Annotated in this window: 221 protein-coding genes, 1 pseudogene and 2 riboswitches (1 of these 224 running past the window's edge); of the genes and pseudogenes, 84 read left to right on the forward strand and 138 right to left on the reverse strand. The window is 64.8% G+C overall.

What is annotated here, in order from left to right; genetic code table 11:
* The 4 genes in view from MTX35_RS08185 to mnhG are tightly spaced (at most 22 nt apart) and all read left to right on the forward strand, a layout consistent with a single transcriptional unit that may run on beyond the window.
* Nucleotides 1-630, forward strand: partial view of a Na+/H+ antiporter subunit D gene (locus MTX35_RS08185; RefSeq protein ID WP_149406570.1) — the 3' end only. The gene continues 1,014 nt to the left of window position 1, outside the view; 630 of the gene's 1,644 nt are visible here — the last part of the coding sequence; its start codon lies off the left edge, out of view; the stop codon is at nucleotides 628-630.
* Between the two features lie 2 nt (nucleotides 631-632).
* Complete coding sequence (locus tag MTX35_RS08190; protein WP_374230261.1) at nucleotides 633-1,274, forward strand: Na+/H+ antiporter subunit E; 642 nt, start codon at nucleotides 633-635, stop codon at nucleotides 1,272-1,274.
* Nucleotides 1,271-1,528: a monovalent cation/H+ antiporter complex subunit F gene (locus tag MTX35_RS08195; RefSeq protein WP_128646448.1), complete on the forward strand. Its 258-nt coding sequence runs from the start codon at nucleotides 1,271-1,273 to the stop codon at nucleotides 1,526-1,528. The genes MTX35_RS08190 and MTX35_RS08195 overlap by 4 nt, the downstream gene beginning before the upstream one ends.
* A 22-nt stretch (nucleotides 1,529-1,550) precedes the next feature.
* Entirely contained in the window at nucleotides 1,551-1,889 is a 339-nt protein-coding gene (mnhG, locus tag MTX35_RS08200) for a monovalent cation/H(+) antiporter subunit G (RefSeq protein ID WP_128646447.1), read from the forward strand.
* Nucleotides 1,890-1,905: 16 nt separating this feature from the next.
* On the opposite strand, the gene MTX35_RS08205 is transcribed toward mnhG, so the two are convergent.
* The 4 genes from MTX35_RS08205 to MTX35_RS08220 all read right to left on the reverse strand — a co-directional run bounded on the left by MTX35_RS08205 (nucleotide 1,906) and on the right by MTX35_RS08220 (nucleotide 4,792).
* Nucleotides 1,906-3,075 (reverse strand): glutamate--cysteine ligase, encoded by a 1,170-nt coding sequence (locus MTX35_RS08205; protein WP_128646446.1) that lies wholly within the window; start codon nucleotides 3,073-3,075, stop codon nucleotides 1,906-1,908.
* Nucleotides 3,038-3,748 carry a superoxide dismutase family protein gene (locus MTX35_RS08210; protein WP_243594500.1) on the reverse strand — a complete coding sequence of 237 codons (711 nt, stop codon included), beginning with the start codon at nucleotides 3,746-3,748 and terminating at the stop codon, nucleotides 3,038-3,040. The genes MTX35_RS08205 and MTX35_RS08210 overlap by 38 nt, the downstream gene beginning before the upstream one ends.
* A gap of 113 nt (nucleotides 3,749-3,861) precedes the next feature.
* Entirely contained in the window at nucleotides 3,862-4,395 is a 534-nt protein-coding gene (locus MTX35_RS08215) for a LytR C-terminal domain-containing protein (protein ID WP_243594501.1), read from the reverse strand.
* A gap of 58 nt (nucleotides 4,396-4,453) precedes the next feature.
* Nucleotides 4,454-4,792 (reverse strand): DUF3263 domain-containing protein, encoded by a 339-nt coding sequence (locus tag MTX35_RS08220; RefSeq protein WP_149406568.1) that lies wholly within the window; start codon nucleotides 4,790-4,792, stop codon nucleotides 4,454-4,456.
* 263 nt (nucleotides 4,793-5,055) lie between these two features.
* Between MTX35_RS08220 and MTX35_RS08225 the strand changes: the two genes are divergently transcribed.
* From MTX35_RS08225 to MTX35_RS08235, 3 genes are read left to right on the forward strand one after another with little or no spacing between them, the layout of a single operon-like run.
* On the forward strand, nucleotides 5,056-5,658 hold the full coding sequence (locus MTX35_RS08225) for a peptide deformylase (protein WP_243594502.1): 603 nt from the start codon (nucleotides 5,056-5,058) through the stop codon (nucleotides 5,656-5,658).
* A 23-nt stretch (nucleotides 5,659-5,681) separates the two neighbouring features.
* Nucleotides 5,682-6,626, forward strand: a complete 945-nt coding sequence (locus MTX35_RS08230; RefSeq protein WP_374230262.1) for a GNAT family N-acetyltransferase — start codon at nucleotides 5,682-5,684, stop codon at nucleotides 6,624-6,626.
* Nucleotides 6,627-6,637: 11 nt separating this feature from the next.
* A complete protein-coding gene (locus tag MTX35_RS08235; RefSeq protein WP_149406565.1) occupies nucleotides 6,638-7,438 on the forward strand; it encodes an exodeoxyribonuclease III in 801 nt (266 codons plus the stop codon).
* On the opposite strand, the gene MTX35_RS08240 is transcribed toward MTX35_RS08235, so the two are convergent.
* The 3 genes from MTX35_RS08240 to MTX35_RS08250 all read right to left on the reverse strand — a co-directional run bounded on the left by MTX35_RS08240 (nucleotide 7,408) and on the right by MTX35_RS08250 (nucleotide 8,917).
* Nucleotides 7,408-8,004: a hypothetical protein gene (locus MTX35_RS08240; RefSeq protein WP_243594504.1), complete on the reverse strand. Its 597-nt coding sequence runs from the start codon at nucleotides 8,002-8,004 to the stop codon at nucleotides 7,408-7,410. The genes MTX35_RS08235 and MTX35_RS08240 overlap by 31 nt on opposite strands.
* A gap of 86 nt (nucleotides 8,005-8,090) precedes the next feature.
* On the reverse strand, nucleotides 8,091-8,444 hold the full coding sequence (locus MTX35_RS08245) for a GNAT family N-acetyltransferase (protein ID WP_243594505.1): 354 nt from the start codon (nucleotides 8,442-8,444) through the stop codon (nucleotides 8,091-8,093).
* 146 nt (nucleotides 8,445-8,590) lie between these two features.
* Nucleotides 8,591-8,917 (reverse strand): GNAT family N-acetyltransferase, encoded by a 327-nt coding sequence (locus MTX35_RS08250; RefSeq protein ID WP_068048077.1) that lies wholly within the window; start codon nucleotides 8,915-8,917, stop codon nucleotides 8,591-8,593.
* Between the two features lie 291 nt (nucleotides 8,918-9,208).
* On the opposite strand from MTX35_RS08250, the gene thiD reads away from it, so the two are divergent.
* Nucleotides 9,209-10,063 carry a bifunctional hydroxymethylpyrimidine kinase/phosphomethylpyrimidine kinase gene (thiD, locus tag MTX35_RS08255; protein WP_243594506.1) on the forward strand — a complete coding sequence of 285 codons (855 nt, stop codon included), beginning with the start codon at nucleotides 9,209-9,211 and terminating at the stop codon, nucleotides 10,061-10,063.
* Here thiD and MTX35_RS08260 read toward each other — a convergent pair.
* From MTX35_RS08260 to thiO, 7 genes are all read right to left on the reverse strand, one after another.
* Nucleotides 10,025-10,846: an adenylate/guanylate cyclase domain-containing protein gene (locus tag MTX35_RS08260; RefSeq protein ID WP_243594507.1), complete on the reverse strand. Its 822-nt coding sequence runs from the start codon at nucleotides 10,844-10,846 to the stop codon at nucleotides 10,025-10,027. The genes thiD and MTX35_RS08260 overlap by 39 nt on opposite strands.
* A gap of 37 nt (nucleotides 10,847-10,883) precedes the next feature.
* Nucleotides 10,884-12,341 (reverse strand): M20/M25/M40 family metallo-hydrolase, encoded by a 1,458-nt coding sequence (locus tag MTX35_RS08265; RefSeq protein ID WP_243594508.1) that lies wholly within the window; start codon nucleotides 12,339-12,341, stop codon nucleotides 10,884-10,886.
* Nucleotides 12,342-12,373: 32 nt separating this feature from the next.
* On the reverse strand, nucleotides 12,374-13,144 hold the full coding sequence (locus tag MTX35_RS08270; RefSeq protein ID WP_243594509.1) for an ABC transporter permease: 771 nt from the start codon (nucleotides 13,142-13,144) through the stop codon (nucleotides 12,374-12,376).
* Nucleotides 13,144-14,106 (reverse strand): ABC transporter ATP-binding protein, encoded by a 963-nt coding sequence (locus MTX35_RS08275; RefSeq protein WP_243594510.1) that lies wholly within the window; start codon nucleotides 14,104-14,106, stop codon nucleotides 13,144-13,146. The genes MTX35_RS08270 and MTX35_RS08275 overlap by 1 nt, the downstream gene beginning before the upstream one ends.
* A 267-nt stretch (nucleotides 14,107-14,373) precedes the next feature.
* Nucleotides 14,374-15,126 (reverse strand): thiazole synthase, encoded by a 753-nt coding sequence (locus MTX35_RS08280; protein WP_243594511.1) that lies wholly within the window; start codon nucleotides 15,124-15,126, stop codon nucleotides 14,374-14,376.
* The gene (gene thiS / locus MTX35_RS08285; protein ID WP_037186702.1) at nucleotides 15,119-15,334 is read right to left on the reverse strand and encodes a sulfur carrier protein ThiS; all 216 of its coding nucleotides are present in this window, start codon (nucleotides 15,332-15,334) and stop codon (nucleotides 15,119-15,121) included. The genes MTX35_RS08280 and thiS overlap by 8 nt, the downstream gene beginning before the upstream one ends.
* Complete coding sequence (gene thiO / locus MTX35_RS08290; RefSeq protein ID WP_243594692.1) at nucleotides 15,331-16,383, reverse strand: glycine oxidase ThiO; 1,053 nt, start codon at nucleotides 16,381-16,383, stop codon at nucleotides 15,331-15,333. The genes thiS and thiO overlap by 4 nt, the downstream gene beginning before the upstream one ends.
* Nucleotides 16,382-16,495, reverse strand: a riboswitch (TPP riboswitch). Its footprint overlaps the gene before it by 2 nt.
* Nucleotides 16,496-16,541: 46 nt before the next feature.
* On the opposite strand from thiO, the gene thiE reads away from it, so the two are divergent.
* Nucleotides 16,542-17,234, forward strand: coding sequence for a thiamine phosphate synthase (gene thiE, locus MTX35_RS08295; RefSeq protein WP_243594512.1), 693 nt, complete (start codon nucleotides 16,542-16,544; stop codon nucleotides 17,232-17,234).
* On the opposite strand, the gene MTX35_RS08300 is transcribed toward thiE, so the two are convergent.
* Nucleotides 17,231-18,067, reverse strand: coding sequence for an NUDIX domain-containing protein (locus MTX35_RS08300; RefSeq protein WP_243594513.1), 837 nt, complete (start codon nucleotides 18,065-18,067; stop codon nucleotides 17,231-17,233). The two genes, thiE and MTX35_RS08300, sit on opposite strands and share 4 nt — an antisense overlap.
* A gap of 72 nt (nucleotides 18,068-18,139) precedes the next feature.
* Here MTX35_RS08300 and MTX35_RS08305 point away from each other — a divergent pair, with 72 nt between their 5' ends.
* Genes MTX35_RS08305 through MTX35_RS08315 form a run of 3 tightly spaced genes read left to right on the forward strand, consistent with a single transcriptional unit; the run spans nucleotide 18,140 to nucleotide 22,794 of the window.
* Complete coding sequence (locus tag MTX35_RS08305; protein WP_243594514.1) at nucleotides 18,140-19,444, forward strand: hypothetical protein; 1,305 nt, start codon at nucleotides 18,140-18,142, stop codon at nucleotides 19,442-19,444.
* Complete coding sequence (locus MTX35_RS08310; RefSeq protein ID WP_243594515.1) at nucleotides 19,441-20,412, forward strand: glutamate ABC transporter substrate-binding protein; 972 nt, start codon at nucleotides 19,441-19,443, stop codon at nucleotides 20,410-20,412. The genes MTX35_RS08305 and MTX35_RS08310 overlap by 4 nt, the downstream gene beginning before the upstream one ends.
* 9 nt (nucleotides 20,413-20,421) lie before the next feature.
* Nucleotides 20,422-22,794: a serine/threonine-protein kinase gene (locus MTX35_RS08315; protein ID WP_243594516.1), complete on the forward strand. Its 2,373-nt coding sequence runs from the start codon at nucleotides 20,422-20,424 to the stop codon at nucleotides 22,792-22,794.
* A 13-nt stretch (nucleotides 22,795-22,807) separates the two neighbouring features.
* Here the strand turns inward: MTX35_RS08315 and MTX35_RS08320 are convergent, their stop codons facing one another.
* Complete coding sequence (locus tag MTX35_RS08320; protein WP_243594517.1) at nucleotides 22,808-23,998, reverse strand: acetate kinase; 1,191 nt, start codon at nucleotides 23,996-23,998, stop codon at nucleotides 22,808-22,810.
* Entirely contained in the window at nucleotides 23,995-26,118 is a 2,124-nt protein-coding gene (gene pta, locus MTX35_RS08325; protein ID WP_243594518.1) for a phosphate acetyltransferase, read from the reverse strand. The genes MTX35_RS08320 and pta overlap by 4 nt, the downstream gene beginning before the upstream one ends.
* A 129-nt stretch (nucleotides 26,119-26,247) precedes the next feature.
* Between pta and MTX35_RS08330 the strand changes: the two genes are divergently transcribed.
* Entirely contained in the window at nucleotides 26,248-26,760 is a 513-nt protein-coding gene (locus MTX35_RS08330; protein WP_243594519.1) for a nitroreductase/quinone reductase family protein, read from the forward strand.
* Between the two features lie 12 nt (nucleotides 26,761-26,772).
* On the opposite strand, the gene fgd is transcribed toward MTX35_RS08330, so the two are convergent.
* From fgd to MTX35_RS08350, 4 genes are all read right to left on the reverse strand, one after another.
* Nucleotides 26,773-27,786, reverse strand: a complete 1,014-nt coding sequence (gene fgd / locus MTX35_RS08335) for a glucose-6-phosphate dehydrogenase (coenzyme-F420) (protein ID WP_032401751.1) — start codon at nucleotides 27,784-27,786, stop codon at nucleotides 26,773-26,775.
* Nucleotides 27,787-27,849: 63 nt separating this feature from the next.
* The gene (locus tag MTX35_RS08340; protein ID WP_243594520.1) at nucleotides 27,850-28,182 is read right to left on the reverse strand and encodes a DUF202 domain-containing protein; all 333 of its coding nucleotides are present in this window, start codon (nucleotides 28,180-28,182) and stop codon (nucleotides 27,850-27,852) included.
* Nucleotides 28,179-28,499, reverse strand: coding sequence for a hypothetical protein (locus tag MTX35_RS08345; protein WP_243594521.1), 321 nt, complete (start codon nucleotides 28,497-28,499; stop codon nucleotides 28,179-28,181). The genes MTX35_RS08340 and MTX35_RS08345 overlap by 4 nt, the downstream gene beginning before the upstream one ends.
* Before the next feature lie 69 nt (nucleotides 28,500-28,568).
* Nucleotides 28,569-29,261 carry a GNAT family N-acetyltransferase gene (locus tag MTX35_RS08350; protein WP_243594522.1) on the reverse strand — a complete coding sequence of 231 codons (693 nt, stop codon included), beginning with the start codon at nucleotides 29,259-29,261 and terminating at the stop codon, nucleotides 28,569-28,571.
* Between the two features lie 104 nt (nucleotides 29,262-29,365).
* Here MTX35_RS08350 and map point away from each other — a divergent pair, with 104 nt between their 5' ends.
* The gene (gene map / locus MTX35_RS08355) at nucleotides 29,366-30,136 is read left to right on the forward strand and encodes a type I methionyl aminopeptidase (RefSeq protein WP_243594523.1); all 771 of its coding nucleotides are present in this window, start codon (nucleotides 29,366-29,368) and stop codon (nucleotides 30,134-30,136) included.
* 140 nt (nucleotides 30,137-30,276) lie between these two features.
* Here map and MTX35_RS08360 read toward each other — a convergent pair whose 3' ends face one another.
* From MTX35_RS08360 to MTX35_RS08375, 4 genes are all read right to left on the reverse strand, one after another.
* The gene (locus tag MTX35_RS08360; RefSeq protein ID WP_243594524.1) at nucleotides 30,277-30,801 is read right to left on the reverse strand and encodes a permease; all 525 of its coding nucleotides are present in this window, start codon (nucleotides 30,799-30,801) and stop codon (nucleotides 30,277-30,279) included.
* 154 nt (nucleotides 30,802-30,955) lie between these two features.
* Nucleotides 30,956-31,378 (reverse strand): nuclear transport factor 2 family protein, encoded by a 423-nt coding sequence (locus tag MTX35_RS08365; RefSeq protein ID WP_243594525.1) that lies wholly within the window; start codon nucleotides 31,376-31,378, stop codon nucleotides 30,956-30,958.
* A gap of 69 nt (nucleotides 31,379-31,447) precedes the next feature.
* Nucleotides 31,448-32,389 (reverse strand): NADP-dependent oxidoreductase, encoded by a 942-nt coding sequence (locus MTX35_RS08370; protein ID WP_243594693.1) that lies wholly within the window; start codon nucleotides 32,387-32,389, stop codon nucleotides 31,448-31,450.
* 118 nt (nucleotides 32,390-32,507) lie between these two features.
* Nucleotides 32,508-33,062, reverse strand: a complete 555-nt coding sequence (locus MTX35_RS08375; RefSeq protein WP_243594526.1) for a hypothetical protein — start codon at nucleotides 33,060-33,062, stop codon at nucleotides 32,508-32,510.
* A 317-nt stretch (nucleotides 33,063-33,379) separates the two neighbouring features.
* On the opposite strand from MTX35_RS08375, the gene MTX35_RS08380 reads away from it, so the two are divergent.
* The 5 genes from MTX35_RS08380 (at nucleotide 33,380) to MTX35_RS08400 (ending at nucleotide 38,170) form a co-directional block, all read left to right on the forward strand.
* Nucleotides 33,380-35,362, forward strand: a complete 1,983-nt coding sequence (locus MTX35_RS08380) for an HNH endonuclease signature motif containing protein (RefSeq protein ID WP_243594527.1) — start codon at nucleotides 33,380-33,382, stop codon at nucleotides 35,360-35,362.
* A gap of 166 nt (nucleotides 35,363-35,528) precedes the next feature.
* A complete protein-coding gene (locus tag MTX35_RS08385) occupies nucleotides 35,529-35,705 on the forward strand; it encodes a hypothetical protein (RefSeq protein ID WP_243594528.1) in 177 nt (58 codons plus the stop codon).
* 288 nt (nucleotides 35,706-35,993) lie between these two features.
* On the forward strand, nucleotides 35,994-36,275 hold the full coding sequence (locus tag MTX35_RS08390; RefSeq protein ID WP_243594529.1) for a WhiB family transcriptional regulator: 282 nt from the start codon (nucleotides 35,994-35,996) through the stop codon (nucleotides 36,273-36,275).
* A gap of 63 nt (nucleotides 36,276-36,338) precedes the next feature.
* Nucleotides 36,339-37,097 carry an HAD-IIA family hydrolase gene (locus MTX35_RS08395; RefSeq protein ID WP_243594694.1) on the forward strand — a complete coding sequence of 253 codons (759 nt, stop codon included), beginning with the start codon at nucleotides 36,339-36,341 and terminating at the stop codon, nucleotides 37,095-37,097.
* Nucleotides 37,097-38,170 carry an isochorismate synthase MenF gene (locus tag MTX35_RS08400; RefSeq protein ID WP_243594530.1) on the forward strand — a complete coding sequence of 358 codons (1,074 nt, stop codon included), beginning with the start codon at nucleotides 37,097-37,099 and terminating at the stop codon, nucleotides 38,168-38,170. The genes MTX35_RS08395 and MTX35_RS08400 overlap by 1 nt, the downstream gene beginning before the upstream one ends.
* A 5-nt stretch (nucleotides 38,171-38,175) precedes the next feature.
* Here MTX35_RS08400 and MTX35_RS08405 read toward each other — a convergent pair whose 3' ends face one another.
* The 4 genes from MTX35_RS08405 to MTX35_RS08420 are packed head-to-tail and all read right to left on the reverse strand — an operon-like array spanning nucleotide 38,176 to nucleotide 41,310.
* Nucleotides 38,176-39,390 (reverse strand): O-succinylhomoserine sulfhydrylase, encoded by a 1,215-nt coding sequence (locus MTX35_RS08405; protein ID WP_243594695.1) that lies wholly within the window; start codon nucleotides 39,388-39,390, stop codon nucleotides 38,176-38,178.
* Between the two features lie 38 nt (nucleotides 39,391-39,428).
* Nucleotides 39,429-39,842, reverse strand: a complete 414-nt coding sequence (locus MTX35_RS08410) for a rhodanese-like domain-containing protein (protein WP_243594531.1) — start codon at nucleotides 39,840-39,842, stop codon at nucleotides 39,429-39,431.
* Between the two features lie 45 nt (nucleotides 39,843-39,887).
* Nucleotides 39,888-40,439: a hypothetical protein gene (locus tag MTX35_RS08415; RefSeq protein ID WP_243594532.1), complete on the reverse strand. Its 552-nt coding sequence runs from the start codon at nucleotides 40,437-40,439 to the stop codon at nucleotides 39,888-39,890.
* Nucleotides 40,440-40,449: 10 nt separating this feature from the next.
* Complete coding sequence (locus MTX35_RS08420) at nucleotides 40,450-41,310, reverse strand: TauD/TfdA family dioxygenase (RefSeq protein ID WP_243594533.1); 861 nt, start codon at nucleotides 41,308-41,310, stop codon at nucleotides 40,450-40,452.
* Nucleotides 41,311-41,604: 294 nt separating this feature from the next.
* Here MTX35_RS08420 and MTX35_RS08425 point away from each other — a divergent pair, with 294 nt between their 5' ends.
* Nucleotides 41,605-42,990, forward strand: a complete 1,386-nt coding sequence (locus MTX35_RS08425) for an FAD-dependent oxidoreductase (protein WP_243594534.1) — start codon at nucleotides 41,605-41,607, stop codon at nucleotides 42,988-42,990.
* 69 nt (nucleotides 42,991-43,059) lie between these two features.
* Here MTX35_RS08425 and MTX35_RS08430 read toward each other — a convergent pair whose 3' ends face one another.
* Nucleotides 43,060-43,929: an SMP-30/gluconolactonase/LRE family protein gene (locus MTX35_RS08430; RefSeq protein WP_243594535.1), complete on the reverse strand. Its 870-nt coding sequence runs from the start codon at nucleotides 43,927-43,929 to the stop codon at nucleotides 43,060-43,062.
* Nucleotides 43,930-43,996: 67 nt separating this feature from the next.
* Here MTX35_RS08430 and MTX35_RS08435 point away from each other — a divergent pair, with 67 nt between their 5' ends.
* Nucleotides 43,997-44,731, forward strand: a complete 735-nt coding sequence (locus MTX35_RS08435) for an amidohydrolase (RefSeq protein WP_243594536.1) — start codon at nucleotides 43,997-43,999, stop codon at nucleotides 44,729-44,731.
* On the opposite strand, the gene MTX35_RS08440 is transcribed toward MTX35_RS08435, so the two are convergent.
* Both MTX35_RS08440 and purT read right to left on the reverse strand, forming a co-directional pair.
* A complete protein-coding gene (locus tag MTX35_RS08440) occupies nucleotides 44,728-45,210 on the reverse strand; it encodes a DUF456 domain-containing protein (RefSeq protein WP_243594537.1) in 483 nt (160 codons plus the stop codon). The two genes, MTX35_RS08435 and MTX35_RS08440, sit on opposite strands and share 4 nt — an antisense overlap.
* A gap of 24 nt (nucleotides 45,211-45,234) precedes the next feature.
* Nucleotides 45,235-46,431: a formate-dependent phosphoribosylglycinamide formyltransferase gene (gene purT / locus MTX35_RS08445; protein WP_308198114.1), complete on the reverse strand. Its 1,197-nt coding sequence runs from the start codon at nucleotides 46,429-46,431 to the stop codon at nucleotides 45,235-45,237.
* A 95-nt stretch (nucleotides 46,432-46,526) separates the two neighbouring features.
* On the opposite strand from purT, the gene MTX35_RS08450 reads away from it, so the two are divergent.
* Nucleotides 46,527-47,603 (forward strand): CaiB/BaiF CoA-transferase family protein, encoded by a 1,077-nt coding sequence (locus MTX35_RS08450; protein WP_243594538.1) that lies wholly within the window; start codon nucleotides 46,527-46,529, stop codon nucleotides 47,601-47,603.
* A gap of 84 nt (nucleotides 47,604-47,687) precedes the next feature.
* On the opposite strand, the gene MTX35_RS08455 is transcribed toward MTX35_RS08450, so the two are convergent.
* Nucleotides 47,688-49,169, reverse strand: coding sequence for a PLP-dependent aminotransferase family protein (locus MTX35_RS08455; protein ID WP_243594539.1), 1,482 nt, complete (start codon nucleotides 49,167-49,169; stop codon nucleotides 47,688-47,690).
* Between the two features lie 76 nt (nucleotides 49,170-49,245).
* Between MTX35_RS08455 and MTX35_RS08460 the strand changes: the two genes are divergently transcribed.
* Entirely contained in the window at nucleotides 49,246-49,785 is a 540-nt protein-coding gene (locus MTX35_RS08460; protein ID WP_374230258.1) for a methylated-DNA--[protein]-cysteine S-methyltransferase, read from the forward strand.
* 68 nt (nucleotides 49,786-49,853) lie between these two features.
* Here MTX35_RS08460 and MTX35_RS08465 read toward each other — a convergent pair whose 3' ends face one another.
* The 8 genes from MTX35_RS08465 to MTX35_RS08500 all read right to left on the reverse strand — a co-directional run bounded on the left by MTX35_RS08465 (nucleotide 49,854) and on the right by MTX35_RS08500 (nucleotide 56,608).
* Nucleotides 49,854-50,294, reverse strand: a complete 441-nt coding sequence (locus tag MTX35_RS08465) for an LGFP repeat-containing protein (protein WP_243594540.1) — start codon at nucleotides 50,292-50,294, stop codon at nucleotides 49,854-49,856.
* A 90-nt stretch (nucleotides 50,295-50,384) separates the two neighbouring features.
* The gene (locus MTX35_RS08470) at nucleotides 50,385-52,007 is read right to left on the reverse strand and encodes a signal peptidase I (protein WP_243594541.1); all 1,623 of its coding nucleotides are present in this window, start codon (nucleotides 52,005-52,007) and stop codon (nucleotides 50,385-50,387) included.
* 3 nt (nucleotides 52,008-52,010) lie between these two features.
* On the reverse strand, nucleotides 52,011-52,622 hold the full coding sequence (locus tag MTX35_RS08475; protein WP_243594542.1) for a SipW-dependent-type signal peptide-containing protein: 612 nt from the start codon (nucleotides 52,620-52,622) through the stop codon (nucleotides 52,011-52,013).
* Entirely contained in the window at nucleotides 52,622-53,131 is a 510-nt protein-coding gene (locus MTX35_RS08480; RefSeq protein ID WP_243594543.1) for a hypothetical protein, read from the reverse strand. The genes MTX35_RS08475 and MTX35_RS08480 overlap by 1 nt, the downstream gene beginning before the upstream one ends.
* Entirely contained in the window at nucleotides 53,128-53,727 is a 600-nt protein-coding gene (locus MTX35_RS08485) for a signal peptidase I (RefSeq protein ID WP_243594544.1), read from the reverse strand. Before MTX35_RS08485 ends, MTX35_RS08480 begins: the two co-directional genes overlap by 4 nt.
* Nucleotides 53,724-54,278, reverse strand: coding sequence for a hypothetical protein (locus MTX35_RS08490; protein ID WP_243594545.1), 555 nt, complete (start codon nucleotides 54,276-54,278; stop codon nucleotides 53,724-53,726). Before MTX35_RS08490 ends, MTX35_RS08485 begins: the two co-directional genes overlap by 4 nt.
* A 12-nt stretch (nucleotides 54,279-54,290) precedes the next feature.
* Nucleotides 54,291-55,073, reverse strand: a complete 783-nt coding sequence (locus tag MTX35_RS08495; RefSeq protein WP_243594546.1) for an alternate-type signal peptide domain-containing protein — start codon at nucleotides 55,071-55,073, stop codon at nucleotides 54,291-54,293.
* A 245-nt stretch (nucleotides 55,074-55,318) separates the two neighbouring features.
* The gene (locus MTX35_RS08500; RefSeq protein ID WP_243594547.1) at nucleotides 55,319-56,608 is read right to left on the reverse strand and encodes an adenylosuccinate synthase; all 1,290 of its coding nucleotides are present in this window, start codon (nucleotides 56,606-56,608) and stop codon (nucleotides 55,319-55,321) included.
* A gap of 202 nt (nucleotides 56,609-56,810) precedes the next feature.
* Between MTX35_RS08500 and MTX35_RS08505 the strand changes: the two genes are divergently transcribed.
* The 3 genes from MTX35_RS08505 (at nucleotide 56,811) to MTX35_RS08515 (ending at nucleotide 58,841) form a co-directional block, all read left to right on the forward strand.
* A complete protein-coding gene (locus MTX35_RS08505) occupies nucleotides 56,811-57,476 on the forward strand; it encodes a hypothetical protein (RefSeq protein ID WP_243594548.1) in 666 nt (221 codons plus the stop codon).
* A complete protein-coding gene (locus MTX35_RS08510; RefSeq protein WP_243594549.1) occupies nucleotides 57,473-58,246 on the forward strand; it encodes a site-2 protease family protein in 774 nt (257 codons plus the stop codon). Before MTX35_RS08505 ends, MTX35_RS08510 begins: the two co-directional genes overlap by 4 nt.
* Before the next feature lie 127 nt (nucleotides 58,247-58,373).
* A complete protein-coding gene (locus MTX35_RS08515; RefSeq protein WP_243594550.1) occupies nucleotides 58,374-58,841 on the forward strand; it encodes a pyridoxamine 5'-phosphate oxidase family protein in 468 nt (155 codons plus the stop codon).
* Here the strand turns inward: MTX35_RS08515 and MTX35_RS08520 are convergent.
* The 3 genes from MTX35_RS08520 to MTX35_RS08530 all read right to left on the reverse strand — a co-directional run bounded on the left by MTX35_RS08520 (nucleotide 58,831) and on the right by MTX35_RS08530 (nucleotide 61,388).
* Nucleotides 58,831-59,760, reverse strand: coding sequence for a cation diffusion facilitator family transporter (locus tag MTX35_RS08520; protein ID WP_243594551.1), 930 nt, complete (start codon nucleotides 59,758-59,760; stop codon nucleotides 58,831-58,833). The two genes, MTX35_RS08515 and MTX35_RS08520, sit on opposite strands and share 11 nt — an antisense overlap.
* Nucleotides 59,761-59,839: 79 nt before the next feature.
* Nucleotides 59,840-60,907 carry an aromatic acid exporter family protein gene (locus MTX35_RS08525; protein ID WP_374230263.1) on the reverse strand — a complete coding sequence of 356 codons (1,068 nt, stop codon included), beginning with the start codon at nucleotides 60,905-60,907 and terminating at the stop codon, nucleotides 59,840-59,842.
* Nucleotides 60,908-60,971: 64 nt separating this feature from the next.
* Entirely contained in the window at nucleotides 60,972-61,388 is a 417-nt protein-coding gene (locus tag MTX35_RS08530) for a DUF3151 domain-containing protein (RefSeq protein WP_032397398.1), read from the reverse strand.
* Between the two features lie 149 nt (nucleotides 61,389-61,537).
* Between MTX35_RS08530 and MTX35_RS08535 the strand changes: the two genes are divergently transcribed.
* Nucleotides 61,538-62,350 carry a hypothetical protein gene (locus MTX35_RS08535; protein ID WP_243594552.1) on the forward strand — a complete coding sequence of 271 codons (813 nt, stop codon included), beginning with the start codon at nucleotides 61,538-61,540 and terminating at the stop codon, nucleotides 62,348-62,350.
* 64 nt (nucleotides 62,351-62,414) lie between these two features.
* Here the strand turns inward: MTX35_RS08535 and fbaA are convergent, their stop codons facing one another.
* The gene (gene fbaA / locus MTX35_RS08540) at nucleotides 62,415-63,455 is read right to left on the reverse strand and encodes a class II fructose-bisphosphate aldolase (RefSeq protein WP_243594553.1); all 1,041 of its coding nucleotides are present in this window, start codon (nucleotides 63,453-63,455) and stop codon (nucleotides 62,415-62,417) included.
* Nucleotides 63,456-63,731: 276 nt separating this feature from the next.
* Here fbaA and MTX35_RS08545 point away from each other — a divergent pair, with 276 nt between their 5' ends.
* Complete coding sequence (locus tag MTX35_RS08545) at nucleotides 63,732-64,436, forward strand: VTT domain-containing protein (protein ID WP_243594699.1); 705 nt, start codon at nucleotides 63,732-63,734, stop codon at nucleotides 64,434-64,436.
* A gap of 28 nt (nucleotides 64,437-64,464) precedes the next feature.
* The gene (locus tag MTX35_RS08550) at nucleotides 64,465-65,160 is read left to right on the forward strand and encodes a DedA family protein (protein WP_243594554.1); all 696 of its coding nucleotides are present in this window, start codon (nucleotides 64,465-64,467) and stop codon (nucleotides 65,158-65,160) included.
* A 22-nt stretch (nucleotides 65,161-65,182) separates the two neighbouring features.
* Here the strand turns inward: MTX35_RS08550 and MTX35_RS08555 are convergent, their stop codons facing one another.
* From MTX35_RS08555 to MTX35_RS08570, 4 genes are all read right to left on the reverse strand, one after another.
* Nucleotides 65,183-66,319, reverse strand: coding sequence for a glycoside hydrolase family 76 protein (locus MTX35_RS08555; protein ID WP_243594555.1), 1,137 nt, complete (start codon nucleotides 66,317-66,319; stop codon nucleotides 65,183-65,185).
* Nucleotides 66,320-66,381: 62 nt separating this feature from the next.
* Nucleotides 66,382-67,062 (reverse strand): TrmH family RNA methyltransferase, encoded by a 681-nt coding sequence (locus tag MTX35_RS08560; protein WP_243594556.1) that lies wholly within the window; start codon nucleotides 67,060-67,062, stop codon nucleotides 66,382-66,384.
* Nucleotides 67,059-67,670, reverse strand: a complete 612-nt coding sequence (locus MTX35_RS08565; protein WP_243594557.1) for a DUF6636 domain-containing protein — start codon at nucleotides 67,668-67,670, stop codon at nucleotides 67,059-67,061. Before MTX35_RS08565 ends, MTX35_RS08560 begins: the two co-directional genes overlap by 4 nt.
* 121 nt (nucleotides 67,671-67,791) lie before the next feature.
* Nucleotides 67,792-68,580, reverse strand: coding sequence for an SDR family oxidoreductase (locus MTX35_RS08570; RefSeq protein WP_243594558.1), 789 nt, complete (start codon nucleotides 68,578-68,580; stop codon nucleotides 67,792-67,794).
* A gap of 88 nt (nucleotides 68,581-68,668) precedes the next feature.
* Between MTX35_RS08570 and MTX35_RS08575 the strand changes: the two genes are divergently transcribed.
* Entirely contained in the window at nucleotides 68,669-69,121 is a 453-nt protein-coding gene (locus MTX35_RS08575; RefSeq protein ID WP_243594559.1) for a hypothetical protein, read from the forward strand.
* Here MTX35_RS08575 and MTX35_RS08580 read toward each other — a convergent pair.
* Nucleotides 69,092-69,712 carry a lysoplasmalogenase family protein gene (locus MTX35_RS08580; protein ID WP_243594560.1) on the reverse strand — a complete coding sequence of 207 codons (621 nt, stop codon included), beginning with the start codon at nucleotides 69,710-69,712 and terminating at the stop codon, nucleotides 69,092-69,094. The genes MTX35_RS08575 and MTX35_RS08580 overlap by 30 nt on opposite strands.
* Nucleotides 69,713-69,856: 144 nt before the next feature.
* Here MTX35_RS08580 and MTX35_RS08585 point away from each other — a divergent pair, with 144 nt between their 5' ends.
* The 7 genes from MTX35_RS08585 (at nucleotide 69,857) to MTX35_RS08615 (ending at nucleotide 77,369) form a co-directional block, all read left to right on the forward strand.
* Nucleotides 69,857-70,453 carry a hypothetical protein gene (locus MTX35_RS08585; protein WP_243594561.1) on the forward strand — a complete coding sequence of 199 codons (597 nt, stop codon included), beginning with the start codon at nucleotides 69,857-69,859 and terminating at the stop codon, nucleotides 70,451-70,453.
* A 73-nt stretch (nucleotides 70,454-70,526) separates the two neighbouring features.
* On the forward strand, nucleotides 70,527-70,988 hold the full coding sequence (locus MTX35_RS08590; protein WP_243594562.1) for a MarR family transcriptional regulator: 462 nt from the start codon (nucleotides 70,527-70,529) through the stop codon (nucleotides 70,986-70,988).
* Nucleotides 70,985-72,211 carry an MFS transporter gene (locus tag MTX35_RS08595; RefSeq protein ID WP_243594563.1) on the forward strand — a complete coding sequence of 409 codons (1,227 nt, stop codon included), beginning with the start codon at nucleotides 70,985-70,987 and terminating at the stop codon, nucleotides 72,209-72,211. Before MTX35_RS08590 ends, MTX35_RS08595 begins: the two co-directional genes overlap by 4 nt.
* 276 nt (nucleotides 72,212-72,487) lie before the next feature.
* Nucleotides 72,488-74,353: a hypothetical protein gene (locus MTX35_RS08600; RefSeq protein ID WP_243594564.1), complete on the forward strand. Its 1,866-nt coding sequence runs from the start codon at nucleotides 72,488-72,490 to the stop codon at nucleotides 74,351-74,353.
* 97 nt (nucleotides 74,354-74,450) lie between these two features.
* Nucleotides 74,451-74,948 (forward strand): class F sortase, encoded by a 498-nt coding sequence (locus MTX35_RS08605; RefSeq protein WP_243594565.1) that lies wholly within the window; start codon nucleotides 74,451-74,453, stop codon nucleotides 74,946-74,948.
* 57 nt (nucleotides 74,949-75,005) lie between these two features.
* Nucleotides 75,006-76,412 carry an FAD-dependent oxidoreductase gene (locus MTX35_RS08610; RefSeq protein ID WP_243594566.1) on the forward strand — a complete coding sequence of 469 codons (1,407 nt, stop codon included), beginning with the start codon at nucleotides 75,006-75,008 and terminating at the stop codon, nucleotides 76,410-76,412.
* Between the two features lie 72 nt (nucleotides 76,413-76,484).
* A complete protein-coding gene (locus MTX35_RS08615) occupies nucleotides 76,485-77,369 on the forward strand; it encodes an SMP-30/gluconolactonase/LRE family protein (RefSeq protein ID WP_243594567.1) in 885 nt (294 codons plus the stop codon).
* 55 nt (nucleotides 77,370-77,424) lie between these two features.
* On the opposite strand, the gene MTX35_RS08620 is transcribed toward MTX35_RS08615, so the two are convergent.
* The 3 genes from MTX35_RS08620 to MTX35_RS08630 are packed head-to-tail and all read right to left on the reverse strand — an operon-like array spanning nucleotide 77,425 to nucleotide 81,340.
* Complete coding sequence (locus MTX35_RS08620; protein WP_243594568.1) at nucleotides 77,425-78,888, reverse strand: aldehyde dehydrogenase; 1,464 nt, start codon at nucleotides 78,886-78,888, stop codon at nucleotides 77,425-77,427.
* A 14-nt stretch (nucleotides 78,889-78,902) separates the two neighbouring features.
* Entirely contained in the window at nucleotides 78,903-80,063 is a 1,161-nt protein-coding gene (locus MTX35_RS08625) for an NAD(P)/FAD-dependent oxidoreductase (protein ID WP_243594569.1), read from the reverse strand.
* Nucleotides 80,063-81,340: a cytochrome P450 gene (locus MTX35_RS08630; protein WP_243594570.1), complete on the reverse strand. Its 1,278-nt coding sequence runs from the start codon at nucleotides 81,338-81,340 to the stop codon at nucleotides 80,063-80,065. Before MTX35_RS08630 ends, MTX35_RS08625 begins: the two co-directional genes overlap by 1 nt.
* Nucleotides 81,341-81,513: 173 nt before the next feature.
* Here MTX35_RS08630 and MTX35_RS08635 point away from each other — a divergent pair, with 173 nt between their 5' ends.
* The gene (locus MTX35_RS08635; RefSeq protein ID WP_243594571.1) at nucleotides 81,514-81,705 is read left to right on the forward strand and encodes a ferredoxin; all 192 of its coding nucleotides are present in this window, start codon (nucleotides 81,514-81,516) and stop codon (nucleotides 81,703-81,705) included.
* A 69-nt stretch (nucleotides 81,706-81,774) separates the two neighbouring features.
* Here the strand turns inward: MTX35_RS08635 and MTX35_RS08640 are convergent, their stop codons facing one another.
* Nucleotides 81,775-82,512 carry a FadR/GntR family transcriptional regulator gene (locus MTX35_RS08640; protein WP_243594572.1) on the reverse strand — a complete coding sequence of 246 codons (738 nt, stop codon included), beginning with the start codon at nucleotides 82,510-82,512 and terminating at the stop codon, nucleotides 81,775-81,777.
* 165 nt (nucleotides 82,513-82,677) lie between these two features.
* Here MTX35_RS08640 and MTX35_RS08645 point away from each other — a divergent pair, with 165 nt between their 5' ends.
* A complete protein-coding gene (locus MTX35_RS08645) occupies nucleotides 82,678-83,442 on the forward strand; it encodes an enoyl-CoA hydratase/isomerase family protein (RefSeq protein ID WP_243594573.1) in 765 nt (254 codons plus the stop codon).
* A 1-nt stretch (nucleotide 83,443) separates the two neighbouring features.
* On the opposite strand, the gene MTX35_RS08650 is transcribed toward MTX35_RS08645, so the two are convergent.
* On the reverse strand, nucleotides 83,444-84,595 hold the full coding sequence (locus MTX35_RS08650) for an ABC transporter substrate-binding protein (protein WP_243594574.1): 1,152 nt from the start codon (nucleotides 84,593-84,595) through the stop codon (nucleotides 83,444-83,446).
* Nucleotides 84,596-84,703: 108 nt separating this feature from the next.
* On the opposite strand from MTX35_RS08650, the gene MTX35_RS08655 reads away from it, so the two are divergent.
* A complete protein-coding gene (locus tag MTX35_RS08655) occupies nucleotides 84,704-85,288 on the forward strand; it encodes a nuclear transport factor 2 family protein (protein ID WP_243594575.1) in 585 nt (194 codons plus the stop codon).
* Nucleotides 85,289-85,301: 13 nt separating this feature from the next.
* Here the strand turns inward: MTX35_RS08655 and MTX35_RS08660 are convergent, their stop codons facing one another.
* Entirely contained in the window at nucleotides 85,302-86,474 is a 1,173-nt protein-coding gene (locus MTX35_RS08660) for an MFS transporter (RefSeq protein WP_243594576.1), read from the reverse strand.
* Between the two features lie 80 nt (nucleotides 86,475-86,554).
* On the reverse strand, nucleotides 86,555-86,968 hold the full coding sequence (locus tag MTX35_RS08665; RefSeq protein ID WP_243594577.1) for a thioesterase family protein: 414 nt from the start codon (nucleotides 86,966-86,968) through the stop codon (nucleotides 86,555-86,557).
* A 150-nt stretch (nucleotides 86,969-87,118) separates the two neighbouring features.
* Here MTX35_RS08665 and MTX35_RS08670 point away from each other — a divergent pair, with 150 nt between their 5' ends.
* The 3 genes from MTX35_RS08670 (at nucleotide 87,119) to MTX35_RS08680 (ending at nucleotide 89,252) form a co-directional block, all read left to right on the forward strand.
* On the forward strand, nucleotides 87,119-88,240 hold the full coding sequence (locus tag MTX35_RS08670) for an NDMA-dependent alcohol dehydrogenase (protein ID WP_243594578.1): 1,122 nt from the start codon (nucleotides 87,119-87,121) through the stop codon (nucleotides 88,238-88,240).
* 9 nt (nucleotides 88,241-88,249) lie between these two features.
* Nucleotides 88,250-88,660, forward strand: a complete 411-nt coding sequence (locus tag MTX35_RS08675; protein WP_243594579.1) for a nuclear transport factor 2 family protein — start codon at nucleotides 88,250-88,252, stop codon at nucleotides 88,658-88,660.
* Between the two features lie 76 nt (nucleotides 88,661-88,736).
* Nucleotides 88,737-89,252 (forward strand): nuclear transport factor 2 family protein, encoded by a 516-nt coding sequence (locus MTX35_RS08680; RefSeq protein ID WP_243594580.1) that lies wholly within the window; start codon nucleotides 88,737-88,739, stop codon nucleotides 89,250-89,252.
* On the opposite strand, the gene MTX35_RS08685 is transcribed toward MTX35_RS08680, so the two are convergent.
* From MTX35_RS08685 to MTX35_RS08720, 8 genes are all read right to left on the reverse strand, one after another.
* Nucleotides 89,240-89,743, reverse strand: coding sequence for a pyridoxamine 5'-phosphate oxidase family protein (locus MTX35_RS08685; RefSeq protein WP_243594581.1), 504 nt, complete (start codon nucleotides 89,741-89,743; stop codon nucleotides 89,240-89,242). The genes MTX35_RS08680 and MTX35_RS08685 overlap by 13 nt on opposite strands.
* On the reverse strand, nucleotides 89,740-90,195 hold the full coding sequence (locus MTX35_RS08690; RefSeq protein WP_243594582.1) for a nuclear transport factor 2 family protein: 456 nt from the start codon (nucleotides 90,193-90,195) through the stop codon (nucleotides 89,740-89,742). Before MTX35_RS08690 ends, MTX35_RS08685 begins: the two co-directional genes overlap by 4 nt.
* 10 nt (nucleotides 90,196-90,205) lie before the next feature.
* Nucleotides 90,206-91,045, reverse strand: a complete 840-nt coding sequence (locus tag MTX35_RS08695; protein ID WP_243594583.1) for a mycofactocin-coupled SDR family oxidoreductase — start codon at nucleotides 91,043-91,045, stop codon at nucleotides 90,206-90,208.
* Nucleotides 91,046-91,047: 2 nt separating this feature from the next.
* Nucleotides 91,048-91,461, reverse strand: coding sequence for a MaoC family dehydratase (locus tag MTX35_RS08700; RefSeq protein WP_243594584.1), 414 nt, complete (start codon nucleotides 91,459-91,461; stop codon nucleotides 91,048-91,050).
* A complete protein-coding gene (locus tag MTX35_RS08705; RefSeq protein ID WP_243594585.1) occupies nucleotides 91,458-91,898 on the reverse strand; it encodes a hypothetical protein in 441 nt (146 codons plus the stop codon). Before MTX35_RS08705 ends, MTX35_RS08700 begins: the two co-directional genes overlap by 4 nt.
* Nucleotides 91,895-93,451 (reverse strand): class I adenylate-forming enzyme family protein, encoded by a 1,557-nt coding sequence (locus tag MTX35_RS08710; protein WP_243594586.1) that lies wholly within the window; start codon nucleotides 93,449-93,451, stop codon nucleotides 91,895-91,897. The genes MTX35_RS08705 and MTX35_RS08710 overlap by 4 nt, the downstream gene beginning before the upstream one ends.
* 33 nt (nucleotides 93,452-93,484) lie before the next feature.
* A complete protein-coding gene (locus MTX35_RS08715) occupies nucleotides 93,485-93,892 on the reverse strand; it encodes a nuclear transport factor 2 family protein (RefSeq protein ID WP_243594587.1) in 408 nt (135 codons plus the stop codon).
* Between the two features lie 168 nt (nucleotides 93,893-94,060).
* Nucleotides 94,061-95,212 carry an acyl-CoA dehydrogenase family protein gene (locus tag MTX35_RS08720; protein ID WP_243594588.1) on the reverse strand — a complete coding sequence of 384 codons (1,152 nt, stop codon included), beginning with the start codon at nucleotides 95,210-95,212 and terminating at the stop codon, nucleotides 94,061-94,063.
* A 74-nt stretch (nucleotides 95,213-95,286) separates the two neighbouring features.
* Here MTX35_RS08720 and MTX35_RS08725 point away from each other — a divergent pair, with 74 nt between their 5' ends.
* Nucleotides 95,287-96,051 carry an SDR family NAD(P)-dependent oxidoreductase gene (locus MTX35_RS08725; RefSeq protein ID WP_243594589.1) on the forward strand — a complete coding sequence of 255 codons (765 nt, stop codon included), beginning with the start codon at nucleotides 95,287-95,289 and terminating at the stop codon, nucleotides 96,049-96,051.
* Nucleotides 96,052-96,056: 5 nt separating this feature from the next.
* Here the strand turns inward: MTX35_RS08725 and MTX35_RS08730 are convergent, their stop codons facing one another.
* From MTX35_RS08730 to MTX35_RS08775, 10 genes are read right to left on the reverse strand one after another with little or no spacing between them, the layout of a single operon-like run.
* A complete protein-coding gene (locus MTX35_RS08730; RefSeq protein ID WP_243594590.1) occupies nucleotides 96,057-96,848 on the reverse strand; it encodes an SDR family NAD(P)-dependent oxidoreductase in 792 nt (263 codons plus the stop codon).
* A 6-nt stretch (nucleotides 96,849-96,854) separates the two neighbouring features.
* On the reverse strand, nucleotides 96,855-98,057 hold the full coding sequence (locus MTX35_RS08735; protein WP_243594591.1) for a CaiB/BaiF CoA-transferase family protein: 1,203 nt from the start codon (nucleotides 98,055-98,057) through the stop codon (nucleotides 96,855-96,857).
* The gene (locus tag MTX35_RS08740) at nucleotides 98,057-99,529 is read right to left on the reverse strand and encodes an aldehyde dehydrogenase family protein (protein ID WP_243594592.1); all 1,473 of its coding nucleotides are present in this window, start codon (nucleotides 99,527-99,529) and stop codon (nucleotides 98,057-98,059) included. The genes MTX35_RS08735 and MTX35_RS08740 overlap by 1 nt, the downstream gene beginning before the upstream one ends.
* A gap of 1 nt (nucleotide 99,530) precedes the next feature.
* A complete protein-coding gene (locus MTX35_RS08745) occupies nucleotides 99,531-100,004 on the reverse strand; it encodes a MaoC family dehydratase (RefSeq protein ID WP_008713162.1) in 474 nt (157 codons plus the stop codon).
* Entirely contained in the window at nucleotides 100,001-100,891 is an 891-nt protein-coding gene (locus tag MTX35_RS08750) for a CoA ester lyase (protein WP_243594700.1), read from the reverse strand. The genes MTX35_RS08745 and MTX35_RS08750 overlap by 4 nt, the downstream gene beginning before the upstream one ends.
* A gap of 12 nt (nucleotides 100,892-100,903) precedes the next feature.
* Nucleotides 100,904-102,070, reverse strand: coding sequence for an acyl-CoA dehydrogenase family protein (locus tag MTX35_RS08755; RefSeq protein ID WP_243594593.1), 1,167 nt, complete (start codon nucleotides 102,068-102,070; stop codon nucleotides 100,904-100,906).
* A 15-nt stretch (nucleotides 102,071-102,085) separates the two neighbouring features.
* The gene (locus MTX35_RS08760) at nucleotides 102,086-103,729 is read right to left on the reverse strand and encodes an AMP-binding protein (protein ID WP_243594594.1); all 1,644 of its coding nucleotides are present in this window, start codon (nucleotides 103,727-103,729) and stop codon (nucleotides 102,086-102,088) included.
* Nucleotides 103,726-104,751, reverse strand: a complete 1,026-nt coding sequence (locus MTX35_RS08765; RefSeq protein ID WP_243594595.1) for an LLM class flavin-dependent oxidoreductase — start codon at nucleotides 104,749-104,751, stop codon at nucleotides 103,726-103,728. Before MTX35_RS08765 ends, MTX35_RS08760 begins: the two co-directional genes overlap by 4 nt.
* A gap of 35 nt (nucleotides 104,752-104,786) precedes the next feature.
* On the reverse strand, nucleotides 104,787-105,557 hold the full coding sequence (locus tag MTX35_RS08770; protein WP_243594596.1) for an SDR family NAD(P)-dependent oxidoreductase: 771 nt from the start codon (nucleotides 105,555-105,557) through the stop codon (nucleotides 104,787-104,789).
* A 32-nt stretch (nucleotides 105,558-105,589) separates the two neighbouring features.
* The gene (locus MTX35_RS08775) at nucleotides 105,590-106,780 is read right to left on the reverse strand and encodes an acyl-CoA dehydrogenase family protein (RefSeq protein ID WP_243594597.1); all 1,191 of its coding nucleotides are present in this window, start codon (nucleotides 106,778-106,780) and stop codon (nucleotides 105,590-105,592) included.
* Nucleotides 106,781-106,901: 121 nt separating this feature from the next.
* On the opposite strand from MTX35_RS08775, the gene MTX35_RS08780 reads away from it, so the two are divergent.
* The 8 genes from MTX35_RS08780 (at nucleotide 106,902) to MTX35_RS08815 (ending at nucleotide 115,264) form a co-directional block, all read left to right on the forward strand.
* Nucleotides 106,902-108,068: a thiolase family protein gene (locus MTX35_RS08780; protein WP_243594598.1), complete on the forward strand. Its 1,167-nt coding sequence runs from the start codon at nucleotides 106,902-106,904 to the stop codon at nucleotides 108,066-108,068.
* Between the two features lie 12 nt (nucleotides 108,069-108,080).
* The gene (locus tag MTX35_RS08785) at nucleotides 108,081-108,845 is read left to right on the forward strand and encodes an SDR family NAD(P)-dependent oxidoreductase (RefSeq protein ID WP_243594599.1); all 765 of its coding nucleotides are present in this window, start codon (nucleotides 108,081-108,083) and stop codon (nucleotides 108,843-108,845) included.
* 26 nt (nucleotides 108,846-108,871) lie between these two features.
* On the forward strand, nucleotides 108,872-109,675 hold the full coding sequence (locus MTX35_RS08790) for a crotonase/enoyl-CoA hydratase family protein (RefSeq protein WP_243594600.1): 804 nt from the start codon (nucleotides 108,872-108,874) through the stop codon (nucleotides 109,673-109,675).
* A 1-nt stretch (nucleotide 109,676) separates the two neighbouring features.
* Nucleotides 109,677-110,414 carry an SDR family NAD(P)-dependent oxidoreductase gene (locus tag MTX35_RS08795; protein ID WP_243594601.1) on the forward strand — a complete coding sequence of 246 codons (738 nt, stop codon included), beginning with the start codon at nucleotides 109,677-109,679 and terminating at the stop codon, nucleotides 110,412-110,414.
* Nucleotides 110,415-110,504: 90 nt separating this feature from the next.
* Nucleotides 110,505-111,044, forward strand: a complete 540-nt coding sequence (locus tag MTX35_RS08800; RefSeq protein ID WP_243594602.1) for a TRAP transporter small permease — start codon at nucleotides 110,505-110,507, stop codon at nucleotides 111,042-111,044.
* Nucleotides 111,041-112,537: a TRAP transporter large permease gene (locus MTX35_RS08805; protein WP_243594603.1), complete on the forward strand. Its 1,497-nt coding sequence runs from the start codon at nucleotides 111,041-111,043 to the stop codon at nucleotides 112,535-112,537. Before MTX35_RS08800 ends, MTX35_RS08805 begins: the two co-directional genes overlap by 4 nt.
* 137 nt (nucleotides 112,538-112,674) lie before the next feature.
* Nucleotides 112,675-113,832 carry a TRAP transporter substrate-binding protein DctP gene (gene dctP, locus MTX35_RS08810; RefSeq protein WP_243594604.1) on the forward strand — a complete coding sequence of 386 codons (1,158 nt, stop codon included), beginning with the start codon at nucleotides 112,675-112,677 and terminating at the stop codon, nucleotides 113,830-113,832.
* A gap of 163 nt (nucleotides 113,833-113,995) precedes the next feature.
* Nucleotides 113,996-115,264: a cytochrome P450 gene (locus MTX35_RS08815; protein WP_243594605.1), complete on the forward strand. Its 1,269-nt coding sequence runs from the start codon at nucleotides 113,996-113,998 to the stop codon at nucleotides 115,262-115,264.
* A 24-nt stretch (nucleotides 115,265-115,288) separates the two neighbouring features.
* Here MTX35_RS08815 and MTX35_RS08820 read toward each other — a convergent pair whose 3' ends face one another.
* The 6 genes from MTX35_RS08820 to MTX35_RS08845 are packed head-to-tail and all read right to left on the reverse strand — an operon-like array spanning nucleotide 115,289 to nucleotide 120,662.
* Entirely contained in the window at nucleotides 115,289-116,119 is an 831-nt protein-coding gene (locus MTX35_RS08820) for a mycofactocin-coupled SDR family oxidoreductase (RefSeq protein WP_243594606.1), read from the reverse strand.
* Nucleotides 116,116-116,832, reverse strand: coding sequence for an ABC transporter ATP-binding protein (locus MTX35_RS08825; RefSeq protein WP_243594607.1), 717 nt, complete (start codon nucleotides 116,830-116,832; stop codon nucleotides 116,116-116,118). The genes MTX35_RS08820 and MTX35_RS08825 overlap by 4 nt, the downstream gene beginning before the upstream one ends.
* Entirely contained in the window at nucleotides 116,816-117,643 is an 828-nt protein-coding gene (locus tag MTX35_RS08830; RefSeq protein WP_243594608.1) for an ABC transporter ATP-binding protein, read from the reverse strand. The genes MTX35_RS08825 and MTX35_RS08830 overlap by 17 nt, the downstream gene beginning before the upstream one ends.
* Nucleotides 117,640-118,572, reverse strand: coding sequence for a branched-chain amino acid ABC transporter permease (locus MTX35_RS08835; protein ID WP_243594609.1), 933 nt, complete (start codon nucleotides 118,570-118,572; stop codon nucleotides 117,640-117,642). The genes MTX35_RS08830 and MTX35_RS08835 overlap by 4 nt, the downstream gene beginning before the upstream one ends.
* Entirely contained in the window at nucleotides 118,569-119,459 is an 891-nt protein-coding gene (locus tag MTX35_RS08840) for a branched-chain amino acid ABC transporter permease (RefSeq protein WP_243594610.1), read from the reverse strand. Before MTX35_RS08840 ends, MTX35_RS08835 begins: the two co-directional genes overlap by 4 nt.
* 39 nt (nucleotides 119,460-119,498) lie before the next feature.
* A complete protein-coding gene (locus MTX35_RS08845) occupies nucleotides 119,499-120,662 on the reverse strand; it encodes an ABC transporter substrate-binding protein (protein ID WP_243594611.1) in 1,164 nt (387 codons plus the stop codon).
* A 217-nt stretch (nucleotides 120,663-120,879) separates the two neighbouring features.
* Here MTX35_RS08845 and MTX35_RS08850 point away from each other — a divergent pair, with 217 nt between their 5' ends.
* The 3 genes from MTX35_RS08850 to MTX35_RS08860 are packed head-to-tail and all read left to right on the forward strand — an operon-like array spanning nucleotide 120,880 to nucleotide 123,726.
* Nucleotides 120,880-121,806 carry an alpha/beta hydrolase gene (locus MTX35_RS08850; RefSeq protein ID WP_243594612.1) on the forward strand — a complete coding sequence of 309 codons (927 nt, stop codon included), beginning with the start codon at nucleotides 120,880-120,882 and terminating at the stop codon, nucleotides 121,804-121,806.
* Nucleotides 121,807-121,816: 10 nt separating this feature from the next.
* Nucleotides 121,817-123,409 (forward strand): NAD(P)/FAD-dependent oxidoreductase, encoded by a 1,593-nt coding sequence (locus MTX35_RS08855; RefSeq protein ID WP_243594613.1) that lies wholly within the window; start codon nucleotides 121,817-121,819, stop codon nucleotides 123,407-123,409.
* 11 nt (nucleotides 123,410-123,420) lie between these two features.
* Nucleotides 123,421-123,726, forward strand: a complete 306-nt coding sequence (locus tag MTX35_RS08860) for an EthD family reductase (protein ID WP_243594614.1) — start codon at nucleotides 123,421-123,423, stop codon at nucleotides 123,724-123,726.
* 64 nt (nucleotides 123,727-123,790) lie between these two features.
* On the opposite strand, the gene pyrE is transcribed toward MTX35_RS08860, so the two are convergent.
* From pyrE to clpB, 5 genes are all read right to left on the reverse strand, one after another.
* Nucleotides 123,791-124,339, reverse strand: coding sequence for an orotate phosphoribosyltransferase (gene pyrE / locus MTX35_RS08865; RefSeq protein WP_243594615.1), 549 nt, complete (start codon nucleotides 124,337-124,339; stop codon nucleotides 123,791-123,793).
* A gap of 96 nt (nucleotides 124,340-124,435) precedes the next feature.
* Nucleotides 124,436-125,017: a LemA family protein gene (locus MTX35_RS08870; protein ID WP_243594616.1), complete on the reverse strand. Its 582-nt coding sequence runs from the start codon at nucleotides 125,015-125,017 to the stop codon at nucleotides 124,436-124,438.
* 57 nt (nucleotides 125,018-125,074) lie between these two features.
* A complete protein-coding gene (locus MTX35_RS08875; RefSeq protein ID WP_374230264.1) occupies nucleotides 125,075-126,091 on the reverse strand; it encodes a hypothetical protein in 1,017 nt (338 codons plus the stop codon).
* Between the two features lie 94 nt (nucleotides 126,092-126,185).
* The gene (locus MTX35_RS08880) at nucleotides 126,186-127,148 is read right to left on the reverse strand and encodes a DUF5666 domain-containing protein (protein ID WP_243594618.1); all 963 of its coding nucleotides are present in this window, start codon (nucleotides 127,146-127,148) and stop codon (nucleotides 126,186-126,188) included.
* A gap of 91 nt (nucleotides 127,149-127,239) precedes the next feature.
* A complete protein-coding gene (clpB, locus tag MTX35_RS08885; RefSeq protein WP_243594619.1) occupies nucleotides 127,240-129,786 on the reverse strand; it encodes an ATP-dependent chaperone ClpB in 2,547 nt (848 codons plus the stop codon).
* A gap of 174 nt (nucleotides 129,787-129,960) precedes the next feature.
* Here clpB and MTX35_RS08890 point away from each other — a divergent pair, with 174 nt between their 5' ends.
* Nucleotides 129,961-131,160: a globin domain-containing protein gene (locus MTX35_RS08890; protein ID WP_243594620.1), complete on the forward strand. Its 1,200-nt coding sequence runs from the start codon at nucleotides 129,961-129,963 to the stop codon at nucleotides 131,158-131,160.
* Between the two features lie 22 nt (nucleotides 131,161-131,182).
* Here MTX35_RS08890 and MTX35_RS08895 read toward each other — a convergent pair whose 3' ends face one another.
* Nucleotides 131,183-131,854 carry a hypothetical protein gene (locus MTX35_RS08895; RefSeq protein WP_243594621.1) on the reverse strand — a complete coding sequence of 224 codons (672 nt, stop codon included), beginning with the start codon at nucleotides 131,852-131,854 and terminating at the stop codon, nucleotides 131,183-131,185.
* Nucleotides 131,855-132,146: 292 nt separating this feature from the next.
* On the opposite strand from MTX35_RS08895, the gene MTX35_RS08900 reads away from it, so the two are divergent.
* Complete coding sequence (locus MTX35_RS08900) at nucleotides 132,147-132,566, forward strand: helix-turn-helix domain-containing protein (protein ID WP_243594622.1); 420 nt, start codon at nucleotides 132,147-132,149, stop codon at nucleotides 132,564-132,566.
* 80 nt (nucleotides 132,567-132,646) lie between these two features.
* On the opposite strand, the pseudogene MTX35_RS08905 reads toward MTX35_RS08900, so the two are convergent.
* A pseudogene (locus MTX35_RS08905) lies at nucleotides 132,647-132,913 on the reverse strand (DUF2277 domain-containing protein); the annotation flags it as partial.
* A gap of 22 nt (nucleotides 132,914-132,935) precedes the next feature.
* Entirely contained in the window at nucleotides 132,936-133,505 is a 570-nt protein-coding gene (locus MTX35_RS08910; protein WP_243594623.1) for a TetR/AcrR family transcriptional regulator, read from the reverse strand.
* Nucleotides 133,506-133,592: 87 nt separating this feature from the next.
* On the opposite strand from MTX35_RS08910, the gene MTX35_RS08915 reads away from it, so the two are divergent.
* The gene (locus MTX35_RS08915; RefSeq protein WP_243594624.1) at nucleotides 133,593-134,990 is read left to right on the forward strand and encodes a cytochrome P450; all 1,398 of its coding nucleotides are present in this window, start codon (nucleotides 133,593-133,595) and stop codon (nucleotides 134,988-134,990) included.
* On the opposite strand, the gene dinB is transcribed toward MTX35_RS08915, so the two are convergent.
* The gene (dinB, locus tag MTX35_RS08920) at nucleotides 134,991-136,211 is read right to left on the reverse strand and encodes a DNA polymerase IV (RefSeq protein ID WP_308198115.1); all 1,221 of its coding nucleotides are present in this window, start codon (nucleotides 136,209-136,211) and stop codon (nucleotides 134,991-134,993) included.
* A gap of 133 nt (nucleotides 136,212-136,344) precedes the next feature.
* Between dinB and MTX35_RS25985 the strand changes: the two genes are divergently transcribed.
* From MTX35_RS25985 to MTX35_RS08935, 3 genes are read left to right on the forward strand one after another with little or no spacing between them, the layout of a single operon-like run.
* Nucleotides 136,345-138,618: a bifunctional diguanylate cyclase/phosphodiesterase gene (locus MTX35_RS25985; RefSeq protein ID WP_243594625.1), complete on the forward strand. Its 2,274-nt coding sequence runs from the start codon at nucleotides 136,345-136,347 to the stop codon at nucleotides 138,616-138,618.
* 11 nt (nucleotides 138,619-138,629) lie between these two features.
* A complete protein-coding gene (gene bluB / locus MTX35_RS08930) occupies nucleotides 138,630-139,250 on the forward strand; it encodes a 5,6-dimethylbenzimidazole synthase (protein WP_243594702.1) in 621 nt (206 codons plus the stop codon).
* Between the two features lie 8 nt (nucleotides 139,251-139,258).
* Nucleotides 139,259-140,287 carry a hypothetical protein gene (locus MTX35_RS08935; RefSeq protein WP_243594626.1) on the forward strand — a complete coding sequence of 343 codons (1,029 nt, stop codon included), beginning with the start codon at nucleotides 139,259-139,261 and terminating at the stop codon, nucleotides 140,285-140,287.
* 3 nt (nucleotides 140,288-140,290) lie between these two features.
* On the opposite strand, the gene MTX35_RS08940 is transcribed toward MTX35_RS08935, so the two are convergent.
* The 5 genes from MTX35_RS08940 to MTX35_RS08960 form a co-directional block, all read right to left on the reverse strand.
* Nucleotides 140,291-140,803 (reverse strand): DUF427 domain-containing protein, encoded by a 513-nt coding sequence (locus tag MTX35_RS08940; protein ID WP_243594627.1) that lies wholly within the window; start codon nucleotides 140,801-140,803, stop codon nucleotides 140,291-140,293.
* Nucleotides 140,804-140,825: 22 nt separating this feature from the next.
* The gene (locus tag MTX35_RS08945; protein ID WP_243594628.1) at nucleotides 140,826-141,548 is read right to left on the reverse strand and encodes a DUF2637 domain-containing protein; all 723 of its coding nucleotides are present in this window, start codon (nucleotides 141,546-141,548) and stop codon (nucleotides 140,826-140,828) included.
* The gene (locus MTX35_RS08950) at nucleotides 141,545-141,691 is read right to left on the reverse strand and encodes a hypothetical protein (RefSeq protein ID WP_243594629.1); all 147 of its coding nucleotides are present in this window, start codon (nucleotides 141,689-141,691) and stop codon (nucleotides 141,545-141,547) included. The genes MTX35_RS08945 and MTX35_RS08950 overlap by 4 nt, the downstream gene beginning before the upstream one ends.
* A 171-nt stretch (nucleotides 141,692-141,862) precedes the next feature.
* Nucleotides 141,863-142,165: a WhiB family transcriptional regulator gene (locus MTX35_RS08955; RefSeq protein ID WP_243594630.1), complete on the reverse strand. Its 303-nt coding sequence runs from the start codon at nucleotides 142,163-142,165 to the stop codon at nucleotides 141,863-141,865.
* Between the two features lie 243 nt (nucleotides 142,166-142,408).
* Complete coding sequence (locus tag MTX35_RS08960; RefSeq protein WP_243594631.1) at nucleotides 142,409-142,969, reverse strand: gluconokinase; 561 nt, start codon at nucleotides 142,967-142,969, stop codon at nucleotides 142,409-142,411.
* A gap of 80 nt (nucleotides 142,970-143,049) precedes the next feature.
* Here MTX35_RS08960 and MTX35_RS08965 point away from each other — a divergent pair, with 80 nt between their 5' ends.
* Nucleotides 143,050-143,793: a FadR/GntR family transcriptional regulator gene (locus tag MTX35_RS08965; protein ID WP_243594632.1), complete on the forward strand. Its 744-nt coding sequence runs from the start codon at nucleotides 143,050-143,052 to the stop codon at nucleotides 143,791-143,793.
* A 59-nt stretch (nucleotides 143,794-143,852) separates the two neighbouring features.
* Nucleotides 143,853-146,405: a trehalose-phosphatase gene (otsB, locus tag MTX35_RS08970; protein WP_243594633.1), complete on the forward strand. Its 2,553-nt coding sequence runs from the start codon at nucleotides 143,853-143,855 to the stop codon at nucleotides 146,403-146,405.
* Nucleotides 146,406-146,606: 201 nt separating this feature from the next.
* Here otsB and MTX35_RS08975 read toward each other — a convergent pair whose 3' ends face one another.
* Nucleotides 146,607-147,713 carry a LacI family DNA-binding transcriptional regulator gene (locus MTX35_RS08975; protein ID WP_243594634.1) on the reverse strand — a complete coding sequence of 369 codons (1,107 nt, stop codon included), beginning with the start codon at nucleotides 147,711-147,713 and terminating at the stop codon, nucleotides 146,607-146,609.
* Nucleotides 147,714-147,855: 142 nt separating this feature from the next.
* Between MTX35_RS08975 and MTX35_RS08980 the strand changes: the two genes are divergently transcribed.
* Genes MTX35_RS08980 through MTX35_RS09005 form a run of 6 tightly spaced genes read left to right on the forward strand, consistent with a single transcriptional unit; the run spans nucleotide 147,856 to nucleotide 152,837 of the window.
* The gene (locus MTX35_RS08980) at nucleotides 147,856-148,875 is read left to right on the forward strand and encodes a metal ABC transporter solute-binding protein, Zn/Mn family (RefSeq protein ID WP_243594635.1); all 1,020 of its coding nucleotides are present in this window, start codon (nucleotides 147,856-147,858) and stop codon (nucleotides 148,873-148,875) included.
* A gap of 31 nt (nucleotides 148,876-148,906) precedes the next feature.
* Nucleotides 148,907-149,740, forward strand: a complete 834-nt coding sequence (locus MTX35_RS08985; RefSeq protein WP_243594636.1) for a metal ABC transporter ATP-binding protein — start codon at nucleotides 148,907-148,909, stop codon at nucleotides 149,738-149,740.
* Nucleotides 149,737-150,615, forward strand: coding sequence for a metal ABC transporter permease (locus MTX35_RS08990; protein WP_243594637.1), 879 nt, complete (start codon nucleotides 149,737-149,739; stop codon nucleotides 150,613-150,615). Before MTX35_RS08985 ends, MTX35_RS08990 begins: the two co-directional genes overlap by 4 nt.
* A gap of 10 nt (nucleotides 150,616-150,625) precedes the next feature.
* Nucleotides 150,626-151,384, forward strand: a complete 759-nt coding sequence (locus tag MTX35_RS08995; protein ID WP_243594638.1) for a LamB/YcsF family protein — start codon at nucleotides 150,626-150,628, stop codon at nucleotides 151,382-151,384.
* Entirely contained in the window at nucleotides 151,384-151,986 is a 603-nt protein-coding gene (gene pxpB, locus MTX35_RS09000; protein ID WP_243594639.1) for a 5-oxoprolinase subunit PxpB, read from the forward strand. The genes MTX35_RS08995 and pxpB overlap by 1 nt, the downstream gene beginning before the upstream one ends.
* The gene (locus MTX35_RS09005) at nucleotides 151,983-152,837 is read left to right on the forward strand and encodes a biotin-dependent carboxyltransferase family protein (protein WP_243594640.1); all 855 of its coding nucleotides are present in this window, start codon (nucleotides 151,983-151,985) and stop codon (nucleotides 152,835-152,837) included. Before pxpB ends, MTX35_RS09005 begins: the two co-directional genes overlap by 4 nt.
* Nucleotides 152,838-152,932: 95 nt before the next feature.
* Here MTX35_RS09005 and rlmB read toward each other — a convergent pair whose 3' ends face one another.
* Genes rlmB through MTX35_RS09030 form a run of 5 tightly spaced genes read right to left on the reverse strand, consistent with a single transcriptional unit; the run spans nucleotide 152,933 to nucleotide 156,985 of the window.
* A complete protein-coding gene (gene rlmB / locus MTX35_RS09010) occupies nucleotides 152,933-153,916 on the reverse strand; it encodes a 23S rRNA (guanosine(2251)-2'-O)-methyltransferase RlmB (RefSeq protein WP_243594641.1) in 984 nt (327 codons plus the stop codon).
* Nucleotides 153,916-155,331, reverse strand: a complete 1,416-nt coding sequence (gene cysS, locus MTX35_RS09015) for a cysteine--tRNA ligase (RefSeq protein WP_243594642.1) — start codon at nucleotides 155,329-155,331, stop codon at nucleotides 153,916-153,918. The genes rlmB and cysS overlap by 1 nt, the downstream gene beginning before the upstream one ends.
* Nucleotides 155,332-155,354: 23 nt before the next feature.
* Nucleotides 155,355-155,819, reverse strand: a complete 465-nt coding sequence (ispF, locus tag MTX35_RS09020) for a 2-C-methyl-D-erythritol 2,4-cyclodiphosphate synthase (protein ID WP_243594643.1) — start codon at nucleotides 155,817-155,819, stop codon at nucleotides 155,355-155,357.
* Between the two features lie 10 nt (nucleotides 155,820-155,829).
* Nucleotides 155,830-156,495, reverse strand: coding sequence for a 2-C-methyl-D-erythritol 4-phosphate cytidylyltransferase (gene ispD, locus MTX35_RS09025; protein ID WP_243594644.1), 666 nt, complete (start codon nucleotides 156,493-156,495; stop codon nucleotides 155,830-155,832).
* 1 nt (nucleotide 156,496) lies between these two features.
* On the reverse strand, nucleotides 156,497-156,985 hold the full coding sequence (locus tag MTX35_RS09030; RefSeq protein WP_027494344.1) for a CarD family transcriptional regulator: 489 nt from the start codon (nucleotides 156,983-156,985) through the stop codon (nucleotides 156,497-156,499).
* Nucleotides 156,986-157,273: 288 nt separating this feature from the next.
* On the opposite strand from MTX35_RS09030, the gene MTX35_RS09035 reads away from it, so the two are divergent.
* The 3 genes from MTX35_RS09035 (at nucleotide 157,274) to disA (ending at nucleotide 160,526) form a co-directional block, all read left to right on the forward strand.
* Complete coding sequence (locus tag MTX35_RS09035; RefSeq protein ID WP_243594645.1) at nucleotides 157,274-157,882, forward strand: hypothetical protein; 609 nt, start codon at nucleotides 157,274-157,276, stop codon at nucleotides 157,880-157,882.
* Between the two features lie 43 nt (nucleotides 157,883-157,925).
* Nucleotides 157,926-159,323, forward strand: coding sequence for a DNA repair protein RadA (gene radA / locus MTX35_RS09040; protein WP_243594646.1), 1,398 nt, complete (start codon nucleotides 157,926-157,928; stop codon nucleotides 159,321-159,323).
* Between the two features lie 117 nt (nucleotides 159,324-159,440).
* Complete coding sequence (gene disA, locus MTX35_RS09045; RefSeq protein ID WP_243594647.1) at nucleotides 159,441-160,526, forward strand: DNA integrity scanning diadenylate cyclase DisA; 1,086 nt, start codon at nucleotides 159,441-159,443, stop codon at nucleotides 160,524-160,526.
* Here the strand turns inward: disA and MTX35_RS09050 are convergent.
* The 3 genes from MTX35_RS09050 to MTX35_RS09060 all read right to left on the reverse strand — a co-directional run bounded on the left by MTX35_RS09050 (nucleotide 160,523) and on the right by MTX35_RS09060 (nucleotide 162,868).
* On the reverse strand, nucleotides 160,523-161,398 hold the full coding sequence (locus tag MTX35_RS09050; protein WP_243594648.1) for a hypothetical protein: 876 nt from the start codon (nucleotides 161,396-161,398) through the stop codon (nucleotides 160,523-160,525). The two genes, disA and MTX35_RS09050, sit on opposite strands and share 4 nt — an antisense overlap.
* A gap of 15 nt (nucleotides 161,399-161,413) precedes the next feature.
* The gene (locus MTX35_RS09055) at nucleotides 161,414-162,151 is read right to left on the reverse strand and encodes a hypothetical protein (RefSeq protein WP_243594649.1); all 738 of its coding nucleotides are present in this window, start codon (nucleotides 162,149-162,151) and stop codon (nucleotides 161,414-161,416) included.
* A gap of 90 nt (nucleotides 162,152-162,241) precedes the next feature.
* The gene (locus tag MTX35_RS09060) at nucleotides 162,242-162,868 is read right to left on the reverse strand and encodes a carbonic anhydrase (RefSeq protein WP_243594650.1); all 627 of its coding nucleotides are present in this window, start codon (nucleotides 162,866-162,868) and stop codon (nucleotides 162,242-162,244) included.
* A gap of 90 nt (nucleotides 162,869-162,958) precedes the next feature.
* Here MTX35_RS09060 and MTX35_RS09065 point away from each other — a divergent pair, with 90 nt between their 5' ends.
* Nucleotides 162,959-163,843: an A/G-specific adenine glycosylase gene (locus MTX35_RS09065; protein WP_243594651.1), complete on the forward strand. Its 885-nt coding sequence runs from the start codon at nucleotides 162,959-162,961 to the stop codon at nucleotides 163,841-163,843.
* On the opposite strand, the gene MTX35_RS09070 is transcribed toward MTX35_RS09065, so the two are convergent.
* Together MTX35_RS09070 and MTX35_RS09075 are read right to left on the reverse strand one after the other, a co-directional pair.
* A complete protein-coding gene (locus MTX35_RS09070; RefSeq protein WP_243594652.1) occupies nucleotides 163,840-164,649 on the reverse strand; it encodes an alpha/beta fold hydrolase in 810 nt (269 codons plus the stop codon). The two genes, MTX35_RS09065 and MTX35_RS09070, sit on opposite strands and share 4 nt — an antisense overlap.
* A gap of 4 nt (nucleotides 164,650-164,653) precedes the next feature.
* Nucleotides 164,654-165,391 (reverse strand): alpha/beta fold hydrolase, encoded by a 738-nt coding sequence (locus MTX35_RS09075; protein ID WP_243594703.1) that lies wholly within the window; start codon nucleotides 165,389-165,391, stop codon nucleotides 164,654-164,656.
* Nucleotides 165,392-165,427: 36 nt separating this feature from the next.
* Here MTX35_RS09075 and MTX35_RS09080 point away from each other — a divergent pair, with 36 nt between their 5' ends.
* The gene (locus MTX35_RS09080) at nucleotides 165,428-165,739 is read left to right on the forward strand and encodes an antibiotic biosynthesis monooxygenase (RefSeq protein WP_243594653.1); all 312 of its coding nucleotides are present in this window, start codon (nucleotides 165,428-165,430) and stop codon (nucleotides 165,737-165,739) included.
* 16 nt (nucleotides 165,740-165,755) lie between these two features.
* On the opposite strand, the gene MTX35_RS09085 is transcribed toward MTX35_RS09080, so the two are convergent.
* Complete coding sequence (locus MTX35_RS09085) at nucleotides 165,756-168,068, reverse strand: bifunctional diguanylate cyclase/phosphodiesterase (protein ID WP_243594654.1); 2,313 nt, start codon at nucleotides 168,066-168,068, stop codon at nucleotides 165,756-165,758.
* Nucleotides 168,069-168,248: 180 nt separating this feature from the next.
* Nucleotides 168,249-168,680 carry an OsmC family protein gene (locus tag MTX35_RS09090; protein ID WP_243594655.1) on the reverse strand — a complete coding sequence of 144 codons (432 nt, stop codon included), beginning with the start codon at nucleotides 168,678-168,680 and terminating at the stop codon, nucleotides 168,249-168,251.
* A gap of 111 nt (nucleotides 168,681-168,791) precedes the next feature.
* Between MTX35_RS09090 and MTX35_RS09095 the strand changes: the two genes are divergently transcribed.
* A complete protein-coding gene (locus MTX35_RS09095; RefSeq protein WP_243594656.1) occupies nucleotides 168,792-169,970 on the forward strand; it encodes a lipase family protein in 1,179 nt (392 codons plus the stop codon).
* Nucleotides 169,971-170,035: 65 nt separating this feature from the next.
* Nucleotides 170,036-171,361 (forward strand): serine hydrolase, encoded by a 1,326-nt coding sequence (locus tag MTX35_RS09100; protein WP_243594657.1) that lies wholly within the window; start codon nucleotides 170,036-170,038, stop codon nucleotides 171,359-171,361.
* Between the two features lie 187 nt (nucleotides 171,362-171,548).
* On the opposite strand, the gene MTX35_RS09105 is transcribed toward MTX35_RS09100, so the two are convergent.
* The 19 genes from MTX35_RS09105 to dacB all read right to left on the reverse strand — a co-directional run bounded on the left by MTX35_RS09105 (nucleotide 171,549) and on the right by dacB (nucleotide 192,031).
* On the reverse strand, nucleotides 171,549-174,089 hold the full coding sequence (locus MTX35_RS09105) for an ATP-dependent Clp protease ATP-binding subunit (protein WP_094640916.1): 2,541 nt from the start codon (nucleotides 174,087-174,089) through the stop codon (nucleotides 171,549-171,551).
* A 274-nt stretch (nucleotides 174,090-174,363) separates the two neighbouring features.
* The gene (lysS, locus tag MTX35_RS09110) at nucleotides 174,364-175,887 is read right to left on the reverse strand and encodes a lysine--tRNA ligase (protein WP_243594658.1); all 1,524 of its coding nucleotides are present in this window, start codon (nucleotides 175,885-175,887) and stop codon (nucleotides 174,364-174,366) included.
* A 36-nt stretch (nucleotides 175,888-175,923) separates the two neighbouring features.
* On the reverse strand, nucleotides 175,924-176,346 hold the full coding sequence (locus tag MTX35_RS09115; protein WP_243594659.1) for a rhodanese-like domain-containing protein: 423 nt from the start codon (nucleotides 176,344-176,346) through the stop codon (nucleotides 175,924-175,926).
* Nucleotides 176,343-176,912 (reverse strand): cysteine dioxygenase family protein, encoded by a 570-nt coding sequence (locus MTX35_RS09120; protein ID WP_243594660.1) that lies wholly within the window; start codon nucleotides 176,910-176,912, stop codon nucleotides 176,343-176,345. Before MTX35_RS09120 ends, MTX35_RS09115 begins: the two co-directional genes overlap by 4 nt.
* A gap of 137 nt (nucleotides 176,913-177,049) precedes the next feature.
* Complete coding sequence (locus tag MTX35_RS09125) at nucleotides 177,050-177,850, reverse strand: type III pantothenate kinase (RefSeq protein WP_243594661.1); 801 nt, start codon at nucleotides 177,848-177,850, stop codon at nucleotides 177,050-177,052.
* 4 nt (nucleotides 177,851-177,854) lie between these two features.
* Nucleotides 177,855-178,286, reverse strand: coding sequence for an aspartate 1-decarboxylase (gene panD, locus MTX35_RS09130; RefSeq protein ID WP_032380718.1), 432 nt, complete (start codon nucleotides 178,284-178,286; stop codon nucleotides 177,855-177,857).
* A 4-nt stretch (nucleotides 178,287-178,290) separates the two neighbouring features.
* Nucleotides 178,291-179,235: a pantoate--beta-alanine ligase gene (panC, locus tag MTX35_RS09135; RefSeq protein ID WP_243594662.1), complete on the reverse strand. Its 945-nt coding sequence runs from the start codon at nucleotides 179,233-179,235 to the stop codon at nucleotides 178,291-178,293.
* A complete protein-coding gene (locus tag MTX35_RS09140; RefSeq protein ID WP_243594663.1) occupies nucleotides 179,232-180,146 on the reverse strand; it encodes a Rossmann-like and DUF2520 domain-containing protein in 915 nt (304 codons plus the stop codon). Before MTX35_RS09140 ends, panC begins: the two co-directional genes overlap by 4 nt.
* 114 nt (nucleotides 180,147-180,260) lie before the next feature.
* Complete coding sequence (locus tag MTX35_RS09145) at nucleotides 180,261-181,640, reverse strand: DUF6779 domain-containing protein (RefSeq protein ID WP_243594664.1); 1,380 nt, start codon at nucleotides 181,638-181,640, stop codon at nucleotides 180,261-180,263.
* Nucleotides 181,641-181,730: 90 nt separating this feature from the next.
* A complete protein-coding gene (locus tag MTX35_RS09150) occupies nucleotides 181,731-182,204 on the reverse strand; it encodes a DUF3180 domain-containing protein (protein ID WP_374230259.1) in 474 nt (157 codons plus the stop codon).
* A complete protein-coding gene (gene folK / locus MTX35_RS09155) occupies nucleotides 182,198-182,740 on the reverse strand; it encodes a 2-amino-4-hydroxy-6-hydroxymethyldihydropteridine diphosphokinase (RefSeq protein ID WP_243594666.1) in 543 nt (180 codons plus the stop codon). Before folK ends, MTX35_RS09150 begins: the two co-directional genes overlap by 7 nt.
* Nucleotides 182,737-183,141 (reverse strand): dihydroneopterin aldolase, encoded by a 405-nt coding sequence (gene folB, locus MTX35_RS09160; RefSeq protein ID WP_243594667.1) that lies wholly within the window; start codon nucleotides 183,139-183,141, stop codon nucleotides 182,737-182,739. The genes folK and folB overlap by 4 nt, the downstream gene beginning before the upstream one ends.
* On the reverse strand, nucleotides 183,138-183,947 hold the full coding sequence (gene folP, locus MTX35_RS09165) for a dihydropteroate synthase (RefSeq protein ID WP_243594668.1): 810 nt from the start codon (nucleotides 183,945-183,947) through the stop codon (nucleotides 183,138-183,140). The genes folB and folP overlap by 4 nt, the downstream gene beginning before the upstream one ends.
* Before the next feature lie 58 nt (nucleotides 183,948-184,005).
* On the reverse strand, nucleotides 184,006-184,593 hold the full coding sequence (gene folE, locus MTX35_RS09170) for a GTP cyclohydrolase I FolE (RefSeq protein ID WP_243594704.1): 588 nt from the start codon (nucleotides 184,591-184,593) through the stop codon (nucleotides 184,006-184,008).
* A gap of 230 nt (nucleotides 184,594-184,823) precedes the next feature.
* The gene (gene ftsH, locus MTX35_RS09175) at nucleotides 184,824-187,691 is read right to left on the reverse strand and encodes an ATP-dependent zinc metalloprotease FtsH (RefSeq protein WP_243594669.1); all 2,868 of its coding nucleotides are present in this window, start codon (nucleotides 187,689-187,691) and stop codon (nucleotides 184,824-184,826) included.
* A gap of 299 nt (nucleotides 187,692-187,990) precedes the next feature.
* A complete protein-coding gene (gene hpt / locus MTX35_RS09180; protein WP_243594705.1) occupies nucleotides 187,991-188,542 on the reverse strand; it encodes a hypoxanthine phosphoribosyltransferase in 552 nt (183 codons plus the stop codon).
* 11 nt (nucleotides 188,543-188,553) lie between these two features.
* Entirely contained in the window at nucleotides 188,554-189,540 is a 987-nt protein-coding gene (tilS, locus tag MTX35_RS09185) for a tRNA lysidine(34) synthetase TilS (RefSeq protein ID WP_243594706.1), read from the reverse strand.
* Between the two features lie 8 nt (nucleotides 189,541-189,548).
* Nucleotides 189,549-190,637, reverse strand: coding sequence for a zinc-dependent metalloprotease (locus MTX35_RS09190; protein ID WP_243594670.1), 1,089 nt, complete (start codon nucleotides 190,635-190,637; stop codon nucleotides 189,549-189,551).
* Nucleotides 190,628-192,031, reverse strand: coding sequence for a D-alanyl-D-alanine carboxypeptidase/D-alanyl-D-alanine-endopeptidase (gene dacB / locus MTX35_RS09195; protein WP_243594671.1), 1,404 nt, complete (start codon nucleotides 192,029-192,031; stop codon nucleotides 190,628-190,630). The genes MTX35_RS09190 and dacB overlap by 10 nt, the downstream gene beginning before the upstream one ends.
* Nucleotides 192,032-192,173: 142 nt before the next feature.
* Here dacB and MTX35_RS09200 point away from each other — a divergent pair, with 142 nt between their 5' ends.
* Nucleotides 192,174-192,665 carry an inorganic diphosphatase gene (locus MTX35_RS09200; RefSeq protein WP_068053642.1) on the forward strand — a complete coding sequence of 164 codons (492 nt, stop codon included), beginning with the start codon at nucleotides 192,174-192,176 and terminating at the stop codon, nucleotides 192,663-192,665.
* Between the two features lie 63 nt (nucleotides 192,666-192,728).
* Nucleotides 192,729-193,178 (forward strand): PAS domain-containing protein, encoded by a 450-nt coding sequence (locus MTX35_RS09205; RefSeq protein WP_243594672.1) that lies wholly within the window; start codon nucleotides 192,729-192,731, stop codon nucleotides 193,176-193,178.
* A gap of 46 nt (nucleotides 193,179-193,224) precedes the next feature.
* Here the strand turns inward: MTX35_RS09205 and MTX35_RS09210 are convergent, their stop codons facing one another.
* From MTX35_RS09210 to MTX35_RS09220, 3 genes are all read right to left on the reverse strand, one after another.
* Nucleotides 193,225-194,301: a diguanylate cyclase gene (locus tag MTX35_RS09210; RefSeq protein ID WP_243594673.1), complete on the reverse strand. Its 1,077-nt coding sequence runs from the start codon at nucleotides 194,299-194,301 to the stop codon at nucleotides 193,225-193,227.
* 96 nt (nucleotides 194,302-194,397) lie between these two features.
* A complete protein-coding gene (locus MTX35_RS09215) occupies nucleotides 194,398-194,862 on the reverse strand; it encodes a MarR family transcriptional regulator (protein ID WP_243594674.1) in 465 nt (154 codons plus the stop codon).
* A 1-nt stretch (nucleotide 194,863) separates the two neighbouring features.
* Entirely contained in the window at nucleotides 194,864-195,691 is an 828-nt protein-coding gene (locus MTX35_RS09220; RefSeq protein ID WP_243594675.1) for a crotonase/enoyl-CoA hydratase family protein, read from the reverse strand.
* 119 nt (nucleotides 195,692-195,810) lie between these two features.
* Here MTX35_RS09220 and MTX35_RS09225 point away from each other — a divergent pair, with 119 nt between their 5' ends.
* Entirely contained in the window at nucleotides 195,811-196,308 is a 498-nt protein-coding gene (locus tag MTX35_RS09225) for a 2-oxo-4-hydroxy-4-carboxy-5-ureidoimidazoline decarboxylase (protein WP_243594676.1), read from the forward strand.
* A 21-nt stretch (nucleotides 196,309-196,329) separates the two neighbouring features.
* On the opposite strand, the gene MTX35_RS09230 is transcribed toward MTX35_RS09225, so the two are convergent.
* Complete coding sequence (locus MTX35_RS09230) at nucleotides 196,330-196,554, reverse strand: DUF6480 family protein (protein ID WP_243594677.1); 225 nt, start codon at nucleotides 196,552-196,554, stop codon at nucleotides 196,330-196,332.
* A gap of 28 nt (nucleotides 196,555-196,582) precedes the next feature.
* Nucleotides 196,583-197,227, reverse strand: a complete 645-nt coding sequence (locus MTX35_RS09235) for a TetR/AcrR family transcriptional regulator (RefSeq protein ID WP_243594678.1) — start codon at nucleotides 197,225-197,227, stop codon at nucleotides 196,583-196,585.
* Between the two features lie 52 nt (nucleotides 197,228-197,279).
* On the opposite strand from MTX35_RS09235, the gene MTX35_RS09240 reads away from it, so the two are divergent.
* Genes MTX35_RS09240 through MTX35_RS09250 form a run of 3 tightly spaced genes read left to right on the forward strand, consistent with a single transcriptional unit; the run spans nucleotide 197,280 to nucleotide 199,755 of the window.
* The gene (locus MTX35_RS09240; protein ID WP_243594679.1) at nucleotides 197,280-198,284 is read left to right on the forward strand and encodes a hypothetical protein; all 1,005 of its coding nucleotides are present in this window, start codon (nucleotides 197,280-197,282) and stop codon (nucleotides 198,282-198,284) included.
* Nucleotides 198,285-198,288: 4 nt separating this feature from the next.
* Nucleotides 198,289-199,254 (forward strand): allantoicase, encoded by a 966-nt coding sequence (alc, locus tag MTX35_RS09245; protein ID WP_243594680.1) that lies wholly within the window; start codon nucleotides 198,289-198,291, stop codon nucleotides 199,252-199,254.
* A gap of 27 nt (nucleotides 199,255-199,281) precedes the next feature.
* Nucleotides 199,282-199,755 carry a YbaK/EbsC family protein gene (locus tag MTX35_RS09250; protein WP_243594681.1) on the forward strand — a complete coding sequence of 158 codons (474 nt, stop codon included), beginning with the start codon at nucleotides 199,282-199,284 and terminating at the stop codon, nucleotides 199,753-199,755.
* A gap of 20 nt (nucleotides 199,756-199,775) precedes the next feature.
* On the opposite strand, the gene MTX35_RS09255 is transcribed toward MTX35_RS09250, so the two are convergent.
* Genes MTX35_RS09255 through MTX35_RS09260 form a run of 3 tightly spaced genes read right to left on the reverse strand, consistent with a single transcriptional unit; the run spans nucleotide 199,776 to nucleotide 201,763 of the window.
* Nucleotides 199,776-200,276 (reverse strand): hypothetical protein, encoded by a 501-nt coding sequence (locus MTX35_RS09255; RefSeq protein WP_243594682.1) that lies wholly within the window; start codon nucleotides 200,274-200,276, stop codon nucleotides 199,776-199,778.
* 17 nt (nucleotides 200,277-200,293) lie between these two features.
* Nucleotides 200,294-200,422 carry a hypothetical protein gene (locus tag MTX35_RS25690; protein ID WP_279395778.1) on the reverse strand — a complete coding sequence of 43 codons (129 nt, stop codon included), beginning with the start codon at nucleotides 200,420-200,422 and terminating at the stop codon, nucleotides 200,294-200,296.
* 9 nt (nucleotides 200,423-200,431) lie between these two features.
* Nucleotides 200,432-201,763, reverse strand: a complete 1,332-nt coding sequence (locus MTX35_RS09260) for an aminotransferase class V-fold PLP-dependent enzyme (protein ID WP_243594683.1) — start codon at nucleotides 201,761-201,763, stop codon at nucleotides 200,432-200,434.
* Between the two features lie 54 nt (nucleotides 201,764-201,817).
* A riboswitch (SAM riboswitch) is annotated at nucleotides 201,818-201,933 on the reverse strand.
* Between the two features lie 246 nt (nucleotides 201,934-202,179).
* On the opposite strand from MTX35_RS09260, the gene MTX35_RS09265 reads away from it, so the two are divergent.
* Both MTX35_RS09265 and MTX35_RS09270 read left to right on the forward strand, forming a co-directional pair.
* On the forward strand, nucleotides 202,180-206,073 hold the full coding sequence (locus MTX35_RS09265; protein ID WP_374230265.1) for a Pls/PosA family non-ribosomal peptide synthetase: 3,894 nt from the start codon (nucleotides 202,180-202,182) through the stop codon (nucleotides 206,071-206,073).
* Between the two features lie 6 nt (nucleotides 206,074-206,079).
* Complete coding sequence (locus tag MTX35_RS09270; protein WP_243594684.1) at nucleotides 206,080-207,417, forward strand: M1 family metallopeptidase; 1,338 nt, start codon at nucleotides 206,080-206,082, stop codon at nucleotides 207,415-207,417.
* 718 nt (nucleotides 207,418-208,135) lie between these two features.
* Here MTX35_RS09270 and MTX35_RS09275 read toward each other — a convergent pair.
* The 3 genes from MTX35_RS09275 to MTX35_RS09285 are packed head-to-tail and all read right to left on the reverse strand — an operon-like array spanning nucleotide 208,136 to nucleotide 210,696.
* Nucleotides 208,136-208,756, reverse strand: coding sequence for a hypothetical protein (locus MTX35_RS09275; RefSeq protein ID WP_243594685.1), 621 nt, complete (start codon nucleotides 208,754-208,756; stop codon nucleotides 208,136-208,138).
* 30 nt (nucleotides 208,757-208,786) lie between these two features.
* Nucleotides 208,787-210,043, reverse strand: coding sequence for an MFS transporter (locus tag MTX35_RS09280; protein ID WP_243594686.1), 1,257 nt, complete (start codon nucleotides 210,041-210,043; stop codon nucleotides 208,787-208,789).
* The gene (locus MTX35_RS09285; RefSeq protein ID WP_243594687.1) at nucleotides 210,040-210,696 is read right to left on the reverse strand and encodes a GntR family transcriptional regulator; all 657 of its coding nucleotides are present in this window, start codon (nucleotides 210,694-210,696) and stop codon (nucleotides 210,040-210,042) included. The genes MTX35_RS09280 and MTX35_RS09285 overlap by 4 nt, the downstream gene beginning before the upstream one ends.
* Nucleotides 210,697-210,933 lie beyond the last annotated feature (237 nt).

A 210,933-nucleotide genomic window follows, 5' to 3' on the forward strand; every position in this document is an offset into this window, starting at 1 on the left:
GCCCACCACATTCTGGTGCAGACGACACTGTTCCTCGTCGTCGGTCTCATCGAACGACAGGCCGGTTCGTCGTCGCTCCGGCGCCTCGGTGGGCTGGCCGCGGCCAGCCCGGTGCTGGCGATCGTGTTCCTGGTGCCCGCCCTCAATCTCGGTGGTATCCCGCCGTTCTCGGGCTTCATCGGCAAGGTGGCGCTACTGCAGGCCGGTAGCGAGCAGGGCAGTGTGTTGGCCTGGTTGCTCGTCGCGGGCGGAACCGTCACCAGCCTGCTGACGCTGTACGTGGTGGCGCGCGTGTGGACCAAGGCGTTCTGGCGGGCCCGCGCCGACGCTCCCGAGGGCGATCTTGCGGACAACAGCCCCTCGGCACTGCTCGACGATTCCTCGGACATCGCGTTCGGCGATCGTGAGGACGTCGGCCGGATGCCTGCCTTCATGTTGATCCCCACCATCGGGCTGGTGGCCGTCGGCCTGGCCATGACGGTCTTCGCCGGCCCCATCATCGACATCAGCGACCGCGCTGCGGCAGACCTTCGCGATCGCTCGATGTACATCGACGCGGTGCGCGGTGCGGAATTCGTCGGTGATCAGGCCGCCGAACAGGCACGCGAGAACCAGGAAGGCACTCGATGAAGATGAACCGTTCCCTCCTGCTCCGCCTGTGGACTCTCGCGTGGTTGACTGCCATCTGGGTTCTGTTGTGGGGCAACGTCTCTGCGGCGAACATCCTCGGCGGCATCGCAGTGGGCCTGCTCATCATGGTGCTGCTGCCGTTGCCTCGCGTACCGGTCGAGGGCCGCATCCACGTGTTCTCGCTCGTCAAGCTGGCCGTCGTGTTCCTCTACTACGCGATGGAATCGAGCCTCAGCGTGGCGTGGCTGGCGGTCCGGCCCAAGGCTCCGCCGGTCACCGGCGTGCTGCGCTGCCGCATCGCGATCAAGTCCGATCTGGTGCTCACGCTGTTCGTCGACGCGATGAACCTCGTGCCCGGCACCATGGTGCTCGAGATCGACCGAACCAGACGCCTGCTCTACGTGCACGTGTTGGACATGGGCACCCAGAAGGCCGTCGACGGTTTCTACGCCTACGTGCGGAACCTCGAGAAACTGTTCATCGCGGCGTTCGAGCGAGACTCCGACTGGAAGCCGAGTCCACTGCACTACCAGGAGTACGAGCAGTACCACGGTGTACTCGGCGACGATCCGGCATCGGCGGATCGCGACGCCCCTCGAGACGACAAGAAGACCGACGACAAGAGGAAGGGGAAGTGGTCGTGACCATCGTTCTGGCCATAGCCGGTGCCCTCCTGATCGGTGCCGCGATCCTCACCGCCTACCGACTGCTCGACGGACCGAGCACGCTCGATCGACTCGTCGCCATGGACACCATCCTCGCCGTCTCGATGTGCGGTCTCGGCGTGTGGGCCGTCTACAGCCGCGACACCACCCTGGTGCCGGCGATCGTCGCGCTGTCACTGGTCAGCTTCGTCGGGTCGGTCAGCATCGCACGATTCCGAGTGAGGGACGAATGATCGACACAGTGAGGGCCGAACGATGACCGCAGCCCAGTGGATAGCCTCCGTCTTCATCCTGTTGGGAGCGATGTTCGCCTTCACGGCCGCCGTGGGCATCGTGCGCTTCCCCGATACTCTCTCGCGGATGCACGCGGCCACCAAGCCGCAGGTGGTCGGGCTGATCATGGTGCTGATCGGGGCCATCATCAGCCTGCGCGGCAATGTCGACATCTGGATGCTCGTGCTGGTCGGTATTTTCACCCTGGTGACCGCACCGGTGATCGCGCATACCGTCGGTCGCGTCGCGTACCGAGAGCAGCGCGGCCGCGACGGACTGTTGATCGTCAACGAGATGGAACCGAACGAATCCGACCAGTAGCGCGGAGCGTATCGGGTCAGGATCGGAGGTCGGTGACCAACGATTCGACGACTGCGCGCAGGTCACCGTTGGATTTCGCGGCCACCGCACGCTGACGCTGATACGACGCCCCCAGCCGAGGGATATCGGCCACCGCCGCCAGCTCGTCGACGCAATTCAGTCGGACGGCCGTCGGCGTCAATTTCTCGAGTAGGTCGTTCAGATCGTCGGTGACCAGCCGCTCGTTGCTGTCCGAGTCCAGAATGATCTCGGCATCGAGACCGTATCGGGCGGCCCGCCACTTGTTCTCCTGCACGTGCCACGGAGGAATCGACGGCAATGTCTCCCCCGCCTCCAGCCGCTCGTCGAGATGGACGATGAGGCAGTGCGTCAACGCGACGAGCGCCGCGAGTTCCCGCTTGGTCGACGCCCCGTCGCACACTCGGACCTCGATCGTGCCCCACTTGGGAGCGGGCCGGATGTCCCAGTGCATGCCGCCGAGCTGCTCGATGACGCCGGTCTTGAGCTGATCGCGGACGAACCCCTCGAACTGCGACCAGTCCTCGAACTGGAACGGAAGACCGGCCGTCGGAAGCTGCTGGAACATCAGCGCACGATTACTGGCGTAGCCGGTGTCGTTGCCCGCCCAGATCGGCGAAGACGCCGACAGTGCCAGCAGGTGCGGGTACTGCAGCAGCAGTGAATTGAGAATGGGAAAGACCTTGTCGGGGGACGACACTCCCACGTGCACGTGCACGCCCCAGATCAGCATCTGTCGGCCCCACCACTGCGTCCGAGCGATCAACTCGTCGTAGCTCGGCGAGCTGGTGAGCTGCTGAGTGGACCACTCGGCGAACGGGTGGGTGCCCGCCGAGAACAGATCGATTCCCAGTGGATCCGCGGCACGCTCGACCAACGACAGGGACTCACCGAGGTCCGCCATCGCCTCCCCGACGTTCTCGCACACTCCGGTGACGAGCTCGACGGTGTTGCGCAGCAACTCCTTCGTCACCCGCGGGGTGTCCCCGGCCAGATCGTGGACTCCGTCCATGACCGCCTCGGCGGAATTGACCAGGTCTCGCGTGTTCTTGTCGACCAGCGCGATCTCCCACTCGACGCCCAGTGTCGGGCGCGGTGAACTCGCGAAGTCGATCCGCGGAGCGCTCAAACTACTGCAGCACCGCGCATGCCGCCCGCGAGCCGGCATCGCCGGTCATCAGCGTCGTCATGTCCGGCACAGCAGCACCGTCGGGCAGGGTGTATCGCGGCGGGATGTTGGCGAAGTTGTCGGCACCTTCGTGCACGATCACCGCTGTTCCGGCACCATTCGCACGCAGATCGTCGAGCGTGAGCGCGTCGGTGGTGGTGGTGAGCATGCCGGTGCCGTCCTCGCCGACCTGAATGGACGTCAGATCACCGCTGGCCGGGTACTCGGTGCGACCGTCGACCTGCAGGTGACCGCCCGCGGACAGGAACGCGCCCGGCTCCCCGCCGGTCGGTGCCACGGAGTTGGGCTCGCAGGCGGCGACGGTGTGAATGTGGAAGCCGTGGAAGCCGGGGGCCATGTCCTCGACCTCGGCGGTGACGACGACCTTGTCGCCCTCGGACGCGAACGACACCATGCCCACCTCGGCACCGTCGGCGTTGCGCAGGGTGCCCTCGATGGTGTCGCCGGAGCTCGACTCGGCCGGGCTGTCACCTGCTACGGCTTCTGCCTCCGGGTCGGCCTCGCCGGTCCAGACCGGCGGGACGGTGCCCTGGACGTCGGACGGAACCTCGCCGTTGCTGCAGGCAGAGAGCCCGAGCGCTGCGATCGCGAGGACCGGGGCCACGTAACGCAACGATCGGGTCGCAGCAGTGCGTCGCTTGAACATGTCCATCGGAAATCGCTCCTCTTTCAGGCAGTTTCGCCGGGCTCGAAAATGATAACGTGCCGACCGATCGTGCCGAATCGGGCACGGAGGTCGACGCTGTGGAATTGGTCGCCGCAGGGCTACTGGGTCACGATGACGACAACGCCTGCCGTGGATTCGAGTGAGGTCGGCTTGGGTTCGGCCGGGACGCCGAGCTGCGTGGCGATCGTCTGAGCGGCCTGTTCCTCGCCTGTCGACGTACCGTAGTACACCGCGGTCTGCGCGAACTGGTCTGCGCTGAAGTTGCCTGTCTCGGCGACGTTCCACCCCTCGGCGGTCAACGTGTCTGCGGTGCCGGCCGCCAGGCCGGAGACGTTGGAGTTGTTGAGTACTCGCACCTCGACGTCGGCGGGGGCACCCGAGGTAGTGGTGGGTGCCGCGGCGCCGGTCGACGCGTCGGCTGCGGGGACCTGGGCTGCCGGGGCCTGGGCGGTGGGTGCCACGGAGGCCGGCGCACTCGTCGTCTCGGCGGTGGGCTCGGCGGCCGCGTCGTCGGAATCGGACCCGGTCAGCGACAGTGCGCCGATCGCTGCGAACAGAATCGCGAGCGAGATCAACACCATGGCCAGGGCACGGAGTGGTGGCCCGGTCTGTTCCGGGTTGGGGCTGCTCACGTACTCGACCCTAGCCGACCGTCGACGGCCACTCGGAACACGGAACGATGGAACCTACTCAGACGTCGAAACCCAACCGGCGGGCAGCCCGAGCCTTCTGCCGACTCGCACGCAACCGGCGCAAACGCTTGACCAGCATCGGATCCGCGGCGAGCGCCTCGGGACGATCGACCAACGCGTTCAAGATCTGGTAGTAGCGGGTTGCCGACATGGAGAAGAGTTCCTTGATGGCCTCTTCCTTCGCCCCGGCGTACTTCCACCACTGTCGCTCGAAGGACAGGATGTCGTGCTCTCGTCGACTCAGTCCGTCCGCACCGACCTCGTTCGGATCCTGAGAGCCGTCCGAACTTCCCGGTTGCTGAGACTGGTTCGAGTCACGCGCTGCTGCGCTGTCCATCCCACTCCTCGACATCTCGACTCTCCAGGGTCTGCACGATCACCTACCCGGAGAAATCTGCTTCCCCCAGCACTGCCGGCACCCACAGGAGCACCGACCGAATTACACAGTTGTACTTCGAGCATCATTCAACCATGCTCGACGGCTCGAGCACGGCTCCCGCGAGCTACCGGCGCGTGGCGTGTTCCACCCGATGACCCGCATGCACCACGTGTTCGGGTCGTTCCGCAGGCTCCACTCTCGCCCTACTATCCTTGTCGACCATGGCAATTCTTCCCATCCGGATCGTCGGCGATCCGGTGCTTCACACCGCAACCGCTCCCGTCACCGAGTCACCCGCCGAGCTGGCCGAGCTGATCGCCGACATGTACGAGACATTGGCCGCCGCGAACGGCGTCGGTCTCGCCGCGAATCAGGTCGGCCTCGGCAAGCGTCTGTTCATCTACGACTGCCCCGATCAAGGCGAGGACGGCAAGATCTTCCGCCGCCGCGGCGAGGTCGTCAACCCGGTGCTCGAGACGTCCGAGATTCCGGAGACGATGCCCGATCCGGACGACGACGACGAGGGCTGCCTGTCCGTCCCGGGCGAGCAGCACCCCACCGGCCGCGCCGAGTGGGCCCGCGTGACCGGTACGGACGCCAACGGCGATCCCGTGGACATCGAGGGCCGCGGCTTCTTCGCTCGGATGCTCCAGCACGAGGTGGGTCATCTCGACGGGTTCCTCTACACCGACGTGCTCATCGGCCGACATGCACGGGCCGCGAAGAAGGCCATCAAGCGCGCCGGATGGGGCGTGCCCGGGCTCAGCTGGACGCCCGGCACAGTGGACGACCCGTTCGGCCACGACGACGAGGACGACGACTGACCGTCCCGGTGGGTACGCGGGTGATGCTGCGCTACCGGTTGCCACCCGGCCACACCCACCCGATGACGGACGTGATCGGCGAACTGGTGTCGGCCGACGCCGATGCAGTCTCGGTGCGCGGTAGGGACGGCGCACTGGTGCAGGTCGCAGCCGAACGAGTCGTGGCGCTGAAACCTCTGGGGCCCAAACCGATCCGCACCTCGGAGATTCGCTCGCTCGAGGCCGCTGCCGCCGACGGGTGGCCGGGCGTCGAGCGGGAATGGCTGGACGGTTGGCAACTGCGGTTCGGTCACGGGTTCACCGGACGCGCCAACTCGGCGATACCGCTCGAGCCCGGAGCGTCGATCACGGCCGAGACTCTTACACAGATCATCGACCGATACGCCGCTCACGGACTGCCCCCGACGCTCTCGCTCCCCGACCGCCTTGGCAGCGCCCCGGCGGGGTGGCGGACGTACAACGAAACCGCCGTCATGGCTGCAGATATCTCGAATCTTGTTCTGCGAGAAGGCGAATCGGCCATCGACGTGACCGCGCAGCCGACAGAGGAGTGGCTGACTTCCCTGCGCTACCAGGGCCGCGAGGCACCCGAGGGTGCAGCGGAGGTGGCATCCGCAATCCGGGGCGGCACCCTCGGTTTCGGCATGATCGGCGCGCGCTCGTCGTCGGCAGCCGCCGTCGGTCGCGCAGCCGTCACCACCGCCCCGGACGGTCGATGCTGGGTGGGATTGACCTCGCTCTGGGTCTCTCCCGAGCATCGCCGCAACGGCCTCGGCACCCTGATGTGCGAAGAACTGGTGCGCTGGGGACGCGAGCACAGCGCGACGCACGCCTATCTGCAGGTAGCCGTCGACAACACCGAAGCCGTTGCCCTGTATCGGGATCTGGGTTTCGTCGACCATCATCACTATCGCTATGCCCGACCCGAGAACGCAATCGGTCCGAACCCTGTCGGGGGCATTCGATAGGGTTCCTTCCCGTGCGCTTGGCTACTTGGAATGTGAACTCCGTCCGCTCTCGTCAGGATCGAATCGTCGATTGGCTGCAGCGATCCGATGTCGATGTCCTGGCGATGCAGGAAACCAAGTGCAAGGACGCACAGTTTCCGTACGAGCGGTTCACCGATATCGGGTACGAGGTCGCCCACGTCGGGCTGAGTCAGTGGAACGGCGTCGCGATCGCGTCGCGCGTCGGCCTGGACGACGTGCAGGTCGGCTTCGAGGATCAGCCCGGGTTCAGCAAGGATCCCGAGATCGATCCCGCTCAGGAGGCCCGCGCCATCGGGGCCACGTGCGACGGGGTCCGCGTCTGGAGCCTGTACGTGCCGAACGGTCGCGAGCTCGCCGATCCGCACTACACCTACAAGCTCGAGTGGCTCGCCGCGTTGAAGGCCGATGCGCAGGCGTGGGTCACCGCCGATCCGCAGGCGCAGATCGCGCTCGTGGGCGACTGGAACATCGCGCCCACCGACGACGACGTCTGGGATCCGGCGCTGTTCGAGGGCAAGACCCACACCTCACAGGCCGAGCGAGACGCCTTCACCGCGTTCGGCGATGCCGGCTTCACCGAGGTGACGCGACAGTTCACCCCCGAGCCCAGGACGTACACCTACTGGGACTACACACAGTTGCGGTTCCCGAAGAAGCAGGGTCTGCGCATCGACATGGCACTCACCTCTCCTGCCCTGGCGGCTCGGGTGACCGGAGCGTCGATCGACCGTGAAGAACGCAAGGGCAAGGGCGCGAGCGATCACGCTCCGGTGATCGTGGAGATCGGCTGAGCAGAGTCCACCGACCTGCCCGCCACCGACCTGGCGGCGAGAATCGCCCCGACCGCAATCAACAGTCCGTGCACTATCCGCACGGCCGGTGGCGTGTAGAACTGCGGCAGGAACAGCACGAACCCAGCGGCCAACACCATGGCATAGCGGTTGCGTAGCGCGAACACCACCAGCCCGACGGCGATCAGCACGAGTCCGAGCCCGAACATGACGGACTGCACGAGCGAGTATCGAATGGGGTCGGCCAGCTCGATCAGGCCCGGGTTCGAGGTCTGCGCGGCCTCGACACCGAGCGCATGCAGCGCGAAGGTTTCCGCTCCGTAGTACGGCAGTACCAACCCGACGCCGATCCAGGTGGTCACGACGGCAACATCGGACCGTCGACCCGCGTAGAGGACGAGGAGCCCGAGCGCGATGAATCCGAGCATGGCGAAGGTATGGGCGAGCACCCAGTTCGAGGATGCGAAGGCGTCGACCCCCGCGCTGCCCACCTCGTCCGAGTAAGGGCGCAGTACGGGATACGCGGCGAACATGACGCCGACGAACAGATACAGGGCTGTACGCATCGGGAGACACCACACCTTTCGAGAGCGACGCTCTCTACAGGAAGCAGTATTCACTCGATGGGTCGACAGTGCAAGAGCACCGCTCTCTATTCGACGATCAGGTCCAGAAATTCCTCGTGTTGCGCCACATATCGCCGGACGTAGGTGCAGATCGGAACGATGCGCCACTGTCGATCGCGCGCAGTGTTCAGCGACGCCCGCACCAGTACGCCGGCCCACCCGCGGTCGCCGTACTCCTCCTTGACGACGGTATGCATGAGCGCGACAACGGGGCCCACGCCGCCGTCGTCACCCTCACCGAAGCGGTAACCGAGAATGCCGACGAGTTCGTCGTCGACGAAGAGGTCGAACCTGTTGTGATCGACGTCGTCCTCGATACGAACGACGGGGCGATCGAGCGGCGCCGCCTCACGGGTCCGCCTGGGGAGAATGTGACTCATGTCACTTATGACACCAGTGTTGTCCATGTGACGCGAGACGAGTGCATCGATCGTCGCCGAGTCGAGCCCTTAATGTGACCAGCCACAATGCGACCAGCCTTGATGTAACCAGCCCTACTCGTGACCGAGCGATGTCGTCAGGGACGTCAGAGCGCGACGAGCATGTCGTTGTACTCCGGATTGGCCGCGGCGAAGCGCTGCACGTAGGTGCAGACCGGCTTGACCTTCCAGCCGTACGAGCGGGCGCTGTCGAGTGCGCGACGCACCAGAATGCCGGCCAGCCCTTGGTGGCCGAAGTCCTCGGTGACGACCGTGTGCATGAAGGACACGACATGAGTGCGCGTCGCGCGCGTGCCGTTTCCCTCCACCTCGTAGAACCCGACGATCCCGACGAGATCGCCGTTCAATCGGAGCTCGAAACGGTTCTGGTCCTTGTTGATCGAGACATCAGCGCTAGGAGAGCTTGCAAGCATGGGACGCCTCCTTCGCTGTGTGTGGAGTGATGAACGAATGAAATCGATGTGACGTGCACCACTATTAAACATGCGCGCGGTGGCTCTGTCACCTTTTCTACCAACAAACCTTCGGATGCGTAGGTTTGTCCGTCGAACACGACACGAATGCTGGTACGGATCATAAGCGTCCCTGTTCGCCGTTGTGATACAACAACATTCAAGACCGGCCCATGTTTTCTCCACGTCTTCGACAATCCGATCAACCTGCCGAGACCACCGTCCCCCTGCCCGCCGGTACTGTCTTCTCTCGTGAAGTTCCTACCGCTCACGCCCAACGGCGAGACTCCTGTCCGCGCGCTGACCATCGCCGGAACCGACTCCGGCGGCGGTGCCGGAATCCAGGCGGACAGTCGGACAATGGCGCTGCTCGGTGTCCACGCGTGCGTTGCCGTCGCCGCGGTCACGGTCCAGAACACCGTCGGCGTGACGGGCTTCCACGAGATCCCGCCGGACGTCGTCGCAGCGCAGGTTCGCTCGGTGGTGTCCGATATCGGTGTCGGCGCAGCGAAGACCGGAATGCTGGCCTCCACCGCGATCATCGAGGCGGTCACGGCCGTCTGCACCGAGGTGGGCATCGGGCGGGATCAGCCGGTCCCTCTGGTGGTCGATCCGGTGTGCGCGTCGATGCACGGCGATCCACTACTGCACGCCGAAGCCCTCGACGCCATCCGCCACACCCTGTTTCCCATCGCCTCGCTGGTGACCCCCAACCTCGACGAGATTCGGCTCATCACCGGCGTCGACGTGGTCGACGACTCCACCGCGCGCCGCGCCGCCGAGGCCCTGCACGGGTTGGGCGCGCAGTGGGCCCTGGTCAAGGGCGGCCACCTGAGAACATCCACGCACAGCACCGACCTGCTGTTCGACGGCGACACATTCCTCGAGTTCACCAGCGAGCGCATCGCCACCGGCAACGATCACGGCGGCGGCGACACCCTGGCCGCATCGATCGCATCGGCGCTGGCACACGGATACTCCATGCCCGACGCGGTGGCGTTCGGTAAGGAATGGGTCACCCGATGCCTTGCCGCGTCCTACGACCTGGGCGCGGGCCACGGCCCGGTGTCACCGCTCTGGCGACTGCACGAGTCGGAGGATGCGTAGATCGTCGGGTGCGCCCTTGATCTTCGGGGCGAAGAAGCTGCGACGATAGGGCTTGGAGACCACGCGCAACGCGTCGAGCACCTCCGGTGACACTGCGTCCAGTGCGGCGGCGGAGATCATGATGTTGCCGTTCCCGCCGGTCTGCATCACGCGGGCGGCGACGGTGACATCGACGCCCAGCCAGTCCGAACCGACCTGGCGCGGACTGCCGGTGTGAATACCGACCCGCATCGTCGGGGTGTAGCCGTCGACGTTCACGCCGGTCAGTGCTTCTCGTGCCGCGAACACGGCTTCGACGGCTTTGCCCGAATCGGCGAAGACGGCCATGATGCCGTCGCCCAGTCTCTTGACGACGTGCCCGCCGCGGACCGTGACCTCGGGTTCGACGGCTTTGGAGACCCTGCGGAGCAGCGTCAGGGTGGCGGTGTCCCCCGCGCGGAGCGACCACGACGAGAATCCGACGAGGTCCGTGAAGACGATGGTGACGTCGCGTTCGCCGCGACCTCGCCCTGCGCGTTCGAGAATCGCCTGCCACAGCTGCAGAGCCCCGAGTCCCACTTCGCGGGATGCGCCCGGTTCGTCGTCGAGTCCGTTCGCAGCCAGGAACCTGTCTGCGACGCGGGCCACGGCCAGTGCCCGTCCGGGACCGTCGATCGACAGGGGATCACCGAACGTGGGGTCACCGGGTAAGGCGCGACGCACACGCCGAACCGCCCCGACCACCGTGGGCGCTCGGTTGGTGGTGCGGACCCACTTCACCACCGAATCGACGACTGCGTTCACAACATCGAGCGTAACCCACGGTTACACATACTTACCCTCATCCTTCGGCACGTGCGGCCTCGCGCTCGGCTCCGACCGGTACCCCGTTGGGGCCCTCCACCGACTGCGCGTAGACGCCGATTCCGTAGGCCACCGCCGCGCCGTTCTTCGCCAGTGCTGCGCGGTCGACGTTCGCCAAGGTGTCCTGGTCGGTGTGGTAGTTCTCGTCGAACGTCTGATCCGCGGTGCCGCCCCACTTCTCGGCCTGCTCGGCAGTCTTGTTCTCGTCCGCGCCACTGAAGACGCCACCGGCCGGGATTCCGACCTCGATGAACGGGCCGTAATCCGATCGGCCGTCGAAATCGGTTCCGTCGACGGCGGTGCCCTCGTCGGCCAGTCGCTCGACGAAGGTCCGCTCGATGGCGTCGGATCCGGCCGGTCCAGCGGGCTCACCCACCTGGTCGGAATCGTCTCCGTCGTAGGCGAGGTAGCCGGCGTTGTTGGAGCCGATCATGTCGAAGTTCAAGTACAGCGCGATGTTTCGCTTGTCCTCGTCGGACAGGCCCTCGACGTACTTCGTGGAACCGACGAGACCGTTCTCCTCGGCACCCCAGAACGCGAAGCGCACCGCATTGGTGACCTCGGGTGCACTACCCATCTGCAGTGCGGTTTCCAGCACTGCCGCTGTGCCGGTGCCGTTGTCGTTGATGCCGGGGCCTTCGGGGACGCTGTCGAGGTGCGCGCCGGTGACCACCACGTTCTCGGTCGACCCGGTGGTGGTCTGCGCAATGATGTTGCGGCTCATGGTCGTGTCGGTTTCGGTCACCAGGGTCAGCGTCACCTCGGGTGCGGCGAGAACGGCCGCACCGTCCTCCTGACTCACGCCGCCGGTCGGAATCTGTGCGGTCTCGGCATCACCGAGCGTCCCCGAATCGAGCGGACCCGGTTCGTTGTTGACGATGATCGCCGCGGCCGCACCCAGTTCTGCTGCGACGGTTTGCTTCACACCGAACGGGCACACGCCGCGCGGAACCACCGCAACGGCTCCGGCCAGGTCGAGGCCGGCGTAATCGGTTGCCTCACAGCCGTCTGCATCGGCGGGAGCACCGACGACGCGTGCGGTGATCCCCTCGGCGGTGGTGGTGGGTGAGTAACTGAGTGCGAACACCGGGACCTCGGTGCCCGCCAGTGACAGAGTTTGGGTCTGCGCCTCGAAGGTCTCGAACTCGAATTCCGGGGTGGTGACCTCGAACCCGGCCGATTCGAGTTGTGAGACAACGTAATCGACGCTCGCGTCGTATCCGGCGGTGCCGGCGGCGCGGTTGCCGTCGTGTTCGGCGGCAATGCTCTCGAGCTCTTCCAGGTGGCCCACCAAGGCTTCCTCGGTGACCGCGGCAGACAGGCCCTGCCCGTCGGGTGTCGCGAAAACTCTGGCCGGTTCCTCGTCCGAGGTGGACGAGCAACCGGCCAGAATCAAGACAGTGACGGCGCTACCTGCAAGCAAGGAAATCCGCATAGCGGACACCATACCCAGAGAGGCCTCGCGCGTCAGGCGTCCCGACGATTGACGACCAACACTGCTGCGCCGAAAACAACCGCGGTGAAGACGACGAAGTAGATCAGGCTGCCGATCGGGCCCCAGTGAAAGTCGATTCCGCCGCTGGAGCCGAGGAAGTGGTTGGCATTGAGGAACGGCAGGAACGGCTGGATCTTGTCGCCTACCTTCGGGATGAGGCCGACGACGTTCTCGATGAGCAGCGGCCACAGCAGCAGCACGGCGATGGCACCGGCGGACTGTCGAATGAGCGCACCCACCGCTACTGCCAGCACGATCTGCACGAACGCCAGGATTGCCGCGCCGTAGACGACACGCCACGTGCCGTCCACATCGAAGCCGAGGAGCGCCCCGGCCTCCTCGCCTGCAATCGACTTCGCCAGGAACAGCGCGCCGAACGCCAGGACGAGAGACAGCACCGCGCCGTACACACCGACGATGAGCGCCTTGGCACCGAGGACCGAAGCCCGGTTGGTGACCGATTGGAACGTGGTGCGAATCAGACCGAACCGGTATTCGCTGGTGACGGTCAGTGCCGCCAGGATCATCAGCACCATGATGCCCAGCCCGCCCACACCGCTGGCCACGACGTCGTAGGCGGTGGTCGGAGGTAGGCCTTCCGGCGCGTCGGGTCCGATCGCGGTCTTGGCCGCCCAACCCAGGATGGCTCCGAAGCCGAGGCCGAACACCACCACGATCGCGCTGCACCACCACGGTGATTTGGTCGAGGTGAACTTGATTCTTTCTGCTGCCAAGACGCCCATCAGAGTGACCCGCCCATCGCTTGCTGAGTGTTCTGTTCTTCGGCTCCCGCGCCGTGATATTGCACTGTTTCTCCGGTGAGTTTCATGAACGCTTCTTCGAGAGATCCTCGCTGTGAGGCCAACTCGTGCAATGTGATTCCAGCTCGGCCGGCGATGTCGCCGATCGCGTCGGTGGTCGAGTTCAGCACCACCAGCGAGGGCTGAAGCTCATCTGTCTTGTCCGGCTCACGCACGGTGAGACCGGCCGTGGTCAACGCCTGGCGCAGGCCGTCGAGCTGCGGACTGCGGACGCGCACCGACGCTTCGGAGGCGCGATCGATGAATTCCTGCACCGAGGAATCCGAGATCAACTTGCCGCGTCCGATGACGATGAGGTGTTCCGCCGTCTGCGCCATCTCCGAGAGCAGGTGGCTCGAGACCAGCACCGTTCGGCCCTCGGCTGCCAAGCGCTGCATGAACTTTCGGATCCAGACGATGCCCTCGGGATCGAGTCCGTTGACCGGCTCGTCGAACAGCAGCACCTTGGGGTCACCGAGCAGCGCGCCGGCGAGTCCGAGTCGCTGCGACATGCCGAGCGAGAACCCGCCCGCATTCTTCTTCGCGACCTCCGACAGGCCAACCAGACGCAGCACCTCGTCGACGCGCGACTTCGGAATGCCGTTGGAGGCGGCCATCCACTCGAGATGCGCACGGGCCGAACGGTTCGGGTGTACCCACTTGGCGTCGAGCAGAGCCCCGACGGTACGCAGTGGTTGCTTGAGATGGCTGTAGTTCTTGCCCTCGATGGTCGCCGTTCCCGAGGTCGGGCGGTCGAGACCGAGGATCATCCGCATCGTGGTCGACTTGCCTGCGCCGTTGGGGCCCAGGAAGCCGGTCACGATGCCGGGTTTGATGGTGAAGGTGAGGTTGTCGACCGCCGTCACCGCGCCGTATTGCTTGGTCAGTCCTGTCACTTCGATCATGGGTACAACTGTCCCCGATCGAACGCGTGCGCACATCGACCTACAGTCGCCTTTTCCATCATCCTTTCGGATGACACACACCCTGAGACAGTTCGGTCGCAGGGGCGGCACGCGGTCAGCGGGCGGCGCGCGGCCGCAAATGCGCGCGCGTTTGCCAGATGCGCGCAAAGTCGACACACCAGTTCGCGCGCGTTTCACGAATGCGCGCGCGTTTGCGAGATGCGCGCCGGTGAAGCAGGTCGACGCTGCGCCCGACGACACCGCACCTCACATCGGCGAGCTGGCCTGCGCCCAGAATCGTTTCGGAATTCGGCCGGCGTGCCTGGCCTGATACCCCGCCGCCACCGCGTTCCGCATCGCCGACGCCATCAGCGCCGGGTCCTTCGCGCGGGTCACCGCGGTCGCGAGCAGCACCGCATCGCAGCCGAGCTCCATCGCGAGGGTCGCGTCACTGGCGGTACCGATTCCGGCGTCCAGGATCACCGGCACCGTTGCGGCGTCGACGATCATCTCGATGTTGTGGGGGTTGGCGATACCGAGTCCGGTGCCGATGGGTGAGCCGAGCGGCATAACGGCCACGCAGCCGATGTCCTCGAGCCGTTTGGCCAGTACCGGGTCGTCGGTGGTGTACGGCAGCACCTGGAATCCGTCGTCCACGAGTTGTTCAGCGGCCTTGACCAATTCGATGGCGTCGGGCAGCAGCGTGCGCTCGTCGGCGATCACTTCGAGCTTCACCCAGTCGGTCTCGAGCGCCTCACGTCCGAGTTGCGCGGTGAGCACTGCCTCGGCCGATCCTCGGCATCCCGCGGTGTTCGGCAACGGCGCGATGTTCAACCGGCGCAACAGATCCAATACGCCCGTCCCACCCGCGGCGTCGACGCGGCGCATCGCGACAGTGGTCAGCTCGGTTCCGGACGCGACGAGGGCTTCCTCGAGTACCGCGAGATTGGCCGCTCCCCCGGTTCCGGTGATGAGCCGGGAGGTAAAGGTGCGATCGGCGATGGTGAGTGCGCTAGCCACCCTGAACCGCCGTGAGAACGTCGATGGTCCAACCCTTTTCGACGCTGGTGGTGTCCCAGCGACTCTTGGGCAGCACCGCTCCGTCGACGGCGACGGCGATGCCCTTCTCGGGCAGGCCCAGGAATTCGAGCAGCCGACGCATGGTCATGTCCTCGGTGAGCAGGTGGTCCTCGCCGTTGACGGTGATGCCGATGGCAACCTGGGTCATGGTGTCCTTTCGATCTGTGTGAAGCGTTCGGGTGTGGCTGCTTTCGCCTCGGGCAGCGACTCGCCGGAGATCAGCGCGGAGACAGCGTCGGCGGTGATGGGCGCGAGCAGGATGCCGTTACGACCGTGGCCGGTGGCAACGATCACCCCGGGAGACAGCCTGCCGATCAGCGGCAGTCCGTCCGGGCTCATCGGCCTCAGGCCGGCAGCGGTTTCGTACAGTTCGTACTCGCCGATGCTCGGCATGAGTCGTTCGGCGTCGGCGATCAGGTCTCGTACCCCCGCCACGGTGACCTGGGTGTCCTCACCGGATTCGTATTGTGTTGCGCCGACGACCAATCCGTCGCCACGCGGTACCAGGTAGATCGCCCGACCGTGCACGGTTCCGCGTACGGTGCGGTGCGGCGGCGGAGCGGCGCTGGGTCGACGACGCAGCCGCAGGATCTCGCCTTTCACCGGCCGGACCGGCAGTGTCGGCCACAATGCGACGCAGCGAGAACCGGCGGCCAGGACCACCTGATCGGCGTCGGGCAAGGTCTCTACCGAACAACCGGAAAACTCCACTCCGGCGTCGAGACACGCCTGCTCGAGCGCGGCGACCAACGCCCGATTGTCCACGGACAGCTCGGTCGGAGCCAGCAGGCCGAGTCGAATGTTCTGTGCCAGTGCAGGTTCGAGCTCACGCAGCTGCGCACGTCCCAGAATCTCGAGTTCGTGCCCCTGTTCGCCCACCCACTCGGCGATAGTTCGTAGATCGGCCGCATCGGCCGAGTCGAGGGCAACCGTCACCGATCCGGTGGCGGAGAACACAGAGGGGCCGGGGAGGCGTCGGGCAAAGTCCGGCCACCGCGACAACGACGCAGCACCGAGATGCAGCAGTTCGTGCTCGCCCGGCCAGCCTTCGGACAGCGGTGCCAACATGCCGCCCGCGACCCAGGATGCGCCCTTGCCGAGTGCAGGATCGTGCACCACCACCCGGTGGCCGTCCTCCGACAGTCGTAGCGCCGTCGACAGCCCGATGACGCCTCCGCCGATAACGACGATATGCACGCGATTCACGTCCTCACTCCCTGCGCCCGCATGATCGGGTTCAGGTATTGACGGTAAGGGCGGCGAACCCACTCTCAGCCCCACGATCCTCGGGACTCCCGCGATTTCTCGGCCACTCCGTCGTCGGTGGCGGCCACCATGAGAATACAGTTCGTTTTGTGCATCCATCTCAGACCGCCCGCAATCAGACTCCCCGTGAGCGTCTTGCGTCCGCTCGCCTGTACCTGTGTACCGATGCCAGGCGCGACAAGGGCGACCTCGCGCAGTTCGCAGAGGCCGCGTTGTCCGGTGGTGTCGACATCATTCAGCTGCGCGACAAGAACTCCGCCGGCGAGCGCGAGTTCGGTCCACTCGAAGCGAAGGACGAGCTCGCTGCGCTGGCGATTCTGCTTGCTGCGACCAAGCGGCACGGTGCGCTGCTTGCGGTCAACGATCGCGCGGATCTGGCGCTGGCCTCCGGTGCCGACGTGCTGCACCTCGGTCAGGGCGATCTGCCGGTGCACTACGCGCGTCAGATTCTGGGCCCGGACGTGGTGATCGGACGTTCGACGCAGAACCGCGCGCAGTCCTCGCTCGCCGCGATCGAGGACGGCGTCGACTACTTCGCCGTCGGGCCGGTGTGGCCGACGCCCACCAAGCCCAACCGCTCGGCCGCCGGCCTGGAGACTCTCCGCGCCACCGCGGACTCGTTGCCGGAGCGGCCGTGGTTCGCCATCGGCGGCGTCGACGCGACCAACGTGAACCAGGTTCGAGCAGCCGGTGCCGATCGCATCGTGGTGGTCCGGGCGATCACCGAGGCTCGGGACCCACAGGCAGCAGCCCGCGAACTGGTCCGAGCGCTGCAGGCCTAGAGCCAACCCAATACTGCGGACGGCGTCAGCACCTGCACCGATTCCGGCAACCGGTCGCGTAGTCCGCGGTCGGCGGTGACCAGCGCCGTCAGATCTCCGCCCCGGTGGGCCTGGTCTGCGAGGGTGTCGTCACCGCTGCCGTCGGCGAGAATCACCGGGATGCGCGGGTCGTCCACCATGGCGTCGCGGGCCCGGCCTTCGAGGACTGCTTCGATTCGGGTGAGCCAGCCGTACTGACCGCTGGGCAGTTCGACGGTGCGCGGCAGTGTCTCGGCAAGCGAGGTCAGTAGTGCGCCTGTGGATCCGGCGCGGTCCTTCCACCAGCCGTTCGGCCGCGAGCCGAGCACGTTGGCGGTGTCCAGCAGTACGCGCAGCGGCGCGGTGCGCAGCGACGGCCAGCTCGACGCGAACCCCGGGTGCAACGGGAGTTCGTCGACGATCGACTCCGGCACCCAGCGCAGTTCGGTGCTCTCACCGTTCGGCACGGTGGTCAGCGCATGATCGGTGTCGGCGATGACCGTGGTGTAGGACCAACCGCTGTCGACGCTCGCCGTGACTCGCTCGCTGCGGACGCTCAACTGTTCGGCGGCAATACCGGCTTCCTCGTTGGCCTCGCGCACCGCCGCGTGCGCCGAGCTCTCGTGGGAGTCGCGGGCCCCACCGGGCAGGGCCCAGGTTCCGCCCTGGTGGCTCCACAGCGCACGGTGCTGCAGCAGCACCACAGGTTCGCCTGCATCGGACGGTGCGCGTAGCAACAGGCCGGCGGCGCCGTGCTTTCCCCAGTGTCGAGTGCCGTTCTCGCCGATCACCCAACCGTCCCCGTCACCACGCATGCTCACCACCCTAGGTGAATCACCTGCCTGTAGTGGCTGCAGTACGGTCCGCCTACTTATATGCTCGGGTGCGTGATCGCGGCCGGTATTACCCCCTCCGCTGCCGTCCCCCCGACAACGGCTACGCCCGTCGGTGTCGCTGCAGGCAAGCCACCGGTTCGATACACGATGCGCTCGACGCCCGCGCGGTTGGTCGCGATGGGAGTCGCGCTGGTGGTGTTGGCGTTGACGGTCGGAAATCTGGCCTCCACGGCCGTGACCGATCGAGTCGACACCCTGGGCACCCTGTTGGTGCGCACCGAGCCCTTCGCGAACTCGGCACAGAATCTGTACGGGGCCCTGTCGGTGGCCGACGCGGCCGCCGCAACCGCGTTCATCGCCGGTGGCCTCGAGCCGCCCGAGGTGCGCGAGCGGTACTCGCAGGCGCTCGGCGAGGCGTCGTCCGAGCTGATCGCGGCCTCGGCCGGAGTGACCGAGAACGACGCGGCCACCAGCGCGGTGCTCACGCAGATCGCCGCCGGTCTGCCGGTGTACAGCGGCCTGGTCGAGACCGCCAGAGCCAACAACCGGACCGGTAATCCGGTGGGCGCGGCGTATCTCGGCGAGGCGTCGACGATGATGCAGACGAGTTTGCTGCCGTTGGCCGAGAAGCTGTACACCGAGCAAGCGTCCCGAGTGTCGTCCGACCAGGAGCGCTTCACCAGTCCCCCGCTCTTCGCGATCGGGTCGCTGGTGTTCCTGTTGCTGATGACCGGCCTGGCTCAGTGGTACCTGTCGCGGACGACGCGCAGGACGCTGAACGTCGGATTCCTCACTGCCACAGGCGCTGTCGCCGGACTGCTCGGTTGGATGTTGGTGGTCGGTCTGATTTCGTCGATCGCCACCGACCGCGCAATCGACCGCGGAGTGTCTCCACTGAAGTCCTACACGACGGGTTTTATTCTGGCGCAGCAGGCCAGGGCGGACGAGACCCTCGACCTCGCGCGCCGCGGCGGTGGCCAGGACTATGGACAGTCGTTCGACGCGAACGTTTCTCGGTTGACGGAGATGTTCCAGGGCGACACTGCGGTGATCGACGCCGTGAACACGTGGTCCACCTCCCATTCACGGATCGATTCCGCTCTCGAGGTCGGCGACTTCAACGGCGCGGTCGCCATCGCCACCGGTACCGGCGAGTCCGATTCGGCGGCCGCGTTCACCGCGCTGGACAGCGTTCTGGTCGACGGAATAGAGAATGCTCGACGCGAATTGCGGTCCAACATCGACCGCTCGGTGTGGGTACTGTCCGGACTGTCCGACGGCGCGTACGTCCTGACCATCGCCGCCTCGGTGGCGTTCGGTATCGGCTTGTTCCCGAGGCTGCGTGAGTACCTGTGAAACGTCTTCTGGCCGTCGGCATCCTGGTCACTGCGCTGGTAGCCGGCTGCGCTACTCCGGAAAGCACTGCGCCGCAAGTGGAGACGACGTTCACCGAACCGCCGCTGCCGGACGGTGCGTCCGTCGCCGCTCGGCCGACGGAAAGCCCGGCCGACGACGAGTGTGCCCGCCCGACCGCCAGCCTGCGCCCGCTGCCGACCGGGACCGATGCGCCGCCGGTACCGCAGCCGACCATCGACGCACTGCGCGCCAAGGGCCGGCTGGTCGTCGGGTTGGATACGGGCAGCAACCTTTTCAGCTTCCGAGATCCGATGACCGGGCAGCTGGTCGGGTTCGATGTCGACATCGCCCGGGAGGTCTCGCGAGACCTGTTCGGTGATCCGAATCGCTTGGACTTCCGTATCCTGACCTCCGCGGAGCGGCTCGAAGCTCTGGAGAATTCGACGGTGGACATGGTGGTCAAGACCATGACCATCACGTGTGCTCGCCGCCAGGAAGTCCAGTTCTCCACCGTGTACTTCCAAGCGCAGCACCGTGTTCTGGTGGTGCAGGGTTCGGGTATCCGCGGAGTCGAGGACCTGGCCGACAAGCGGGTGTGCGCGGTGGAGGGCACCACCTCGCTGCGACGCATCCAGCGGGTGCAACCCGCCGCGACCGTGGTGACGGTACCGATGTGGTCGGATTGCCTTGTCGTACTCCAACAACGACAGGTCGACGCCGTCAGCACCGACGACGCGATCCTCGCCGGTCTCGCGGCTCAGGATCCGTATCTCCAGATCGTCGGCGAGAGCCTGAGTCCGGAGCCGTACGGGGTGGGAATCAACAAGAACGACGAGGATCTGGTGCGATTCGTCAACGGGACATTGGCTCGCATCCGCGCCGACGGTACGTGGAATCGCATCTACGACCGGTGGCTGACGGTGCTCGGTCCCTCCCCCGGTCCACCCACTGCGTCGTACAGCGATTAGGGGCCCGACATGGACGACGACGAACAGCAGCCCACGGCCCCGGCGCAGCGTACGCAGGCCGTGTCGAGGACCGACGACGGCGAACGCACACAGGCCGTGTCGAGAACACAGGCCGTCCCGGCAACCGACGGAGTAGAGCGGACGCAGGCCGTCTCGAGGTCACCGGTCGAGGACCGAACCGCGACCACGCTCACACGGACGGGTCGGTCCAGATCCGGTCGATCGCGCAGCACCGGTATTCGACGTCGACTCGGCGGCGGCCTGGTGGACGTGCCGCGGGTGGATCCGGTCGATCCCGCGACTGCGGTGATGTCGGATCCGTCCGTGCCGCAACACAAGCGGTTCTGTTGGAAGTGCAACGCGAAGGTGGGGCGCAGCGAGCCGGGCGAGCCCGATGTGGCCATGGGCATCTGCCCGCACTGCGGCGCAACGTTCGACTTCACTCCGTTGCTCGAGCCGGGCGATCGTGTGGTCGGCCAGTACGACGTTCAGGGTTGCATCGCGCACGGTGGCCTCGGCTGGATCTATCTCGCCATCGACCGCAACGTCAGCGACCGCTGGGTGGTACTCAAGGGACTGCTGCACTTCGGTGACGAGGAGGCCCATGCGGTCGCGGTGGCGGAGCGTCAGTTCCTCGCCGAGGTCGCACACCCCGGCGTGGTGAAGATCTACAACTTCGTCGAGCAGCCCCGCAGGGACGGGTCGACCGTCGGCTTCATCGTCATGGAATACGTCGGTGGCCGGTCGCTGCGAGACATCCTCACCGCCTGCGGCGACGGCGCGCGTCTACCCGTCGAGCAGGCACTCGCCTACGTGCTCGAAGTGCTTCCTGCATTGGGTTATCTGCATTCGATCGGTCTGGTCTACAACGACCTCAAACCGGAGAACATCATGGTCTCCGACGACCAGATCAAGCTCATCGACCTCGGAGCGGTGGCCGGTATCGAGGACTACGGCTACCTGTACGGCACGGTCGGCTATCAGGCACCGGAGATCGTGAAGACGGGACCGACGGTGGCGTCGGACATCTTCACGGTGGGTCGGACGCTGGCAGTGCTCACGCTGGACATGCCGTCGAAGAACGGCAAGTACCTCGACGGCCTCCCCACTGCCGAGGAATCCGAAGTCCTGCAACAATTTCCGTCGCTGCATCGACTTCTGCTGCGCGCCACCCACGAGGATCCGACACGGCGGTTCCGATCCGCGGACGAGTTCGCCGGCCAGGCCACCGGCGTGTTGCGCGAAATTCTGGCCATCAGAACCGGTGTCGAGCGGCCGGGACTGTCGACGGTGTTCAGCCCACCCCGCACGACGTTCGGCACCGAGCACTCGGTGGGCCGCACCGACACCTACGTGGACGGTACGGTGCGCCACGAACGGATGACGGCAGCCGAAGTGGTTGCTGCGCTACCGGTCCCACTGGTGGATCCCAACGACCCCAGCGCGCCGCTGCTCGCTGCAGCAGTACACGTCGAACCACGACAGACCCTGGATTCGCTTCAGCACGCCAAACGCAACGGCATCGAACGCGTCACCGCCGGTGCGGAGTCGACTCGCTCCAGCCCGGCGGAACTCGGTCTCGAGATCACCCTCGCCGAGGTCAAGGCCAATTTGGATCTCGGGAACGTCGTCGAAGCAACCGAGGTTCTGTCCAAGGTGCAGTCGACCGACCACACCGCAGATCCGTGGCGTGTGCAGTGGTACTCGGGTCTCATTGCCCTGCTGCATCACGAATACCATTCTGCGTTCACCAATTTCGACAACGTACTCGGCGCAATGCCCGGTGAGCTCGCACCCAAGCTCGCTCTCGGGGCGACCTCGGAATTGCTGGGCCATGTCGCCGCAGGCAACGACGAGGAGGCCGAGAAGTGGCGCGCCCGAGCCGAGGGTCTGTACCGGGCGGTGTGGCGAACCAATCGGGGCATCGTCAGCTCGGCGTTCGGCTTGGCCAGACAATTGCAGCGCCGCGGTGATCAGACCGGTGCCATCGCCGCGCTGGATCAGGTGCCGATCAGTTCGCGGCACTACTCCATGGCCCGCATGACGAGTGTGCTGACTCTGCTGATGGACCGGTCGCGAGCCGAACTGTCCGAGGCCGATTTCCGTTCTGCCGCAAGACGAGTGGCACTACTGCCCAAGGCCGAGAGCCGAGCGCTACAGATGCGGACGCTGGTGCTGGCGATGGCCCTGGACTGGATCGTCTCCGGCCACGCCGCCACAGCAGAACGCGAGCCCATTCTCAGCGTTCCGTTCACCGAGGACGGGTTGCGGCGCGGCACCGAGAAGGGCCTGCGAGCACTTGCCCGCAACGCCACCGATCGCGCCCACCGTTTTTCGTTGGTGGATCTGGCGAATGCGATCAGGCCGCGGTCGCTGTTCTGACTGCCGCGTGGTTCTAGCTGCCTTCTCGAACGAGGTCGTCCGTCGCGCGCGCAATCGCCAATTCCTCGTTGGTCGGCACCACCAGGACCGTGACGGTGGACGAGTCGGTGGAGATCACCCGAGCCTTCCTGCTGCGCAGGGAATTTCGATCGGCGTCGATCTCGATTCCGAAGCCCTCCAGGTTTGCCAGGGCGTCGGCACGCACCGCGGCGGCGTTCTCACCGACACCGGCGGTGAACGTGATGACGTCGAGCCGACCCAGCCCGATCATGTACGCACCTATGTACTTGCGCAGGCGGTGGATGTAGACGTCGTACGCCAGGCGCGCGGAGGCGTCGCCGCCGTCGATGCGTTGCTGCAGTTGCCTGAAGTCGTTGACCCCGGACAGTCCGATCAACCCGGAACGGCGGTTGAGCAGGGCATCGATGTCGTCGACACTCATGTTTGCGCTGCGGCGCAGGTGCATGATCACACCGGGGTCGATATCCCCACTGCGGGTGCCCATCACGAGACCTTCCAACGGCGTCAGACCCATCGAAGTGTCGACCGCCTTGCCGCCTGCCACAGCCGAGGCCGAGGCTCCGTTGCCCAGGTGCAGCACGATCTGATTCAGGTGTTCGAGATCGCGTTCCAGGAACTGCGCAACCTGGTCGGAGACGTAGTGATGAGAGGTGCCGTGGAAGCCGTAGCGCCTGATGTCGTGCTCGGCGGCGACGGTCGCGTCGATGGCGTAGGTTGCGGCCGCGTCGGGCAGGGAATGAAAGAAGGCGGTGTCGAACACGGCCACGTGCGGCACGTTCGGCAGTTGCTTCCTGGCGACCTCGATACCCAGCACGTTCGGCGGATTGTGCAGTGGTGCAAGGTTGCTGAGATCTGAGATCTGTTGCACGACGGCGTCGTCGATGATCGTCGGACGGTAGAAGACCGTCCCGCCGTGGACTACGCGATGCCCGACGGCGGCGACGACCGATTCCAGTGCGACGCCTGCATCGGAGAGCATCTCGAACGCCAGGGCCAGACCGGCACCGTGATCGGCGATGTGCTGGGTGCGCTCGACACTCTCGCCCCGGTGATCGAGTTCGACTCGGCCGTCGGATTCACCGATGCGCTCGACGAGCCCACTGGCCACGGACTCCCCCGAGCCGGGATCGACGAGTTGGAACTTGACCGAGGACGAACCGGAGTTGACGACGAGGATACTCACTTGCCCTCCTGCTCGGCTGCGTCCGAAATGCCCTGCGCCTGAATCGCCGTGATGGCCACGGTGTTGACGATGTCTTCCACGAGCGCGCCCCGAGACAGGTCGTTGACGGGCTTGCGGAGGCCCTGGAGAACAGGCCCGACGGCGACGGCACCGGCGCTGCGCTGGACGGCCTTGTACGTGTTGTTGCCGGTGTTGAGGTCCGGGAAGATGAACACCGTTGCTCGGCCCGCGACGTCGGAATCGGGGAGCTTGGATGCGGCGACGGACGGCTCGATCGCCGCATCGTACTGAATCGGACCCTCCACGAGCAGTTCCGGATTCCGTTCGCGCACAAGTGCGGTCGCCTGCCGAACCTTGTCGACATCGGCTCCGGAACCGGACTCACCGGTGGAGTACGAGAGCATGGCCACCCGCGGTTCGATTCCGAACTGCGCCGAGGTCTGCGCCGAGGATACGGCGATGTCGGCGAGCTGCTCGGCCGTCGGGTCGGGTACGACGGCGCAGTCACCATAGGCGAGAACACGATCGGACAGGCACATCAGGAAGATCGACGACACCGTCGACACGCCCTCGGTGGTCTTGATGATCTCGAACGACGGCTTGATGGTGTGCGCGGTGGTGTGCGCGGCACCGGAGACCATGCCGTCCGCAATTCCCTTGTGCACCATCATCGTTCCGAAGTACGAGATGTCGGTCATGATCTCGCGGGCGCGGTCGATCGTCATGCCCTTGTGCTTGCGCAGCTCGGTGTACTCGGCCGCGAAGTCCTCGGCGTAGTCGCAGTTCTTGGGGTCGAGCACTGTTGCACTGTCAAGATCGACGCCCAGTTCCGATGCGCGTCGACGAATGGGACCTTCTTCGCCGAGGATCGTCAGGTCGGCAACCTGCCGCTGCAGCAGGCGTCCGGCGGCCCGGAGGATGCGATCGTCGCCACCCTCGGGAAGGACGATGTGTTTGCGGTCGGCACGAGCCCGGTGGATCAGCTGGTACTCGAACATCTGCGGGGTCGTGATGGTGGGAATCGCGATATCGAGCCGCTCCAGAAGTGTTTTCGCATCCACTCGCTGTTCCATCAACCCCAGCGCAGTGTCGACCTTGCGCTGCGAGCCCACCGCGACGCGGCCGCGGGTCTGCGCTGCAGCAGAGGCGGTATCGAAGGTGCCGAGCTCGGTGGTCAGGATCGGCAACCGGGGACCGAGCCCCGCCACCAGACGAGCGATCGCCGGGTGCGGCTCGATGCCACCGTTCATGATGATACCGGCGAGAGACGGAAAGCCCTCCGCCTCATGGGCATTGACGAGAGCGAGCAACACGTCGGATCGGTCTGCGGGCGCGATGACGACAACGCCCTCGGTGAGGCGTTCGAGGATGTGCTCGGCCGTCATACCACCGACCATGACCCGCAACGCTTCTCGCTGCAGCAGCGACGAGTCACCGGAGTACAACTTCCCGTCCACCGCCTCGAGCAGTTCCGCCATCGTCGGCGCGACGAGGAGCGGAATCTCCGGCAGCGACCACGCAGGCACCCCGACCGACGCCAACGCATCGGTGACCGCATCGAGATCGTCCGGCGCACAACGGTTCGCCACGACCGCAGCCAAATGGGCATGGTGCTGACGCAGTTCGCCCTGGCACAGGGTGGCCAACTGCGCGATCTCGTCGGGCGTGCGACCGGAACCGCGGAGCGCAAGCAGCACGGGCGCACCGAGATTGACGGCGATGCGGGCATTGAAGCCGAGTTCACTCGGGCTACCGACGTCGGTGTAATCGCTGCCCACGATCACGACGGCGTCGCACTGGGAAGCCACCTCGTGGTACCGATCGACGATCTTGCTGAGCGCGGCATCCTGATCGGAGTGCACCTGCTCGTACGTGACACCGAGCGACTGCTCGTACGTCAGATCTGCCGTGGTGTGCTCGACGAGCAACTCGAGGATGTAATCGGGCTCCTCGGTGGATCGGGCGATGGGACGGAACACCCCCACCCGGGCTGCGGACGCGGCGAGCATCTGCAGCACACCGAGCGCGATGGTCGACTTCCCGCTGTCCCCTTCCGGCGAGGCGATGTAGATGCTCGAGGGATACATGTCCGACGCGTCGGTGCCGCTAGGCTCAGCCATGGCAGACAGCCTAGTAGGGGTCGTTCCGCAGGCTCCACTCCTGCCTGATACAGGTCGTTCCGCAGGCTCCACTCCTGCCCAGTGGGTTGGGGTGTTGACACCGGGCGCGGTCGGGTTGTCCCATGAACCATGGCCGAATCACCGTTCCCGGATGTGCGCTGGGGCAGCGAAACCTCGTTCATCCGCAAGCCCGCCGTGAAGTTCGCGTCGACGAAGCCCGGTTCCTGGGTCATCAGGAACCTCGCAGGCGTCGACCGGTGGTTGCTGACCAAATCCGACGGCCGCTTCACCGTCCTCGGACCCATCGCGGCACCGGTGGTGTTGTTGACCACCACCGGCCGCAAATCCGGCAAGCCCAGGACGAGTCCGCTGCTCTACTACCGGGAGGCCGACAAGATCTACGTCGTCGGATCCAATTTCGGTCAACAACACCACCCGGCGTGGACGTCGAACCTCCTCGCCGACCCGAAGGCCGTCGTGGCCATCGGCGGCAAGAAGATTCCGGTGACGGCAACCCGCATCACCGGCGACGAGAAGGCCCGCATCTACCGACAGTTCGACGCGATGGTCGAGGTGTACGGCGAATACGAGACCAGGACCGACCGTGAAATGCGATTGTTCGCACTCACGGCCGATCTCTAGCCCTCTCGGGAGTCAGCCGAGCTTGCGTAGGCGCGGCGCGAGGTCCTTCTCGAAGAGTTCGAGGAACCGCTTCTGATCGTGGCCCGGCGCGTGGAACACCAGGTGATTCAGACCGGCATCGGTGTACTGCTTGACCTTCTCCACTGCCTCGTCCGGGTCCGACGCAACGATCCACCGCTTGGCGACCTGCTCGATCGGCAGTTCGTCGGCCGCCTTCTCCATCTCGATGGGGTCGTCGATCGAGTGCTTCTGCTCGGGCGTCAGTGACAGCGGGGCCCAGAAGCGGCAATTCTCCAGCGCCAGTTCGGGGTCGGTGTCGTAGCTGATCTTGATCTCGATCATCTTGTCGATCTCACCGGCGTCGCGCTCGGCCTTGCCCGCGCCCTCTTCCACGGCCGGAAGCAGCTTGTCGGTGTAGAGCTCCATGCCCTTGCCCGAGGTGCAGATGAATCCGTCGCCCGCGCGTCCTGCATACCGCGCGACGACGGGTCCGCCGGCCGCGATGTACACCGGGATGCCGCCCTCGGGGACGTCGTAGATCGACGCGCCCTTGGTCGTGTAGTACTCGCCCTCGAAGTCGACGCGGTCGCCGAGCCACAGCTCGCGCATCAAGCGCACCGACTCACGCAGCCGCGCGAAACGTTCCTTGAATTCCGGCCATTCGCCGGTGAATCCGGTGGCGATCTCGTTGAGTGCTTCGCCCGTGCCCACGCCGAGCATGATGCGTCCCGGGTACAGGCACCCCATCGTCGCGAATGCCTGCGCGATGACCGACGGGTTGTAGCGGAACGTCGGTGTCAGTACCGAGGTGCCGAGCTGAATCGTGTTCGTACGCTCACCGACGGCCGTCATCCAGGCGAGCGAGAACGGGGCGTGCCCACCCTCGTGCCGCCACGGCTGGAAGTGGTCGCTGACCGTCGCCGAATCCATCCCGTGCTGCTCTGCGAGTACACCGAGCTCGACCAACTCACGCGGTCCGAATTGCTCCGCCGATGCCTTGTATCCGAGCTTGAGACCCTGCGCCACGCCGAACTCCTGTCGTTGGTCGTCTAGTCCTTCGATTGTGCACCTGTGGCGGTTCGCCACGCTCTACTGGATCCCCAGAACTGTGACCACCGCGGCCAGCACCGCCACCGAACCGATACCCACGGCGAATATCCACAAGTCTCGTGATTCCGGCATCGGCGCACCGTTCTCCAAGGCATCGCGGACGCGCATCCACCGTCGCAGACCGATGATCGGGGCCGCCGCGGCGAGCCCGATCAGAATCAATCCGAGCCCCGTGCGGACCCACCCGGTGCTGAAATCGGGAACCAGGTGGACGACCGCAATTCCACCCGCGAGCAGGCCTAGCGACGTCCGCAACCAGGCAAGAAACGTGCGTTCGCTGGCAAGCGTGAACCGCTCGTCGGGGCGCGTCACGCCGGAGCGGTGATGCGTTCGCGGATGAGTCGGGCAACGAGTTCAGGATCGCCGGGGGTGAAGACCGGCGAGATGCGGCGAATGGTGAGCACCACTGCAGTGTCCTTCTTGGGACGCATCACGTCCAGCGGAAGCCACTGGTCGTCGGTCGACGCACCCCATAGCCGCCACCGCCCGTTCCAGTTGCCGAGGACGGCGGTGTCGACGGCACGAATCCTGTCGTACGGCACGAACTTCTTCGTGGCCAAGGGGAAGTAGTAGCGCCTCAGCGTGACGCCTGCCTCGTCGAGAAGAACCAGCCCGTCGTCGTAGATCACATCGCAATTTATTCGCACAGGTAACGGTATGTCTTCGAGCTCAGAGCACGCAACAGCGGATTTCGGAACCTATCTCGGGTTCGGTGCGGGCGTTCTCACCAACGTCAGGTGAGACGTCCGACGTAGCTCGAATCCGATGGACAAGTAGAGCTCGATGGCGCGCACGTTCGCGTCCGACGCATGGAGGAACGGCTCCTCGCCACGGGCGCGGATACCGTGACCGATGGCGCGAACCAGATCGGTCGCCAGCCCCTGCCCGCGGAACGCCGGGTCGGTGCACACCGCACTGATCTCCGTCCATCCCGGCGGGTGCATGCGCTCGCCAGCCATCGCGATCAGAGCGCCGCCGCGTCGGACCCCGAGGTAAGTGCCGAGTTCGATGGTCCGAGGCAAAAACGGCCCGGGTTCGGTGCGGCGAACCAGATCGAGCATCTCGGGGACGTCCGCTGCGGTCAGCTCGACCGCCTCGGCGAAGGGCCGCGTTTCGAGATGCGTGCCGATCAGCTGCACCAAACCGAATGTTTCTACATGCGACCACCCCGCGGGCAACTCACGTTCCGGACCGTCGATCCCCACCACGGTGCGCGGGCCGAACAGGGCCGCAATGTCCTCCCAGTCCTGGCGTTCGAGGACATCGGGGTGAACCAGAAACGGAGACACCTCGGGATCGGCACGGATTATCCGCCCGCGCCGGACTGCGAACCGCGCCAACGCGCCTTCGAGGGAGTTACGGATGGGGTCGTCGAGTAGATGAGCGGACACAGCAAATAGAGTCGCACGAACAGTCTTCGGGTCGACGCGCCGTCCGAGCCGGATGCCAATACTTATACCGGTATAGTTATTCGTCACACGACGAAAGGCAGACCATGATCGAAATCCTCCCGCCGAGCAAGATCCCCCTCGCACGCAAATCGGGAGCGTTGGTCGCCGAGATTCTCCAGACCGTCCGCGAGCGTGCCACCGTCGGCACCAACCTGCTCGAGATCGACGAGTGGACCAAAGACATCATCCTCGGGGCCGGGGCAACGTCCTGCTATGTCGACTATGCACCGTCCTTCGGCCGCGGCCCGTTCGGTCACTACATTTGCACCTCCGTCAACGATGCGGTGCTACATGGACTTCCGCACGACTACGCCCTGGCCGACGGCGATCTGCTGACTCTCGATCTCGCCGTGATCCTCGGCGGCGTTGCAGCGGACTCCGCCATCAGCTTCGTCGTCGGCGATCCTCGAAAAGAAGACACCGCAATGATCGACGCCACCGAACGAGCATTGGCCGCAGGAATCGCCGCGGCTCGGCCGGGAAACAAGATCGGCGACATCTCGCACGCAATCGGCACAGTCCTCCGCGAAGCCGGCTACCCGATCAACATGCAGTTCGGCGGCCACGGCATCGGCTCCACCATGCATCAGGACCCACACGTGTCCAACTCCGGACGCCCCGGACGCGGCTACGGCCTTCGCCCCGGCCTGATGCTGGCACTGGAGCCCTGGATCATGGAGGACACCGACGAGCTCGTCACCGACGACGACGGATGGACTTTGCGGAGCACGACGGGATGCCGCACTGCGCACAGCGAGCACACGGTGGTCATCACCGACGACGGTGCCGAGATCATGACGCTCCGCTCATCCTGACCCGACGGCCACGGGGTCAACCGGTGCGATCACAGCGAGTGGATCCTTCGCGGAACTGCCGACGATCGACGATTCGGTGCGCCACCCGTCAGGCGCTCACGTGTCGTCACCCAGCCGACGATGTTGCGTAACGCCGACCGTCACTGCGGCAGAGCAGCAGTTCTGCGTCGACGATTTCGCCGGACCACCACGAACACGAGCAGTGCAACCAGAACCACGGCGATCACGGCACCGAGTGCCGTCGCGCCGCGGAAACCCGGCGCACTGGTGTCGAGGGTGCGTTCACCGGCGTGAGCGGCATTGCTGGTGCCGAGGACGATCGTGAGCGTCAACAAGTTCGGGATGGCCGTCACGACAGCCAAGATCACGGCTCCGATGGCGAGCTGCTTGCCCGCCCTACCCTTGCGCACCGACCAGGCGCTCCAGAAGAACACCAGCGGCGCGAACGTGCAGACGATGCCGAACAACAGGCCCCACAGAATGCCCTTGGTGAACGTCCGGTCCGCGAGACTCTCGACCCGCAGACTCCACCAGCGCGGCAGGAATGCAGCCAGGACGAAGTACGCGATCAACAACAGAACGATGCCGGCTCCGACAAGGATGCCTCGCCTCTTCCAGTTCGCCGAGCTGGTCGACGGTGCGGGCGTGGTCGGATCGGCAGTCATGAGGACATGGTAGATCGTGCCGAGCAGTACCCCACTCGAGTCGAGACCCGATCGTTAGCTCTCCTGTCCGCACAGCAACGCTGGACCGCCACCACGTGGACGCTGAATTCGCTGCGGGCACCCGTTGCAATCACGCTGACTCGAAAGCCGGGCGCTACCGATCCCCGTCCGTCGACCTCCAAGAAGATCCGGTCTCCCGCTCGAAAGCCGGTCGCACGTCAACGGTGTCGTACACGATCGACAGTGTCGCGATGCGGCCATCACCGTCAAGTTCGGCGACATCGACGACGTCGAACGGGGCAGCCACCCCGGAGGGTAGCCGCCAGTCGAAATGGAACCAGAAGGTGACGAGCCGAGTTCCTGCCGAGGTGCGCCCCTCGGCCACACCTTTCGACGTCAGCTCAGCGCTGGCGGTATCGATGAACAATGCTCGATAGAAGTCGGGTGCGGGCGTCGGACCGTACAACGGCGAATGCACGACAGCACCTGGCGCGAACAGACTGACGATCGCATCGAGGTCGGCGCGATGGAGGGCGTCGAGGTAGCCCTTCACCAGGTCGTCCGTGGTCGAGTTCATGTTGCCCACGCTAACCGATCGCAGAACGTTGGCAGCAGCCTCCACAGAGGGGCTCGAACAGCTCCCGCGTCAGGGAACCAGCACGAACTTTCCACGCGGGTGTGTCGATTGCAGTTCAGCATGCGCCTTCGCGACGTCGTCGAGCGGGAAGGTCTTGGCAACAGTCACTTCGAACACTCCTGCACCTGCCTGCTCCAGCAACACCGGCGATGCGAGGCGTCGACGCTCCATGCTCGCCGGCCCACCAACGGTGAGAAACCCGTCCGACGATGCCCGCCCGAAGGCTGCCGTGCTGACCAATCTCGAACTGTCCGTGAGCAATTCGAGTGATACATCGACGGCCTCATCGGTGCCCACCGTGTCGATTGCCGCATCCACCCCATTCGGTGCGGCTGCTCGCACACGGTCGATGAGTCCGTCGCCGTATTCGACGGGCTCGGCCCCGTAGGCCCGGAGTGCATCGTGGTTCTGGTGGCGCGCAGTCCCGATGACGGTGGCACCGCGCTCCCGAGCGAGCTGAGCCACCACGGACCCGACGCCGCCTGCCGCCCCGTGCACTAGAACCGTGTCTCCGCTCGTGACACCGACGGATTCCAACGCGTCGTACGCAGTTCCGGCCACGGCCAGTACGCCAGCAGCAACGTTCCAATCCAAGGCTTCCGGCTTCGGGAACACGAACCGCGCGGGAGCCAGAATCCGCTCGGCGTACGTACCGTTCTGGCCGGACACGATTACCTCGTCGCCGACGGCGATAGGCCCGACCGGGCCCTCGACACCTTCGCCGACCGCAACGACGATGCCCGACGCCTCGCTGCCCAGTGGGATCGGAAGCTTCGATGCATCGGTGCCGAACGCACCGCTGTAGCTCTTGTAGTCGAAGGGGTTGACGCCGATCGCCTTCACCTCGACCAAAACCTCACCTTCGGACGGTTCGGGTAGCTCTCGTTCGATGATCTCGATGGCGTCCGGTCCACCGTAGGACGCTGCAACTGCGGCTCGTGTCATAGGCAGTACAACGGTCGACACGACGCCGTTGTTCCGCTCGAAACCGAGGTGCAGACCGAGACGCCGTTCACAGCGCGGCGAAAGCTGTCCCAAGATTCTCGAACGCAGAGGCCGCGTTTATCAGTCAGACGGCCACCGACAGTTCAGGGCATTCGCTGCCTTCCGGACCTGAATGAAGCTGCTGCTGAGCAGTATTCGATGCGTCAGCAACCACGCGTTGCACCCAATACGCGACTGTTCGATCAGTGGCGGCAAACCGATCCAGCACGTCCATGCACAGCCAGGTCGCGACCGAGAAATCCTGTTCCACTCCGTCGAGCCCGATCAGTGCCAACTCGTCGCCCACGGCGATGAGAGCGCGATCGACACCGGAACTACGACGCTCGAGCCATCCCAACGCCCGCCGGAGGTACTGCCAATCGGCCGCGGGCACAGAGTCGGTGGCCGATTGCCTGCACAGTTCCGCCGTCGCAGCGAGCGCCTCGACAACCGGTACCGACAGTGCACCGTCGAGTTCGGCGAGCATGCCCCGATCGGAATCCAAAAGGTCGGCCATGTAGCGCCAACGCGCCGAAGGGGCGACATCCTGGGGCCACAGGTCCGTCGTACCGAACTGGAGTCGCGTGATCAGTTCCTTCGGTGAACTGCCCGGAGCGGCGAAACGAAATGCGTCGTTCATGTCGATCATCCCCACTGGGTCAACACACAACATCGGACACCGGCTCGATACTCGAGCTCGGAGAGACAGCCAAGCAGTGGCTTTCGTCACCGATGCAAGCAACGCTGCTGTGGTCGTTACGTCCGCCTTGGGGGATATTGAACGCCGCCACCAGCATCTACGCGACTCGTCGTTACCAAAAATCGACAACGTCACACTGGTGGCCGATGTGTAATCCACCACATAGTGCAGCGCTCCGACCGGGCCGTTTCGACTGCCGAGTGCGAGCAGGAACGTGTGTTCGAAAACTTGTCGGTGGGTCGCGATAGATTCTGTTCATGCTTTCGGGGGACGGCGGATCAGGGGTGGACGGCATCGAGACGGTGCCGCCCGCCCCTGAGGTGTCCGATCCCGAACTATCGGTGCTGGTGGATCGTGTGGAGTCCGCGGTCGCGGAGCTGGCGGAACAGGCGTCGGTGTCGTGGACCAACGCCGACCGGCGTGCGGTGATCCAGCGGATGGAAACGCTCACCCGATCGGTGACCGCGTACTCGCACACCTGGCTCAACGAACTGATCACTCAACACGGCCTCGATGTGTATCCGGGGTCGGTGCCGTCGTCGGTGGCATGGATGCTGCGGATCACCCCACGAACAGCAGGAGCACGAGTGCGACTGGCTGCGGAGTTGGGTGACCGCACCGCACTCTCGGGCGAGGTTCTGCCGCCGTTGCTGCCGCACACCGCCGACGCATTACGGGCGGGGTTGCTCGATGCCCAGCATGTGCAGATGATCCGCGAATTCTTCAAGCACTTGCCTGCCAGTGTGGATCCGCAGACCCGCGATCTCGCCGAGGAGCAGTTGGTGGGCTTCGCGTCGACCAGACGGCCCGACGATTTTGCGCCGTTGGTGGCGAACCTGGACTCGATCCTCAACCCCGACGGCGATCACGACGAGGACGAGGACGAGGACGGTAAGCCCAAGCCACGCAAGCGACGCGATGCCTTCTTCTACCTCGGCGAACAAGGTGCAGACGGCATGTCGGAAGGCAAATTCTGTGTCGACCCCGAACTCCGCGCCTACCTCGAAGCCTTGTTCTCCAAAGCCGCGAAACCCGGCATGTACAACCCTGCCGACGGACAACCGATCACCGATGACGAGACCGAAAGCGACGAGACCTCCGGCGAGGACACCAAGTGCCCCCCAGGCGCGAGCGACGGTGCACGTCCCGATTCTGCAGCAGCCGAACCGGATTCGTCCGTATCGGGTGGGGTCTCCGATACCGAGACACCACCGCTACCGGAGCCGAAACACGGGTGGCGAGATGATGCGGGATTGTGGGGCGACGGTCCATGTGACAGTGACGGCTCTTGCAGTGACGGCTCTTGCGGTGACGGCCCTTGCGGCGACGGCGACGGCGACGGCGACTGCGGAGGTGGCCATTACGGAGGTGGCCATTACGGAGGTGGCCACTGCGGTGACGACTGCGGACGTGGCCTCGAATGCGGTTGCGGCACAGGCTCCGAAGACACCTCCTCCGAGGACACTTCCTCCGACGGCCCTGCTGCCGGGCGTAGCGCTGGCGGGGACACCGCCGGGCAAGGTGAGAGCCGTGAGGCACGGGCCGAGGCGGCGGCGTCCACGCGCGCGGCCGCAGTCCAGCGTGATATCCGTACCCAGAACGAACGCCGTCACGACGCCCTGAAACTGGCGCTCCGACACACCCTCGCCTCCGGCACCCTCGGCACCCACCGCGGCCTGCCCGTCACCGCCATCGTCACCATGACCCTGAAAGATCTCGAAGCCGGCTGCGGATACGCGAAGACCGCCACCGGATCACGCGTATCGATCCGCGACGCCATCCGCATGGCCTCCCACGCCCACCACTACCTGACCATCTTCGACGACCACGGCAGAGCGTTGTACCTCGGCCGATCGAAACGCATCGCCTCCGCCGATCAACGCATCGTGCTCATCGCCCGCGACCGTGGCTGCAGCTTCCCGTCCTGCACCCGTCCCGCGACCTGGTGCCAAGCCCATCATGTGACCGACTGGGTCGACGGCGGTTACACCGACATCGACGGATTGACCTTCGGCTGCGATATGCACCACGCACTCGTCGGCACCGGCCCCGGAAAATGGGCCACCACCAAAACCACAGCAACACACCGATATCCAGGCCGCACCCTCTGGCACCCACCCACCGGAATGGACCCGCGCAGGCGCGGGCTGATCAACCACGCACACCACCCCGAAGAAGTCCTCTATCCACCCGACAACCCCGGAGATGCCGGGGACGAAGAACCACGACAACCCGCATGACGGCCAGCACCATCTCAGGGCACAGCTCTGCGCTGCACAGACATGCGCCGGAGCCGACGGCATGCCACACGGCGGTCGATCCACGCTTACGCCCAATACCGATCAGGTCTTCGATGAGGGCAACCATCATCGGAGTGGTACGAGTACATGGCGTACGACGAGCTTCGTGCAGATCGCATCCGCGACATCCTCTCGGACCAGGAAAGTCTGCGAGCAGAAGATGTTCAGCGGTCTGGCGTTCCCGGTGCGAGACAAGATGGTGGTGTGCGTCGGCACCGGAAAGCGGGCTCTGCTGGTTCGGGTGGATGGAGCCCACCACGCTGTCATGGGCCGCGATCGCTGATGGGTGCAGGGTGGATCACCGTCGACGCAGCGGCGCCGAGGAACGAGGCAGCACTGCAGTTCTGGGTCTCCGCGGCTCTGGAGCACAACGCCAACCCACCGAACCCAGCGAACCCAGCGAACGCAGCAAAGACAGCGAACACAGCGGGCGGGTAGCACCCGTCGACGTTTCCGCCTCGATCCCACGGACCAGGGGCAGTCCGAATCACGCTGATCGGAAGTCTTGCTCGACGCGGAGATTCTCGCGACGATCGGTCGAGTCCATCACTCATCGAGGAACGGGTCAGCCATGGTCGAGCACGTCGAATCTCGGAATTGGCAGATCGACGCACTCTGCCGCGGACAGGACTCGGAGATCTTCTTCTCCCCGTCCGGCGAAGGGCGATCCGCACGCCGCGCCCGGGAGGACCGCGCGAAGCAGGTGTGCGCGGGCTGCGGGGTCGTCGAGCAATGCCGACTGTTCGCACTGGCCGCCAACGAACCGTTCGGAGTCTGGGGCGGAACGACTGCCCGCGAGCGACAACAGCACCGAGCCAACTCCCGACGTAGCGAAGAACTGCAGGCGAGCTGAGTACCGGTAGTAGACAATGGAAGGGTGAGTGAAACCGAGAAGCCTCAGCAGTGGACGTACTTGATGGACATGGACGGCGTTCTGGTTCACGAGGACCATCTGATTCCCGGTGCCGATACGTTCCTCGCCGAGCTGCAGGCCAACGAGATTCCGTTCATCGTGCTGACGAACAATTCGATTCGCACACCCCGCGACCTGCGGGCGCGCCTGGCATTCACCGGCCTGGACATTCCGGAGAAGTCGATCTGGACTTCCGCTCTCGCCACGGCGACGTTCCTGGGTAACCAGCGGCCCGGGGGCAGCGCCTATGTCGTCGGCGAGTCCGGTCTGACCACCGCGTTGCACGACATCGGCTACACCCTCACCGACTCGAGCCCGGATTACGTGGTACTCGGCGAGACCCGGACGTATTCGTTCGAGGCCATCACCACCGCCATTCGACTCGTCGAGAAGGGTTCGCGTTTCATCGCCACCAACCCCGACGCCACCGGCCCGTCCCGTGAGGGCTCGTTGCCCGCGACCGGTTCGGTGGCCGCGCTGATCACCAAGGCCACCGGCAAGGAGCCCTACTACGTGGGCAAGCCCAACGCGCTGATGATGCGTTCGGCGCTGCGCGCGATCGGCGGACACTCCGAGAACACACTCATGATCGGCGACCGGATGGACACCGACGTGCTCTCGGGACTCGAAGCCGGGCTGCAGACCATCCTGGTTCTCACCGGAATTTCGACGGTCCAGTCCGTCGAGCAGTACCCGTTCCGACCCACCAAAGTCCTCGATTCCGTCGCAGACCTGGTGGGCCGCACACAGAACCCGTTCTGATGACACTCGAATTCGTACTCTCCCGCAAGGATCACCACGTCGTCGGACTGGGCGTACGGCACGCGTTTCCCGATATCGCCGACGCGGTGGCCGCGGTGCGGGCGGGCCGAAATGTCGTCGGCGCACTCCCCTTCGACATGTCCGACGCCACCGCCCTGATCGAGCCGGAGGAGTTCTACCGCCTCGACGGGCCCTGGGCGACCGTGGACGCTCTGCCGTCGCTACCGACGGTGACCGTCTCGCGGCAGATTCCGGAACCGGACGTTCACGTGCAGCGAGTGCGGGCTGTCGTCGAGCAACTCGAAGCCGGTGTCGCGGAGAAGATCGTGCTCGCGCGGGCAATCGAAGTGACGGCGGATTCGCCGATCGAGGCTGCCTCGGTGTTGAGCGCGCTCGTCACGCGTGATCCGATGGGCAACGGCTTCCTGGCCGACCTGTCCACTGCAGGCAAGCCCGGCACCCGCATCGTCGGTGCGAGTCCCGAGTTGCTGGTGCGCAAGCGCGGCACCATCGTCACCTGCCACCCGTTCGCCGGAACGGCAGCGCGCTCCACCGACCCCGACGAGGAAGCACGCATCTCCGCAGCGCTGGCGGCCAGCGCCAAGGACCAAGCCGAGCACCGCTTCGTCGTAGACGAGATCAAGGCAGCGTTGGCACCGTTCTGCGAGACGCTCGATGTGCCCGAGTCACCCCAGTTGAGCAGCACACCTCAGCTGTGGCACCTGTCGACGCCCATCGTCGGGACCCTGGCCGATCCCGCGACGTCCGCGCTCGACCTCGCGCTGGCACTGCATCCCACCGCCGCCGTCGCCGGTGTTCCCCGAGCCGCGGCAATGGCTGCGATCACCGACGTCGAAGGATCTCGAGGCTTCTACGCCGGAGCCGTCGGATGGACGGACGGTAGCGGTGACGGCGAATGGATGGTGACCATCCGCTGCATCGAGCTCTCGCCAGATGGACTGTCGGGCACCGCCACCGCCGGAGGCGGCATCGTCGAGAACTCCGATCCCGACGCCGAACTCGACGAGACCACTGCGAAGTTCAGAACGGTGCTCAGCGTCTTCGAGCGCTGACCCGGCTACTTCAGCGCCTGGTCCAGATCTCCGATCAGATCCTCGGTGTCTTCGAGGCCGATTGAAATGCGCACGACGCCGTCGGTGATCCCCACTGCCGCACGCCCTTCCGGACCCATCGCGCGATGCGTGGTGGTCGCCGGGTGGGTGATCAGCGACTTGGAGTCACCGAGGTTGTTGGAGATGTCGACAATACGCAGTGCGTCGAGCACCTCGAAGGCGCGCTTCTTGCCCTCTCCCTCGGGGGCGTCGAGCTCGAACGTGACGACGGTACCGCCGCCCGACATCTGCGACTTGGCCAGCTCGTACTGCGGATGTGACTGCAGGAAGGGATATTTCACCCAGCGCACCGACGGATGGCCTTCGAGGAATTCGGCGATCTGCAGTGCGGAGTTCACCGAATGCCGCACCCGCACCGGCATCGTCTCGAGTCCCTTGAGCAGCGTCCAGGCATTGAACGGACTCAGCGCAGGGCCGGTGTGCCGCATCAGGGTCTGCACCGGTCCGTCGATGTACTCCTTCGATCCGAGGATCGCACCACCGAGCACCCGCCCCTGACCGTCGATGTGCTTGGTGCCCGAGTACACCACCACATCGACGCCGAGTTCCAGGCTGCGCTGCAGCAACGGCGTCGCGAATACGTTGTCCAACACCACCGTTGCGCCGGCGGCATGAGCCAGCTCGGATACGCGTCGAACATCGACCAACGACTGCATCGGATTGGACGGGGTCTCGAAGAACACGGCCGTCGTCGGCACCGACAGCGCCTGCTCCCACTGCTCGAGGTCTTCGCCGTCGACGAACACAGTCTCGACACCCCAGCGCGGCAGAATCTCGTTGCAGACGACGAAGCAGGAACCGAAAAGGCTACGCGCAGCGACCAATCGGTCACCGGCCTTCAACAGTGCGCCGAGTGCGGTGAACACCGCGGACATCCCACTCGAGGTACCGAAGCACGCCTCGGCCCCCTCGATCAACCGCAGCCGCTCCTCGAACATCTTCACCGTCGGGTTGCCGTAACGCGAGTACACGAAGTGATCGATGTCGCCGGTGAAGGCCTGCTCGGCTGCGCCGGCACTCTCGTAGACGAAACCCGAAGAGAGATAGAGCGCTTCGGCGTTCTCGTCGAAGCCCGATCTCATCAGACCGCCGCGTACCCCGAGCGTTGCCTGACCCACGCCCTCGGGTAGCGGCTTGTCGAATCCGCCGCCTCGTGGAATCCCCTTGTCGCTTCGCTCCTGCCCGCCGCCCGGATTACTCACGACTGCCTCCAGGGCAACCCGACCGCACGCCACCCCACGGCACCGCGATGACCGTCGGCGTCGGTGGCACCTTCGAAGCCGTCGAGCACGTTGTAGGACGGACCGATTCCTGCAGCCGTCGCGGCCTCGGCGGCACCGATGGACCGCTGACCGGAGCGGCACAGGAACACCACCGGTCGTTCCCCGTCCACGCCTGCGGCTTTCAGGTCTTCGACGAAGTTGGTGTTTCTGGCACCGTCGGGGAAGCTGACCCACTCGATCAGATGTGTCGGACGCTCGATACCGGAGGTGTCCGGAACGCCGACATACTGCCACTCGGCGCGCGTCCGAACGTCCACGAGCACGGCCTCGGGGTTGCTCTGCAGCAATTCCCATGCGGCTTCCGGGGTTATGTCACCTGCGTAGGTCACTTGCTCAGCCTTCCGTCACTTGCTGTTACGTCACACATACCAAGATCAGACATTGCACACCAGCCACTTGTCGTCGACGCGGACGAAGTTCCACACGTCGTCGGTCTGCACTCCGGATTTCTCTTCCTTCAGCGGGACCGTGACCATTCCGCGATCGCCGTTGACCTGATACTCGGACGGCACACCGTCGATGGACGTTTCGCCGTTGCGCTCGACCTCGCCGGCCCGATCGGTTCGGTACTGCGCATCGTCACCCGGAATCAGGCGCTCGACCTGATCGAAACAGGTGTTCAGGCGGAGCAGATCCGCGTCTCCGGTGTTCTGCGCTTCGAGGAAACCGTCGAGGCTGTCGGTGAGCAGCTGGGCCTGTGTCACATTGTCCTCGGCGGGCGCGAACTTCGAGGCTGCGAAGATGCCGACGAGCAACACGACGACGATGCCGACAGCGATGATGAACGGCCACGCGGTGGGCGCACGCTGCTCTCCGGAGTCGGCAGCGGCCTTAGACGCGTTGTTGCGCGCTTCCTCACGACTGTCGACCCACTGCTGCCTACGTTCACTCCACGACGCCATGACGGCAATCTTCCTCGATCCCACGGGCTCAGCACTATCGGGGGCCGACCGGGATGTCTCCTCGTAACGTGATGCGGTGCATCGTGCGGCGCTCGGTGCCGTAGTCGCGGTTGGCGTAGTGCGAAGTGCTGCGGTTGTCCCACAACACCAGATCGCCCAATCGCCAGCGGTGCCGCACGATGTGTTCGGGCTTGGTCAGGTGCGCGTACAGCAGATCCAGGATCCCGCGACTCTCGGCCTCGGACACCCCCACGATGTGGGAGGTGAAACCCGGATTGACGAACAGCCCCTTGCGGCCGGTTTCCGGATGGACCCGCACGACGGGATGTTCGACGGGAACCAGCGCGGTGACTTCCTTGCCGTCCCACACGTTGCCTTTTCCGCCGCGCTTCTGCGCGAGGTAGTAACCGAATTCGCGGTTGCCGTCGTGGATTGCCGTGAGCCCGTCGATCATGCGGCGAACGGGTGCCGACAGCGACTCGTAGGCGAGTTGACTGTCGGCCCAGTTGGTGTCGCCGCCGTGCGGGGGCAGGACGACGGGACGCAGAATCGACCCCATCGGCGGGCGTTCCATGAACGTGACGTCGGTGTGCCAGACGTCGGCGAAACCGTTGTCCTGACTGTCGAGGGCATAGACCTCGGGGGCGACGTGCCCGCTGTCGTGCACCGGATGACCTGCGGTGAGGTCACCGAGCCTACGACCGAATTCGATGTGCGCCGCGTCGTCGAGTGCCTGCCCGCGCAGCACCAGGACCTTGTGTTCGACGAGGGCGCGGCCCACGGCATGAACCTGCGCATCGGTCGCCGAGGCGACGTCCAGGCCGATGACCTCGGCACCGAACGACGGGCCGAACTTGTCGAGAGTGAGCGTGGTGGTCTGTTCCAGGGTGGTCATGTGTCCTCGAATCTGTGCACGGCGAGAGGGCTGATTCAGGCAGCGCTGCCGTCGAAAGAGGGTCCCGTCCTGTTCAGGGAGGGGAAGGGCGTCGGGTCTGGTCACCGACAACACATGTTGGTGCAGGTACGACAGAAGTCGACGGTGAACCGTCGGACCAGGTATGTCGTCTGCACAGAGCAATTCCTACCGGAAACCGGGAAATCCGGCAAGTTGCCCACTGCCCCAGCTCAGGTTGTCCTTAATTTATGCTGGGGTGTCCGCACTTCCCTCGAAGAAGGTAGCTCGCTGCACATGACTGATCAGACTCGTCCACTCCGCGTCGCCATCGTCGGTGCCGGACCGGCCGGCATCTACGCCGCCGATGCGCTCATGAAGTCCGACCACAATGTCAGCGGACCGGGCGTGAGCATCGACCTCTTCGAGCGGATGCCTGCCCCCTTCGGGCTCATTCGCTACGGCGTCGCCCCCGACCACCCGCGCATCAAGGGCATCATCACCGCCCTGCACAAGGTGCTCGACAAGCCGCAGGTCCGCCTGCTCGGCAACATCGACTACGGCAACGACATCACCCTCGACGACCTACGTCGCTTCTACGACGCCGTCATCTTCTCCACCGGCGCCAACGCCGACCGCGCCCTGAACATCCCGGGTATCGATCTCGAGGGCAGCTACGGCGCGGCCGATTTCGTCTCCTGGTATGACGGCCACCCCGACGTACCACGCACCTGGCCCCTCGACGCCGAAAAGGTCGCCGTCCTCGGCGTCGGAAACGTCGCCCTCGACGTCGCACGCGTCCTCGCCAAGACCGGCGACGAACTGCTCCCCACCGAAATCCCCGCCAACGTCTACGAAGGCCTCAAGGCCAACAAGGCCATCGAGGTGCACGTCTTCGGCCGCCGCGGACCCGCCCAGGCCAAGTTCACCCCGCTCGAGCTGCGCGAGCTCGACCATTCGCCCAACATCGAGGTCATCGTCGCCCCCGAAGACATCGACTACGACGAAGGCTCCGAGCAGGCCCGCCGCAGCTCCAAACAGATCGACATGGTCGCCAACACCCTCCAGGACTGGGCCATCCGCGACGTCGGCAACCGCCCGCACAAGCTGTTCCTGCACTTCTTCGAATCGCCCCACGAGGTCCTGGGCGCGGACGGCAAGGTCGTCGGCCTACGCACCGAACGCACCGAACTCGACGGCACCGGCAACGTCAAGGGCACCGGCAAGTACAACGACTGGGACGTCCAAGCCGTCTACCGCGCAGTCGGCTACCTCAGCCAGAACATCAGCGAGCTCCCCTTCGACGAGCAGGCCGGCACCATCCCCAACGAAGCCGGACGCGTCGTCGAATCACCGCACTCCACCACGCCCGTTCCCGCCACGTACGTCACCGGCTGGATCAAGCGCGGACCCGTCGGCCTCATCGGCCACACCAAGGGCGACGCCAACGAAACCGTCGCGAACCTGCTCGAGGATGCACCCAGCTTCGCCGGCGCAACCGAACCGGATCTGGACGCGGTCACCTCGTTCCTCGAAGGCAAGCAGGTCCCCTTCACCACCTGGGACGGCTGGTACCGCCTCGACGCCCACGAGCGTTCACTCGGCGAGCCCGAAGGCCGCGAGCGCGTGAAGGTCGTCGAGCGCGAGGACATGCTGAAGGCTTCCGAGCCCGACAAGGCCTGAGCGGCTACGCCGCATGTGAGCGGAAATTCGTAGCCCACTACGAATTTCCGCTCACATGCGCGAAGCGCTCTATACCCGAACCGCCAGCAGCTTTCCCTCGGTTTCGATTTTGCGTTGATGCTCGTTGAAATCCGGTGCAGCGCAGACGAACAGCGTGCGGCCGTCGGATCCGCCGAGTCCGCAGGCGAAGACCCCGAGATCGAAATCGAGTTGCTGAAGAATCTCCCCGCCCGGCGCGACGTGCAGCACCCGCTGCCCCAGCGCGTCGGCGATCCACATCGTGCCGTCGGTGTCGATGCAGCACCCGTCGGCCGCCACTTTCACCTCGCCGATGGCCGTCGCCATGTCCGTCGACGTCGGTAGTTCGCCGAACTTAGCCCAGTCACGCCGCTCCCCCAACGATCCGTCCTCGGCGATGTCGAAGGCACTGACCCGGTTACCGACCGTCTCGTCCACGAGCAGTTCGCCCGAAGCAGTGAACGCCATCCCGTTGGGGAAATACAGGTCCGACGCCACGACGTGCGCGGAACCGTCCGGGTCGACGCGAATCAGGTCGGCCGTCTCGACGGGCGCGAAATTCATCAGATCGAACCCGAAGTTCCCGATGTACGCGCGGCCCTGGGCGTCGACGAGCATGTCGTTGAGGTTCGCCCGAACATACGTCGACAGATCGGCGTGCACGGTCAGCGAGCCGTCGTGCTCACGCAGTAGCAGCTTGTAATCGCGCATCGACACGATCAGCAACCGGCCGTCGGGCAACCATCCCAGGCCCGACGGTTGATTGGGCACCTCGGCTTCGACCCGTACGTCGGTGCCGTCTTCGAGGGCGGATACGACGCGATGGCTGTAGAAGTCAGATACCCAGATCCTCCCCTCGTGCCATCTCGGACATTCGAAGTAGGTGTATCCATCGAGAACGACTGTGGTCTCCGGTTTCATGTTTCGAATTCAAACACCACGACCGGTGGCCGCGACGCCGAATGCGCGAGCTGGCATGCTGGGGGCCGTGTTCGACGCCCACCTACACATCATCGACCCGAAGTTTCCGCTCATCGAGAACCACGGTTTCCTGCCCGATCCGTACACGATCTCGAACTACCTCTACGACGTCGACGGGCTCGGTATCACGGGCGGTGCGGTGGTGTCGGGATCGTTTCAGGGCACCGACCAGACCTACCTACTCGCTGCACTCGAGACATTGGGACGCGGCTGGGTCGGCGTCACTCAGATCGACCCGGAGTGTTCCGACGAGGACATCGTCGCGTTGAACGACGCGGGCGTGCGCGGAATGCGGTTCAATCTCAAGCGCGGCGAGACCGACGTCGAGATGCTCACCACCCAGGCACGTCGCGTGCACGAATTGGTGGGGTGGCACGCCGAGCTGTACGTCGACGCGTCCCTGCTGCTCTCGCTGGAACCGATCCTCGCGAAACTTCCGGCGGTGAGCATCGATCACCTGGGCCTGTCCACGCAGGGACTTCCGTATCTTCTCGACCTCGTGGACCGCGGAGTACGCGTCAAGGCAACAGGATTCGGCCGAGTGGACCTCGACATCGTCGACACGCTGCAGAAAATTCACCGCGTGAATCCGGCAGCGTTGATGTTCGGCACCGATCTACCGGGTACCCGCGCTCCGCGTCCGTTCTCGGAGACCGACATCGACATCATCTCCCATGCCGTCGGCGGCGACCTACCAGCCGTGCTCGACGGTAATGCCCGGGCTTGGTACCGCGTCACTTAAACGAAGAGAGCGCCGCCGAGCCACACCGCCGAGGCGAGCAGGGCACCGAACAGCTCCACCAGAATCGACAACCCGGCGGCCTTGGTGGCGTGCACGGTGGACCGCCACGCCTCGGAATGATTGCGGTGCCTGGGAATTTCGGCCACGTAGACGCCGGCGATGAAGCCGATGAACAGCCCGACGACAGGTATCACGAAGAACCCGACGATGCCGAGCAGACCGCCGACCATCAGCGATCGCATCGGGACTCCGGCCTCCCGCATGCGCCGGCCCGGCCAGGTGTACTTCACCACGCCACTCAGAACCAGCAGCACCGTCGTGATCGCGAACACGGTCAAGGCGGCGGCTCCGCCGGTGAACCACGCCCACACACCGACGGCAGCGAAGATCAGGATGGTGCCGGGCAGAATCGGCACCACGATGCCGACGAGGCCCACCAGAATCACCAGGCCGACCAGGACTTCTCCGAGCGCGCTCATGGGCCAAGTCTGCCCTGTATCGGGTCAGGCGACGGGATGCACCTTGCCTGCGGCCTCGCGTGCCCTGTTGCGAGCAGACTCGACGTCCGAGGCCGTCGACACCGCAACACCCATCCGACGCCGGACGAAACTCGTCGGCTTGCCGAACAGGCGCAGGTCGGTCTCGGGGACGGCCAACGCATCGGCGACGCCGTCGAAGTGGATGCCATCCGCATCGACGCCGCCGTATATCACCGCGGATGCACCGGGTGAGAGCAGCGTCGTGTCGATCGGCAGACCGAGAACGGCGCGGGCATGCAACTCGAACTCCGAGAAGCGTTGCGTGCGAAGCGTCACCAGACCCGTGTCGTGCGGCCGCGGACTGACCTCGGAGAAGTACACGTTGTCGCCCTGCACGAACAGCTCGACGCCGAACAACCCACGTCCACCGAGCGCGGTCGTGATCCGCTCGGCAACATCACGCGCGCCGGCCAGGGCCGCGTCGGACATCGGTTGGGGTTGCCAGGATTCGATGTAGTCACCGGATTCCTGGAGGTGCCCGATCGGCTCGCAGAACGAGGTTCCATTGGCCGCTCGGACGGTGAGAAGTGTTATCTCGTAATCGAAATCGACGAAGCCCTCGACGATGACGCGACCGAGATCGACACGGCCACCCTTCAGCGCGTAGTCCCACGCGGCCTCGACATCGTCCTCGCTGCGCACGACGGACTGACCCTTGCCCGACGACGACATGACCGGTTTGATGACAGCAGGAAAGCCGATGGTGGACAACGCTTCTCGAACATCGTCCAGCGAATCGGCGAACGCATAGGGCGACGTCGGCAGCCCGAGCTCCTCGGCCGCGAGACGCCTGATGCCCTCGCGGTTCATGGTCAACTGCGTCGCCCGGGCCGTGGGAATCACGACACTCCGACCTCTGGCTTCGACCTCGGCCAGGGCATCGGTGGCGATGGCCTCGATCTCCGGCACCACGAAGTCCGGCTGCTGCGAATCGATCAGTGCCAGAAGTTCTTCGGAGTTGCTCATGTCGATCGTGAATGCATGATGGGCGACCTGATGGCCGGGAGCATTGTCGTAGCGATCGACGGCAATCACCTCGACGCCGAGGCGCTGGAACGCGATGATCACCTCTTTGCCCAGCTCACCCGAGCCGAGCAGCATCACCCGGGTGGCCCCGGGAGTGAGCGGAGTACCGATACGGACGGGATCTGGGGCAGTCACAGCCCTATTATCCACACCCACATCACTTGGACGCCCTAGTACAAGTTAGTCTCCATTCACAATCGCAGCTGACGAGTCGGAACGAGGCAACAAACGTGGCTAACACTGGTGGACCGCTGGCAGGGCTCCGCATCGTCGAACTCGCGGGCATCGGCCCCGGCCCACACGCCGCACTGCTGCTGGCAGACCTCGGTGCAGACGTGGTGCGCGTCCAGCGCGCCGGGCAGATCTCTCCTCACGACCACCAGCTGCGCAGCCGCACCATCGTCGAGGCCAACCTCAAGGACCCGGCCGACATCGAGAAGGTGCTCGGTCTCGTCGAACGCGCAGACGTGCTGATCGAGGGTTTCCGCCCCGGCGTCACCGAGCGCCTCGGCCTCGGACCCGACGACGCCCTCGCCCGCAACCCGCGCCTGGTCTACGGGCGCATGACCGGCTGGGGCCAGGAAGGCCCCTGGGCGCAGACCGCGGGCCACGACATCAACTACATCTCCGTCACCGGTGTCCTGAACGCCATCGGCCGCGAGGGTGAGCGGCCCGTGCCGCCGCTGAACATGGTCGGCGACTTCGGCGGCGGCTCGATGTTCCTCGTCTTCGGCATCATGGCCGCGCTCTACGAGCGCCAGAACTCCGGACAGGGACAGGTGGTCGACGCCGCCATGGTCGACGGCACCGCAGCACTCTCGCACATGATCTGGGCCTGGCGCGGAGTCGGAGCGTGGAGCGACGAGCGTGGCACCAACCTGCTCGACACGGGCGCTCCGTTCTACGACACCTACGAGACCTCCGACGGCCAGTACATGGCAGTCGGCTCGCTCGAACCACAGTTCTACGCGCAGTTGCTCACCGGCCTCGGCCTCTCCGATGCGGACCTGCCGCCGCAGATGGACAAGTCTCGTTGGCCGGAGTTGCGCGAAAAGTTTGTCGCTACATTCCTGTCCAAGACCCGTGACAAGTGGACCGCGATCTTCGACGGCACCGATGCGTGCGTGTCACCGGTCCTCACCTTCGCCGAGGCCCCGAACCACCCGCACATGAAGGATCGCGACTCGCTCATCGACGTCGGCGGCGTCACGCAGCACCGTCCGGCACCGCGGTTCTCCCGCACCGAAAACGGGGTCCCGACGCCACCGCCCGCCGCGGCTACCGACATCGCGTCGGTCTGGGCGTAACTGTTTGTGCCGAACTCGAAGTTGTGGACGCTTTTCGGCTCATTTCCATCCATAACTTCGAGTTCGCGGTCAGAACATAACCGCTCAGAACACCAGGGCCGGCTGCTCCGCCTCTGCGCTGGGAGCGAGGGCTCGATACGCCCCGGCCGTTGCGGCGACGGCTGCCCGAAGCTCTTGCGGCTCACGGGTGTACGGCAATCTGATATGACGCTCGAAGGCACCCTCGACGCCGAATCGTGGACCCGCAGCCAGCACCGCCCCGAACGCCGGAGCAGTAGCGGCGAGCGCACTCGACACCGGAGCAGGCAGCTGCAGCCACAGCGACATTCCGCCCTCGGAGCGGCGATAGCGCCAGTCCGGAAGATGTTCGGCCAGAGCATCTTCGAGTACGTCACGGCGCTCACGTAGTTGCGATCGACGAAGTTCGAGCGCTGGTTCGGCGTCCTGCAGTAGGAAAGAGGACGCCAACTGATCCATGATCGAGGTGCCGAGGTCGTGCGCTGCGCGCGAGCCGGCCAGCTGTGAAACCAGCGACGGATGCGCCCTGATCCACCCGATGCGCAGCCCGCCCCAGAACGACTTGGACGCAGAGCCGATCGTGACGATATCGGAGCCCGAGACCCGCCCGAACGACGCAACCGGCGGCGGCGGCGGAGCGTCGAGCCACAGGTCCACCATCGTCTCGTCGACGATGAGCGTCATCCGGGTGTCGCGGGTGATGCGTGCGAGTTCGGCCCGCCCCTCGGCATCGAGCACCTGACCGGTGGGATTGTGAAAATCCGGAATCAGATACGCGACCTTGGCGGCGGTCTGCCGTGCGGCACTGCGAATCCCGTCGAGATCCCAGTCACCGTTCGCAGGACGGACCGGCACCGGCACCGGCCGGGCACCCACCCTTCTGATCGCCTCGAGGGCATTGGGGTACGTCGGGTGATCGATGAGTACCCGATCACCGGGCGACGTCAACGTGCCCAGCAGCAGCCGAACCGCTTGCTGCGCACCGGACGTCACCATGATCTGATCCGCCGTCGTCGGCAGGCCACGTTCGACGAAGCGTTGGGCGATGGCCTCCCGCAGCACCGCCAGTCCGATCGGTCCCATGCCGTGCGTCGGAAGATACGTCGGAAGTGCTTGCAGCGCAGATTCGTACGCGGCGGTCATGGTGCCGTCTGCAGCGGACATCGCCGCGTGAGACATGTCCACCACCGGACCTGAGGGCGACGTCGACTGAATCAACAGTCCGTTCGGGGTGGGTGCAGCGGGGAGGGCGACGGTACTGCGCGATCCCTGCTTGCTGATCAGATAACCCTCGTCTCGCAACACCGCGTACGAGGACGTGATGGTGGTGCGACTGAGATCGAGAGCCGCCGACAGATCACGCTCGCTCGGCAGACCGACTCCGAGCGGAATTCGGCCGTCGTGAATGAGCAGACGGACGCCGTCGGCCAACGCACGATACGTCGGACGCGACGCCTTGCGCCTGCCGGATCCATCGGAAGACGCGTCGCCGCGCCAGCTACCGAGATCGCGGGCCAGTGACGTTGCGTTGAGAACTCTCGAGGCCATGCTTTCCAGTATTCGCCCACTGGCCTCTGATATTCAAGTCCATTCCTGGTTCAACTGGACTGCCGAAGTGGTACGGATGGATACTGGACCCATGCCGAGCTGCACGCTCTTCGACACCGCCATCGGCCGCTGCGGCATCGCCTGGACTGACGACGGAGTGGTTGCCGTCGCTCTGCCCGAACCGTCGGACGAGGCGATGCTGGACTACCTGTCCGGCTTCGGTGCCGTTCAGGGACCGGGCGACGGACTCGCGGGCGACGCGATCGAGCGAATCGTCGCCCTGCTCGATGGACGGGCAGTCGATATGAGCCCGATTCCGCTGGTTCTCGACGTCTCCGAGTTCGACGCCTCGGTATACACCGTGTGCAGCGAGATTCCGCGGGGCGCGACACTGACCTACGGCGACGTCGCTCGCCGACTCGGCCATCCCGGCGCGGCGCAAGCAGTGGGCGGGGCGCTCGGGCGCAATCCGGTGCCGATCATTGTCCCGTGCCATCGAGTACTCGGCGCGGGTCGGGAAGTCGGCGGGTTCTCGGCACCGGGTGGGGCGAACACCAAACAACGAATACTCGGGATCGAGGGAGTACCGGGATTCGACGAGCCGACACTGTTCTGAATTGACCTCGCCGCTATTCGGACTCTCGGTTTGAATAGACCGCCGAAAACAGGGACGGGGAATGTATTTTATGCCGATATCTCGAAAGATGGGATCGAGCTGCCGACCGTCGATACCAAAGCCGCTTCCGGCCCGGGACTGACGTCCGTTTCCTCCGCACTACCGCCGATCGTGAAAGCGCCGACACCGGGCAACCAACCGATGGCTCCGCGCTGAAAGAGGTTGTAACGACCGGAGCCGGTGGGCGTCGGGCGCTCGTTGCTGATCGGATAGCCAAGTGCGCCATAGGGTCCCCCGTGACCGAGGTACCAATCGAGAATGGGGCCGTGCACTTCATGGGCTCCACCCTCGGGAAGGGCGAACACGGTCGCGTGTGTGAATTCGAGCATTCCCCCGCCCTCGGGGCCGAGCATGAATTCACCGGCCTGAGCACCGATCCAGGGATGTTCGTAAGCGAAGCGATCAAATTGGTAGCTGAAAACTTCCAATCCGTTGTAATTGTCAGTCATAGCCCGACCTTCCGTCGCTTTACCTGGACTCGATTATCCACAAAGACGAGCAGATGTGCAGTTCGATTCGGACATATATGTAAGAGATCGCTAATTCAACAGCGCGAGAATCTCCGGCGGAATCTGATCCGTTGCCGTCGGATCGACCACCGACCGGGACCACGAACCGCCGCTGCCGTCGAGACGAACGAGCTGATCCGGACCCAGTAGCCACAGCTGATCCCCAGCCGACCAATTGACGCCGTAGCCGTACGCCTCACTGGACGAGGCGGGAGCGCTGTACTGAACTGCCCCGGTGGTGTCGACGATCTGCAGAGTCGGAGAGCCGTCGATGTCGACGACCCTGGCAGTCGACGCACCCGACGGCGAGGTCTGCGGGGTGGACAAGGCCACGGGAGCCGGCGGGGTGGTTGTGGTCTCTTCCGGTGCCGGGGCCGGGGCGGCGGCAGGTGTGTCGGGGGTGGTCGACGGGATAGTCGTGGTCGGCGGAACCTCGACCGGCGGCCCAGCCGGTGACTCCTCGGTGACCGACGGATCCGTCGTAGTCGGGGCGGGTGCTGTGGTCGACTCCGGGACGAGCGGAGACGTTACCGTGGGGGCGGGCGTCGTGGCTTCGGGAACGATTGCTCGCGCGGCGCTGCGGGCGACTACGCCTGGCGTCTCACACCGAGAGCTGGGCAGCAGCCCCCCGTTCATGACTACATTCTGGGTGGCGCTATTACCGGACGATCGAGTGCCGGATACCGTCTGTACCGAGAAGATCCAGGTACCGGTGCGGGTGCCACCGAGCAGAAGTCCGTTCTGTATGTCGACAGAGTTCGTCGAGACGTTGCCGGTGACATCCGTTTGACCGGCTCGACGGATGGTCCACCTATAGGTGAATCCAGCTCCCGCGGACGCCCAGGACAAGGTCACGTAGTTACCGAGAAGTCCGATAACTCCATTACGGTTGGTACACAATACCGATTGCGGTACCGGAATCGGCAACGCCGTGGTGATGGTGCCACTGAGGGCCGTGGCCGTATCCTGGCCAGCAGCAAGGGTTGTCGGAGTATTCGAGGCACTGATACCCACCGCCGAGATGGCCGCCAACGCGAGCACCACACTGAGTCTGGACGCGCCGTGCTTCGGCGCACTGTGCCGCCCACTGGGCGGTTCCTGCAGTCGATCTTCTTCGTCGGGCTTTGAAGGGGAATCCACAGAAGATCTGCGAAATCCGAACGCGGTCATCAGAAGTGCGCCCACGGCGATGCCGCCGAGGAACACCGCAACGGGCCCGCTGAGCCAGGTGACCGCGTAGCCCAGTTTCCCGACGCTGAAGAACACGCGATCGGCTTCGGACACCACGTAACTCTCGGCATCGGGCTCGGCGTTCGCGTCCCCCTTCAAGAACAGCTGTGCGCTGTCGGTTCCGACCGCCCCGATTTCGACCACCCGGTGAGTGATTCCTGCTCCCGACGCGTTGGTGACCTTGACGATGTCGCCGATCTCGATCTCCGCGGCCGGGGTGGTCTTGCTCAACGCCAGTGCCCCAATGTCGATGGTCGGTGCCATCGACCCGGACCGGAAGATCAGAGGGGTGATCCCGAAGAACACGGCAGCAATCGCGAAGAGCACGCAGATGAGTCCTGCGACGGCTCCGATGCTCAGAGCGATCTCGCGGAACCGGCGCGAACGAGATCGAGTCTCAGGAACGGTGTGAGTGTCGGACATGATCTACAGCGACGTCGCGGTGATGGTGTACGTGATGGTGCCGGTCACGGCAGGGTTCGGCTGCGGCGTCCCAGTCGGCATGGTCACGCTGATACACAGCTGATCACTTCCGTTGACCGCCAGTGGGCGGCTGAGCCCCACGAACGACTTGGAAGTTCCGAGACCGGTGACGGTGCTGGCCGCAGCGTTCGTACACGCTGTGCCCGAGGCTGCAGTACCGAGATGCACCGAAGAATTGAGGACGCTACCCAGTGCAGCATTGCTGGCCACCACGGAAATGGTGTAGGTATTGGCCACTGAACCGGTTGCGTTGCTCACCAGCAATCCGGCCGCGACAGTGTCACCGGGAAAGATCGCCGGGTTGGTCAGCGTGGTGCTGAACACCGGCGGATTGTTTGGGATCGCGGGGGTACCCACCAAGATGTCCAGTCGCCCGGTGGTGAACGTTCCCGACGTCGCTGTTGCCGTATCCGACCATGCAGCAAGGGTTCCCACGGCACCGAGGCCGAGGACGATGCCGATCGACATGATGGCCCGAGCCCGAGCGCTGATCAGCGCGAGGCCGATTCGGTGAAGAACCGTCTTCGCCCCGACTGAGTCCTTGTGACGCGACATCACGGCTGCGCCCCTTCCATATCCATCCGTGCACCCGACAGCTCCGGGCACACGTCGCTCATGCTGTTGTCCCACTGAAGAATCAGATCGATTCGTGCGGTTGAGGTTCGGGTGTCATTGCCGGCTGCTTCGGACATCGCTACGACCACGTCGATACGTTTCTTCTCCCCGGCGGGGATGACGGTCAGCGCGCACGACTCGGTCACGGCGTCACTGATCGAAACATCGAGTGCACGAACGAATGCCGGATTGTCACTGTCGAGAGACACCCACAACCGCCCGTCGGTGTCGGTGTCGTTGAACACATGAAATTGCGAACTGCGAGAGTCCTGCGGAACCCACCGAATGTCCTTGTCGAACAACGGGCTTGTGAAATCGGTATCCCACCGCTCGCCGTCGGCGCTGTACTTGATCGTCTGCGCCGCTTGCGTTGGACCAGCACCCATCAGCAGAACGACCGAACTGCCCGCGAAAGCTGCGGTGCAGGCGACGAACGTGCTGTGCTTCACCGCGCCTGCTCCTTCCGGTTTCGGTAGCGATCCATACCTGCACCGACGAACATCACCAGCGCATAGCCGACCAGACCGATGACGATGACCGCGACCGTGATCTTGCGCTGCTCCCCGTTGAGCCAGTTGTTGACGTAGCCCATATACGGAATCGAGTACCAGACCTCACCGCGAATCTGACCCACCTGCACCGGGTTCTCGTCGTCAGCGCCGTTGTTGTCACCGCGGGTGATGAATGTCTGCTCTCCGCGCCCGCTCTGCCGGGTGGCAACGATGCGGTGAGTCACCACTTCGGGTTCGCCGGAACGCAATTGGTAGGTGATCGGCGTTCCGATGGCGAGCTCGCTCGGCTCGACTGGCCGCACGACGATCAGACTGCCAGGGGGATACGTCGGTTCCATCGACTGAGTCAGGACGGTGTACGGAGTCGATCCGGTGACTCGTGGGACAACGACGGTGGCCAGAAGAATCAGAACCATCACCGCAAGCAGTGTGTATGAGCCGATCCGGCTCACCCACCACCACACTCCGGTGTGCTCGTCCTCATCCTCGCGCGGAGGGACGACCGGGATGACATCGGTGTCGTCGGTGGTCATGCCTGATCCGCTCGGAAAGAGAACATCACTTTGGAAGTAGCGCTCTGGGGTGGTTGATCGGAGGTGGTGAGACGAACGCACCACACCTCGTTCGATCCGGGAGCGAGAGGGCGGGCTGCGGGTGCGGTCGGTATCTGAGCACCTGCGGCGTTCCCGGTGTACAGGACCGAAGCGCCGGTCGGTGCACCGGTGGCGGGGCATGCCTCTACGTCGGCGACGGTGCTCGCCGTGAGCACGAAGGGCAAAGGTCCGTTCACGGTGGTGCTCTGCAACCGGAAGACGAAGGGGGTGGTTCCGTTGTTGCGAATCAGCAGTGGCGCTTGTGCGAAACCGTTGGGCGTGAGGGCGTCGTTACCGAGCCCCGGGATGACGAAGTCGGCGACCTCGGCGGCCCCCTCCGGGCCCAGCTTGATGTCCAAGGTGCCCGAGGTGATGGTGCCGCCCCCGATCACCTCTTCATCGCGCCACAGCGCGCCCGTCACCTGTGCCGAGCCGAAGCTCACCACAAGGACGGACGCGGCTGCCAGCGCCCAGTATCGACCGTGCTTCAAAGAAACCAGGACTTAGATTGGACGGATCTGCGTGAGATCAAGCGTGAATTCCGTCAGATCGATGCTTTGGTTCTGCGCCTCGGTGCCGGTCTGGCCGATCAATTCGCCTGTGTCGCGGTCGAATGTGAATCGAACCTCGACGCTGATGATTTGGTCAGCAGGTGCGCTCGTCGTTCGAGTGATCACGGCGGTTCCCGCGCCATCCGTAGGCAGAGGAGCGTCGTCAGCGTCGGTGGCGGCAACCGACGTAGTGATGGCGGCCAACAATTCGTCCGAGTTCGGCAACTCGGCGGCCACGACGTTGCTGATGTCAGCTGTCAGGTTCGCGGTCAGGTTCTCCCCTTCGGCCTCGACCAAGAAGTCAGCCGTGTACGCGACGGTGTCACCCGGCACGATGCGGAAGGCGTTGATATCGATGTCCACCGCAGGCGTGACGTCGTATGAGACGTCCTGCCACTGCTCCGAGTCCTCGACCAGAGTCAGGCGAAGATCGCCGGACGTGATCGTTCCACCGCCGAGTGTTTCGCTGTCGTTCCACAGAGCCAGCGAACCCATACCACCCAGCAGCAGGACCGCCGCCGCCCCTGCCGCTACTGCACCCTTGGTTGCCTTGTTCATGTACGTTCTGCTTTCTTCGTAGGCCTTCGAGAACAGGCCGGTGAGGGGGTGACCCGGTGCGGGTCGGTCGGCCGAAACATGGGCCTCCGCAACTGGTGCGATGCTCATTGTTTCGCCATGACCAGCTGGCCCGTTACCCATGTGAGAGTAAAAGTCCAGGAGACTTTTAAACCGCACTTTTCGGACTCTACGTTTACACATTTAGTTCAGCTGTAAAGCAGCGGTAGACACGTAAACGGCATGTTTACCAACATCGTCGACCGAAAATGGAGATGGAAGAGCGGCAGGTCTGTGCAAGGACCGCGGTTCAACGCCCTGCAGATCGTTTTCGACCTTTTTTCGGACCGAATTCAGCTCGAGTACCCATGGCACGAAAAGCCCCGAGGCTGATTGCCTCGGGGCTTCGATCTCGACCGGACTGCCTACCGCAGAATGTCCCGGCGAACGATGGTTTCGTCGCGTCCCGGTCCCACGCCGATGCACGACATGTACGCACCCGAGAGCTCCTCGAGACGCAGCACGTAGTTCTGCGCGTTGATCGGCAGTTCCTCGAAGGTGCGGGCACCGGAGATGTCTTCCCACCAACCGGGCATCTCTTCGTAGATCGGCTTCGCGTGATGAAAACCGGTCTGTGTCATCGGCATCTCGTCGTGTCGCACACCATCCACGTCGTACGCGACACAGATCGGGACCGTGTCCAGGCTCGACAGCACGTCGAGCTTCGTCAGGAAGTAATCGGTGATGCCGTTGACGCGGGTGGCGTATCGCGCGATGACGGCATCGAACCAACCTGTGCGACGTCCGCGACCGGTGGTGACGCCCACCTCGCCGCCCTGCTTGGCCAGGTACTCACCGTGATTGTCGAACAGCTCCGTCGGGAACGGACCGGAGCCGACGCGAGTCGTGTACGCCTTCAGGATGCCGAGGACGGTCCCGATCTTGTTGGGCCCGATACCCGAACCGACCGATGCACCGCCGGCCGTCGGATTCGAGGACGTGACGTACGGGTAGGTGCCGTGATCGACGTCGAGCAGCGTGCCCTGCGATCCCTCGAGAAGAATGGTCTCGCCGCGCTCGAGGGCCAGGTTGAGCTGCAGCCTGGTATCGGTGATGCGGTGTTTGAAGCCCTCTGCTTGCTCGAGCACCTCGTCGACGACCTGCTGCGAATCCAACGCCCGCCGGTTGTAGATCTTCGAGAGCACCTGATTCTTGAATTCCAGAGCGGCCTCGACCTTTTGGGTCAAAATCTTCTCGTCGAGCACATCGGCGGCTCGGACTCCGACGCGGGCGATCTTGTCCTGGTAGCAGGGCCCGATGCCGCGGCCGGTGGTGCCGATCTTCTTGGCACCGAGGAAACGCTCGGTCACCTTGTCGATGGCCACGTGGTACGGCATGATCAGGTGCGCATCGGCACTGAGCAGCAGGTTCGTGGTATCGACGTCGCGCTTTTCGAGTCCGTCGAGCTCGGTGAGCAGCACACCGGGATCGACGACGACGCCGTTGCCGATGACGTTCTTCACGCCCGGGGTGAGGATTCCCGACGGAATCAGGTGCAATGCGAACTTGTCGCCGTTCGGCAGAACCACGGTGTGGCCGGCGTTGTTGCCGCCCTGGTAGCGAACTACCCACTGGAGGCGCTCACCGAAAAGGTCGGTGGCCTTGCCTTTGCCCTCGTCGCCCCACTGGGCGCCGATCAGGACTATCGCCGGCATGTGCTCTCCTACGTTGCTTTCGTGCGAGGACGTGCTGCAAGTTTTGCTCGGTCGAACGCAGCAGTCACCATCTGTCGCAGGCGCGACAGTGGCCGGGAGAACAGTCTAGCCGAGGCGGTGAGCTGGCCCGCATGCCGCTACGGTGGAGCCGAAACGAGGGCACTATGGTCGTTCGAGGGTTCACCGAAGATCTAGGAGCGCCGTGACACCGTTCGTTCTGCACTGCGGTAACCCGCCGCTGCCGATTACGCTGACCGACGTCCCGTTGCGCAACGCCGATGCCGTACCGACCGACGACGACTGCAGCGCGATCTTCGCCGACATCGAAGACGCTCCCGCACCCCGCATCATCGTGCTGGGCGACGACGCCTCGCTGGCTGCTGTGCTGACCAGACTGATGCGCACCGATCGCCTCCACGTCGAGGTCGCGTTCGTGCCGGACACCGCGACCAACGCAGCTCACATCTACAAGCTCGGCACCGGATCCCGCGCCGCGAAAGTCGCGCTGACCGGGAAAGCGTCGAGCACGCCCCTCATTCGCGACGACGCGGGCAAGGCCGTCGTCGGTCGAGCGTTCCTCGGCGGCGCGGGCGGTGAGGAACTCGAGGGCGAGGCCTACGTCGACGACACTCGCTTGTTCTCCGGGGTCGTACCAGGCGTCGAGGTGGCACCGACTCCTGAGCTGCCGGGTCTGCGTGCGCGCGTGATCAGCCGTCGACGCCTGCTACCTCGCCGCTGGGTGAGCGGACGCGCGATGCAGCTCGGCTCCCCCGCCGCAGACCTGATGCGCGACGGCGTCGCCGGCGACAGAACAGTGAAGAGGTCGACGTTCTACCGTCACCACCAGGAGTGGTTGCTGGTCCGATGACCGTTCCGTTGCGCCGCAGTCCCGTGCTGCCCAGCCCGGTGTTCGTGGCCGTTCTCGCCGTCGCCGGAGTGGGCGGTGCCCTCGCGTGGACGGCCGAGGACGTCACATCCGTCACCGCCCGCCTCGGTGTGTTCGTGTTGGTTCTCGCCGGCTGGATCGCCTCGGTGTGCCTGCACGAGTTCGGTCACGCGTACACCGCTTTCCGGGCCGGCGACCGGGAAGTCGAGCTCCGCGGCTATCTGACGCTCAACCCGCTGAAGTACACCCACCCGTTGCTCTCGATCGTGCTGCCGGTGTTGTTCATCGCGATCGGCGGGATCGGGCTGCCCGGCGGGGCCGTGTACCTCCGGACCGGTCAGTTCTCCGCGTCGACGCAGCGGCGCATCGCCCTAGCCGGACCGTTCGCCAATGCCGTTCTCGCCGTGATACTCCTGATCGTCATTCGAATCTTCGGCACCGACGGCACCCATCAGGCCTTCTGGTACGGGCTCAGCTTTCTGGCGTTCCTGCAGATCATGGCCACGATCCTGAACCTGATTCCGGTACCGGGACTCGATGGATACGCCGCACTCGAGCCCTCGCTCTCGCCTGCCACCCGTGCGTCGCTGAACCAGTTCAAGGTTTACGGAATCCTCGTTCTCGTCGCGTTACTGTTCGTGCCCGCAGTCAACTCCGCATTCTTCGGGGCCATCTATACCCTGTTCGGGCTGTCCGGTGTGCCCGAGTTCTTCGCCGGCAACGGCAACTACCTGATGCGGTTCTGGCTGTAACTGTGCTTCGTGCGGAAGCCGCGGGAAAGACTGCACGATATCGACCGCGATCGACGGGATTCCGTCGCTTCCGAAAAGTTGTGTGCAGTGTTTCCCGACTGTCGGTACCGGGACGCATAATTCCGCCATGACGACGTGGAACGAGTTCTCGACAGCCGCCCCGAACCTGGCCTCGGCGGTACACGCCAGATTCACCGCCAACAAGCATCATGTTCTCGCGACATTGAGAGCAGACGGTTCACCGCGCGTGAGCGGAACCGAAGTGGAGTTCGACGCCGGCGGTGTGCTGCGCCTCGGTTCGATGCTCGGGGCCGTCAAAGCGCGGGATCTGCAGCGCGACGGCCGGTTCGCGCTGCATAGCAACCCGGGGCACCATTCGATGGAGGGCGGAGATGCGAAGATCGGCGGACGCGCAGTCGAGATCACCGATCCTGCTGTGCTGCAACCGATATTCGACGCATCACCGGGCGAGCTGGTGCCGTATCACGTGTTCGACCTCGACATCACCGAGGTCGTGCTGACATCGCTGGTGGACGATCACATGCAGATCGACGTGTGGCGTCCTGGCTCCGCGGTGCGCACCGTCACCAGGTGAGCTCTTCTTTGCAGGTCCGCCCGTGAGCCGCCGGTTCGACCTGCACCGTGGCGTGGTCGAGGCCGTAGGTGGACAGCAACGACCGGGCTCGATCGAGCACCATCGACGACGAGCCCTCGCACTCGAGGTGCACTGTGGCCACGTCCATTCCGGTGGTCAGCGTCCACACGTGCAGGTCGTGAACTCCCGTCACCCCCGGTAGAGCGCTCAAGTCGCCGGTCAACGCGTCCACGTCGACGTCCGCCGGACTCGCTTGCGTGAGAATGCGCAGCGCCGAGCCGGCGAGCTTGATTGCACGCGGGATCACCCAGAGGGAGATCAGAACGCCGACGACGATGTCTGCCCAGGTCCACCCGAACACGACCATCAGCACGCCGGCCACGAGCACACCGACACTGCCGACCGCATCGGCCAGAACTTCCATGTATGCACCGCGGACGGCCAGGGAATCCTTGGCGTCACCGCGAATGAGCAGCATGACGACGATGTTGGCGGCGAGACCGGCCGACGCGGTGAGAATGAGTGGCACGCCAGGTATTTCGGGAGCATCACCGATGCGCGAGATCGCCTCGTACATGATGAATGCCGCAACGCCGAGCAGCAGAACGGCATTCGCGATGGCCGTCAATACCTCTGCTCGATGCCAGCCGAATGTTCTTGCCGCTACGGCACTTCCCTTGCGGGCGAGCATCAGGGCGATCAGACCCATCGACATGCCGAGTACATCGGTGAGCATGTGGCCAGCATCGGCCAGCAGGCCGAGCGAGCCGATTGCCACGGCGACGGTGGCCTCGACGACGAGGAACACCACCAGAATCGCCAGCGCGATGACCATCTTGCGCACGCGGGATCGGGGCGGCCCCGCACCTGCGGGCGAGTGACCGCCCACGCCGTGATTGTGCCCGTGGCCCGCGCCCATGACTCCCCCTGGTGACCGATGTCGACTTCCGGAAGTCACCATATGCGTACATACGCATATATGCAATGGTGTGTTCGGGTCACAACTCCGGTGGGACGTGCGGGTGCTTCACCGTCGGCGGCAGCGTCGCCAACGCGGAAATACGCTTGAGGCCCGCGACCTGCAGTAGGTCGACGATGATCGACCGCAGCTGCGCCAGGACCACCGTCGCCGACAGACCGGCGTTCGAGATCAGCTCCGGCTTGGCACCGGCCGCAACCGATCGCAACACTCGTGCCGCCTCTGCCGCATCCGGCTTCTGCCCCGGGTCGGCGAGAATCATCTGCCGCAGCACCTCGACCGCATGCGCCAGCTTCTCCACCTCGTCGACGACGCGCGGATCGAGGATCTCGTCGTCGCGCACCAACGTCAGCGACCGTCGCGCGAGCACCCGAATGTTGCGGACGGCGTTGTCGATCGGATCGGCCGTGGCCGCGAGCGCCGCCAGACGATTGCGGTGATTCCAGTACATCGGCGAAATTCGCGCGATCTCCCGGCCGCCCTTGAGATCGGTACGCAGAGCATCGATACCCGATTGCGTCGCACGCGCCTTGCGCAACGCCTCCTCGATCGGTTTGGGATCGTTCGCCACCAAACCGTCGGCCACCTTCTGCAACACACTCGCAGCCGTCGCCAACACGCTCGCCGCATCCTTGCGGGCCCGCCACACCGGATGTGTCGGGATCAACGCCACGATCGCGATGCCCACCAAACCACCGACCAACGCGTCGACCATGCGGTTGGGGCCACCCATGTTGCCGGGCGGAATGAGTGTCGCCACCAGCACAGCGGACGACCCGGCCTGCATCGCGATGATCGGCCCGCCGTCGAGGAACACCGCAGCCGACATGGCCAACACGACCACAAGCGCGATCTGCCACGGCCCACTGCCGATCAGCGAGATGAGCAGATCTCCGACGCCGATGCCCACCGTCACTCCGACGACGAGCTCGGCCGATCTGCGCAGCCGAGCACCGAGCGAGACGCCGAGGGAGACCACCGCGGCGATCGGCGCGAAGAACGGGCTCTCGTGGCCGACGATGTCCGTCGCGACGAACCACGCCACACCTGCCGCCAATGCGCACTGAATGATCGGCAGCAGCGACAACTTCAGCCGAGCAGTGCCCGACTTCAGCCGGGTCCGGCCCCGCGCCCGGCTGGCGCGGGTTCGATCAGCCCAGGCCGAGCGCTTCTGCTGCCTTGGGGTCACAGTCTTCGAGGAGGTCGAGGCAGCGGGCGTACTCGTCGTGCTCGTTGATGTCGCGGGCCGCCTTGGCGAGGACTGCGACACATCGGAGGAATCCGCGGTTGGGCTCATGGCTGTACGGGACCGGCCCGAATCCCTTCCATCCATTACGACGCAACTGGTCCAGGCCTCGGTGGTAGCCGGTACGCGCGTAGGCGTACGCAGTGATGGTGGCACCCGACTCGAGCGCGGCCTCGGCCAGATAGGCCCACGCGATGGACGCCGTCGGATGTGCAGCCGCGACCGTTTCGGGAGCCTCGTGGTTCAGCAGCGCGGATTCGGCCTCGTCGTCGCCGGGCAACAGTGTGGGTTGGGGTCCGAGCAGATCACCGAAAGAAGTCATGGCGCTCATTGTGCCCCTACGTCACCGAATCGTGTCCGAACACCCCCGGAACGCTCGCGCTGGGCCGCGGACACGGTCGATAGGCTGCCAGCTGACGAAATCGAGAACATTTGGGTTTTCGGAAGAATTCGGTGAACGAGGGAGAACGCATGCCGGACGAGAAGAAGAAGGCGCCCTCCGAGGCCGACGCAGCCACCGAGAAGATCGATCTGGGCAAGAAGAAACAGGCCGACCAGACCGCAGGAACCCCTGCCGAGGACGCGGCAACCGAGAAGATGGACGCGGTGCCTGCCGACGCCACCCCGGACCGGGGAACCGAGCCGACCGCACAATCGCCGGTGGAACCGTCCGCGAGGCCGACCGCGGCACCGCGTCGCATCCCGCCGAGAAACCCGTCGAACGCGCCGGAGAAGAAAGCGCCTGCAGCTGTGCCGCAGCCGGTCGGCCCTCGAAAGATCGAGCCGCAGCAGGCCGGGCCCAAGCAGGTCGGTCCCCAGCGCGTCGGGCGGTCGCCGACAGAGTCCGGCAAGCCGAGTCACAAGAAGTGGTGGGCGGCGCTGATAGGTGCTGTTGTCGTGATCGCGGCAGTGGCCGCCGGTGCGTACGTGCTGATCGACCGCACGAGCGTCGAGGACTCCCCCGAGGCCCGGATCAGGACGACCGTCGAGACGTTCACCCGAGCATTGGCCGGCGGCGACCTCGCGACGCTACGCAGCACCTCGTGCGGTGATCTGGCGGCCTTCTACCGAGACATCCCGGACGCCGAATTCGCCGACGTTCATCGAGTCTCGCTGGAGCAGGGCAACATACCGACCCTCGACAGCATCGACGCCATCCAGGTCGGCGACGACACCACCGCGATCGCCCAGGTGATCGCGCACACCGACGCCAACCCGAACGATCGATCGCCGCGCACCTTCGACCTGCGCCTCGAAGGCGATCAGTGGAAGGTGTGCAGCTGACGCTGCATGTGCACGGAACTTCGTAGCCCACTACGAAGTTCCGTTCACATGCGGCGAAGCCGCTCTATCCCGCGGAAACGCTGCGACCTGCGGACTTGAGATCGTTGCAGGCCTCGACGACGCGGGCCGTCATGCCGGCCTCTGCCTTCTTGAGGTAGCTGCGCGGGTCGTAGGCCTTCTTGTTTCCGACCTCGCCGTCGATCTTGAGCACACCGTCGTAGTTGGAGAAGAAGTGTCCGGCGATGGGGCGGCTGAACGCGTACTGGGTGTCGGTGTCGACGTTCATCTTCACCGTTCCGTATTCCAGCGCCTCTTCGATCTCGCTCTTCGCCGAGCCGGATCCGCCGTGGAAGACGAAATCGAACGGCTTGGAACCCGAGGCCAGACCCAGCTTCTCCGACGCGACCCGCTGGCCGTCTGCCAGCACCGACGGCTTCAGCTTGACGTTGCCCGGCTTGTAGACGCCGTGCACGTTGCCGAACGTCGCCGCCAGCAGGTAGCGCGAACCGGCGTCGCCGGCACCGAGGGCCTCGACGGTCTTGAGAAAGTCCTCGTTCGACGTGTACAGCTTGTCGTTGATCTCGGCCTCGACGCCGTCTTCCTCGCCGCCGACGACACCGATTTCGATCTCCAGGATGATCTTCGCCGCCGCTGCGCGGGCCAGCAGGTCCTTGGCGATCTCCAGGTTCTCGTCGATCGGAACGGCCGAGCCGTCCCACATGTGCGACTGGAACAGCGGGTTCTTACCGGCGTCGACGCGTTCCTGCGAGATCGCGAGCAGCGGACGCACGTAGGTGTCCAGCTTGTCCTTGGGGCAGTGGTCGGTGTGCAGAGCGATGGTGACGTCGTACTCGGCGGCTACGACGTGCGCGAACTCGGCGAGTGCGACAGCGCCCGTGACCATGCTCTTGATACCGAGTCCGGATCCGAATTCGGCTCCGCCGGTCGAGAACTGAATGATGCCGTCGCTACCCGCGTCGGCGAAGCCCTTGATGGCGGCGTTGATGGACTCGGAACCCACACAGTTGATTGCCGGAAAGGCGAACTTGTGTTCCTTCGCCCGGCCCAGCATCTCGGCGTAGACCTCGGGAGTTGCGATAGGCACGGCGTCATTCCTCCATTGAAAAGTTCGATTGTGTCCAGTGCAGTATGGCAACCCCCGGGCTCGGTGTCGTGCGTACCCGCTTCCCCGAGGTCGTTCCGCTGGCTCCACTCCCGCATCCCCGAGGTCGTTCCGCAGGCTCCACTCCCGCATCCCCGAGGTCGTTCCGCTGGGAGAACACGCCATCGCATTCACAGCCGCACCTCATCATCTGTTCAGGACTTACGAGTTTCGGCCGGTAGTGTGGGCGCGGTGAGTCTCCTAGCTGCCTCGGACACGATGACGACGAACCTGGCTCTGTTGCCCGGATTCCTCGACCCGGTGAACCTGCTCAACTCCTTCGGTCATTGGGTGTTGATCGGGCTGCTGCTGGTGGTCTTCATCGAGTCGGGGTTGCTCTTCCCGCTGCTCCCGGGCGATTCCCTGCTGTTCACGGCGGGGTTGATCGCGGCCTCGAAGTCCACCGAGATCGAGCCGTTCGCGTCGATCTGGACTCTCGTCATACTGATCCCGATCGCGGCCATCCTCGGCGATCAGGTCGGCTATCTCATCGGCACGAAGGGTGGCGCTGCCCTCTTCAAGAGCAACGATTCGCGATTCTTCAAGAAGAAGTACATCGACGAATCGCACATATTCTTCGAGAAGCACGGCCCGATCACCATCATCCTGGCCCGCTTCGTGCCGATCGTGCGCACGTTCGCGCCGGTCGTCGCCGGTGCGTCGCACATGAAGTACTCGCTGTTCCTGACCTACAACGTCGTCGGCGGCGTCCTCTGGGGCGCGGGCGTGACGGTGCTGGGGTACCTGCTCGGGCAGATCGCCTTCATCCGTGACCACGTCGACATCATTTTCCTCCTCATCGTCGCCGTCTCCGTCCTCCCGATCGTCATCGAGGTCGGCAAGCGCATGGTCAAGGCCCGCAAGACTCCACTCGGGGAGGCCACCGACGTGATCGAGGCACACTCCCCGGAAACCAAGTCCTGATCGAGATCTTCCGAAAGTGATCGAGTCCATGTCGTCGATTACCACTGCGCTGCCGAGCGTGTCCGTTCAGGCGGTCGGCAGTTTCGGTCCGCTGGAGACGGCAGGCCCGCTCGTCGTGTGGATCATCGTGATGACGTTCGTGTTCATCGAATGCGCGGTGATCATCGGGTTGTTCCTGCCCGGAGATTCGATGCTGATCACGGCCGGAATCGTGATGGCGACCCATGCGTCGGGCACCGGTCACATCTGGGCGCTGTCGCTCGGTGCGATGGTCGCTGCCATCGCAGGCAACCAGGTGGGGTACTCGATCGGTCACCGAACCGGCTCGACGCTGGTGGCCCGCAAGAACGGCAAGTACCTCAACACCAAGAACCTGCACAAGGTCAATCTCCTGCTCGAGAAGCACGGCTTCTGGGCGGTGCTGGTCGCGCGGTGGATTCCCTGGGTGCGCACCCTGTGCCCGCTGGTCGCAGGTGCCGCGAAGATGGATCACCGCAAGTACACGATCGCCAGCACCCTCGGTGCCATCATCTGGGCTCCGGTGCTGCTACTGATCGGGTTCTACTTCGGCTCGTTCATCCAGGGAATCCCGTGGCTGATGCCCGCCGTCCTGATCAGCATGGTCGTGCTGCTGGTCGTCGGAACCGGACTCGGTATCTGGCAGTACCGCAAGGAAATGGCCCGACCCGAAGAGACCATCGAGGTCGAAGAGGTACTCGAGTAGGCGGTCCGGGTATCCGGCTGTTCTAGAAGCCGGCAGCTGCGACGCGGTAGGCCGCTTCCATGAGCATCCAGCCACCGAGTTGCACCGAGAGGTCGCGCTCGGGCACATCGGACGGTCGGACGGTTCCCTCGGTGAACGTGGCGATGTGCAGGCCTTGCCCCGGGAAACGGGCCTCGCGGGTCCAGTCGGCTCCGAACAGCGGGTTGTCCTCCACTTCGAGGCGGTTCTCCCACGCCGACTCGGCCGAGTTCAGCACGATCGCCGCTGCGAGTTCGCGTGCTCGATCGTCGGCGTCCGAGTCTCCGGGTAACTCCACCGCGACCATCGCCAGGTAACGCGCGAGGATGGGGTTGAACAGGCCGCCGTCTCCCCCACCGCCGCCGGTGATGACGAGGTTGCGGGTCAGGTGATTGTCGACGGCGTCGACCAGAGCATGGACTCGCTCGGCGTGCCTGGGTTCACCGAGTCGAACGGCGAGTTCGGTCTCGAGGCCCAACGTGACGCCTTGGCAGTAGCTGTATACGGCGCGTTCCATCTCACCGGGCTTTCCGGCGTCGACGAGTGCGCGGGTGGAGTGCATCCCGTCGAGAATCAGCCCCGTGCGCTCGTCTTTGAGGGTGCGGTCCATCCAGTCGGCCATCTCCTGGGCACGCCACAGCCGACCGGTACGCGCCAGCATGATCGCGGCCGGACCGTTGGCTGGTGCGTTGTAGAAGTCGGACTTCTTGCGCCACGGAATGCCACCACCCTCGGCCGGGGCCCAGGCGTCGAACAACTCCGTCTCGATCTGCTGGATGCCGCCGCGATTGCCGACGAAGTGCTGCCGCTGCGCGCGTTCGAGCGCCAACCCGAGCCACGCCATGTCGTCGTAGTAGTTGTTGGTCCAGCCGGTGACGTTGCGGGTTCGGTGCGCTCGGGTGATCTTGTTCAATCGCCGACGGCGCTTGGCCGTGAGGTCGCGATCTGCGGCGTCGACCGCGCAGTCGAGCAGGTGGGCCTGCCACCAGTAGTGCCAGCGTAGGAACGCCCGTTCCTTGCGAATCGGTGGCCAGGCGACGACACCCAACGTCGTACCCGGTAGCCCCCACAGCCGACGCATGTGCCGTGCGACGACGGCCCCCTCCGCAGCGTCCGCACGCTGCGACCACAACTCTTGCATATGGACAATCCTGCCACTACCGTTGCCGATTCGTTACATCCCGCCCCGGAATCGATGCGGGCTCACCACGCAGCGCCCAGGTCCGCGTGCCGCCGAATCCACGAGTGCATGGCAATTCCGGCGGCAACACCGGCATTGATGCTGCGAGTGGAACCGAATTGGGCGATCGATACCGTCATCGACGCCGAGTCGCGGGCACTGTCGGTGACGCCCGGTCCTTCCTGGCCGAAGAGCAGCAAGCAATGGCGCGGCAACTCCGCCGTCTCGATCGGCACCGACCCGGGGGTGTTGTCGACGGCAACGACCACGAGGCCCGCGTCCGCCGCGAACGCCATCAGTTCCTCCACCGAATCGTGGTGATGGATGTGCTGGTAACGATCGGTGACCATCGCGCCGCGACGGTTCCATCGACGCCGCCCGACGATGTGTACCGCCTGTGCCGCGAAGGCATTCGCGGTGCGCACCACCGTGCCGATGTTGGCGTCGTTGGTGAAGTTCTCGATCGCCACGTGCAGCGAATGCCGTCGGGTGTCGATGTCGGCGACGATCGCCTCGCGTCGCCAGTAGCGATATGCGTCGACGACGTTGCGGCGGTCACCGCCGGCGAGCAGTTCCGGATCCAACCGCGGATCGTCGGGTGGCGGTTCTGCGTGGGTGTCGGCCCACGGTCCGACACCGTGGGTGTGCTCGCCCCACTCGGTGGGTCCCGCGTCCTCCGGCAGAGAGTTGCTGTCGCCGCTCAATAGACTTCGTTGCTGTCCGGTGCGATGCGGAAGCCGTGTCCGGTCGCATCGTCGACGCACGAGATGCCGTTCTCCGCGGACGTGCAGGTGAAGCCGTTTCCGGCGATGGTCGCACCCACCGCCAGCGGTGGATCGATCGTGTCCCCACCCGAGGTGTACACCACGCCGCCGGAGCACATGAACGACGCCGGACCGTCGTTGGTGACACGAATTCCGTTGCCCCAGTTGATCATGCAATCCTCGGGCTTCGGCGGAACCGGAGTGGTGGTGCCCTGGCACCCGGCTTCGGTGCGGGTGGACAGCGGCACGATGCCGCACTGGAACAGACCGTCGGGAGAACTGAAGTAGTACGCGCCGCCGATGGGGGCGTACGTCGTCTGCGGTTCCGCGGTGGGCGGCGGAGGCTCGACCGGAGGCGGTGGCGGCGGGAGCGCTTCTTCCGTGGTCGTCACCGGCGCGGGGGTGGTGGTTTCGGTCGTGGCTGTCGGCGCGAGGGTGGTGGTCGACGCAGGCGACGGGGGCTGGGCAGCGGACTCACTGCTGCACCCGGTGAGAACGAGCGCCGTACCGGCCCCGATCACCACCAACCAGGCTCGAAACCTACCCATGTGCCGTGCTCTGCTCGAACCCCACGTACTCAGCATGAAAAACCCCGACCCACCTTCCGACACCGATCACTCCGACGACCGACGATACCGGCGCACCGCCGGCATCGTTCGGCGAGAGGTTCTAGGTGTGGCTCAGGCGCCGGTTGACCTCACGAGTGAGCCAAGCGGGCGAGAATCGTGACCCGAGCGAGAGCGCCTTGGACGGCAGGCCGACCGGGAAATGCACCTTGTGCAACCGGCGCTTCACCGGACGGGTCGCGTCGAAGATCGCGTCGGACACATCCTTGACGGTGAGCTTGATACCCAACGAGCTCGTCGTGCCCGTCGAGACACCCTGGGTCATCGCCGTCTGGACGAACAGCGGCCACATGGCCTTGACCGCGATGTCGTACTTGCTCCACTCGAGATCCAATGCCTCGGTGATGCCGCGCACCGCGAACTTGGACGCGCCGTAGGTCACCAACTCGGGCTGACCGTAGATGGCCGACGCCGAGCACAGGTTGACGACCTGAGCACCGGCCGTGTCCCTCAAATACGGGAAGGCGGCGTGAGTGCCGTAGATGACGCCGTTGAAGTTGATGTCGATCTGACGACGGTGCACCGACAGCGGCATGTCCTCGAAGGCACCCGCGGCGAGAATTCCGGCGTTGTTGATCAGAATGTCGAGTCGACCGTCACCCTCACCGACGAACTCCTTCAACCGGGTTTCCCACTGGTCGGAGTCGGTTACATCCAAGGTGCCGGTGACCACCCGGCCGCTGAGCGAAGCAGCTTCCTTGCCGAGCGATGCCAAGCCGGTCTCGTCGATGTCGTACGCACCGACGAGGTAGCCGTTGGCAGCGAACTTGAGAGCAGTTGCGCGGCCGATGCCGGCTGCAGCGCCTGAGATGAAGACAGTTGGTCGAGTCACATCGATCACCGTACATGTAACCCTACTTACCGGTAACCCCTATCGTCGAATATCGATCAGTCGCTTTCAGCGACCCAGGAGCACCGAAGTGAACAACACGAGAATCGTCCGATCCGTCGTCTTCGTGACGATCGGTTATGCAATCGTGCTGGCGATCTGGATAGGTTGGCTGATGAAGCGAACTCCCCCCGGGACGCTTCCCTACCAGCTGGCGGCCCTGGTCGCCGGGTTCGGCGCAGCACTCGGACTGGCGATGATGATCGCCGGACGAGCCACGCGTGAGCAGAAGGAATTGATCGAACACGGCGTCGAGGGCTGGGCGACGGTGGATGCCATCCGCCGCATCGACGACGACACCGCCGAACTGGACCTCGAATTCACCGTGCCCGGGTCGGGCAGCTACTTCGGCAAGATCGTCTACGACATCCCGCAGTCGGACACCTCGCGATTCGAGCCGGGCACGGTCATCGCCGTCCGCGTCGACCCCGCCCATCGTGAGCGGGTGCTGCTGCTACCTCGAAGCCAAGGCCTCGACGAGTAACACCTGCGCCGCCACATAGGTCGACAGAACCACCGCCTCCGCAGCACAGCGCCGACGGTCCTCGGTCAGAAACAGTCGCCTGAACACGATCAGGGCGTCGGACACGGTGAACAGAACGCCGCCGATCACCAGCCTCCGATCACCGCCGCGCGAGACGGAACGTGCAGACAGCGTCGACGTGGTCGCGAGCACTGCACCGTATGCAGTCAGGGTCGACGCCACCGCGGGCTGACGCCCGGCCAGTAGCGTCGCCGCTGCAGCCCACCCGGCATACCGCGGAATCGCGTCGATCAGCGCCGGACGCGCACCCCGACGCACCAGCAGATACGTGTAGGTGCACTGCATCACCGCGAACGCACGGGCACCCCATTCCAGGGCGGAATCGTCGTCGGGGTCGATCAACAGAACATCGCCGACGGTGGCGGCCGCGAGACCGGCCAACAGCACCCGATCCCTGGCCGGATCGAGCCCGCAGGCCAGCGCAGGACCGATCAGAGGCTTGGCGATGCGCTGCAACGGCATCGAACCCGTCCACGCACCGACCGCCGTGACCCCGCCTGAAACCAGCGCGGCGACGCGAGCACGCCGCATCCGATCACTCTTCAACTCCGCCACCTCCACAACCCATCACGACGACCGTCACATGTGACGCTGACCCCTATCGCTTGATACTCGCAGGTCGCGTCGGCATCGTGGAACGGTCGGTCGGATCATTTCGAAGCAGTGGGGACCATCATGCGCCGCAAACTCACCGGGCAGTACCGTTCGGGACGCGCCGACCTCGCCGGCTACCCCAATCCCCTGCTCCGTGACTGCGATGTCCGCCAGGCGCGCATCAAGCACTGGGTCACCACACTGCTGATCGTCATGATTCCGGTGTCGCTGTGGATCGGGCTCGGTACCCACGCCGATCAGCAACAACGACTGGAGGATCAGCGCGGCTCGATCCACCAGGTCACAGCAACCACCACGGACGTTGCAGAAGTTGCACCGGTCTCGTCGACCGAGTTCGGCGCGTCCGGCGCTGCTGCGACCGCCGTCGACTCGCGGTGGGTCTACCGGGGCGTCGAACACACCGGACGCGTCAGCGTCGACACCGGTTCTCCGGTCGGAACCACCACCCCGATCTGGGTCGACGACAGTGGCGACCTGAGCGTGCGGCCGCTGACATCGTCCGATGTCGTCGCCGCATCCATCTTCGGTGCCGTCGGTAGCTGGGTGCTGATGGCGACCCTTCTCGTCGGAGCCTATCTGCTGATGCGTTTCCGCTACGACCTCAGGCGCGATGCCGAATGGGATCGTGACATCGCCGATCTCCTCCGCCAGCACTGACTGCTCCCCGTGCCACTCGTCGGGCTCACGCTCGCCGTTGCGATAGATAGTTAGTGTATGTAACAATAAATCGGTGAGCCACTCCGACGAAGACATCCGGGACCTCCTCTCGCAGCTGGTCACCAGTTCGTCGCGCTTCGTCCGATTGGCCGCCCGATTCGGCAGCGACGAATGGCCGCGAGCATGGATGCGAGCCCTGTCATTGCTCGAGGAGTATCAGCCGCTGCGCATCAGTACCTTCGCCGAGCTCGACCGATGCTCCCAACCATCGGCGACGGCGTTGCTCGCCAAGCTGAGCAACGCCGACCTCGTCACCAGACGATCCGACCCGGACGACTCACGCGCCGTGCTCGTCGAGATGACCGAGGCCGGCCATCGTTGGCTCGCCGACGGTCGACGCCACCTCGTCGACGGATTGGTCCCCTACCTGTCCGACCGCGACCCAGAACAGATCCAGAAACTGACCGACGGCTTGAGCGAGCTTCGCAGCATCCTCGAACCCGTCGATCACGGAATGAGAGGAACTCTTTCGTGACCGCCAACACCTCCTCCGACAGTCTCCTGAAGCAACCGCGCGCGGTGTGGGCTGTCGCGTTCGCCAGCGTCATCGCCTTCATGGGCATCGGCCTCGTGGACCCCATCCTCAAACCCATCGGCGAACAGTTGAATGCCTCGCCGTCTCAGGTGTCACTGCTGTTCACCAGCTACATGCTCGTCACCGGCGTCGCGATGCTGATCACCGGAGTGGTGTCCAGCCGCTTCGGCCCGAAGCGCACATTGCTGGTCGGCCTGGCGATCATCGTCGTCTTCGCAGCCCTGGCAGGCACATCCGGATCGGTCGGCGAGATCATCGGTTTCCGCGCAGGCTGGGGACTGGGCAATGCGCTGTTCATCGCCACGGCGCTCTCGACCATCGTCGGCGCGGCGTCCGGCGGCGTTGCACGCGCGATCATCCTCTACGAGGCCGCGCTGGGTATCGGTATCGCGACCGGTCCCCTCGTCGGCGGCGTCCTGGGCGGGTTCAGCTGGCGTGGACCGTTCTTCGGCGTCGCCGCTCTGATGGCCGTCGCGTTCATCCTGCTCGTCGTCATGCTCCCGGACACCCCCAAGCCCGCGCACACCACCTCGATCCTCGATCCGTTCCGAGCCCTTCGGCACCGCGGTCTGCTCACCGTCGGCATCACCGCGTTGCTCTACAACTACGGCTTCTTCACCTTGCTGGCGTATACGCCCTTCCCTCTGGACATGGGGACGTACTCGATCGGCTTCATCTTCTTCGGCTGGGGTCTGTGCCTGGCCGTGGCGTCGGTGTTCATCGCACCGAAGCTGCAGCGAGCCTTCGGGACGCTGAACATGATGATGCTCGCGCTACTCCTGTTCGCCGTCGACCTGGGGGTCATGGCGATGTTCACCGAGAACAAAGCCGTTCTGATCGTCGGAACCGTCGTGGCCGGGTTGTTCCTCGGCGTCAACAACACCCTGATCACCGAGACCGTCATGATCTCGGCACCGGTCGAGCGCTCGACGGCGTCGGCGGCCTACAGCTTCGTTCGTTTCACCGGCGGAGCCGCGGCTCCCTATCTGGCCGGCAAACTGGGCGAGTCGAACATGCACGTTCCGTTCTGGGTGGGTGCCGCCTGCACTGCCCTTGCCATCGTGGTACTTGCGACCGGCCGGAAGGTGCTCGCCCACGTCGATGACCACGAACCTGCACCTCACAGCATCGACGAGGCCCGTGCGGTGACGGTCGGCGACTGAATTCCGCTCATCAGAAAGGGTTTTCACGACGGCCGAGATGGGTGTATCTCGGCCGTCGACCCATGTCGACATCCCCTCCAGTCACATGCGTCTCATCAGTAACACTTTCATAACCAATTCTCAGGTAAAGCCTTCAGGGGTTCCCGAGACCGGCCGGTTGGTTTACGGTCCAGTTCATCACAGTTGTTCGTGTGACTCACCAACTACACCCGTTCCGCGTGGGAGGACGGGTGCGTGCAGCACGATGCTGCCACTGACCGAAGGGCCACAATCTCCATGTCGCAGAAGTCGATCGCCAGGTCCAAGAAGGCGCGCCTCGCCGCTGCCGGGGCCGCCATGGCACTGTCCCTCTCCATCGCCGCACCGGGAATTGCCAGTGCGCAGGAGCAGCCCAACACACCGGACAGCTCCGAAGAACAGCAGCAGCCGGCCACCGAGGGCGGTCCCGAATCCGGAGCTCCGACCGAAGAAGAGGGCTCAGGTGCCGAAGGATCCGGCACCGCCGAAGGTCAAGTCGACGCCTCCGTCGACGGGGAAATCGAAGCACCGGTCCCGTCGGTGACGCCGGAAGATGCCGCCGCAGCCGCCGCAGCTGCCGTACCGGCCCCCGAAGCCCCCTCGGCCGTTCGCCCCCTGCCTCAGATCGTTCCCGGGATCGTCATGAACGACGACGGCACCGCAACCGTCAGCCTCGACATCATCCCGCAGCTCTCCGACGCCGAGAAGAAGGCAATCGCCGACGCCGAAGCAGAAAGCAAGCTTGCCGCTGAAGCATCTGCCGCCGCTCAGGTACGCCTCGACACAGCCAAGGCCGCCGACACTGCCGCGAGTAGCGACGCCACCAAGGCCGAGGTTGCCGCCGCCGAAGCCGATGTCAAGGCAAAGGCTGCCGTCACGGCGGCTGCGACAGCCAAAGTTCAGAGCCAGGCTGCAAGCGCTGCGGTCACCGCAGCCAAGAACACCGCAGCCGAGCTGCAGACCGCGGCGGACGAAACCAAGGCCGCAGCCGATCAGGCGGCAGCCGATGCCGAGACAGCAGAAGAGCTGGCCGTCGAGCTCGAGGCCGCAGCCGTCTCGGGTGATCCCGAAGCTACTGCCGAAGCCGAGGCGGCCCGCGCGGACGCCGACGCGAAGGCCGAACTTGCCGCTACCGCCAGGGTCGAGGCCGACGCGTCGAACAAGGCCCTCGCGGATTCCGTTACCGCCGTTCAGGATTCGTTCAAGAACTTCAACCTCGCCAAGGTGACCGCTGCAGTTCGCGCTGCCGCTGCCACTGCCGCGAAGTCGCTGGCACTGAACGTCGAAGCACAGACTGCAGCCGCAGTAGCCGCAATGGCCGAGCAGAATGCCGTGAACCTCGAAGCCGCAGCCGAGGCTGCCGCAGGCGAGGAGACCGAATCCGAGAAGGCCGCAGCCGACGCCCGAACCGCAGCAGATGCGGCCAAGGCAGACGCCGACGCCAAGGCGGAAGCGGCAACCGCAGCCCAGGCTGCGCTCGACGCCGCGCCGTCGGACGCCGACATCGCAGACCTCGAGCAGGCCGCAGCCGACGCCGCACAGGCAGTCGTGGACGCCGACGCCGCAGTTCTGGCCGCCGATGCAGATCTGCAGGCCAAGACCGACGCCGTCACCGCGGCGAAGGAGAAGGCCACCGCCGCAGCAGCCGCAATGAAGAACGCTCAGGATGAAGCAACTGCTGCAAAGGCCACCGCCGACGAGAAGGCCAAGGCAGAGGCCGATCTGAAGGCCGAAGCAGCCGAACTGGCCGCGAGCGGACCGAAGTTCAGCTGGACCATCAACCTCGGTGGCACCGTGAAGGAAGACGTTCCCGTCACTCAGGTCGACGACACCACCGTCGTCGTCGACAAGACCGGCGTCTCCCTCGTCGGCGTCAAGAACGAGGACGGATCGTTCACCGTCGCGGATTACTTCACCACCGACGAGAACGGCGTCGTCACCGTTGCCGGCGAACTGCCGCCGGTCGATCTCGCTCTCGGCGATTCTTCCGACGAGGCGTCGGGCGGGTCGGACAGCTCGTCCAACACTCCGGTGATTCTCGCCGGAGTCGGCGTGGTCGTGGTCGCGGCAGCAGGCGGAGCGTTCTACCTGCGTCGTCGCAGCTCCACCGATGCCACCTCGTAACACCCGCTGGCTGTGGTCGGCGATCCTGACCTTCGTTCTCCTGGTATCAGGTTGCTCGAGTGACGAAGTCGGGGTCGCCGCACCAGATCGCTCGCCGGTGCAGTCACAGATCTCTGCGGCTGCGCCGGCGAGCGACGTCGCTCCCGCCCAGCCCGAGTACATCGAGCTCCGATCCTCGGACGGCACGACCTATCTGAGCAGCCCCATCCATCCCGACCCGCTCTACCGCGGCGGCGAGAGCGGCCAGGTACTGAACCCGGTGGACGAGCTACCGGCCTGGTGGGCCGAGAGCGGCATGCCGGGAACCTCCACCGAACAGACGGTCGTGGTTGCCGGACACAACTATTCGAAGCGGGACGCCCCGTTCAAGGCGTTGCGGGTAGTGGCGCAGGGCGACACCGTCGTGTTGCGAACACCGAGCGGCACCCTGGAGTACGCGGTCGAGTCGGTGGGTCCGCTACCGAAGGGATCGCTGTTGGCCGACAACGAACTACGACGTTCGGTGCCCGGGCGATTGATCCTGGCCAACTGTGACGTACAGGGCGGCGAACCCACCGACGACAATTTCGTGGTCGTCGCGCAGTTGGTCAGATGAATCGCACGGAAAACTGCAAAGTCTTGCATTCATGCGCATCATAACTACGATTGTGGGATGAACTCTTCGCGATCACTCCGCGTCGCCATCGTCGGTGCCGGACCGGCCGGCATCTATGCCGCCGATGCGCTCATGAAGTCCGACCACAATGTCAGCGGACCGGGCGTGAGCATCGACCTCTTCGAGCGGATGCCTGCCCCCTTCGGGCTCATTCGCTACGGCGTCGCCCCTGACCACCCGCGCATCAAGGGCATCATCACCGCGCTGCACAAGGTGCTCGACAAGCCGCAGGTGCGCCTGCTCGGCAACATCGACTACGGCAACGACATCACCCTCGACGACCTACGTCGCTTCTACGACGCCGTCATCTTCTCCACCGGCGCCAACGCCGACCGCGCCCTCAACATCCCCGGTATCGACCTCGACGGCAGCTACGGCGCCGCCGACTTCGTCTCCTGGTACGACGGACACCCCGACGTCCCCCGCACCTGGCCCCTCGACGCCGAAAAGGTCGCCGTCCTCGGCGTCGGAAACGTCGCCCTCGACGTCGCACGCGTCCTCGCCAAGACCGGCGACGAACTGCTCCCCACCGAAATCCCGGCCAACGTCTACGAAGGCCTCAAGGCCAACAAGGCCATCGAGGTGCACGTCTTCGGCCGCCGCGGACCCGCCCAGGCCAAGTTCACCCCGCTCGAGCTGCGCGAGCTCGACCATTCGCCCAACATCGAGGTCATCGTCGCCCCCGAGGACATCGACTACGACGAAGGCTCCGAGCAGGCCCGCCGCAGCTCCAAGCAGATCGACATGGTCGCCAACACCCTGCAGGACTGGGCCATCCGCGACGTCGGCAACCGCCCGCACAAGCTGTTCCTGCACTTCTTCGAGTCGCCCCACGAGGTCCTGGGCGCGGACGGCAAGGTCGTCGGCCTGCGCACCGAACGCACCGAGCTCGACGGCACCGGCAACGTCAAGGGCACCGGCAAGTACAACGACTGGGACGTCCAAGCCGTCTACCGCGCAGTCGGCTACCTCAGCCAGAACATCAGCCAGCTCCCCTTCGACGAGCAAGCCGGCACCATCCCCAACGAAGCCGGACGCGTCGTCGGCACTGCCGATAGTCATTCCGCAGGCTCCACTCCAGACCCGACCTCCACCACATTCATTCCGGGCACGTACGTCACCGGCTGGATCAAGCGCGGACCCGTCGGCCTCATCGGCCACACCAAAGGCGACGCGAACGAGACCGTCGCGAACCTGCTCGAGGATGCGCCGAGCTTCGCCGGTGCGGCCGAGCCGGATCTGGACGCGGTCACCTCGTTCCTCGAAGGCAAGCAGGTCCCCTTCACCACCTGGGACGGCTGGTACCGCCTCGACGCCCACGAACGCTCACTCGGCGAGGAACAAGGCCGCGAACGCGTCAAGGTCGTCGAACGCGAAGACATGGTCCAAGCATCGAAACTCTGAGGGATTCCTCATCGGGTGCGCCGTCGGCGGCACCTTCCACAACCGCTCGGATAGACACGAAAAGGACACCGCATGACCCGCAGCACCGACATCACGACCGTGGTCGACGATCGGGCATTCCTCGAGTGCCCCCGATGGCACGACGGGCGCATCTGGGTATCGGATCTCTATGCACACGAGGTTCTTTCGATCGGCGACGACGGGGATATTCGCGTCGAGGCAACCGTGGCCGGCCGGCCGTCGGGGCTGGGCTGGTTGCCGGACGGTCGCCTTCTGATCGTGTCGATGACCGACGGCCTCGTCCTGCGCCGCGAACTCGACGGCTCCATCGTCACCCACGCGGACGTGTCGGCGCTCGCGACGGGCAAGCTCAACGACATGGTCGTCGACGATCGCGGCCATGCGTACATCAGCACGTTCGGGTTCGAATTCCGCAGTCGCTCCTACGTCGAATCGGCTGTGCTGATCCACGTTTCACCCAGCGGCGACGCCGATGTAGCAGCGGGAGATCTACTGTTTCCCAACGGTTCCGTGGTGACGAAGGATCGCACGTTGGTGGTCGCCGAATCCATGGGCAACCGCATGACAGCATTCGACATCGCAGACGACGGATCGTTGAGCAACCGCCGAACGTGGGCAGCATTCGGACCCGAGGTGCCGCGGACCTCCGTCAAGGACGCAATGAGCGCGGCCCAGGTGGCACCCGACGGCATCGGACTGGATTCCGAAGGAGCGATCTGGGTGGCCGACGCACTCCACCAGAAACTGATCCGCGTCGTCGAAGGCGGCGAGATCGTCGACGAAAAGGTCTTTCCCACCGGCGTATTCGCCTGCATGCTCGGAGGCCGGGACGGCCGGACACTCTTTGCGTGCGCTGCCCCGTCGTCCTCGGAGCGTGAACGGGAGAACACCCGGGATGCAAGCCTGCTGTCGGTACGTGTCGACGTACCCGCCTGATCGCCTCGAATGACGAAGGGCCCCTCGAGAGAGGGGCCCTTCGTCATTGCAGTAGCTAGTCGGCGAACTGAATCAGCTTGGTCTCGAGGAAGGAACTCAATCCCTCGACGTTGCCCTCGCGACCGAGTCCGGACTGCTTGTAGCCGCCGAACGGCTGCGTGACGCACATGTCCCAGCTGTTCACCGAGATCTGGCCGGTGCGGATCCGTCGGGCCATGCTCTCGGCCAACGCCGCATCCTCCGCGTAGACGGCACCCGAGAGTCCGTAGTCGGAATCGTTGGCGATCGCGACGGCTTCATCGGTGGAGTCGAACGGAATGACAACGACGACGGGGCCGAAGATCTCTTCCTGGGCGATGCGCATGTCGTTGGTGACGTCGGCGAACAACGTCGGCTCGACGTACCAGCCCTTGTCGATACCGGCGGGGCGGCCGCCACCGGTGACCAGACGTGCCCCCTCCGCCTTTCCGACCTCGATGTAGTCGAGTACGCGGGTGCGCTGACGCTCAGCGGCCAGTGGCCCGATGACCGTCCCCTCTTCGCGGGGATCACCGACGGGGACCGACTCGAAGATCGCCTTGATGGTCTCGACGATCTCGTCCTGGCGGTGACGCGGTACGACGATGCGCGTGATGGCCGCACACACCTGCCCGCTGTGTCCGATACCGGCGAACGCGAGAGCCGGGAAAACCTTGTCGAGGGCGATGTCGTCGGCGATGATTCCTGCCGATTTGCCTCCGAGTTCGAGAGTGACACGGGCAATACGCTCGCCGCAGATACTCATGATCTTCCGGCCGGCGATGGTCGAACCCGTGAACGAAATCTTGTCGACGTCCTTGTGCCGCACCAGATGTTCACCGGTCTCACGTCCACCGGGCAGCAGGCTGATGACACCTTCGGGCAACCCCGCGGCCTCGAGGGCTTCGGCGAGAATCATCGTGCTGACGGGGCCTTCGGGCGCAGGCTTGAGAACGACGGTGCATCCCGCAGCAAGCGCCGGGGCAATCTTGAGCGACGCGGTGGCGACAGGGCCATTCCACGGAATGATTGTCGCGACAACCCCGATGGGCTCACGGACGAGCGTGCCGTGACCCTCGGCCCAGGTGCGCTCCTCCTCGAACTCGAAGCGCTCGTGCAAAGTCGACGCGTCACCCCACATCTTCAGAGCGTTGTTGTGAAACGCCACGCTTGCGCCTGCGGGAGCACCGATCTCAGCAGTAAAGGCCTCGGTCATCGCGTCGAAACGCTTCTCCACCTCTTCCTGAATACGGATCAGGTAGGGCGCACGCTCGGCGGCAGTCATGCGGGGCCAAGGACCCTCGTCGAACGCTTTACGTGCAGCGGCAACCGCTTTGTCGATGTCGGCGGGTTCCGCGTGCGGAACGGTCGCGAGAAGCTCCTCGGTGATCGGCGAGACCACCTCGATCACCTTGTCGGAGGACGGCTCGACCCACTTACCCCCGATGAACAACTTGTCGTAGCTCTTCAGTGTCGTTGCGGTGGGAACTGTAGCGGTCATCTTGTGCGTCTCCTCTATTGGGTGAGCGGTTGAGTAATATCCTGCAGGGCAACGAGATCCGGGCGGATACCGCCGGCGATGGCGGCCCGCGCCCCGATCATCAGCTTCGGGGTGTCGATGCTCAAATGAGCTGTCAGAAGCCCTGTTACATCGAGCCAGGCGACAGCCCACTTGCCGTCGTCGCCATTCCTGATCACGGGATGATCCTCTGCACCGTGGTGGCCGACGTACTGAAGCTTGCGCCCGAATTGATCGCTCCAGAAATATGGCACCGGATCGTGAGCTACGGGTGCGTCTCCCACCAACGTACGCGCGATGGCGTCGGGCCCCGTTCTGGCATCGTCCCAATGTTCCACCAGCAGCGCATCATTGGCACGGGGTGACCATCGAACAGCGACGTCGCCGACAGCGAACACGTGCGGGTCGGACGTACGTAGGTGCTCGTCGACGACCACACCGCGGTCGATCTTCAGCCCCGAACCTTCGAGCCAGGCAGTGTCCGGTTCGACGCCGATGCCTGCGACGACAACGTCGGCATCGATGTTTTCACCTGAGCTCAATTCGACCCCGGTGTCGGTGACCTTCTTCACCCCGACGCCGAGACGCAGGTCTACCCCCGACCACCAGTCGACAAATCGCCCACCGATGTCCTGGCCCAAGGCACCGGCCAGCGGTGCCGGTCCGAATTCCACGCACGTCACGTGTGCACCTGCCGCGAGAGCGGCCGTCGCGACCTCGGCCCCGATCCAACTCGCTCCGACGAGAACCACCTTCGCACCGGGTACGAGCTTGTCGCGCAACGCACGGGAGTCGTCGACGGTCCGCACGGCGAGCTGCCGCGTCGAGCCCGGAAGCAGGATCGGTGCTGCACCGGTTGCGATGACGAGGAAGTCGTAGTCGACCGACCCGTCCGCTGTGTGGATCTGTTTCGCTTCGGTATCGAGCCCCGTTGCGGGAGTGGATGTTCGGACGTCGACCTTCAGGGCGTCGTAGTCGGTACGAAACTGGGTGTCGAGCTCACCCTTCAATGCCGCTTTGGTGAGCGGGGGTCGGTCGTAGGGAAGGTGCGCTTCGGCCGCGAGAAGAACGATCTCTCCGTCGAACCCGTGTGTTCGCAACGTTTCGCAGGTACGCGCACCGGCGAGCCCTCCCCCGACGACAACTACTTTCTTCATCAGTACATCGGGGCTGCGGGCGCGGTGGACGCGGCGACGGCTTCACCGTCGGCGAGGATTTTCTTGCCCGGGGTGAAATGAGCGGGAATCCTCTGCCAGCCCATATTGGTCCCCTGGTGCGGGTAACGCTCGAGCTTGTCTCGCTCGATCGTGTAATCGGGCATACGCTCGAGAATCTGCGAGAGCAGCGATTTCGCCATGAGCCGGCCGAGGTGGGATCCGGAGCATCGATGCACGCCGATGCCGAATGCGGTGTGGCGGTTGGGCCATCGATCGATATCGATGTCATCGGGATTCTCGAACAACGCTTCGTCCCGGTTCGCCGACGCCCAGGAGAGCAGTACCCGGTCGCCCTTCTTCATCGGGCAACCCTTGAATTCCACGTCCTCGGTGACGGTTCGAGCGAGCGCCTGGGTAGGCGAGAAGTAGCGCAGGAATTCCTCTACCGCGTGGTCCATGAGCGACGGATCGTCGATGAGCCGCTGGCGAACGTCGGTGTGATCGGCCAACCACACGAGGGTCTGACTGACGAGCGACGCGGTGGTGCCGGTTCCGCCGGCGACAAGGAGCTCGACCATCGCGAACACCTCGAAATCGTCGAGCACCCGTCCGTCGACTTCCTGCTGTACGAGGTAGCTGATGACGTCATCGGTGGGATTTTCTCGGCGATCGGCGATGACGGCACGCATCTTCTCCGACAGGTACGGAAAGTCGACCTTCATCGCATGCTCGTAGTGCTCACTGCCGGGGACCCCGGCGAGAGCCTCGTGGTGCGCGGAGGCGTACGTCTTCCAGTCCTCGATTCCGAGCCCGAGCCAGTCGACGGTGACGATGGCGGGCACACCGATGACCGACGTGAAATCGCACTCGCCCTCTTCGATCACACTGTCGATGAACGCCGTCGTGTGATGCTCGACGAGATCCTTCATCTTCTCCACAGCGGCCGGAGAGGTGATGGGGTTGACGATCTTGCGGTACTTGCGAAACTCCGGCGGATCGAGCTCGATCGGAATGTGAAAGTGCATCGGGGTCTTGGGGATGACTACCGACAATCCCTCGCCGCCGTATTCGTTTCGCGCCGAGGAGAAGGTGTCGTCGTCGCGGGAGGCATCGAACACGGCATCGTAGTCGGAGAGCACCCAGTATCCGCCGTGCGCTTCCGACCAGCCGCGCTTCTCGGCGTTCCGGAGCGTCCGATAGGAGCCGACGGGGTCCGCGGAGTGTTCCTGCGAGTTGTGGTCGAAGTGGATGACCGGGCAACGGCCGCTTTCCGTCATGTCTTTCAGTCCTCCTACAGGCGAAATCTGGCGTGACCATTTCGAGAGATGTGCTGATAATGGTTATACTAGATTCAACTGTTGTCAACATCACAACAGTGGCAGCATAGGTACGTGGTCACCGAGGTGGCCAGAACCGAGCAGAGCCTCGAACAGTTTTCGAAGGAGGAATCGTGAACGTATCGGTCGACGCGAACCAGTGCCAGGGCCATGGACTGTGCCAGATGACATCGCCCCAGGTCTTCGCCTTGCGCGATGAGGACGGGCACGCATATGTGCTGCCCGGGGGACAAGAGCCGAACCATCTCGGAGAGGCCAGGGCGGGCGCGGACAGCTGCCCGGAGCGCGCGATTTCGGTCGACTAGCGCGGCTACGCCGCTCGTGAGTGGAAGTGCGCAGCAGGGGTCGCACTTCCATTCACGTGAGCGCAGTGCCTACAGCGCCCTGTCCCACTGAATGACCGAGCTCATGACGCCCGGGAACTTTCGCTCCGCGTATCGCACGTATTCGTTGATGTGCTGCGCCATCCGCTCCTGCGAGAGGTCAGGATCGCGTACCAGGAGAGAGTCGTAGATCGATTGATGAGCGGTCAGGATCGCAGCACGGCGCGGTGCGGGATAGTCGATGCCGATGATGGTGCCGTCCATGATGCCCAGCAGCGAGTCGACCAAGTATCCGAACAGTGGATTGCCCGAAGACCAGGCGATGATGTCATGGAACTGCTTGTTCGCTTCGAGGAAGATGTACTGGTCGTCCAGCGAATTACGCATCGTCTCGATGGTGCCGTTCAGTTCGACGAGAGATTCGTCGGAGATGCGCTCGGCAGCAAGCCTACTGATCATCGGCTCCATCGCGACGCGAGCCTCGGCGATCGCTTTGAACGGAGCGTTCTTGAGCTGCATCAGGAGAATGACCGTGCTCGCCAGATGCTGGGCATCGGGATCGAGCAGGACCGGGCCCCCCTTGGGGCCGGGCTTGAGCGCGATGACGCCCTGAAATTCGAGAAGCCGAAGCGCTTCGCGGAGCGTGCCGCGGCCGATCTGATACTTCTCCAGCATTGCCTTCTCCGGCGGAAGAAGGTTGCCTACGGTGAGGCCTTGCCTCAAAGTGTCGCGAATGATCTGTTGCGCGATCACCATTGCCGCTTTGGGAGCGCGATTGGTCACGGTCATCAGATGAGTCCTCCCAGCTGCACGCGGATCGAAGAACGTGATCCACCACTACCTCGAAGATCGAGGCGGTTGATTATAACAATGGCCCTGAGCTGCACGTGGCCTCGAAACTGATATTCCCACTCCGTAATTTTCGACCCCCGACGCCGAACGAACAGGAAACCAATGCCCGACGTAATCATCGAAAGTACACCGGCGACCCTGTGGATCAGACTGAACAGGCCGGAACGACGCAATGCCTTCGACCCGGAGATGTCAGCCGAAATAGCCGACGCTCTCGATGACGCCTCGGGGCATCGCTCGGTCGTCATCACCGGTTCGGGCGGCAGTTTCTGCGCCGGCGGATCGCTGGCCAAACTCAGCGAGCCCTCCCCCAGGGAGATGCGTCGGCTCTACCGCGGTTCGCTGCGCCTCTTCGACTCCATCCGCAATTGCCCCCGTCCCGTCATCGCTGCCGTCAACGGGGCTGCGGCGGGTGGCGGAAACGAGCTGATCGTGGCCTGCGATCTTGCGGTCGCAGCGCGGTCCGCAACGTTCGGTCAGACGGGCCCCCGGGTCGGCAGCGCACCGGTCACCGGGGCCACCAACGTGATGGGCGTTCAGATCGGGGAAAAGCGGGCCAAGGAGATGGCGATGCTGTGCCGTCGATACTCTGCCCAGCAGGCGCTGGACCTCGGCCTGATCAACGAGGTAGTCGACGACGACAAACTCGAGGAGACGGTGCAGTCGTGGTGCGACGAGATCTCCGCACTGAGCCCTCGCTACCTCGAGATCACCAAGACGAGCTCCAACCTGTGGTGGAACGCCGCTCGCGATTCGTTCTCCTCTGGACTCGGCATGTTGAACCAAGCAGTCGGCAGCCCGGACATGATCGAGGGTGCGACGGCCTTCCTCGAGAAGAGAAAGGCCGTCTTCCCCGATCCGCAGTGATCTACTTCTCCGACAACAGAACTTCTTCGGTTCCGTTCCACTGCACGAGAGCACCACTGACGCGCATATCGTTGCCGTCGAAGGTGATCTCTCCTTCGGCACCGGTGAAGCCCTCTGCCACCAGCTGTTGCAGTCCGTTCTGAATGTCCTCGCGAGATGCCCCACCCGACTTGTCGATGGCACGGGCGATCATCCACGCGGCGTCGTATCCTTCTGCCGCGTAGTTGTTCGGATTCTCGCCGTCGTACTTCGCCCGGTAGGCCTCGACGAAGTCCTGCGTCGCGGGATTCGTTCCGTGGTAGGTGAAATCGGTAGGCCAGGTCATACCTGCGCCGGCCTGACCTACAGGAGTCAAATTGCCGGCGCCCGAACCGGTGTGCGTGATCAGGGTGCCGTCGAAACCAGCTTGCCGAACCTGCCCGACGGCAGTTGCATTCTGGGCACCGGCCAGCATGATCGCGATCCCGTCGGGGTTGGACGCGAGAATCTTCGCGATCGGTGCAGTGAAGTCCTGCGTGGTGTTCTGTACCCCGGACGTCGCAGTTACCTCGAATCCGAATTCCTCGGCCATCCCCGGGATGATGTCTTCGGAGAGCTCGGTCAGAGTCGGATTGGCGCTGTTGAACAGAATTCCGAGCGTCTTCGCGCCCTGACTTTCGAGGTACTCACCCGCCTGGTCGTAATAGGTCGCCATGGGAGCCGTTGCGCGATAGGTATGGTCACCGACGAGGACGCCCTCGCTACCGGACTGAGTGAAGACGATGGGAATTCCGGCAGCCTGCGCGAGCGGTGCCACGGCAATGGATTGGGCACTGGTGACCGTGCCGAGAATTGCGGCGACCTGCGGGCTGACGGTCGCTTCGGTGACCTGACTGGCAGCAGTCTGCGCTTCGCCCGCAGCATCGCGGCTCTCGAGCAGAATCGTCGAATCACCAAGGTACTGTTGATCATTGATCTCTGCGATAGCCAACTCGATACCTTTGAGCTGATTCGTTCCAGCGAAGGACAGAGGACCGGTCTTGTCGGTGACGGAGAAAAGCGTGATCTCCGACGGCATCTCGCCCGATGCCGTTTCTCCCACTCCCCCGCTGCTGCACCCCGCGACGGTCAACACCAGAGCGACAATCCCCACCGGGCCGCGTAACGATCTCATCCGAAACCTCATTTACTCATAATCATGCGCATAGACTGGACATCACCATGATGCGGGTTCGGACCGCTCATGTCCTGACCACCGTGAAATCACAGGGAGGCAACGTAATTGAATGACATCGACCTTGCCGCGCGCCTCGACCGAATCGAATCCCGCGCTGCCATTCAAGAACTCCCGATCGTCTACTGCCTCGTCATGGACGAACGAAACGTCGACGGAATCCGGGCGATCTTCTCCGATACGGCCTCGATGCGTTCGATAGATGGGGTGTTCACCGCGTCCGGGCTCGACGAGATCGTCACAGCCTTCGAGGGACGGTTCGACGCCCTGGGCCCGACGAACCATGTCACCCACGGCCACATCGTCCGCTTCGACGACGATGATCCCGATCTCGCGTACGGATCCGTCGAGTCACACGCCGAACTGGTCCGGAACTCGGTACCGATGGTTGCCGCGCTGCGCTACCGCGATACCTACCGCCGGTACCACGGCATCTGGAAGTTCGAGGACCGCCTCATGTCGTACATGTATTACTTGCCGGTAGCCGAGTACGAATCCGGACTCGGTGATCCGAAGAGTATGCGCGCGTACGGAGATCACCGACCGGCAGACTGGCCCGACGCCCTGCACGACGGCGACGGCAGTTGGTTGGACCGCTATCTTCCCGTGTCGACGCCCGGCAGGGCGCCCTAGCCGGCGCGACGGTTCATACCGTGCCCGGCGCCGCGACGGGCTGGGCGGCCGATGCGTCCGTCACCTCCGGCAGATCCCATCGCCCGTGGCCGAGTACGGCAACCGCCGTACACAGCACTACGAACACGAGCCCCGCGAACCCCATGCCGGCTCCCGTTCCCCACCCAGTGGAGATGCCACCGGTGACGAGTGCGAGCACAGCGGTGAACCCGTACGCGAACGAGGCGAAACGTGATGCAGTGCGGCCCTGTTCGACCGCCGACAGTCCGCGGGTGAGCAGGCGAAGACCGCAGGCGTATGCGAAACCTTGGCCTAGTCCCCAGCACACGCACCCGGCCACGATCAGCGGCAGGCTCGGCAGCACCACCCCCGACGCAGTGAGAACGGCCCCGCACGCGATCAGAGCCAACGATTGCACGGGACGTAGCGACGTCCGGATCGCCGCGAAAACGAACGGTGACAACCATGCGATCGACAACAGCACCACCGGCGCGAGAGCACCGACCACAAGAGAGTCGCTGCCCGTCTGCTCGCGTACCGCCGTCGGCAGGATCCCGACGGCTATGCCTCCGATGGCCCAGCCCGCCAGGCCGATTCCGTACCCGGCTGTGCGGGTCCTCGGAGCGATATACGGCCCAGCCTCGGCCTCACGCTGACCTTTCGGCTCGACCAGCGCGATCCGCAACGTCTCACGAGCCGAGTAGAGGGCAATCAGCAGGGCGACAGCCACGACCACGAGCAACGTCATATGGACCAGATAGACCGTGACCGTCGGACCGGGAAGATACTCGGCGACGCCCGCTCCGAGGACCAGACCCACGAACGATCCGAAGATCGCTCCCGACGACGCGATGGTCCGACCCTTCTCACCCCGTGCTGCGACGACGATGGTTGCCGTCGCTCCGGTTGCCACACCGACACAGGTGCCCGTCAGAAACCGCCCTACGAAAAGGAATACGACATTCTCGCCCCCGACGAGGAGCGAGAGGTCGGCGACGACGCCTCCCAGCATCGCAGCGGGCAACAAGGCCCAGGCGAATCGCGTCAGCCGGGTCCGGGCCATCACCGTGAAGGTCGCCACCAGGGCAACCAGATACACGGCGAACAGAGCCGACACCGTGAACGTCGAGAGCGCCATCTGCTCGGCGTACAGCGGCAACAACGGCCCCGGTACGTTCGACCCCACGACCAGCGCTGCGAATGCGCACGCCGCCGCCGCCCCCAAAATTTGCTTTCTACGAATTCCGACGGGCCGAACGGCCCCGGTCACGGACGGTCGAGTGACTCGAGAGCCGCGCGCAGGGCGTCGGGAATCGAGGCCTTGAGCCCGTCGTGGCCGCGGACCGCGTACTTGATCTTGCCGTACGCAACCAGCTCGTCGCCGCGAGTGAACGGGAATCCGATGACGTAAGAGGTCGTGCCCAGGTGTTCGAGTTCCATGCCGCAGACGATCTCGTCGAATACCCGGCAGGAGATCAGATAACTGCATTCCGAGGCGAACCCGACGGTGCCCACCCCGATGGTCTCCATCATCGTGTGACTGTCGAGCCCACGGGCGTGCAGCCACACGCTGTAGGTGCGCTCCATCCACGGATAGTTCATCGCGAAATACGAGATGCCTATCGCATCGCAGTCTCCGTAGGCGAGCGTGAATGTCTGGCTGGTCGGATGGTCGACCATCTTCGCACCTCTTTCTGTACTCACTGTCTAGCATCCCACCCTTTACACTAATCATTATCATAGTTATGGTGACTGCAGTCACATCAAACAATGCGCATCATTTCAACAGCGCACGTGCACAGCAGCGTTCGCGTCGAAGAAGGAGCATCAGTGAAGACCATCGGAGCCTTGATCTGGGAACCGGGCACGCGCTCGGGCTGGAGTGTCGAAGAGATCGAGATCGATCCGCCCAAGAGCCGCGAGGTTCGCATCAAACTCGCGGCCTCGGGCATCTGCCACAGCGACGACCATGTCGATACAGGCGACATACCGCTCGACTGGGCTCCCATTATCGGTGGCCACGAGGGAGCAGGCGTCATCGAGGAACTCGGTCCCGACGTCACCGGCTTCGAGGTGGGCGATCACGTCGTACTCTCGTTCCTTCCTTCGTGCGGCCACTGTCAGATGTGCACGATCGGTCGATCCAACATGTGCGAGATGGGTGCCGGAGTTCTCGCCGGATTCGCACCCGACGGCACCCACCGTGTGCACGCTCGCGGGCAGGGCGTCGGCCCCTTCTCCTTCCTCGGCACCTTCTCGCCGTACCTGGTCGCCAATATCGACTCGTGCGTCAAGATCGGCAAGGACATCCCCCTGGACAAGGCCGCGCTCATCGGCTGCGGTGTGCCCACTGGCTGGGGATCGTCGGTGTATGCCGCCGAAGTCACCCTCGGCGAGACGGTCGTGATCATCGGTACCGGCGGCGTCGGCATGAACGCTGTCCAGGGTGCACGCCACAAGGGCGCGAAGACCATCATCACCGTCGACCCGGTCGAGTACAAGCGCGACCAGGCCAAACTGTTCGGTGCGACGCATACCGTCGAGAACCTCGACCAGGCAAAAGAACTGGTCGACAGCCTTACCAACGGCCAGGGTGCCGACAAGGTGATCATCACGGTCGACATCGCTTACGGACACCTGCTCAACCCGGCGCAGGAGATGACCCGACGCGGCGGCACTCTCGTCCTCACATCGGCCGCGCCCGTCACGCAACGCGACGTCCCGTTCGACCTGTTCACCTTCGCGATGTCCGGAAAGAGGCTGCAGGGCACGTTGTACGGCACCACGACGGCCCGACGCGACATCCCGTTGATCGCGGACATGTACCGCCGCGGTGAGTTCATGCTCGACGAGTTGGTCACCAAGACGTACAAGCTGGAGCAGATCAACGAGGCCATCCAAGACATGCGCGATGGCAAGAACATCCGCGGCGTCATCATGTACGACGAGTAGGAGAATGGCATGCTGGAAGACATCATCGCCGCGACGCACACCTATGCGCTCGGGTTGGACAAGTTCGATCCGAAACTCGCCCTGAGTGCGTTTGCTGCCGACGCGGTGTGGGACGCAACACCGGTGGGCTTGGCACGCTACGAGGGACACGAGCAGATTCTCGACTTCTTCGAGCGCGACGCGGAGCAAATCGAGGACCAGTTTCACATCATCACCAACCACCTCGTGCACGTCGATTCGGACACCACGGCTCACGGAACCAATTACGTGTTCTCGGAGGGTCACACGAAAAGTGGGGCTGCGTTCAAAGCCATTGCGCTGAACGAGGACACGTATGTCCTGACCGAAGACGGGTGGAAGATTTCCTCCCGTGTGATCTCCCCTCTCACGCCGCCGCAGATGGACGGTTTCGAGGCCTGACAAGAAGCAGACGTACGTGCGTGTGTGCTGATACTCGGCGCACACGCACGTACGTTTCGTTCTGGAAGGGAACACCATGGACCCGCTCGACACCCTGCTCGCCAAGGACGCGATCCGAGACCTCGCCGGCGCCTATTCGATGGCCGTCGACGACCACGACATCGAGTCGGTGCTCGAGATGTACACCGAAGACGCGACATTCACCATCGCGGGGCAGACGCTGACGGGCCACGAGGAACTGCGCACGTTCTACGTCGACAGTATGGATCGCTACACCACGATGCTGCATACACCCGAGATCCATCTGATCACCGTCGACGATCCCCGGAACGCGACGGGACGCATGACCGGCCATGCCGAGCTGGCTGTCCGAGACACGTTGATGATGAGCGCATTCCGCTACTCGGATCACTACGTCAAGACCGATCGGTGGCGTTTCCGACATCGAGTGGTGACGTTCATGTACGCGGTGCCCTTCGAGGCCATGGCCTCTAGCTTTCGCTCCGACCAGAGAATCCGTTGGCCGCAGACCAGGTACGCCGGCGCGGACTACCCTGAATCCGCGCCGACCTGGCTCACCTACCGAGACTGATAGCCACCCCGCCCATCTCCGGGCATCTGGGTCGAATCATGGCTCACTGCAACGCGAACGGTCTCCACCTCGATGACGACGCGCTGCGGACTGTCCAGCAGTGTCGCGAACGCGTCCGGATCTCCGGGCGCGAGGTGGCGCGAGAACTCCGGGTAGAACCACGACTTCACTGCCTCGCCGGAATGCACGGTGGCGGTGCCGCGAACGGACAGCATCTGCCGCCCCGGCAACGTCGTGCCTGCATTGGAGATCACCAGCGTCACTCGCGGGTCGCGGACCGCGCCCCGCACGTGGGCACGCCCCGCTGCTGCTGTCAACCAGAAGCGATCACGAGTGAACAGATAGCTCATGACAACGCCGGCCGGCCATCCTGCCTCGGTAGTGAAGGCGAAGGTGCATTCGGTCTGTGTCGCAATCAACGTCGAGCGCCCCTCCGCCGTTGCACGGACCGACTCGAGGTTCTCGTTGTCGTCGATCCCTACCCGGCTCACGACGAGGCGGAACCGTACGGGACGAATGCCGACGTCGCGACCGGCAGGGCCATCACCCGGTCGACCAGGATGCGCTTGTGCGCCAGTTTCAGATCCCCGTCGACCTCGACCAGTGAGTCCGAGTATCGGCCGAAGATCCGGGAGGTGCTCTCTGCATTGAACAGGGTGGCCTCGAAGTACGCATCGATGCGAACTCCACCGTCCTCCTCACTCACCAACGCGTTCGTCACAGCGTGCCGAGAGACCTCGGTGTCGGACGCCGCGAACGCCCGGTAGATATCGAGAAACTCTTCTATTCCCTGCTTCGTCTCCGACGTCTGCGTGACGCTGATGTCCTCCATCGCGAGACCGCGAAGCGTGTCGAGATCGCCCGAATCGGCGGCCCAGGCGTACCGGTAGAGAGCCTGCTGTGCGCGGTGGGCGAGGTCCTGGCTAGCAAGAGTGGTTGTCATGAAGGTCCTTTCACTTGATGTAGGCACCCGCATCGACGGGCAGGGTGACTCCGGTGACGTAGCGACCCTCGTCGCTGGAGAGGTAGAGCACTGCGTTACTGATGTCGACGGATTCGATCCACGGCACCGGAAGTGTGTTGAGCGAGGCGAATCCCGCCATTGCCTTCTCCTGGGTGGGCTCCGGATCGCCCGGTGCGAACATGGAGTAGGTGCCGGGGTTCTGGATCATGATGGTGTCGACATTCGTCGGGTGGACGGTGTTGACGCGAATACTGTACTGGCCCAACTCGTTCGCCATCGTGCGCATCAGGCCGACGATGCCGTGTTTCGCGGCCACGTAGTGCCCCACGTGCTGGATCCCCTTGAGCCCGCCGATCGAGCTGGTGAACACGATCGATCCGCCGCGGCCCGCCGCGATCAGCGCGGGAATGGCCACCTTCGCGGTGTGGAAGACGCCGGTGAGGTTGACGTCGATCATGTCCTTCCATTGCTCGCTCGTCAGCTCCCACGAGAGCCCGTAGGTCGCGATGCCGGCGTTGGCGACGACGATGTCGATACGGCCGAGCTCGGCGACACCCTCGTCGAACACTGTTTGCAGCTGCTCCAGATCACGCACATCGGCGCGTCGAGCGAAGATGCGCCGATCGAGAGCCTCGACCTGCTTCACCGTTTCTGCCATCTCGTCCTCGGTGCCGAGCGGGTAGAACGGCGTGACGGTGTCGATGTTCTGACAGATGTCGACGGCAATGATGTCAGCGCCTTCCTGCGCCAATCTGATTGCGTGGCTTCGCCCTTGGCCGCGAGCGGCTCCGGTGATGAATGCAACTTTTCCTTCGAGACGGCCTGGCATATTCACTCCTTGTCGATGGTTACGGCTGCGGTGCCGGTCAGAACTCGGTCACCGTCGATCACGGTCAACGTCAGCGAGCACTCCACCTCGAACGATTCCGAGGTTTCGCGGACTGCGGTGATGACGCCGCCTGCTTCGAGTCGGTCGCCCTCGAATACGTTTCCCAGGAAACGGAATCGATAGTGGTTTATCCGGTCGACGCCGCCGGCCCAAGACCCAAGCATCGACAGCACGTAGGCCATGTTCGACGGCCCCTGGTTGACGGTCCTGTCCCCCATGCCGAGTTCGGCGACCGCAGTGCGGTCGAAGTGAATCGGGTTGGGATCACGCATCAGCGCCGAGAGCAGCTTCATCTTCTCCGGATCGACGCCGTCGACGATGCGCGACGGAAGCACCTGTCCTACTTCGGGTCTCATGCGGCCTGCTCTCGACGCGGGAAGACGATCGAGTTGGTGGTGGAAGCCACGAGCGTGTCGCCGGCATCGTGGATGTCCAACCGGTATCCGACGATGTCGAACACTCCGGTTTTCTTACCGGTCTTGCGGGCCGCGGAGACGATCTCGCCGGTCACCGTGTAGGTGGCACCGGTCAGCAGTGGTAGGTGGATAACGGTATCGGTCTCACCGAACATCGGACCGTCCGCATCGGTCGCGGAGAACACCGCGAACAGTTCGTCCCACGTCCACCCCATCGATCCGGTGGCGACGAGGAACACGAAGGTCGGGTGAGCCGCGCCGTCCTCGGACGCGCACTCCATCGCGTCGAGAACCAGGCCGACCCACCACTTCTCCAAGGTTCGGGTGCCGCCCGGCATCCGGGTCCCGATCATTGCGTGTAGTTCTTCCTCGGTCATACGGTGCGACCTGCGGCCTCCCAGTAGGGCGTCCGCAGATCACGTTTCATGATCTTGCCGGTGGGAGCCTTGGGCAGGGCGGTGACGAAATCGACCGACCGCGGTTTCTGGTACGACGCCAGGTTCATCTTCGCCACGTCGATGATCTCCTGCTCGGTGGCTTCCGTTCCCGGTTTGAGTACGACGACGGCCTTCACTGCCTCGCCCCATTCGTCGTCGGGGATACCGATGACGGCGCATTCCAACACCGACGGGTGCGCGCCGATGGCTTCCTCGACCTGAACGCTGAAGATGTTCTCGCCGCCGGAGATGATCATGTCTTTCGCTCGATCGACGATGTAGACGTATCGCTCCTCGTCCCAGGTTGCGATGTCACCGGTCCACATCCAGCCGTCACGCAACGTGTCCTTCGTGAGCTCGGGACGATTCAGGTATCCGATCATGTTCGATTCGGAGCGTACGACGATCTCCCCGGGCGTCTTGCCGTCCCGCGGAACTTCTTCACCGAACGCGTCGACGATTCGAATCGTGGTGACGAAACCTTCACGGCCACAGGACTTCAAGCGGTGAGCATCGATACCCTTGACAGCGTTGAGATGGTCCTCCTGCGAGAGGAAGGACATCGTCGTGCCCTCGGTCTGTCCGTACCCCTGAATCAGGGTGCACGGAAACGAATCGAGCGCTGCTCGGACAATGGTCGACGGCATCGGACCGCCGCCGTATTGAATGTTCCGCAGACTGGAGAGGTCGTAGGACGCGAAGTTCGGAACCGCCATCATCCAGTTCAGCATCGTCGTGATGCCCAGGAACGCCGATACCTTTTCGGTTTCGATGATTTCGAGAGCCTGCTTCGCTTCGAAGTTCACCAGGACGACGGGGCAGCCGTGCTTCATGTAGTTCATCGAAAGCACCACCGGGATGTGATACATCTGCCCGGTCAGCATGTAGACGTCGTTTGGGACGATGCGTTCTGCCACCGTCTGATTGAGCATTCCGTTGGCGGCACTGGTGTGGGTGTGGATCGCGCCCTTGGACTCGCCCGTCGTGCCCCCGGTGTACAGAATGAAGAACGGATCGTCTCCGCCGATCGACGGCGTCCAGATCGGCTCGTCGGCGCTCGACCGAGCGAGCAGCTCGTCGTAACTGCCGTCGGAATCGGCACCGAATTCGAGCCAGTGGTCGACGTTCACCGCGCGCTGTAGTTCCTGCTTCGTTTCCGACCACTCCGAGGCGGTGATGATCACCTTGGGCGTTGCATCCGCGATCAGTCCGATGAGCTGTTTGACACCGAGTCGCCAATTGAGCGGCTGCAGAACGAGACCGGCGCGGCCGGCTGCGAAATACAGCTCTTGAAACTCGACGCTGTTGCGCGTCAACACCGCGACCCGGTCGCCCTTCTCTAGCCCAAGTCCGCGAAGACCGTTGGCCAGCCGTCGAACACGCTCGTCGAGTTGGGAGAAGGTGATGCGTCGATCGTTCGGCACGTCGAACACTGCCTGCCGGTCAGGCGTCAGCGCTGCCCATTTGGCGGGAATCAATCCCTGATTCTGCATGCGAGATTCCTAAGCTCGGTACGACAGGTGGGCTCAGTACGGAAGGTCGAGAGCAATGTGTCGCTTGGCTATCAACCAGCTTCCGTCGATTTTGGCGAACTCGTCCTCGTACTTTCCGGTGGACAGGACAGTGAGCTTTCCGTCGGCGACCGAAATTATCGTCAGGTATGCAATCACTTTCGCGTGACTGTCATCGACATCGTCGATCAGGACGTTCGTCGTCAGGTGTCGGCGCTGATCCGACTGCGAGTGTGCGGAGCCGTTCATCAACTCCATGATCGCGTCGATCCCGTCGAACGGTCCGATCAGATCACCGTCGGCGATTTTCATGGTCAGAACCGCATCCTTGGTGAACGACGCAACGATCATCTCGGGATGATGATCGTCGTATCCGAGGCCGTAGCGGCTGAGCGTGTTCTCGATTCCGGGGCGTGACGACATGAATTTTCTCCTCGATGCAGGCGTGACGGCAATCACAACAAGGCCAATCATAATCATGAATCATGTTGCGTCAAGGGCAATTACATCCGATGACAGCGTGCCCGAGGCACGACGAATCCCGCCCGGCAACGTGTGTAACCGGACGGGTGATCGCGCCGCGGAACTTCCCTAGAGCGTTCCGTCCTTGACCAGTTGTTTCGCCAGTGAGTCGAGAATGACCTCGGTCGAGCCCTCGTAGATCCGCATGGGGCGGGCCTCGCGGTACAGACGTTCGATATTGCTGCCGCGTGTGATGCCGTAGCGGCCCATCACCTGAACGGCACGGTCGACGACGCGGCCGGCAACCTCGGTCGCAGCGACCTTGGCCATCGACGACAAATGCAGGTTTGCTCTCGCGTCGCGAGCCGAAGCCGCCGCCGCACGATAGGTCAACGAACGCGCCATCTCGATGTCGGTCCAGCACATGGCGAGATGCTCGGGCACCGAGCCGAGACGAGACAGACTGACACCGAACTGCTCTCGGCCGTTCGCGTGTCGCACGGCCTCCTTCAGAGCGGCCTCGGCGAGACCCACCGCCGCACCCGCGACCGACACCCGGAAGGTTGCCAGGGTCGCCAAGACCAGCGAGAAACCTTTGCCCTGCATGCCGATTCGGTGATCCAGGGGAACCCGGACGTCCTTCAGAATCACATCGCTCAACACGTGCGGAGCGATGATCTGATGCGGTCGCTCAGTGGTGACACCCGGTGTATCCGCCGGGATCAGAACGAGGGAATAGCCCTCGCCCTCACGTCCGAGGATGCTGTAGAAGTCTGCGTCGCCGCCGTTGGTGATGAACGACTTGTGTCCATTGACCACCAGCTCACCGTCGACCTCTTCGATCGAAGTCGTCAGCGCCTTGAGATCCGAGCCGACATCCGGCTCGGTGAGGCCCAGTGCGGCGATAGCATCGAGATTCGCCACCCTGGGTAGCCAGTACTCCTGCATCGCAGGCGTGCCGCCGACAGACAATCCGTAGCTCCCGATGCCCTGCATCGCAAAGAGCGAATCGAGGTGTCCGCATTCAGCAGCGAGACGCTCACGAATCACTGTGACGGCGAGCGAGTCGACCTCGTCGAAGCGGCCACCGAACCGCGACGGCACGGTCACGCCGGCCAACCCTGTTGCCTGAAGCCGCTTGCGTACGTCGACGTCGATACCATCGGACTCGTCGGCGCGAGCAGCGATATCGCGGACGGATTCTGCTAGCGCACGCGCTTCGACCTGCAGTTCGAGATACTTACTTGGGAGCTCGAACAGTCCCTGTTCCGATTCCGACACCCTGTCTCCATTCGTCAATCTATGATTACCATACTAAGGAATTGCCCGCCGTGGCCCCGATCCAGGAGAAATAGATGCCCCCGTTCGACGCCCCCTCCCAGTTCGATCTCAGCGGGCGCGTCGCCCTGATCACCGGGGGAAGCCGAGGCCTCGGCAAATCGATGGCCTTCGGCCTCGCCCAGGCAGGAGCCGATGTGATCATCGCCAGCCGAGACTTCACGTCCTGCCAGGCAACGGCCGACGAAATCGAAGAGGCGACCGGGCGGCGGGCATTCCCGATTGCTGCACACGTCGGTAGGTGGGACGCCCTCGATTCGCTCGTCGATGCCTCGTACGAGCACTTCGGCAAGGTCGACATCCTGATCAACAACGCGGGCATGTCCCCGCTGTACGACTCCGTGGACACCATCTCCGAGGCCCTGTTCGACAAGGTCCTCGGGGTCAATCTCAAAGGCCCCTTCCGCCTGGCCGCCCTCATCGGAACCCGGATGGCCCAGGGCGACGGCGGCTCGATCATCAATATTTCGAGCGCCGCATCGACCAAGCCCCGACCCGACGTACTGCCTTACGCCGCTGCAAAAGCGGGCCTCAACGCCATCACAGTCGGCTTGGCCAAGACATTCGGGCCGAGTGTGCGGACGAACGCGATCATGGCGGGCACGTTCCTGACCGACGTTTCCAATGCCTGGGACATGGAGGCTTTCGGCAAGCGCGCCGAGACCTTCGCCGCCAAGCGAGGCGGCGACCCCAACGAAATCGTGGGGGCTGCTTTGTATCTCGCCAGCGACGCCTCCAGCTACACAACCGGATCCATCATCACCGTCGACGGCGGGATGTAGTAGTCCTACGACCGCAAGCCCCGCCAGGCCATCGTTCCGCCATCGACGGGAACGTTGGTTCCCGTCATGAACGACGCCGCATCCGAGGCCAGGAAGCACGCGACCCGCGCGACCTCCACCGGATCCCCGAGTCGCGGGATCAGGTGGGCACCGCTCATGTGGCGCTCTTGCTCCACAGGATCGGCGGCGGCATCGATGTGCTTCTGCGCCATGGTGGTTCGAAAGCTCCCGGGGCTGAAACTGTTGCATCGAACCTCGTCGGCCAGCGAGATCGCCGTCGTCCGCGTCAGCTGAATCACCGCTGCCTTGCTGACGGAGTATGCCGGAGTCTTGTATCCCATCATCCCCGACACCGACGCCGCATTGACGATGGACGGTCCACGATCCGAAGCCCGCAGTTGTGGCGCAGCATATTTGGTTGCCAGCCACATCGACTTCACGTTGATGTTCATGACGGCATCCCACACCTCCTCGGGGAGGTCAACGACGTTTGCCTGCTCCCCCGGCACGAACCCGGTGTCGATGACGCCCACGTTGTTGATCAAGGTGTCGAGACCTCCTGCGGCAGCGACGGCGGCGTCGATCATCTCCCGGACTTGCCGACCGTCGGACATGTCGATCCGCAGCGTAACGCTCTTCGCTCCCGCCGCCGCGATCAGAGTTTCGGTCTCCGCGAGCAACTCCGGTGAAATGTCAGCAACAATCACGGTCTCGGCACCCTGAGATGCCGCCTCGACGGCAATGGCCCGTCCGATTCCCGAGCCGCCGCCGGTCACGAGCACTCTCTTGTTCTTCACAGCTACCTACTTACTGATGATTCCTCGTCCGGCCAGATCTGCCAGTTGCTCTGCATCAATGGACAACTCGGTCGCCAAAATCTCGGCAGTGTGCTCGCCGATGCCCGGTACGCCGTCGTACACTGGACCGTCGTAACTCTTCATATGCAGGACTGGCCCTGGCATCAGAACCTTGCCGAGGACGTCGTTGCCGGTGATCTCGACGAGGGTCCTTTCGAGAAAGTGCGGATCCTGCACCACATCGGAGGCATCGTTGACCGCGGCGCTGACGACCTCGAATTTCTCGAGCCTGGACAATACCTCTGCGCGCGGCATGGAACGGCACCACTCGACAACCATCTTCTGCACTTCGTCGTTGTTACGCAGTCGATCCGCGTTGGTCGCGTATCGCGGATCCTCGATCACCTCGGGCTTTCCCATGGCTGCGAACAGCCGCGTGGCGATGGTCTGATTCGATGCGGCTATCGACAGGAACTTCCCGTCGGCTGCCTCGTAGATCCCGCGTGGCGACGCGGCTCCGGTCGAGTTTCCGATGCGCTGCTGAATCTCTCCGGTCGCGGTGTACTTGAGAAACATGTCGCCGACGATGAACATCAGCGGCTCGTAGAGCGCGACGTCGACTTCCTCACCGAGACCGGTCTTCTCACGTTTGAACAAGGCCATTGCCACACCCATCGCCGCGGACAGTCCGGCGATCGAGTCGGCGAAGCCGAACGGCGGCGACGTCGGCGGTGAATCGGGCCACCCGTTGACGTTCGCGAAGCCGCTGGCGGTTTCGGCAACCGTGCCGAATCCCGGCAGCAGCCGATTCGGTCCGGTCTGACCGAATCCGGAGACGCGAGCCAACACCAAACCTGGGTTGACCTTCGACAACTCTTCGAATCCGAGCCCCCATGCTTCGAGCCTGCCGGGCCGGAAGGACTCGATGACCACGTCCGCACCGGCAATGAGCCGCTTCACCAGCGCTCGACCCTCCTCGTCACGCAGATCGATGCCGACCGAGCGCTTGCCTGCATTCAAACGAGAGAACCCGAGCGAGAGTCCGTCCTTCTGCGGAATCCATTGCCGTGCATAGTCACCTGATGTCGGGTCCTCGACCTTGATGACTTCCGCCCCGAAATCTCGGAGCATACGTCCCGCCGTCGGAGCGGCATACATGGTGCCGAGCTCCACCACCTTGACGCCCGCAAGTGGCCCTTCAGCGCTCATCAGACCCTCCACTGAATGTGCTTGACCTCGAGGTATTCCTTCATTCCCCACTCGCCGAGTTCGCGGCCGACCCCGGACTTTCCGTATCCGCCGAACGGCGCGTCGGGACGCATCGACCCACCGCCGTTGATCCACACGGTTCCGGCTCGGACCTGCTCCGCAACCCGGCGCGCCTCGATCGGATCGTCGCAGTAGACGTTCGCCGCAAGTCCGTACGCGGTGTCGTTGGCCAAACGGATGGCTTCCTCGGTGTCTTTGAACGGAACGATAACGGCGACGGGCCCGAAGATCTCCTGCTGCACCGCGCGGGCGCTGTGTGGGAGTCCGCCCAGCAGAACGGGGTTGACGTACCAGCCCTTCTCCGGAAGCGGCCTGGTGACCTCGAGCAGTTTGGTCCCACCCTCGGCCAACGATCCGTCGATGAACCCGTTGACGCGAGCCTGGTGGTCGGGCCGGATCATCGGCCCGATGTTGGTTGCCGGATCCCACGGATCGCCGACGATCATCTGATCGAACGCGGACGCTCCGGCTTCCAGGAACTCGTCGTACACGCTGTCGTGGACAAGAAGACGGGCAAGCGCCGCGCAACCCTGGCCACCATTGCGGGCCCAGCGAAGGTGCATCTCGACGGCGATCTTCTTGACGTCGACGCCCTCGAGGACGATGTTCGGGGACTTGCCACCGAGTTCGAGCGTGACACCGGCGAGGTTGGCCGACGCCTGCTCCATGATCTTGGCTCCGACTCCGTCGGACCCCGTGAACGACACCCGATCGACGCCGCGGTGCGAGGAAAGCTGCTGTCCCACATCGGCACCGCCGACGATGACGTTCATGACACCGGGCGGCAAGCCTGCTTCTTTGATCAAGTCGCCGAGAAACAGAGTCGTCAGAGGTGTCCGCGGCGACGGCAGCAGCACGACGGTGCAGCCGGCAGCCAATGCCGCGCCGAACTTGAAGATCGCAAGATTGAGCGGGTAGTTGTACCCGGTGATTGCCGCGACCACCCCGACAGGCTGATGGACCACGTCGCTCATCGTCGGAACAGGTTTGTCGTAGCCACCGAGATGAATGGTGCGGTCCGTTTTCGCCGCTTCCGCCGCCCATCGCAGGTGTTCGTCCACGGCCATCTTCACCTGGAGGTACGCCGCCAGCGAGACCGGGCAACCGACCTCGTTGACGATGGACGGCAGCAGCTTGTCGGCGGCCTTCTCCAGTGCGTCGGCGAAGCGGTGGATGTGAACCGATCGTTCCTCACCGCTCAAGGCCGCCCATGCCGGGAACGCCTTACGTGCGGCCGCGACAGCGTCGTCCACCTGACTGCTCGACGCTCCTCCTACAGTGGCGATGACCTCTTCGGTGGCCGGGTTGTAGACGTCCCAGCTCTCACCCTGCGGTTGTGCGTCTGTGTCGCCGATCAGCAGCGTCCTGGTCCCCGGTACCCACTTCTGGTCGATCTCTGCCACGGCAGTCATCTCACGCACCTTCTTTCTGAAAATCTGCAGGGATCTTGGCCATCAGGCCGACCCGCTCGAGTACACACACGATTTCGTCGCGCTGGTTGTAACCGATGTGCTCGAACCACACGATGCCGGAATCGTCGCGACTCTTGGATTCTCGCTTGTTCGTGATCGTGGTTTCGGCGCGAAGCGTGTCGCCGTGGAAAACCGGGTTCGGGAACGTGATCTTCTCGTAGCCGAGGTTGCCGAGGGTGGTACCCATGGTCAGTTCGGGCACGTGGAATGCACCGATCAGCGCCACGGTGAAGAGGCTGTTGAACAGACGCTGGCCGTGGATCGTGCCCTTGCAGAACTCCGCATCCAGATGCAGCGGTTGGATGTTCATCGTCAGTGAGGTGAACATGACGTTGTCCATCTCGGTCACGGTGCGGGTCATCGCATGCTTGTAGTGCTTGCCGACCTCGAACTCCTCGAAATACAGACCTCTCACTTGCTCCCTCTCTTCGTGATCGCCTCGGCGCGTTCGAGCCACTGAACCGCTTTGTCGTAATGTGCCTTGTCGATGTGCAGACCGCGGTAGCGCAGTGCACCGGCCCCCTGCGCTTCGGCCTTCTCGTACGCCTCGGCCAGCCCGCGGTAGAACTCGATGTCCTGCTCGGACGGGCTGAACACGTCGTTGACGGTCTCGACGTGCGACGGGTGGATCGCAATCATGCCGCGGAAGCCGAGCTGTCTGCCCTTGATCGCGAATTCCCTCAGTCCATCCAGGTTTTCGAGGTCCTCCCACAGACCGGTCAGCGCATGAATCTTCGCTTCTCGGCACGCGAGGAGCACCCGACTCCGCAGATACAGGGTTTCGAGCCCCTCTGGCGTCCACTCGTAACCGACCTCACGCGCGATATCGGCGTGCTCGGCGGACGGCCCGATCATCGCACCGACTCGCGGTGAGGCCGTGGCGACCTCGAGACAGTTGTGGATCGCGTTCACGGTCTCCACCGGAACGATGTATTCGAGTCCGTCGACGCCGTTGCGTGCCTCGAAGTGATCGAGCAGCGCGTCGTACTGCAAAACGTCGACGGCCCTCTCGATCTTCGGAGCGAACACGCCAGTCAGACCAGGCACGACGACAGCTTCGAGGTCTGCGCCGGTGAGCCGCGTCGCAAGTGGATTGACTCGGACGAACAGTCCCACATCGGAATTGGTCTGCCGAACACGTGCGATGGACTCGGCCACCGTCGCACGGGCGGACTCCTTCTCGGCGGCGGGCACCGAATCTTCCAGATCGAGAACGACACAGTCTGCGCCCGACGCAACGGCCTTGTCCACCCACCGCGGGCGGTGACCGGGCACGAACAGAATGGAACGGTACGGCTGCATTGTCACTTCCCTTCAGTAGCTACGCGGCAGGCCGAGGACATGCTCGGCGGTGTAGTTGAGAACCATTTCCTGGCTGATCGGCGCAATCCGCATGAGGCGTGACTCGCGGAAATAACGTTCGACGTGAAATTCCTTGCCGAACCCGAATCCACCGTGCACCTGCAACGCGACATCCGCGGCAAAGAAGCCGGCCTCGGCACACAAGTATTTGGCGGCGTTCGCTTCTCGGCCACAGGGCACACCGGCGTCGACCATCCAGGCGGCCTTGTCGACGACGGCCGCTGCTGCATCGAGCCTGATTCGGGCCTCCGCCAGTTGGAATGCGATGCCCTGATTCTTTCCGATAGGCCGACCGAAGACTTCACGGTCCTTGGCGTACTGGGTGCCGCGGCGCAGGGCCGCCTCGCCGATTCCCAGAGCCGCGTTCGCGGCGATCACACGCTCGGCGTTGAGCCCGCCGAGGATGGTGCGGAAACCGTGGCCGACCTCGCCGACGACGTCCTCGTCGGCCACGAACAGCTCGTCGATGAACAGCTCGTTGGTGTCGACGGCGTTACGGCCCATCTTCGGAATCGGGCGGATCTGGACCTTGCTTCGATCCATATCGGCGAACAGCAATGTCATTCCTGCAGTGCGCTTCTCGCCCTCGACACGTGGACTGGTTCGGCACAGCAGAAGCATTTTTTCTGCTTCCTGTGCCTTGGTGATCCAGACCTTCTTACCCGAGACCAGGAAGCCACCGTCGACCTTCTTGGCAAAGGTCTTGATATTGGTGGTGTCGGTACCGGCGTCGGGTTCGGTGACCGCGAAAGACGTATGCAGCTCACCGGTGATGACTCGAGGCAGGTACTTCTGCTTCATCGCCTCGCTGCCGTGATTGATGATGGGCTCGAAGCCGAAGATGCCGATGTGGACGGCACTGCAGCCGCCCATCCCTGCACCGGATGCCGAGATCTCACGTTCGACGATGGCCGCCTCGGTCACGCCGAGCCCGCCGCCGCCGTACTCCTCGGGGACGGTCAGCCCCAGCCAACCACCCTCGGCCACAGCGTTGTAGAAGTCCCAGGGGAACTCGTGGCTGTCGTCGTGTTCCATCCAGTAGTCGTCGGGAAACGCCTTGCACAGGGTCTTGACGGCTTGTCTGATGTCTTCGTGCGTCGGGTCGACCGTGTAGTCCATGTCGTGTCTCCAACTCTAGGCGACCGGCACCGCAGTGCGGTCGAACGTATCGACGGTGATTCCCTCGTCGCGCAGAACTGCCTTGCGCACTTTTTCGGAGGGTGTTTTCGGAAGCGTGTCGAGGAATCGTACGTACCGCGGCGTCGCGAAGGCAGGAATCTTGCCTGCGCACCAGTCGAGAATCTCTGCGGCATCAGCCTTTTCGCTGACCACGACGGCGGCGAGCACCTCGTCCTCACCGGCTTCGACATCGGCAGGCACGCCGATCACCGCGCATTCGACGACGGCCGGATGCCCGAGCACGGCCTGCTCGACCTCGTAGGAGCTGATGTTCTCACCGCGTCTGCGCAACGCATCCTTGTAGCGGTCGACGAAGTAGAACCAGCCGTCCTCGTCCTTGCGTAATGCGTCGCCGGTATGGAACCACAGGTTCCGCCAGGCCTCGAGAGTCTTCTCGGGCATTCCGAAGTACCCGAGACTGCATGTCCAGGGTTGCTTCGGGCGAATGACGAGCTCGCCGACTTCGCCGACCGGGACTTCGCGATCGGTCTCGGGGTCCACCAGCCGAATGTCGAACCAGTCCGAGGCAACCTTGCCCGCCGCGCCGGGTGGGATCCTTTCCCCGTACGGAGTCAGGATGGGAGCACTGGTTTCGGTCAACCCGAATGCGTTGACGAAAGCCTCTATGCCGTAACGCTCTTTGAACTCTTCCACGACGGTATCGGCGATAGGTGCTGCGTAGACAGCTCGAAGCTGATTGTCCCGATCGTTCTCGCGCGGTGTCTGCTTCCACGCGAAGTCCATCATCACGCCCACGAAGTTGGTCACGGTCACTCCGGAATCGCGGACCATGTCGATCCATCGACTCGCGCTGAACTTGGAGTGCACCACGGCGCTGGCACCGGCGACGAGCGCCGGGTAGACCGCCATGAACTGCGCGTTCCCATGGAACAGAGGCGTCGTGGTCATGTACCTGTCCGCCGAGGTGAGCCGGGTCAGCGACACCACTTCCTGTGCAAAGAAGTACAGCTGGCTGTGCGGCATCGCGACGCCCTTGGACGGGCCGGTGGTACCAGAGGTGAAGAAAATTGCACCGAGGTCCTGAGCCCGTGCAGCCGGCACCTCGACGGGACTGCCGGCCTCGAGTTCGTCCCAGGGTTCGGCCTGCCAGCCATGTTCTCGCAACAGGGAGACTGCCGCATCGCCGTGTCCGGTGTCGATGACCCAGAACCTCTCGATGCCGCGCGCGTGTTCGGCGATCGCCACGAAGCGCTCGGCGAACACGTCGTCGATGACCGCCCACCGCGCACCGACGGTGACGATCTGGTGGCGAAGGAACTCGCCTTCGTAATTGGTGTTGATCGGCACCTCTACGGTGCCGCCCACCGCAGCGGCGAACCAACTACGCACGAGCCGTGACGAATTCATCGCCATGATGACGACCCGATCCCCCTGCAGCGCGCCTGCCGCGTGCCAAGATCCGGCAACGCGCTCCGCCGAACCGAGCATCTCGGAGTAGGTGAACTCCAGGTTCTCCTCCGGGGTGATCAGAAACGGCGCGTCCGGCGTGGTCGAGGCGTGCGTACGCAGGACGTTGTTCAGTGTCCACCCTTCCGGATCGACGAAGTTGGGATGCAGATCTCGATAGGTCTGTGTCACTTGAAGTCCTGGAAAGGTTCGATCGCCAGCATCGACGGCACAACGTCCTTACCGAGCCGTTCGATTGCCGCAATGGTCTCGTCCCCGTCCATCGTGGGCCACTGAGGACGAAGAAGTAGTGGGTCCACGGGCAGGGTCGTCACGAGATCGGTGAGTTTACCGACGACATCCTCGGAAGTACCGACTATGACGTGGTCGGACACCGACTCCGCGAATTGGTTCGCAAGATCTCGGCCGGCCATGACCTCCAACCCCTTTGCCGCGTAGGTCAGATACCGCCCCTGAGCGACTCGGGCGTACTCGACCATCGCCTCTTCCTTGCTGTCCGCGACGAGGACGTTCCGGCGCAACGGTTGCAGGCCGAATTTCTTGCCGCGTTCCTCGAACAGACCTTTGACGACGCGGTATCGCTCTTCCACCTCGTCCTTGGGAGTCTCGGGCGGTACCGCGTACGCGTCGCCGTACTTGCCTGCTCGCCTGACGCCGCCCATGGCGTGCGCACCGATCCAGATCGGGACGTGCGGTTGCTGCACCGGATGAAGGTGCGGCTTGACGCCATCGAGCTGGAAGTACTTGCCCTCGAAGGTCACCTCGTCCTGAGTCCACAGCTGCTTCATGACCTGGAGCGACTCGTCGAAACGGCCTGCCCGCTCCTTGTACGGCACCTGCAGGTAATCGAATTCCTCGGGGCGGTAACCCAATCCGGCACCGAATATCAATCGTCCCTCGGTTACGACGTCGAGCGTCGCTATTTCCTCGGCGAGCATCACCGGATGGTAGAGCGGTGCGATCATGATCTGCGTGACGAGCTTGGTCGTCGGCGCGACATGTGCGGCAAGACGAGCGAGCAAAGGCACCGGCTGCAACCAACGGAGATCGCCGTACAGAAAATGCTGGCCGATGGCGATGTAGTTGAAACCGTTATCCTCGGCGCTCTCGACGATGCGGAGGATGTCCTTGAACTGCTGCGCCGGCGTCACCGACTTCGGCACGTCGCTGAGCAGTAAGCCGACCTGAACCATGTGAGTCCCTTCGAGAAGTATTGAGCTGACTGCACTTACTGCGCGGTGAGGCCACCGTCGACCGGGATGGTGACTCCGGTGATGTAGCTGGCGTCGTCACTGTTGAGGAATGCGATCACCGATGCGATCTCCTCGGGCTCGGCGCCGCGGCCGAGCGGAATTGTCGCTACGAAGTCCGCCGCCAGAGCGGTGACGTCCGAGCCGGGCTCGCGGCCGAAGAATTGCGCGAGCATGGGCGTCTTGACCTGACCTGGGCAGATCACGTTGACCCGGATGCCGTCCTTGGCACCGTTGAGCGCCAAGGCGCGACCGAAGGGAACGAGTGCTCCCTTCGTCATCGAATAGATCGGGCTGAAGGGTGACCCGATGAGAGCCGACGTCGACGAGGTCAAGGTGACCGAGCCTTTGCCGCCTGCCTTTTTGAGCAACTCGAACCCGAGGGTGGTCGAGTAGTAAGCGCTCTTGACGTTGACATCGATATTCTTCTGCCACGCAGCGTCGTCCACGTCCAGGCCACCGGGACCGGGCATGCCGACCTGCGCGTGCAGTGCGTGCAGAACGCCCTTCTCCTCGTCGATTTTCGCGAACAGTGCGCGAAGATCGTCGTTGTTCGTGGCGTCGACGGTCACGGCCGTTGCCTGACCACCCTCGGCTTCGATCTCGGCCGCAACTTTCGACGCGGACTCCGCACTGAGGTCGGTGACGTAGACGAACGCTCCTTCGGACGCGAGGCGATGGCTGATGGCACGGCCCATTCCGGATCCACCACCGATGACCGCTGCGATGCGGCCTTCATAACGCTGCATTTTCTGTACTCCTTCTCGAGTTACTGACCTATTCAGCCTCGTTGGTCGAACGAACGTCCCAGTAATTCGGAAACTATTCGAGTTCGCTGCATGGTCGGGGTGCCACCGGCAAGCGCCCAGCCGTGTGCGTCGCGGTGCATCCGTTCGATGCCGAATTCTTCGGTGTAGCCATTGCCGCCGTGCAACTGCATCGCAAGATCGGTCACGTTCTTCGCCATTTCGTTGGCGGTGCACTTTGCGAGCGAGACGTGCAGAGAGTTGGGCAGCTGCTCACCATCGATCACTGCCCCTGCTGCACGCTGCAGCAACAACCTGGCCGCATCGACCTGAAGTGCCATATCGGCGATGGTCATCTGAACGGCTTGAAACTCGATCAGCGGTTTGCCGAACTGTGTGCGCTCCTGCACATACCGGATCGACAGGTCCAAGGCGGCCTGACCCAGCGCAAGACTCATCGTCGAATTGCCGAGCCGCTCGATCGAGAACGCGGTGAACAAAGTGCGGAAGCCGCCAGGCTCGACGACGATGTTCGCCACGGGAACTTCGACGTCGTCGAAGTAGATGTCCGCGGAGGGAATGCCACGAAAGCCCATGAGCTTTTCCCGCGCCCCGTAGCTGACGCCTGCTCGATCCGCCTCGACGAGCACTGCCCCGATGCCCTTCGCGCCCGGTGCGTCGCTCATGCGCGAGTAGACAAGGTAGACATCGGCTTCGGAACCGTTGGAGATCCATCGCTTGTTGCCGCTGACGCGGACGGTGTCGCCGTCGATGGTCGCTTTGGTCGTCAGATCTGTCGCAGCCGATCCGGCGTCGGGTTCGGAGATGGCGACCGCCATGGTGATGTCGCCGGCGATGATGCCGGGGAGGAATCGTTCACGCTGCTCTTCGGTACCGATGCGGGCAATCACCTGCGCCGGGCCGGTATTGGCCTCGAAAATCTGGAACGCTGCGGGACGGCAGTGGTAGGCGAACTCTTCGATGACGTTCAGCGCTTGCTGCAGGGGCGCACCTGCGCCGCCGAAACGCTCCGGAAGCGCAATACCGAGGAACCCGAGCGAACCGAGGTACTTCCGCTCCTCCACGGGGAACGCAGTCCTATCCGCATCCCATTGCGCAGCCTTGGGCGCGTAGCGCTCGGTGGCAACCTTCGCAGCTACCTCCTTGATGGCGCGTTCGTCGTCGGTCAGGATGCTGGCGGACATGGCCACCCCTTTCATGTTCATGATTATACTAATCCGATGTGATCTACGGTACAACAGTCCTCACGGGCTCCGCTAGGTTCATGCTAAACATAATCATCAATATCCCGTCACGTTTCGAGAAACCTGCTTCAGGAGGGTTGTCATGACACGCGCAGTTATCGTCGACGCCGTTCGATCTCCCATGGGAAAAGGCAAAGCGGGTGGTGCTCTCTCGCATCTACACCCGGCGGACTTGCTCGGTCAGGTACTGCGTCAGCTCGTGGATCGATCGTCGCTCGACGCCGCTCTGGTCGACGACGTCATCATCGGGTGCGTCGGAGGCAACGGCGAGCAAGCAGGCACACCTGGACGTCAGGCAGTGCTGTCCGCTGGATTTCCCGTCCACGTCCCCTCCGTGACGGTCGAGCGTAAATGCGGTTCCGGCCAGCAAGCACTGGACTTCGCCGTTCAGGGCGTCCTCGCCGGGGCTTACGACGTCGCCATTGCAGGTGGCGTCGAATCCATGAGCAGAGTGCCGATGGGGAGCGCGTACGGCGATGCCGATCCTTTCGGAGCCGGCGTTCGCGCGCGCTTCCCGGTGCTGGTACCTCAGGGCGTGTCCGCCGAACTCGTCGCCCACAAATGGGAAGTCTCTCGTGCGCAGCTCGACGACTATTCCGCGCGCTCCCACGAGCGCGCCTCCACCGCTCGCGATTCCGGCTGGTTCGACAGCGAGATCGTGCCGGTCGGCGGACTGACTTCGGACGAAACCATCAGGACCGGTACGACGGCCGACAAGCTCGGAGGATTGAAAGCGGTCTTCGGGACCGATGCACGACGCGCGCAGTTTCCGGATATCGACTGGTCCGTCACCGCAGGCAACGCCTCCCAAATCACCGACGGCGCGTCCGCCCTTCTCGTCATGAGCGAGGAACGTGCGGTAGAACTACGCCTGCGCCCGAGAGCCCGAATCGTCGCCTCGGCGGTGATCGGCGACGATCCAGTGCTCATGCTGACGGGGCCCATTCCCGCAACCGAGAAAGTGTTGAAAAAGGCCGGCCTGACGCTCGCCGACATCTCGGCCTTCGAGGTCAACGAGGCCTTCGCCTCGGTGCCGCTTGCGTGGGCCAAGGAACTCGGCGTCGACGAAGAGTTGTTGAACCCAGTGGGCGGGGCGATTGCGCTCGGACATCCCCTCGGTGCCTCCGGTGCGCGTCTCATGACCACGATGATCAATCATCTCGAACGCACCGGCGGCCGCTACGGCCTGCAGACCATGTGCGAGGCCGGCGGCATGGCCAACGCCACCATCATCGAAATTCTGAAGTAAGGAACCAGATTCATGGACCTCACCAATTCCTCTGCCGTCGTCACAGGCGGCGCGTCCGGCCTCGGACTCGCAACCGTCAAACGATTCGTGGCCGCGGGCGTAAGCACCGTCATCGTCGACCTCCCGCAGTCCGCCGGTAAGGAAGTTGCCCAGGAACTCGGCGACCTGGTGCAGTTCGGGCCGGCCGATGTCGCCGATCCCGACGCCGTCGACGCCGCCCTCGATCTCGCCGAATCGCGTGCTCCCCTGCGTTCGGTGGTGCACTGCGCAGGCCGCGGTGGCACGGTCCGAGTGGTCGAAAAAGACGGCACCCCCGGATCGCTGGAGCTCTACACCTCGTTGATCCAGACCAACTTGATCGGCAGCTTCAACGTGCTGCGTCTCGGAGCCGCCCGTATGGTCCGAAACGAACCGATCGACGGCGAACGGGGAGTTGTCATCATGACCGCGTCCGTCGCCGCGTGGGAAGGCCAGATCGGCCAGATCCCCTACGCCTCGGCCAAGGCCGGCGTCGTAGGAATGACCCTCGTCGCGGCCCGGGACCTCTCTCGAAAACTGGTTCGCGTCAACAGTATTGCGCCAGGAATTTTCGATACCCCCATTCTGTCGCGCTTCTCGCAGGAAATTCGCGACGGCCTTGCCGCCCAGATTCCGCACCCCGCTCGTCTGGGCGACGCCGACGAGTACGCCAAACTTGCCCTGCACATGATCGACAACGCCATGATCAACGGTGAAGTCATCAGGCTCGACGGCGCGATCAGAATGGCACCGCGATGAGCGCCAGCGAAGAGCAGAGAACACCGATGAGCGCCGGCGAAGAGCAGAAAACACCGATGAATGCGCCGAAGGCACCGGTTCGCGTGGAACAGATCGACGGTGTTCAGGTCGTCACGATCACGCGCCCCGAGGTGCGCAACGCGATCGACACTGCCACGGCCCAGGCCATCGCCGATGCCATGGACGAGCTCGACGCTCGGGACGACCTCGTAGCCGGCGTCATCACCGGAGAGGGTAAAAGCTTCTGCACCGGAATGGATCTGAAGGCATTTCTGGCCGGCGAGAAGCCGTCGATCCCGGGTCGCGGATTCGCGGGGGTCGCGGAGACTCCTCCGGCGAAACCGCTCATCGCGGCGGTGGAGGGTCATGCCATCGCGGGCGGTTTCGAGATCGTGCTGGCGTGCGATCTCGTGGTCGCTTCGGAGACTGCGGTGTTCGGGTTGCCCGAGGTCAAGCGCGGACTGCTCGCAGGTGGTGGCGGATTGCTCCGTCTCCCCGACCGAGTTCCGCGGGCACTCGCTGTGGAATGGTGTCTCACAGGTGATTTCATCAGTGCGGAGCAGGCCCAAGACGCAGGATTGATCAACCGGCTCACCGCTCCCGGCGAGGCCTTGGCTACCGCGCTGGAACTGGCGAAGAAGATCGCCGCGAACGGTCCGCTCGCGGTCCGTGCCACGAAGGAGATCATCACCAAGGCGCGGGACTGGTCCAACGACGAGCAGTTCGCGCAGATGTGGAAGATCTACGAGCCCGTTCGGTCGTCCGAGGATGCGCGTGAGGGTGCCTCGGCATTCAAGGAGAAGCGGGTGCCGGTCTGGAAGGGTCGGTGACATGGCCGCCATCGTCACCGGCGCCGGCAGCGGAATCGGGAGGGCCGTAGCGCTCGAACTGTCCTCGGCCGGTGCAGCGGTGCTCGCTGTCGATATCGACGAGGACGCCGCCCGGGAGACCGCACGAATGTCGACCGGCACCGTTGTTGCGCACCGCGCCGACGTGTCGAAGCCCGACGAGGTTGCCGGGTACGTCGACATCGCCATCGCTGAACTCGGCGTACCGGACCAGTTCTTCAACAACGCGGGCGTCGCCGGGTGCAATCGCAGCATCGTCGATATGTCGATCGACGAGTGGTCGTCCACTCTGTCGGTCAACATGAACGGCATGTTCTACGGCCTCAAATATGTTCTTCCACATATGATCGCGGCCCGACGCGGCCAGGTGGTCAACACCGGGTCCATTGCCAGTCTCCAGGGCGCAGCGAAGCGAGCCGATTACGTGGCGTCCAAGCATGCGGTCCTCGGCCTCACCCGCACTGCCGCAGCCGAAGTGCGCGAGCACGGCGTTGCCGTGAACTGCATCTGCCCGGGCTCCACCGATACGCCGATCATCGGTAAGTTTCGCGCTCTTCTCGCACGGGACGGACAGAGCATTCCGACACGCGGAGTGGGCGATCGGGGGATGGCCAGTGCCGCAGAGATCGCTCGAACCGCTGCATTCCTGCTCCGTGCGGACGTTCCATTCCTGACCGGCGCCGCCCTGTCGGTGGATGGAGGAGCGTCGGGGCAGTACTGAATGTCCGAATCGTATTGCTTCGCATCATTAGTATAGATAGAGTCGTCTTCATCACTTTCGTCGATCGGAGACCCTCTTGTGATCGCCTCGATGTCCGATCGTTTGTTCAAGATCGTCGAAGTCGCCGCCGTTGCCGGACTACTTGCCATGATGGCGCACATAGTCGTCAACGCCCTGTCCCGCACCATGTTCGACCAACCCCTCGTCGGCACTCTCGAGCGTGTCCAATACTGGTACATGCCGGTGGTCGTACTGCTGGGCTTCGTGGTCGCGATGCATCGCACCGAGCACGTATGGGCAGATATCTTCTTCTCCCGATTTCCGGCACGCTCGAGACCGTTCGTCGGCGGGGCGGCGAGCATCATCTGCGCGGCTGTCTGCTTCCTGGTCACGGTCTACTCGTTCGATGTGGCGCAACATAATCGCGCTATCGACCTCACCGCGGGACTGACCGACATCGCTGCGTGGCCGACGACGTATCTCGTGCCGCTCGTCTTCTTGACATTCGGTATCCAGTTCATCGCGCTCGCCTCGAAGCAACTGCGTAACAACGACTCCGACAGTTCCGGTTCGGTATACGCAATGGAACCGTCCCTCGATGCACCGAACGAAGCCGAGAAGACCCGATGACCGCTGTCAGCACAGCCGAAAGACACGACAACCCACAACTGCCGGGCCGTGTGCGAACGGGCCGACTTCCGAATGGGCGGGTCGGTCTCGCAATACTGGCCACCGCCGCGGTCGCTTCTTCGATCGGAATGTTCCTGGACGTCTCGAAGGAGACGACCGGCGTCCTGGCTCTGGTCTTGCTGTTGAGCTTGATCTTCCTCCGCATGCACATCGGTTTCGCACTGCTGGTCTCGGCAATGATGGGCTTGTGGGCACTGCGGGACTTCGGCGTCGTTACGAGCACCGTCTCGAGATTGCCGTTCCAGACCGTCGCGCAATGGACGTTGAGTGTCATCCCGATGTTCGTCTTCATGGGCCTCCTGCTGTGGCGCTCCGGAGTCACCGAGAAGCTGTACGACGTTGCCCGCACGTGGCTCGGCTGGATGCCGGGCGGACTCGCCGTCGGAACGAACCTCGCCGGAGCCGGTCTCGCGTCCGTCAGCGGGTCGACGGTCGGTACCACCCACGCATTGGCACGGATCGGCATCCCCGAGATGTTGCGAGCCGGGTACGACAAACGGATAGCCATCGGCTCCGTCCTGGCAGCCGGGCTACCCGGCCAACTCATCCCTCCGTCGATCACGCTGGTGGTGTTCGCGGGACTCGCGCAGGTTCCAGTCGGTGAGCAGCTGCTCGCAGGCGTCGGTCCCGGGATCGCCGTCGCTGCCTTGTTCAGTATCGCGTTGGTCCTCGCCGCCGTGATCCTCGGCCGGAAGACCCCGAAGACTGTTGCGGCCGAGGTCGGCACGCCGGACACAATGCGCGATCGGTGGCGCGCGCTCGTGTCGATCTGGCCGGTGCCGGTACTCGTTCTGGTCGTCGTGGTCGGCATGTTCTCGGGCATCTTCACCGCAACGGAAGCCGGCGCTGCGGCCGCAATGGTTGCACTCTTCGTGGTGTTGTTCTCCCGCCGACGCGACCGCCCCTGGGGAGCGGTCAACGAGGCGGCCGTCGGCACCATCGCCAGCACCGGATCGATCTTCCTGATGCTTCTCGGCGCGACAGCGCTCTCACGCATGTTGCCGTTGACCGGGCTGACGACGGGCTTCACCGATTGGACGGTCGGTCTCGGCCTCTCCGCCTGGCAGTTCATTGCGCTGATGACCGTCGTCTACCTCATATTGGGAATGTTCCTCGACGGACTCGCGATCATGCTTCTGACCGTCCCTCTTCTGATGCCGACGCTCGCGTACCTCGACATTTCGCTGCTCTGGTTCGGTGTGTTCGTCGTTTTCGCGGCAGAGATCGCTGTGATCACGCCGCCGGTCGGAATCTTGTCCTACATCGTTCACGGCGTCGCACAGGATCCAGAAGTCAACTTGGGCAACAAGATCAGCCTGCGCGATGTGTTCACCAGTGTCGCGTGGGTCATTCCTGTCGCCCTGCTGTTCATCGTCCTGCTGGTGATGTTCCCGGAGATCGCCACCTACATTCCGAGCCAGATGGGCGGGTAGTACCCACAATGTTCCGCACACGCTTTTCCCGATTGCTTTCCGCGGTGGCAATACTGACCTCAACCGCCTTGGTCGCTTCGTGCTCGGCCACGACCACGTCGGCCGCTGGTGGACCCGGCATAGAATTCGGCGCGACGATGGACGAATATCACAGCGCATTCGACGACGTCGAACCGATCGAGTTGTACGCACAGACACCGGGCCCGCAGGGCTCTCTCGTCAGCGACAAGATGGAAATCTATTACGACGCCATCACCGAGTGGTCCGGAGGGAAGATCACGTTCGAGATCTTCTACGCCAACGCCATCGCGGGGGCGACCGAAATCGACGAAGCGCTCGCCGACGGACGCACCGACATCGACGGCTTCTCCAGTGCGACAAGGCCTGCCGAGTATCCCGCGATCAATACGCTGATCAATGCGTCGTTCTTGGGCGATACGTCACCCATTGCAGGGATGTTGCAGTCGCACGGTTGGCTCCTGCAATCCGCGTACGGAACCGACGAGATCTCGCAAGAGTTCGAGGACCGCAACATGGAGCTGCTGATGCCCTCGTACAACGGTGGCGGAATGGCGTTGCTGTGCACGGACGAGGCCGCCTCACTCGACCAGCTCGCGGGGCGTCAGATCGCAGCGGCGGGCCGCACACAGGGCGCGCAGCTGGCCGGACTGAACGCCGTTCCGGTCACCGCCTCGTATGCGGAGCTCTACGAGAGCCTGCAGCGCGGCGTCGTCGATTGCACCGCTACCTCGATTCAGAACGCGGTACTCGGCGGGTACCTCGGGCTGACGCCAAAGGTCGTCATCGATCCCGATGCCGGATTCGCGCTCACCTTCGGCTCGGTTCTGGTCAACCAGGACCGTTGGGACGGTTTGCCTCTGGTAGCCCAACAGCTCCTGTTCGATCGGCTCGATGTGTTCATCGAAACCAACATTCGGACCACCTGGGAGGCGATCGTGCAAGGTGTTGGTGAGGTCGAGGACGCAGGCGGGGTCATCACCGAGTTCGAGCCGGACGCCCGCGAGCGGCTGCAGTCCATCAACGAAGAGCAGGTCGAGCTGCTCGAGCAGTCCGAGGCTCTGGACGACCCGGCAACCGCACTCTCGGACTGGACCACCAACGCGGCTCAGTGGACGGACATCATCGACGAGCTCGGGTACGACAGCGAGATGACGTACTCCGAATTCGCGAGCTTCTACGACGACGACGCGATCGATCTGGATCCGTTCGTCGATGAAGTCTTCGAGCGCATTCTGATGCCCCACCGTCCGGAGGGTTCGGGCGAGGGAACGTAGTTCTCGCAGTGCGTGACAACCGTTGACATCATTCGAATGATAACTATAGTTAGCAGTGATTTGAATCACCATTACTCGGTCGACATCTCGCGCGCACCGAACCGCCACGACTGATGCCTGACTGCACCGATTCTGCTCGACTCGACATTCAGGAGACGCCAGCGTGATCGCCCCAGATTCCCAAGCCACTGCCCCGGACATCCTCTCGCCCGAATTCCTCCAGAACCCGTATCCGCTCTACCGCGTTCTGCGAGAGCATCATCCGGCCCTGTATCACGAAGCGACCAAAAGCTTTCTGATCAGTCGGTACGAAGATTGCGCCGAGGCGTTCCGTAGCGCCAAGTTCTCGAGTCGCAACTACGAATGGCAACTCGAACCCATCCATGGCCGCACCATCCTCCAGATGGAAGGACGCGAGCACTCGACGCACCGCTCACTGCTCAACCCGTTCTTCCGCGGCAACGGACTCGAGAAGTTCATGCCTGTCATCACCCACAACGCGGCCGAACTGATCGGCAGCATCGTCTCGCGCACCGCCGAGGACCTGATCGGGGCGGTCGCCGCTGACGGTGAGGCCGAGCTCGTCGGCCAGTTCACCAGCCGGTTTCCCATCAACGTGATGGTCGACATGCTCGGACTCCCCAAGAGCGATCACGAGCGCTTCCGGAGCTGGTATTTCTCGATCATGGCCTACCTCAACAACTTGGCCGGCGACCCCGAGATCAACGCCGCAGCCGAACGCACCCATGAGGAACTGCAGGAGTACATCCTTCCGATAGTTCGCGAACGCCGCTCCGGCGACGGCGACGATCTGCTCTCCCGCCTGTGCCGCGCAGAGGTCGACGGTGAGCAGATGTCCGACGACGAGATCAAGGCGTTCGTCAGCCTGTTACTCGTTGCCGGAGGCGAGACGACCGACAAGGCGATCGCCAGCATGATCCGCAATCTGATCGATCATCCCGATCAGATGCGAGCCCTTCGAGAGGATCGCAGCCTCGCCGATCGCGTCATCGCCGAGACTCTTCGGCACTCCGGACCGGTCCACATGATCATGCGCCAGACCGAGGAGGAGGTGCAGATCGAGGACACGACGATCCCAGCAGGAGCGACGTGCATCATGATGCTCGCCGCAGCCAATCGGGACGAGAAGCAGTTCTCCGATCCGGATGAGTTCGACATCTTCCGAGACGATCTCAATGTCGAGCGCGCGTTCAGCGGTGGAGCCAACCATGTGCAGTTCATCCTCGGCCGCCACTTCTGCGTGGGTTCGATACTCGCGAAGACCGAAATGACCATTGCACTCGATCTCGTACTCGACACCATGGACTCGATCGAATACCAGGACGGCTTCGTTCCGCACGAGAGTGGCCTGTACTCACGCGGAATTCCGGAACTCCGCGTGAAGTTCCAGCCGACCGGCAAGCTCGGCTGACGGACCCGCAGCGTCGACGGTCCGCTACTTGATCAGAACACCGGCATCGACCGGAACGGAAATCCCTGTCACGTAACGGGACTCGTCCCCCGCCAGAAACAACACCACGTTGCTGACGTCGTCGACCTGCACATAGGGAATGTCCAGTACATGCATTCCATGGAGTAGCGGAACCACTTGTTCGCGAGTCGGTGCTTCCTCGTCGGGCAGGAACAGCTTGTAGATGGCGTCGTTGAGCAGCATCCGGGTGTCCACGTTCGTGGGATTGACCGTGTTCACCCGAATGTTCTGCGGTCCCAGCTCGTTGGCGAGACTCTTCATCAGTCCCACCACACCGTGCTTGGCTGCCGTGTAGTGCGCGTTGTAGGGCAGGCCTTTGGTACCGGCTACCGAACTGATCAACACCATCGAGCCGCCCCTGCCGCCCGCCAGGATGTGCGGCGTGGCCGCGGTCGTCGTGTTCCACACCCCGGTCAGATTTGTCTCGATCATGTTGTGCCAGTTCTGCGCCGACAGCTCATGGGTGGTTCCGCTCCCCGCGATACCTGCATTCGCGACGACGACATCGAGCCTGCCGAGTTCGGCCACCCCTGCATCGACGGCGGCCTTCAGATCGTCGAGGTTGCGCACGTCGGTCTTCGACGCCACGATTCGCCGATCTGCCTTCTCCACGAGGCGAACCGTTTCGGCCAGATCCTCCTCGGTGGCCAGGTCGTACCCGACCGTGTCGACATCGGCGCACGCGTCGACCGCAATGATGTCCGCGCCCTCCGCCGCAAATCGAAGCGCGTGATTTCGTCCTTGACCCCGTGCGGCGCCGGTGATGAGTACTACTCGACCTTCGAATCGGTTCATGCTTCCAACGCCTCCTCACCGAGGAACGCGAGGACCACGGACGAATGCGACCTGGCCTCCTCGACACCCCCGGAATACACCGATTCACCACGGTTGACCACCACGACATGATCCGCGACGCTCAAGCCTGCTTGCGCGTTTTGTTCCACCATCAGCACACCCAGCCCTCGGTCTGCGATATCTCGGACGCTGCCCATGACGGTGTCGACGATGGCCGGCGCGAGGCCCATCGACGGCTCGTCCATCATGATGTATTTCGGGTCGGACATCAGGCCTCGGCCGAAGGCGAGCATCTGTTGCTCACCACCACTGAGCAGCCCGGCCGGACCGTCTTTGCGTTCACGCAGAATCGGGAACAGTTCATAGGCGAGTTCGGTGTTCTTCGCGCGCTTTTCGCTCGTCGAGGTGTATCCCCCGATTCGCAGGTTCTCGGCCACACTGAGTGATGCGAAGACCTGGCGCCCCTCGGGAACCAGCGAGATGCCATGTTTGACGACCCGGTGGGCCTTGAGACCGACCAGCGACTCACCGTCGAGGACGATCGTGCCCGCCGCGGGTTCGACCAAGCCTGCAATGGTTCGTAGCGTCGTGCTCTTCCCGGCGCCGTTCGCACCGAGTACCAACGTGATTCGGCCGGGCTCGACGGTCAGGCTGATATTCGTGACCGCGCTGACCTTGCCGTACCTGACATGTAGGTCATCGACTTCGAGCATCCTGGGCACCTCGCTTTCCTAGATAGGCTTCTTGAACGCTGGGTTCGCGAACCACGTCACGGGGCGTGCCCTGCGCGATCAGAACTCCGAAATTCATGGCGATCAACGTGTCACAGGTATCGACCATCATCTGTACGTCGTGTTCGACCAGAAGCTGCGTCAACCCTTCCTCGCGCAGCTTCCTGAGCAGCGTGGACACGTCCTCGCGTTCGGACTTGTTCATTCCCGCAGTGGGCTCGTCGAGGAGAAGTAGTTTGGGAGACATCGCAATTGCACGTGCGATCTCCACCCGTCGCTGCAGCCCGTAGGACAACTCTCCCGGCCGGATGTCCTCCAGCCCGGTGAGGCCGGTACGTTCGAGCGCCTCCGCGACCGCATCCCGCGACCTCTTCTGGAACGCCTTCCGTCCCAGTAGCAGTTCGCGGATTCCGCCCTTCTCGGCCCCGAGATCGGCACCGAGTGCGACGTTCTCCCGCACCGTCAGGTCTGGGAGGAGCCGGACCGTTTGAAACGTCCGTGCGATGCCGAGTTCGGCGACCTTCTGCGCCGACACCGTGGCAAACGATTCACCCTCGAAGGTGAGGGTCCCCCGCGTGAGCGGGGTCAATTTCGTCACCGCTGCCAGCAGAGTGCTCTTGCCTGATCCGTTGGGGCCGAGGATTCCGAAAATTTTGCCGCGAGTGATGTCGAAGGAAATACCGTCGACCGCCTTGATCCCGCCGTAATGCACTGCAACGTCGTCGATCCCGAGGACCACGTCGGCTGTCGAATCGTTCGGCGTGGCCTCGCGCGGTACCGCGTCGGTCGTCATTGTTTGTCTCCTGCCTCGGCCAGATCCAGCCTGTCGGCCGCACCGTCGGACTCTGCCGTGCGCGAGTCTCCGGCACGTTTCTTGGCCTTGGATTTTCGAATGAGATCGAGGACCGTTCCGTAAATTCCACCCGGAACGTATACGGCGGCCACGGCGACGATGATGCCGTAGACGATCGCCTGGTACTGCCCGACGATTTCCAGGTAGTACGGGAGCCAGGTGAAGATGACGGCCCCGATGACGATGCCCAGCCACGACCGTCCGCCGCCGACGATGATGATGGTCAGCCCGAGCACGACGAGGGGGAAACCGATGCTCTCGGGTGCCACCGTCGTCCGTAGCAGCACGTTGACGGCACCTCCGAGCGCGCCGATGAATCCGCTGATCACGAACGACGAGATGCGGTAGCGAGCAACGTTGACGCCCATCGACGACGCCAGTTCCGGGTCCTCGCGAACCGCGTCGATGCGTCGGCCCAGCCTGCCGCGCTCGCTCAGTGCCAGCAGTGCCACCACCAACACGGTGATCGCGATGATGTGACCGATCGTCAACTGCGGGTACGCAAGAGCTCCGAACAGTCCGACGGAAGCGCCGGTGAATGCACCGCCGTTGTGGGCGACAACCGTGATGATCAAGTCGAAGGACACCGTCGCCATCGCCAGATAGAGACCGTTGAGGCGCTGCACCAGCAACGCGAGCAGGAAACCGATCAGGCCGCACACGACCATGATCGCGGCGATCGCCGCGAACGACGAGAAGCCGTAGCGGATCACGAAGATAGCGGCCCCGTAGGACCCGAGACCGTAGAAGCCTGCACCCGCGAACGAGAAGACACCCATCCGGAGCTGTACCTGAATGCTCAGAGCCAGCAACAACACGGTGAACGTGCTTTGGAACAGGACGATATGAGAGAAGTAGAAGGTGCTCATACGCGCCGCACCTCCTTACGACCGAAGAGGCCTTGCGGACGCAGGAGCAGCACCAGGAAGATCATGCCGAAGCAGACTGCGTCGACCCATCCGCCGCCGGTGAATCGCAGCACGAGCGTCTCGGACAACGCGAGGATGTACGCCCCGGCCGCGACACCCGCAGTGCTGCCGACGCCACCGAGGATGATCACCGCGAAGGCCTTGATCAACAGCGTTTCACCGCTTTCCGGTGTGATCGCTCCCAGGTTGAAGGTGAGCAGTGCCCCGGCCAGACCGGCCAGACCGCCGGCGAATGCCATCGTGGCGAGAGAGAGTGTGCGTCGATCCACTCCCATCAGGGCTGCGGTTTCGGAATCGACACCGATTGCCCGCAAAGCCAAGCCCGCCATCGACTTCCGCAGCCAGATCGCCATCGAGACGGTCAGGACGACGGCAGACAGGACGATCACCAGTCCGGTGTTCGATATTCGCAAGCCCAGGAACGAGAAGACCTGAACAGCGTAGGAACTGTTCGCGAAGCCGAACGGCTCACTCTTGGTCACGTACTGGGCGATTGCAAGCGGAATGGCCGCCACGCCGATACCGCCGATCAGAATCTGCAGCTCGGCTATCCGGTGCGTCTTCGCTCTCTCGAGAATCGGTTGGAAGGCGAACACTTCGATCGCGGTGGACAGAAGTGCGCCCACGATCACCGATACCGCAATGACACCGATCATCGGGAGTTGCCGGTCGTCGACCACCAGGTAGCCGACGAACCCCGCGAACATGAAGATCGCGCCGTGCGCGAAATTCAGAATCCCGACGGTTCCCCACACGAGGCTCATACCGAGGCAGAACAGTACATAGATCGATCCGAGTATCGCCGCATCGACGAGAGTCTGACCCATGGCGTCAGATCACCAGCCCGTGTCGCAGTTCGGTGTATGTCATTCCGACAGCAACCCTTCCGAGGTTCCGTCCCACTCGACGACGACCCCGTCGACCCGTTGGTCGTTGCCCTCGAAGGTCACCGGCCCGACCGCGCCATCGAAGCCCGCCGCGGCAACGGCGTCCAGACCGTTCTTGATGTCCTCGCGCGAGGCACCGCCCGACTCCTTGATCGCGCGGGCGATCATCCACGCTGCGTCATAGCCTTCCGCTGCATAATTGAGCGGGTTCTTGCCGTACTCGGCGTTGTACGCCTCTACGAACGCGACCGAGGACGGTGCAGTCTGCAGGTAGTTGAAGTCCGTAGCCCAGAACATTCCGGCCCCGGCCGGTCCGGCGGGTGCGAGGTTGCCGGCGCCTGCTGCGGGGTTTCCGACGGCCGGGCCTTCGAAGCCGGCCTGGCGAAGCTGCGACATGGCGGTCGAGTTCTGCGCGCCTACGAGCAGGAACACGACGGCATCCGGCTGCTCGCCGACGATCTTGGTGATGGTCGACGCGAAGTCCTGTGTCGTCGATTGCACGCTGGTACTCGAGAGGATCTCGAGGTCCTCGCTCTCCTGCATCGCAGGCAGTTGATTCTCCGCAATTTCGGCGAGAGTCGGCTGGCCTGCGTTGTACAGCACGCTGATTCGTTTGGCCCCCAGCGTCTTCAGATGATCGATGGCCTTGGGGAAATACGTTTCCTGCGGAGCGGTCGAGCGGAACGTGTAGTCACCGATGACGACGCCTGCGCTACCGGACTGGGTGAAGATCACCGGCATCTTCGACGACTCGGCAATCGGCGCGACGGCAACGCTCTGCGGGCCGGACACCGTGCCGAGAATTGCGGCCACGTTCGGATCCGCGATCCCCTGAGTGACCTGGCTTGCTGCCGTTTGCGCGTCTCCCGCGGTGTCGCGACTGTCGAGCTTGATGGTCGATTCCCCGAGGAACTTCTGCTCGTTGATCTCCTTGATCGCCAGTTCGATGCCTTCGAGCTGTGAACCACCCACGTACGCGATGGTGCCGGTCTTGTCGGTGGTCGACAGGAGCGTGATCTCGGCGGGCATTTCTCCCGATGCAGTGGAGCCGGCCGGGCCACCACTACTGCACGCGGCGACCGTCATCATGGCTCCGGCCATTCCGAGCAGCGCCAATTTCCCGGGGCCAGTGGTGAGCTTCATCGTTCCTCCTATTTCATGGCAATGATGCGCATGATTGAGTGATCGATGTCACGTTAAGGGCAAAACTCGCAGTTGTCCAGATCACATTTTGATGTCCGGTCACGACCATCGCTCACGCGATGGAGCTAGTTGCGGCGAATCATTATCAGTGATTAAGTGAGCCATATCACCTGACCGACATGGTCCGCATCGCGGTCATCATCGAAGGAGTCACGTCTTGGCACTCGACGAAGCCACCGCCGCCTTCCTCGCGCAAGCTGCCGAGGGAGGCGGTAAAGCGTTGCACGAAATGACGCCCACCGAGGCCCGCCTGATGAACGAAAGTTTCATCGACCTCTACGGCCCCGGTCCAGAGATGGACAGCGTGGAGAACGTGAAGGTCGCCGGCGCGGACGGCCACGACATCGACGTCCGGGTGCTCACCCCCTCGTCCGAACCTCGCGGTGTGCTCGTGTACTTCCACGGCGGCGGCTGGGTCGTCGGCAACCCCGATCAATTCGACACCCTTGCTCGCAAGATCGCCATCGAGACCGGCTGCGTCGTCGTGCTCCCGGACTACCGACTCGCACCGGAACACGTCTATCCGGCTGCAGCCGACGATGCGTGGGACGTGCTGCAGTGGAGCGCATCCTGGTTCGACGCCGCACTGCCCTTGATGGTCGGAGGAGACAGCTCGGGAGGCAACCTGGCCGCCGTCGTCGCCCAGCGTTCGGTGCGCGAGAACGGGCCGAAGGTAGCTCTCCAGGTCTTGGTCTATCCGGTGACCGATCACGATTTCGACAGCGCGTCGTACAAGGATGCTTCCAACCAGCTGATGCTCGATCGAACCGCGATGATCTGGTTCTGGGACCTCTACACGCCCGAAGCCGGGGTTCGGACCAACTGGGACGCGTCCCCGCTGCACGGCGACGTGACCGACGTCGCCCCCGCGGTCATCCTTCTCGCCGAGCACGACGTGCTGCGCGACGAAGGTCGGAAGTACGCCGACAAGCTCAGCGCTGCAGGCATTCCCGTCGACATCAAGGTCTTCGACGGTCAGATGCACGGCTTCTTCCAGTTCGTCAACATTCTCCCCGGTGCCCAGGACGGCATCTCCTACGTGGGCGACGCCGTTCGTGCCCACCTCGACACCGTGAGCGCGTGAAAGGAACATCATGACAACGGATGCAATTGTGGTCGGTGCCGGCTTGTCCGGTATCTACATGACACACAAACTCGAGCAGCTCGGACTGACGGTGCGAGGCTTCGAGGCAGCGGAAACAGTGGGCGGAACCTGGTTCTGGAACACCTACCCCGGCGCGCGATGCGACGTTCTCAGCGTGGAGTACGCGTTCACGTTCTCGCAGGATCTCATCGACGAGTGGGAATGGACCGAACGCTACCCGGCGCAGCCGGAAATCCTGCGCTACATCGACTTCGTCGCCGACCGACTCGATGTCAAGAGGCACTTCCAGTTCAATGTGCGCGTCGAGTCCGCAGTGTGGGACGAGGACACCTCGCTGTGGACGGTGGGCACCGACTCCGGCGAATACGTGAGCGCGAAGTACTTGATCACTGCTGCGGGATGCCTGTCCACCTCGTCCACCCCGGACTTCGCCGGCCTCGACGCGTTCGAGGGCACCACACTTCACACCGCCGCCTGGCCACGAGACGGCGTCGACTTCACCGGTAAGCGCGTCGGCGTCATCGGCACGGGATCCTCGGGCGTGCAGGTGATTCCGAAGATCGCCGAGCAGGCAGCACACCTCACGGTGTTCCAGAGATCACCTGCGTTCAGTCTCGACTGCGGCAATCGGCTGTTGACCGAGGACGAGAAGCGCATGTTCAAAGAGCTCATCGAGGACTACAAGGTTGCGTCCAAGGCATCCGGCGGTGGACAACCCGTCGACACTCTCGACGTCAATACGTTCGATCATTCGGAAGAGGAGCGCACGGCGGTATTCGAGGAGCGGTGGGATCGCCATCGCGCTATCGATCTCATCGCGGCCTATCCCGACCTGCTCAGCAATCGTGCGGCCAACGACACCATCGCCGAGTTCTTCCGCGGGAAGATCCGCGACGTCGTCGACGACCCCGAGGTGGCCGAGGCGCTCTCCCCGCGCGAGCACCCATTGGGTGCCAAGCGAATAACGCTGGACACCAATTACTTTCAAACTTACAACCGCGACAACGTCTCTCTCGTCAGCGTGAAGAACGCACCGATAGAGGGACTCACGCCGACGGGACTGAAGACAGCCGACGCCGAGTATCCACTCGACGTCGTCGTGTTCGCCACCGGGTTCGACGCCATCACCGGACCACTGCTGAACATCGACATCCGCGGTCGCAACGGAAAAACACTGCAGGACAAGTGGGCCGACGGTCCGGTCACCTACCTCGGAATCGCCGTCGACGAGTTCCCGAATCTGTTCACCCTCACCGGACCAGGAAGCCCGAATGTATTGACCAATATGGTCTGCGCTATCGAGCAACACGTCGAGTGGACCGCGGAAGCCGTCGCGCATCTGGAATCGGTCGGTGCCAAGACTTTCGAGGCCGATGAGACGGCTGCGAAGGAATGGACGGCCCGCGCGGTCGAGCTGGCAGACATGACTCTCTACCCGGAGGGCAACTCCTGGTACACGGGCGCCAACATTCCCGGGAAGCCTCGCGTGATCATGTCTTACGTCGGTGGACTCAACGTCTTCCGCGAGACCTGCGACAGCGTCGCCGCCGACAACTACACCGGCTTCATCACCACGACCTAGGAGTTCGACACATGTTCCGCATCACCGTCGCGTACAACCACCCCGAGGACCCCGACGCCTTCCTCGCGCATTATCGGAGCATCCACGCACCGTTGACTGCGACGATGCCAGGGATCAGCTCGTTCGAGTGGGGTGTGTCCGAAACCCCGGACGGTTCGACGCCCGCCCACTTCGTCGTCGGCAATTTGAATTTCCCGTCGAAGGACGCGGCCCTCGCAGCTCTCGGATCACCCGAGGGTAAGGCCGGCGGCGAAGACATGGCCAACTTCGCAGGCGCAGGATTCGTCATGGACATGCACGAGGTCGAGGTCGCCTGACCGCGGCTTCGCCGCAGTGGTGCGGTCGAGTGCCGCCGGGGGGCACTGAACCGCACCACTTTTTTTACAAGCCGAGGTCCGCCAAGCCGAGCAGGGATCGATATTCGAGTCCCTCGGCGGCGATGACCTCGTCCGCCCCGGTCGCCCGGTCCACCACCGTGGCCACTCCGACGACCGTCGCGCCTGCGTCCCGCAATGCTGCGACAGCCGTGAGCGGCGAATTACCGGTCGTCGTCGTATCTTCCACCACCAGAACACGTTTGCCGACGATGTCCGGTCCCTCGATCTGACGCTGCATGCCGTGCGCCTTGGCGGCCTTGCGCACCACGAATGCATCGATCGGACGCCCCTGGGCATGCATGATCGACATCGCCACCGGATCTGCCCCCATCGTCAGACCGCCGACCGACACGAAATCCCAGTCGGCAACCAGATCACGCATCAACGAACCGATCAGCGCACCCGCCCGATGATGCAGAGTCGCGCGACGCAGATCCACGTAGTAGTCGGCTTCCTTGCCCGACGACAACGTGACCTTCCCATGCACGACGGCAAGCTCTTTCACCAGATCGGCCAGCTCCTGCCGGTCCGCATTCACGGCATGCTCGGCCATGTTCGGGTTCCTCTCGTCTCACCACAGAGTCGGGCGGGTCGATACGAACTTACCCACCGACGTGTTCCGCCGCTCCCGCGGCATGGGCGGTGTCGACTACACGGCGACGTTCGCGGACGGCTGCTCGTCCTGTACTTCCTTCGTCTCCACGAACGGTTCCGGGGCGGTCAGCGAGCGAGACTTGGCGACGAGCGAGGACGGGAAGCTTCCGACCGCCTGTGACAGGCGGTATGCGTTGTCGTTGTACACGCGCACCGCGCCGGCGATGCGGCGTTCGGTGACGTTCAGTTCTCCGGCCGGGCCCTGGAACGCCCAATTGCCCAACGCGGTTCGACGCGCATCGGCGTCGGCGAGCACGGCATGAAATGCGGCGGACAGCGCGTTCTCGGCGGCGGCCTGCGCTTGTAGACCCAGTCCGCGCTCGCGCACGGCCTTCGACCACGAACGTGCACCGCCGAGCTGACGAAGCAGATCACCGGACAATTCGGTGGTCTCCGCGGCGGCAAGGAACGGGCCGAGCTGCTCGTGACGTCGCTCTACTTCGACATCGACCAGCCGCAGACTCTGTTCGGTCTGCTCGCCGTACCGACCGAGTCGACGCACCACGATGACCATGTACCCGACCACCAGCACGATGAGCACCAGAACTGCCGCAACCACACTCGAGGAAACCGTCACAGGGTACGAATTTAGCCGCGTAAGCGCTTCTGCGCCCGTAAACACGCCCGAAGGACATCAGGGCTGATTGCGTCGGCGCTCCGAGTCGAACGGAATGGGGCGTGACACGGGCGGACGCGGAACTGGACGCGACGCATCGGCCGATCGTGCCGCCTGCGGACCGGCCGCATCGGGCCTGGGCGGACGAGGCCGACGACCCGGCTCCTGTGGGCGGGGCTCCTGAACACGGGGTTCGGGGACCCGAGGTGGTTGAACGCGTGGCTCCGGTGTTCGGGGTGCAGGCGTCCTCGGCTCGGGGCTGCGCTGCTCCGGACCGCGCACGGCCTGGATGCGCGGTTCGGACACCCGAGGCTGCTGATCCTGCGGCGTACGTGCCTGCTGAGCACGTGTTTCGTGCACCAGTGGCCTGCCGGGATCGCTTCGATCGCGGCCGGGCTCGCCGCCGCCTGCGCGAGCGCCGTAGACCGCACTTCCGCGGACGGGAGGCAGTACGTGCAGCATGCCCGACAGGCGCGCGACCGCGTCGATCGCAGCATCCCAATCGCGGCCCGAACTGTTCAGTGGCAGAGATCCCAGAGTCCAGTCCTGCTCGCTCCACAACAGCTGTAGATTCGCCGGGATCGACTCGGTGAATGCGGCCATCCGTTGGTCGCACACACGACGAGCGATATCGACGTCGGTTGCGAACACCACGCGCGGGCCGATGGAACCGAGCAGTTCCATGTCCTCGTCGCGGGGCGGTGGCGTCGAGCGGGGCCGCAGATCGATGTCGACATCGGAACCGACCGAGCGCTGCACGGCCACGATGGTCCCCGTCTCCTCGACGTCGAAGAGTACGAACTCCTCACCGCGTCGAACACCGGTGACCACGCCGAGAGCGACGTCGAATTCGGGCTTGGACAGGGCCGCCCGGGAAAACCGAGTGACGAGGTCTCGATCGTGCGATCGATACTCGTACCCTTGCGCTTTGGCCCACATCTGCCGCAGCCGCCCGGACTGATCTCGCTTGGACCTGTCGATGTAGAGCAGGGCCACTGCACCTATCAGTGCAATCGCCGCCAGGCCGAACCACATTGCCGTCATCGCGCACCACCTTAATCGACATCCACGTCGTCACTGCCCACCACCGCCGGGTCCTGTGAACGATCACTGGAACAACCCGAGTTGCTCATCCGCCCAAATTCGGAGTTTCGATGACGACGTTCGCGCGAACAGTCCCGTCCTCGACGGGCTCGCCCTGCACCACGACGAAACCGCCGACGGGCAGCGACGCCAGATCGCTACCGGACAACGAAATTATCTGGGTCTGGGGTGTGGTCTGCACCGTGACCTGAGCGCCGTCGAGGCCGTCGAGTGTCAGGGTCGAACCGTCGTTCGCGGTGATCGTCCCGGCCGACGAACCGAGCTGACCGAGTATCTCGGGAATGCCCCCTGGAATCAGCTCGGGCGTGGTGGCGGCACCCGACTCGGTGGGCTGCGGGGTGGTCGTGGGCGCGCTGGACGTGGGTGGCCTGATCGACGTCGACGGACCGGTGGCAGTGGTGCTGGGCTCGTCCGATCCGCCGCTCAGGAACGAAATTCCGAACACCACGACGATGGCGAGGACGGCGAGTCCGATCAACGCCAGCACCCACGGCCGGGGACCCTTGCTGCCCGCGTCGGCGGAGTTCGGTTCCCCCGGGGGCGGCGGTGCCCCGTACTGCGGGGGCTGTCCGAATTGTTGAGTGTGGCCGAACTGCTGAGTGTCGTATCCCGGTGCCTGGCCGTACTGCTGTGCCTGGCCGTACTGCTGTGCCTGGCCGTACTGCTGGGTCTGGCCGTAGGCCTGGTTCGCTGCCGCCTGCTGATCGGGGTCGTAGGGCGGAAGTGCCTGCGTGGGGTGATAGCCCTGCGGGTAAGCCGGTGGATCTGGATTTCCCTGCGGCGGGTACTGATAAGCCTGGGTGGGATACGCCTCCGTCGGCTGAGCATCCGGATACTGCTGGGCATCCGGATACTGCTGGGCGTCCGGATATTGCTGAGCTCCGAGGTACGGCTGACCGTGGTCCTGGGTCGGCTCGGATGACTCCGCCTGGCGTGCCGCGTCCTGATCGCGTTCTCGAGGTGATCGCGGGTCGTCCGGATTCGTCATTCCACGAGGGTACCTACCCGGTAGACCGCTGGTGACGACACAGAAAGGGCCCGCACGAGCAGTGCTCGTGCGGGCCCGTCTCGTAGACCGGTCAACCCAGGATCAGGCGTTCGCCGTCCGGGCTCGAGTTGACCGACACCACGTCGCCGTCGTGAATATCCCCGGCGAGCAGCAGCTTCGCCAGTTGATCGCCGATGGCCTGCTGGATCAGTCGCCGCAGCGGCCGGGCGCCGTAGAGCGGGTCGTAGCCCCTGGCCGCGAGCCACATCTTCGCCGGCGACGACACCTCCAGCGTCAGACGTCGAGCGGCAAGACGCTTGGTGAGGAAGCCGAGCTGGATGTCCACGATCGACTCGAGCTGGTCCTCGGACAAGGCGTCGAACACCACCACGTCGTCGAGACGGTTGACGAACTCGGGCTTGAACGAACGCCGCACCGCGTCCATCACCTGTTCCTTGGTGCCACCGGCACCGAGGTTGGAGGTGAGGATCAGGATCGTGTTGCGGAAATCGACGGTCCGGCCCTGGCCGTCGGTGAGCCGGCCTTCGTCCAACACTGCGAGCAGGATGTCGAACACGTCCGGGTGCGCTTTCTCGACCTCGTCGAAGAGCACCACGGTGTACGGCCGCCTGCGTACCGCCTCGGTCAACTGTCCACCGGCCTCGTAGCCGACGTACCCCGGAGGTGCACCGACCAGACGAGCGACGGCATGCTTCTCGCTGTACTCGCTCATGTCGATGCGCACCATCGCGCGTTCGTCGTCGAAGAGGAACTCCGCCAACGCTTTTGCGAGCTCGGTCTTACCGACTCCGGTGGGTCCGAGGAACAGGAACGATCCCGTCGGACGGTTGGGATCGGCCACCCCGGCGCGGGAGCGTCGGACGGCGTCGGACACCGCTTGTACTGCGTCCTTCTGTCCGACGACTCGCTTGCCGAGCTCGTCCTCCATGCGGAGCAGCTTGGCGGTCTCGCCTTCGAGCATCCGGCCCGCCGGAATTCCGGTCCAGGCCGCGACGACGTCGGCGACATCGTCCGGGCCCACTTCTTCCTTGAGCATCACGTCGCCCTGAGCAGGCGATGCCTCGGTCTTGGCGGCGAGCTCCTTCTCGAGAGTCGGGATACGTCCGTAGCGCAGCTCGGCCGCCCGGCCCAGATCGCCGTCGCGTTCGGCGCGGTCGGATTCGCCGCGCAGGTTCTCCAGCTCCTCCTTCAGCACCCGCACCGAGTCGATGGCGTTCTTCTCGTTCTGCCAGCGTGTGCTGAGTCCGGCGAGCTTCTCCTGCAGATCGGCCAGCTCCTGGCGAAGCTTGTCGAGCCGAGCCTTCGACGCGTCGTCGGTCTCCTTCGCCAGGGCCATCTCCTCGATTTCGAGGCGACGGACGGCGCGTTCGACCTCGTCGATCTCGACGGGGCGTGAGTCGATCTCCATCCGCAGACGGGACGCCGCCTCGTCGACGAGGTCGATCGCCTTATCGGGCAGGAACCGGGCGGTGATGTATCGATCACTCAGGGTTGCCGCGGCCACCAGGGCGGAGTCCGTGATCCGGACACCGTGGTGCACCTCGTAGCGCTCCTTGAGTCCGCGGAGAATGCCGACCGTGTCCTCGACCGAGGGCTCACCGACGTACACCTGCTGGAAGCGCCGTTCGAGCGCGGCATCCTTCTCGATGTACTTCCGGTACTCCTCGAGGGTCGTCGCACCGACCAGACGCAGTTCACCGCGGGCCAGCATCGGCTTGATCATGTTGCCCGCGTCCATCGCGGATTCCCCGGTCGCGCCCGCTCCGACGATGGTGTGCAGCTCGTCGATGAACGTGATGACCTGACCGGCGGAGTTCTTGATGTCGTCGAGCACGGCTTTGAGCCGCTCCTCGAACTCGCCACGGAACTTCGCTCCGGCGACCATCGAACCGAGATCGAGCGAGACGACGGTCTTGCCGCGCAGGCTTTCCGGTACGTCACCGGCGATGACGCGCTGCGCGAGTCCTTCGACGATGGCCGTTTTGCCGACACCGGGTTCGCCGATGAGCACCGGATTGTTCTTGGTGCGCCGCGACAGGACCTGCACGACGCGCCTGATCTCGGTGTCACGTCCGATGACGGGATCGAGCTTGCCTTCTCGGGCCAGCGCGGTCAGGTCGGTGCTGTACTTCTCCAGCGCCTGATAGGTGTTCTCCGGATCCGCGCTGGTGACCCGGGCGCTGCCACGGACGGCCTGGAAGGCGTCGCGCAGCTCGTTGGGTCCGGCTCCGTGCCCGCTCAAGAGCTTGGCGACGTCGTCGTTTCCTGTTGCGAGACCCACCATGAGGTGCTCGGTGGAGACGAACTCGTCGTCGAGTTCGGTGGCCAGGTGCTGCGCAGCGGTGATCGCGGCGAGGGTTTCACGGCCGAGTTGCGGAGTGGTGGTCGAGCCGGATGCCGAGGGCAGGCGGTCGACGAGGTTCTGCGCTTCTCGACGCACCGTTGCAGGGTCGACGCCGACGGCCTTCAGCAAGGGTGTGGCGATGCCGTCGGTCTGATCGAGCAACGCCACCAACAAATGTGCCGGACGGATATCCGGGTTGCCGGCCGCGGATGCGGCCTGCAGAGCAGACGACAGTGCAGCCTGCGACTTCGTGGTGGGAGTGAAACTGTCCACCGGTCACCTTCTTTCTCGAATGGTTCTTGCGTGTCGCTCGGTACAACCATAGACAAGTTGAGTCTGTTCCGCTCAACCTTGACTTTCTCGAGCGCGTTTTGCGCAGCTCTGGCTGGGCAAAACACGCACGACGGCGAAGCCCTCTCGCGCGACAGTCTCGATCGGTCTACTTTGGTGACGGTCGACAGTGTCAATCGGTGGGGGTGGAGGTTGCTCGACGCACGCACGATCTCCCTGGTCCGTACCGGTTTCAAATCCGTCGTGGCCGCTCAGGACGGCCCGGCGAGGCTGTCCAGGTCCTTCTACGCCCATCTCTTCGCCGAGTACCCCGACTTCCGCACCCTGTTCCCCGCATCGATGGACGCGTTGCGCGAACACTTCGTGCTGGCACTCGGCTATGTCTTCGAGCATCTCGACGACACCGACCGGGTCGAACCGTTCCTCGAGCAACTCGGCCGGGACCACCGCAAGCACGGAATCTCGGGCGCACACTTTCGCGCGGGTAGCTCGGCTCTGATCAGCGCCTTCCGGGCCTTTGCCGGCAACGAGGTGTGGACCGACGAGGTCGAGACGGCCTGGACGGACGCCCTCACCGTGGTGAGCAACGCAATGGCCGACGCCGCGGACAACGACGAACTACCGCCGTTCTGGAGTGCCACCGTCGTCGAACATCAGCGGCTTCTCGACGACCTCGCGGTGGTGCGGTTGAAGACCGACGGCGAGATCCCGTACTTCCCCGGGCAGTACGTCAGCGTGCAGATTCCGCAGAGACCCAAACTCTGGCGTTACCTCTCTCCTGCCATCCCCAGCAACCCGTACGGAGAGATCGAGTTCCATGTTCGACGCGTCTCCGGTGGCTGGGTGTCTCCTGCGATGGTCACCGAGACCGCGGTGGGTGATCGCTGGTCCATCAGTCCACCCCTGGGCGGGATGCACATCGATCGCGCGATTCGCGAGGACGTGTTGATGATCGCGGGCGGTACCGGTCTGGCTCCACTGCGCGCGCAGGTGATGGAAATGGCGCAGCGCAGCAACAATCCGCGAGTGCACCTGTTCGTCAGCGGGACGTATCCGTGCGACCTCTACGATCTGGACACCCTCTGGCAGTTGTCGTTGTCGAACCCGTGGCTGACGGTCGTCCCGGTGACCGAGGAGCTCGAGAACCCGTGGTGGTATTCGGGTCCGCCGCGCGAACTTCCGTGGGGAATGCACCACCGTCTGCACGGCCCGGTGGGCAAGGTGGTCACCCGGTTCGGCTCGTGGGCCGATCGGCAGATTCAGATCTGCGGGTCGCCGGCGATGGTGCGCACGACGCTCTACGCCCTCCGCAAAGTGGGCACGCCGATGGAACACATTCAGCACGATCCGTTCTGAATCACCTCACGCGCCGAGAGTGTCAGCTGGACAGCGATTTCGGTGGCGCATCCTCGACGACGCCACCGACCACCAGTCGAGGAGTCCAGGTCTCGGTGATCAGTCTGCCGTCTCCGGCGATGATCGCATCGGGGTCGGGGTCGATCAGAATGGGATACGCGGTGTCCGCGGTGGCTCGGATGTTCTGCACCAGTCGACCGTTCTCGATGGTGTAATGCACGCGAACCGAATGCAGATCGGAGTCGAAAGCCCATGGGCGACCGATGAATATCACTGCATCGCCATGTTCGTCGAGTACGGTTACCGAGCCGTCACGCTCGAGCCGCAGGCTCCATTGCGGCGGCATCGACGTCGCGAATTCGAACCGGTGCGGCGCTCGTGCGTCGAGCAGGTGGATCATCAGAAGCGCGCCGTCTCGTGGATCTCGTTGAGGGACAACGACTTCGAACGATCCGCATTCGTAGAACCGGGATCCGAACGGTCCTGGGATACCTGCGCCCAGTTCGTCTGCGATGGCAAGTTCGAGCCGAACAGCACCGGAGCCGTTCTCTGCCCGCAGGGTGATCCCCTCGGAGGGGTGCGGCATGGGCGGTTCATCGCGCGGGGCATAGGACAGCACCGCGCGCAGCAGCGGCTCGACCACCTCCGCGTCACCGTCTCGTGAATCGAACGTTCGTCGTCGACGATCGGTCATTTTTGCCCCCTTCGCCTGGCAAGACAGTCTGCCACCGGGGCTCCGATCACGCGTCCGATTCTGCGGAAAACCATTCGTTCGATCCAAACTTGTCGATACAGCCCGGATCGCGCCCGCGCTGCGCATCCAGGTCCGACACGAAACCGATCAGTACGATTTTCGAGTGGGTTTCTGCAGGTCAGCCATGGTTCACCGGTGCCGAAACAGCGGATAGTATGAGCCGGTTCGGTCCGGGGCGGGCCGATCTGCCCGGGTGGGCAGCGGCTGTATCAGGAAGGCACACACTCCCCCGATGTCCGCTGATTTCGCCGCACGTCTCAACCATCTGTTCTCCACGATCCACCCGCCCGGACGCAAGCCACACACCAACGCCGAGGTCGCCGATGCCCTCGCCCGGCGCGGGCACCAGATCTCCAAGCCGTACATCTCGCAACTGCGCTCGGGGCAGCGCGCCAACCCGTCCGCGGACACCGTGACGGCGCTGGCCGCGTTCTTCAAGGTCAAGCCCGACTACTTCTTCGACAACATCTACGCGTCCAAGGTCGATCACGACCTCGAACTGCTCAACAGACTGCAGGGATACGGCCTTCGCCGCCTGTCCGCTCGGGCATTCGACCTGTCCGAGGAATCCCAGAACCTGCTCAGTTCGATGGCCGAGAAGCTCCGCGTGAGCGAAGGACTCCCCGCGGTGCCGCCGGACAGCACCCTCTAGGTCCCCGCTTTCGCCACTGACATGGGTCGTTCCGCAGGCTCCACTCCCGCCGCTGACATGGGTCGTTCCGCAGGCTCCACTCCCGCCGCCGCTATCCTCGCCTGCACTTCGGGACGCCTCAGCGGCGGCACCGTTGGCGGTGGCTGACGCCGCTCCGGCAGCGCGTCGAGGAGCCGGTGCGTCGTGGCTGTCACCTCGGCGACGGCCGACTCGAAGGCGTCACGGGTGGCGTCGGATGTCTTCTGCACGCCGCTGATCTTGCGGACGTACTGACGCGCCGCCGCTTCGATCTCCTCGTCGGTGGCGTGGGGTTCCAAGCCTCGCAGGGTGGTGATGTTTCGGCACATGCGTCGACGATAACCCCGCAGCTCACACCTCGAGAAGACCTGCCACAGCACGTAGACACAGCGCACGGACCTGTTCTCGGTCGACAGTTCTGTGCTCCACCCAGTCCAGGCACACCGCTCGCACGAAGGCCACCCACCCGCGCAGCGCGATGCGGACCATGTCGTCGTCGCGAAATTTCTCGGGCAGAGCAGCCCGGATCCGCTCCTGCTGGATCTCGAACTCGTGCGTGAGAATGTCGTCGATCTTTCGGTCTCCCAGCAGGGATCCGCGGTTGACGGCTCGGACGCCGTGCGCGTGCTCGTCGACGTAGGAGATGTAGGCATCGAGCCCGGCAGCAATCTGCTCGAGGACCGGAAGCGAGGTGTCCGGTGCGGTGACTTCGAGATTGCGCTCGGATTCGGTGCGCACGATCTCGACGAAGAATTCCCGCTTGGACGGGAAGTAGTGGTACATCAGCCCGCGTGAGACGCCCGCAAGATCGGCGACCTCCTCGATCCACACGTCCTCGTAGGGCCGCTCGGCGAACAGTGCCGAGCCGATCTCGAGTAACTGCGCCCGCCGTTGCGCTGGAGTCATCCGCTTTCGAGTCATGGGCCTCGAATGTTACTTGACACGAGTTCAACAGTGAGTACGGTCACTATTAGACACCGATTCAACAAGCGAAACCATGGAGTGGCGATGTCGACAGAGTTCGCGGTACGAAACGTCGCTCTACCTCATCCCCCGTACCGAATTCCCGTGCTCGGTGACATCGTCGGCGTCGATCCCCGCACCCCCATCCAGGATTCGACCGCCCTGGCCGGACGCCTCGGCCCGATGTTCGAGCGAAACATCCTCGGCCGACGCTTCGTCTTCGCCGCAGGTGCCGACGTGGCGGGCGAACTGTGCGACGAGAAGCGGTTCGAGAAATTCCTACCTCCCGGCGTCGAGAACCTCCGAGACATCGGGGCCGACGGGCTGTTCACCGCCTACAACCACGAGCCGAATTGGCAACGGGCGCATGACCTGTTGCGTCCAGCGTTCACCGCCGGTGCCATGCGCGGTTATCACGAGATCATGGTCGACGTCGCAGACGATCTGATCGCGCACTGGGAAGATCGCTCGCGCGCAGGTGCGACGACCGACGTGTCCTCGGACATGACGAAGCTGACGCTCGAGACCATCGGTCGCACCGGATTCAGTTACAGCTTCGGGTCGTTCGAGCGAACCGAGCCGCATCCTTTCGTGTCCGCCATGGTCGGCGCTCTGACGTACAACCAGCGGCGGTCCTTGCTGAAGATCCCTGCGTTCGCCAAGCCCCTGTTCGCTCGGTCGGACCGCACCTACGCGCACAACAAGCAGTATCTGGCCGACGTGCTCGCAGACGTCGTACGGACCAGGCGCCGATCCACCGACGAGTTCACCGACCTGCTGCAGATCATGATGGACGCGGCGGGCGATGCCGACAATCCGAATGCACTGAGCGAAGCCAACATCGGGTACCAGATCCTGACGTTCCTGATCGCCGGGCACGAGACCACCTCCGGCGCACTGTCGTTCGCGCTGTACTACCTGGCAACCCATCCGGAGGTCTTCGAGCGCGCCCGCGCCGAGGTCGACGAGGTGTGGGGTAGCGACAAGCCCGAGTTCGGCCAAGTGCCGAAGCTGCGGTACGTCCGCCGAGTCCTCGACGAATCATTGCGCCTGTGGCCGACGGTTCCCGCGTTCGGACGAGGAGCGCGGGCCGAGACCGTCGTAGGCGACGGCTACCGGATGGCTGCAGGAGACTGGGCGATCGTGCTGGTGACGGCCCTGCATCGAGATCCGGTGTGGGGTGAGCGTCCCCAGGATTTCGATCCCGACAATTTCCTACCCGCACGCATCAAGGCGCGCCCGGCGCACGTCTACAAACCGTTCGGAACCGGCGAACGCGCGTGCATCGGAAGGCAATTCGCCATTCACGAAGCGGTCCTGATACTCGGAACCATTCTGCAGCGCTTCGATCTGCGAGCCGACCCGTCGTATCGTCTGCGGGTCGTGGAACGACTGACCATGATGCCCACGGGCTTTCGGGTGCACCCGTCCGTCCGCAGGTAGTCAGTCGGGCAGCAGAGGAACCGAGATTCCCGGATCACGCCCGAGCAGCACCCCGCGGGTGAGCGAGGTGGATCCGAACTTCTTGTGCACCCCGTCGAGCGCGCGGTCGAGCGCCGATGCCTCCGGCGGCGTCCGCACCGACGGTGGGTCGAACTGCAACTCCAGTTGCTCCGCTCCGCCCTTGTCGATACTCGAGACGGTGACCCCGACGAGGGTGATGCCCTTCTCCGCGATCAGCGGTGCCGCGTCGCGGAGCAGTTCGAGTGCGGCATCGAGGATGTCGCGGGTGTCGGCGGTCGCACGATCGAGTGTGTGCGACCGGGTGACGCGGGTGAAGTCGGCAAAACGCAAGCGCAGCATGACAGTTCGACCGGTTCGCTGCGCACCTCGCATCCTGTGCGTGACGCGATCGACCAGACCGATCAGCGAGGCCTCCACCTCGGACGCGTCGTGCCTGCCGCGGCCGAGTGCTCGCTGTGCGCCGATGGAACTGCGCGACTTTCCGGGTTGGACGCGTCGCGGATCCCGGCCCATGGCGAGCGCGTACAGGTGCGCACCTGCGCCCTTGCCGAGCACCGAGGCCAACGACCGCTCGCCGTAGGCTGCAATATCGCCGACGGTCCTGATGTCGAGGACGTGCAGCTTCTCGGCGGTCACTTTGCCGACGCCCCAGAGTCTTTCGATGTTCAGCGGATGCAGGAACTCGAGTTCGCCGCCGGGCGGAACGAGGAGTAGACCGTCGGGCTTGGCGAAGGCGCTGGCCACTTTCGCCAGGAACTTGGTGGTCGCGATCCCGACAGTGATGGGCAGTCCCACCTGCTCGGCCACGTCCCGACGCAGTTGCTCCCCGATCTCGAGGGCGCTGCCCGAGATCTTGCGGAGACCGCCGACGTCGAGGAACGCCTCGTCGATGGAGATGCCCTCCACCAACGGCGTGGTGTCGTGAAAGACGTCGAACACGTCCTTGCTGGCCTGCGAGTACGCCGCCATGCGCGGCGGGACCACGATGGCCTGCGGACACACCGCGCGTGCCTGCCCGCCGCTCATCGCCGTGCGCACCCCGAAGGCTTTGGCCTCGTAGCTGGCAGCGAGCACCACTCCCCCGCCGACGATCACCGGTTTACCGCGCAGCCGCGGATCGTCGCGCTGCTCCACCGAGGCATAGAAGGAGTCGAGGTCGGCGTGCATGATGCTCGCCAGGTTCTGGGCAGTCGACTCCACCGATCCATGCTCGCACGTACTACCGACATTCTCGTCGTGCACAACCCGAGCAATAGGGTGCACGAAGTGACCCAGATCACCGAGTGTGCCATTGTTGAAGCCGTCGGATCGGCGTGAACGGCTGGAGAAAATCGTGACGGCCTGGTGGCGGTGGTACGCAGTGCTCGGCGCAGTCGGCTGCGCCGCTTACTTCGTGGCCCCGACCACAGTCTGGGGCCAGTCGGTCTTCGTGCTCGTCGGAGCCTCCGCCGTCGCCGCGACTGTCATCGGCACCAGAATGCACCGGCCACGGAACCGCACGGCGTGGCTGGCCATCGCCGCAGGAACAGGCCTGTGGGTGATCGGTGACATCGTCTACGAGTGGATCCACATCACCCGGGGCAGCGTCCCGGATCCGTCGCTCGCAGACGCGGTCTACCTCGTCGGCTATCCGGTCTACGGTTTCGGCCTGTTTCTCCTGGCGCGTCACAAGTGGCGGGCGAGCGAACGCGGCCACGTCGCCAACAGCGCCATCATCATGGTCGCATTCGGACTGCTCACCTGGGTGTTCGCCGTACAGCCGTCGCTCGGCGACGGCGGTAGCTCGGGAATCGCCGGTCTGGTCGACGTCGCGTACCCCGCCATGGACATCTTCCTGCTGGGACTACTGGCCCACTTCGTCGGCTCGCGGCAGTGGCGCGCGTTGTCCTACCGGTTGCTGACAGCAGCAGTTCTGCTGTTGGTCATCACCGACACCGTGAACAATTTCTCGATGGTCACGGAATCCTCGTCGGAACGGTCGTTGTTCGACGTCGGATGGACCATCTCCTACGTCCTCATCGGCGTTGCCGCCCTCCACCCGTCCATGCGGCGCATCACCAACCCGAACATCGAGTCCGACGCCCACCTGATGGCGTCCTTCACCACCCCCACGGTCGTCGTCCTGACCGCGGCCACCCTGACCGCGCCCGTCGTGATGGTCATCGAGGTCCTTCGCGAAGAACCGATTGCCCAGTGGGGCTGGGCGGTGCTGCTCTGCGCCGGGGCATTGGTGATTCTGGTGGTCTTCCGCATCACCGACCTGTTGCGGTTGTTGCACACCCAAACGGTCCAGTTGCGCGCCGTCGCCGACAGCGACCACCTCACCGGCCTGGCCAATCTCCGTGCCCTGGAACATCGCGTCTGGGGCAATGCCGGTGAGTCGACCTTGCTGACTGTCGATATCGATCGTTTCAAGGAGATCAACGACACGTTCGGACGCGGTCTCGGCGACCGCGTCCTCGTGGCGGTCGCCGAGCGCCTGAGAGGCGTTGCCGACGACTCGATCCTGTTGGCGCGCTTGGCCGGTGACGAGTTCGCCCTGTGCGGGCCGTCGGAGTCGATGGATCCGGCCGCGCTGGCGCGCGAGATCCTGAACCGATTCACCACACCCTTCGCGGTCGGGAATACGACCCTGCTGATCGAAGCGAGCGTCGGCGTCGCGTCGACTTCCCCGGCCGTGGAGGGTGCGGACGAGACCACACCGGATCGCCTCGTGCAGCACGCAGACCTCGCCGTTCAGGCCGCCAAGGCGACTCAGTCGCGCATCGCGTTCTACGACCGATCGATGGACCGGAACAAGAGCGAACAACTCATCATGCTCGGCGAGCTCACCACTGCTCTCGAATCCGACCAGCTACGACTGCACTACCAACCCCAGGTCGACCTCATGTCCATGAGGATCGTGGGCGTGGAGGCGCTATTGAGGTGGCACCACCCCGACGGCTCCGTTCTGTCCCCGAGCGCGTTCCTGCCCACCGCCGAACGCACCGGACTGATCCGGCCGTTGACCAGCTACGTCCTCACCCGTGCCCTCGCCCAACGCGGGCGGTGGATGGCCGAGGGGCTGGAGTTGAGCATCGCCGTCAACATCTCGACTCGCAATCTGTTCGACGACACCCTGATCGAGCAGGTGAGCGCGGCGCTGCAGCAATTCGATTGCCCTCCAGGTCGATTGACCCTGGAAGTGACCGAGTCCTCGGCGATGACCGATCCGGCGGGCGCGATCGAGACGCTGTCGATTCTTCACGCGATGGGTGTGCAGGTCGCCATCGACGACTACGGCACGGGGTACAGCTCGCTCGCCTACATAGAGCGGTTGCCGGTGCAGGAGCTCAAGATAGACAAGACGTTCATCGGGGGTATGGCCCACAACTCCGCGCACGCAGCCATCGTGCGATCGACCGTCGAACTCGCCCGTACGCTGGGATTGTCGGTGACGGCAGAGGGAGTGGAGGACGAGGTGACGATGACGACGTTGCGGGAACTGCGGTGCAGTCGTGCGCAGGGTTACCACCTCGGCAGGCCCACCTCGGCGGATCGATTGCCCGCCCTGGTCGCCGAGATCGACGATCGTCTGAACACTGCTACAGGAGAACGGATATCATGACCGAGGCAGCCCTGTCGGTATATGCGGCCATTCGATCTCGCCGCGACGTCCGCGCCGAGTTCGACGGAACCGTCGTCGACGACGAGACCCTGCGCCGCATCCTCGGCGCAGCACATCAGGCCCCGAGCGTCGGCAACACCCAGCCCTGGGACTTCGTGGTCGTCCGCAAACCCGACACTCTGAGCGCCTTCGCCGCGCATGTGGCCGGTTGCCGTCGGGACTTCGCGGACAAGCTCGACGACGAACGCCGAAAAACCTTCGACCCCATTCGCATCGAGGGGATCGAGACGAGCGGAACCGGCGTAGTCGTCACCTACGATCCCGACCGGGGAGGACGGCACGTCCTCGGCCGCGACACCGTCGACGACACCGGACTGTTCTCCGCCGTACTCGCCATCGAAAACCTCTGGCTCGCAGCGATAGCCGAGAACGTCGGCGTCGGCTGGGTCTCGTTCTACGACGAGGAATACCTCACCGAACTGCTCGACATCCCCGCACCGGTCCGCCCGATCGCCTGGCTGTGCGTCGGCCCGGTCGAATCGTTCCAGGAGGTACCCGATCTGGAACGCTTCGGCTGGCGCACCCGTCGTCCACTCGACGATGCCCTGCACTTCGAGCAGTACCGCCGATGAGGGCGCGCATGGTTGCAGTTGCGGCCGCATTCCTGGTGGCGGCCGGATGCTCCTCCGGAACACCTGCCGAACCACCCCCTCCCGCAACGACTCCCGCTGCCGAGCCCGCACAGGCCCCGGACTCGGCCGACCCGATCGGCACCGTCGTTCCACTTTCGGGCGCACCCGAGGGTGTTGTGGTCGGAACCTCCGGGATCGCTGCTGCCGGGGTGCGTGAGCCCGACGGCGTAGTGCTGTTCGACGCGGCCACCGGCGTCGTGCGGCAGATGGTGTCGACGACGGGTGCGCCGCGCCATCTCTCGCTCGCCGGGCCGGACGGACCGGTGTTGGTTCCGCTCGAGGGCAGCGACGAACTGCTCGAGATCTCGCTCGCCGACGGCGCGATTCTGTCGACCGCCACCGGGGTGGGGCGTCAGCCCCACGATGCCGTGCAGACCTCCGACGGCACCATCGTGGCCACCAACGAGATGGGCGGCGGAGTGATATTCCTCCGGGACGGGTCGGTAGTGGGAGAACTACCGCCCGGTCCCGTCCAACCCGGTGGTGTCGCCGCTCTCGGCCCGTTCGCTGCCGTCGCAGATGTGCAGGGCAACGGTGTGTGGGTCTACGACGGTGCGACGCAGCAGGAGGTGGCGCAGGCTCCGATCGGCGTCAAACTCACGCACGCGGTGACGGTGAATCAGACGGTGGCCGGGTTCGCCGACACCGACGGCGGCACGGTTCTTCTCGCATCGGTCGACCCTGACGGGGACATTCGTCAGATCGCATCGATCGATGCGCCCGGCAACCCGTACGGGCTCGCCGTGGACCCCGAACGCCGGCTGCTGTTCGTGACGCTGACCGCGTCGAACGTACTGCGGGTGGTCGACGTGTCCGATCCCGCTGCTCCGCGCACCCTGGGCGATGTCCCGACGGTGACGCAGGCCAATTCGGTTGCAGTCGATCCGCGGACCGGCGACGTGGTGGTCACCGGCAGCGACCCGGGCGCGAGCAGTTCGATTCAGATCATCACGCGCGCCGAGTTGCCCGTCGGGTGAGCGTCACCAGCCGTAGGAGCCCGGGATCCCTTTGAACGGGCCCACCACGTCGTCGGTGATCCAGCCCTCGTAGAACCCGCCTTCCTGGGGCCGGACCGCTTCGCCGTCGATCTCGCAGTCGAGGCGACTCGGCGAGAAGGCGAGGTATCCGGCGATCTCGGCGAAACGCGGAGTGGGGTTCTCGTAGCTCCAACCCGCGGCGGGTGCGACGGCATCTCCGCCGTGTACGTCCCAGTAGGTGGCAGCACCCTTCCACTCGCAGTGCGTCGAGCGGGCGTCCGAGGGCGTCAACGCACCTGGAACCACGTCTGCGGGAGAGATGTACCAGGTGGGTGGGTGGCTCGTCTCGAGCACTCGATATGCGGCGGTGGTGCGGGCGACCACCTCGCCGCCGAGCCGAACGACGAGGGAACGGTTCGAGGACTCGAGCTTGGGCGGCCGAGGGTAATCCCAGACGGACTCCTGGCCCGGCTTCGGCTTCTCGGGAACAACGGATCTCGGCAAGTGTGAACTCATCCTTCGATGGTGCCACCGGCCGTCACGGTGCGTCGACGGGATAGAGATCGTCCACCCGTTCCTCGTCGAGAATCCAGCGATCCACCTCGTCGAGCGGTTCGACCGTGCGCACCGAGGTGACCGGGCTTTCGGGCGGGCGCTGTTCGATGCGGACCGGTTCGGTGCGGACCGGCTCGGAACGCTCGATCGGTGCGGGTGCCGGAATCTCCGGGGTGGGGAATTCGGGCGCAGGTGTCACGGGTTCGACCCTCGGGACCGCGATGGCCACCTCTTCGGGGGCGGATTCTTCGGTGACGGGTTCTTCTTCGGCGATGTCGACGGTCTTCGGCAGTTCAGCCGGTACCCGAACGAGGATGCCGAGTCCGTGGGTTGCGGCCAACAGGCTCACCGGGGCGACGGTGGCAATGGCCGCGGACAGGGCGGGGTGCAGCGTGCCGGCGTCGGAGATGAAGGCGTGCATGGCATTTGCCCCGATACTCACCAGAGCTGCCGTGATCAACACACCCCAGAAGAAGCGTCGACCACTGCGTTGATCCTCGAATTGAGCGAGCGCAATGACGGAGATCGTGGCCTGCAGGATGGTGCCGTCGACGATCACCGGCCACAGCCACGACAGCGAACGCGGAACGCCTGCCATCGTGGCGAGATCCCACAGTGCCGCGAAACTGAGCACGAAGGATGCGATTCCGATGACGGTGGTGATGACGACCGCACTGACGAGCGTCGCACGCAGGACCTTGTTCATGGATCGTCATGAAACACGAAGCCACCGACAAGTTCGGTGAAGGCTGCGACGGTCAGGCCGCGAATGTCGATCGGGCCGAGCGTCTCAGCAGTGCCGACACCGAGTGCGCCGAGGTAAGGCCGAGAAGACCTGCGGGTACTCATCGCCTCGCTGCGGCCCCGTATTGTCGCCCAGCATCCTTCGCACACGCGCGCGCGTTTGTCAGAGGCGCGCGAAATCGCTGTGCGAGCGTTGACAATTGTGAACGCGTCTGGCGAATGCGCGCGCATGTGCCGCCATCCCCGCTGCCACCGCGCCGACGTGCTCTCGCAGAATCAAGCGGTACGGACGGCTCCGCGGTAGAAGTCGGCGCGATCGTGTGCAGACATTCCGCCCCACACGCCGTAGGGCTCGTTCGCTTCGAGTGCATGCCGGCGGCATTGTTCGAGTACCGGGCAGCGGCCGCAGACCTGCTTGGCGGACTTCTCACGCGAGGTGCGGGCGCGACCTCGCTCACCTTCGGGATGGAAGAAGACGGACGAGTCCAATCCGCGACACAGGCCGTCGAGTTGCCAGTCCCAGACATCTGCGTTGGGAACGGGAAGTTGAACCGGCCTGGCGGGTGCGCCTCGCACCATGAGCTGTCTCCTCACTGAAAAGTGAACAAGCTCACCTTCTCGCATTCGTCATACTTTTACAAGTCCTTTCGGTCATTCGTAGTACTTAAAAGCAAGCGTGCTTGCTTGAAATGTGCACGTTCAGTGCAGCCGTCAGCAGACCTGCGCCTCGTTGGCGGCCCCAGGGGTGAATGAATGTCGCGTTGCCCCAGTCAGACCGACTGAAGGTCACATTGACCCCCCATCGCGGTCACGATCCGGTAGTCAGTGACTCTCCGACATTCCCGCCCGCTTCTCGAGTTCGAGAAGAATGTGCTCGGCGATCTTGGTCGGCGGCGGACCGATGTCGACGACGATGGAGTTCTCGTCCTCACCCAGCGGCTCGAGGGTCGAGATCTGCGTATCGAGCAGCGAGGACGGCATGAAGTGGTCCATCCGAGCATTGAGCCGACCGCTGATCCGATCCTTGGTTCCGGCCAGATGCACGAAGATCACCTCCGACCCCTCCCTCGACCCTGCGGCCAGCACGTCCCGATACGTCCGCTTGAGCGCCGAGCACGTCACGATCCCCGACCGGCCCGTCGTGGTGTGGTCGGTGATCCATTCCGCGATCACGTCGAGCCACGGCCACCTGTCCTCGTCGGTCAGCGGCTGACCGGCCGCCATCTTTGCCACGTTGGCCTCCGGATGCAGGTCGTCGCCCTCCTGCAGGTCCCATTTCAACGCGCCGGCGAGAATTCCCGCCACCGTCGACTTGCCCGATCCGGACACTCCCATCACCACGAGAACCGGATGATGCGCTCTGCCTGTCGTCTGTGATGCCATCCCTCGATACTGCTCCATTGCGCCCGCCTGGATCGGACAGACGCGAGAAACCGGGCAACCCGTGGGACGATCGATCGGACATGAGCGAGACCAACGACTTCCGCCAACTGCACGATTCGGTGCTCGACGAACTCGGGCGCGACATCGTCAGCGGGGCGATTCCGAGCGGAACCCGAATCTCGGCCGACGACGTCGCCGTGCGCTTCACCGTGTCGCGAACCGTCGTGCGAGAAGTGGTTCGTGTCCTGGAATCGCTGGGGTTGCTCACCGTGCGTCGGCGCGTGGGAATCACCGTGCAGGGCTCGCAGAACTGGAACTCCCTCGATCCGGTGGTCATCCGCTGGCAACTCGCAGGGCCTGCGCGCGCCGAACAACTACTGCTGCTCAGCGAACTACGTTCGGGCATCGAGCCGTTGGCGGCCAAACTCGCCGCACATCGAGCAACACCGGAGCAATGCGGTGCGTTGACGGCCGCCGTCATCGGAATGTCGTCGACGTCGAGAGCAGCCGACTCCGACGCCTACCTCGCCCACGACTGCAATTTCCATCGCACCTTGCTCGCCGCGTCGGGCAATCCGATGTTGCGGTCCATGTCCGACATCGTGGTCGAGGTGCTCGCCGGCCGAACCCGCCACGCCCTGATGTCGAGACAGGCCGACCCGGAGGCCATCCGTCTGCACGGCGTCGTCGCGTCGTCCATCCAATCCGGCGACGCCGAGGCCGCCCAGCGAGCCATGTTGGCCATCGTCACCAAATCCGCCGCGTCGATGTCGGCGGCCTCGGGTGTGACGCCGTCGCCCGGTCTGGTGCCCGACCAGCAGTGATACACCGAGCGCACAAAGCCAGCTACACCGAGGCGGGGTTCATCGCCTAGATTCGACGGGTGACTGCTCTCGAATTGCCGCTCGAACTTCGCCGCGCGCTCGTTGGAGTAGCTCGGACTCCGCGCCTGCTCGTCGCATCCGATTACGACGGCACCATGGCACCGATCGTCTCCGACCCGCAGAAGGCCTTCCCCCACCCCGAGTCCGTCAGCGCCATGCGCGGGCTGGCCTCACTGGCCGGTACCAACGCTGCCGTCATCTCCGGACGCGCACTCCGGGATCTCGCGATACTCTCTCGGCTGCCGTCCGAGGTGCAGCTGGTGGGCAGCCACGGCAGTGAGTTCGACGCCGGATTCATCAACGCCATCGACGACGACGCCAAGAAGCTCCTCACTCTCATCACCGGAGAACTGCAGGCCATCGCCGACGCCCATCCCGGCGTGAGTGTCGAAACCAAGCCGGCCAGCGTCGCGCTGCACGTGCGCAACGCCGAGACCGCTGCCGGTGACGAAGCGCTCGCCGCCGTGCGATCCGGCGCTGCGGCCCGGGACGGTGTGCAGGTCACCGAAGGCAAGTCGGTGATCGAGTTGGCCGTCATCGTGACCGACAAGGGCGTTGCCCTCGACATTCTTCGCCACCAGGAAGCCGCTACTGCCGCAGTCTTTTTCGGCGACGACGTCACCGACGAGAAAGCCTTCGGGCGCCTGCACGGTCCGGACATCGGCGTCAAGATCGGACCGGGCGACACCCTCGCGGAGTTCCGCATCGACAGCACCGAGCAGGTCGCACTCGCACTGGCGTTCCTGCTGGAAGAGCGTCGGCAGTGGCTTTCGGGAGCCGACGCCCCGCGCATCGAGCGACTGACGATGCTGGCCAGCCCCAATGCCGTTGCGCTGCTGACCCCGGACGCCGACGTCACGTGGCTCTGCCACCCCGAACCCGATTCCGCAGCCGTGTTCGCGCACCTGCTCGGCGGCGATCAGGCGGGCCACTTCAGCGTCGGACCCACCCGAGCGTCGTTGCCACTGAGCCAGCAGTACGTGGACGGCACGATGACGGTGCAGACCAAGTGGGCAAGCCTTCAGGTCACCGACTATCTGCCGCACGACATCGGCCAGGGCCAGACCGCGTTGACGCGCGTCATCACCGGCAAAGCCACCGCCGTGGTGACCTTCGCGCCGCGTCCGGAATTCGGAAAAGCTTGGGCCTCACTGGAACCCGATGCCGACGGCCTGCGCGTTCTCGGTACTGCAGATCCGATGGTGCTGCGCAGCCCCGGCGTCACCTGGAACATCGTCTCCGACGGATCTCAGCAGACCGCACACGCCGAGATCGATCCGTCCGATGGGCCGATCGTGCTCGAATTACGCCTCGGCACAGACGATCTGACCGAACACCCATGGGAGGAGGTGGAGCGTCGCCGCGCCTCGGAGGCGTACTGGAAGGACTGGGCCGACGGCCTGGACCTGCCTCCGCTCAAGCGCGATCTGATGAAGCGCTCGGCCCTGACCCTGCGTGGGCTCGTACACGCCGAATCCGGTTCGATCATGGCCGCAGCAACCACCTCCCTGCCCGAAGACATCGGCGGAGTGCGTAACTGGGATTACCGCTACTGCTGGCTGCGCGACGCCGCACTCACCGCAGCCGCACTCGTCGACGTCGGATCGACTGCCGAGGCCGAGAACTACCTGTCGTGGATTCACGGTGTACTGGAATCGGTATCGGGCCCCGAGCGTCTGCACCCGCTCTACACAATCTGGGGTCTCGGACTTCCACCCGAGGCCGTCATCGACGAACTGCCCGGCTACGCCGGCTCGCGTCCGGTGCGCGTGGGAAATGCTGCCAATCAACAGGTTCAGCTCGATGTCTTCGGTCCCATCGTCGAACTGGTGTCCGCTCTCGCCCATGCCCGCAAGGCCGCAGGATCGGACCACGGCCTCTCCGACGACGATTGGGAACTCGTCCGCGCCATGGTCGAAGCCGTCGAGCGTCGCTGGTTCGAGCCCGACCACGGCATCTGGGAAATCCGCGACAATCCCCGCCACCACGTCTACTCCAAGGTGATGGGCTGGATCACCGTCGATCGCGCCATTCGACTGGCCGAAACCTTCAATCGCACAACAGAACCCGGCTGGGCATCTTTACGCGAGACCATCCGCGAGGAAGTACTCGGCAACGGATGGAACGAGGAAGTGCAGTCCTTCACCGCCGCGTACGACGGCACGGATCTCGACGCCGCGACGCTGTTCATCGGCCTCTCCGGACTGATCGAGCCGACAGACCCACGTTTCGCGGCCACCGTCACCGCCACCGAGGCCGAACTGCGCAGCGGCTCGACCGTGTACCGCTACCGCCACGACGACGGTCTCCCCGGCGGCGAAGGCGGCTTCCACCTCTGCGCGGCCTGGCTCGTGGAGGCATACCTGTTGGTGGGGCAGCGAGCCGAGGCCGAAGCACTGTTCGCTCAACTCGTCAGTGCCGCAGGACCCACCGGACTGCTCAGTGAGGAATACGACCCCATCGCCGAACGCTCGCTCGGCAACCACCCGCAGGCCTACAGTCACCTGGGTCTGCTGCGTTGCGCGAGATTGCTCAGCGCCCAGCCTGCCTGACCCCCGTTCACCCCACCCCTGCCCCCGCCACCCCCGCTCGGCGTCAATGGACCACTGCATACGTCTGCCCCGTGCAGTGGTCCATTGACCCACCGGGGTCTGCTGCGTGAATGTCACCCTGCATACGTCTGAACCGTGCAATGGTCCATTGACGCGGACAGGGGGGGTGAACCTGGGGGGGCGAGCGGGCGACGGCAAAGGTCAGGCGATAGCGGGCGGCTGTTTCGGCGGCGGTCCTGCGGTTCGGCCGCGGAAGAGTTCGGTCGGCAGGGTTTCGGCGGCGACGATTCCCGAGTGCGAGGACGAGAGCACCAGTTTGCCTGCTCGACGACCCTTTTCCTCGGCGTCCTGGCGCACGGTGGTGAGGTTCTCGCGAATGGCGTCGGAGATGCCGTCGAATCCGGTGACCGAGAGTTGGCTCGGCACATCGATTCCGGAGACTCGGGCGAAGTTGAGTGCGCCGAGGGCGATGACGTCGGTGGTGCAGAGCAGCGCGGTGGTTTCGCGGTTGGCCTGGAGTGCCTGGGCGGCGGCGGAGTGCCCGGAGCGAACGGTGTGGTCGAAGCGTTCCACGACGGTGAGGATGTCGGGGTCGAGCCCCGCGTCGATCATGGCCGCTTGGACTCCGGCGATACGTTCGCGTTGGACGTGGAAGTGACTGTCCGCCAGCCGCCCCGGGGGTACGACGCCATCGCGCCGGTCGCGTCCGAGGCGCATGCACAGCACGGCAAGGTGTTCGTGCCCCTGCGAGATAAGATGTGCGGCAAGCATTTTCATCGCGCCGCGATCATCGATGGCAACGAGGGCAGCCTCGGGAATGTTGCGTGGTTGATCGCAGACGACGATCGGCAGGTGACGTTCACGCACCGCAGCGAGGTACGGGTCGTCGTCGGCGACGGAGTAGACGACGAATCCATCGACTCCGGCCTGTTGGACGACGGCGGCGGCTTGGACGTCGTCGCGTTCGGCTCCGGCGGGGATGAGCAGTAGGCCCTGCCCCGCGGCTTCGCAGGACTCGGCGAGTCCGGCGAGGAAGCTCATCGCGGCGGGGTCGCGGAAGGAGTAGCTGAGAGCTTCGGTGAGGAGCAATCCGATCGCCCCGGCCTTGCGGGTGCGCAGTGATCGGGCCACCGGATCGGGGCCGGCGTATCCGCGGCGCTTGGCGGCCTGGAGGACGCGTTCGCGGAGTTCCGGAGAGAGCTGATCAGGTCGGTTGTAGGCGTTCGAGACGGTGGTGCGCGATACCTTGAGCTCGGCTGCGATCGACGCCAACGTCGCCTGACGTCGCGGTTCGCTTGACCTGGCCATAACCGGGACGTTAGTCCCACTACGCACCGCAGAGAAAGTCGAGGTCGCGTTTCGTCCGATTCGATCCGCGACCCCGCTGCACGCTAGAGTACAACGGTAACGGTTTCCATTAGCGTCAAGTTCCGCTCACAGGAGTACATCGATGTCGTCCATCCATCGCGCGTCCCGGACCAAGCTCACGGCTGCACTGGGCCTGACCTGCGCCGCAGCTCTCACGCTCAGCGCGTGCAGCTCCACCGAATCCGCGAGCACCGAGTCCGCACCGGCCACCGCCGTCGACGGACCGATCACGATCGTCGCCTCCACGAATGTCTGGGGAAGCGTCGCCGAGGCGGTTGCAGGCGACCTGGCAACAGTGACGTCGATCATCTCCGATCCCTCCGCCGACCCGCACTCCTACGAGGCGAGCCCGGCCGACGCGGCTGCCGTCGCCGAGGCGTCGCTCGTGGTCTTCAACGGTGGCGGCTACGACCAGTTCATCGAGGACATCCTCGGCTCCGAGGGCCAGGACGTACCGTCGGTCGACGCCTACGCCCTGCTCGACGAGAGCCACGATCATGATTCCGAGCCCACCTCCGACGAAGCGACGCCGGAAGCAGAAGCAACGGACGGTGACGGCCATTCGCACGGCGAGGTCAACGAGCACGTCTGGTACAACGCCGAGGTGGCAGCGCACACGGCCGAGGAGATCGCCGACAAGCTCGGTCAGCTCGACCCCGACAACGCCGCGCAGTACACCGCCAACGCCGAGACCTTCCACGAGCAGGTGCACGGCATCACCGACGTGACGGCGAAGATCGCCGCGGACTTCCCCGATGCACCGGTGGCACAGACGGAGCCGATCGCGCACTACCTCATCGAGGAGTCCGAACTCGACGACCGCACTCCCGAGGACTTCAAGGACGCGATCGAGGAGGGCAACGACCCGTCGCCCGCGTCGATCGCCGCGACCCGCGATCTGTTCACTTCCAAGTCCGTTCGCGCGCTGGTCTACAACATTCAGACCGAGGATGCGGTCACCCAGGACATCCGCTCCACCAGCGAGGCCGCGGGCATTCCCGTCGTCGAGGTCACCGAAACGCTCCCCGCAGGCATGACGTACATCGAGTGGCAGACCAAGGCCGCGACCGATCTGCAGGCCGCTCTCACCACCGCCTCCTGACCCGATCCGCGGTGATGGAAAGCTGTAGTACATGCCTGCTGTAGAACTGCGCGACGCCGGACTGGCGTTCGGTGAGCGCACGCTGTGGCAGAACTTGGACCTGACAGTCGAGAAGGGCGAATTCGTCGCCGTTCTCGGCCCCAACGGGTCGGGCAAGACGTCTCTGCTCAAGGTGTTGCTCGGCCAGAATCACCTCACGTCCGGCACGGCCGCGATCGACGGCAATCCCGTCCGTCGCGGCCAGTCGGGCGTCGGCTACGTGCCCCAGCAACGCAACATCGACGACGATCTGCCCCTGCGCGGACGCGATCTCGTCGGACTGGGCTGGGACGGCCATCGGTGGGGCATGGGCCTACGTGGCATCCGGCAGCGCAAGGAAACGGTGCAGCGCGCGATCGATCAGGTCGACGCCAATTCCTTCGCAGGCGCGCCCGTGGGCTCGATGTCCGGCGGTGAGCAGCAGCGGCTGCGCATCGCCCAGGCACTCGTCGGCGATCCGTCGGTTCTTCTGTGCGACGAGCCCCTGCTCAGCCTCGATCTTGCCAACCAGTCCCTGGTCTCGAGCCTCATCGATCGCCGACGGCGGGAGCACGGGACGGCAGTGCTGTTCGTGACGCACGAGATCAATCCGATCCTCCCGCTCGTCGATCGCATCGTCTACATCGTCGACGGCCGGTTCCGCATCGGCACTCCCGCTGACGTCATGACCACCGAGGTCCTCTCCGAGCTCTACGGCACCGAGGTCGAGGTACTGAAAGTGCGCGGACGGCTCATCGTCGTCGGAACCGGCGACTCCATCGACGCGCTCGGCTCGGCCGGTGCACACCACCCACCCGTACCGCACGACAGAGAAGACAAGGCATGAACGAGAAGGTTCTCGACGCATTCTCGAAGATGCTCGACTTCGACACCACCGCCAACCTGCTGACCTACGACTTCGTCCAGCAGGCCCTGCTCGCCGCCGCGATCCTCGGATTGCTCGCCGGCGCACTCGGCCCGCTGATCGTCAGCCGCCAGTGGGCGTTCGCCGTGCACGGATCGAGCGAACTCTCGCTCACCGGCGCGTCCGCAGCACTGCTCGTCGGCATCACCGTCGGCCTCGGTGCCATCGTCGGATCCGTCGTCGCGGCGGTGATGTTCGCGCTGCTCGGGAGCAAGGCCCGCGACCGTGACTCCGTCATCGGCGTCATCATGTCCTTCGGCCTCGGCCTGTCGGTGCTGTTCATCTGGCTCTACCCCGGCCGGACCGGCACCAGCTTCTCGCTGCTCATCGGTCAGATCGTCGGCGTCGGGCAAAGCGGAATCCAGCTGCTGCTGGTGTGCGCCGTGTTGGTACTGATCGTGCTCACCGTGGTCTACCGACCGCTACTGTTCGCCAGTACCGACCCCGAGGTGGCACTGGCCCGCGGCGTCCCCGTGCGCGCACTCTCGGTCGTGTTCGCCGTACTCGTCGGTGTTGCCTGCGCACTCGGCGTGCAGATCGTCGGAGCCCTGCTGGTGCTCTCGCTGCTCATCACCCCGGCCGCTGCCGCCGCGCGGGTCACCGCAAGCCCGCTCAAGGCGACTCTGCTGTCCATCCTGTTCGCCGAGACCGCCGCCGTCGGAGGCATCCTGCTCTCCCTCGCCCCCGGTCTGCCGGTCTCGACGTTCGTCACCACCATCTCCTTCGTCATCTATCTCGTCTGCCGCGGCATCGGGGCAACCCGCAAGGCTAATTCCGGACGGCTCGTCACCGCCTAGACTGTCCAAGGTGACGGCCATCGACCTCAACGCCGATCTCGGCGAAAGCTACGGTGCATGGACTCTCGGGGACGACGACGCCATGCTCGCCGTCGTCTCGAGCGCCAACGTTGCGTGCGGCTTCCATGCCGGTGATCCGACCACTCTGCTCCGTACGTGCCGCTCGGCCGCGAACGCAGCCGTGCGGATCGGTGCGCAGGTGGGGTATCACGACCTTGCTGGATTCGGCCGACGCTTTCTCGACGTCTCCCCCGCCGACCTCACCGCCGATGTGATCTACCAGATGGGCGCTCTCGACGCGCTCGCTCAGGTAGTCGGCTCTGCGATTGCCTACGTCAAACCCCATGGGGCGCTGTACAACGCGATCGTGCACCACCGCGAGCAGGCCAGGGCCGTGGTCGACGCCGTTCTCGCCTACGACCCCACGCTGCCGGTGCTCGGACTCCCCGGTTCGGTGTTCCTCGAGGAAGCGGACCGTGCCGGGCTTCGCACTGTCACAGAGGCTTTCGCCGACCGTGGGTACACCCCACAGGGAACGCTGGTCCCTCGCTCGGAGCCGGGTGCCGTGCTGTCCGATCCCGACGCCGTCGCCGAGCGCGTGCTGACCATGATCACCGACGGCACCGCCCTGGCGGTCGACGGCTCGCGCATCGACGTTGCGGCCGAGTCGATCTGCCTCCACGGTGACTCCCCCGGCGCAGTCGTGATGGCGAGCGCCGTGTCGAAGCTGCTGCGCACCAACGGTATCGACGTGACAGCCTTCGTCTGATGCACATTCTTCCGGCGGGCGAGAATGCAGTTCTGGTCGAGTTCGCCGGGCTGGACGAGACGATGGCGTACTACCGCGCGTTTTCACTGGATACACCGGCCGGCGTCTTCGATCTGATTCCCGCCGCGCGCACGGTCCTGGTGATGTTCGACGGGTCACGGCAGCGGGTACTGGACTGGATCTCGGCCACCGAACCCGCAGTCACGACAACCGACCACCGGTCCGACACCGTCACGATCTCGGTGGTCTACGACGGTGAAGACCTCGACGAGGTAGCCCGCCTGACCGGTCTGTCCACCACCGAAGTGGTTGCCGCACACACCGACCAAGCGTGGACCGTCGCATTCGGCGGCTTCGCCCCCGGCTTCGGCTACCTCGTCGGCACCGACGACCGCCTGCACGTGCCGCGGCGTACCTCGCCGCGCACCAGCGTTCCGGCCGGTTCGGTGGGGTTGGCGGGCGAGTTCTCGGGCATCTACCCACGCTCCTCCCCTGGCGGCTGGCAGCTCATCGGGCGCACCGACGCGCGATTGTGGGATCTCGACCGCGATCCACCCGCACTGCTACTGCCCGGCACCGCCGTTCGATTCGAGCGCGCATGAAAGCACTCACCATCCTGCAGCCGGGGCCGCTGTGCACCGTCCAGGATCGCGGTCGTCCGGGGTATGCGTCGATAGGCGTCGGACACTCGGGTGCCGCGGACCGGCACTCACACGATGCCGCGAACAGGTTGGTGGGCAACAACTCCGACGCCGCGACACTAGAAGTGACCTTCGGTGGCCTGACGCTACGCGCCGAGTTCGACGCTCTCGTCGCAGTCAACGGGGCACACGTGACCTGCCGAATCGACGGCACGGAGCATGGACTGCATTCGACGCTGACGCTACGCGCCGGGCAGGAACTGGAATTGTCCGCGCCCACAACCGGTTTGCGCAGCTACCTCGCCGTACGGGGTGGGATCGACGCGCCCGTCGTCCTCGGCAGTCGCTCGACGGACACGATGTCCGGTCTCGGACCGGCGGCGCTCTCCCCCGGCACCGTGCTCACCGTCGGCAACAACAGTGCCGCATGGCCCGCAGCCGATTTCGCGCCACCACCATCGCTCAGGGACACACTGCGCATCACGTTCGGCCCGCGCGAGAACTGGTTCACCGAACGCGCACGATCGCTACTGCTCGAGCAGCCGTGGACAGTCACGCAGGATTCGGATCGCGTCGGAATCAGGCTGAACGGTTCCGAACCCTTGCGCCGCATCAGAGACAGCGAATTGTCCAGCGAAGGAATGGTTCTCGGGGCGTTGCAGGTTCCACCGTCAGGGCAGCCGGTACTGTTTCTCGCCGACCATCCCGTCACGGGCGGATACCCGGTGATCGCGGTCGTCACTGCCGCCGACGTGTCCGCAGCCGCGCAGTTGACGCCGGGAACGCAGATACGTTTCCGCGCTATCGGTTGATTCCCACCCCACACAACCTCACACCCTTTTTCTCGACCTCGCCCACCCATTCAAGCCGTAGCAGGGCTGTGAGGTTCCTAGAAAGGGTGTGAGCTTCAGCCTCGGCGCTGCCGCGCGATGTCGGCCAGCACAACGCCTGCCGCGACGGAGGCGTTGAGGGATTCCACCGGCCCGGCCATCGGGATCGACAGGATGTGATCGCACGTCTCGCTGACCAGACGCGACAGCCCCTTGCCCTCGGAGCCGACCACGATCACGACCGGACCCTGACCGTCGAAGGTGTCGAGATCGGTGTCGCCGCCCGCGTCGAGGCCGACCACCGTGACACCCTTGGACTGCCAATCCTTCAGTGTGCGAGTCAGATTCACTGCGCGCGCGATGGGCAGGCGAGCGGCAGCACCGGCACTGGTGCGCCATGCCACCGCGGACACACTCGCACTACGACGCTGCGGGATCACGACGCCATGGCCACCGAAGGCAGCCACCGAACGTACGACGGCACCGAGGTTGCGTGGGTCGGTGATGTTGTCGAGCGCCACGAGCAGAGCCGGCTCCTGATGCGTGCGCGCGTTCGAGATCAGATCGTCGGGATGCGCGTAACGGTACGGCGGCACCTGCAGGGCAAGGCCCTGGTGCAGTCCGTTGGCGCTGAGCTTGTCCAGATCCGAGCGCGGCACTTCGAGGATGGAGATCCGCGCATCGCCTGCACGCTGCACGGCTTCCTTGAGTCGATCGTCGCTGTCGGTACCGACCGCGACCCACAGCGCGGTGGCCGGAACGCCTGCACGCAGGCACTCGACGACCGGGTTGCGACCGAGCACCACCTCGGGACCGTCTTCGGCCTTGCGCCCGGCCGGTCGTCCACCCGCGCGGCCACCGGTGGGGCCGCCGCGATTCTGTGCGGACTTCTCGGCGAGCTTGGCCCGACGCGCGGCGGGATGCTTGGTGCGCTCGGAGGCGGGAGGCGTCGCGCCACGGCCCTCGAGGCCCTTCCGACGCTTGCCACCGGATCCGGCGACCTGCCCCTTCTTGGTGCCGTCCTTGCGGATCGCGCCGCGCCTACTCGAATTCCCTGCCATCACAAACCTGCTTCGTCGGTCTTACTCGTACCCAGCGACCATTCGGGCCCGTTGGGTGTATCTGTCACGTCGACTCCGGCCTCGGCCAGTCTCGTCCGTATCTCGTCTGCGGCGGCCCAGTCCTTGGTCGCCTTTGCCGTTGCTCGACGCTCCAACTCGGCCCCGACCAGAACGCCGAGGGCACCGAGAGCTGCTGCGTCCGAACCACTGTCGCTCGACCAGTGCGGATCGAGGGGGTCGACACCGAGGATGTCGAGCATCGCCCGCACACTGCCCGCATGCTCCACCGCTGCCGGTAGGTCACCGGACTCGAGGGCGGTGTTGCCGAGGGTGACGGTGGCGTGGATCTCGGCCAGCGCTTTGGGAACTCCGAGGTCATCGTCGAGAGCCTCGGCGAATCCGGCGGTCCACTTGCCGATCGGTACGTCACCGGCGCGTTCGACGGCCCGGCGCACGAATCCTTCGATTCCCCGATACGTCACGGCCGCGGTTTCGAGCGCAGTATCGGAGTATTCGAGCATCGACCGATAGTGCGCGCCACCGAGATAGAACCGAAGTTCCTGCGGCCGAACCTTTTTGAGCACATTGGGTACCGACAGGACATTGCCGAGAGACTTCGACATCTTCTCGCCGCCCATCGTCACCCACCCGTTGTGCAGCCAGTACCGCGAGAAGCCGTCTCCGGCCGCCATGGACTGCGCGCGCTCGTTCTCGTGATGCGGGAACACCAGATCGAGACCGCCGCAATGGATGTCGAAATCCGAACCGAGGTAGTTCTCCGCCATCGCCGAGCACTCGAGGTGCCAACCCGGACGGCCGGGGCCCCACGGCGTCGGCCACGACGGCTCGTCGGGCTTCGCGCCCTTCCACAGTGTGAAGTCGCGCGGGTCACGCTTGCCCTCGGCGACACTCTCGCCCTGGTGCACGTCGTCGAGCTTGTGCCCGGACAGTGCGCCGTAACTCGGGAAGCTCTGCACGTCGAAGTAGACGTCCCCGCCCGCATCGGCGTAAGCGTGGCCTCGTTCGATCAGACGCTCGATCATCTGGACCATCTGGGTGATGTGCCCTGTCGCCCGCGGCTCCGCGGACGGCGGGAGCACCCCGAGGCGGTCGTACGCCCAGGTGAAGGAGCGCTCGTAGGTCGCAGCCCACTCCCACCACGGACGGCCGGCGTCACGCGCCTTGTTGAGGATCTTGTCGTCGATGTCCGTGACGTTGCGAACGAAGGCGACGTCGTAATCGTGCGCCAGCAACCAGCGGCGCAGTACGTCGAAGGCGACGCCGCTGCGCACGTGGCCGATATGAGGTTCGCCCTGCACCGTCGCCCCACACAGGTACACCGATGCATGGCCAGGGACCAAGGGGGTGAATTCCCGCAGGGCCCTCGTCTCGGTGTCGTGTAGGTGAAGGGTCACGACCAGCAATGCTACCGGTGGTTTTACCTCGTCATGACAAGTGCGGTCGCGATGGCCGCGATTCCTTCACCCCGACCGGTCAGCCCGAGCCCGTCGGTGGTGGTCGCAGACACTGATACCGGCGCGCCGAGCACCCGCGACAGAACTTCCTGGGCCTCGACGCGGCGTGGACCGATCTTGGGCCTGTTGCCGATGATCTGCACCGCGGCGTTCCCGATCGCGAAACCGTCCGCGTCGAGCAGACGCTTGACCTCGGTCAACATGGCAGCTCCGCTGACCCCGTCCCATTCCGGACGACCGGTCCCGAACACCGATCCGAGATCGCCCAGTCCGGCCGCGGACAGCAGCGCGTCGCACAGGGCGTGCGAGGCGACGTCGCCGTCGGAATGCCCGTCGAGTCCGTCCGCGTCCGCAAACAGCAGACCGGCCAGCCAACAAGGCCGACCAGGGGCGATGGGATGGACGTCGGTGCCGATGCCGACTCTCATAGCGCGCCTCTCACAGCAGGGCCTGTGCCAGTAGTAGATCGTGTGGCGTGGTGATCTTGAATGCGAGGGCGTCGCCGACGATGGTGTGCACCGTCTCGCCGATGCGCTCGACCAGACCCGCGTCGTCGGTCGAGCTGTCCGTGGCCGCATCGTATGCACGGCGCAGCACGTGGGCGTCGAAGCCCTGCGGGGTCTGCACCGAGCGCAGACTCGCACGGTCCGGGGTACCGACCACTGCGCCCATGATGTCGACTTCCTTGATGGTGTCGACGACCGGGAGCACCGGGATGACGGCGGAGCGTCCGGCACGCACTTCGGCGACGACGCGGGCGATCAGCGTCGGCGGGGTGAGGGCGCGGGCGGCGTCGTGGACGAGCACGACGGCGGCGTCACCGACGGCGGCGAGACCGGCGCGCACCGAATCGGTGCGCTCGAGCCCACCGGCCACCACGGTGACGTCGTCGCTCACATGACCACGGGCCGCGTCGAGCAGCTCGGCGGGCACGATGACGACGATGCGATCGACGGCACCCGAGGCCCGGAGACCGTCGACGGACCGCGTCAGGAGAGAGTCCGTACCCAGACAGACGAATGCCTTCGGCTCGTCGTATCCGAGCCGAAGGCCTTTGCCTGCAGCGGGTACCAGGGCGACCACGTCGCCGGCAGTACCGTTCACTTTAGGAAGCTGTTGCGAGAACTTCGTCGAGCATGGTGTCTGCCTTGGCCTGATCGGTTCCTTCGGCGAGTGCGAGCTCGCCCACCAGAATCTGCCGCGCCTTGGCGAGCATGCGCTTCTCGCCTGCCGACAGTCCACGGTCCTGCTCACGTCGCCAGAGATCGCGGACGACCTCGGCAACCTTGTTCACATCACCGGACGCGAGCTTCTCCAGGTTGGCCTTGTAGCGGCGCGACCAGTTGGTGGGCTCTTCGGTGTGCGGCGCACGAAGCACCTGAAAGACTTTGTCGAGGCCTTCTTGCCCGACGACGTCGCGAACGCCTACGTACTCTGCGTTGTCCGCGGGAACTCGAACGGTGAGGTCGCCTTGCGCGACCTTGAGAACCAGATACTCTCTCGGTTCACCCTTGATGGTGCGTGTCTCTATCGCTTCGATCAGCGCCGCTCCGTGATGGGGGTAAACGACGGTGTCTCCGACCTTGAAAATCATGTGACAAGTGCCCCTTTCGATTTATCAAGAATACCACGGCTCATATCAACGGTGCAGGTCAGGGGCATAGCGGCGCCGAATCAGGGGTTGACACAGACGGATCGGCGTGTATCCGGGACCACATTTTCACCCGGGTCGTTCCTCATGCTTACGTCCTGACAGGCACCCTCACCTGGCGTCATCGGGCCGCCGGCGGACCCCACGAGCGGTCGATGGACGAGAACTACTACTCTGCCTAGTGGACGAGATGGACCGAGCCGGCCCGGCACCACATGGAGGACGACCGAAGTGACTGCAATCGACGCTGCGACACCGCTTGGCCGCCATCGCAGGACGGCCGCCGCCCTCGCTCTTCTCGCCGGTGGCGCATTCGCCCTCACCGCGTGCGGCGCAGGTCAGATCTCCCAGACGGCCACTCAGGTCGCCGCGGTCAACGGCAACTCCGTCGACGTCGGAGACATCCAGCTTCGCAACGTGCACGTGGTGTATCCCACCTCCGAGGAATACAGCATCGAACCCGGCGGCACCGTCGAGCTGGGCTTCACCGCCATCAATTCCAGCCCGGCCGTCGCCGACGAGCTGACCGGCATCTCCTCCCCGGAGGCCCAGGTCACCATCGTGGAGGAGGCCGAAGCAGGCAGCACCGAGATTGCTCCGCTCACCGCGCTCGGCGCAGGATCGCCCGCCGACGTTCAGCTCGACGATCCGCTGCTGCCGATCCAGCTGATCAAGGTCGAGATGGCCGACATCTCCGAGAACGTCCGCCCCGGCCTCACCCTGCCGGTCACGTTCGAGTTCGCCAACGCGGGTGAGGTCGTCGTGAACGTTCCGGTCGATGCCGGTTACGAGCTCGAGCGCTCCGAAGACGCAGTATCCGAGCACAGCGAAGGCGAGTAGCCGCCGGCCCCACCCTGTCGGTGCCGATCGTTAGGCTCCGATAGTGGTCAAACTGAAGTCGAGCTATCGCTGCTCAGCGTGTCATCATTCCGTCTCCAAATGGGTGGGCCGCTGTCCCGAATGCGGCAACTGGGGCTCGATGGACGAGGTTCAGGCCACCGCAGCACCCCTTACCACTCGCGCAGGCGCATCGGCACTGCGTTCGGGCGGCGGGGCCATGATTCCCACGACGCCCGCCGCGGCTCTCACGACCATCAGCAGCGCCACCTCGCAGGCCAACACCACCGGCATCGACGAGTTCGATCGTGTTCTCGGTGGCGGTCTCGTCCCCGGCTCGGTCGTCCTGCTCGCCGGCGAACCCGGCGTCGGCAAGTCGACGCTGCTGCTCGAGGTGGTGCATCGGTGGGCCCGCTCGGCACCGGATCGTCGCGCGCTCTACGTCACGGGCGAGGAGTCGGCGGGGCAGGTGCGGTTGCGTGCCGACCGCACCGGCGCGGTGCACGAGCGCGTCTTTCTCGCCGCCGAGTCCGACCTCGCCACGGTGTTCGGCCATGTGGAACAGGTCAAGCCGAGCCTGCTGATCGTCGATTCGGTGCAGACCATGCTCGCCGCGGACGTCGACGGCGTCATCGGCGGGGTCACCCAGGTTCGCGCGATCACGAGCGCGCTGACCACACTGGCCAAGACCACCGGGGTGGCAGTACTGCTGGTCGGGCACGTCACCAAGGACGGTGCAGTGGCAGGTCCACGGTCGCTGGAGCATCTCGTCGACGTGGTGCTCAACTTCGAAGGTGACAAGCACTCCACCCTGCGGATGATCCGAGGCGTCAAGAATCGGTTCGGTGCATCCGACGAGGTCGGCTGTTTCGAATTGCGGGAGACCGGGATCGTCGGTATCAGCGATCCATCCGGATTGTTTCTGCACCACCGAAACGATGCCGTCCCCGGGACGGCGGTCACCGTCACCATGGACGGCAAGCGGCCGCTGCTGGCCGAGTTGCAGGCACTGATCGTCGACACCGCGATGCCGTCACCCCGGCGCGCGGTCAGCGGGCTCGATCACGCCCGTGTAGCGATGATCTTGGCCGTCCTCGAACGACGATGCGGGGTGAAGGTGTCCAAGGCGGAGGTCTACGCGGCGACGGTCGGTGGGATGCGCACCAGCGAACCGTCCGCCGACCTCGCTCTTGCTGCGGCGGTCGCATCGGCGGTCCGGGATCAACCGCTGCCCGCAGGCATGGTGATTCTGGGCGAAGTGGGTCTGGCCGGCGAGGTGCGCCGCGTGGGCGGGCTCGGTCGCCGTCTCGCCGAGGCCGCGCGGTTGGGCTTCAACTACGCCATCGTCCCCGAGGACGCCGGCCCCCTACCGGACGGGATCAAGGTCAAGACCGTCACCAACGTCGGGGAAGCGTTGACCTACACGCGTATGCGGCCCGTATGACACCGGGCAGTATTCTTCGTCTGACTGCGCGCACACAGCAGCGCAGTACTCTTTGTTCGCACCGGAAGTATTCGCAGCACGAGCCCATGCCGCTGCCATGACACGAGGGGGTTGGCCATGGAGGGCACCACGCCGTCCCCGGCGTTGCGCGAGACCATCGCTCGGCTCGCACCGGGAACCGCTCTGCGCGACGGTCTGGAGCGCATTCTCCGCGGCCGAACCGGCGGTCTGATCGTCCTCGGCTACGACGCGGAGGTCGAGGCGATCTGCGACGGCGGCTTCGAGCTCGACGTGGAATTCGCCCCGACCAGGCTGCGCGAGTTGTCGAAAATGGATGGCGCAGTGGTGCTTTCGACCGACGGCATGCGCATCGTTCGCGCCAATGTACAGCTCGTGCCCGACCACGAGATTCCCACCGTCGAATCCGGCACCCGGCACCGCGCCGCCGAGCGAACCGCCATGCAGACCGGCTATCCCGTCGTCTCGGTGAGCCAGTCGATGAGCATCGTCAGCGTCTACATCGGCGGGATCAGGCACGTCGTCGAAGGCTCGGCCACCATCCTCTCGCGCGCCAATCAGGCCGTCGCCACGCTCGAACGCTACAAGGCCCGGCTCGACGACAACACGCGCCAACTCTCGGTGGTCGAGATCGAGGACTTCGTGACCCTGCGTGACGCCCTGACCGTCGCGCAGCGGCTCGAGATGGTGCGCCGAGTGTCGGTGGAAATCGAACAGAACGTCCTCGAACTCGGTACCGACGGCCGTCAGCTCGCACTTCAACTCGAGGAGCTGTTGGGCGACAACGACGTCGATCGCCAACTGATCGTCCGTGACTACCTCGCCGGCAACGAACCGTCGAGCACCACCGGGGTCGAGAAGGCACTCGCAGCGCTCGACAAACTGACCGACGTCGATCTGCTGGATCTGACGACGCTGGCCCGAGCCTTCGGCTATCCCGCGACCATCGAAGCCCTCGACACCCCGATGAGCCCCCGCGGGTATCGGGTACTCACCCGAGTCCCGAGGTTGCAGTTCAGCCAGATTCATCGACTCGTCGGCGCATTCGGCACACTGCAGGGTCTGCTCGCGGCCACCGCCGCCGACCTGCAGTCGGTCGACGGCATCGGTGGCCTGTGGGCCCGCCACATCCGCGAAGGCCTGTCCAGACTGGCCGAGGCCTCGATCTCGGGGCCGTACGACTAGGACGCCTTCTTCTTCGTCCCCGGCAGGAAGCCGGCGTCGATGACGGCCTTCACGTACGGCCGGGCACTGGTGATCAACTGCTCGGCGTCCGGAACGTTCTTCCACACGGCCGACGCCATGATGTCGGTGCGATCCTCGATGTGCTGATCGAGCTCGACGCCGCTGTCGGTCAACGTCTCGCCCTCGGCCGACATGGTGAGCAGTCCGCGCGTTGCGAGTCGTTCTGCAGCAGAACCCCATTCGCTCTCGGACCACTGCCTGGTCAGCTGCGTGATGCGCTTGCCGAGCGCCCGACGGCCGTGCTGCGGGGTCGTGCGGTCGGCCTCGTGGAAGACGGCGGCTTCCGTCGGGTCGAGTTCTGCGTCGATCAAAGCGGCGAGGTGTCCGTCGCCGCGCCATTCGCGAAGGACGGTGATCGAGTGCCACAGGGCGAGATGCGGCGTCTCGGGTCGAGCGGCGGAGTGCCATGCGGCCGCGAGCGGTCGGCCCGCGAACGAGGCGGTGTCGCCGATGTCGCCCAGACGGCCCGCCAACGTGGCCAGAGCAGGGTCGGCCGCCAAGGAGCCGAGAGCCGTTCCGAGAACGGAGTCGAGCAAGGTCCATCGGCGATCGGACACCGTCTCCAGGCCGACAGCAACCGCGGCAGGCCACGCACGCTCGATCAGTACCGGATTGAAGTTGTAGAACGCAGCAGCGACGACACTCGGCGCGCACGGTCCCATCGGGGCCGCCCGAGCCCCGACGTACCAGGCGTGACCGTCGAGGCCGGTGTCCTCGTATGCCGCACCCAGTTCGGGGTTGAAGTACGCGGTGACGTGAAAGGGTTCGAGCGTCTTGTAGGCGGAGCGGGCGAGAGCTGTCGAAGTGGTCATGACATTCGACCGTACTCAGCCGGTGATGTTGAACGGCTCCGGCGCGCTCTTGAGTTCACCGAGCTGGGCGATCGCCTGGTAAGCACCGACACCGACCGGGATGCGCTCTTCGCCGCATCCGGGAACCGAATTGGTGCCGGACCACTTGACGGTGAAGCCGGCCTGTTCGCCGGGCTTGAAGGTGCGCAGGTCCGATGCGGCGTTGGGGAAGCAGTCGATGTTGGACCAGATGCGCTGATTGTCGAGGGTGTAGACGAGTGCCTGCTGCAACCCGGCACCGACGTCACGCTGGCATTCGGTGGAGCCGATGTTGGTGATGACCACGGTGAACACGGGCTCTTCGCCCAGACGGTAGGTGGCTTGCTCCGGCGTCACCTTGATCGCGAGTGACTGGTCCGGGCACTGATTGGCAATGACGGGGGCCGGGGCACCGCTGGTGGTCGCAGCTGCGCCACCACCGGCAGCGGAGTCCGTTCCGCCACCCGAGCCGCCGGAACCACCTGAGCCACCGGAACCACCCGAGCCACCGCCCGAACCACCTTCGGTGGCGGACGAGCTCGGCGACGGCAGAGCCGAGGTTGTAGCCGGAGCCGCCACGACCCCGGCGGGAGCGGCCTCGGTGTCGTCGGAACCGCCGCTGAGCGAGGCGATGAACCATACGATCAATCCGAGGACGACAACGGCCGCACCGATGGCGAGCGCGCGGCGTCGCCAGTAGATTTCGGGAGGCAAAGGCCCGGTCGGTTCCAACACGAATCAACCGTATGCGGCCCGAGGCAACCTATCCCTGAGCGCACGCGGCGTGTCGCGCGAACGCCTGGCTCGCGCGGGCTCGGGAACGAGTCAGGCGGGCTGTTCGCCGATGTCGCCGATGACCTCACGCAACTGCGCGTGCCCCTTCGAGAGCTGGTAGGTGAGGCCGACGATCGCGAGTTCCCCGGCCTCGACCTTCTCGGCGACGATGCGGGAGCGCTGCATCAGCAGATTGCCGGTCTCTTGGACGTGCCGTGCCTCGAACTCGTCGACGGCCTCGTGACCGTCACGTCGGGCCGAGAGCACCGACGGCGTGACGCGCTCGACGACGTCGCGGATGTAGCCACCGGGGACGTCTCCACTTTCGAGGGCGTCGACGGTCGCCTGGACTGCGCCGCAGTGGTCGTGGCCGAGCACCACGATCAGCGGCGCCTTCAGAACCGCGACGCCGTACTCGATGGAACCCAGGACTGCGGAGTCCACGACATGACCGGCGGTGCGAACGACGAACATGTCGCCGAGGCCCTGATCGAAGATGATTTCTGCGGCAACACGCGAGTCGGCGCAGCCGAAGAGGATGGCACCGGGATGCTGCGCACTCTCGAGCCGAGCACGATCCTCGATGCCCTGCGACGGGTGCAGGACCTCTCCGGAGACGAACCGTTGGTTGCCTTCCTTGAGTGACTTCCAGGCAGCGATCGGATTCGAAGCAGGCATGGGTTTCATTGTGCACGCGCAGCGGGCGTACGGCGAGTTGAGTTCACTACTGTTGGTACCGATCACAGACACGAGAAGAAGGGCGCACAGTTGCCGATCGATGCCGAGGCTCTGCTCGGGTGGTTCGACACCGACGGACGTGACCTGCCGTGGCGTCGTCCGGGCGTCAGCGCCTGGCAGATTCTGATGAGCGAGATCATGCTGCAGCAGACTCCGGTGGTGCGGGTCGCCCCCATCTGGGAGCAGTGGGTGCGGCGGTGGCCGGTGCCCTCGGCGATGGCCGCGTCCTCGCAGGCCGAGGTGCTTCGTGCGTGGGGCAAATTGGGCTATCCGCGTCGGGCATTGCGATTGCACGAGTGTTCTCGGGTGCTCGCCGAGGAGTACGGCGACGAGGTGCCCCGCGACGTCGAGACGCTGTTGAGCCTGCCGGGCATCGGTGCCTACACAGCAAGAGCGGTGGCGACTTTCGCCTACGGTCAGCGAGTTCCAGTGGTGGACACCAATGTTCGACGCGTCGTCGCGCGTGCTTTGCACGGCAACGCCGAGCCCGGAAATCCCTCGACCACACGAGATTTGGCCGACGTGGAGCAATTGCTGCCGGAGAACGTACCCCGCGCGGCCCGGTATTCGGCGGCGTTGATGGAGCTCGGTGCGCTCATCTGCACCGCCAAGAATCCGGCGTGTCTGCTGTGCCCACTTCCCGAGTGCGCCTGGATCGAAGCCGGGAGGCCCGCGCACACCGGCCCCGCCAAGAAGGTCCAGAAGTTCGCCGGCACGGATCGGCAGGTGCGGGGCAAGCTCATGTCGGTCCTGCGGGAGAGCACCGGCCCGGTCGAGCGGGCCCAACTCGACATCGTCTGGCCCACCGACACGACCCAACGCGACCGAGCTCTCGATTCCTTGCTCACCGACGGATTGATCGAACAAACCGAGTCCGGATTGTTCGCACTCGCGGGCGAGGGTTCGGACGGTTAGGACGCCAGAAACTCCACCAGGGCCGCGTTGACGGCATCGGGGCGTTCGAGGTAACCGAAGTGGCCGGTGTCGGCGATCTCGACGTAGAGCGCACCCGGTATCGCGTCGGCGACGTCGCGGCACTGCTGCACGGGGATCATTCGGTCGTCGGCGAATCCGATGACGAGCGACTTGGCTGCAATCCGCCGATACGCCGCCAATCGGTCTGTCCCGGCGCGCATTTCGAGTCCGATCTGCGCTCGCATGCCCGCAGTCTTCTTACCACCCGAATATTCGAGGATCGCCAGCCAGTCACCGATCGCACCGTCGTCGGCCAGCATCTTCGGCGAGAAGTTCTGCATCGCAGTCATTGCCGCGCGGTACGACGCGGGAAGTTCGATTCCGGCGTCGTGGAGATCCTTCTCGCCCTTCGACATCTGCGCACGAAAGGTGCTGGTCTTGCCGAAGGTGGCCATCATCACTGCATGCGAGACCAGATCCGGCCTGGCCAAGGCCAATTCCTGAGTGACGCGGGCACCCATCGAGGTGCCGACGACGCGTGCTGCACCGCCGCCGAGGTGTTCGATGAGGGCAGCGGTGTCGGCGACCAGGTCGTCCAGCGTCATCCCGCTCGCGCACTCGGACGACGGTGCGATACCGCGATTGTCGAAAGTGACGACCCGGTATCCCTGCTTCACCAGCACCGGAACCTGATGGGTTCGCCAGACTCGCCCAGGGCTACCGGTGCCCATCACCAACACCACCAGTGGTCCGTCGCCGGTGACGTCGTAGTTCAGGTCGATTCCGTTGAGCTTCGCGAGCGGCATCGGATCATCTTAGTGTGCGCAGGAACTCCTCGACCGCCGTGCGATATCGCTCGGGTGCCTCGTCGTGAATCAGATGCGCCGCCTTCTCGATCCGCACGTACACCGATCCGGGCTTGCGCGAGTGCATTTGCGTCATCTGACCCGCCGGGGTGATGGTGTGTTCACCCTCGATCAGCAACACCGGAGCATCGACGGCATCCCACTGGTCCCAGAAGTGCCGCGTCCCCCACTCCTGCGAAATCGACTCGAAGAAGTCGACCTCGCCGTGCAGTCGCCAGCCGTCGTCGTCTCGGTCGAAGGAGTCCAGAAAGTACTGTCCCGCAATATCTCCGAAGAATTCACGCACCGCGTCGGCGTCAGGAAAGGGCTGCGGCCACGCCCGGATCATCGCAGCCCAGTCGTCTGCGGTGCGGCCCCTGAAGTCAGGAGCGATGTCCTCGACCACCAGCGCGGTCACCAGGTCGGGTCGTTGCGCGGCGGCACACCAACCGTGCAACGCTCCCATCGAATGGCCGATCAGCACACTGGGCCCCAGTGTCTCCAGCTGCTCGAGCAGAGCGGCCACGAAGAACTCGGTGGTGAGCTCGGCCGGTGGGGGGCGACGGTGCCCCGGCGCATCGTAGGTGTAAACGTGCCCGAACTGTCTGAGCCACGGAACCTGCCTGCGCCAGGTGGCAGCACTGCCCATCAGCCCGTGCAGCAGCAGCATCGAACGGCCGGATCCACCCTCGTCGTAGAGCATCATCGCCGAGCATAACGGCGGAGTAATCTCGCGGGCATGGCCATTGTGAAGATCAACGCGATCGACGTACCCGAGGGCGCAGGCCCCGAACTCGAAAAGCGCTTCGCCGCGCGCGCCGGCTCGGTCGACGGCTCCCCGGGCTTCCTCGGATTCCAGCTGCTCCGGCCGGTCAAGGGCGAATCCCGCTACTTCGTCGTCACCCAGTGGGAGGACGAGGAGTCGTTCCAGGCGTGGTCCGGTGGGCCGTCTCGCCAGGCACACGCTGGTTCAGGGGAGAGCAAGCCGGTGTCGTCGGGAGCATCGCTGCTCGAATTCGAGGTCGTGTTGGACGTACCCGCCGCTTCGTGAGAGCGGACGCGTCGGTTCAGATGTGTTGACGGGCGAGTTCCCACTCGAACCTCGTCGGCATCTCCGAGTCCAGTTTCGCCACGGCCTCGGCCAAGAACTCTGCGGGCATCGGTCTGCCGAGGTAGTAGCCCTGGACACCGTCGCAGCCCAACTCTCGGAGTGCGTCCAGCGTGCCTGCGTCCTCGACCCCTTCGGCCATCACCCGCACCCCGAGGCTTCGAGCCAGGTCGATGGTCGAGCGCACGATCGATGCGTCGGTCTCGTCGGAGTTCATCTTCGACACGAACGAGCGGTCGATCTTGAGCGTCTGCACCGGCAGAGTCTGCAGATACGCCAGTGAGCTGTAACCGGTTCCGTAATCGTCGATGGCGATGGTGACTCCCAGGCGTCGCAGGGAAGTCAAGGCATTCACCGAGCGCACCGGGTCGGTCATCGCGGTGGTCTCGGTGACCTCGAACTCCAGGGCGTGCGCAGGCACCGCGTACTTCGCCAGCGCGGCGGAAACCTGTTCGGTGAGCGTATCGTCGAGCAGATTTCGGACCGAAAGATTCACCGAGACAGACAGATCGATGCCGTCGCGCCGCATCGTGCTGCATTGCGCCAGCGCCTCGTCGAGCACGAGCGCAGTGATGGCGGGCAACATTCCGGTGCGCTCGGCGTCGGGCAGGAACATCGACGGTCCGATCAAGCCCTCACGCGGGTGCAGCCACCGAAGTAGGGCTTCGACGCGATCGACGCTGCCCGACTCGAGATCCAGGCAGGGCTGGAAGAACACCCGGAGCTGGTGATCCCGAATCGCGGTGTCGAGCTCGCCCAGCAACCGCATCTGATCGTGTCGGTCACGATCCATGTCTGGTTCGTATCTACCGACTCGGGTCTGCCCCGCCTTGGCCGCGGTCAGCGCCACATGAGCCTGCTGCATCATCGCGTTACCGTCGACCGGCATTGCCGAAGGGCAGACCTCTCGGCGCGCACGTGCCGACGACTCGTCGATGGCCGCAATTCCGACCGTCGCGTCGAGGGCCACATTGATGTCGTGGACGAACATCTTGCGACTGACGGCGAACTGCAGCTGTGCGGCGGTCTCGTTCGCGTCGATGAGGCCTGGGCGACGACACATCGCCACCACGAACTGATCGCCGCCGAGGCGTCCCACCAGATCGTCCGATCGAACCGATGCGACGAGTCGATGGCCGATCTCACGCAGCACACTGTCGCCCACGCTGTAGCCGAACGTCTCGTTGATCTGTGCGAAGCGGTCGATGTCGACCACCAGCGTGAATACATCCGAATCACCGCGAGTGGCAAGCATCGAGTCCAATCGCTCGCGAAGTAGACGCCGACTGGCGAGTCCGGTCACCGCATCGGTCCGTGCAACGTCCTCGAGGATCGCGGCCTGCAACCGCAGAGTCCGCACGAAGCGCGCCATCCGGCACCCGACAAGCACGATGACCAGCGCCGAGGACCCTACGATGACCCAACCCCATTGCGCGACCGGAACGCCGCGAGCCAGCTGCACGGTCATCACCACCGGTGTAACGGCTACCGCAACCGAGAGAGTGGAAAACCGCCCCTTGCCGAACCTGAGCGGACCGGGCCGGGCGGCCCGCCTGACCGATTTCTGCTCGTCGTGCAGGGCGATGACGCCGAAGCAGACGTAAGCGGCCAGCCACATCGCGTTCGGAAACGTCGATCGATAGATCTCGATATCGATCGCGGCGGCGTAGGACGCGCAGTCGGCGGCAACGAGTAGTACAACTCCCGCTGCTGCGGCCAGGAAGGGAACGGTGACCGACCGCGTGACGAGGTACAAACTGACGACGAGGGTCAACAGGAACGCGTCGACGGTGAGGTATGCCGTTGCCGGCCACAGGGAGGCGGCCTCGGACAACGACCGTGCCGAGCCGTCGGAAACGACGAACACCCATGTTACGAGACCGAAGCCGACGGCGACGATCAAGCATTCATACAGCTCTTCCAGCCCGAACACCAGGCCGTTCTCGTCGGCGGCCCGGGCGAACCCGACTGCGATGATCGCGTAGCCCAGCAAGTAGAACGCGTCAGCGGCCGACAACGTCGGCATACGAGCACCGTCGACTTTCGTCACGGCTATCAGCGCGTCGCCGACGCCCCAACTGCCGACGCCGACGGCCAGGTACTTCCACGTCCGCTTGTCCGCACCAGGTTCGCGGACGTAGCGATACACGAACGCTGCCACTGTGGCCGAGAGCACGATTGCATAGATCGCATTCTGGGGTAGTCCACGCGGGGCGATCGAGTAAGCCACCACTGCAATCGCACCGAGGCCCAGGAAGCGCGTCCACAACATGGTGAACCGTTCCTTCCTAGGCCGGTCGGTGCGTACCCCGAACGTACGCAACAGCCAATCGAAACCCGATGTGTGACCTGAATTCGTCACCGAATCATCCGAAGATGGGTCAAGTGATGAACTATTTCAAACCTGACGATTGTTCGCCAGTCTCACATCGGGCCCCGCGTCTGTTCAGCCCTACAAAGACGCATCCAAGGTGATGTCGACGCCGGTCAACGCCTTGCTGACAGGGCACGTTTCTTTTGCCGCCTGAGCGGCCTTCGCGAATCCGTCCGCGTCGAGACCGTCGACCTCGCCGCGAACGGTCAGCTTGATGCCCGTCAGCTTGAACCCCGGCTGGTCGGGACCGAGCGAAACGTCGGCCGTGACCTCCAGGCTCTGCGGGGTGCCGCCCGCCTCGGCGATCAGGGCCGACAGCTGCATCGCGTAGCAGCTCGAGTGAGCCGCTGCGATCAGTTCCTCGGGGCTGGTGGTGCCGTCGGCGTTCTCGGCGGCGCGCTTGGGAAACGACACGTCGAAAGTCGCTGCGCCGGAACTGGACAGCTCGACCTGGCCGGAACCCTGCTCGAGGGTGCCGTTCCAAGCTGTGCGTGAGGTACGAGTTGGCATCGAACGTCAATCCTTTCGTTGTCGACCCTGTGCAGGACCGATACTCAGGCTAACGTCGGCGGCACAGCCGGGCCATCGAGTGCGGGAATCTCGACACGAAGGATGCGACAGATGAAGGGCTCAGTAGGGGCAGTGGCGATCGCAACGGCGGTGATGCTGGCGGTGTCGACGCCGGTGGCGACCGCCGATTCACTGCGGGACTTCTACGACGCACCGGTCCCGACCATCGCCACATCAGCTCCTGGCGAGGTGGTGAGGACGAAGCCGATGAATTCGCCCAAAGGATTCGGACTGGGTTTCGACATCGAACGCATCCTCTATCGATCCACCGATACCCACGACGACCCCATGGTCGTCTCCGGCTACTCGATGACCCCCACCGCTCCATGGACGGGACCCGGCCCCCGACCGGTGATCGCCTACGCACCCGGCACGTCCGGTATGGCCGACCGCTGCGCCGGGTCCGCAGTTCTCGGCACCGTCGGGTCGTCCCCCGCCATCCTGCCGCTGCTGTTGGCCGGCTACCGCGTCGTCGCGACGGACTACCAGGGGCTGGGCACCCCCGGCGGACACACGTATCTGAACCGCATCGCCTCGGGCCGCGCTCTGCTCGACGCCGCCCGAGCGGCACACGCCGACACCGACACCCCGGTGGTGCTGTTCGGCTACTCCGAAGGCGGATTCGCCTCGGGAGCCGCTGCGGAGTTGGCCGCCACGTACGCGCCGGACATCGATATCGTCGGGGCGTATGTCGGTGCACCGCCGGCAGATCCGACGCTCAACATCGACACCCTGGACAACACGACTCTCGGCAGCGCCGTGCTCTTTGCCGTCGACGGCATGATCAACGCCTACCCGGAACGAGCGGAGAGCATCCGCAGCCTCTTCGACGCCGACGGCAACGCCGCACTCGATGCCGCGCAGAACTGGTGCACCACCGACCCCGCGGCCACCGAGATCGTGCACACCAGCGAATTGACCGAGGACGGCCGGCCACTCATCGACCAGCTGAGCAGCCCGGCTTTCGCCGAGGTGACCGCAGCGAACACTGTCGGCCGCGTCGCCCCGGCCATGCCGGTGTACCTGTCGCAGGCAGTCGAGGACGACACCGTACCCATCGAGCAGAGTCGAACTCTGCTTCGGCGCTGGGAAGACCTGGGTGGCGACGTCACCTACCGCGAGTACGAGTTCCCGGCCATCCCCTACAAGGGCGCGAACCACCTCCCGGGAGCCCTGGCTGCGTATTCCGATGTCATGCCCTGGATCGCCGGGCTGATTCACACACCCTGATCTCAGGCGTGAAATCAGGGTGTTCACCGAGGCGTCGACCTCGATGAGGTTGGTTCACTGCATCCATGCGCATCGTGCACGCCCTCCTCATCGTGGCGGCAGTCCTGACCGCAGGCTCCCCCATCCCGCCGGACCCCGGCCCGGCGTCGGACATCGGGTTGGTGGCGGACGAGCTGGGGCTACCGGGGGTGGCGTTCCGGGTCGTCTCCGAACGGGAGGTCATCGAGAACGTCGACTACGGAGTCGACGGCGACGGCGCACCGATCGACGACGCGACGCCGTTCGTGTGGGGGTCGGTGTCGAAGTCGGTGACGGCGGCGACGGTGTACTCGCTCGCCGAACGTCAGGTCCTGGACATCGAAGCAACTGTGAACACCGTTCTACCGGACAGTGATTCGATCCTTTCGGGCGACGTCACGATCGACGACCTGATCCACCACACCAGCGGGCTCCCCCACGACGTCACCGAACTGGACGTGTGGGGGCGTACGGAGCGAGCGCTCGATGTCGTCCCCACCTTGGACGTCACCACCGCCGACCGCGGCACCTTCCGCTACTCGAGCCTGAATTATCTACTGCTGCAAGCGATCGTGGAGAAGGTGACCGTAGAGCGATTCGCCGACGTCGTGGCCCGTGAAACCGGAGTGCACACCGTCGGCGCGGTCGCACCCGGCCACGTACCGTTCTTCACCTTCCCCCGCAGTATCGATACCGGAATCGACTCCGCTGGAATGGGTTACGGCTATCTGAGTGGTTCCATCGACGAACTCTCACGCTATGCATCCAGGCAACTGACTGCTCCGGCGTCGAACAGTCCCGAGACGGTGCCCACGGGCTCGGGCACAGCGTACGGGCGCGGGTGGTACGTCGAAACGCTGTCCGACGGTACCGAGATGCGATGGCATTCGGGCGCGGTCCCGGGCTATTTCACCCACGTCGCGCTCGTCCCGGAGCGCCATCTGGCCGTGGTGTTCGCGACCAACAGATACGGAGAACTCGAGGCCGACAAGCTCGCCTCGGCAGCCCGCTCGCTCGTTCTCACCCGACTCGGAATCGACGAGCCTCGTGCCACCGGCTTCGGGCTCTACGAGATAGCCTTGATCGCGTCGACTGCACTCGCGGTGTTGCTGGCGATCTGCGCGGGCCGAATCCTGTTTCGCATCAAGACTCCCCCGAGCCGATGGACACCTGTGCACATCCTGATGGCAGCCATCGCCGGAGGAGTGCTGTACTTCGGAATGCCGATGCTCACCGGGGCACCGAACTCGACCCTGGCCCGCTGGGCTCCCGATGTGACTCTGCTGTTCTGGATCCTGCTGGCCGAACTTGCCGTCATCGCCGTTGCCCTCGTCCCTCGGGTCCTGCGTCAATGGACCACTGCACACGTCTGACCGGTACAAGGGTTCATTCACGCCCGACCTCTGCGCGCGTGAATGGACCGTTGCATACGTCTGAAGAGTGCAGTGGTCCATTGACGCGAACGGGTGGGTGGGCGGACGGGAGGCGAACGGCGTGGGCGGGCGTACGACAACGGGCGACCCTCCGAAGAGGATCGCCCGTTGTGTGGAGCTGTGAAACTTACTCGCTGTCGCTGTCTCCGGTGGCCTTGGCCAGATCGACCGGGACCTCGTCGGGGACGATGATGGCCTTCTTCTCACCGCGGAACGTGAACTTCGCGTCCTCGCCTGCGCCTTCGCCGTCCCAGTTCTCGACGTCGACCAGGATGATCTGGCCGGCTTCGATCTCGCCGAAGAGGATCTTCTCCGACAGGGCGTCCTCGATCTCGCGCTGAATGGTGCGACGCAGTGGCCGTGCACCCAGTACGGGGTCGAATCCACGCTTGGCCAGCAACGACTTGGCCTTCTCGGTGACCTCGATCGCCATGTCCTTGTTCTTGAGCGCACCTTCTACTCGGTTGAGCATGAGATCGACCATCTGGATGATCTCGTCTCGGGTGAGCTGGTGGAACACGACGATGTCGTCGATGCGGTTCAGGAACTCGGGGCGGAAATGCTTCTTCAGCTCGTCGTTGACCTTGAGCTTCATCCGCTCGTAGTTCGAGCCGGTGCCTTCACCCGAGGAGAAGCCGAGACCGACGGCCTTCGAGATGTCTGCGGTACCGAGGTTCGAGGTGAAGATCAGCACGGTGTTCTTGAAGTCGACCGTGCGTCCCTGTCCGTCGGTCAGACGACCGTCTTCCAGGACCTGGAGCAGCGTGTTGTAGATCTCCGAGTGGGCCTTCTCGATCTCGTCGAACAGGACGACGGAGAACGGCTTGCGGCGGACCTTCTCGGTGAGCTGGCCACCCTCTTCGTAGCCGACGTATCCGGGAGGAGCACCGAACAGACGCGAGGCGGTGAAGCGGTCGTGGAACTCGCCCATGTCGATCTGGATCAGCGCGTCGTCCTCGCCGAACAGGAAGTTCGCGAGAGCCTTCGACAGCTCGGTCTTACCGACACCGGACGGGCCGGCGAAGATGAACGAGCCCGACGGACGCTTCGGGTCCTTCAGACCTGCACGGGTACGACGGATCGCCTTGGAGACTGCCTTGACTGCCTCGACCTGGCCGATGATCCGCTTGTGCAGCTCGTCTTCCATGCGGAGCAGACGCGTGGTCTCTTCCTCGGTGAGCTTGAAGACGGGGATGCCGGTCCAGTTGCCCAGAACCTCGGCGATCTGCTCGTCGTCCACCTCGGCGATGACGTCGAGGTCACCGGAGCGCCACTGCTTCTCCCGCTCGGCGCGCTGACCGACGAGGGTCTTCTCCTTGTCGCGCAGGTTCGCAGCCTTCTCGAAGTCCTGTGCGTCGATGGCCGATTCCTTCTCCCGGCGCGCGTCGGCGATCTTGTCGTCGAACTCACGCAGGTCTGGCGGCGCGGTCATCCGGCGGATGCGCATCCGCGCGCCCGCCTCGTCGATGAGGTCGATTGCCTTGTCGGGCAAGAACCGATCGTTGATGTACCGGTCGGCCAGTGTCGCTGCCGCCACGAGAGCACCGTCGGTGATCGAGACGCGGTGGTGAGCCTCGTAGCGATCGCGCAGACCCTTGAGGATCTCGATGGTGTGCTCGACGGTCGGCTCGCCGACCTGGACGGGCTGGAAACGACGCTCGAGTGCGGCGTCCTTCTCGATGTACTTGCGGTACTCGTCGAGGGTGGTGGCACCGATGGTCTGCAGTTCGCCACGAGCCAGCTTCGGCTTGAGGATCGACGCTGCGTCGATGGCACCTTCGGCGGCACCTGCGCCGACGAGCGTGTGCAGCTCGTCGATGAACAGGATGATGTCGCCGCGGGTGTTGATCTCCTTGAGCACCTTCTTCAAGCGCTCCTCGAAGTCACCGCGGTAACGGCTGCCGGCCACGAGCGAGCCGAGGTCGAGGGTGTAGAGCTGCTTGTCCTTGAGCGTCTCGGGGACCTCGCCGTTGACGATGGCTTGAGCCAGGCCTTCGACGACTGCGGTCTTACCGACACCGGGCTCACCGATGAGGACGGGGTTGTTCTTGGTACGGCGCGACAGCACCTGCATCACGCGCTCGATTTCCTTCGCGCGACCGATGACCGGGTCGAGCTTGCCTTCGAGCGCGGCCTGGGTCAGGTTGCGTCCGAACTGGTCGAGAACCAGTGACGTCGACGGGGTGCCCGCCTCGCCGCGACCGCTGCCGCTCTCGGACGGCTCCTTGCCCTGGTAGCCCGACAGCAGCTGGATGACCTGCTGGCGCACGCGGTTGAGGTCGGCTCCGAGCTTGACCAGGACCTGAGCTGCGACGCCTTCGCCTTCGCGGATCAGTCCCAACAGAATGTGCTCGGTGCCGATGTAGTTGTGGCCGAGCTGCAGTGCTTCACGCAGGCTGAGCTCGAGTACTTTCTTGGCGCGCGGGGTGAACGGGATATGACCGGACGGAGCCTGCTGGCCCTGGCCGATGATCTCCTCGACCTGGCTGCGTACTCCTTCGAGGGAGATGCCCAGCGACTCGAGAGACTTGGCGGCGACGCCTTCGCCCTCGTGGATGAGGCCGAGCAGAATGTGCTCCGTGCCGATGTAGTTGTGGTTGAGCATCCGGGCTTCTTCTTGAGCCAGGACGACAACACGCCGCGCGCGATCGGTGAACCTCTCGAACATCGCTCTCCCTCACTTCTTGGTGGGTGGTAGCTCGCCCACCAGTTCTTCTAGCGCCGCAGTGTCCATACGCTGAGGTCGCTTGTGCATTTGAAGGTAAGACTGATTCTCACTGTAGTTGGCCGACGTGACGAACGCCGACCCTCCACCCCTGAAATGCTGCGCAACCGCCCGCGGATCCGGACTGCTGTGCCTGCTTACTGTTCATAACGCAGGCACTATGCAAAACGTTTCCCATTCACTGTCCGCTGCTGGCGAACAACTCTTTACCGTCGAATCAGGCCTGAGACGGCTTGACGATGGGAAACAGGATCGTTTCGCGGATCCCCAACCCGGTCAGCGCCATCAACAGACGGTCGATGCCCATGCCGGTTCCGGTGGTCGGCGGCATGCCCTGTTCCATCGCGGCGAGGAAGTCCTCGTCGAGCACCATGGCCTCGTCGTCGCCCGCGGCGGCTTGGCGCGCCTGGTCCTCGAAACGCTCACGCTGGATGATCGGATCGACCAGCTCGGAGTAGCCGGTGGCCAGCTCGAACCCACGGACGTACAGGTCCCACTTCTCGGTGACACCTGGCTTGCTGCGGTGCTGACGCGTCAGCGGGGACGTCTCGACCGGGAAGTCGCGGACGAACGTCGGTTCGGTCAACGCGTCGCCCACCTGGTGTTCCCACAGCTCCTCGACGAGCTTGCCGTGGCCGTAGATCGGGACGCCGTCCTTGCGTGGCACCTCGACGCCCACCTTGTCGGCGATGGCGAGCAACTCGTCGACGGTCGTGTCGGGGGTGACGTCGAATCCGAGCGACTCCGACAGTGACGGGTACATCTCGAGCGTCGTCCACTCGCCGCCGAGATCGTAGGTCGTGCCGTCGGGCAGTGTGACGACCGTGGATCCGAGCGCTGCCATGGCCACTTCCTGGACCAGCTCACGCGTCATCCTCGCCGAATCGTCGTACGTGCCGTAGGCCTCGTACGTCTCGAGCATCGCGAACTCCGGCGAGTGCGAGGAGTCGGCACCCTCGTTGCGGAAGTTGCGGTTGATCTCGAACACCTTCTCGATACCGCCGACGACGCAGCGCTTGAGGAACAGCTCCGGCGCGATACGCAGGAACAAGTCGGTGTCCATGGCATTGGAGTGCGTGACGAACGGCCGGGCTGCCGCGCCGCCGTGCAGGGTCTGCAGCATCGGGGTCTCGACTTCGAGAAACCCGCGACGCTCGAGTGCATTGCGTAGTTCTCGGACGACGGCGATGCGCTTGCGGGCAGTCTCACGCGAGGCCGGGTTGGTGATCAGATCCAGGTAACGCTGCCGGATCCGCGTCTCTTCGTTCAGTTCCTTGTGCGCGACGGGCAACGGCCGCAACGACTTCGACGCGATCTGCCACGCGTCGGCCATGACGCTGAGCTCGCCGCGTCGGGAGCTGATGACCTCACCGTGCACGAACACGAAGTCACCGAGGTCGACATCGGACTTCCACTCCGCGAGAGCGTCCTCGCCGACGCCTGCCAAGCTGATCATGGCTTGGAGTTGGGTGCCGTCACCCTCCTGCAGCGTGGCGAAGCACAGCTTCCCGGTGTTGCGAACGAAGATGACACGGCCGACGACTCCGACCGTCAGGCCGGTGGTCGTATCGGGTTCGAGCTCGGGGAACTCGGTACGAATCTCGAGCAGGGAATGGGTGCGCGGAACCGACACCGGATATGCCTCGACCCCGCGCTCGAGCAACGCGGCGCGCTTGGCACGACGAATCCGTAGCTGCTCCGGTGTGTCGTCGGCCGGCTGGGTAGAAGCTGTATCACTCACGCGCACACACTTTACAGCGCAACGCGGTGAGGACGATCAGTGCGCTGCGACGGCCTCTGCCTCGCGAACGCAGTGCTTGGCCTGCGTCAACACACCGAGCAGCCCAGCCGACTTCAGCGCCTGATAGCCGCCGACCAGGTCGGTGGACCTGTGCAGACCCAGCAGCTTGAGCGACGCGGCCGCGAGCGAGGACGTGTAGCCCTCGGAGCAGATCACGATCCACTCGACGTCGTGGTCGACGGCGATCGCCAGGCGCGCATCACTCGTCGGGTCCAGACGCCATTCGAGGACGTTGCGTTCGATGGCCAGCGCGCCCGGCAACGTTCCTTCCACGGCGCGCTGCGCCTGCGGGCGGATGTCGACGACGACGGCTCCGCGGGCGACGGCGTCGCGCAGTTCGAAGACGGTCGTGCGATCGATGGTCTCGCGTGCGGATTCGAGCATTTCGACGATGGTCATGCGGTGGCCTTTTCGGGTTCGTCGGTGAGCTCGCTACGGGTGCGACGCAGCGTGGACCGTTCGGTCACGTCGTAGTAGGACATCGCAGTGAGCGGTGGCGAGTAGGCGTGCACGCTGAGGGTGGGGCCGGTCGTGTTCGACGCCGGATCGTGCATCACGTCGTGCACCCACCCGAGCGGGAACGACGCCTGATCACCGGCGTCGAGACGACGCTGCTTCAGTCCTGTTCCAGCCCAACGATATTCGAGCAGCGAGCCACTGAGCACGGTCAGCGCACCGAGAGATCCCGCGTGATCGTGTAGTTCGGTGGAACGATCGGGAACCCAGCTGATCAACCAGACGTCGAGATCGTCGTCGGAATGCAGGCGGGCGGCCCAGCGCTCGTCGGTCGGCCAGCGACCGCCACCCGGAAGCAGGTGATCGAAGCGACCCTCCAGGACGTCGGATGCGCCCTGGTCGGTGATCCGAAGCAGGTCGGGAGGACGCAGCCGAGTCGGCAATGTCGAGACCGACCGTGAGGACGATGCGGGTCGGGAGGGTGCAGAAAATACAGGTGTGGAAAGCATGAAGCTCTACTCCAGGGGTGTGTTACGAACGAGGCAGGGTTCAGCCTCGACAACACTCCTGGGTGGCCATGCACGTCATCACGTCGACGATTCTGACACACGAACGCCCGACGCGCTACCCCGCTTCACCGAAACACTCAGCGTGGCCGCCGCTTTGCCATGTTGCGTTCGTAGACCAGACGCAGCCCCTCGAGCGTCAGGTCGGGTTCGTGGTGCTCGATGGTCGTCGACTCGGGCAGGATCAGCGCCGCGATGTCACCGGTCCCGATGATCGCGACGTCCGCGCCGGTCACCTCGGGTACCTCTCGCCGAATTCGCCCGACCAGACCGTCCACCAAACCCGCGAATCCGAAGATGGTGCCCGACTGGATGCACTCGACGGTGTTCTTGCCCAGAACCGAGCGAGGCCGGATCATCTCCACCTCGCGCAGCGTGGCAGTGCGCGTCGACATGGCCGACGCAGACATCTCGAGACCTGGAGCGATGGCACCGCCGAGAAATTCCCCCTTGGCCGAGACCACGTCGACACAGGTGGTGGTTCCGAAATCCACCACGATGCACGCCGTGCCGTACAGGTCATGTGCAGCAAGGGTATTGACGATGCGGTCGGCACCGACCTCTTTGGGGTTGTCGACCAGCAACGGCACTCCGGTCCGCACACCGGGTTCGACCATCACGTGCACCACGTGATCCCAGTAACGCGCAAGCATCGTCCGCATCTCCCGCAGTACCGACGGCACGGTCGACAGCGCAGTCACCCCGGTGATCCGTTCGGCGTCCTCACCCAGCAGACCGCGCAACATGAGGGCCAGCTCGTCGGCCGTCACATGGGGGTCTGTTCGAATTCTCCAGTCCCGCAGTAGCTTCGAGTGGTCATCGGTGCCGGTGAACAGCCCGACCACGGTGCTGGTGTTGCGCACATCGATCGCGAGGAGCATCGAATCAGACCAGCACGGAATCGGCCCGCAGATCGCGCGGTGTGATCAGACCGGAGCCCGCGGGCGCATGAGCCGGATCGCTGCCGAGTTCGACGGGCCGGTTCTTCTCGTCGACGAACACCACTCGCGGCGCGTAGTCGGCAACCTCCTGCTCGTTCATCACCCCGTAGGCGATCAGGATGACCAGGTCGCCCGGGTTCACCAGATGCGCTGCAGCACCATTGATTCCGATGACACCACTGCCGCGTTCGCCGGTGATCACGTAGGTTTCGAGCCGCGCTCCGTTGTCGATGTCGACGATGGTGACCTGCTCGCCCTCGAGCAGGTCGGCGGCCTCCATCAGATCCTGATCGACGGTCACCGAGCCGACGTAATGCAGGTCTGCGTGCGTGACGGTGGCGCGATGGATCTTGGACTTCATCATCGTTCGAAACATTGTGTCACTCTCCACTTTTCGGATCGTCTGGGCTAATTTCTTCTGGTCGTTCCGCAGGCTCCACTCCTGCCTCGAGGAAACCGGTGCCGACGGCGACACCGACGTTGTCGATCAACCTCGTGGTGCCCACCTTGGCGGCCACGAGCAGTCTTCCGTCTCCGCGTTCGGGAGCCGGGCCGAGATGCGGGTCGCGTACCTCGAGGTAGTCGACCTGCACCAGCGGTGCCACGTCGAGCACGGCGCGCGCGGTGGCCAGAATGGCGTCGACGCCCCCGGCAGCTGCGTGCGCCCCGGCAACGAGGGCAGCCGACAACGCCATCGCAGCGTCGCGCTGCTCGGCATCGAGATACCTGTTGCGTGAGGACAGGGCCAGACCGTCCTGCTCGCGGACCGTCGGAACCCCGATGACAGCGACATCGAAGTTCAGGTCTCGCACCATCTGACGAATCAGCGTCAATTGCTGGTAGTCCTTCTCCCCGAAGTACGCCCGATGCGGCGCGGCGATCTGCAGCAGCTTGGCCACGACGGTGAGCATCCCTGCAAAATGAGTTGGCCTGCTTGCACCTTCGAGTTCTGCGCCGATCGGTCCGGGATGGACCGTGGTGCGCGGGCCCGACGGGTACATATCCGACGCGGACGGTGCGAAGACCAGCTCGACTCCCTCCTCACGCAGCAGCGCGACATCGGCGTCGAGGGTCCGAGGATAGGCGTCGAGGTCCTCCCCCACGCCGAACTGCAGCGGATTGACGAAGATCGACACGATCACCACGGCACCGGTGAGCTTGGCCTGGCGCACCAGCTGCAGGTGCCCGGCGTGCAGTGCGCCCATGGTCGGCACCAGAGCGACCTGCTTGCCGACGCCTCGCAGTGCCTTCGACACCGACGTGATCACCGCGGGATCGTGGTGAACCGTCAACTGCCCCTTGGTATAGCTGCCCGCGAGGGTCATCGATTCCCTTCCAGAAGTTCGATCAGGTCTGCCTTGGCCCCGATGCGCTGCGCCGATCGCAACGACAGCGCCCGGTACCCGGCGGCGATCCGCGAATCCACGGACTCGAGCACGTCGAGATGCTTGCCGACGGCAGCGGTGTCACCGCGCGCCACCGGTCCGGTGAGGGCAGACTGCCCGTTGCGCAGCGCATTGTCCAACGCCGCTTCGAGCAGTGGAGCCAGAACACGCTCGGGCACACCACGCTCGGAGTCCGAACCGGGAAAACCCGGACCGGCCAATGCAACTCGGAGTGCTTCGACCGCGTCGACCACCAAAGTGACGAGGTGATTGCTGCCGTGCGCGAGAGCGGCGTGGTAGAGCGCTCGATTGTTCTCGGGCACGTGCACCGGCTCGCCGCCGATCTCGAGCACGAGAGCCTGCGCCACCGCATAACCGATCTCGTCACCCGCGGTGATGCCGAAGCACGCCGCCGTCATCCGGTCGGTGTCCTCCACTCCGCCGCTGAACGTCATCGCCGGGTGTATCGCCAACGGCACGGCACCGAGAGCGGCCAAGGGCTCGAGCACCGAAATCCCGTTTGCGCCCGAGGTGTGCAGCACCAGCTTTCCCGGCGCCACCGCCCCGGTGGACGCGAGCCCCGCGACTATCGACGCCAGCTCACTGTCCGGTACGGCCAGAATCAGCAGCTCCGCGCGACGAGCAACCTCGTCGACGGGCAGAACCTGAGACTCGGGCAGTCGATCACGTACTCGTGCGACGGATGCGTCCGATACGGCGGCGGCACCGACAACGACATGCCCGACGCGTTCGAGCGCCTCTCCGAATGCGGTCCCCACTCGTCCGGCCGAGACGACACCCACGGTCAATCGAGCCGGAGACAGACCACCAGTGAACCCTGATGAGGTCACCGAAAACTTCCTCTCGTTCGTTCCAGTCCCGCGCGGCGGGTACCAGACGTCCTGCAGGGAACACTAGCGACCGCGACCCCACGTGTGCCATGGGGTACCGGTGTGATGTGGTTCTCAGTCCGCGCGGCGGCGGCGACGGCGAGTGCCCGGATCGGTAATCGATGCATCGGGGCCGTCTCCGCCCTGCAGACCGGCCATGATCTCGGCAACGCTGCGACCGTTCGAGTGTGCGCCCGGCGCATCCTCGTCGCCGGCCGACTCCGCGCGCCTACGATTGCGTCGAGGCGAGACGGCCGTGTCCTCGGCCGGTGTCTCGTGGTCCCCGGTGCCCCCGAAGAACGCGTCGGCCGAATCTCGTAACGAGGAGCGGGACTCCGAGTACGTGTCTTCGTATCGGTCCGAGTCGGTGTCGTCCCCGGGCTCGGACCCGTGATCCGCGGCGGGCTCGGTTGTGTACTGCTCGGGCGAGGCCTCGGCCGGCTCGGCGTAGGACTCGGACGCATACGATTCGGCCGAATACGAACCAGCCGAATCGGCCTCCACTCGCTCGGTCTCGGGGGTTTCGGCCGAGACCTGCGGGGCGTACTCCGCAGCCGGTTCCGAGTCGGCAACCGGCCGACGGGCCTGCTCGAAGTTGTAGGCGGTGAAGGGCGAGCTGGGCGGAGTCACGCGTGCGGCCGGTCGCGGGGCACCGTAGGGGCGCGCCTGCGCTGCGGGCCGCTCGTACGAATCGACGCCCTCGTCGGACGCGGCCGAGTCGTAGCTCGACGGCTCGTACGAACTCTCCGCGTACGGATCCTGATCCGACTCGGCAGCCGTCGGAGCCCCGGCGGTTGTCGTGGCCTGCGGCATCTCGTCCGGATCCTCCGGGTACACCACCGAGGTCTCGGCCGTGACCGGCTCGTCGTAGGGAGTTCCGACACCGTTGAGACCATTTCCCGCAGCCATCGCCCCGTTGCCGTTCCCGCCACCGCGGACGTACAGGCCGGACGGCGCAGGTTGATAGCTGTCGTATCCGCGACCGCCGAGTTCCTGCATCCTCATCGCCTCGGCGCGCAGGGCGACACGTTCGGTCGGCAAATTGCCGTCGAAGAGCACCTGCAGATTCTGACGAAGGGCAGCGAGTTCGTTGCGCAGCGCCGCGACCTCGTCGATCTCGAGCTGCGATTCTCCGCGAACCCGAGCTTCGACGCTCATCTCGTACTCGCGCCGCGCCGAGATCTCGCGCGCCAATTGCAGCTCGTAGACCGTCTGCAGGTCCTTGGCCTTGGTCTGATCGGCGGCCGCCTCGCGTCGATACTTGGTCATCGCGAACGCACCGATCACCGCAGCCCACAGAGCCGACAGAACACCGACCCTCATCCACTGCACGCTCTCGGTGAAGAGCAACAGCACGCTGGCGATGATGCCGAACACGACGAGCGCCGCGAGGAACAGCTGGCTCGCACTACGCCTCTTACGGCGTCCCTTCTTTGCGCGAGTCTGATCTGTCATGTTCACAAGGGTAACCGGCAAATCGTTCGCAAATAGTCATCCTCGACCGATCACTTACACAACCGAGGTAACAATCAAATGTTTCCAGCGTTACCGAGAACGCTCGTCGTCACGGTCTTTCGGGGTGCGGCAGCACTGTTCGAGCCACACCGCGGCAGCGACGACGGCCAGCCCCGCCACCAGCGCGACGATGGCGCCGGCGCGATCCGAAGACGCTGCCCGAACCGTCGCCGCACGGGGCATCACGTACACCAGGAACCCGACGCACACCCCGACGACAGCGGTTCCCACCAGCACCGATGCCTTCGCCAGCACCAGTGCCCTGAACACCGTCAACGGGTGCAGATCGTGCAGACCACCGCCGACCCGATGCTCGGCGATTCGATTACGAACGATCACCGCAGTGACCACTTCCACCGCGGCCACCAGATACAACGACGCCCCGGCGTACACCGGAATCGGCGGGAACGAGCCGTAGAAGACCCGAACCAGTAGCCAGGTGCCGATCGAAGCAACCAGGAAAAGACCCAGAACATCCCAGACCTTCGTGGGATTGGTCACCACAACCGATCACCGACACCCTCTTGCTCTCCCGGTCGTTCCTGCAGGCTCCACTCCTGCCGAACAACTCCCGCATGCTCCTCCGGACTCAGGCGCGCCAGCAACTCGATCACCGGTACGTCGTCGTCACCGACGCGCAGGGTGGCGTCGGGTTCGACGTCGAGCCACGGCCGCAGAACGAATGCTCGCTCGTGCGCGCGCGGATGCGGAAGGATCAGCCGTGGATCGTCACTGATCAGGTTCTCGCACACCACCACGTCGACGTCGAGGCTTCGCGGACCCCACCGCTGCACCCGAACGCGGTCGGCTGCCTCTTCGAGTCGCTGACCGAAGCGCAACCAATCCCAGGCGTCGAACGCGTCGTCCTCGGCCACCACCACGGCGTTCAGGAAGTCCTGCTGCTCGACGCCGCCCCAGGGAGCGGACCGGTAGACGGGCGAGCAGGCCACCGTTCGAGAACCCAATTCGGCTGTGACAGAACGCAAGTGACCCAGCGAATCACCGACATTGCTGCCGATGGACAGCACGGCACGGGTCATGATCGCTCCCGGTAGGCCACCACAGCGACGTCGGCGAACGTGAGCGGGATGGGTGCCGACGGCTTGTGCAGCACCACTTCCACCGCCTCGACCCGGGAGTCGTATGCCAGTACGACCTCGGCGATCTCGGCCGAGACCGTTTCGATCAGGTCCCTGGACGGGCCCGAGATCACTGCCGCGGCACGCTCGGCCAGTTCGCCGTAGTGCAGGGTGCGGGTGAGATCGTCGGTGTCGGCTGCGGGTTGCAGATCCATCCAGACGGTGATGTCGACGACGAAGTCCTGGCCGTCTCTCTTCTCGAACTCGAAAACGCCGTGATTGCCGCGCACCGTCAGGCCCCGCAGTTCGATGCGGTCGCCACGGCGTGTTCCGGCACCGGCGCGGCTGCTGATCTCGCTCATGCCCGGTCACCCTGCCATGCCCGTACGACGGCAACCGCATCGAGTGATGCCTGGGCGTCGTGTACCCGCACGCCCCACGCGCCCCCGGCGACGGCGAGCGCCGAGACCACCGCGGTGGCGATCTCGCGCCCGTCCGGTGGCCGCGGAGAACCGTCGTGGTCGGCCAACAGAGTTCCGAGGAAGCGTTTACGGGAGGCACCGACGAGCACCGGGAATCCGGCCGACACCAGATCGGGAAGGCCGCGCAGCAGTTGCCAGTTGTGTTCGGCATTCTTGGCGAATCCGAGGCCGGGGTCGAGCACGAGCATCGCCGTGTCCACTCCCGCAGCCACTGCGTGATCCACCTGTTCGAGCAGTTCGCTCCGGACGTCGGCAACCACGTCGTCGTACGCATCGGCTGGACCGGCATGGCGGTACTCGGAGCCTGCGGCCCGCCAATGCATCAGTATCCAGGGCAGGCCACCGTCCGCGACCACGCCTGCCATGGCCGTATCGGCCCGACCGCCCGAGACATCGTTGACGATCGCGACACCGGCCTCGATCGCGGCCTCGGCGACCGAGGCGCGCATCGTATCGACGCTGGTGACCACCCCTTCGGCGGCCAGTGCGGCGATGACCGGCACGACGCGTTGTACTTCGAGGACAGGATCGATCCGATCTGCCCCCGGACGCGTCGACTCACCACCGACATCGACGATGTCGACTCCGCGACGACGCATCGCCAGTCCGTGCTCGACGGCGGCGTCGACGTCGAGGTACCGACCACCGTCGGAGAACGAGTCGGCAGTGACGTTGAGAACGCCCATGACGACAGGGGCAGAGGGGATACTTCGCGCTCGGCTCATCGGCAATCGACCGGTTGCGTCATTTCCGCAGAATCAGGTCCAGAGCTTCCGAACGCGATGCCGCGCTGGACTGCAACAGACCCCGCACCGCCGAGGTGGTGGTGCTGGCACCCGGCTTGCGAATCCCGCGCATGGCCATGCACAGGTGCTCGGCCTCGATCACGACGATCGCACCGCGTGGGTCGAGTTTGCGCATCAACGCGTCGGCGATCTGGCTGGTCAAGCGCTCCTGAACCTGGGGGCGTTTGGCATACATGTCCACCACGCGCGCCAGTTTCGACAGGCCGGTCACCTTGCCGCTCTTCCCCGGGATGTAGCCGACGTGTGCAACTCCGTGGAACGAGACCAGGTGATGCTCGCACGTGGAGTACATGGGGATGTCGCGGACGAGAACCAGTTCCTGGTGCCCCTCGTCGAACGTCGTGTTCAGCGCCGTGTCCGGGTCGGTGTAGAGCCCGGCGAAGATCTCGCGGTACGAGCGCGCGACGCGAGCCGGGGTGTCCAACAGACCGGGACGGTCGGGATCCTCACCGACGGCGATCAACAGCTCACGAACGGCAGCCTCGGCGCGCGGTTGGTCGAACACAGCGCCGGTGGCGTAGGCCACGGTCTGCTCGACGGTTGCCGGGGCGACTGCTGGGACTTCTGCCGAGTCGCTTGACGACTCGTCGGTCCGGTTGACTGACACGTGAACGTACCTCCGGTTGGGTTCCGCGAATGTGACAGCTGGGTCGACCAGCACCTGTTCTAGGACAACAGTTACGCCGACCTGCAGCACGGTTCGAACGGCGTACTGGGCCGACCGAGTAGGTCGACCCAGCAAGCCTAATGATCTGCCTAGCGGTAGGAACCGCCCGGCCCTTCCCAGCGTTGCGTCCGCGGACCCTCGTCGCCGTCGTCCTCGGCTCGCTCGTCTGTCCGCGAGTCCTCGGGCGGGGTGCTCTCGGGGCGATCGTCCCCGGGGAGCGGATAGCTCTGCGACGGGGTCGGTACCTCCCAGGTAGGAGCCGACGACTGTTCCGGTGCTGCCTCGTCCTGGTTCTGGCCGTACGGGGGCTCGTGCCGAGAGGTTCGGCCCTGATCCCGGGTGTCCGGCCGGAACGGATCCGGCTGATACTGCGGCGGCTGATACGCCTGCGATTGATTCGGCGGCCCACCAGCAGGCGGCTGATACTGCGGCGGCTGCTGATACGTCGGATGCTGGCGGTACGTCGGCGGCTGGACCTGAGACGGGTCGTAGCGATTCGGGTCCGGTCGATCCGCGTCGGGCTGCTCGCGAGTCGGCTGATTCCGATCCGGCGGTGTGGACGGTCCCTGGTAACGGGGAACCGACGGCTGGTCGCGCGGCGGCCAACCCGGAGCCGACCATCCGGCCGGGGCACCGTAATCGGGACGCGAGCCCTGGCCGGGGCCGCTGGGGCGAGGGTCCTGTCGGCGATAGCCCTCGGAGTAGCCGCCTCCGTTGGGAGCGCCTCCGTTGGCTGGGCCGCCGTAACCGCCGTTGTAACCGCCACCGTTGTAGCCGCCGTTGTAGTCACCGGTTGCCGGTGCACTGCGTCGACCACTGCCGGTATTCGGCGCATTGACGTCCCCGGTGCCGGGCGAGCCGTCTACCGGCCCACCGTTGTTCGGGGCACCGTTGGTGGGGCTGCCGTTGTATCCGTTGCTGCCGTTCGGGTAACCACCCTTGCTCAGCTGCGGCGAACCGGCGTAGCTGGGCTGCGGAACCTGTTGCGGCGGAAGCTGTTTCGGGGCCGGCGGCACCGGAGGCCACGGCTCGCCGCGCTCGGCAGCGAGTTCACGAGGAGTCTTGACCGGCGGCTTGTCCGAGGGCTTGCGGTCACCGAAATCGTTGAACAAGGTGATGCGCGGGCGCTTGGTGACGCTGTGGAAGATCTTCTCGAGGTCCTTGCGGGTGAGCGTCTCGCGTTCGAGCAGCTCCGAGGCCAGGGTGTCGAGCAGGTCGCGGTACTCGTTGAGGATGGCCCACGCCTCGGTGTGTGCAGCTTCGATGAGCTTGCGCACCTCCTCGTCGATCTCGCGGGCGACCTCGTGCGAGAAGTCGGACTGCTGGCCCATCGAACGGCCGAGGAACGGGTCGCCCTGTTCCTGTCCGTATCGGACGGCTCCGAGCTTGCTGCTCATGCCGTACTCGGTGACCATCGCGCGCGCGATCTTGGTGGCCTGGTCGATGTCCGAGGACGCACCGGTGGTCGGCTCGTGGAAGACGAGCTCCTCGGCCGCGCGACCACCCATGGCCATGACGAGCCGAGCGATCATCTCGGACCGCGTCATCAGACCCTTGTCGTCCTCCGGAACGGTCATGGCATGTCCGCCGGTGCGACCGCGAGCAAGGATGGTGACCTTGTAGACGGGCTCGATGTCCGGCATCGCCCACGCCGCGAGAGTGTGACCACCCTCGTGGTACGCGGTGATCTTGCGCTCGTGCTCGCTGATGATGCGGCTCTTGCGGCGCGGGCCACCGACCACGCGGTCCACCGACTCCTCCAGGGATGCCTCGGTGATGACGGTGCCGTTCTCGCGAGCCGTGAGCAAAGCCGCCTCGTTGATGACGTTGGCCAGGTCTGCACCGGACATCCCGACGGTTCGCTTGGCGAGACCTTCGAGGTCGGCGTCCTGGGCGACCGGCTTGCCGGCCGAGTGCACCTTGAGGATGGCGCGACGGCCGGCCAGGTCGGGGGCACCGACGGGGATCTGCCGGTCGAAGCGACCCGGACGCAGTAGGGCGGGGTCGAGGATGTCGGGTCGGTTGGTGGCGGCGATGAGGATGACGCCGGTGCGTTCGCCGAAGCCGTCCATCTCGACGAGCAGCTGGTTGAGAGTCTGCTCACGCTCGTCGTGACCGCCGCCCATGCCTGCGCCGCGCTGACGGCCGACGGCGTCGATCTCGTCGACGAAAATGATGCACGGGCTGTTCTGCTTGGCCTGCTCGAAGAGGTCACGCACGCGGGACGCACCGACGCCGACGAACATCTCGACGAAGTCCGAGCCCGAGATGGTGAAGAACGGCACTCCGGCCTCGCCCGCGACGGCGCGCGCGAGCAGCGTCTTGCCGGTTCCGGGAGGACCGTAGAGCAGCACGCCGCGCGGAATCTTGGCACCGAGCGCCTGGTAGCGAGACGGATTCTGCAGGAAGTCCTTGATCTCGTACAGCTCTTCGACGGCCTCGTCGGCACCCGCGACGTCGGCGAAGGTGGTCTTGGGCATGTCCTTCGTCAACTGCTTGGCCTTGGACTTGCCGAAGCCCATGACCCCACCGCGTCCACCGCCCTGCATGCGGCTCATCACGAAGATGATCACGCCGAGGATCAGCACCATCGGCAGGATCAGCAGCAGGAACGAGCTGAACCAGCTCTCCTGGGTGACCGTGGTGTTGTAGCTGTCGAGGCCCTGCGAGTCGACCTTGTCGAAGATCTGCTCGGACGCCGAGTCCGGGTACTTCGAGATGATCTGAGTTTCGTTGCCCGAGGCCTCGTTGGCCTCTTTGAGCGTGAGCCGGATCTGTTGTTCGCGGTCGTCGATCTGCGCGGATGCCACGTTCCGGTCGTCGAGCTGGGCGATCGCCACCGAAGTGTCGACCGTCTTCCAGTCCCGCGTGTCGTTACCGAAGTAACTGAAGGCATAGATCACCAACAGAATGCCGAAAACGATGGCCAGATTTCGTATTACTGTCTTCCGATTCATACAGCTTCAGCCGAGTCGGCCGTGTCCTTTCAGTCCGCTCCCGCGCGCTGGCTGCTCCCTGCCCGCCGGATGCTCCAGGCTACCGCGAGACCAGGACATAGGACTCGCTCTTACCTGGCGCTGTGCGTCCACGCACCTGTCGGCGTCGACGCTTCTTCCCCTCCAACGACCGCACTCCCCCAGCAGTTCCCCGTATATCGCCGCACACTATCCCCATCGATGGACCATTGCACGCGTCTCGGCGCGGCAATGGTCCATTCACGCGAAGCGGGTGAAGCAGGTGAACCGAACTTCCCAGCTCAGCTGTAGACCTTGGGGTCCAGCAGACCGATGTAGGGAAGATCCCGGTAGCGCTCGTTGTAGTCGAGGCCGTAGCCGACGACGAATTCGTTGGGGATGTCGAAGCCCACGTTGGCGACCTCAACGTCGACCTTGATGGCGTCGGGCTTGCGCAGCAACGTCACCACCGACAACGAGGCAGGCGACCGGGTCGCGAGGTTGCGCTTGAGCCAGCTCAGCGTCAGACCGGAGTCGATGATGTCCTCGACGATCAGCACGTGGCGTCCGGTGATGTCGCGGTCGAGGTCCTTGAGGATCCGGACCACGCCCGAGGACGAGGTGGACGAACCGTACGAGCTGACCGCCATGAACTCGAGCTGCGCCGGGATGGGCAGTGCCCGGGCGAAGTCGGTCATGAACATGATCGCGCCCTTGAGGACGCCGACCAGGAGCAGGTCACCTTCCGGTGCCCCTTCGGGGTAGCGCTGGGCGATCTCTTCTGCGAGTTCCGCAGTGCGCACTTTGATCTGTTCCTCGGAAATGAGAACCGATTCGATGTCGCCCTCGTACACGGGGTTTCCCTTCATTCGTTCTCCAGGCCGACGCTCAGCCTGCCATGCCGACGCGAGCACACCAACCTGGCGTCGGGCATTCCGCCTGGCAGCGCGACTCCGCCCTGACCCGTCCACCGTCCGACGAGGGCATCGACGGCTCGGAGCTGCCGGTCGGTCAGCGACGTCACACCCCGGCCGAGCAACCATCGGCGCAGCACTCGCCGTCGAATCGCGGAGTCGAGCGAGTCGATCGCGGACACCTCCAGTTCCGGTACACCTACCCCGACGACGGATTCGGCCATCGCGTCGAGCACCCGGCCGTCCTCACGCAGCTGTTCGGCCGTCCGCGCCAGTGCAGCGGCGACGCCACCGCCGAGCACATCCTCCAACAGGGGCAGCACTTCGTGACGCAACCGCACGCGAGTGAAATCGGTGTCGGTGTTGTGCGGGTCCTCGAACGGCTCGATCCCCAGCTCGACGCAGGCAGCCCTGGTCACACTGCGCCTCACTCCGAGCAGCGGTCGACCCCACGGTGCATCGAATGCCGCCATGCCCGCGATCGATCGCGGTCCCGATCCGCGGCCCAACCCGAGCAGGACGGTCTCGGCCTGATCGTCGAGGGTGTGCGCCACCAGCACCGACGCGTCGCCGCGGGCCAGGTTCAGCGCGTCGTACCTCGCCCGGCGAGCGGCTGCTTCCATCCCACCCGAACCGGTGACGTGCACGTTCAGCACCTGCGCATCACCCACGCCGAGATCGCGGGCCCGCTCGGCGGCAGTTGCGGCGATCTCGGCCGAGCCGGCCTGCAGACCGTGATCGACGATCAACGCCTGCACGTCCCGAGCCTCGGCCACGGTCGCGGCCGTCAAGGCCAACGAATCCGCTCCACCGGACAGCGCAACAGCCACCGGCCCGGGATGGGCAGCGAGCCACCCACGCACCGCCTGCCTGATCTCCAGCAGCGCCGGGCCTTCCGGCAGTCTTGGTCGTGCCGCAGGCTCGACTCCTTCCGGCAGTCTCGGCACTAGCCCAGAACTCGCGCGATCCAGGCGTCCGGGTCCTCGATTTCCGACAGCAGTGGCAGCGTGTCGGGGCCGGTCCACACGGTGTTGAAGCGTTCCATTCCCACTGCGGCGACGACGTGGTCGACGAAGGCCTTCCCGCGCACGTACTGCGCCATCTTCGCGTCCATTCCAAGCAGCGCTCGGATCACACGCTGGAGCGGGTTGACCTTGCGTTGACGACGCTGATCGAACGCGCCGCGAATCTGCGCCACGGTCGGCACGACGGCCGGTCCGACGGCATCCATCACGTGGTCGGCGTGGCCCTCGAGCAACGTGCCCAGCACCAGCAGCCGGTCGATGGCGTCGCGCTGCGGCTGCGGCTGGGTGGCGCGCAGCAGTCCGACGATGCCCGCGTCCTCGGACTTGGACGACCCGCTCGGATTCTTGCGGGCCTTGAGCGCGCCGCTGAGGCGGTTCGCAACATCGGAGAGTGGCTCGTCCGTGCCGTCGGAGAGCACGCCCACGTTCTCGCGCATGTAGCCGCCGAGCCACGGCGCGGAGGAGAACTGCACTCGGTGCGTCACCTCGTGCAGGCACACCCACAGCCGAAAGTCACTCGGCGAGACACGAAGCGCCCGCTCGACGGCAATCACGTTGGGCGCGACCAGAAGCAGCGTGCCGTTCTCGCCGGTGAACGGGTCGTACTGTCCGAGAATGGCACTGGACAGAAATGCCAGCATCGCCCCTGCCTGCAGTCCGGCCGGTTTCCCGCCGAGCAGACCCGACGGCGGCGTGCCGTCGTCGTCTCCGGTCAGGTGCTTCATCGACGCCGCGGCCGCGGCGATCCAGCCTGCCCGATCGACCACGTGAGCGTCGGGCACGGGGAGTCCGTCGGCCAGACCGGTGGTCTCGCGAACCGGCCCCTCGGCCCGAATCGATGCGGCGGCAAGCTCTTCCACGGCCGCCTCGGCGGTGTAGCGCGAAGTGGCCGGACCCGGGCGGACCAGCTTGGCTCCGGTTCTGGCGGCCACGGACCAGTCGACCGCACCGGCGAAACCGGAGGTGTCCTCGTTCTCGTCGGCACTCGCCGCTGCTGACTTCACTGGCATCCACACAATCTCAGGGTCGATGCCACGGCATCGAGGGCGGGGCGACTGACGCCGGGCGGTCGGTCGTTCGACATCAGCGCGAAGGTCAGGACTCGGCCGTCGACGTCGACGACATATCCGGCCAGAGCACTTGCTGCAGAGAGGGTTCCGGTTTTCGCCCGCACCCAGCCCGCTCCGGTCCGGTTCCCGGAGGCGTACCGATCCGACAGCGTTCCGGTGGCACCGGCAACGGGTAGATAGTCGAGCATCGCGCGCAGCGTCGGCTGCTCGTTTCCGGCCGCGGACGTCAGGACCTGATCGAGCAGTCTGGCCGGAATCCTGCCGTCCACCGACAGTCCGCTGGCGTCGTACAGCGTCAGGCCCGCCATTTCGAAGCCGGCGGAGTACAGGGTCTGCCCGATCGACGCCACGGCACCGGAAAAGCTCGCGGCCGTGTCCATCTCGAGCGAGAGTTCGCGTCCGATGGCCTCGGCGAGGACGTTGTCGGAGCGATAGACCATCTGCTGCAAGCGATTTCGCAGGGGTGCAGATTCGACGGAGGCAAGCTGATCGGCCCCTTCGGCCGCCGTGCCCGGCGTCACCGCTGCCGGGTCGACGCCCAGTCCTGCGGCCAGTGCACGGCCTGCGTCGAGTGCCGGGGTGGTGCTGCGCGGAGACTCGTCGACGAGTGGGTCGGACCTCCCGCCGTCGAGCATGATCGGTTCGATCGGGGTGATGGAACCGGCAGCGATATCGGCGGGAAACCAGCCCTGCGCCATCGTGTCACCGGAATAGAGCGAGGTGTCGACGCCGATGCTGCGCACCACCGTTCCGCTGCGGCGAATCTGCTCGACCAGGTCGTCGATGCGCGCCGCTCCTGGGTAGAACCCGTCGGTTCCGACCGGCAGCGCAGTGAGTGTGGGGTCGCCGCCCGCGATCAGCACGATGTCGCCCTCGGTGCTGCCCTGGACCACCCGGGTGGTGACGCGGTGATCCGCCGGGAGCGCGAGCATTGCCGCGGCCGCGGTGAGCAGCTTGGTGGTCGATGCGGGGGTCATCGGCGCATCGGGATTCTTGGACCAGATCACCTGGCCGGTCTGCGCGTCGGCGACGGTTCCGGTGAACGAGCCGAGGTCGGGATCGTCGACCACCTGGGCCAATGCGGCTGCCAGACCCGCCGAGCTCGGCATCGGTGCCGATTCCGGAAAGGGGGTGATCGACGGGTCGGGCAGCACCGTCTCGGGCGGGGGCTCGATCGCGGTCTCGGCACCGTCGGACACCGACGGCAGCACGAGCGCGGCCGTCGTGACTGCGAGGATCACCACGAACAGAGCGCACAGCGTCAGGATCACCCGCTTCTTCCTGCGCCGTCGGCTCGCTGTGGGGCCGAGGAACCGCCGTGTCAGCCCCGCCACTGTTACTCCGTATCTGCCGTGGTCGTACCCATCGTCGTTCAGTCAACAGTATCCTCGGGTCCGGTAGCCTTGCGCCGCCACCATCGACACATTCGCAATGACTCGAGCCGGTCCGGCTCGACGAGGACAGTGAGGACTGCACGTGCCGTTCGACGTCACCATCGAGATCCCCAAGGGGCAGCGCAACAAGTACGAGGTCGACCACGTCACCGGACGTGTTCGCCTCGACCGCTACCTCTACACAGCGATGGCGTATCCCGCCGATTACGGCTTCATCGAGAACACCCTCGGTGAGGACGGCGATCCGCTCGACGCACTGGTTCTGCTGCCCGAGTCGGTGTTCCCCGGCGTCATCGTCGAGGCTCGACCCGTGGCGATGTTCAAGATGGTCGACGAGGCCGGCGGCGACGACAAGGTGCTGTGCGTTCCGGCGGGCGACACCCGCTGGGATCACATCCAGGATCTGAGCGACGTCTCGACCTTCGAGCTCGACGCGATCAAGCATTTCTTCGTTCATTACAAGGATCTCGAACCCAACAAGCACGTCACCGGGGCAGACTGGGTGGGGCGCGCAGAGGCAGAGGCCGAAATCGCTGCATCATTCAAGCGCTTGGCGGACAATCCGGGTCACTGATCGTTTCGGCATCACACACCTCGTCTCGGCCGAGCGCCGACGAAACATAGTTTGGGGAGACGTATGACCGACAGCACTTCCAACGGTGATCGGCGCAATCTAGATTCGCGACCGATCTCGGATCCGACGCAGTTTCCCGATCTGCCGGTGACGGTCGTCCTCGACCGGATTCCGGTGCCGATCCTCGCTGTCGATCCGTCCGGTGCCATCGTGTTCGCGAACGAGGCCTTCGACGATCTGTTCGGTCTCGACCGCACCGAGCGTGAGGACTTCCATCTGCACGACATCTTTCCCGACCGGGCACCCGAGGGCGTCAACGTCGCAGACATGTTCCTCACGACGGTGGCCACCCGCGCAGATTCTCTGTGGCGGATGACCGACAAGACCGGCGATATCGTGCAGGTGCGTGCCAGCAAGTCGATCCTGCGCCGCACCGAGGACACCATCGTCCTGGTCGCGTTGGAGGATTTCACCGATCAGCTGTGGAACGACCCCAAGAGCGCTCTGCGCTGACGCAGTAGCTCGTCCTCCCCGAACGACCAACGGTGTACGCCGGCAATCACATGCCGGTGTACACCGTCGCTCTGTTTCCGCCCGCGTGCTTCGACTCGTACATCGCCGTGTCGGCCTCGAGCAGCACGTTGTGCACCAGGTTGCCGCCGTTTCCGGATTCGGCGGCGGTGAACCACCGACTGCCGTCCAACAGCGCGACACCGACGCTCACCGTCACCGGTACGTCGTCGTCCGGGTCGTGAATGGAGTCGAGGATCTCTTCGGCAATCCGGTGCACGGCGGCATCGCCGACCGGTAGCGCGATCGTGAACTCCTCACCGCCGGTGCGCGCGACGCACGGGCGGGCACCCGTCACCGATGTCAGCCTGCGCGCGGTGCGGCGCAGCACGCGGTCCCCGACCGCATGGCCGTAGGTGTCGTTGACTCGTTTGAACTGGTCGAGATCGAGAACCATGAGCGCGACCGAGTGTTCCGCGTCCAGCGAGTTCATCATGCGTTGGAGCCGCAACTCCAAGCCGCGCCTGTTGAGCAGGCCGGTCAGGGAATCGGTGTTGGCGAGATCGAGTTGGCGCTGAATCACCGCTCGGAACGCGAGCACCGAGTTGACCACCAGGAGAGTGGCCAGGGTCCTGGTGACGGTCGACGCCACATCGTGCGTGTCCGCCGCGAACAACAGCACTGCCAGTACGACGACCACCGCGTTGACGAACAGTATGTGGAATTCGAGCACTCGTCTCCTGGAGAAGTAGACGATGTAGATCCCGATCACCGTGAACAGAATCGCCCCGTTCAGAGCGAGGTCGCGTCCGGCGAAAGTGAGCAGCATCGCTGCAACGCCCACATCGGCGTACACGACGAACCACCCGGGCATGTGCGACGAGTCCGCCGCGCGACGAAACCACCACACCCCCACCGGGACGGTGGATATCAGCACCAGTAGGCAGGCGATCTTGGCGATCGCGCCTTCGGGTCCGTCTGCCGAGAACATCGCGACGACCCCGATCAGACCGAACGAGGGTACGAAGGCGGCGATTCCGAGGGCGACGCGGCGTTCGAGCCGCACCGAGCCGGTTCGCGGTCCGTTCACCCACGTGTGGGAGGTTCGATCGCGATCGACTGGCACGGCATTCCCTCCGTCCTGGCTTTCGGGCGAGCATGCGGGCCGGATGGCGCGGCCGGTCGTCCAGCTTGTCAGATTGTGCGATCGCTCACTCGCGCATCAGACGTTACCGCCGCGCCGCTCGGGCAGGTCCGGCCTGATCGTTTCGTAATCGGTCAAGAACCGATCGAGCAGCGCGATCAGCGAAGCCCGATCCTCTCGTGGCCACCCCTCGATGACTCGCCCGAGATTGTCGGTTCGACGTTGCTGGATCGCGGCCGCCGCTTCCTGACCCGACGCAGTCACGGCAAGGACGAACGCGCGACCGTCTCGTGTGTCGGGTCTGCGCTCGACGTGTCCTCGTTCGACCAGCTGAGCCACCTGCCTGCTCACCGTCGACGGATCGGAATTCACCATGGCGGCGAGTTCACTCGACCGCATCGGTCCGTCCCGCAGCAGCCGGAACAAGCACACGTACGCGGCACCGTCCACGCCGCCCGACGACGAGATGGCCGCGATGTTTCGCTCGCGCAAGCGCTGCAGTCGAACCAGCTGTGTGCCCAGTTCCTCGGCGAACTCGACCACGTCAGCTACCGGAGAACTGAGCCGGACGCTTCTCGAATACGGCGGTGATCGCCTCTGTGAGGTCATGCGAGGCGAGGAAGGCGGCGTTCCAGGCCGCGACGTAGCGCAGCGAATCGTCGACGCTCGAAGATCGGGAATGGTCCAGCACCGTCTTGATTCCCTGCACCACCAGGGGCGGATTGGCGGCGATGGCGGCGGCGCACTCGCGAGCAGCGGCCAGGGTGGCGTCGTGGTCCTCGAAGACGTCGTTGACCAGTCCGATCTTCTCGGCGCGGGCGGCGTCGATGTCCTTGCCCGTCAGCGCGAGCTCACGCATGTGGCCGTCCCCGATGATGGCAGGCAGTCGGGCCAGAGATCCCATGTCGGCCACGATCGCGACCCGCACCTCGCGCACACTGAACTTCGCGTCGGCGCTCGCGTAGCGCACGTCGGCGGCGGTGATGAGGTCGACGCCTCCGCCGATGCACCAGCCCTGAATCGCCGCTACGACGGGTTTGCGGCAGTCCGCGACCGCGTTGATGGCCTTCTGCATGGTCTTGATGGTGTCGTGGAACGACGTTCGCGGACCGGCGAGTGCCTTGTCCGCCATGAGCGGACCGAACGTGCCCGCCATCGCGGCGAGGTCGAGTCCGTAGGTGAAGTTTCGGCCCGAGCCCGCGAGCACGACCGCGCGAACCTCGGGATCGGCGTCGAGCCGAGCGAACAGCTCGGGGCTCTCGCTCCAGAAGTCCGGGCCCATGGCGTTGCCCTTGTTGGGCCCGAGAAGTGTCACGTGTGCGATGTGGTCTGCGATCTCCACGGAGAACGCGTTCCAGGTTCGTTCGGTCATGCCTGCGAGCCTAGCGGGAGCTCCGCACAATCCCGCACCGCATGTTACGGCGCGTAACGTCTGCGCTAAGTACCTGCTCAGCTCTGGTGCTGGGGCCCGATCGTGCCCATCATCGACTCATGCTGATGCATCAGGGACTCGGTTTGGAGACGTTCAACGATCTGCCGCGTCGCAAAGCGGTGCACGCGCTGTACGAGTGTTGCTGCTCGGTGGCGTGGGCGTCACGGGTGGCGGACGGCCGACGCTATTCCTCGCGCACAGACCTGTTCGCCGCTGCAGACTCGCAATTGGCCGAACTCTCGGACAGCGACGTGGACTCGGTGGCCGCGACGCTGCCGGAGCCGAACAAAGTGTGTGCAGCGATGGACAGGGACACTCGCGGCGCATTGGGGACGGCCGCGAGAGTGTACGAAGGCCGATTCGGCTACGCGTACGTGTCGAGTCGACTGTTCGACCCCGAGGGGTTCGAGCCGCGCGACATCCTGGTCGATCTGGGCCACCGACTCGACAACGACGACCGGAACGAGCGCACGGTCATGCGTGCCGAGCTGGCGAAGATCAATCACGGTCGTTTGGATCGCCTACTCGGACCCGAGGGTGGGTGGCCGCCGTACTGAGTGTTTCCGCTCGGTCCGAGGTCAGCCGAACAGGCCGACGGCCCGACCGATCAATCCACCGGCGATCAGAATCGCCAGCAATGCCACGATGGAAATGACGGCGATCGGCATCACTCGGTTGCGCTGCGGCGGCTCGTGATTCGGTCCACCGACTGCTGTCTCGGCTGGAGGAGTGTCGCCCGGCGTCACGCTACCGCCTGCTTCGAGGCCGGCAGTCTCATCGGGTTCGGGATTCTGAGCAGTCATGAATCCGGAGTACCCGGTCGCGCATCCCTCAATCGAGATGTGTCCTGGCTATCGCTCCAGCGAACAGTTCGGACACCGCGTCGGCGATGACTTCCTCGTCGATCTCTTCCGGATCCACCGAATGTTCGACGGCCAATCCGGAGATCAAGGCTGCCAGTGACGTCGCGAGGCGTCGGGCATCGAAGTTCTCGCCCACGCCCCACTGTCCCGCCCGTTCGGCGATGAGCCGCTCGAGCTCACCTCGAAGTGCTCGGCGGTCGGTGCGGTAACGCTCGGCGACGGCCGGGTCCCGCCCGGCCAGGATGCCGAATTCGACGGTCAACAGCGGCCAGCGAGGTTCGGCCACCACCCAGGACGCGATTTCGCCGCCGCCGGCCCCGGCCGCCGCCCGAGAGTCCAGATCGGAAACGTGGGCCAGCACGCGGGCCGCGAGATCGAGGGACCGCCGGGCGAGCAGCTCGGCGAACAGTGCCTGTTTGGACTCGAAATTGGAGTAGACGGCCCCTTTGGTGAACCCGGCGCGGTGCGCGATATCGGCGAGTTTGGCTGCGGCATAGCCACGTTCGGTGAACTCGTCGGCGGCCGCGGCGAGGAGTCGGTCCCGTACGTCGGTGCGTTGAGGTCGCCGTTGCGCCTGTGTCGACCCCCACTTTTCTTGCTCGTCGGCATTCACGATACCTAGAGTATTGAATACCTCGGGTATCGACAAGATTCAGGAGTCACCCATGCGCAAGATGTCACTGCTCGCCGCCGCGGTGCTGGTACTGCAACTCGGCTTCATCCTCAGCTACGTCTCGGCGTTCCATCAGCCGACGCCGCACGCGATCCCGATCGCAGTGGTGGCCGAAGCCGGTCTCCCCGAGGGGCTGGCCCAGCAGACCGCCGATCGACTCGACTCCCTCGACGGCAGTCCGCTCGACACGCGCACCGCGGCCGATACGGCCGAGGTCCGCTCACTGCTCCGCGATCGGGACATTCTCGGCGCGTACGTCGTCGGCGCCAGCGGAACGGACACCCTCATCACCGCGAGCGCCGCGGGTAGTTCCGTTGCCACCGCGTTGCAGTCGATCTTCACCGAGGTCGAGACCGCGCAGGGCCGTCAATTCGTGGTTCGCGACGAGATACCGGTCGGGGTGCACGACAACCGAGGACTGTCGGGGTTCTACCTCTCGGTCGGTTGGGTGGTCGGCGGATACCTGCTGGCCGCTGCATTCGGGTTGCTCATCGGCGCACCGAACTCGCGTCGCGAAACCTGCGTCCACGTCGGCATTCTCGCGGCGTATGCGGTCGCATCGGGAGCGCTCGGAGCCTTCCTCACCACTCATGTTCTGGAAACCTTTGCCGGCCATTGGTTTCCGCTCACCCTGCTGGGCACCGGGGTGGTGTTCGCCACGGGACTGTTCACCATGGGCCTGCGCGCCCTGATCGGCGTCGCTGCCGTGCCCGCTGCGATAGTGCTGTTCGTGATCCTCGGAAACCCGAGTGCAGGAGGAGCTTTCGGGGCGGACGTATTGCCCTCGCTCTATGCGTCGATCGGTCGCTGGATCACCCCGGGCATCGGCACCGAGGGGGTGCGCAGCATCGTCTACTTCTCCGGCAGCGGGCTGGGGCAGCCGGCGCTCGGACTCGTGCTCTACATCGCGGTCGGCGCACTGCTGATGGGCGCGGCGGCCCTGCGCCGCCCGTCTGCACACAACCCGGTGAGCCCGCGTGAGACCAGTAAAGTGTGATTCCATGACGTCCACATTCCCTCTGCCACTGCCCGATCTCGCCGTCCGCACGCTCGGAGGCGCAGTCGTGTGGGCAAACGACGAAACGTTCGCAGAGAAGGAAAATCTGATCACTCCGGGCAAGGCCGACTACTCCACGGCGACGTTCGGCCACAAGGGTCAGATCTACGACGGGTGGGAGACGCGACGCCGACGCGAGGCCGGCTACGACGAGGCCATCGTGCGACTGGGGGCTCCCGGGGTCGTATCGGCGATCGTCGTCGACACCTCGTGGTTCACCGGCAACTACCCGCCGGAAATCTCGATCGAGGCTGCCGAGGTCGACGGGTTTCCGTCGCCGGAGGAGCTGCGCACCCAGACCGAGTGGACCACCATCGTCGACCGTAGTCCGGTCGACGGTGACAGCGAGAACAGATTCCAGGTCGCGTCCGATGCACGGTGGACCCACGTGAAGCTGTCCATCTTCCCCGACGGCGGAGTGGCACGGCTGCGGGTACTCGGTCGCGGCAAACCCGATCCCAAGTTCCTCGCCGCCGGCCCGGTCGACCTGGCCGCCCTCGAGAACGGCGCGTACGTCTCGGCGTGCTCCAACATGTTCTACAGCTCGCCCAACAACCTGCTCTTCCCCGGACCCCCGCGGTCGATGGGTGAGGGTTGGGAGACCTCGCGTCGACGCAACGACGCGAACGACTGGGTCCAGGTGCAACTGGCCGGTACCGGACACATCCGTCTGGCCGAGCTCGACACCACGTGCTTCCTCGGAAACGCACCGGGCGCGGCGTCGCTACGGGGCCGGCTCGACGACGGCGAGTGGATCGAGCTGTTGCCGCGCACGACGCTGCAGCCCGACACCCGTCATCGCTTCGTCCTCGCCCACGACACCCCGGTGTCCGAGGTTCGCATGGACATCTTCCCCGACGGCGGCATGGCGCGATTGAGACTGTTCGGTGACCTCGACACTTCTGCGTAAAGCACTTCGGGGCAATAGGGTTGGTTCATGTCCCGGCTACTTCATCCGAATGCAGCCCATGTTGCCGACACTCTGATTTCTCGTGGTCATCACGGGGTGGTGGTGAACAGCCCCGAGGGCACGCACACTGCCGCCGATGCTGCTGCGGCGCTCGGCGTCGATGTGGGCGCGATCGTGAAGTCGATGGTGTTTCTGCTCGACGACGAGCCGGTATTGCTCCTGGTGTCGGGAGCTCACAACGTTCATCTCGAGCACACCGGTGTTCGTCTGGGCGGCACGTTGCTGCGTGCCGACCTCGACACGGCGAAGCATGCCACCGGGCAGCCGATCGGTGGCATCGCCCCGGTCGGCCACCCCACCAATCTGGACACGTTCGTCGACCAGGATCTGGCCGACTACGCCGAGGTGTGGGCGGCGGCCGGTCATACAAACACGATCTTTCGGTCGACGTTCACCGAGTTGTTGCGGATCACCGCGGGCCTGGCGATCGATGTCACCTGACCCCCGCCTCACCAGTGGGGTCAGGACGCGAGAGTCGGGGCGATCGGTGCGCCGAGGACCTCGTCGACGGTATCGATGTCGAACCGCGTCCCGCGCGATCCCAGTAGCGGAAGCACCCCGGAGCTCAGGAACGTCGACTGCCGAGCCACATCGTCGTGGACCTGCAACGTCACACCGTCGGCGACGTCGGCCGCGGTGACGTCGGAGATCAAACTGGCCAGGCCTGCCGGGGTACCGACGTAGCGGATGGACGCCGGGCTCGTCGGCGCGTCCAGTCCGGCGAATTCACGACGGGCCGTCCTGGCATCTGCGGCAATGTGGACCTCGAGGTCGAGGAATACTGCTGTGCTGTCTGCGGATTCACCCCGCTCGACTGCTTCGGAGCGCAGTCGAGCGGTGTGCTGCTGAGCTTCCCGCAGGTCGGAGGCGTGGATGCGGACCGGCTCCGCGTCCGGTGCCGCGGTGAGTTCGGTCCACACGGCATCGAGTTCGACGGCAACGCGGGTGTGCTTGTGCGACATGAGTGATGGTCCTGGTTCTAGAAGTCGGTGAACGCATTCGGTCGGAGCGGAGCCGAACTCGAACACGACCCGGACGCCGTGCGGCACAGGTCCACGTACCTGTTGGACCAGTGACGGTTGCCCGTCCACGCGACACTCACGGTCATGACGCCATGCTAACGGTCTTCGGAGGTGCACGGGGATCCCACCCCGGCCGCTCCGTCGGCAAGCTCGGGGAACGGTCGCGGGTCCGGCACGGGATTCCACCAGCCTGCATCCTCCGCGTAGTGCCAGTTCGGTCCGCACTCGACCAGGGCGGCAAGGGCGTCGACCAGTCGATCCACATCTGCCGACGAGCTGCCGAGCCCGATGCTGGCTCGAACCGCACCGGCCGCGTGGCCCAGCCTGCTCAGCAACGGGTGTGCGCAGAACTTTCCATCGCGCACGCCGATTCCGTGTTCGGCGGAGAGGTACGCGGCCACCTCACCTGGGTCGCGTCCGGCCACGGTGAAGGTGACGATGCCGACGCTGTCGGGTGCGTCGCCCCACACCTGCAGCTGCTCGACGCCGTCGAGTGCGGCCAGTCCCTCGCGTAAGCGGGTCGACAGGTCGTGCTCGTGTTGCTGCAGCTCGGCATCGTCGAATCCGGCGATGGCCTCACACGCCGCGGCGAGTGCGGCGACGCCGAGCACGTTGGGGGTGCCCGCCTCGTGCCGCTGCGGTGCCGGAGCCCAGACGGTGTGGTCGATGCCCACGCTGCGGACCGCGCCGCCGCCGGCCAGGTATGGCTCACCGTCGTCGAGCCAATCACGCCTGCCCACAAGCACTCCCGCGCCGAACGGGGCGTACAGCTTGTGCCCCGAGAACGCGAGATAGTCCACGCCGAGCGCGGCGATGTCGACCCGACGATGCGGAACCAGCTGGGCACCGTCCACCACGATGCGTGCGCCGTGCCGATGCGCCAGCGCCGCGAGTTCGGCGATGGGAAGAACCTCACCGGTGACGTTCGATGCGCCCGTGATCGCCAGCAGCGCAGCAGGTTTCGCGGCCAGCTCGACATCGAGGCGGACGATGGTCTCGGCCAGGGTCGACGCGGCAACCACCACTCGTCGATCCCGCCACGGGAGCAGATTCGCGTGGTGTTCGATGTCGAGCACCACGGTCTCACCCGGCACACATGCGGCCAACAGGTTCAGCGAGTCGGTGGTGTTCCGGGTGAACACCACCACCGAATCGGGCTGCGCACCAACAAAATCGGCGACGGTCACCCGCGCCTTCTCGTACGCTGCCGTCGAGACGCGAGACGCGTAGCCGGCACCGCGATGCACACTCGAGTAGAACGGCAGGAGTTCAGCGATCCGATCGGTCACCGCCGTCAACGCCGGCGCGCTGGCTGCGTAGTCGAAGTTGGCGTAGGTGCAGGTGCCGCCCTGCACCAGTGGAACCTGCAACTCCGTGCCCGAAACAGGGGCAAAAGGAGCACAGGGGCGGGAAAGTACAGATGTCATGACAGATCGAACCCTCACCATCGAGGGACCCGCAACCGAAGGGCTTCGTGAACGAGTCCGCGCTTGCCGCGCCGGTTTTCCGGCGTCAGCCTGGTCGTCACCCGGAGCACCCCACCGCGGAGGAGGGTTGCCGACCAGCTAGCCGGGGCTTGATGCTGGTACTCGTGACCGTGGGGAAGACACTTGCAAACTCGCTGCGGTTTTGTCAAGCCGGGACTCGCTCCGGGGCACCAGTAGGATTCCCGCGGTGGGAAGGCTCGCTCGTTCACCTTCCGGCAAACAGAACGTGAGATAACCAACGACGCTGCGGCTCCCCTGCCGCAGTTCCACAAGCGTTCCACTGCCCCACGAACACGAAGGACACCCGGTTGTCTGTGCACGAATCCGAAGGTCACCCCGCAACCCCAGGTCTCGAGATCCCGGCTGCACCTGCCCAGTACCTTCGCTCGTCTCTCGCCCCTCCACCGCGGACACTGATCGATGTTCTGCGCGCGACCGCCCACAGCTTTCCCGACGCCCCCGCGATCGACGACGGTGCGGTGTCGGTCAGTTACTCGGAGTTGTTGGACGACATCGACGAGGGCGCGCAGTGGCTCGCCAACGCCGGTGTCCGGCGCGGCGATCGCGTCGGCATCCGCATGCCGTCGGGTTCCTTCTCTCTCTATGTAGCGATCCTGTCGATCCTTCAGGTCGGCGCCGCATACGTGCCGGTGGACGCTGACGATCCGGAGGAGCGCGCCGAGTTGGTCTTCGGCGAGGCGAAGGTGACCGCCATCGTCACGGCGGGCGGAATCGCCGCCGGCACGGCCCCCAAACAGGACACCCTTCCCGACACAGACCCGACGCCACCCACCCCCGAGGACGACGCGTGGGTCATCTTCACGTCGGGTTCGACGGGCACTCCCAAGGGTGTTGCCGTCAGTCATCGCAACGCGGCGGCCTTCGTCGACGCCGAGGCGCGCATGTTCCTGCAGAAGGATCCGCTGGGTCCGGGCGACCGAGTGCTCGCCGGTCTGTCGGTGGCATTCGACGCCTCCTGCGAGGAGATGTGGCTGGCGTGGCGGCACGGTGCCTGTCTGGTGCCCGCGCCGCGGTCGTTGGTGCGGTCCGGTTTCGATCTGGGGCCGTGGCTCGTCTCCCGCGACATCAGTGTCGTTTCGACGGTGCCCACGCTCGCGTCGCTGTGGCCCGCAGTAGCGCTGGAAGCGGTGCGGCTGCTCATCTTCGGCGGCGAGGCCTGCCCGCCGGAGCTGGCCGAGCGGCTCGCCGTCGAGGGCCGTGAGGTCTGGAACACGTACGGTCCCACCGAGGCGACGGTCGTCGCCTGTGCGGCGATCATGGACGGCAAGGGCCCGGTCCGGATCGGTCTTCCCCTCGACGGGTGGGACCTGGCTGTGGTCGACGGGTCGGGCACCCCGGTGCAGGTGGGTGAGATCGGCGAGCTGGTCATTGGCGGCGTCGGACTCGCGCGGTATCTCGATCCGGCCAAGGATGCCGAGAAGTACGCGCCCATGCCATCTCTCGGGTGGGAACGGGCGTATCGCAGCGGCGATCTGGTCAAGCTCGAGCTCGAAGGGCTCTTGTTCCAGGGTCGCGCCGACGATCAGGTCAAGCTCGGCGGTCGACGCATCGAGCTCGGCGAGATAGACAACGCGCTGCAAGCACTTCCGGGCGTCGGCGGCGCGGCGGCCGCCATCCGCAAGACCGCTGCGGGCAACTCGGTTCTGGTGGGATATCTCGCCAGCACCAATCCCGACTTCGACCTGGAGGCCGCGCGCGAATTGCTCGCCGAGCAGTTGCCCGCGGCATTGGTGCCCAGGCTTGCGCTGGTCGACGAGATGCCCACGCGCACCTCGGGCAAGGTCGACCGCAACGCGCTGCCGTGGCCCCTGCCCGGCACGGCAGGAGCGTCCGCGCTCGGTGGGACGGCGGGCTGGGTGGCCGAACTGTGGACCAACATCCTCGGTGCGCAGGTCTCGGACGAGAGCGCCGATTTCTTCGCCAACGGCGGCGGCTCGCTCTCGGCTGCCCAGTTGGTGACGGCACTGCGCGAACGGTTCCCCGAGATCACCGTCGCGCAGCTGTACGACCACCCGCGGCTGGGTTCGCTGGCGCAGTATCTGGACGATTTGAAGCCGGTCGTCGAGGCCGTTCCCCGTGCGGTCGCCCCGACGTCGCGCACCGCGCAATGGGCGCAGATCGCGGCGACGGTTCCGTTGACCACCCTGACCGGATTGCAGTGGGTCACCTGGCTCGGGCTGCTCTTCAACGTCATGTCCTGGTTCGGCGACGTGCCCTGGGCCCCGACGCTGTCGTGGTGGTGGGTGCTCGTGGCATTCGTCCTGTTCATCACTCCGGTCGGCCGCATGGCGATCTCGGTGATCGGATCTCGCATCCTGTTGGCGGGCTTGAAACCCGGCGCGTATCGACGCGGCGGCAGCATGCACATACGGCTCTGGGCCGCAACAAGATTGACCGATGCCAGCGGTGCTTCGAACCTCTCGGGTGCCCCGTGGATGGTCTACTACGCGCGCGCTCTCGGTGCCAAGATCGGCAAGGGCGTCGACCTGCACACCCTGCCGCCCGTCACCGGCATGCTCGAGCTGGGCGACGGCTGTTCCATCGAGCCCGAGGTCGACCTGTCCGGGCACTGGATCGACGGCGATCTCGTCTACATCGGCGGCATCGAAATCGGTGCCGGTGCCACCGTCGGCGCACGCTCCACGTTGTTGCCCGGCACCAAGGTCGGCAAGAACGCGGTCGTCACGGCAGGCTCGGCCGTCGTCGGACGAGTGAAGGCCGGTCAGATGTGGTCCGGCTCGCCGGCTCAGAAGGTAGGCAAGGCCGATCATCCGTGGCCCGCCGAGACACCGCCGCGCGCTACGAAATGGGTGTTCGCGTACGGCATCGCATCACTCTTCCTGTCCGGCATGGCACTGTTCTCGATCGGCGTCAGCCTGGTGTTGATGGGCTGGTGGATTCACACCGCGGACTCCGTCTTCCACGCCTTCGAACGTGGTGTGGTGATGTTGCCCGTGGCGACGTTGGTGTCGCTGGCGGTGTTCGCACTGATCACCGTCGTCGCGGTGCGGTTGCTCGGCATCGGTCTCGTCGGCGGTTACCACCCGGTGCGCAGTCGGATCGGCTGGCAGGTCTGGGCCACCGAACGACTGATGGACTCGGCGCGCACGTTCCTGTTCCCGCTCTACGCATCGTTGTTGACGCCGCACTGGCTGCGACTGTTGGGCGCGAAGATCGGCAAGGACGTCGAGGCGTCGACGGTGCTGATGATTCCCAAGTTCACCACCGTCGCCGACGGTGCGTTCCTGGCGGACGACACCATGGTCGCCAGTTACGAACTCGGCGGCGGCTGGATGCATCTGGGTGACGCCAAGGTGGGCAAGCGGGCGTTCCTCGGCAACTCGGGCATGACCGGGCCGGGGCGAACCGTCCCGAAGAACGGTCTTGTGGCCGTGCTGTCCGCCACGCCGGACAAGGCGAAGTCGGGTTCTTCGTGGCTCGGCAGTCCGCCGGTGCGGCTGCGTCGGGCCGCCGGTAGTGCGGACTCGTCGCGCACGTTCGATCCGCCGCGCAAGCTCAAGATCGCCCGCTCGCTCGTCGAGACGTGCCGGTTGATTCCCGTCGTCGTGACGTTCGGTATCGGTCTGGGAGTGCTGTTCGGCCTGACCGCCATCGCCGACGCCGTCGGGTACTGGTTGGCGGCACTGCTCAGTGGCGTCGTCCTGCTCGTCGCCGGTTTCGTGGCTGCTGCGGTGTCGGCGTTGGCGAAGTGGTTGTGGGTGGGTCGGATCGGCAAGACCGATCATCCGCTGTGGAGTTCGTTCGTCTGGCGCAACGAGGTGGCGGACACGTTCGTCGAGACCGTCGCTGCACCGTGGTTCGCACGCGCAGCCGAGGGCACCGCCGTGTTGAACATGTGGTTGCGGTGGCTCGGCGCAGACATCGGCCGCGGAGTCTGGTGTGAGACGTACTGGCTCCCCGAGGCCGATCTGGTGACGTTGGCCGACGGTGCGACCGTCAACCGAGGGTGCGTTGTGCAGACGCACCTGTTCCATGATCGGATCATGTCCATGGATACGGTCGATCTCGGCGCGGGCGCAACACTGGGACCACACTGTGTAGCGCTGCCGGCTTCGGGTATAGGAGAAGGGGCGACCGTGGGGCCTGCCTCTCTCGTGATGCGCGGCGATACGGTTCCCGCGCATACTCGTTGGCAGGGCAACCCGATCGCGCCGTGGGCCAAGGGTGATCCCTTTCCACGAATTCGCGACGACCGAAACGAGGGGTGATCTTTCGTGCCAGACAGGCTGGTGGCACCGGTGTTCGACGTCGATGCCAGTGACAATCCGATCGACACCTACCTTCCCCAGAACGGCAACCGCGGCTATCGCGTCTCGCGCTACGAACTGGACCTCGAGTACAAGGTCGAGAGCAACCGGTTGACGGGCAAGGCGAAGATCACGGCGGTCACCACGGCGACGGTGTCGAAGTTCGCGTTCGATCTCGGCCCGGCGATGAACGTGTCGAAAGTGTCGGTGAACGGCTCGCGTTCGGTGAAGTTCAGCCACCAGCGCGGCAAGCTCAAGATCACGCCCGCCAAGCCCATCGCGTCGGGTGCAGCACTGGTGGTCACGGTCGCCTACGGCGGAACTCCGAAGCCCATCAACGGTGTGTGGGGTGAGGTCGGCTGGGAAGAGCTCACCGAGGGCTCGCTCGTCGCGAGTCAGCCGAACGGCGCGGCGTCGTGGTTCCCGTGCGACGACCATCCGGTGTCCAAGGCCAGCTACGGCATCACCATCACCACCGATTCGCCGTACTACGCGGTGGCCAACGGAACGTTGGTGCGCAAGCAGACTCGCGCCAGCCGCACCACCTGGGTGTACGAGCAGCCCGAGCCGATGGCCAGCTACCTCGCGACCATCCAGATCGGTCCGTACGAGCACCGCATCATCAGCCCGGGGCCGGTGCCGATGAAGGCCATCACTCCCCCGCGGCTGCGCGCGCAGTTCGATCACGACTTCGGTCGTCAACCGCAGATGATGGATACATTCGTACGGCTGTACGGCCCTTACCCTTTCGCGTCGTACACCGTGGTGGTGACCGACGACGATCTCGAGATTCCGATCGAGGCGCAGGGGCTGTCGATCTTCGGTGCCAATCACTGTTCCGGTTCCCGGTACTACGAGCGTCTCGTGGCGCACGAGTTGGCGCACCAGTGGTTCGGCAATTCGCTGACCCTCGGCAAGTGGGCCGACATCTGGCTGCACGAGGGATTCGCCTGCTACTCGGAGTGGATCTGGGCCGAGAACTCCGGTGGCGCAACGGCTCACGACAAGGCCAAGCGAGCGCACACCATTCAGCGTGGCCTGGCGATGGATTTGCAGCTCACCGATCCCGGTCCTGAGAGCATCTTCGACGACCGCGTCTACAAGCGTGGGGCACTGGCGCTGCACGCGGTGCGAACGACCATCGGGGACGAGCGATTCTTCGGACTGATCCAGGAATGGACCTCCAAGTACCGCTACTCGACGGTCGCAACGGCAGACTTCACCGACCTGGCCTCCCGCTTCGGTTGTCCCCGAAGCTTGTGGGACGCATGGCTTGTGGACAAGCAACTGCCGTCGTTGCCGTAGTTCCCTGCCTGCTGCCTGTCTCCCCCAACTCCCGCAAACGCGCGCGCGTTTGCCAAAACCGGCCGGAATAGTCAACAACAATGCGCGCGTCCGACGAATGCGCGCGCGTTTGCGAAAGCTCACGGCCGAAGACTCAGGGACCAGCGGGGCTCGACTCCCCCAACTCCCGCAAACGCGCGCGCGTTTGCCAAAACCGGCCGGAATAGTCGACGACAATGAACGCGTCTGACGAATGCGCGCGCGTTTGCGAAAGCTCACGGCCAAGGACTCAGGGATCAGCGGGGCTCGACTCCCCCAACTCCCGCAAACGCGCGCGCGTTTGCCAAAACCGGCCGGAATAGCCAACAACTATGCGCGCGTCTGACGAATGCGCGCGCGTTTGCGAAAGCTCACGGCCGAAGACTCAGGACTCAGCGGGGCTCGCCCCCCCAACTCCCGCAAACGCGCGCGCGTTTGCCAAAACCGGCCGGAATAGTCAACGACTATGCGCGCGTCCGACGAATGCGCGCGCGTTTGCGAAGACTCCGACAGGGCGAAGCTTTGCGATCGGCGACGCGATCGCACGGGCCGACACTTGCATCGGGTGGGACGACCTGAAACAGCACCCAGAACACGATGACGCCCAGCACGGCGAAAATCGGCCACGGTCCGGAGTAGTTGTATTTCATGTTCGCTCGCGTCGTGCGAGGGATGTACCCGCTGCACCGCACCGGCTGCGTCAGCGATACCCGAGCGACACCGTCAACCCAGCAATCGCGTATCCGTACAGCGCGACCGTAGCCAACGCCTGTCGCCAGAAGCCTTGCGGGAACGACGCCGCCCAGCGTCCCTTGCCGTCCAGTTGCAGATCGCAGGGGAAGTCGCTGATGGCCACGGCAGACGACGGCTGCTTCCAGTGCGCGAGCACCACCCCGGTAGTGAACGGCAGCCCCCGAACGAACAGGTGACCGCGTGCCTCCCCGGCCCGGTACCGCACCGCGGATTCGGTGACAACCCCTGTGTACCAACGCCGTTGGACGTTCCATCCGGTGGCGTGCGCGAGTCGAAGGTTGCGGCCGCCTCGCAGAGCGGTGTCCACCGTCTCGACGTCCGCAATCACGCCCCAGCGCAGCATCGACACCCACCAGGCAATCCGTCGGCTGCGAAACACCAGTGCCCCGAGCAGAACGATCGCGAAGACGTACGGGACCGCCGTCGGGTATCTCGACCAGCATGCGGCCGGCACGATGACAGCGATCAGAAACCAGTACGACTCGCGTCGGTTCCATACGGTCGCACCCGCGAGCGCCACCGTCGGAGGCACCCGATGTGGTGGGGCAGTGCGAGCGGACTGCAGCATGATGCCGCTGATCCTAGAGCCGAACCGCCCCTACGCGCTCGGCAAGTGAGCAGACGTGTTCGCCCGCACCACCAGGCCGCAGATTCCGGCCATCACCGCGCCGAATCCGAAGATGATGGGGTACGTCACCACCCCGGGCCAGGTCTCGGTGAGCGCCGACAGCACGGCAGGCACCGCGAAGCCCAGGTACGTCAGCGAATAGAACACCGCAGTGAGGCCGGCGAGGTCGTCGGGGCCCGCAATGCGTTGCACCTCTTGCAGACCCGAGACCAACGCCATGCCGTACCCGCACCCGAGAACCGCTGCGGCGATCAACGCCGCGGCAATGGTGAGCACCGACGCCGCCCAGGCAGCAACGGCCATACCGATCACCAGCAGAGTCAGCGCCACCAGAGCGCCTCGGGCGTTGGCCGGTGTGTCGATCCGACGCCCGACGGCCTGGATCGCGAACCCGGAGCCGAGGGCGATCACCGCCATCGCCGCAGACAGTGCGACGGGATAGCCGCCACCGGGCTCGTCGGCCAATGCGTCGGCCATCAGTGACGGCAGCACCGCGTAGGCGACGCTCGCGGCACCGAACACCCATGGTGCCAACGGCAGCACCACGAAGAGGAACCGGCGATGCGATGCGGACGGAATCCTCAGGTCGTCGAGCAGTCTCTTCTTCTTCGATGCTGTTGTGGCGAGTCGTGTTTCGGGCACCGAGAGCATCCCGACACCGGCAACGATGCAGATGAGCACGTGCACGCTGTAGGCGAGGTGCGTCGGCCAGGGGGCCCACTGCGCGAGTACACCGGCGACACCGGCACCGAGGGCGAAACCCGCAGTCAGCGACATCGCGGCGCGTCGCGCTCCGGCACCGGGCTTGGCGGTGGCATCGCGGCTGGAGAGTTCCTTGACCCAGCTGCCGCCCACGGCCATACCGATTCCGAGCGCGATGCCGCTGAGCACGCGGCCCCCGAAGAGCATGTAGGCGTTGTCGGGCCCGAGTGCGATCAGAATGGACCCGGCTGCGGCAATTGCGGGGGCGGGCAACATGATCGGGCGTCGACCGAGCCGATCCGACAGCGGGCCGCAGATCAGCATCGCCGGAATGATGCCCAGGACGTACGCGAACAGGAACGTATCGACCACCACCGCCGAGAAGCCGTGGTCGAGCCGATACATCACCAACAGCGGCGTGAATTCGTTGCCGCCCCACGCCACGGCGAACATGCCCGACGCCACCAGCAGCCAGCGTCGCGCAGTCAACTGGATGTCTCGATCGTTCGTGATCGTCTCGCTCATCGTGCTCCCCCTCTGTCCGGTCGTAGGCCGTGCACCCCGAGCATGTGTTGTTCGACGGCCCGCTCGAATCCGTCTGCGTCGCCGGCCTCGATCAGGTCGGTGAGTCGGCGATGGTCGTCGACGATGCGCGAGATCTGGCCTGGATCACGCGTCACCGAGGCTGCGGTCATCCGCCGCTGACGCTCGCGAAGCCCGTCGTAGAACGCGTCGAGCAACGGGTTGCCGCCGGCGCGGACGACGGTTCGATGGAAGTCTGCGTCGACTGCACTGAACTGCGCGGCGGTGCCGTCGACGGCCAACTTCTCCTGCAGCTGCAGGTTCGAGCGCAGTGCCTCCACCACGCGTGAGCGGGCCGTCGCGTCGTCCACGAAAGCGCGGACGCTGCCAGATTCGACCAGTCGGCGCGCATCGACGACGCTCTCGGCTTCCCCTACCGCGATCGGCACCACCAGTGCTCCGCGCTTGGGATAGAGGCGCATCCACCCCTCGACCTGAAGCCGCAGAAACGCCTCGCGTACGGGGGTGCGACTGATCTCGAGGCGCGACGCGATCTCGCCCTCACTGACGAGCTCACCACCGGGAAGTTCCCCCGAAATGATGAGCTCCTTGACCGTCGAATAGGCCGTATCGGCGGCTGATCTCGTCTCGGACACAACATAGATACTAGATGCACCTCAACTGTGCACCAAGCGAGGACCCCGGAAAAGTCCACTCGACGTGACATCGACCGTCGAAAAGTCCACTCAACGATGCTCCTATGTTGGTCAAGTGGTCTGGGGCGGCTTGAGTAGGCCGTAGATTTCGCGGGCGATGGCGCGTTTGAGGCATCGGGTGATCTCGCGTGGGGTCTTGCCTTCTGTCAGTCGCCGGTCCCGATACTGCTGGGTTCG

Source organism: Rhodococcus sp. ARC_M12, assembly GCF_022810385.1.
Taxonomy (GTDB): Bacteria; Actinomycetota; Actinomycetes; order Mycobacteriales; family Mycobacteriaceae; genus Rhodococcoides; species Rhodococcoides navarretei.

What these genes read in the sequence shown, in the direction of transcription:
- MTX35_RS08190 (WP_374230261.1), top strand. Translation starts at nt 633, where the DNA reads ATGAACCGTTCCCTCCTGCTCCGCCTGTGGACTCTCGCGTGGTTGACT.
- mnhG (WP_128646447.1), top strand. Translation starts at nt 1,551, where the DNA reads ATGACCGCAGCCCAGTGGATAGCCTCCGTCTTCATCCTGTTGGGAGCG.
- MTX35_RS08205 (WP_128646446.1), bottom strand. Translation starts at nt 3,075, where the DNA reads ATGCCGGCTCGCGGGCGGCATGCGCGGTGCTGCAGTAGTTTGAGCGCT.
- MTX35_RS08210 (WP_243594500.1), bottom strand. Translation starts at nt 3,748, where the DNA reads ATGGACATGTTCAAGCGACGCACTGCTGCGACCCGATCGTTGCGTTAC.
- MTX35_RS08220 (WP_149406568.1), bottom strand. Translation starts at nt 4,792, where the DNA reads ATGGACAGCGCAGCAGCGCGTGACTCGAACCAGTCTCAGCAACCGGGA.
- MTX35_RS08225 (WP_243594502.1), top strand. Translation starts at nt 5,056, where the DNA reads ATGGCAATTCTTCCCATCCGGATCGTCGGCGATCCGGTGCTTCACACC.
- MTX35_RS08230 (WP_374230262.1), top strand. Translation starts at nt 5,682, where the DNA reads ATGCTGCGCTACCGGTTGCCACCCGGCCACACCCACCCGATGACGGAC.
- MTX35_RS08240 (WP_243594504.1), bottom strand. Translation starts at nt 8,004, where the DNA reads ATGCGTACAGCCCTGTATCTGTTCGTCGGCGTCATGTTCGCCGCGTAT.
- MTX35_RS08245 (WP_243594505.1), bottom strand. Translation starts at nt 8,444, where the DNA reads ATGAGTCACATTCTCCCCAGGCGGACCCGTGAGGCGGCGCCGCTCGAT.
- MTX35_RS08250 (WP_068048077.1), bottom strand. Translation starts at nt 8,917, where the DNA reads ATGCTTGCAAGCTCTCCTAGCGCTGATGTCTCGATCAACAAGGACCAG.
- MTX35_RS08265 (WP_243594508.1), bottom strand. Translation starts at nt 12,341, where the DNA reads ATGCGGATTTCCTTGCTTGCAGGTAGCGCCGTCACTGTCTTGATTCTG.
- MTX35_RS08270 (WP_243594509.1), bottom strand. Translation starts at nt 13,144, where the DNA reads ATGGGCGTCTTGGCAGCAGAAAGAATCAAGTTCACCTCGACCAAATCA.
- MTX35_RS08275 (WP_243594510.1), bottom strand. Translation starts at nt 14,106, where the DNA reads ATGATCGAAGTGACAGGACTGACCAAGCAATACGGCGCGGTGACGGCG.
- thiS (WP_037186702.1), bottom strand. Translation starts at nt 15,334, where the DNA reads ATGACCCAGGTTGCCATCGGCATCACCGTCAACGGCGAGGACCACCTG.
- MTX35_RS08300 (WP_243594513.1), bottom strand. Translation starts at nt 18,067, where the DNA reads ATGCGTGGTGACGGGGACGGTTGGGTGATCGGCGAGAACGGCACTCGA.
- MTX35_RS08315 (WP_243594516.1), top strand. Translation starts at nt 20,422, where the DNA reads ATGGACGACGACGAACAGCAGCCCACGGCCCCGGCGCAGCGTACGCAG.
- pta (WP_243594518.1), bottom strand. Translation starts at nt 26,118, where the DNA reads ATGGCTGAGCCTAGCGGCACCGACGCGTCGGACATGTATCCCTCGAGC.
- MTX35_RS08330 (WP_243594519.1), top strand. Translation starts at nt 26,248, where the DNA reads ATGGCCGAATCACCGTTCCCGGATGTGCGCTGGGGCAGCGAAACCTCG.
- map (WP_243594523.1), top strand. Translation starts at nt 29,366, where the DNA reads ATGATCGAAATCCTCCCGCCGAGCAAGATCCCCCTCGCACGCAAATCG.
- MTX35_RS08360 (WP_243594524.1), bottom strand. Translation starts at nt 30,801, where the DNA reads ATGACTGCCGATCCGACCACGCCCGCACCGTCGACCAGCTCGGCGAAC.
- MTX35_RS08365 (WP_243594525.1), bottom strand. Translation starts at nt 31,378, where the DNA reads ATGAACTCGACCACGGACGACCTGGTGAAGGGCTACCTCGACGCCCTC.
- MTX35_RS08375 (WP_243594526.1), bottom strand. Translation starts at nt 33,062, where the DNA reads ATGAACGACGCATTTCGTTTCGCCGCTCCGGGCAGTTCACCGAAGGAA.
- MTX35_RS08380 (WP_243594527.1), top strand. Translation starts at nt 33,380, where the DNA reads ATGCTTTCGGGGGACGGCGGATCAGGGGTGGACGGCATCGAGACGGTG.
- MTX35_RS08390 (WP_243594529.1), top strand. Translation starts at nt 35,994, where the DNA reads ATGGTCGAGCACGTCGAATCTCGGAATTGGCAGATCGACGCACTCTGC.
- MTX35_RS08395 (WP_243594694.1), top strand. Translation starts at nt 36,339, where the DNA reads ATGGACATGGACGGCGTTCTGGTTCACGAGGACCATCTGATTCCCGGT.
- MTX35_RS08400 (WP_243594530.1), top strand. Translation starts at nt 37,097, where the DNA reads ATGACACTCGAATTCGTACTCTCCCGCAAGGATCACCACGTCGTCGGA.
- MTX35_RS08420 (WP_243594533.1), bottom strand. Translation starts at nt 41,310, where the DNA reads ATGACCACCCTGGAACAGACCACCACGCTCACTCTCGACAAGTTCGGC.
- MTX35_RS08425 (WP_243594534.1), top strand. Translation starts at nt 41,605, where the DNA reads ATGACTGATCAGACTCGTCCACTCCGCGTCGCCATCGTCGGTGCCGGA.
- MTX35_RS08430 (WP_243594535.1), bottom strand. Translation starts at nt 43,929, where the DNA reads ATGAAACCGGAGACCACAGTCGTTCTCGATGGATACACCTACTTCGAA.
- MTX35_RS08440 (WP_243594537.1), bottom strand. Translation starts at nt 45,210, where the DNA reads ATGAGCGCGCTCGGAGAAGTCCTGGTCGGCCTGGTGATTCTGGTGGGC.
- MTX35_RS08455 (WP_243594539.1), bottom strand. Translation starts at nt 49,169, where the DNA reads ATGGCCTCGAGAGTTCTCAACGCAACGTCACTGGCCCGCGATCTCGGT.
- MTX35_RS08460 (WP_374230258.1), top strand. Translation starts at nt 49,246, where the DNA reads ATGGATACTGGACCCATGCCGAGCTGCACGCTCTTCGACACCGCCATC.
- MTX35_RS08465 (WP_243594540.1), bottom strand. Translation starts at nt 50,294, where the DNA reads ATGACTGACAATTACAACGGATTGGAAGTTTTCAGCTACCAATTTGAT.
- MTX35_RS08470 (WP_243594541.1), bottom strand. Translation starts at nt 52,007, where the DNA reads ATGTCCGACACTCACACCGTTCCTGAGACTCGATCTCGTTCGCGCCGG.
- MTX35_RS08475 (WP_243594542.1), bottom strand. Translation starts at nt 52,622, where the DNA reads ATGTCGCGTCACAAGGACTCAGTCGGGGCGAAGACGGTTCTTCACCGA.
- MTX35_RS08485 (WP_243594544.1), bottom strand. Translation starts at nt 53,727, where the DNA reads ATGACCACCGACGACACCGATGTCATCCCGGTCGTCCCTCCGCGCGAG.
- MTX35_RS08500 (WP_243594547.1), bottom strand. Translation starts at nt 56,608, where the DNA reads ATGCCGGCGATAGTCCTGATCGGCGCCCAGTGGGGCGACGAGGGCAAA.
- MTX35_RS08510 (WP_243594549.1), top strand. Translation starts at nt 57,473, where the DNA reads ATGACCGTTCCGTTGCGCCGCAGTCCCGTGCTGCCCAGCCCGGTGTTC.
- MTX35_RS08515 (WP_243594550.1), top strand. Translation starts at nt 58,374, where the DNA reads ATGACGACGTGGAACGAGTTCTCGACAGCCGCCCCGAACCTGGCCTCG.
- MTX35_RS08520 (WP_243594551.1), bottom strand. Translation starts at nt 59,760, where the DNA reads ATGGGCGCGGGCCACGGGCACAATCACGGCGTGGGCGGTCACTCGCCC.
- MTX35_RS08530 (WP_032397398.1), bottom strand. Translation starts at nt 61,388, where the DNA reads ATGACTTCTTTCGGTGATCTGCTCGGACCCCAACCCACACTGTTGCCC.
- MTX35_RS08535 (WP_243594552.1), top strand. Translation starts at nt 61,538, where the DNA reads ATGCCGGACGAGAAGAAGAAGGCGCCCTCCGAGGCCGACGCAGCCACC.
- MTX35_RS08545 (WP_243594699.1), top strand. Translation starts at nt 63,732, where the DNA reads ATGACGACGAACCTGGCTCTGTTGCCCGGATTCCTCGACCCGGTGAAC.
- MTX35_RS08550 (WP_243594554.1), top strand. Translation starts at nt 64,465, where the DNA reads ATGTCGTCGATTACCACTGCGCTGCCGAGCGTGTCCGTTCAGGCGGTC.
- MTX35_RS08555 (WP_243594555.1), bottom strand. Translation starts at nt 66,319, where the DNA reads ATGCAAGAGTTGTGGTCGCAGCGTGCGGACGCTGCGGAGGGGGCCGTC.
- MTX35_RS08565 (WP_243594557.1), bottom strand. Translation starts at nt 67,670, where the DNA reads ATGGGTAGGTTTCGAGCCTGGTTGGTGGTGATCGGGGCCGGTACGGCG.
- MTX35_RS08580 (WP_243594560.1), bottom strand. Translation starts at nt 69,712, where the DNA reads ATGCGGCGTGCTCGCGTCGCCGCGCTGGTTTCAGGCGGGGTCACGGCG.
- MTX35_RS08585 (WP_243594561.1), top strand. Translation starts at nt 69,857, where the DNA reads ATGCGCCGCAAACTCACCGGGCAGTACCGTTCGGGACGCGCCGACCTC.
- MTX35_RS08600 (WP_243594564.1), top strand. Translation starts at nt 72,488, where the DNA reads ATGTCGCAGAAGTCGATCGCCAGGTCCAAGAAGGCGCGCCTCGCCGCT.
- MTX35_RS08610 (WP_243594566.1), top strand. Translation starts at nt 75,006, where the DNA reads ATGAACTCTTCGCGATCACTCCGCGTCGCCATCGTCGGTGCCGGACCG.
- MTX35_RS08615 (WP_243594567.1), top strand. Translation starts at nt 76,485, where the DNA reads ATGACCCGCAGCACCGACATCACGACCGTGGTCGACGATCGGGCATTC.
- MTX35_RS08620 (WP_243594568.1), bottom strand. Translation starts at nt 78,888, where the DNA reads ATGACCGCTACAGTTCCCACCGCAACGACACTGAAGAGCTACGACAAG.
- MTX35_RS08625 (WP_243594569.1), bottom strand. Translation starts at nt 80,063, where the DNA reads ATGAAGAAAGTAGTTGTCGTCGGGGGAGGGCTCGCCGGTGCGCGTACC.
- MTX35_RS08630 (WP_243594570.1), bottom strand. Translation starts at nt 81,340, where the DNA reads ATGACGGAAAGCGGCCGTTGCCCGGTCATCCACTTCGACCACAACTCG.
- MTX35_RS08640 (WP_243594572.1), bottom strand. Translation starts at nt 82,512, where the DNA reads ATGACCGTGACCAATCGCGCTCCCAAAGCGGCAATGGTGATCGCGCAA.
- MTX35_RS08645 (WP_243594573.1), top strand. Translation starts at nt 82,678, where the DNA reads ATGCCCGACGTAATCATCGAAAGTACACCGGCGACCCTGTGGATCAGA.
- MTX35_RS08650 (WP_243594574.1), bottom strand. Translation starts at nt 84,595, where the DNA reads ATGAGATCGTTACGCGGCCCGGTGGGGATTGTCGCTCTGGTGTTGACC.
- MTX35_RS08665 (WP_243594577.1), bottom strand. Translation starts at nt 86,968, where the DNA reads ATGGTCGACCATCCGACCAGCCAGACATTCACGCTCGCCTACGGAGAC.
- MTX35_RS08675 (WP_243594579.1), top strand. Translation starts at nt 88,250, where the DNA reads ATGCTGGAAGACATCATCGCCGCGACGCACACCTATGCGCTCGGGTTG.
- MTX35_RS08680 (WP_243594580.1), top strand. Translation starts at nt 88,737, where the DNA reads ATGGACCCGCTCGACACCCTGCTCGCCAAGGACGCGATCCGAGACCTC.
- MTX35_RS08690 (WP_243594582.1), bottom strand. Translation starts at nt 90,195, where the DNA reads ATGACAACCACTCTTGCTAGCCAGGACCTCGCCCACCGCGCACAGCAG.
- MTX35_RS08695 (WP_243594583.1), bottom strand. Translation starts at nt 91,045, where the DNA reads ATGCCAGGCCGTCTCGAAGGAAAAGTTGCATTCATCACCGGAGCCGCT.
- MTX35_RS08700 (WP_243594584.1), bottom strand. Translation starts at nt 91,461, where the DNA reads ATGAGACCCGAAGTAGGACAGGTGCTTCCGTCGCGCATCGTCGACGGC.
- MTX35_RS08705 (WP_243594585.1), bottom strand. Translation starts at nt 91,898, where the DNA reads ATGACCGAGGAAGAACTACACGCAATGATCGGGACCCGGATGCCGGGC.
- MTX35_RS08710 (WP_243594586.1), bottom strand. Translation starts at nt 93,451, where the DNA reads ATGCAGAATCAGGGATTGATTCCCGCCAAATGGGCAGCGCTGACGCCT.
- MTX35_RS08715 (WP_243594587.1), bottom strand. Translation starts at nt 93,892, where the DNA reads ATGTCGTCACGCCCCGGAATCGAGAACACGCTCAGCCGCTACGGCCTC.
- MTX35_RS08725 (WP_243594589.1), top strand. Translation starts at nt 95,287, where the DNA reads ATGCCCCCGTTCGACGCCCCCTCCCAGTTCGATCTCAGCGGGCGCGTC.
- MTX35_RS08735 (WP_243594591.1), bottom strand. Translation starts at nt 98,057, where the DNA reads ATGAGCGCTGAAGGGCCACTTGCGGGCGTCAAGGTGGTGGAGCTCGGC.
- MTX35_RS08740 (WP_243594592.1), bottom strand. Translation starts at nt 99,529, where the DNA reads ATGACTGCCGTGGCAGAGATCGACCAGAAGTGGGTACCGGGGACCAGG.
- MTX35_RS08750 (WP_243594700.1), bottom strand. Translation starts at nt 100,891, where the DNA reads ATGCAGCCGTACCGTTCCATTCTGTTCGTGCCCGGTCACCGCCCGCGG.
- MTX35_RS08755 (WP_243594593.1), bottom strand. Translation starts at nt 102,070, where the DNA reads ATGGACTACACGGTCGACCCGACGCACGAAGACATCAGACAAGCCGTC.
- MTX35_RS08765 (WP_243594595.1), bottom strand. Translation starts at nt 104,751, where the DNA reads ATGGTTCAGGTCGGCTTACTGCTCAGCGACGTGCCGAAGTCGGTGACG.
- MTX35_RS08770 (WP_243594596.1), bottom strand. Translation starts at nt 105,557, where the DNA reads ATGCAGCGTTATGAAGGCCGCATCGCAGCGGTCATCGGTGGTGGATCC.
- MTX35_RS08775 (WP_243594597.1), bottom strand. Translation starts at nt 106,780, where the DNA reads ATGAACATGAAAGGGGTGGCCATGTCCGCCAGCATCCTGACCGACGAC.
- MTX35_RS08780 (WP_243594598.1), top strand. Translation starts at nt 106,902, where the DNA reads ATGACACGCGCAGTTATCGTCGACGCCGTTCGATCTCCCATGGGAAAA.
- MTX35_RS08785 (WP_243594599.1), top strand. Translation starts at nt 108,081, where the DNA reads ATGGACCTCACCAATTCCTCTGCCGTCGTCACAGGCGGCGCGTCCGGC.
- MTX35_RS08790 (WP_243594600.1), top strand. Translation starts at nt 108,872, where the DNA reads ATGAGCGCCGGCGAAGAGCAGAAAACACCGATGAATGCGCCGAAGGCA.
- MTX35_RS08795 (WP_243594601.1), top strand. Translation starts at nt 109,677, where the DNA reads ATGGCCGCCATCGTCACCGGCGCCGGCAGCGGAATCGGGAGGGCCGTA.
- MTX35_RS08800 (WP_243594602.1), top strand. Translation starts at nt 110,505, where the DNA reads ATGTCCGATCGTTTGTTCAAGATCGTCGAAGTCGCCGCCGTTGCCGGA.
- MTX35_RS08805 (WP_243594603.1), top strand. Translation starts at nt 111,041, where the DNA reads ATGACCGCTGTCAGCACAGCCGAAAGACACGACAACCCACAACTGCCG.
- dctP (WP_243594604.1), top strand. Translation starts at nt 112,675, where the DNA reads ATGGACGAATATCACAGCGCATTCGACGACGTCGAACCGATCGAGTTG.
- MTX35_RS08820 (WP_243594606.1), bottom strand. Translation starts at nt 116,119, where the DNA reads ATGAACCGATTCGAAGGTCGAGTAGTACTCATCACCGGCGCCGCACGG.
- MTX35_RS08825 (WP_243594607.1), bottom strand. Translation starts at nt 116,832, where the DNA reads ATGCTCGAAGTCGATGACCTACATGTCAGGTACGGCAAGGTCAGCGCG.
- MTX35_RS08830 (WP_243594608.1), bottom strand. Translation starts at nt 117,643, where the DNA reads ATGACGACCGACGCGGTACCGCGCGAGGCCACGCCGAACGATTCGACA.
- MTX35_RS08835 (WP_243594609.1), bottom strand. Translation starts at nt 118,572, where the DNA reads ATGAGCACCTTCTACTTCTCTCATATCGTCCTGTTCCAAAGCACGTTC.
- MTX35_RS08840 (WP_243594610.1), bottom strand. Translation starts at nt 119,459, where the DNA reads ATGGGTCAGACTCTCGTCGATGCGGCGATACTCGGATCGATCTATGTA.
- MTX35_RS08845 (WP_243594611.1), bottom strand. Translation starts at nt 120,662, where the DNA reads ATGAAGCTCACCACTGGCCCCGGGAAATTGGCGCTGCTCGGAATGGCC.
- MTX35_RS08855 (WP_243594613.1), top strand. Translation starts at nt 121,817, where the DNA reads ATGACAACGGATGCAATTGTGGTCGGTGCCGGCTTGTCCGGTATCTAC.
- MTX35_RS08860 (WP_243594614.1), top strand. Translation starts at nt 123,421, where the DNA reads ATGTTCCGCATCACCGTCGCGTACAACCACCCCGAGGACCCCGACGCC.
- pyrE (WP_243594615.1), bottom strand. Translation starts at nt 124,339, where the DNA reads ATGGCCGAGCATGCCGTGAATGCGGACCGGCAGGAGCTGGCCGATCTG.
- MTX35_RS08875 (WP_374230264.1), bottom strand. Translation starts at nt 126,091, where the DNA reads ATGTGGTTCGGCCTGGCGGCGATTGCACTGATAGGTGCAGTGGCCCTG.
- MTX35_RS08880 (WP_243594618.1), bottom strand. Translation starts at nt 127,148, where the DNA reads ATGACGAATCCGGACGACCCGCGATCACCTCGAGAACGCGATCAGGAC.
- MTX35_RS08895 (WP_243594621.1), bottom strand. Translation starts at nt 131,854, where the DNA reads ATGACCGATCGTCGACGACGAACGTTCGATTCACGAGACGGTGACGCG.
- MTX35_RS08900 (WP_243594622.1), top strand. Translation starts at nt 132,147, where the DNA reads ATGTCCGCTGATTTCGCCGCACGTCTCAACCATCTGTTCTCCACGATC.
- MTX35_RS08910 (WP_243594623.1), bottom strand. Translation starts at nt 133,505, where the DNA reads ATGACTCGAAAGCGGATGACTCCAGCGCAACGGCGGGCGCAGTTACTC.
- MTX35_RS08915 (WP_243594624.1), top strand. Translation starts at nt 133,593, where the DNA reads ATGTCGACAGAGTTCGCGGTACGAAACGTCGCTCTACCTCATCCCCCG.
- MTX35_RS08935 (WP_243594626.1), top strand. Translation starts at nt 139,259, where the DNA reads ATGGTTGCAGTTGCGGCCGCATTCCTGGTGGCGGCCGGATGCTCCTCC.
- MTX35_RS08940 (WP_243594627.1), bottom strand. Translation starts at nt 140,803, where the DNA reads ATGAGTTCACACTTGCCGAGATCCGTTGTTCCCGAGAAGCCGAAGCCG.
- MTX35_RS08945 (WP_243594628.1), bottom strand. Translation starts at nt 141,548, where the DNA reads ATGAACAAGGTCCTGCGTGCGACGCTCGTCAGTGCGGTCGTCATCACC.
- MTX35_RS08950 (WP_243594629.1), bottom strand. Translation starts at nt 141,691, where the DNA reads ATGAGTACCCGCAGGTCTTCTCGGCCTTACCTCGGCGCACTCGGTGTC.
- MTX35_RS08955 (WP_243594630.1), bottom strand. Translation starts at nt 142,165, where the DNA reads ATGGTGCGAGGCGCACCCGCCAGGCCGGTTCAACTTCCCGTTCCCAAC.
- MTX35_RS08960 (WP_243594631.1), bottom strand. Translation starts at nt 142,969, where the DNA reads ATGGCATCACAGACGACAGGCAGAGCGCATCATCCGGTTCTCGTGGTG.
- MTX35_RS08965 (WP_243594632.1), top strand. Translation starts at nt 143,050, where the DNA reads ATGAGCGAGACCAACGACTTCCGCCAACTGCACGATTCGGTGCTCGAC.
- MTX35_RS08975 (WP_243594634.1), bottom strand. Translation starts at nt 147,713, where the DNA reads ATGGCCAGGTCAAGCGAACCGCGACGTCAGGCGACGTTGGCGTCGATC.
- MTX35_RS08980 (WP_243594635.1), top strand. Translation starts at nt 147,856, where the DNA reads ATGTCGTCCATCCATCGCGCGTCCCGGACCAAGCTCACGGCTGCACTG.
- MTX35_RS08985 (WP_243594636.1), top strand. Translation starts at nt 148,907, where the DNA reads ATGCCTGCTGTAGAACTGCGCGACGCCGGACTGGCGTTCGGTGAGCGC.
- MTX35_RS08990 (WP_243594637.1), top strand. Translation starts at nt 149,737, where the DNA reads ATGAACGAGAAGGTTCTCGACGCATTCTCGAAGATGCTCGACTTCGAC.
- pxpB (WP_243594639.1), top strand. Translation starts at nt 151,384, where the DNA reads ATGCACATTCTTCCGGCGGGCGAGAATGCAGTTCTGGTCGAGTTCGCC.
- MTX35_RS09005 (WP_243594640.1), top strand. Translation starts at nt 151,983, where the DNA reads ATGAAAGCACTCACCATCCTGCAGCCGGGGCCGCTGTGCACCGTCCAG.
- rlmB (WP_243594641.1), bottom strand. Translation starts at nt 153,916, where the DNA reads ATGGCAGGGAATTCGAGTAGGCGCGGCGCGATCCGCAAGGACGGCACC.
- ispF (WP_243594643.1), bottom strand. Translation starts at nt 155,819, where the DNA reads ATGAGAGTCGGCATCGGCACCGACGTCCATCCCATCGCCCCTGGTCGG.
- MTX35_RS09030 (WP_027494344.1), bottom strand. Translation starts at nt 156,985, where the DNA reads ATGATTTTCAAGGTCGGAGACACCGTCGTTTACCCCCATCACGGAGCG.
- disA (WP_243594647.1), top strand. Translation starts at nt 159,441, where the DNA reads ATGGAGGGCACCACGCCGTCCCCGGCGTTGCGCGAGACCATCGCTCGG.
- MTX35_RS09050 (WP_243594648.1), bottom strand. Translation starts at nt 161,398, where the DNA reads ATGACCACTTCGACAGCTCTCGCCCGCTCCGCCTACAAGACGCTCGAA.
- MTX35_RS09060 (WP_243594650.1), bottom strand. Translation starts at nt 162,868, where the DNA reads ATGCCTGCTTCGAATCCGATCGCTGCCTGGAAGTCACTCAAGGAAGGC.
- MTX35_RS09070 (WP_243594652.1), bottom strand. Translation starts at nt 164,649, where the DNA reads ATGCCGCTCGCGAAGCTCAACGGAATCGACCTGAACTACGACGTCACC.
- MTX35_RS09075 (WP_243594703.1), bottom strand. Translation starts at nt 165,391, where the DNA reads ATGCTCTACGACGAGGGTGGATCCGGCCGTTCGATGCTGCTGCTGCAC.
- MTX35_RS09080 (WP_243594653.1), top strand. Translation starts at nt 165,428, where the DNA reads ATGGCCATTGTGAAGATCAACGCGATCGACGTACCCGAGGGCGCAGGC.
- MTX35_RS09085 (WP_243594654.1), bottom strand. Translation starts at nt 168,068, where the DNA reads ATGTTGTGGACGCGCTTCCTGGGCCTCGGTGCGATTGCAGTGGTGGCT.
- MTX35_RS09090 (WP_243594655.1), bottom strand. Translation starts at nt 168,680, where the DNA reads ATGCCAACTCGTACCTCACGCACAGCTTGGAACGGCACCCTCGAGCAG.
- MTX35_RS09095 (WP_243594656.1), top strand. Translation starts at nt 168,792, where the DNA reads ATGAAGGGCTCAGTAGGGGCAGTGGCGATCGCAACGGCGGTGATGCTG.
- MTX35_RS09100 (WP_243594657.1), top strand. Translation starts at nt 170,036, where the DNA reads ATGCGCATCGTGCACGCCCTCCTCATCGTGGCGGCAGTCCTGACCGCA.
- MTX35_RS09105 (WP_094640916.1), bottom strand. Translation starts at nt 174,089, where the DNA reads ATGTTCGAGAGGTTCACCGATCGCGCGCGGCGTGTTGTCGTCCTGGCT.
- MTX35_RS09115 (WP_243594659.1), bottom strand. Translation starts at nt 176,346, where the DNA reads ATGACCATCGTCGAAATGCTCGAATCCGCACGCGAGACCATCGATCGC.
- MTX35_RS09120 (WP_243594660.1), bottom strand. Translation starts at nt 176,912, where the DNA reads ATGCTTTCCACACCTGTATTTTCTGCACCCTCCCGACCCGCATCGTCC.
- MTX35_RS09125 (WP_243594661.1), bottom strand. Translation starts at nt 177,850, where the DNA reads ATGCTCCTCGCGATCGATGTGCGCAACACCAGCACCGTGGTCGGGCTG.
- panD (WP_032380718.1), bottom strand. Translation starts at nt 178,286, where the DNA reads ATGTTTCGAACGATGATGAAGTCCAAGATCCATCGCGCCACCGTCACG.
- panC (WP_243594662.1), bottom strand. Translation starts at nt 179,235, where the DNA reads ATGACCCTCGCGGGCAGCTATACCAAGGGGCAGTTGACGGTTCACCAC.
- MTX35_RS09145 (WP_243594664.1), bottom strand. Translation starts at nt 181,640, where the DNA reads ATGACAGATCAGACTCGCGCAAAGAAGGGACGCCGTAAGAGGCGTAGT.
- folK (WP_243594666.1), bottom strand. Translation starts at nt 182,740, where the DNA reads ATGACCCGTGCCGTGCTGTCCATCGGCAGCAATGTCGGTGATTCGCTG.
- folB (WP_243594667.1), bottom strand. Translation starts at nt 183,141, where the DNA reads ATGAGCGAGATCAGCAGCCGCGCCGGTGCCGGAACACGCCGTGGCGAC.
- folP (WP_243594668.1), bottom strand. Translation starts at nt 183,947, where the DNA reads ATGGGCGTTCTCAACGTCACTGCCGACTCGTTCTCCGACGGTGGTCGG.
- ftsH (WP_243594669.1), bottom strand. Translation starts at nt 187,691, where the DNA reads ATGAATCGGAAGACAGTAATACGAAATCTGGCCATCGTTTTCGGCATT.
- MTX35_RS09190 (WP_243594670.1), bottom strand. Translation starts at nt 190,637, where the DNA reads ATGCCAGTGAAGTCAGCAGCGGCGAGTGCCGACGAGAACGAGGACACC.
- MTX35_RS09205 (WP_243594672.1), top strand. Translation starts at nt 192,729, where the DNA reads ATGACCGACAGCACTTCCAACGGTGATCGGCGCAATCTAGATTCGCGA.
- MTX35_RS09220 (WP_243594675.1), bottom strand. Translation starts at nt 195,691, where the DNA reads ATGACCGAACGAACCTGGAACGCGTTCTCCGTGGAGATCGCAGACCAC.
- MTX35_RS09225 (WP_243594676.1), top strand. Translation starts at nt 195,811, where the DNA reads ATGCTGATGCATCAGGGACTCGGTTTGGAGACGTTCAACGATCTGCCG.
- MTX35_RS09230 (WP_243594677.1), bottom strand. Translation starts at nt 196,554, where the DNA reads ATGACTGCTCAGAATCCCGAACCCGATGAGACTGCCGGCCTCGAAGCA.
- MTX35_RS09240 (WP_243594679.1), top strand. Translation starts at nt 197,280, where the DNA reads ATGCGCAAGATGTCACTGCTCGCCGCCGCGGTGCTGGTACTGCAACTC.
- alc (WP_243594680.1), top strand. Translation starts at nt 198,289, where the DNA reads ATGACGTCCACATTCCCTCTGCCACTGCCCGATCTCGCCGTCCGCACG.
- MTX35_RS09250 (WP_243594681.1), top strand. Translation starts at nt 199,282, where the DNA reads ATGTCCCGGCTACTTCATCCGAATGCAGCCCATGTTGCCGACACTCTG.
- MTX35_RS09255 (WP_243594682.1), bottom strand. Translation starts at nt 200,276, where the DNA reads ATGTCGCACAAGCACACCCGCGTTGCCGTCGAACTCGATGCCGTGTGG.
- MTX35_RS25690 (WP_279395778.1), bottom strand. Translation starts at nt 200,422, where the DNA reads ATGACCGTGAGTGTCGCGTGGACGGGCAACCGTCACTGGTCCAACAGG.
- MTX35_RS09260 (WP_243594683.1), bottom strand. Translation starts at nt 201,763, where the DNA reads ATGACATCTGTACTTTCCCGCCCCTGTGCTCCTTTTGCCCCTGTTTCG.
- MTX35_RS09275 (WP_243594685.1), bottom strand. Translation starts at nt 208,756, where the DNA reads ATGCTGCAGTCCGCTCGCACTGCCCCACCACATCGGGTGCCTCCGACG.
- MTX35_RS09280 (WP_243594686.1), bottom strand. Translation starts at nt 210,043, where the DNA reads ATGAGCGAGACGATCACGAACGATCGAGACATCCAGTTGACTGCGCGA.